The organism is Fulvimarina endophytica, assembly GCF_003403015.1.
In the GTDB taxonomy this organism is placed as follows: Bacteria; Pseudomonadota; Alphaproteobacteria; order Rhizobiales; family Rhizobiaceae; genus Fulvimarina; species Fulvimarina endophytica.
This window is the reverse complement of sequence record NZ_QURL01000004.1, coordinates 400,217-586,967: the sequence shown is the minus strand read 5'-3', so window position 1 is coordinate 586,967 and position 186,751 is coordinate 400,217. Positions and strand designations below refer to the sequence as shown.

Below are 186,751 nucleotides of genomic sequence, written 5' to 3'. Positions count from 1 at the left end.
TCGGAGACCTCCATCGCACCCAGGATCGCCGCCGCGATCTTGCCGCCGCGGATCATGCCGAAGCTCGTCGCGCTGTCGAAATAGGAGGTGCGTGCAAGCTCGGTGATGGTCTGCTTGCCGGCATTGATCAGGTCGGGATCCTCCTCGCCCTCGAAGGGGAAGGGGCCCATGCCCAGCATGCCGTTCTCTGACTGGAGCGTGATGTCCTTGTCGCCGACATAGTTCGCCACCAGCGTCGGAATGCCGATGCCGAGATTCACATACATGCCGTCTTCCAGTTCCTCGGCCGCGCGCGCGGCCATCCGGTTACGATCCCAGGGCATTCACGCGGTCTCCTTCTGGCGGGTGGTGACTTTCTCGATGCGCTTCTCGTGCGCGCCCTCGACGATGCGGTGCACGTAGATGCCGGGCAGATGGATCATGTCCGGGTCGAGCGAGCCCCGGGGAACGATTTCCTCGACCTCCGCCAGGCAGATCTTGCCGCACATGGCGGCCGGCGGGTTGAAGTTGCGCGCGGTCTTGCGGAAGACGAGATTGCCCGTGTCGTCCGCCTTCCAGGCCTTGACGATCGAGAGGTCGGCGACGATGCCGCGTTCGAGGATGTAGTCCTCGCCGTCGAAGGTCTTGACCTCCTTGCCCTCGGCGATGAGCGTGCCGACGCCGGTCTTGGTGTAGAAGCCCGGAATGCCGCTGCCGCCGGCCCGCATCCGCTCGGCGAGCGTGCCCTGGGGATTGAATTCCAGTTCCAGTTCGCCCGACAGATACTGGCGCATGAACTCGGCGTTCTCGCCCACATAGGAGCTGATCATCTTCCTGATCTGTCGCGTGGCCAGGAGCTTGCCGAGGCCGAAATCGTCGACGCCCGCATTGTTGGAGGCGACGGTCAGGTCCTTGACGCCGGAGCGCACCAGCGCCTCGATCGCAAGCTCGGGTATGCCGCACAGGCCGAACCCGCCCGCCGCGATGAACATGCCGTCATGCAGCAAGCCCTCCAGCGCCTCGTCCGCGCTGCCATAAACCTTTTTCATCGGCCCTCCGATTGATATTCGTGAAACTTAGAAGCCTCGGTTCCCCGCGGCGTCCCGGCATGGCCCGAGGAAGCCTGCCCGCTCGTCGGCTCATCCGAGAGACCGGCGCCGGCCTTGTCAAGGGCTTCAGCCCCGTTCGCCCGCAAGGCGGGCCGCATCGGCGTCGCCGGGGAGGATCGATGCTGAGACGGATCCATGCTCAACGCCCGTACATCGCCTCGACCTTCGCCGAGACCGCGTCTTCCGTGAAGCCGTCGAGGACCCGGGCGCGGCTTTCGCGCTGCATCCTCTCGACGAGGTCCCGGTCGCCCGCCAGCCGTTCGAGGGCCCGCTTCAGGGCCTCCGCATCGTTCGGCGGAACGACGAAGCCGTCGACACCATCGCGAACGAAGCTCCGGCATCCGGGCACGTCGGTGGTCACGAGCGCCCGGCCGCAGGCGGCAGCCTCCAGAAGCGTCCGCGGCAGTCCCTCGCCGCCGCGCGAGGCAAGGCATGCCACGTCGTTCTCGGCCCAGACCTTACGGGGATCGTCGGTCGGGCCATGCCAAAAAATTCCCTCGCGCCCGCTCCATTCGGCGAGCGTTTCCGTCGCGATCGATCGGGGGTTCGCGGGATCGGGGGCCCCGTAGAGGGCAAGCTCGATCCGCGCACCGGAGGCGCGGGCCCGCGTGACGGCCTCGACCACGAGATCGACGCCCTTCGACCAGAGCATGCGCGAGACGACGGCGACCCGCAACCTGTCGTCCGGGACGCGCCCCGTCGGCCGGTAATGGTCGGGATCGACCCCCGCGCCGCCGACGATCGTCACGTCCGGATCGCGCGGCGACAGTCCGAGACGCTTCGGATCGTCCTCGTTCTCGAACAGGAACTGGGTTCGCGACCGGCCGAGAATGCGGCGCATGACGAAGGCGATGGCGGCGATCGTGGCGCGGCCGACGAGGTCGGTGCGCGCCATCAGGAAGCCGCCGCCGGTCACGGCGAAGATGCAGTGCCGCCTGCCAGAGAGCCGGGCCGCGAGCCCGCCCACGAGGATCGAACGAAGGGCGATGCAGTGGACGAAGCGGGGATCTTCGGCGCGAAGGATCGCGGCGAGGCGCCGGACCGTCTTGAGGATCGCCAGGGGATTGAGATTGCGCCGGTCGGCTTCGAGCGCGATCACCCGCCCGCCCGCCGCCTCGATGGCGCCCCGGTGCTCGCGCACCCGGGTGATCACCACCGGCTCGAACCCCGCGCGTCGGGCCGATCGCAGCATGGGCAGGAAATGGGAGACGAAGAACCAGTCTTCGGTGACGACAAAGACGAGTGTGCGGGACATGGTTCGATCGTCGTTCGGCTCTCGAATCTGAAACTTCGGCGCAGGTTCCGGCTGTCTGAACGCTTCTGCGCCGCCCGGCAAGGGGCCGGCTCCGGTTTCGGCCACCATCGGGGAGCGCGCCCGAACGGGACGGCATCGGGAGGAGGCGGGCGGCCGGAATTTTTCCCGTTTCATCGGTCGGTCCGGCCGAATGACGAGAAGATTGTGCCGATCGTCCGGCAAACCATCCTCCGATCTTGCCGAAAATCCGCGTTCGGGCCATTCAACCACCAAGATTCGCACACCATCTGGCTTCCAGAACCCTTCGAGACTTCCGGCATTCCTGCCGAAGGCTGCGAAAGGCAAGCGAGCCAGATCATCCTGTCCTCACAAAGGAGCCGGCGGACCCTTCATGCCCCGCACGCGCAAACCCTTCACGGTCGAAACCAAGAAACGTCGGCGCTCGGGCTCGGCGTCCGAAACGCTCATGTCTCTCGCCGAGGCGTCGAACGAGCCGGCCAAGCCGGAGGCCCTGAAAAGACCCAGGCGGGCCGCCGAGCCGGTGAAAGACACTTCCGAGCAGTCGGCGATGAAGGAAAAGGTCGAGGCAGCAGCACGATCGGGCCGCATCCTCGCCGAGCGACCGGAGCCCGGTGCGGCGGAACCCGAACCGGATCTGCAGCCCGCCGTGAGCGAAGACGAAGCCGAAGGCCCGCGTCAGCCCGCACGTCGCTATCGCAGGAAGCAGCCGGTCCGCTCGATCGATCCGGCGGATTACGAAGGCCGTGAGTTCGGATCTCCGGCGCCGACGCCGTCCGCCTCGATCCCGCCAGCGGCCGAGGAAACGGCCGCGACCGCGTCACATGCGACGGACGACGAGCAGCCGAGCGAGACGGCGACCGGCATCGGCTATCGCACGCGCCGGGCCTGGCGCACCGGCGGCGTCGCCCTGTCCGAGCGCTGGAAGCTGCGCGCCCATGCCCGCCATCAGATGAAGGGGCGGCGAAAGACCAGCCGCTGAAGGAGATTGCGGCCGGTGCCTCAGGCGATCCGATCGCCCTTCGCGGACGAAGGGCCCGTCTGCCTGCCTTCGTTCAGCGGCCGCTGCCCGTTCCGCCGCGCGCCGTGCCCCATCTGATCACGCGCCTCACCGGTTGCGGCAGGGCCTGATAGACCCGGGCGAGGTGCGGAAGCCGCGACAGGACGATGGCTGCAAGCATGCCGGGCCGTCGAACGAAGGCGTTGTCCGTATCGAGCTGTTCGCGTGTCGCTCGGGCCAGGTCGGAATCGCTGGTGCTTGGATCGCTCGACAGGGCAAGGTCGATGGGCAGCGCCAGATAGCCTGCATCTTCGCACAGTGCCGGAAAGAGCCGCTCCAGGGCATGGGCGGCGGTCCCGTCGGTCTGCCCCGCTTCCGGCTCGAAGAGATCAGCGAGATCCGTGGAGGCGAGCGAGGCGAAGGCGGTCCGGCGGAACCAGAACATGGTCCCCGCACAGAAGAAGGGGGTCCGCGCCATCAGGTCCGCCGGATCGCGGTCGAGGCGCCTTGCGACCGTCTCGATCGCAGCCTCGTTGTGTCCGATGTGGAAGGCGGTGGTGCAGAAGGAGGTCGGTGCTCCGGCAAGGCCGATGCGCTCGTCGCCTTCGAACCGCGCGACGAGAGCGGCGACTTCGGCGGGCGAGGGAAGGAGTTCGCCGGTGAGCATCTCGGCCCAGGCCTCGCCATCGAGGCGGTGGACGGAGCGCTTGCCGTGCAGTTTCAGGCCGATGTCGAAATCGCCCGCCTGGCGCAACGCCTCGATGAACGGCAGGACGTCCCGTCCCCTGTTGGCGGTCTCCACGGTCTGCCACCCGCACAGATGCGGGCTGTCGGGCGGTGCGACCGTGCCTGCCGCGGCCCCTGTCGCCACGATGCGGAAGGGCAGCTGGATCGACCGTTCGATCCGCTCGCGCAGCGCCGGCCAGGCTTCGACGTAATGGATATGGACGAAGACGGCGACGGGTTTCATGGCAGGAGCGGTCTCGAAAGCGTTATCAGCAAACCCTTCATAGCGGCCCGCACGAGGCGGGAAAGGGTTCGCACGGGGCGAGGTGATCGAAGCGCGAAGACCGCACACTGCACGGGAACGTAGAGCAGCGTGCGCATCTTCCAGCGCAAGGGGACATGGGCAAGGCGCAGGCAGATCGCCTGGCTGCGGACATAGTTCAGCATCCGGTCCTCGCGCTGGCGCGGGAAGGCCAAGGGACCGAGACGCACGACACCGGTTCCGACGCGGTGTTCCAGAACGGCCTCGGGGTCGACGAAGATCGCATAGCCCCGGCTCCAGGCACGAAAACACCATTCGAGATCGACCCCGTCCATGCGTAGGGTCTCGGCAAAGGGGCCGATCGCGCGAAAGGCCTTGAGATCGACCATCAGGCCCGAGACGATCGCGAACTCCACTGCGCTCAAGCCGGCCACGGGTTCGCCGCGCGGCCTGTAGCGCGGTGCGCGCGTATCACTTCCGGCGGCTGCGACGGGCCTGGCGCCGACGGCTGCGACAGGCTCGCCGCGCTCCGCGAGACGGTCGAGAGCGGAAGAGAGGCGGGCGGGCAGCGAGGGATCGACCGTGCTGTCCTGGTCGAAGAACAAGATGCGCTCGAAACCGGCCGTCCCCGCCGCCTCGGCCAGTCGGTTGAGGCCTGCCGCGATGCCCGCGTTCGCCAAAAGCGCCAGCACGGTGACATTCTGCGTGTCGCGCAGGACGTCGAGATGCTCGGCCTCGATCGCCTCGCCGCTCGGGCCGTCCACCACGACGAAGACGTGACCCGCCTGTCCGCGAACGGTTTCGAGAAGCGTGTCGAACAGCGACCGGTCGGGCCTGAACACGGTGAGGCCGACCGCGAACCGATGCTTATCCATGGCGGGACGCGAAATGTTCGCCCCGGCAAGGTCCGCCATGGGGCGATCCGGTCTCGTAAGGCCCGCCATCGCCCGCCGAACGGGCCGCCGGGTCGGCTCGCCGGTCACGGGTGAGGCCGTCGTTCGAGCGTTCGGCTCGCATGGCCCAGCGGGGCGTTCGTGCGCGCGATGACCGAGGTCGCCTCGCCATCGAAAGAAAGACGCGCCGCGCTTGTCTGCCGGGTCGGGAATGGACGTTGCCTCGTCGCAATTCAACCACCGCTTTTCTCACCTTGCCGAACGCTGGGATGTTGCCGGGATCCGATCGCCGGAGTGCCGTGCGGAGATGCTCGACCCGAGCACGGTCCCGAAACCCGCCGCGGCATGACGCAAGCGCCCGAAGACACCGAGCGACATGAGGATCCCGGAACACCGCCCCGGCTCTAATATCCCTGCCGGCCCTCCGCAAGGGTCCGGCGCCGTCCCATTCGCGTGCCGGACCCTCGCGAAGGGCCGGAAACCTCGGCCGTGCAGGCAGGAGGATGGCTTGCCAGCGCGCCCCTCCGGCCTTGCCCGGGCCCCAAACATTGCGCATCGGGTGAGAGCGCATTATGCGGTTGGGACGGCGCTGACGGGTCTTTGAACGACGTCGATGGGGCTTGCTCTGTGATGGCGGCTCCGGAAGATCCGTCCCGTTTCATGAAGTCCAGGGCGATCGAGACGATGTCATCCAGCAAGAATTCCCCCCGGGAAGCGCGGCGCTTCCTGGTCACCGGCGGGGCCGGTTTCATCGGCTCGGCCGTCGCCCGGCATCTGATCGAGGCGAGCGATCACGAGGTTCTCGTCGTCGACGCGCTGACCTATGCCGGCAATCCGGCCAGCCTCGAGCCGGTCGCGGACCATCCCCGCTACCGGTTCCTGAAGGCCGATATCCGCGACGGCGAGGCGATGGCCGGGGCGATGGCCGAGTTCGATCCGGACGTCGTCATGCATCTGGCCGCAGAAAGCCATGTGGATCGCTCGATCGACGGCCCGATGGTGTTCGTCGACACCAATGTCGTGGGAACGGCCGTGCTGCTCCAGGCGGCGCTGCGCCACTTCCAGGGTCTTGGCGAAGAGCGCAAGGCGCGCTTCCGCTTCCATCACATCTCGACTGACGAGGTCTTCGGATCGCTGGGCCCCGAGGGCTTCTTCACCGAGACGACCGCCTACGACCCGCGTTCGCCCTATTCGGCCTCCAAGGCCGCGTCCGATCATCTGGTGCGGGCCTGGCACCACACCTACGGCCTGCCGATCGTCCTGACCAACTGCTCGAACAATTACGGCCCCTATCACTTCCCGGAGAAGCTGATCCCGCTCGTCATCCTCAACGCCCTCGAGGGCAAGCCCCTGCCGGTCTACGGCAAGGGCGAGAACGTGCGCGACTGGCTCTATGTGGACGATCATGCCCGCGCCCTCGTGCGCGTCGCCGAACAGGGCGAGCCGGGCGAGACCTATGCCATCGGCGGCCACAACGAGCGCTCCAATATCGATGTCGTGCGCACGATCTGCGGCCTTCTCGACACGATCCGTCCCGATCCGGCCGGACCGCACGAGCGGCTCATCACCTTCGTGACCGACCGTCCGGGCCATGACGCGCGCTATGCGATCGATGCGTCCAAGATCGAGGCCGAACTCGGCTGGCGGCCCGAAGAAAGCTTCGAGAGCGGGCTGGAGAAGACGGTCCGCTGGTATCTCAATAACGAGGCCTGGTGGAGCGCCATCCGCTCCGGCCGGTATCACGGCGAGCGGCTGGGCCTCACCTCGAACGGGAAGACCGAATCATGAACACGACACCGCTTCTGGAGGTGACGCCCACCGATCTCGACGGCGTCGTCATCCTCAACCCACGGCGCTTCGGGGACAGCCGCGGCTGGTTCACCGAAAGCTGGAACGAGGCGCGGATGCGCGAGGCGGGCCTCGATCTGGACTTCATTCAGGACAACCAGTCCTTCTCGGCCGATATCGGCACGGTGCGCGGCCTGCATTTCCAGACGCCGCCGGCGGCCCAGGACAAGCTGGTGCGCGTCCTCGCCGGCGCCATTCTCGACGTCGCGGTCGATCTGCGGGCCGGCTCGCCGACCTATGGCCGGCACGTGGCCGTCGAACTTTCGGCCGGGAACGGCCTTCAGCTTCTGGTGCCGAAGGGGTTCGCCCACGGCTTCGTCACCCGGGAGGCGAACACCATGGTCTTCTACAAGGTCACGGCGGCCTACGCGCCCGATTGCGATGCGGGGCTCGCCTTCGACGATCCCGATCTCGGCATCGACTGGGGCGTGAGCCGTGAACGCGCGATCCTCTCGGACAAGGACCGGGTGCTGCCGCGCTTTGCAGCACTCGAGACCCCCTTCCGATGAGGCTTCTCGTCACCGGACGGGAGGGCCAGGTCGCGACCGCGCTGAAGGAGAAGGGCGCAGCGCGCGGGGTCTCCGTCACGACGCTCGGCCGGCCGGATCTCGACCTGTCGGGGCCCCGCGAGGCGATCGTCGAGGCCGTGCTGAAGGCGGCAGACGGGGCAAGCGCGATCGTCAGCGCGGCGGCCTATACGGCAGTCGACCGGGCGGAAAGCGAACCGGAGCTCGCAAGGGCCGTCAACGCCCAAGGCGCCGGGGCGCTGGCCGAGGCCGCGAGACGGCTCGCGATCCCGATCCTCCATCTGTCGACGGACTATGTCTACGACGGCTCGAAGGCCGGACCCTGGATGGAAGAGGACGCGACCGGCCCGCTCGGCGTCTACGGCCGCTCCAAGCTCGAAGGCGAGGCGGTGATTCGGGCCTCGGGGGCGCGCCATGTGATCCTTCGCACGGCCTGGGTTTACTCGCCGTTCGGTCAAAACTTCGTGAAGACCATGCTGCGCCTCGGCGCCGAGCGCGACAAATTGTCCGTCGTCGACGATCAGCGCGGCTCGCCGACCTCCGCCCTCGACATCGCCGATGCCGTCCTCGCCATCGCCGAGCGGCTCGACGGCGGGGCGGATGACGCTTCGCTTCACGGCACCTTCCATCTCGCCGGCAGCGGCGAGACCAGCTGGGCGGGCTTTGCGAGGGCGATCTTCGAGGGTGCTGGAAGACGCGGGCTGACAGTGCCGGAGGTGGCGCCCATCCCGACCAGCGCCTATCCGACGCCGGCCGAGCGCCCGAAGAATTCTGTCCTCTCCACCGACCGGCTCCACGCCCGCTACGGCCTTCGGCTGCCCGACTGGCGGACCTCGCTCGAGACCGTTCTCGACCGGCTGATCGAAGGACCCGGGCCCAAAACCGATACCGATACCCAAACCGAACCCGCATCACGCAACGAAGGACGCACGACGCCATGAAGGGCATCATTCTGGCCGGCGGCAGCGGCACGCGCCTGCATCCCATGACGCTGACCGCGTCCAAGCAGCTTCTGCCGGTCTACGACAAGCCGATGATCTACTATCCGCTCTCGACGCTGATGCTGGCGGGCATCACCGAGATCCTGATCATCTCGACGCCGCACGACCTGCCGCGCTTCCGGGCGCTTCTGGGCGACGGCTCGGCCTGGGGGCTGACGCTCAGCTATGCCGAGCAGCCCCGGCCCGACGGTCTCGCCCAGGCCTTCCTGATCGGCGAGGACTTCATCGCCGGCGAGCCTTCGGCCCTCGTCCTCGGCGACAACCTCTTCTACGGCCACGGACTGCCCAAACTGATGACCCGGGCCCGGGACGAGGCGCTGGCGCGCAACGGGGCGAGCGTCTTCGCCTATCACGTCGCCGATCCCGAGCGTTACGGCGTCGTCGAATTCGACGATCAGCAGCGCGCGGTCAGCATCGAGGAGAAGCCCGAGCGGCCGAAATCCAACTGGGCGGTGACCGGTCTCTACTTCTACGACGGGCGCGCCGCCGAGTTCGCCCGCTCCCTGAAGCCCTCGCCGCGGGGCGAACTGGAGATCACCGATCTCAACCGGCTCTATCTGGAGGAAGGCACGCTCAACGTCGCGCTCATGGGGCGCGGCTATGCCTGGCTCGATACGGGCACGCCCGACGCGCTTCTGGAAGCGGCCGAGTTCGTGCGCACGCTGGAACACCGCCAGGGCTTCAAGATCGCCTGTCCCGAGGAGATCGCCTATTCGCTCGGCCATATCGACGCCGACCAGCTGCGCACCCTCGGCCAGACCCTCGGAAAGAGCCGATACGGCCAGTATCTCCTCGCGCTTGCCAACGAGAGGATCGGTTAACGTCTCAGCCCGTATTAACAACGTCGAAGATCGTTGTACTCTTACGGTCCCATCCGTCTTCGGTTAAAATGCTCGGCTTAGATTCGGGGACATAAGTGTTGCCGAATCTGCCACGTTGTCCGTTCTCGTTGAAATACCAAGACTGTTGAGATGACCACGAGACCAAATTACCGTTTGCCAGAAACGGAAACGTTCTGGCATGACTTTTTGATAACGTAAGAAGAATTATCGTTACACCAAGGCCGGAGAATATTTCACCCTCGGTAAGTGCATCTAGCGGATCGACTAGACTTTTGGGCATTAGGTAAGGATCATCAGCTAGTTCTAGAAAGGCCGAGCCGACAGGGTTCCCTTTGCGCATGTACATGAGGGAATTCTGGAAGAAAAGATTCTCCCAATATATTAGTCCGTAATCAAAATTCGCAGTGACGAATTTCATCACATTTAGATCAGTGAGAAACGCCCCAAGATCCATATAAATACCTCCAAAGGTATGGAGGATTTTCATTCTCAGGATATCGGCGGCGAACGGGAATTTCCGATCCTCAATGAACTTGTTAAAGCTATCCAGCCATTGCCCTGCGCTTAGGTGTTGGGATATGACTTTTATATCTAATGGTACTTCAGATGACCGTATCCCGTCGCAGACTGACTTGATTGCCGATTCATCTTGGACCCAAAGTGTGAACCTCCATCCGTCAGCGCTATATTTCCGAGCATACTCGGTGTATGCGTCTATATAATGCGCTGGGGGCTCCGCCGGCGACGAAAGATTTGTTAGCCAAATTTTATGTATTTCGCGAACCTCCTCCCCTGCAAATTGAGTGGCAGATGGAGGATTGAGGGCAAGTTCGCGCGCATGGTCTGTCACGGTGCGAAAATATTTTACAAGGTCGGCTTCACCCATGTTTTGATGAGCCAGTACGCGTCGCATAAATGGGTGCAGGCGATCAACATCGGAATCGAGGCGGGCGCGAATCGTATCGAGATCTTCGACGATCATCGCTGTTTCACTCGTATTTAACACAACCAATACCCTATCCGAACAATCAGTGCGACAAACTTACAACATGCCAACGACTATTGGTTAGTCGTAGATCCGCCAACTCGACATCCCTAATCCATTTTCGATGGCATAGAAACGCTCGAAACCACACTCTCGGATGAAGATTTCGAATAGGCCCGGCCAGTTTGTTGCGGTTGGTGCCAGCAAATTTGGCGCGTTTCCACGGGCGGCCGACTGAAGGAAACGCCGAATCACCGCCTCCGTTTCTACCTCAGCGACATGCTGCAGGCCGGAAAATGAATTACTTCCATGAAGGCGGTATTCGTAAAGCGCATCTTTGGCTACATATGGCTCGGTAAAGTATAGCGCCTGAAGAGCGAAATCCCAATCATGGCAATATCTTAGTGGCAGAAAGGGGCCGACCAGTTCGTAAAGTCGTCGGGTGAAAACAAAATTTCCAGTCGAAATTGCTTGGTTTCCACGGAGGAGCGAAAAGCCGACAGTCGGATCTCGCTCTAGTGCCAAAAGTTGATTAACGCCGATCATCCGAATGTTGTCAGGAAAATCCTGCGTGGATTCATTGGAGAATGGCTTTACGAGCGAAAAGCCAAACTCGGAGGAAGAGGCTGTCATTCCGTCTATAAGGCGCGAGAGACGATCTGCATGATAGCGATCATCCGAATTAATAATGGCTATGTAGTCTCCACGGGAGACTGCAATGCCCTTATTAATGGTCGCGTGAGCGCCCATATTCGTCTCGTTCCGTTCTACATGAATTCGTTTGAAGCGTCGTACGAAATCTGACGACTTCAAGAGGGCTGCGCCGCGTTCGAATGTCTGATCACTTGAGCAGTCGTCGATGAAAACTATCTCAATGTCGTGATATGTTTGGTTATATATAGAACTTAGCGCCTCTTGGATAAAATCTTGATGTCCAAAGCTGGGGACAATAACGCTGACCGTTCGCGTGGATGACACAATCATTCTCCAATCGACGCCAGGAACCCAGTTCGATATGCTATCGCCGAGAGCCCATCGGCGCTTTCCAAACAGATAAGCTCAATTTCATAATGCCCTTCTTCAACATTCTTAAGGTTTCCTGAAAATGAGAAACCGCAATCGTAGGGATCAAGTAGACCGAGAAATTCCGTCACGTCAGGGCGCTCTATGTAGGTCTCTATCGACGCGAGATATCTCGGGCTCGAATCCGCTGAAGATATCTTGCGGAGTGAAACGTAAAGCGGCATCTGCTTCGGCGCTGCGGTGACAAGCCAGCCACTAAGCTCAAGGCTCTGCGATTTCGTAAGAGCGTTGAGTTTGCCTCTCACTCCGCGATTACCATTCACCGAGTCTAGATGAAGACGAGCGTCATCGCTGCTTCTAACGGCGAGCAATTCGTTGGTAACCTCAACGAACAGGGAGTCCCTGCTGAGCTTTGCCGATACGCTACTCGTACTCAGGAGTTTTGTGAGTACGCCGTTAGTGTTGATCAAGCTCCCCACATACTCGCGCAAAATCTCCAGATCCCTTTCGTTCAACGGACCTTTGCGCAGGAGTAATGCGGATTGAATCTGGGACTGACGAGTAAGCGAATTGCGTACAGCACGAAGATATCCATGACCATGGCGTCGATCAGGTTCCAAATGGGCTCCTTCAGCCCACTCATTCCAAGCGTTCACGAATACGAAGCGACATTCCTCCGGTAGTCTGTTCGCCGCATCATCGACGAGAAATTTCATCCACGTTTCGAATGTTTCAGGCTTTGCATTAGCGAAGACGTTGCCGTTCGGCCCTTTGCGGCTCGTGTTATCCCACGACGGCATCGCACCACGAAAATGCAGATGCGTTCGGTCAGTATGTGAAATTTCGTTTCGGACAATATCTTCGTAGTCGTATATCTCCCCCCTGAAGCTCTGCGATAGGTCTTCCATTTTATCGTTGCAACGAGGTGCAATCACCCCATGCGGCGGGAATTGCGAGCTGCTGTCACAACCGTACTTCGAGGGCTCGCGCAATCCGAAAGACTCAACCATACACACGTGCAGGTCTGGGAATCCTTCGGCCCGTACGATTTCACGCCATCTTGCGATCGTTTCAACCGGCTTCTCCATTAGAGAAACCCGATATACCTGTAAGAAAGGTGCTCCATCAATTTTCAAATATTTGGGAGATTTAAAATAGCGTATACAAGACCGTATGAACTCCACGTCACTTTCGAACGTATGTGACTGTTCCATTAAAACGTCTTGCTCAGAACCGTCCCACCGCCGCGACCATGTCTCGTTCGCCCAGCACAAACAGAAATCGAGATCCAGATTTTCCTCAACATGTCGATCAATCGGCATTGTAAGGATCTGTGTCCCTGAGAACCAATAGAAGTAGTATGCGAATGCGGAAACGCCGTACTTCCGGGCGGTTTCTACCTGCTTTCGTTGAATCTCTCCAATGCGAAGGTCATAGTAGCCGAAGTCTGCAGGCAGATGTGGTTGATCATGACCCTTAAAGTATGCGCGTGCGGACGAAACATTGGTCCATTCAGTAAAGCCACTTCCCCACCACTCATCATTCTCCGGAATCGGATGGAACTGAGGGAGATAATAGGCGATAATTTTCGCAGCCGGCTCTTGTGGTGTCGGGGGATTATTGATCAGAGTGTTGCGCAAGCGAATTCTTTCGCTCTCGGTGTTTCCAGCAGGTCGCTTCGGCTTCACCAATGTCTTCTTGAAATCGTTTATGCTACATAATTCATCGTTGACAAGCGGAACGCGTACATCGGTTCCCGAAATGTATACCTGTACGAGCTCACTTCCGGTGATCATTTCGGCATTTGTGGATTTGACTCTTGCTAAGAGCTCTTCTGTTATTGGGCCACGCAAAGTGTTGTAATCAAAGCGAAATCCCACACGGACGTCACTGCCAATAAGCTCTATGACATCGCCGCGAAAATCGCTGCATTCAATAATGGCGACGTGTCGGCCAAGTATAGAAATGTCAAGCTGTACGTTCTTTTTCGGATCAGTGCTAAGTAGTGTCCAGCCGTAAACATAGTCACTGGTTACAGCGTCGATTGCGCCACGCCATTTAGCGCCCTCACTTAAATCCTCCAAATTCCAGCTAACCGCCAGCTCGTGTTTTCTCTTAACCATTTCAGCTATTCGAACCTTCTTTTTCCGGCGCAATTTTCAATTGATGATTTGGCTAAAGGGATATTCGGCACTGCGTTGGCTCAAGCTCATCTGGTCCATCCGATTTCGCGCGATACAAGCGCACGCGGACTTAAACACCAGCCTTGCGCGTGCTGTCCATGGGTGTGAGCGCAAGTTAGCATCGAGTTTTACGCGATCGCCTTTGACGCCCTAGGCGCGTGCGCGGCGAGCGGGTGCGGCGCCTGTCCGAGATCGCCGAGGTCCGCACGGGCCTCTCCTTCGGCGACGAGGGCTTTCTCGAACTTCTGGGGTCCGGCGCGTTCGATTGTCTCGCCCATCACGCCGCCAATGTGACGAACTACAAGAGCCTCGATTTCGACGTCACGGCCGCGCTCGCCGACAACACGCGAAACCTTTCCGCCGTCCTGCGCCTGTTCGCCGAGCGCGGCGGCCGGGCCGTGGTTCTGACGGGCAGCGTGTTCGAGCAGGGGGAGGGCGCCGGCAACGAGCCGATGCGCGCCTTCTCCCCCTACGGCCTCTCCAAGGGGCTGACGGCCGAGGTCTTCGACTACTGGACGACGCTTCTCGGCCTTCGCATGGGTAAGTTCGTCATCCCCAATCCCTTCGGCCCGCTGGAGGAGCCGCGCTTCTGCAGCTATCTGATCCGCTGCTGGACGAAGGGCGAGGCGGCCTCCGTGCAGACGCCGCGCTATGTGCGCGACAACATCCATGTGGGGCTTCTGGCCAAGGCCTATGCCGCCTTCTGCGAGGAGACCCTTTTGGCCCGCGCGGACACCCGGCTGAACCCCAGCGGCTATGTGGAAACGCAGGGCGCGTTCGCGGAGCGTTTCGCCCGCGAGATCGGCCCGCGCCTTGGTCTCGGCGCTGAGGTCGTGTTGAAGGACCAGACGGTGTTCGACGAGCCGCTGATGCGCGTCAACACCCAACCCCTCGACACGGCAGCCCTCGGCTGGAACGAGACGGCAGCCTGGGACGAGGCGGCGGATTTTTATCGATAGCAGCAATTTTTCTGTCATCATCCCGAACGGGCACTGATGTCTACGCGGACGTGTTTCTCATGAATTGTTTGGCCTGCGGATCGATCGGTTTGTTTGACTCCGAGAAGGAGCTCAAGGAATTCGGTACAGACGTTGTCTTGAAAATCTGCGGCCAATGCGGCTCGGGAACGTTTTCGCCTCTCCCGACAATCGATTATCGGACGCATACGAACTCCGACTATGATCTTCGTGATTATGTGGAGCTCAATGCGAATATTGGATTTCTAGCTGGGTCTATACTTCGCCTCATCGACCAGAGACCGCCTGGACGGCTGCTCGACATTGGATGCGGCTTCGGGTTTGCTGCCGACTCGGTCCGCCGTCTGCTCGGGTGGGAAGTCGTCGGTTTCGAGCCGTCGAGATACGGCGTGAGAGGGGCGGAAATTCTGGGCGTCGATATTCGTCCCGAGTATCTCACCGCTGACCATCCGATGGCGCAGCAAAAGTATGACGTCATTCATGTTTCCGAGGTCATCGAGCACATCGAGGAGCCGCAGTCTTTCATCGCTTTCCTTGCGAGTCTGCTGTCGGAAGATGGGATGATTATCGCGAGTACGCCCGATATATCCGTGCTCGATAACGACGCGATGAGCAGGAGTATCAAGCTGTCTGTTCTGAGCATAGGCGCGCATACTGTTTTGTTCAGTCGCTCGGGTCTGGAGCAATTGTTCGAGAGTGTCGGTCTTTCGAATATCCATTGTGAACTGCGCGGCACGTCGCATCTGATCGTTGCGTCCAAAGTCCCTTACAAAAAACCGAAGCGGTCAATGGAGGAATTCTACGAGGCTTACTTGCGGTCTCTCATCGAGGTCGACGCCATGGATCCGATGCTGGAAATGGGAGTTGTTTCGAGACTCTTCAGTTTTTATGTGAACCACGGTCAATTCGACAAGGCGGACCCGCTTTTAGAGCGCGTCATCAAGCTGTCCGACGTTTCTCATCCAATTTCAAATTTCGACGCTTTTCTGGAAAATACGACAACAATCGTTCCCTATATTTACTACTACATCGGTATGCACTACTACGCCTACAAAGGAAATTACGAGTTATCCCGATTTTATTTTCTTCTTTGCTGGCAGATTTCAATCGAAAAAATCCGCCGTCGTCCGGCAGTATCGGTCGTTGAATCCGATCTCTTGTGGCGATCGTTTCTCCATTATGGCCTATCCTGTGAAGCACTGGGCGATGATAGCGATGCGCAATCTGCGTATGCCCGTCTGCAGATGGATGGCGGACGAGACTTGCCATCGGTTCAGAGCGACGTTCGATCTCGTGCAAAAGAGAGATATCGAAACCCAAACGGTTCCTAAGATAGTCACTCAGCGGGACACGCCGATCCACCGACAACGAAAAGCCATATGCGGGTCATGGTAGCTCTTCATGAAATCGAATAACCCTGTGTCGGCATGTCCTTCATAACTATCGAAATCGGTTCTGCTTCGTTTCTCATAAACAAGGCTTCATCCGTATCTGATCAGAGATCAGTTTTCACATCGCATAATTCTGATTGGAGATGAGAATGTTCCAAGGATATCTCGACGGGCTTATCAATGGAAAGATTGAGGGATGGGCTCTATCCGTCGACGATGAGCATCCGATTTTCGTCACCCTGTTGATTGACAATGTTCCGGTCGAATCCAGGAAGGCGTCTGCGTTTCGTCAGGATGTGAAGGACTCGAATACGTCCGAGGGAAATTGCGGCTTCAGCTTTTCAATACCTGAGCGCTGGCGCGATGGAATGTGGCACGACTTCTCCGTTCGCGTGATGAATGCCAACTACATCCTCCCGAGTAACGGCTTGAACCGTTTTCGCCTGGGTGTCGGCAAAAGCGAAGTCGAGCGATACCGCCTGCAAATGGAGGCGTTGCGCACCGGGTCGGTGACGTTGAGTGGCGAGAAGGAATTGCAGGCGGACGCGCCGATTGCGTTGTTTGCAATCTTCAACAAGACTGGCAATCTCAGCTGGTCTCAGCGGCGGATGCTGCAGGAACTGAACGACAGAGGCCTTTCGGTCATCCTCTGCCAGTCGACTCTCGAAAAGTTCGAGAGCTTCGCTCAACAGGCTGCGCCCTATTGCGCCAAGATGATTTTCCGGACCAACTTCGGGCGGGACTTCGCGTCCTGGGCGCTCCAGATCGATCTGTTCAGGGACGAAGTGCTTTCGGCTCCCTATGTTCTGTTCCTCAACGACAGCATGATCGGGCCGTTCGGGTCCATGGAGAGCCTGTTCGAGAAGTTCTCAGCGGGCGGCTACGACGTATTTGGTCTTACCGACAGTTGGGATCGTGGCTACCATATCCAGTCTTCGCTATTCTTCATGTCGAAGACGGCGCTTTCGAGCCCCGCCTTCTGGCGCTTCCTCTATTCCTATACGTTTTCCGACGATCGGGACGAAATCATCCGTGCCGGAGAGATCGGATTTTCCCGGTTTCTTCTGAATGGTGAATTGAAATGCGGCGTCCATGCGCCGTTCGAGGAAATCTCGGCATTGTGGCTTTCTCGGCTTGAGGAGCGCGTCAATGAGGCGATTGCTCTTCCGGAAGGTGCGATGGAGCATGGCTCGCTCGACGAGAGGCAATTCCTTCACCGTCGCCGCGGGCATGTCGACTATGCCGTCGACTGGTACATCAACAAGGCCTCGAACCTGCGCGAAGGCTACGTCGTCAATCCGCAGCACACGTTCTGGCGGGAACTGCTGCTCGATTACCAATTGCCTCTGATCAAAAAGGAATTGTTGCTGCACAATCCGGAGCGGGCTCCGATCCTCTGGTCTATGGCTCAGGTCATCGAAGACGCCTTCGGTGCCGAGGCCATAGAAGGGATTTCACACGACGCCCGTCTTCTCGATGCGACCATTCCGCCGCTGCTGCGCGTGCGAGATCGGAAGGCACGGTCCAAGAAATAGGGCCATGCCTCGAACCGGAGGCCGCGTCTTCTTCCGGGCGACCCTGTGCCGGGTCCAAAGACAGAAGTGTGAGACCGGTCGCTCTGTCGGGTCTCATGCTTCGGCGCCGGAAAGCACGGGGCCGGCTCTCTGGACCGGGCCCCGAGCTTGATCGGCGGCAGGCCCGATCCGTGCGCTCTCCGTTTCACCCACCCCCGCCCTCCAACTTCGCCACGCGTGCCGCCAGCCCGGCGATCGTCTCGCGCATCTCGGCGATCAGGGCGTGGTGAATCACGGTGAAGCGGGCATAGTCGACGCCTCTGGGCTCCGGCACCGCGCCGGGGCGGGGGCGGCGCTCGGGGCGGCGGCCCGTCTCGTCCTCGATCTCCACCACCTCATAGGCCTCGTCCGCGTAGCCGAAGGCGACGAGGCGCGGATCGATGGCCGCGACCTCCTCGGCCAGGAACCCGTACCAGCTGAAGGCGGGATCGTCGGCCGGCGCGCTCGAGCGATACCAGACCGGGCGAAGGGCGAGGAGGGCCTCGGCATAGGCCATGTCGAGCGGCTCGATCTCGCGCTTGTAGCGCGCGCTCGAGGTGGAGCGCAGGAGAAGACCCCCACCATCGGCATAGACGTTCGCGCCGGAGGCCGTCGTCGGCATGGCGGCGAGCCGCGCCGTGCCGGCCAGATCCATCGTGCCGCTCGGATGCAGCCGCGCCTTCACCCGGAAGGGGCGCCCCTCGAAGGGGATGTCGCCACCCTCCAGATTGGCGGCGTCCTCCCCGTCGCTGAGGAAGCTCAGATAATAGCCGCCGAGCTTGGTCGACCACTTCGCCCCGTCGATATCGCCGAACCAGGAGACGCCGCCGATCTGGCTGCGGGCGATCAGCGCGCCGGCATCGATCGCCCCGTCGACGTCGAGGGGATGAGCGGGCCTTCGTCCGATGCCCACATGGCCGCTCGCCCGGTCGACGACGATCGCATCGTGGAAGGCGGCGCCGTCCGGCGAGACCTTGATGCGGAAATCGTCGTCGCCGTAGAGGCCCATCAGCGCGCGGGCCGAAAAGCCGGTCTGGAAGGCAAAGCCCGCATCCTGGCCGGGCGCGCTCTTGTTGAAGGCGGCGCGAACATCGCCCGTGCCCGAACCCGAGACGTCGTCATGGGAGAAGAGGACGCCGTTCGCCTTCACGGCGAGCCGGTTGTGCCCGTCGGCATCGGTGTTGAGGCCGAGACGGTTAAGGCGCGCTGGCGCAAGGGCGCGCCAGTCCGTGCCGTCGTGAAGGAGCGTGGCGGCCTCGTCCTCCACATAGGCGGTCCAGCCGGCGCGGGGCGAGAGCGCCATCCAGGCGCCGGCGGAAAAGACGAGGACCTGCCCGTCGAGCCCGGTCCAGGGCCCGCCCGCGCCTTCGCCCGCGATATGGCGCTCGCCCTCCAGCGGGGCCTCGGGCGGCAGGGCCCGCGTGCGGCTCGTAACGGCGAGCTGCACCAGCGCGTCGAGCCTTGCCAGCGCCTCGTTGTGGGTCACGTGTTTCTGGGCCTGGCTCGCCATGATGTAGGGCAGGCCGATCAGGGGGGTCTCTTCGCTCATCCTCGTCCTCGCTTGCAGCACTCGTCGGGGCGGAGTGTCGAACGGAACGGGTGCCCCGGGGACAAGTCGGCGGCGTATTTCGGCGCGGGCACGCGCGCTGCATATCCACCGGGCGCGGCGATGGTGTAGAGGACGCATTCGTCAGGCGAAGGAGTGGGTGATGGACCGGGTCGATTGCGTGGTCGTGGGAGCGGGTGTGGTGGGCCTTGCCATAGCGCGGGCCCTTTCGCTGACGGGTCGCGAGGTGGTGGTCCTCGAAGCGGAGGCGGCGATCGGCACGGGCACGAGCTCGCGCAATTCCGAGGTCGTCCATGCCGGCATCTATTATCCGGCCGGCTCGTCGAAGGCGCGCTTCTGCGTCTCGGGGCGCGAGCGGCTCTATGACTATTGCGCGACACGCGCCGTGCCGCACCGCAAGCTCGGCAAGCTGATCGTCGCCACCGACGAGACGCAGCTATCGGCCCTCGAGACCATCCGCGAGCGCGCGGCGGCGAACGGCGTCGCCGATCTCACCTTCGTCGGCGAGGCGGAAGCGAGGGCCATGGAGCCGGCGCTCGCCTGCCGGGGCGCGCTCTTGTCGCCCTCCACCGGCATCGTCGACAGCCATTCGCTGATGCTCTCCCTGCGCGGCGAGGCCGAGGAGAACGGTGCGATGATCGCGCTGCGCAGCCCGCTCCATGCGGCATGGCCCGAAAATGGGGGGATCGTTCTCGATGTCGGCGGGGCCGAACCGATGCGGATCGCCTGCGGGGCGCTCGTCAACGCGGCCGGTCTCGGTGCCTGGGCGGTCGCGGGTGCCGTCGAGGGCCTGCGACCGGGCTCCCTGCCGAAACGGCGTTTCGCAAAGGGCAATTATTACGCCCTGTCCGGCCGGCGCGCGCCGTTCTCGCGCCTCATCTATCCGGTGCCGGAGGATGGCGGGCTCGGCGTCCACCTGACCCTCGATCTGTCGGGCGATGCCCGGTTCGGCCCCGATGTGGAATGGCTGGACGAGACGCCCACGCGCCGCCCGGAGGCCGGGCCCGAGCCCTTCGACTACCGCGTCGACCCCAAACGCTCGGAAGGCTTCTACGCCAGCATCCGGCGCTACTGGCCGGACCTTCCGGACGACAGCCTGGTGCCCGCCTATAGCGGCATCCGCCCCAAGCTCGGCGGTCCCGGCGAGCCAGCTGCCGATTTCCTCATCCAGGACGAGGCCGATCACGGGGTTCGCGGCCTCGTCAACCTCTTCGGCATCGAATCGCCGGGCCTGACCTCTTCCCTCGCACTCGCCGACGAGGTGATCGAGCGGGTCGAACGCGCCCGGTCGTAAGGGGCGCCCGGGCGCAGGCGACCGGCAAGGCGAAAAGGCCGCGGGCCCGTCAGGGCCTGCGGACGAGCCCGTCCCAGCACGGCGAAAGGGTGATGCGGTCGCGGTCGCGAAGGGCCGGCTCGTAGATCTCGTAGAGCTCCTCGTCGGAGATCGTCAGCGGGCATTTCGCCTTGAGGATCAGATCGGTCCGCGCGACGTTCGAGAGAACCTCCGCGCTCGGCTTCGGCACGGTGCGCGAGGGATCGGCGCCGATCGAGACGCCGTGCGGCGCGTCGCGGTTCAGGAGATAGGGGAACGGATTGGTGAAGTTGAGGGACAGGATCGTTCCGAACCGGACGCCATGTTCCGCCTCGTAGGCCTCGATCGCGGTGACGCCCTCGGCGGTCGCGCGCAGCCAGGTCAGCTGGAAATCGGGATCGGTGTAGAAGGTGAAGCTCGGCAGGATCTTGTCGTTGACATGGGCCTGATAGGTTTCGGGGAACCGCTCGTAGAGATCGAGCATGGTCGCCGAACGTTCCATGATCTCGGCGCGCTGGCTCACCTGGCCGAGGGTCTTCAGGACCGGCAGGTCGAGGATGACGTAGTTGATCTGGCCGATGAGGGCCCGCGCGGCCTTCTGCGTGGTGTGCACGACGCTCGGCAGCGCCGCGGCGGCGGCAAGGGCCAGGCAGACGACGAGCATTCTGCCGCCGAGATGCGAGATGCCGGTGAGCGCGAGAAGGACGATCGGCCAGAGGAAGACGAAGGGCTGGCTTCCGGTGTTCTGGGTCTCGAAGAAGAGACCCGCGAAGAGCCCGGCCGCAAGCCAGAAGGCGCTTCGATCGAAGAGGGCGGAGAGGGCGGCCCGGCTCGGGGTGCGGGCGAGGGCGGAGGCCTTCTGCGCAAGGTCCGAGCGCTCGGCGTAGAGGAGGGCGAGACAGAGAAGGCTCGCCGAGGCGAAGACGCCGAAATGCAGGGATGCGGCCTGCAGGAAGCGCTGCAGAAGCACACCCTCGTTCATGGCGGCGAGGGTGACGAGGTCGCCGACATAGGCGAGTGGAACCCCGTTCGCCAGCTGCATGGCGAGAAGCACGGCGAGGAAGGCGGCGAGAACCAGAAAGCCTTCGCGGATCGTCACCCGGCCGGCGAGCACCGCAAAGGCGCAGAGGAGACCGCCCGCCGCAAAGCCCGTGATCTTGGTCAGGAACAGCGCCGTCATGGTGCCGCCGAGTACGGTGAGGATCACCCATCGCCGGGTCGCGAAGATCAGCGCCGCGGTCAGGACGTAGAGAAGGTGGATGGACTGCCGGTTGTAATAGCCGAAGCCGTCGATCGAGGGATAGCTCGAAAAATCAGTCGCGTTGATCGGCAGCGCCACGAAGAAGAGGAAGGGCAGGAGCAGCGCGAGAGCGATGGTGCGCGATCGCCGGTCGGCATCAGCGAGAACCAGCGCGAAGAGGGGTGCGGCGACGATCAGGATCATCCACTGGGCGAGCAGAACCGGCTGGGCGCTTGGAAACACGTCGATGAGCCAGGCGAAGAGCCAGTAGCCGAGGGGGCCTGCCGGGGCGAAGAAGTCGACCGATGGAAGCTGGCCGTTCGAAAGCCGCTGGGCGGCGTCGAAATAGATGAAGGTGTCCCAGTAGAACGCGCCGATCGGCAGGGTCACGGCAAACGACAGAAGGATCGCGGCGGAGACGCAGGCGAGGGCGAGGATCAGAAGCGGCGAGAACAGCGTGTCGCGCAGATCCGCGAAGGCCTTCGAGGAACGGACGGCATCGGACATGGAGCGCAAGGTCCCTTCGAGACGGCGGCATGGCCCCGCAAGCATGGCGGGACGACGTTAGAGAAGGGTTACGGGCTTTTTCGGCGCGGCGGGGATGGCGGATCGCCCGCCCTCCGCCGCCCTCCGTCGCCCTTTGACGTACGGTGCCGCCCATGGCCGCCGCGCGGTCCGCATCGAAACCGCGATCGCCCAAGGCCCCGTACCGTGCGGCCTGAGCCGTCTTGCCATCGCGGTTTCGATGGGGCATCATCGGCGCCATGAACGGATCGAACGCTGCCATGACGACCACTTTCGCCGTGCCCTCGCGCACGAGCGTCGTCCTGCGCGCCCTCCTTCTTATCCTTAGCGGCGACCGTCGGGCCCGGTAAGGAAGGGGCGCCCGGCGGTCGGCACGAACCGGCCGGCTCCCTGCCGCGCGGCGAACCTGCTCCTTCGAACTCCACACTCCCCCGCCGGCGCGTCTTGCGCGGGTTTACAAGTTCGGACCGATCGCGGAAGACGTTTCACCCCGATGTGAGCGCGAGAGCCGCCGGTCGAAGCGAGGTTTGAAGGACGACCATGTCTGCCATCCACAACATCCCGGCGCCTGCCGGTGACACGAGCATCGAGGCGAAGAAGCCGTTTCCCGAAGGGCGCGGGCGCACGATGACCAATGCCGCGCAGAAATACCGGCCCTATGGCCAGATCGATCTGCCGGACCGCACATGGCCCTCGAAGATCATCGACACGCCGCCGATCTGGTGCTCGGTGGATCTGCGCGACGGCAATCAGGCGCTGGTCGACCCGATGGGCCACGATCGCAAGGCCCGGTTCTTCGCGCTGCTGCTCGCGATGAACTTCAAGGAGATCGAGATCGGGTTTCCGTCCGCCTCCCAGACCGATTTCGATTTCACCCGCTGGTGCATCGAGGAGGGCGGCACGCCCGACGACGTCTCGCTGCAGGTTCTGGTGCAGTGCCGGCCCGAGCTCATCTCGCGCACCTTCGAGGCGCTGGAAGGCTCCAGTCGGCCGATCGTCCACTTCTACAATTCGACCAGCGAACTGCAGCGGCGGATCGTGTTCGACAAGGACCGCGCCGGCATCAAGCGGATCGCGACGGATGCCGCCAAGATGATCGCCGACATGGCGGCCAAGGCCGGCGGCGGATATCGTTTCCAGTATTCGCCCGAGAGCTTCACCGGAACCGAGCTGGAATTTGCTGCCGAAGTCTGCAACGCGGTCGCCGAGATCATCCAGCCGACCCCCGACAACAAGCTGATCGTCAATCTGCCGGCGACGGTCGAGATGTCGACGCCGAACGTCCATGCCGACCAGATCGAATGGATGTGCCGCAATCTCGACAATCGCGAGAACCTGATCGTCTCGATCCATCCCCACAACGATCGCGGAACCGCCGTGGCCGCCACCGAGCTCGCCTTGATGGCGGGCGGCGACCGGGTGGAGGGAACGCTCTTCGGCAATGGCGAGCGGACCGGCAATGTGGATCTCGTGACCCTGGCGCTCAATCTCTACACCCAGGGGGTCGATCCGTTGATCGACGTCTCCGACATCAACCGCATCAAGGACGTCTACGAATACTGCAACCAGCTGGCGGTCGGCGAGCGGCATCCTTACGTGGGCGAACTCGTCTACACGGCCTTTTCCGGCTCCCATCAGGATGCGATCAACAAGGGCATGAAGGCGGTCCGCCAGAAGAACGACACGCTCTGGGAAGTGCCCTATCTGCCGATCGATCCGAAGGATGTGGGGCGCTCCTACGAGGCGATCATCCGCATCAATTCCCAATCGGGCAAGGGCGGCATCGCCTATATCCTGCAGGAGGATTACGGGCTGAACCTGCCGCGCAACCTGCAGGTGGAGTTCCGCGAGGACATTCAGCGCATCACCGACGAGGGCGGCCGCGAACTCCAGGCGGCGAGCATCTACGAGCGCTTCATGGAGCGCTACGTCACCCAGCCGGAGGGGCGCCTGCGCTTCAAGGAGCATGTGACGAAGCCCGACCCGAACGTGGCCGAGGGGCGGATCGTCGAGGCGACGATCATCGACGGGGGAGAGGAGGTCACGGTCGAAGGTCGGGGCACCGGGCCGATCGACGGCTTCCTCGACGGGCTGTCGCGTCATCTGGGTGTGCCGATCTCGGTTCACGACTATTCCGAGCATTCCCTCGGTACCGGCTCGGACGCCCGCGCCATCTGCTACATGGAGATGAGCCATCCGGGCGGCCGGCTGTTCGGGGTCGCGATCCACAAGAACATCGTGACCGCCTCGCTCATCGCCATCGTCTCGGCCGCCAACCGGATCCTCGAGGGCTGATACGAGCATCGGACCGAAAAGTGGTTCCGGTTTTCGGATCATCCGATGCGTCAGACCCAAGCATCGGACCGAAAAGCGGCTCTGGTTTTTCGGATCGTCCGATGGATCGGCGGGAAAGCGAAGCCTCGGGCCCAATTTCATGGGGGTCCGAGGCTTCGAACCTCGTTGGAAGCCGGCGGGCGTCCCCCTTGGCCGGTTCGCGGGACCGGCAATCCGCATCGCCCGGCGCGTCTGACGATCCGGCGCGCCGACGGTTACCGGGTCCGCCTCGGCAGTCCCCATATGATGAGACGGCCCGACATGCCTGCATCAGAATGGATCGACTGTTTCATATTGGGACGGATCCAGCCCGATCCGTGCGCGTCCACACGTCAATTCTGGGTTCCGTAGTGCAAACATCTTGGAACTGCCACGGATCGCCGATAGGTTGACAAGACATTGACTGCACGGCGTGCGAGGCTCACGAATCGATGGCGGAAAGTTCTGAAAAGACGGCACCCCTTTCCGGCACGCGGCGGCTCGCAGACGCCGTGCGCGCCGCGAAGATCGCCGCCGCCCAGCGCTCGGACGTGGTGGTGGACATCCGGGAGGCCGACCGCGCGCGGCTGGAAATGCTCGCCGAGGAACTGGGACCGATCGCGAGCGAGGTCGGCGACGACGATCTCTTCGACTTCGTCCTCACCGGCGGCATGACCTCGCGTTACTGGATCGACGGGACCGCCCATGTGATGATGGCCCGCGACCGGCGCACCTATCGTTTCGTGCGCGAGATGCGTCTCGGCCGCGTGACGCTTGCCGAATCCACCGAGCCTCGCAAGATCGCCGATCACGTGACGACCTATGTGGCCGAGCGCATCGTCGAGAGGGACAGGGCCTTCGCCCTCGACGACGGGGTGAGCGAGCGCACGAGGGACCCGGCGCGCCAGAACACCCATCCCGAGCGCGGCATCGACCCCCTGCCGGCCTCGGATCTGACCTCGCCGATCGTCGATCGGCCGGATCGCGGGGGAAGCCGGTTCGTCACCGGGCTCGTCTGGTTCCTGCTCGGCATCGTGGCCGGCGCGGGCGTGCCGCTGCTCATATCCTATCTTTTTCTGATCTGAAGCACTGATCTGAAGCATCGGGCCGAAGCCGGGCCCGGCTTCAGGTCAGTTCCATCGCGGGCGCCCGCCGGGCTCTGTCCCGAACGGCGCGCATGCGTCCATTCGGCCGGGTGGGCACCTTTCGACCGGCCGGGCGATCACCCGAAGGTGCGCACCGGTTTCTCGGCCGGCTTCATGTCTTCGCGCGGGCGGGCATCCACCGCGCGCCCGTCCGACAGAAGCTGGCGCTCTCGCACCCAGCCGATCCCGTCGACGCTCTCGTGCAGTCCGCGCTCGCGCTGGACCAGCGACCATTCGCCGGGGCCCCCGTCGATCTCGAAGATGTTGTAGCGGGCCGCCGGTTTGTCGGTGCCGGGCGACTGGCTGGCGGAGGGAACGCCCACCACCGGCACCTTCTTTCCGTCCGTGCCGTCGAGCCAGTAGAGCGTATCGAGATGGGTGTGGCCGTGCAGCACGAGTTCGGCGCCCACGTCGCGGATGACCTTGGAGAAGAACTGCTTGCCGATCAGCCGCTTGTGCCAGGAGGCCGCGCCCGAGATCGGGGGATGGTGGATGAGCACCACCCGGAAATGGCCGGTCGAGCGGCAGCTCTCCAGGAGTCTCGCAAGCCCCAGAGCCTGCCCGCGCCGGAAGGAGCCGGTGGCGAAGAAGGGCGCCGTCGCCTCGGCCGTCGAGACGCCGAAGATCGCGACCTTGCCGCGCACCCTCAGATAAGGAAAGGAGTTGCCGATGGCGGCAAGCGGGTTGTCGCCCACGAGATACTCGTTCCATGCCTCGAAGGAGCGCTTGAGCGCACCCGGGACATAGGCGTCGTGATTGCCGGGAACGAGCGAGACGTCGTGGGGAAGACCGAGCTGTTCGAGCCAGATCCGGGCGCCCGCGATTTCCTTCTTTGTCGCCAGATTGACGAGATCGCCGGTCACCGCGATATGGTCGGGCGCCTCGGCCTTGAGGTCGAGAACGAGATCGGTGAGCGTGTCGCCGAACATCGAGCGGCGACGATTGCGGTGCCAGTTGACATAGCCGGTGACGCGCTTGGAGGCGAGTTCGCGTAAGGACAGCGAGGGAAGCGGTCCGAGATGGATGTCGGAGAGATGGGCTAGGCGATACATCGGTTATCCTGCGAAACGTCCCTTCGCTATCTATGGCCCGTCAACGCGAGAGAAACCGATGGCCTTCGAGAAACTCAAGAGACGGGTCTTTCATGCGGGCTTCCTTCTGACGCGCCCGATGACCCTCGGGGTGCGGGTCGCCGCCTTCGACGAGGCGGGCCGCGTCTTCCTCGTGCGCCACACCTATGTCTCCGGCTGGCACATGCCGGGCGGCGGGGTCGATGCCGGCGAAAGCGCCGGCGAGGCGGCTCTGCGCGAGATGGCCGAGGAGGGCAATCTCGAAGCGCCGAACGGCCTCGCCTTGCGCTCCGTCCACTTCAACCCCGCCTATTCGCGGCGCGATCACGTTCTCTTCTACGAGGCGCGCGGCGTGACCCAAACAGGGCCGAGGGCACCCGATCGCGAGATCGCCGAGACCGGCTTCTTCGCGGCGGGCGCCCTGCCGGAGGGAACGAGCCGAGCCACCCGGCGGCGCCTCGACGAACTTGTCGGCGTCGCTGTGCCCGATCCGCGCTGGTAGGTCAGGCGGCCGCCTCGCGGGCTTCGAGCCGGTGGCGGTTGTGCGGCACGGTCAGATCCTGGAACGGGCCCTTCGGCACGATCCGCGTCGGATTGATGGTGCCGTGGCTCGTGTAATAGTGGCCCTTGATGTGATGGAAGTTCACCGTCTCGGCAACGCCCGGCCACTGATAGAGCTCGAGAAGATAGCCGAAGAGATTGGGATAGTCGGCGATCTGGCGGGCATTGCACTTGAAGTGGCCGTGATAGACCGGATCGAACCGGACGAGCGTGGTGAACAGGCGCCAGTCGGCCTCGGTCGGCTCGTTCGAGTTGGTGAGATAGCGCTGGCCGGACAGGCGTTCCTCCAGTCCGTCGAGCGTCCGGAAGAGGTTGTCGAAGGCCTCCTCATAGGCGTCCTGCGTCGTGGCGAAGCCGGCCTTGTAGACGCCGTTGTTGACGTTGTCGTAGACCTCTTCGTTGATCGCATCGATCTCGGCTCGAAGATGCTCGGGCAGGAGATCCACCGAATTGTCGGCGAAGGGTGCGAAACCCGTGTTCAGGATGCGGATGAGATCAGCCGACTCGTTGTTGACGATCGTCCCGCGCTTCTTGTCCCACAGGACCGGCACGGTGACCCGGCCCGTATAGGACGGGTCGGCCTCCTGATAGACCTCGTAGAGCTTGTCCTTGCCGAGAACCGTATCGGGCACCGCGCCCGCACGGTCCGAGAATTCCCAGCCGTTCTCGCCCATATGGTAGTCGACCACCGACACCGAGATGACGTCTTCGAGCTTCTTCAGCTTGCGGGCGATCAGCGCCCGGTGGGCCCAGGGGCAGGCGAGCGAGACATAGAGGTGATAGCGCCCGGCCTCCGCGGGATAGGCTGTTCGACCGTCCGGCCCGGGCGAACCGTCCGGCGTCACCCAGTCGCGAAAATCGGTCGTGGGGCGTTCGAACTTTCCGCCATTCGATTCGGTATCGTACCACTTGTCCTGCCAAGTCCCGTCGACGAGAAGGCCCATGGACGTCTCCTTCGGCCGCCATGCGGCCCGTTCGTGTTCCTGACGAGGGGCAACCGCGCGGCGAAGCCGGCCGTTCCATGAAGAAACCGTGCGTTTCGGTTCATCGCACCGGCGAGGGGCCTCCGGAAGGTCGGCGGGAACCCGGTGGACGACCCTTAGGCCGGCTGCTAAAGCTTGGAGCGGACCATCGGAGCCCGGCAGCGGGCATGCCGGTGCGGTGGCGGGGCCTTCGGTCCTTGCGGAAAACGGCCGGAGATCTTCATGAGACGGGGCGGGCAGCGACGACGACAGGCCTGAGGCAAGGATCTCCCCTTGTTCGCAGCCCTTCGCCTGCCGCCGGCATGGCGGTCGCGATCGCCGAGAGGCGATCCCCCCGATCCGAATGACGACCCATGACAGCTTTCAGAACCGAGGCCGGACATCCTGCCGATGCGACGCCCTCTCGCGGACCGGCTCCCGTGCCGCCTCTCGCCGATCTCGTGATCCGAAGGGAGGAGCCGGGCGATGCCGCGGATGTCGAGGCCCTGTCCAGCGAGGCGTTCGGGCCGGGGCGGTTCGCGCGTGCCGCCGAGCGGGTGCGCGAGCTTCATCCGGTCGTCGAGAGCCTCTGTGCCGTGGCCGTCCTTCCGGGCGCGATCGTCGGCTCGGTGCGCCTGACGCGCCTTCCGAACGATGGCGGACTGGCCCTGATGCTCGGACCGCTCGCCGTTCGCCCGCACCTGAAGGGCAGGGGGATCGGCAAGCTCCTGATGCGCAATGCGGCCGATGCCGCGCGCCGCGAGGGGTTTTCCGCGATCTATCTCGTCGGCGACCGCTCCTATTACGCGCCTCTCGGCTACCGCCCGGTCGAGGCCGGGCGGATCGTCCTGCCGCGTCCGGCCGATCCCGGTCGGGTGCTCGTCCTCGACCTCTGACGCGGGCGCTTGGATCAGTTGCCGATCTTGACGATCGCGCGGGTGCGCAGGTCGACGATCACCGGCATGCCGCGATAATAGAAATAGCCGAAGTTCGGCGCGCCATCGACCTGGGTCAGAGACACCGAGGAGGGAACCGACGCGCCGAGCGAGGGCTCGTTCTGCATATTGGCATCGGGAACCGGATTGCTCGTCGCGAACTGAACGACGCTGACGCTCGACTGGGCGTTCGCCGGCACCGCGACGACGGCGGAAGCGAGCAATGCGGCAAGTGCGATCGTGAAACGGTTCATGCGAAACTCCTGAAGCATTCGGGCTGGAACGCCGCTTGGCTCCCGAATATACGTTCTGACCTTGGGAAGATGAATAGACGCTGAGCGGTTCCGGCCGGGCCCCGCGCCTTCGTGCGAAGCGGTGCAGATTTGCAACGGCGCAGGTGACGGGCGATGCCTGCGCAGCTCACGTCTGCGCGGGCCTGCGGGCTCGAAACCGTTGATAGACCGGTCCCGTCCCTTTCGCCGGACCCGAGCTTTCTTTAAACCCGTGACCGATCGGCGCTTTCGCCTTCGAGCCCTTCCGAGAACCGTCCGTCCGCGAGCGAGCGAAGATGTCAGCTGCGCCCCAGTCCGCCCCCACGCCGATGATGGCGCAATATATCGAGATCAAGGCGGCCAATCCCGATTGCCTCCTGTTCTATCGGATGGGCGATTTCTACGAACTCTTCTTCGACGATGCCGAGGAAGCCTCCCGCGCCCTCGGCATCACGCTCACCAAGCGCGGCAAGCATCTGGGCGAGGACATCCCCATGTGCGGCGTGCCTATCCACGCGGCCGACGACTATCTCCAGAAGCTGATCGCGCTCGGCCATCGCATCGCCGTGTGCGAACAGCTGGAAGACCCGGCCGAGGCGAGGAAGCGCGGATCGAAATCGGTGGTGCGCCGCGATGTCGTTCGCCTCGTCACGCCCGGCACCATCACCGAGGAAGCGCTGCTCCAGCCGGGCCGGGGCAATCACCTGGCCGCCCTGACGCGGCTCGGCGGCAAGGGGCGCAACGCCGAATTCGCGCTCGCCTGGACGGATCTGTCAACCGGCACCTTCCTTCTTTCGGCCACCACGGCGGAGCGTATGGAGGCCGATCTCGCCGCGATCGAGCCCTCCGAGGTGATCGTCGCCGATCCGCTCTACCGGGACGAAGCCTTCGCGCCGCTCTTCCGCCGGCTCGGGCGGCGCGCCCGGCCCGAGCCCCAGCCGCTCTTCGATGCGGCGACGGCAGCAAGCCGGATCGCGGCCTTCTTCGAGGTTGGCGCCCTCGACGGGTTCGGCGATTTCTCGCGGGCCGAACTCTCCGCCGCCGCTGCCCTCATCGCCTATCTCGGCAAGACGCAGCTCGCCGCGCGCCCGGCCCTGCGCCGACCCGAGCGGCGCCTTGCCGGCGAGACCATGGAGATCGACCCGGCGACCCGCGCCTCCCTCGAACTTCAGCGTTCGGTCCATGGCGGGCGCAAGGGAAGCCTCCTCTCGGTGATCGACCGCACGCGCAGCGGCGTCGGCGGCCGGCTTCTGGCGAGCCGCCTGTCGAGCCCGCTCACCGATCCGCGCGCGATCGGCGAGCGCCAGGCCTCGGTCTCCCATTTCGTCGAGGCGGCGGGCCTGCGCGAGGAGATCCGCCGCCGCCTCGGCGCGGTGCCCGATATCGAGCGCGCGCTCTCGCGTCTCGCGCTCGATCGCGGCGGCCCGCGCGATCTCCTGGCGATCCGAGCGGGCCTCGAAGGCGCGGCGGAGATCGCCGGGATCCTCGGCGCGGACCTGCCTGCCGAACTTGCCGGATGCACCGACGCCCTGAGGGCGCTTCCCGGTGAGCTGACCGAAACGCTGCGCATGATGCTCGGCGAGGAGGCGCCGCTTTTGAAACGCGACGGCGGCTTCGTGCGCGAAGGCGCGATCCGCGAGCTCGACGAGGCCCGCACCCTGCGCGAGGACGCCCGCCGCTTCGTCGCCGAGCTTCAGGGCCGTCTCGTCGAGGAGACCGGCATCCGGGCGCTGAAGATCAAGCACAACAACGTCCTCGGTTTCTTCGTCGAGATGAACGAGACCCATGGCAAGGCGCTGATGGCGGGCGAGGGGAGCCACCAGTTCATCCATCGCCAGACGCTCGCCTCGGCCATGCGCTTCACGACGCGCGAACTCGCCGAGCTTCAGGAGCGCATCGTCAATTCCGGCGAGGATGCGCTGCGCATCGAATTGCGGGTCTTCGACGAACTGTCGGCGGCCGCCGTCCGGCAGGCCGAAGCGCTCCAGGCGGCGTCGAGCGCGCTGGGTGCGATCGACGTCGCCGCATCCCTCGCCGAACTCGCGGTTTCGCAGGACTGGAGCCGCCCGCGCGTCGACGACAGCCTCGCCTTCCGCATCGATGGAGGGCGCCATCCAGTGGTGGAGGCGGCCCTCGCGGAGGCCCAGGGGCACAGCTTCGTGGCCAATGACTGCGACCTCTCCCCGCCCGGACGCCAGGCGGATGCCGGGGCGATCTGGCTCGTCACCGGCCCGAACATGGGCGGCAAGTCCACATTCCTGCGCCAGAACGCGCTGATCGCGATCCTCGCCCAGATCGGCGCCTATGTGCCGGCGCGCTCGGCCCATATCGGCGTGGTCGACCGGCTGTTCTCGCGCGTCGGCGCCTCGGACGAGCTCGCCGAGGGCCGATCCACCTTCATGGTCGAAATGGTCGAGACGGCCGCCATCCTCAACCAGTCCGGCGAACGGGCCCTCGTCGTCCTTGACGAGATCGGGCGGGGTACGGCGACCTATGACGGGTTGTCGATCGCGTTCGCGGCGGTCGAGCACCTGCACGAGGTCAATCGCTGCCGCTCGCTCTTCGCCACCCATTTCCACGAGATGACGGCGCTGTCCGACCGGCTCGAACGCCTGTCGAACGTGACCATGCGCGTGAAGGAATGGCGCGGCGACGTGGTCTTCCTGCACGAGGTCGGCCCGGGCGCGGCCGACCGGTCCTACGGGATCCAGGTCGCCAAGCTCGCGGGCCTGCCGAAATCCGTCGTCATGCGCGCCAAGGCGGTGCTCGCCGAACTGGAGCGCCATGACCAGCGCGACAGCCGGGGCATGTTCCTCGACGACCTGCCGCTGTTCTCGGCGGCCGTCAGACGTGCCGAGGAAGCCGAGACGCGCGCCGAGCCCGATCCGGTGGCCGAACTCCTGCGCGGGATCGACCCTGACCGGTTGACGCCGCGCGAGGCGCTGGACGCCCTCTACGCGCTGAAATCGGCGCTTGCCGAACGTTGAGACGCGACCCCCCGACCGGGCCTTGCAAGCCGGCGGATCGTGGCCGGCTAACGGTTTCGTGCTGAACGATCGCTCCTCCCGCGTGTTGCCTCAAGGATGACGGATGCGAAACCGCGTCGGCCCGTCCGGGGCCTGGCGCTGGCATCCGATAGGAACGGTGCCCACCGCGCACCTTGAGAACGAACGGGATCAGTCATGAAAAAAGCAGCTGCACTCTTCTCCGCCGCACTTCTCTCGGCCTCCACCTTCGCCATTCCGGCCTCGGCCCAGAACGCGGAGGAGATCGTTCCGGGCTCCGAGAGCCTCGGCACGTCCGACGAGGCGAACGGCGTCGGCGGCGAGCAGGTTCAGGGCGAGGACACCGATACCGATATGGGCGAGGCGGACGGCGCAGCGGTCGCAACGCCCACCACGGATGCCGGAATGGAGAGCTCCGAGGAGCGTCCGGTCGCCGCCCAGTCCACGGATGAGGACAACGATATGGCGGACGGCGACGAGGAACTCGTTCCCGGCAAGACGTCGGACTGATCGGATCCGGGATTGATCGATCAGCAGCAGGTAGCGGACGAGCGACAAGGTCCGACCCGCAGCACCGGAATGAAAAGAGCCGTGGTCTCCAGGCTGGAGGCCACGGCTTTCTCGTGGAATCGGGATCGAGGAACTCGGCTACCGGGCGTCACGAGCCCGATATCGAGATGGCCGAGATCAGCGCTGTTCGAGGCTGGACTGGCGGCTCGCGCCCGAGCGCTTCAGGTTCATGCCGATGACCGGGACGAGCTGATCGGCGACCCGCACGGACACCGTGATCGCCATGGAGTCGGGATCGGAGAGGCGCGCGACCATCGCACCCTTCAGCTGAGCGCGGTCGAGGCCGACCACCATCTTGTTGCCCTGGATCTCGCCCGAGACGATGTCGAGGCCCTTGCCCTTGGCGCCGTCCTGGAACGCGCCGCGATAGGACTTGCCGGCCTGGACCACCTCGGCTCGCATGGGCTGGGCGAAGAGGCCGACGCGGCAGGAGCCGTCGAGCACCATTCCGAGCTTCTGGGAATGCTGCAATCCATCGAAGGTGCAGGTGAACTTGGTGCCCTTGTACTTGCCCGCGACGATCTCGCCGGGACCGGCCCATTTGCCGACCGCCTGACGGAAGAAGGTCTTGTCGCCATTGGCCGCAGCCGGGCCGGAGGCGAGCGCGCCGAAGGCGACGAGGGTGGCGAGACCGAGGGTCTTCAGACGCGACATGGATGAACCTTCCGGGCTTGAAGCAAGGCTTCCGAACATTGCTCGAACTATCCGCCCGAATGGTTAACCGAGCCTTGGCAAAGCGACAATTGCAAAAAGGAGTCAGTCGCTTCGCTCAAATGATCACACCTTGCGGCCCTGCCGGGAAGCAAAGCTCGTCAGCTCCGAAAGGACGTCGCGGAGCTTGGGCCGCTCCCGCGTCATGAAGGGGAAGGGGCGGCACAGATCCATCGCCGCGATGCCGATGCGGGCGGTCAGAAGCCCGTTCACGATGCCCTCTCCGAGCCGCGCCGAAACCTTGGCGGCAACGCCGTGTCCAAGGAGCTGGGCGACGAGATCGTCGCCGATCGCGATCGATCCGGTGACGGCGAGATGCGCCACCACGTCGCGGGTGAGGCGGATGAGGCCGAGGGTGCCCGGACGTGCGCCGTAGAGTTCGGACATGCGCCGGATCAGCTTCACGCTCTCGAACAGGACATAGGAGACGTCGACGATCGCGCGCGGGCTGACGGCGGTGACGACCGATGTGCGCTTGGCGGTGGCGAGAACGAGGGCGAGGGCCTGCGCGTCGAGCGGGCCGAGAACGTCGCGCTCGGCGATGCGGATGAGGTCGGCGCCGTCGATCACCTCGTCGCGAAGATCGCGCAGCCTGGCGCGTCCGGCCGCGGTCTCCGGCCGGCTCGAGACGATCGCGTCGAGCCGCGCGACGGCGCGGTTCGCCTCCTCGCGGCTGTTGGCATGGAACGCGGCCTCGGAGGCCCGCCGGTCCTTCTCCACCGCGGACAGACGCATGAGGCCGAGGATCTCGCGCGCAACGATGCCGAGAACCGCGAAGAGCAGCAGGCCCGCCACCGACAGGGCGGCCCAGCCGAGCCAGTCCGACCGGGAAAAGAGATCGCGCACCAGTGCGTCCACCCAGAGGCCGATGCCGAGGGAGATCAGCGTTCCGAGGGCCGCAAGGGCGATCTTCGCGAAGGAGAAGCGCCTGCGCCGGGGCGCTGCCGTGGCCGGCAGATTCTTCAGATCGTCGTCGATCGCCTCGTCCGGTTCGAATTCGAGGGCTTCGATCGTAGCGATCGCGCGCGGACTGCGCGGGGCGCGGTCGATCATGGGATCGGTTGCCGCTTCGTGCGTCTCGCCCTCGCCCGGGACCCGGAAGGCTTGGGGGCGACGGCGGTGGGGATCGGTCTCGCTCATTTCAGCCGGTCCCCGACGAGGAATTCGAGCGCCCGGTCGAGGCGGATATGGGGAAGGGAAAGGGTGAGGCCCTCATCCGTGCGTTCGAGCCGGGGCGGCCTGAAGCGGACGAAGCGGATGGGATCGGCCCGTTCCGCCTTGCCGTCCGCATCGGTGAAGAGAACGCCCGGGTCCTTCGGCAGGTCGCCGGGGAAGATCGCGGTCTCGCGCCGGCCGTCGAAGGTCTCCTCGCCGATCCGCTCGCCTGCCTGGGGCACGCCGACGATCACCGGCAGATCTTCGCCACGATCCTCGATCCGCGCCTCGCGGGTCGCCCGGATCGCCGCCATGGCGATGACCTGCGTCTCGGCACCGGAAAAATCGGCCCGCTTCACCGCTCCGTCGACGAGGCGGCGCACGACCGCCTCGAGCCGCCTGTGGCTTTCGCGGTGGAGGTGGTCGGCCTTGGTTGCGGCGACGAGGATCCGGTCGATCCGGCGCGAAAGGAGAGAGCTCAGCCAGCTCGACCGGCCCGGCCGGAAGCATCTGAGGATGTCGGCGAGCGCGATCTCGAGGTCGCGGACGGCCTCCGGTCCCGCATTGATCGCCTGGAGCGCGTCGACGAGGAGGATTTGCCGGTCGAGCCGTGCGAAGTGATCGCGAAAGAAGGGTTTGACGACGACCGTCTTATAGGCCTCGTAGCGCCGTTCGAGGACCGCGCCGAGGGAGGATTTCGGATAGCTGCCGTCTTTCGCAGCGGGGATCGGCGCGAAGGTCAGGGCGGGCGAGCCTTCGAGGTCGCCGGGCATCAGGAAGCGCCCCGGCGGAAGCGTCGAGAGGGCCGTGTTATCGGAGCGCGCAGCGGTCAGATAGGCCGAGAAGGCGCGCGACAGGCGCTGGGCCGTCGGCTCGTCCATCGGGGCGGCGGGGTCCACGGCGTCCAGCGCGGCGAGGAACTCGCCGGCGATCTGCCGGCGACCCGGCAGGCGCGCCCTCTCGATGGATTCGGCCGAGAAGGTCGCGAAACTCTTGTCGATCAGCGGCAGGTCGAGGAGCCATTCACCCGGATAGTCGACGATGTCGATGGAGAGCTTGCCGCGCGAGAAGAGACGGGACCAGCCCGACGCCGACTCGTATTCGATGGTCAGCCGCAATTCGGAGATCGCGCGGGTGGAGTTCGGCCAGTCCCGCTCGTCGAGGAGGCGAGCGATGTGATCCTCGTACTGGAAGCGCGGCACCGCGTCGTCCGGCTGTTCCTCCAGATAGGTGCGCGCGATCCGGTCTCCGGCGGCGGGCGAGAACAGCGGCAGCCGTCCGCCATGCAGGAGATTGTGGACGAGGGCCGAGATGAACACGGTCTTGCCGGCCCGCGACAGGCCCGTCACGCCGAGCCTCACGGTCGGGTTGATGAGATCGGAGGTCCTGTCGGCGAGGTTGTCGAACGCGATACGCGCCTCGTCGGCAAATGATGTCATGGGGCAAGGCTCGGCATGGGTTCAGGTCGCGAGGATCATATAGGGGGCAGGACCCGCCGCTGCGACGCCCTGGAGCCTCACACCCGTGCCTCGCACCCGTGCCGGGAAGCCTTAAGCCATCTCTCGCGGCAGAAGCAGGCGGCTGAGGCTCGCCCCGCCTTTCGCCATGGTCGCAAAGCCGTCCTCGCAGGCAAATTCCGCGAAACCGCAGGTCGGCAGTCCTTCGCGCAGCTTCTGGTAGGCCTTGCTGTCCGTACCGACGAGCGAGAGCGCGAAATCCTCGATCATCGGATTGTGGCCGACGACAAGAATGGTGCTGGCATCCGTTTCCGCCTCGATGGCGGCGACATAGGCCTCGGGGCCGAAGGCGTAGAGATCGTCGGTGAACGTCGTCTTGCCGATCCGGGCGAAAGCGGGCTTTGCGATCTCGAAGGTTTCGCGCGCCCGCGCCGCGGTCGAGCACAGGACGCTGTCGATCTCGATCGCCTCGTCCTTCAATTCGTCGGCCAGCCGTTCGGCGTCGCGCCGTCCCCGCTCGTCCAGAACCCGCTGGTGGTCGCGCTGTCCCGGCAGCGCCCAGGAGGAGTGGGCGTGTCTGAGGACGAAAAGACGGGGAGACTTCGTGGCCATGAGGATTTGAATAAGCCGAACCGTGACGGACGGCAATCCGTCTTGCGTCGGGGACGCGCCCTGCGGCCTGTCTCGGGGAAAGTTCGCCGGCGTCCTCAAATCGCCATGGTTGCCGCCCGCTCTGGCGCCGCCGGGCCGCTCGCCCGGCGATGATCCGCAGGAACCCGCATGCAAGGAACGAGACCCATGCCAGACCCGATCAGGACGAACCGTTCGAAGGCCCTCACGGTCGCGATGGCGCTCGCTCTGTCGCTTCCCGCGACCGCGCTGCCGCAGACGGCGCTCGCCCAGGAACCGGCGGCGCGAGAGGCGCGCGAGCGCACCATTTCCGTTTCCGGCCATGGCGAGGCGAGGGCACGGCCGGACGAGGCGGTGCTGACCTTTTCCGTCCTGGCGCAGGGCGACAGCGCCAAGGCCGCCGTCGACGCGGCGAGCGAGAGCATGCGCGGCGTGATTTCCGCCATGCGCGAACTCGGCGCCGGCGACAGGGATCTTCAGACCGCGACCATCCAGATCCGGCCGCGATATCGACAGCCCGATCCGACGCGGCAGGACGCTGGCCAGTCCATGGAGATCGTCGGCTACGATGCGAGCAACACGCTGGTCGTCACGGTCCGCGACATCGCGAAGGTGGGCGAGTTCCTCGACAAAGCCGTCGCCGAAGGGGTCAACGAGGGCGGCGATGTCCGCTTCCAGATCTCGGACGACGAAGCGCTCCTGTCGGAGGCGCGCCGCAATGCGGTGGCGGACGGCAAGGCCAAGGCCGCGCTCTATGCCGAGGCGGCGGGGGTGCCGCTCGGCGATCTCGTCTCGATCTCCGAGCCCTCGTCCGGCTACCGTCCGGTGGAGGCGCCGATGATGCGCATGGCGGCCGAGAGCGCGGATGCGGGCGTGCCGATCGAGGCGGGCGAACTCACGCGCTCCGCCGCGATCGAGATGGTGTTCAGTCTGGGGCGCTGAGGCGGGCCGGCGGACCCGACGGTTAAAGACTGAAGTGGCTCGAGCCACGGCCTCGCTGGTTATGCCCGGCGGGGCCGCTCTTCGTTCGAACCAGCCTCAGCGCGAGCGCACGCGCTCGACGGGGCAGCCGCGCCGGTCGGCGAAGCGGACGACCGTGCGCTCGCCGCCGAGGCGGCCGGCGACGGCGATGGAGCGACCATTGGCGCGCACGACGCGGGCATGGCGAACTCCGATGCGGGCGGCCTTGTGAACCGCCTCGCGCGGGCTGCAACCCCGGTCCCGGCGCGCATCGCGCCGATGATGGCGGCCGCGATCCCCGCGCTCCCAGCCTCCATGGCGCGAATCCACGACCACCGGACCATTGCCGATGGTGACGCCGAAGCGGACGCTGTCGGCCGCTGCCGGAGCAAGGCTCGCACCGAGTGTCGCGGCGGCGACGGCTGCGGCGAGACAGGCATTGCGGATCATCGTGGAGAAGGTCATCGGAGGGCTCTTTCGCGATCGGTTTCGATGGTTCCAGTCTCGCATCCCGTCTCTGAACCCTCTCCGTCGAGGGCGTTCACCACCGGTTCAGGCTCCGGTCTTCGCATCGCCGGACGGGTGCAAACTCCCAACAAGTCCCGAGGGACCCGGCCATAAAATGTCGAAAATGCGGCAATGTCGGGAACTTCGCTCGCGCCGGGAACTTCCGCAACGGAGAAGCCGCGCGATCGCGATCCTGAAGCGAGGCGGCCAACGCAACGGATCACCTCGGGGGACGGATATCCATGACCATCAGCGAGACCAGCGCGGGACGCCATGCCCATTCGCCGACGCAGATGCCCGCGAAGGGGTGGGGCGCGGTCCTGTCCCGCGTCAAGGACCGCTTCGACGAGCACAGTGTGACGCTGATTGCGGCCGGCATCACCTTCTATGTCCTTCTCGCCTTGTTTCCGGCGATCACCGCGCTCGTTTCGATCTATGGTCTCGTCGCAGACCCGCAGACGATCCAGTCCCACGTCGCAAATCTCGAAGGCATCGTTCCCCAGAGTGCGCTCCAAGTTCTGGAGGGCCAGCTCCAGCGCCTGACCAGCCAGTCGAGTTCGTCCCTGTCCTTCGCCTTCGCCGGCTCTCTTCTCCTGTCGATCTATTCCTCGACGAAAGGCGTGAAGGCCCTCTTCAAGGCGATGAACATCGCCTATGAGGAGACGGACGATCGGGGCTTCCTGAAGACCAATCTTCTGTCCATGGGCTTCGTCCTCGCCAGCATCGTTCTCGTGATCCTGGCGCTCGGAACGATCGTGGTCCTGCCTTCGGTGTTCTCGGTCCTGCCGATTCCGTCCAGTCTCGCCTGGGTGGTCGCCGTGGTGCCGCCGATCGTCCTCGCCGTGATCGCGGTCCTCTGGGTCGGTGCCCTGTTCCGGCTCGGACCCGACCGGCGCGGCGCGAAGGTGAAATGGCTGACGCCCGGCGCGGTGCTGACGATCCTCGGCTGGCTCGCAGCCTCGGTGGCCTTCTCCTTCTACGCCTCCAACATCAAGAATTTCGACGCGACCTATGGGTCGATGGCCTCGGTCATCGTCTTCCTGATGTGGACGTGGATCATGATGATCGTCCTCCTCGCCGGGGCCGAGGTGAACGCACAGCTCGAGCACCAGACGGCGGAGGATACGACGGTGGGCCGGGAGCGGGCGCCCGGCGAGCGCAGGGCCGCGCTCGCCGATCAGATCGCGGCGTTGAAAAGCCCTCGCTAACGCCAGGGCAATGGCCCGCGACCAAGGGTTATGCCGGGGCCGGGCCATCGCGTTCGTCGGCGCCCTTGCGTATTCGCGATGATGAACGGCGAAACGAAAAAAGCCGCCCGCGCCGGAAGGCTGCGGGCGGCTGGTTCTCTTTGTGGCGTCCTCGTCTCTTGCCGGTCATGCCGGGACGAAGACGCTCCCCGTTGATGGGATCGATCCGGTCAGATCTTTCCGTCGAGACCCTGCTGGTAGTATTTATGGACGATCTTGTCCTGGTTCTCGAGGAGCCAGTCGATGGACGGCTCGTTGGTCATCGCCTTGCGGATGGCATTGGTCATGCCCTTGCGATGGATCTCGAACAGCGCCTTGTGGTCGATCGTCTCCTGCTCGATGATCGCCGGGGCGAGCCAGACCGAGCAGATGATGCCGAGATCGTTGACCTTGTCCTTGGGCAGGATGCCCTCGCGCACGGCGTCGAGAACACCGTTGGCGATGGCGAACTGGACGGTTCCCATGAGGATGTTGGTATAGCGCAGGTCCTCGACGGTCACCTTCGAGACGCAGAGCGTGACCGGGCGGACCATGATGTCGGTGTTCAGCAGCGCGAAGACGCGGCTGTGTCCGGCGACCTGATCGCCGGTCAGCGTCGCGAGCGCGGTCCCGACCGGGCCGTCGAGCTCGCCGATGACGACCTCGGGTTCGGCCGCGGTGCCCGGAGGCCCGCCTGCGACGAGAGCTTCGCCGGTGCGCATGACGATACGGTCGGACATGGGATCTCCAGAGTTTTCGCTTCGGTGCCCAGGCGCCGGTAGCAGATCGCAAGGGGCCGCCGCAAGCCGAGGATTTCCCGGTTTTCGCGGGCTAGGCGTCAAGTTTCGCGCCGCTCAGCCGGCCCTGTGCGTCACAGATCGCGCCAGAAGACGAGGGCGTCGACGGGGCCGTCCACGGGGTGATCGAAGGCCTTCGGCAGGCGCCCGACCTCGGCAAAGCCGAGCGAGCGCCACAGATGGACGGCTGCGGCGTTCGCCTCCACGACGAAGTTGAACTGCATCGCCCGGAAGCCGCGCTGCCCGGCCTCGCTCAAGGAATGAAGCGCCATCGCCCGGGCAAGGCCGCGTCCGCGCGCTTTCTCCGAGACCGCATAGCCGCAATTGGCCACATGAGACCCGCCACCGGCCTGGTTGCGCTTCAGGTAGTAGGTGCCCCGGATCTCGCCGTCGAGGAGGGCGACGAAGCTCGTCCGATCGGTGCCGAGCCAATAGTCGAGGGCCGCGTCCTCGGTGAGGTCGCGGTCGAGGGCATAGGTCTCGCCGGCCCTCAGAACCGGTTCGAGGATCGCCCAGATGGCTGGGCGGTCCTCACGCTCGGCCGGACGGATCGAGGGCTGCGTGTCCATAGCCGGGCTCTCAGGCTTCGAGGACGCTCTTCTCGGCGATCGTCGAATCCGCATTGAGCTTGTAGACGATGGGAACGCCGGTCGCGATCTCGTATTTCAGGATCTCGTCCGGGGTCAGGCCTTCGAGCGCCATCACCAGCGCGCGCAGGGAATTGCCGTGGGCCGAGACGATGACCGTGTTGCCGCGCAGGACCGTCGGCTGGATCACGTGGAGATAATAGGGCCAGGTCCGCGCGCCCGTGTCCTTCAGGCTTTCCCCGCCCGGGGGCGGCACGTCGTAGGACCGGCGCCAGACATGCACCTGGTCCTCGCCCCACTTCTCGCGCGCATCGTCCTTGTTCAGACCCGCAAGGTCGCCATAGTCCCGCTCGTTGAGGGCGACGTTCTCGCTGATCTCGAGATCGGTCTGGCCGATGGTCTCGAGAATGAGCTTCAGGGTGCGCTGGGCCCGGCCGAGCTTGGAGGTGAAGCCCCTGTCGAAGGAGGCGTGGCCGGCGGCCTTCAGGCGTTCGCCCGCAGCCTTCGCCTCCGCGACGCCCGCCTCGGTGAGGTCGGGGTCCTTCCAGCCGGTGAAGAGGTTCTTCTTGTTCCATTCGCTCTGGCCGTGGCGGACGAGGACGAGGGTGCCGGACATCGGGATGGGTCCTTTGAGAGAGGAGGTTTAGGAGAGGGAATCAGGGTCGTCCGGTCGTTTCGGCGCCGAGGCCGAGAACGTCCCGCATGGAATAGAGGCCGGGCGCGCGGCCCTTGGTCCACAGGGCGGCCGAGACCGCGCCGCGCGCGAAGATCTCCCGGTCGCCGGCCAGATGGGTGAGCTCGATGCGTTCGCCTTCGCCGGCGAAGATCACCGAATGCTCGCCCACCACCGAGCCGCCGCGAAGCGTGGCGAAGCCGATCGTGCCGGCCTCGCGCGGGCCGGTCTGTCCGTCGCGCACCCGCACGCTCTCCTCGGCGAGGTCGACCTGACGGCCCTTCGCCGCCGCCTCGCCCAGAAGCAGCGCCGTGCCGGACGGCGCGTCCACCTTGTGGCGGTGATGCATTTCGAGGATCTCGATATCGAAGAGGTCGGAGGGCAGGGCCCGGGCCGCCTGTTCGACGAGACCGGCGAGCAGGTTGACGCCGAGGCTCATATTGCCGGACTTGACGATCGCGCAGCGCTCGGCGGCCCGTGCGATCGCCGCCTCGTGATCGGCCGAGAACCCGGTCGTTCCGATGATATGGGCAGCGCCGGCCTTCGCGGCCGCTTCGGCCAGCATCGCGCTCGCGCCGGGCGCTGAGAAGTCGATCACCGCATCGGCCTTCGAAAGCGCGGACGCGATGTCCGATGTCACGGTGACCCCGAGCGGCTTCAGGCCCGCGAGCATTCCCGCATCGTCGCCGAGCGCCGACGAACTGGCCGGCTCGAGCGCGCCGACGAGTTTCGCGCCACGGGCCTCGGCGACGATCCTGACGATCGTCCGCCCCATGCGGCCCGCCGCACCGAAAACCACGATCTGAGTGTCGTCCATGCCATCTCGCCTTCGCGCTTGCCGAGCGGTCCCGCCCGCCCGATCAGGCGAGCGTCACGATGTCGTCGCCCTGGCGTCTGTTCTGCAGGGCGTAGAAACGGGCATAGAGGCCATTGGGCCTGTCGACAAGCTCCTCGTGGGTGCCGGCTTCCGCGATCACGCCCTTGTCGATGACGAGGATCTGGTCGGCATTGACGATCGTGGACAGACGATGGGCGACGACGATGGTCGTGCGGTCGCGCATGGCCGCCTCCAGCGCCTCCTGGACGAGGGTCTCGGACTGGGTGTCGAGGGCGCTCGTCGCTTCGTCGAGAAGCAGGATCGGCGCATTGCGCACCAGCGCGCGGGCGATCGAGAGCCTCTGTCTCTGGCCGCCGGAAAGGGTCACGCCGTTCTCGCCGAGCGGCGTGTCGTAGCCCTCCGGCTGGCGCAGGATGAACTCTTCGGCCTGGGCCTTGCGCGCGGCGTCCCGCACCTCCTCGTCGCTCGCGTCGGGGCGTCCGAGGCGGATATTCTCGCCGATGGTTCCCTCGAACAGATACGGCGTCTGGGGCACGTAGGCGATCTGGCTGCGCAGCGAGGCCTTCGTCACCTCGCGGATATCGGTCCCGTCGACGCGGATGGCGCCTCCTTCCACGTCGTAGAAGCGCTGGATGAGGGAGACGATGGTCGACTTGCCGCCGCCGGAGGCGCCGATGACGGCGGTGGTCTTCGCCGCGGGCGCGGTGAAGCTGAGATTCCTCAGCACCTTCTCGCTCGGATGATAGGAGAAGGTCACGTCGTCGAAGACGATCTCGCCCCTGTCGATCGCGAGCGGGCGGGCATTGCCCGCATCGGCCTGGCGCGGCTCGATGTCGAGGATCTCGTAGATCATCGCGGCGTTGACCATAGCCCGTTCGAGCTGGACCTGGAGTTTGGCGAGGCGCCGTGCCGGATCGTAGGCGAGAAGCAGGGCGGTGATGAAGGCGAACATGGCGCCCGGCGAATAGCCGTAGACGATGGCGCGATAGCCCGAATAGGCGATGACGCCGGCGATCGCGAGGCCCGCGACGACCTCGGTGACCGGCGTCGTGCGCTCGGTGATCGAGGCGATGCGGTTGGAGCGCTCCTCGGCCCGTTCCACGAGGACTTCGAGGCGCTCGGTGAGGGGGCGCTCCATGGTGAACGCCTTGACCACGGTGATGCCCTGGGCGGCCTCCTGCATGGAGGCGAGGACGCGGGCGTTGACGTCCACCACCTCGCGTGTCGCGGTTCGCAGTTTCCGGGCGAGCCCCGCGATCATGATGGTGATGGGCGGCGCGGCGAGCAGCGCGATGAAGGAGAGGATCGGATCCTGGTAGATCATCACGCCCACCAGGAAGACGAGGCTGAGCAGGTCGCGGGCAAGGGAGGTGATGGTGAGGTTCAGCGTGTCGCGGATGCCGGTCACGTTCTGGTTGACGCGGGCGGCGAGCTGGGCGGAGCGGTTGTCGGCGAAGAAGTCGACCGACAGCTCCGTCAGCTTGGTGAAGAGCCGCCGCTGATAGCGCGCGACGATGTTGTTGCCGATCCGCGCGAGAAGAACGCCCTGGCCGTAGGAGGCAAAGCCCCGCACGACGAAGGTGAGGAAGACGATGAGCGGCAGGGTGACGATCGCCGCGCGATTGCCCTCCACGAAGATCTCGTCGATCACGTCTCGCATGATCCAGGCGAGGAAGGCGGTGGTTCCCGCAACGAGGATCAGGCAGACGATCGCGATCGCATACTGCTTGACGAAGCGATGGGCGTTTTCCTCGAACATGCGCCGGATGAGCCGCAGCATCACGCCGCGATCCTCACGCTGTTTCAGGCGCAGCTTGCGGGGTTTGCGGGCAAGGGGGGTCTGTTCGGGATCTGCCATGACGCCGGCCTATAACCGTGGAAGGCCGCCATGCCTATCGCGGGGCGCCTCGATTTCGTTTCCGAAGCGTTCGATCCATGCAATTCACGCGCCGACCGCGATATTCCTGCATCGCTCCAGATCGTCCCGCATTCGTCCGCATCGCCCCGCTTTCGCTTGGCCAGCAATGATTTAAGCCTGTAAAACGCCCGTATGGCGATCGAATATGCGATCGATCGATTGTTCCGCGCGTTAAGTAAACGTCATTGTGCTTGTGTCAGTGTCCGGGCCGAACAGGACCGAACCCGGAGTTTGAAGCAGGCAATGTCGATTGTCCTACGACTGGTGTTGACGTGCTGCATCTTCGTGGTGCTGACGATCGCCGTCGCCGTTCTGTCCCTGCGAACCCAGACCGCCGCACTCGACCTGTCGGTGCAGACCCATGACAGCGCCGTGGTGCCGCTCGACCGGCTGCTCGCGGCCCGGGAGCGGGTGAACGTCCTCGAGACGAAACTCCAGACGATCCGGGAGCTTGCACCGGCCGAAGCGGGCGGACGCCTCAGCGACAGCGAGGCCGGCGATCTGCGGCAGGCCATCGAATTCATCCGCGCCGATATCGACATCGCCCAGATGGTCCCGCTTCCCCAGTCCACGGCCAATGCTATGGGCAACCTGCGCTATCAGCTGAGCCGGCTGGCGCAGACCGACGGCGTGGTATCCCAACGCTTCGCGCGCTCGGAACTCGCCAGTCTCTCGAAGGAACTCGAAGACGCGATCGCAACCACCCAGAGCAGTCTTCACATGCTGAAGACGCAGGCGCAGGAAAAGGCCCAGACCGGCTTCTGGATGATCGGCACTCTCGTCGCCGTCAGTCTCGCCGCCTTCGCCGCCGCCACGCTGCTTCTCGCGCGATCGATCTTGAAGGCGCTGTCCGACGCCGAGAAGGTGGCCGCCAATATCGGCTCGGACGAATGGAGCGAACCGGAGACGCAAGGTGCGCCCTCGGAGACGCGCGCCATGCTGCAGTGTTTCTCGGCCATCAATGCGCAGGTCGTGTCCATGGCGGCGACCCTTTCGAATCGGTCGAATTCCCTGGCCGGTCAGCTGGAGGCCAAGCAGGACCATCTCTCGGCCGCCCTCGACAACATGACCCAAGGGCTCTGCATGCTCGACGGGAAGAAGAACCTCGTGATGGCGAACGAGGTTTTCGCCTCCTATTTCGGCCACCAGCCGATCGGCACCCCGGCCCGCAAGTTCCTGAGCGATCCGCGCATCTACGCACCGCTGGCGCCGAACGAGACGGCCGCCATGCAGACCGAGACGGAGCGGGGCGAGGTGATGGCGGTCCGGCGCCACGGCATGTCCGATCGCGGTCTTCTCGTCACCTTCGACGACGTGACGGAGCGCCAGAAGATCGCCCGCGAACTGGAGCATATCGCGGCTCACGACGGCCTCACCGATCTGCCCAACCGCTATCGTTTCGTCGAGGAAGTGGACCGTGCGCTGTCCAAGCGGGCGGACGACGTGACGCTCTTCGTCCTCGACCTGCGCAATTTCAAGTCGATCAACGACACCTATGGCCACGCCATCGGCGACGGGATCCTCGTCGCGGTCGGCGCTCGGCTGCGCGCGGAGACCGGAAAGAAGGCGTTCGTCGCGCGTCTCGGCGGCGACGAGTTCGGCCTCCTGCTTCCCGGTCCCCAGGATGCCATGCGTCTGAGGACGATATCGGACCAGCTGATCGGCGCGCTTTCCGAACCCTTCGACATCGAGGGCCGGCGGATTGCGGTCGCGCCGCTCTTCGGTCTCGCCCATTCGAGCATCGCACGGCGCGATGGCAAGGAGGATGCCGACTTCCTCCTGCAGAACTGCGATCTCGCGATCGACGAAGCCAAGCGCACCGGCCAGTCGGCCCTCATCTTCACTCCTGTCCTGCGCGAGCGCCAGCGCGAACGCCGCGAGATGGAGTTCGACCTGCGCCAGGCGGTGAGAAACGGCGAACTCGTCCTCCACTACCAGCCCCTCGTGGATGCTGGGCGCTGCGCCGTCAGCGGATTCGAGGCCCTGATGCGCTGGGAGCACCCGACCAGGGGGTTCCTCTCCCCCAGCGTGTTCATCCCGCTCGCCGAGGAGATCGGGATCATCGAGGAGATGGGCGCCTGGACGCTGCAGACGGCCTGCCGGGAGGCCGCCTCATGGTCGTCCGACCTCTCGGTCTCGGTGAACATGTCGCCGATCCAGTTCGGCAGCGCGACCCTGCTGCAGGATCTCGACCGGGCACTCGCCGAATCCGGCCTCGACCCCAAAAGGCTTCAGATCGAGGTCACGGAGTCGGTCCTCATGCACGAGGGCGACAGGACCATCGGCATGCTGCGCGCAATGCGCGAGCGCGGCCTGACGCTTTCCATGGACGATTTCGGCACGGGATATTCCTCGCTCGGCTACATCTCCCGCTTCCCCTTCGACAAGATCAAGATCGACCAGTCCTTCGTGCGCGACCTGCGGCGTCCGGAGAACATCGCCATCGTCCGCTCGATCATCAGCCTCTCGCGCGCCCTCAACATGAACGTCCTTGCCGAGGGCATCGAGACGCGCGAGCAGATGGACATCCTCATCAACGAGGGCTGCACCGACATGCAGGGCTACTTCTTCGCCAAGCCGCGCCCGGCAACCGATATCGCAGGCGTGGTCGCAGAGATCGACGCGCGCTGGTCCGCCGATCTTTCCATGCCGAGCGCGCGGGCCGGTCGGGCGATCGCCCGCAACGGGAGCAAGTGATTGGGAAGATAAAGGTTTCGGTAACCTTGGCGCGGTAGACCGGCCCCGATCCCCTCGCTTCCCGGCGAACGGGACGTCATGCCGACAGGCTCGATGCTAAGGATCGCGAAGGATGCAGGACTTCTTCATTCCGTCCGGTGTTGCCTCGAATCTCAAGTGGAGCCTCGGGCTCTTCGCCTGCTGCCTTCTGGTGCGCTTTGCGGCCGAATGGCTGTTTGCCTCCGGTGCCGATCCGATCCTCATGCGCCGGCGCCGCTTCACCGTGCGCGCGCTCACCAATGCGGTGATCGCCATCGGTCTTCTCGGCATCTGGCTCGCCGAGATCCAGAACGCGCTGTTCTCGCTGACCGCCGTCCTCGTCGCCCTGGTCGTCGCGACCAAGGAACTCATCATGTGCGTGGCGGGCTCGATCCTCCGCTTCGGTGGCCACCTGTTCAAGGTCGGCGACCGGATCGAGCTGAACGGCATTCATGGCGAGGTCGTCGATCACGGCCTCTTCTCCACCACGATCATGGAACTGCCGCCCACCCATGCCGGCTTCTGCGGCACCGGCCGCACGGTGATGCTGCCCAATTCGGTGCTTCTTTCGGGGCCGGTGAAGGTCGAGGCTCAGCCCCGGCATTATGCGCCCCATCGCTTTCTCCTCACCATGGAGCGGGAGGTCGCCGTCGGGCAGACCATGGCGCTGATCGAGGCCGCCGCGCGCGAGACCCTCGATGCCGATCGCGAGCTTGCGGCCCGCTTCCACCAGTTCGCCCGCCGCAAGGCCGGGGCCGAGATCGCAGGTCCCGAGACTCAAGTCCTGGTACTGACCAGCGAGATCGGCAAGATCCAGTTCCAGGTCACGATCTACTGTCTGGTGCAGGACGCCTCGCACTTCCAGAACGCGATTTCCTGCCGGGTCTTCGACGGCCTCGACACGGTCCTGCGCAAGGCGAGCGAGGCCGATCGCGCCGGCGGCAGCCAGGTCTGGGCCGAGCTTCAGAACCGCCTGAAGAGCGCGGCGGCGCCCACAGGAAAGCAGAAGGCGGCCTGAACCGGGAAAGCCTTTCCTGCAGGCCAAGGAAAGGCGGCGAACGCTGCCCGGCCGTTTGAACCATGCTGCCCGATGGGCTAGTCATGGGCGCTGCGTATCGACGCAGAACGGCTCCCGCACAGAAAGCGCCTCGTCATGCCGCCACGTCCCAATTCCGTCGAAGCCCGCGACGTCGCCCATCACCTCCATCCCTACACCAATGCCCGGCGACACGAGGAGATCGGCCCGATCGTGATGGCGAAGGGCGACGGGGTCTATGTCGAGGACATCGACGGCAAGCGCTATATCGAGGCGATGGCGGGGCTCTGGTCGGTGGCCGTCGGCTTTTCCGAACAGCGGCTCGTGGATGCCGCCGCCCGGCAGATGGCGCAGCTTCCCTATTATCATTCCTTCACCCACAAGACCCACGCCCCGGTGGTGGACCTTGCCGAGAAGCTGATCGCGCTCGCCCCGGTGCCGATGTCCAAGGTGCACTTCACCAATTCGGGCTCGGAAGCCAACGATCTCATCGTCAAGCTCCTGCGCTATCGCTCGAACGCGCTGGGCGAGCCTGCGCGCAAGACGATCATTTCGCGCCTTCGCGGCTATCATGGCGTCACGCTCGCCTCGGCGAGCCTCACGGGCCTGCCCAACAATCACGCCTCCTTCGACCTGCCGGGCGAGGGCGTCGTCCACACCATGTGCCCGCATTACTGGCGCGAGGGCGAGGCGGGCGAGAGCGAGGAGGCGTTCGCCGCGCGGTGTGCGGCCGAATTGCGCGCAACGATCGAGGCCCGGGGGCCGGAGACGATCGCCGCCTTCATCGCCGAGCCGGTGATGGGCGCGGGCGGGGTCGTCGTTCCTCCGCCCACCTACTGGGCCGAGATCAAGGCCGTGCTCGCGGACTATCCCGATATCCTCTTCGTCGCCGACGAGGTCATCTGCGGCTTCGGCCGCACGGGCGAGATGTTCGGCTCGACCTATTACGGTCTCGAACCCGACATCATGACCGTCTCCAAGGCGCTTTCCTCGTCCTATCTGCCGATCTCGGCGGTCCTCATGAACGAGAAGGTCTACGGCCCGATCGCCGAAGAGAGCGCGCGCATCGGCACCTTCGGCCACGGCTTCACGGCCTCCGGCCATCCCGTGGCGGCCGCCGTCGCGCTCGAAAACCTCGCCATCATCGAGGAGCGCGGCCTCGTCGCCAATGCCCGCGAGCGCGGCGAACGGCTCCAGTCGGGCCTGCGGACCCTGTCGGGTCACCCCCTGGTCGGCGAGGTGCGCGGCATCGGGCTGATCGCCGGTGTCGAACTCGTCACCGACAAGGAGAAGAAGATCGCCGTCCAGCCGCCGGGTGCGCTTGCGGCAAAAGCCTTCGGTCTCATTCAGGAGCGCGGCGTCATCTCCCGCGCCATCGGCGACACGCTCGCCTTCTGCCCGCCCCTCATCATCACCGACGATCAGATCGATACCGTGGTCGCGACCGTGCGCGACGGCCTCGACGCGCTCGCCGGCGAGATGGGAATGGCGGGGTAGGGCCGTGAGCGAGCTCGGCACGCACCGGTTCGGCCCCATCGGCGGCATTCCCAACAGCGATTTGCCCCTCATCATCGCACCCGGCGCGATTGCGGCGGGCAAAGCGCAATCGGCGACGGTCGAGCGCCTGTTCGAGCGCAATGGCTGGCAGGGCACCTGGACATACACGGTCTTCGATTACTGGCACTTCCATCTCGAAGGCCACGAGGTGCTGGCCTGCGTCGGCGGCCGGGCGCGGATCGGCTTTGGCGGGGAGGAAAAGGAGGGCGGTCTCGTGGTCGAGATGACGCCCGGCGATACGGTGATCGTGCCGGCCGGGGTCGGTCACAGGCGCCTTGAGGCGACGGGCGGTTTTCAGGTCGTCGGCGCCTATCCGCCGGGCCAGAACGGCGCGATCTCTCGCGAGGGGGCGATAGCGATCGAGGTGGCGCGCCGACGGATCGCGGCGCTGGCGCTGCCGGGAAGCGATCCGGTCGGTGAAGAGCGGACCGGTCTCCTCGCCGCCTGGAACTGAGGCGAGCCGGCCCGCGCCGAAAGGCCTTTGCCGAATCGGACGGGCCGGCGCACTATGGGCGTGAGGAAGACCCCCGATCGTGATCGACAAGTTCGAATATCTCATCATGCTCAGCCACGAGCGCCATTTCGGGCGCGCGGCGGACAAGCTCGGGATCACGCAGCCGACGCTTTCGGCGGGGATCCGCCAGCTCGAGGAGCGGCTCGGCGTCACGCTCGTCAATCGCGGTTCGCGCTACAAGGGCATGACGGCCGAAGGCGAGCGGGTGCTCGCCTGGGCGCGCAAGATCACCGACGACATCCGCACCATGCGCGAGGAGGTGCGCAGCGTCCGGCGCGGGCTCACCGGCTTCCTGCGCATTGGCGCCATTCCGACGGCGCTCTCCCTCGTGCCGCGCCTGACGACCCCGTTTCGCGCGCGCCACCCGGATGTCACCTTCGACGTCACCTCCTTCTCATCCGCCGATCTCCTGACGGCGGTCGAGGACTTCGAGATCGATGTGGGCCTCACCTATCTGGAGGACGAGCGGGTCGCGCGCGTCGACGCCAAGCCGATCTACGAGGAGCGCTACAGCTTCGTGACGACGCGCGGCAGTCCGTTCTCGGCCAAGGAGCACGTCACCTGGGAGGAAGCGGCGAGCGCGCCGCTCTGCCTCCTCAGCCCTTCGATGCAGAACCGCCGGATCCTCAACCGGCATCTCGGCGGCTCGATCCGGCCGGTCGAGACGGTCATGGAGTCCAATTCCATCACCGCGATCCTCGCCCAGGTGCGCCTCGCCGACCTTGCGACGATCATCCCCTACAACGCGGCGCAGATGCTCGGCCTCGTCGAGCCTTTGGTCGTCATTCCGCTCGTCGAGCCGGAGGTCAGCTATTCGGTGGGGCTGGTGACGGCGAGACGCGACCTGAGGCCCCCCATCGTCGCGGCCTTCTGGAGCGAGGCCGAGGTCTTCGCGGTGTCGGGCTCCGCCGCCTGATAGCGGCGGGCATATGAAAGCATCGCTTTCGACTGTTCGCTTCCGACCCGAGAGGTCGATCCATTCGTCCGGCCGCCTGACTGGAAATGCGGCACTGCAACAGAGACGGGGTCCGCGTTTGGGCGCCTTTGTTCGATCGAAAGAGCCCGCCCGAGCGCGCGACTGCTCGCATTGCGTGTCCCAATCATCTGCGACCGATGCGCGCGAGCCCTTCCGCGATAGGGGTCGAAACGGTCCGGGCCATCAGTCTGGAAGGGTTCTATGATAGAAAGGTTCTATCAAAGCACGGAAAGGAGCGCTTGATCACAAACTGTGCAGGGTGTTTGCTGGAATGACTCTATTTCCATGCGGGGAGGCACCGGCGTGGCATACCACGTAGAATTCGACGAAGAAGACGCGCTCGTCATCATTGGCGAGCATAAGCATCTCGAGGGTCCGCTCCTGCCGATCCTGCATGCGTTCAATCACCGCTACGGCTATATCACCGACGCGGCCGTGCGGGTCGTCGCGCACGAACTCAATCTCAGCCGCGCCGAAGTCTACGGCGTCGTCTCCTTCTATCACGACTTCAAGCGCGAGCCGCATGGACGCCACGTCCTGAAGGTCTGCCGGGCGGAAGCCTGCCAGGCGGCCGGGGGCGACGCGGTCGCCGCCTCGATCGAGCGTGCCCTCGGCATCTCGTTCGGCGAGACCTCGCCCGACGGCGCCGTGACCCTCGAGGCCGTCTACTGCCTCGGCCTCTGCGCCACCGCTCCCTCGGCCATGCTCGACGACCGCATCGTCGGGCGCCTCAACGAGGCCCGCGTCGAAAAGCTCACCGCGGAGGCCCGCCTATGACCCGCGTCTACATTCCGCTCGATTCCTTCGCCGTCGCAAACGGGGCCGACGAGATCGCCCAGGAACTCGCCAAGCTCGCGCTCGATCGCGGCCTGGAGATCGAGATCGTGCGCAACGGCTCGCACGGCATGGCCTGGCTCGAACCCCTCGTCGAGGTCGAGACCGGCAATGGCCGCATCGGCTATGGTCCGGTCGAGCCCGGCGAGATCGCCGCGCTTCTCGATGCGGGTTTCCTTGAAGGCGGCGCGCACGACAAGCGCATCGGCGATCCGCTCGATCATCCCTTCATGAAGGGACAGTCGCGCCTCACCTTCAAGCGCTGCGGCATCACCGATCCCCTGTCCCTCGAGGACTACGAGGCCCATGGCGGTCTCCTCGGCCTTCGCCGCGCGCTGGAGATCGGCGCCGAGGCGATCATCGCCGAGGTCAAGGAGTCCGGGCTTCGCGGGCGCGGCGGGGCCGGTTTCCCGACCGGCATCAAGTGGGAGACGGTGCACAAGGCCGAGGGCGATAAGAAATACATCGTCGCCAATGCCGACGAGGGCGACTCGGGCACCTTCGCCGACCGCATGATCATGGAGGGCGATCCCTTCTGCCTGATCGAGGGCATGACGATAGCGGCGCTCGCCACCGGTGCGAGCAAGGGCTACATCTATCTGCGTTCCGAATATCCCGTCGCCATCCGCGTCATGCGCGAGGCGATCCGCCGGGCCGAGGCTTTCGGCTGGCTGGGCGTCTCGGTGCTCGGCTCCGGCCATGCCTTCGATATCGAGGTCCGGGTCGGGGCAGGGGCCTATGTCTGCGGCGAGGAGACCTCGCTTCTCGACAGCCTCGAGGGCAAGCGCGGACAGGTGCGCTTCAAGCCGCCGCTGCCGGCCATCAAGGGCCTGTTCGGTCGCCCGACGGTGATCAACAACGTCATCTCACTGGCCTCGACGCCGGAGATCCTCGCCAAGGGTGCCGCCTACTATAAGGATTTCGGCATGGGCCGCTCGCGCGGCACCATCCCCTTGCAGATCGCCGGCAACGTCAAGCATGGCGGGCTTTTCGAGGTCGCCTTCGGCCTCACCCTCGGCGAGATCGTCGAGACCATCGCCGGCGGCACGAATTCCGGCCGGCCCGTGCGCGCCGTCCAGGTGGGCGGGCCGCTCGGGGCCTATTTCCCGCGTTCGCTCTTCGATACGCCCTTCGACTACGAGGCCTTCGCGGCCAAGAAGGGGCTGATCGGCCATGCCGGCATCGTCATCTTCGACGAGACGGTCGACATGGCCAAGCAGGCGCGCTTCGCCTTCGAGTTCTGCGCGGTGGAATCCTGCGGCAAGTGCACGCCCTGCCGCATCGGCGCGGTGCGCGGCCTCGAAACGGTCGAGAAGGTGATCGCCGGCGACCGGCCCGCCGAGAACCTCGAACTCGTCGAGGATCTCTGCAACACGATGGAATTCGGCTCGCTCTGCGCTCTGGGTGGGTTCACGCCCTATCCGGTGATGAGCGCGATCCGCCACTTCCCCGAAGACTTCAACGGTACTCCGATGCGTGTGGCGGCCGAATAGGCCGCCCGCTCGGACAGGATTGATTGGGAGAACGAGATGAGCCTGGTACACGAAAAAGACTACGGCACGCCGAAGTCCAAGGCCGAGAAGCTGGTGACCCTCACCATCGACGGCCAGGAGGTCACGGTGCCCGAGGGCACCTCGATCATGCGCGCCGCCGCCGAGGTGGAGGTTCAGGTCCCCAAGCTCTGCGCCACCGACATGCTCGACGCCTTCGGCTCCTGCCGGGTCTGCGTCGTCGAGGTCGAGGGTCGCGGCGGAACGCCGGCCTCCTGCACGACGCCGGTGGCCGAAGGCATGGTCGTCAGGACCGAGAGCGACCGGCTCAGCCGCATCCGCAAGGGCGTGATGGAGCTCTATGCCTCCGATCATCCGGGCAACTGGGACGAGCGCAAGGGCGGCGGAGACTGCGATCTCCACGACGTCGCCGAGAAGGTCGGGCTCGAAAAGGTCCGCTACGACGCCTCCGAGCGCAATCACTTCGATGCCGAGCTCGACGAGTCGAACCCCTATTTCACCTTCGACTCCTCCAAGTGCATCGTCTGCTCGCGCTGCGTCAGAGCCTGCAACGAGGTCCAGGGCACCTTCGCCCTCTCGGTCGAGGGCCGTGGCTTCGACAGCCGCATCCGCGCCGGAACGCCGGTCGACGATTTCCTGACCTCCGAATGCGTGTCCTGCGGGGCCTGCGTGCAGGCCTGCCCGACCGAGGCGCTGCAGGAAAAGACGGTGAAGGCCAAGGGCCTGCCCACCTCCTCCAAGGTCACGACCTGCGCCTATTGCGGCGTCGGCTGCTCCTTCAAGGCCGAGATGCAGGGTGAAGAGGTCATCCGCATGGTGCCGTACAAGGACGGCAAGGCCAATCGCGGCCATTCCTGCGTCAAGGGCCGGTTCGCCACCGAATATGCCAAGCACGAGGAGCGCGTCCTCGAGCCGATGATCCGCGAGACCTATAACGACCCCTGGCGGGTGGTCTCCTGGAACGAGGCGCTCGGCTTTGCGGCCGGCAAGATCAAGGACATCCAGGCGAAATACGGCCGCGGCGCCGTCGGCGGCATCTCCTCCTCGCGCTGCACCAACGAGGAAGTCTATCTGGTCCAGAAGATGGTCCGGGCCGGCTTCGGCAACAACAATATCGACACCTGCGCCCGCGTCTGCCACTCGCCGACGGGCTATGGTCTGGCGACGACCTTCGGCACCTCGGCCGGCACCCAGGACTTCGATTCCGTCGAGGACACCGATACGATCCTCGTCATCGGCGCCAACCCGACCGATGCCCACCCGGTCTTCGCCTCGCGCATGAAGAAGCGCATCCGCGAGGGCGCAAGGCTCATCGTCATCGATCCGCGCCGGATCGACCTCGTGAAGTCCGCCCATATCAAGGCCGACGTCCATCTGCCGACCCGCCCGGGCACCAATGTCGCCATCCTGACGGCGCTCGCCCACGTGATCGTCACCGAGGGCCTCGTCAACGAGGACTTCGTGCGCGAGCGCTGCGAGATCGACGAGTTCGAGGACTGGCGCGAATTCGTGTCGAGCCCGGACCGTTCGCCCGAGGCCGTCGAGATCGTCACCGGCGTTCCGGCCGATCTCGTGCGCCGCGCCGCACGGCTCTATGCCCGCCCCGGCAACAGCGCGATCTATTACGGCCTCGGCGTCACCGAGCACAGCCAGGGCTCGACCTCGGTCATGGCCATCGCCAATCTCGCGATGGCGACCGGCAATATCGGCCGCAAGGGCGTCGGCGTGAACCCGCTGCGCGGCCAGAACAACGTGCAGGGCTCCTGCGACATGGGCTCGTTCCCGCACGAGATGCCCGGCTATCGCCACATCTCGAACGACGACGTGCGCAAGGTCTACGAGGACCTGTGGAACGTGAAGATCGACCGCGAGCCGGGCCTTCGCATTCCGAACATGTTCGACGCCGCAGTGGAAGGCTCGTTCAAGGGGCTCTACGTCCAGGGCGAGGACATCCTCCAGTCCGATCCCGACACCAAGCACGTCTCGGCCGGGCTCGCCGCCCTCGAACTCCTGATCGTCCAGGACCTGTTCCTCAACGAGACGGCGAACTACGCCAACGTCTTCCTGCCCGGCTCCACCTTCCTCGAGAAGGACGGCACCTTCACCAATGCCGAGCGGCGCATCAACCGCGTGCGCAAGGTCATGGAGCCGAAGAACGGCTATGCGGACTGGGAGGTCACCCAGCTTCTGGCCCGCGCCATTGGCATGGACATGAACTACGCCCACCCGTCCGAGATCATGGCGGAGATCGCGGCGACGACGCCGTCCTTCGCCAATGTCAGCTACGAGCTGCTCGATCGCGAGGGCTCCGTGCAGTGGCCCTGCAACGAGGCCCATCCGGTCGGCTCGCCGGTCATGCACGTGGACGGCTTCATGCGCGGCCGGGGCAAGTTCATCCGCACGGAATATGTCGCCACGGACGAGAAGGTGGGGCCGCGCTTCCCGCTGCTCCTGACAACCGGCCGCATCCTGTCCCAGTACAATGTGGGCGCGCAGACCCGGCGCACCGCGAACATCACCTGGCATCAGGAGGATGTTCTCGAAATGCATCCCCACGATGCCGAGGAGCGGGGCGTTCGCGACGGCGACTACGTCAAGCTGCAGAGCCGCGTGGGCGATACCTCGCTGCGCGCCTCGATCACCGACAGGATCGCGCCGGGCGTCGTCCATACGACGTTCCATCACCCCTCGACCCAGATCAACGTCATCACCACGGACTTCTCGGACTGGGCGACCAACTGTCCGGAATACAAGGTGACCGCCGTCCAGGTCTCGCCGTCGAACGGGCCGACGGAATGGCAGGAGGATTATCGCGAGTTCTCCGAGAAGAGCCGCGAGGTCCGTCCGCTGGAAGCTGCCGAATAGTCGAACCCCGTTCGTGGGCATCAGACGAAGCCGCGCATGGGCGCGGCTTCGTTCACGTTGAAGCAGCGTCTCGCAGGGTTGCGGTGTGACAGAATCGAGAGAGAGCCGTTCGGTCGACTGCCTCGCCTTTCGGGGCGGCGCATTCGTTCGAACGGCACGCAGCGTCCCGGCCGAACAGGCGGTCGCGATCTCGGTCGGGGGCTCGACCCATGCCGTGATGATGGCGACGCCCTCGCATCTCGAGGATCTCGGCATCGGGCTCGCCCTCAACGAGCGGATCGTCGAGACGGTGTCCGAGATCGAGGCGATCGAGATCGTCGAGACCGAGGCCGGCCTCGATTGTCAGATCCGGCTCGTTCCGGAAAAGGCGGCGACCTATGTGGCGCGCCGCCGGCAGATGACCGGGCCGGTCGGCTGCGGCCTCTGCGGCGTGGAATCCCTCGAACTCGCAGGTCCGGTCCTGCCCCGCGTCAACGCGGTGGAGACGATCGCACCAAGCCGGCTGGTGCGGGCGATCGAGGAGATGGCCGGCGCGCAGGATCTTTCGCGCCTCACCCGCGCGGTCCATGCCGCCGCCTTTCACCTGACGGATGGTGGCATGGTCGTCCTGCGCGAGGATGTCGGACGGCACAATGCGCTGGACAAGGTGGCGGGGCATCTCGCGCGCCAAGGCGTGGATCCGGCCAAAGGCTTCATCACCATCACGAGCCGGGTTTCGGTGGAACTGATCCAGAAGGCGGCGATGATGGGAACCGGCCTCATCGCCGCGATCTCGGCGCCGACGGAACTTGCGATCGCGGAGGCGGTCGCCGCCAATGTCACGCTCATCGCGGTCGTTCGCGGCGAGGAATTCGAACTCTTCACGGTGCCCGAGCGCATGGAAGGGGCGGTCGATGCGGCCGCGACCCTCGCCATGGCCAGGGCATGACCAGTCAGATCGCATAAGGGGGGATAGCTCGCATGGAACGCGACAAACTCGTTCACATGGCGAACCAGATCGCCACGTTCTTCCAGTCGACGCCCGAGGGCGCGCGCTCGGCAGGCGTTGCCGACCATATCAACAAGTTCTGGGAGCCGCGCATGCGCACCCAGCTCTTCGAGCGCGTCGATTCGGGCGCGACGGACGATCTGCATCCCCTCGTCCTCGAAGCCATGGCGGATATCCGCCGGCCCGAGAAGCCGCTGGAAGAACGCGCGACGAAGCAGCACTGAGAGCGCGGGGCCGGGCTTCGTCCCGGCCGCTTCCGACGAAAATCGAGCAAATCTGCGCGAGGATGCGCCCGTGCGGCCGTTCCCCGAAGGCCGGCCCGTGCGCATTCGTGCCGCCGCCCTATGTGTCTGCGCAATCTGATCGAGCCGCCATGGGGTCTTCCGGTTTCACGGACGACGACCCGGGGCGGCTCCCTCTTGCGCGGGAGAATGCGGCCGCATGGCCCTCATCGTCATCATCCTCGTCATTCTGGCGATGCTCCTTGCCAACGCCTTCTATGTGGCGGCGGAGTTCGCGGCGGTCTCCGCCAGCAAGCCCAAGCTCGAAGCCAAGGCCGAGGATGGCAATGCCAACGCGGCCTATCTGACCAAGACGGTCACCGACGAATATCGGATGGACCGTTATATCGCCTGCGCCCAGATCGGCATTACGCTTTCGAGCCTCGTCATCGGCGTCTACGCCCAGCGCGCGCTTCTTCCCTATGTGGGCCCGCCCCTCGACAGCGTGCTGCCCGAAGGCTGGTCGAGCGCGGTGCTGGGCGCGCCGATCATTCTCATCGTCCTGACATCGCTCCAGGTGATCTTCGGCGAGCTGTTTCCGAAATCGATCGCGGTGCGAGCGCCCGAGCGCGTCGCCACCGGCACGGCGCGGCCGATGCGCTGGTCGCTCTTCGTCCTCGGTCCGTTCATCTCGCTCCTCAACGGATCGGCCCTCTTCGTCATGCGCCGCATCGGCCTCGACAAGCCGAAGGAGACCGGCGACGAGCACAGCCACGACGAGCTGCGCCAGCTCATCGAGGACAGCCTGGAGGGCGGCGTCATCAAGCGCGACGCCCACGAGATGCTGCGCCAGGTCCTCTCCTTCCAGGACAGGACGGTGGGCGAGGTGATGGCGCCGCGCGCCCGGATGAAATTCCTCTCGCGCCGGCCCAAGGCGGGCGAGGCCCTTCGCCAGATGCTCGCAACCCCCTTCACCCGGTTTCCGGTCATCGAGGGGAGCGAGACCGAGAAGCCGGACGGCTATGTCCATCTGCGCGACGTCTACGACCTTGCCGAACGCGATCCAGAGGCCTCGCTCGACACGATCGTGCGCCCCGTGCAGCTTCTCCCGGACAGTCTCCCATTGTCCGAGGCCTGGCAGCGGCTGGAGGAAAGCCGTGAATCGATCGCGGTCGTCTTCAACGAATACGGCATCGTCTCAGGCCTCGTCACGGTGGAGGATCTCGTCGAGGAAATCATCGGCGAGGTCGTCGACGAGTTCGACAAGGAGCAGCCCCGGATGGAGGTGGCCGGCGAGCGCATCGTCCTGCGCGGCGATCTCCTGACGCCCGAGGTCAACCACAAGTTCGGCCTCGACCTTCCCGAGGATCAGGCCGACAGCATATCCGGCCTCGTCGCCCTGCGGCTCGGCGTTGAGGATGTGAGGACCGGCTCGACGGTCGAGATCGACGGCGTCGCCTTCACGGTCGAAAGCGTAGAGAACGGCCTGCCGCGCCTCCTGTCCATGCCGAAGGCGGCGAGCCGGAAGGAGATCGAGGCATGATCGCGATCGCCATCATCCTTCTCCTCATCGCCATTAACGGCCTCTTCGTCGCGATGGAGTTCATCATAGTCGGCAGCCGTCTGTCGCGGCTCGAGGCGATGTCGCCGAGGGGCGCGCGCATCGCCCATCTCCTCGAAGGCCCGAAGGCCCAGGACCGCTACGTCGCCGTCGCCCAGCTCGGCATCACCCTCGCATCGATCGGGCTCGGAATGTATGGCGAGCACCAGATCGCCCTCTGGCTGGAGGAGCCGATGGCCGCGATCGGCATCGACGGCGAGCTCGTCCACCTCGTCGCGCTCATCCTGTCGGTCGCCATCCTCACCTATTTCCACGTGGTCTTCGGCGAGATGATCCCGAAGGCGATGGCGCTGAAGAGCGCCGAGACGCTGCTTCTCGCGATGTGGCCGATCCTGCGCTTCTTCGAGCTTCTGTTCAGGCCCTTCGTCTACAGCCTCAACGTCATCAGCCAGGCGCTCCTGTCCCTGTTCGGTCTCGACCGGGCCGAGGCGCGGTACTACTCGCCGCGCGAACTGGCGGCGATCGCAGAGGATTCCTCGGCCGGCGGATCGATCGCCGAGGAGCAGGCCGAGTTCATCCAGAACATCGTGCGCATGCAGGGGCGGCGGGCGGAAGAGCTGATGACCCCGCGCCGCCACGTCATCGCTCTCGATCTCGATCGCACGAAGGCCGAGGACTATTCCCGCATCATCCTCGATGCAGGCCCGAGCCGCCTGCCGGTGACGAGAGGCGGGCTCGATCACGCCCTCGGCGTCGTTCACGTCAAGGACGTCATCCGGCACCGGACCGAGACCGGAACCGCGCTCGACGCCCAAAGCCTCGAACGACTGCTGCGTCCCCTGCCGCGAACCATGGCGAGCGTCGATACGGCGAGCCTTCTCGACAATATGCGCCGCCACGGCACCCATATGGCTCTCGTCGGCGACGAGCATGGCAGCGTGCTGGGCGTCGTCGCCTTCGAGGATGCGATCGAGGAGGTGGTCGGCGAGGTCCATAGCGGCTTCGAGCTGGACATTCCGGACGCCGAAAGCCTGAAGGCGCGCATGTGGACGATCCCCGGCACCACGCCGCTCTCCCGGCTGCGCGAGACCTATGGCTGGACGCTCGAAAGCCGCTCCGCGCGCACGATCGCCGGGCTCATCATCGAGCGGTCGCGCAAGGTGCCGGAGGTGGGCGACAGCATCGAGACCGATGGCCTGCGCCTTGAGGTCCGCTCCGTCGACGGGCTCTCGATCGAGGAGGTCCATGCCGAGAGCCTCGCCCCGGAAGTCAGAGGTGAAGACGAGGGCGCGCATGCGGCGTCCTAAGGGCACGCGAACGGCCCGTTAACCTTAACAGGCGATGGTCCGAGCCGTTTCCAATGGTTTCGGTTTCCCATGCGCCTCTTTCGCTCCGTCTGCCTTCTCCTCTGCGTGGCGGCGCTGCCCGCCTGCGCCACCCGCGCGCCCGGTCTTTCCGGTGCGGCGGTTCCCGTTGCGGACGCGCCGCGCAGCGAGGCCGAGACGCTCGCCTTCGCCGCGTCTTCCGACGACGAGCGCTCCCTGTTCCCCCTGTCGCACTCCTTCCTTCCGGCAAGACGGTCCTCGCTGGCAGGCAGGACGCTTTCGGTCGCCAGCATCGAGGATATCGATCTGGCCGATGGAGAGGTCGTCATCACCTTCGACGACGGGCCGATGCCCGAGAAGACGCCGAAGATCCTCGATGCGCTGGCCGAAGCCGGCGTCGGCGCGACATTCCTGATGGTCGGCCAGATGGCGAGTGCCCATCCCGAGATCGCCCGCCAGGTCGCCGCCGGCGGTCACACGGTCGGAACCCATACCGAACGCCATCCCAATCTGCGCACCATGAGCTTCGAGGCCGCCCTCGCCGAGATCCGGCGCGGCGAGGCATCCGTCGCAAAGGCGCTCGGGGAGCCGCCCGCACCCTTCTTCCGCTTTCCCTATCTCGCCGATACGAAGGCCCTGCGAGCAAGGCTTGCGACTGAGGCCATGGTTCCGCTGGACGTCGACATCGATTCCAAGGACTATTTTCGCGATGCGCCGGATACGGTGATGGCCCGCACGCTCGGTGTGCTGCAGGCAAAGCGGAAGGGGATCATCCTCTTCCACGACATCCAGGCCCGGACCGCGGCGCTCCTGCCGGACTTTCTGAAGGAACTCGATCGGCTGGGCTTCAAGGTGGTCGATCTCAAGCCTGCGGACGAGGTCCGTCTCGCCTCGCGCTGAGGCCACGCGTCGAGAGGGCCGGCGCCCGGTCCGCCTATCGCCGGCGCTCCCGAACGAAGGCCGCGAGAATCGCGCCGATCGACAGGAAGACCCCGATCGGAAAGACCTGGCGGGCGAGGGGATCGAGAACCGGCTGCGTGCCGGCGATCGCCGCGATGGCGAGGAAGGACACCGCCGAAAGGACGAGGAGGCTGCGCGTCACCACGAAGGCGAGGCCGAGCATCAGGCCCGCCCCCATTGTCAGAAGGGGATGGGCCGAGGCCCGTTCGGCAAGGGCGGAAAGGCCTGCCGCGAGAAGCCCGTCCATGCGGAGCCTATTCCGCCGGGTCCGAGTTCTCGGCGAGCTCCTGCGTGGCCTCGTCGTTCGGCTGGCGCGTGAACCCCTTGAGGCCGGCATGGAGGTTGCGGTCGCGCTCGATCTCGACCGGCGAGGTCACATAGGCGGTAACGAGTTCGGCGAGCGATCTCAGCGCATGGACATGGATGCGCTCATAGCCGTGCGAGGCGTCGACGCCGAAGGTGATGAGGGCCGTACGCACGTCGTGGCCCGCCTCGATCGCCGAGGCGGAATCGGAGCGGTAATAGCGGAAGACGTCCCGCTGATACTTGATCTCCTCGCTCTCGCACAGATTGATGAGCTTCTTCGTCAGATGGTAGTCGAAGGGGCCGGTCTGGTCGGCCATCGCGACCGTCACGCCGAATTCGGCGGAGTTCTGGCCGGGCGCCGACGTGCCGTTGTCGATCGCGATCATGGAGGCGATGTCCGGCGTCAGGATCGAGGAGGCGCCGACCCCCACTTCCTCCGCGATGGTGAACAGCCAGTGGATGTCCACCGGCGTTGCGGCGCCCTCGCGCTCCATGGTCTCGATGGCGGCGAGCATCACCGCGACGCCCGCCTTGTTGTCGAGATGGCGCGAGACGATGTAGCCGTTTTCGAGGAATTCGGGCTGGGGATCGATCGCGATCATGTCGCCCACATGGACGCCGAGCTTCTCGAGTTCCGTCAGATCGCGCGACAGGGCGTCGACGCGCAGCTCCACATGGCTCCAGCCCACGGGCTGGGTGTCGATCTCGTCGTTGAAGGTGTGGCCGCTGGCCTTCAGCGGCAGGATCGTGCCGCGATAGATGCCCTTGTCCGAGAAGATCTGGGCTCGTGCGCCTTCGGCGAACCGGGCCGACCAGTTGCCCACGGGAACGAGCTCCAGGCGGCCGTTCTCCTTCAGCCGCTTCACCTGCGCGCCGAGCGTGTCGACATGGCTGACGATGGCGCGCGCGGAGGCGCGCCGCGAGCCCTGGCGCAGGGCCGAGATCGCGCCGCGCCGGGTCAGCTCCACCTTGAGCCCCAGACGTTCCAGTTCGCCGGCCACGTAGCGGACCACCGTATCGGTGTATCCGGTGGGGCTCGGGATCGCCAGAAGGGCCTTCAGCTGCTCCGTCAGGTAATGGGTGTCGACGGCGAGACGTGGCACGAGGGTTATTCCTTTGCTTTCCGTTGCCTGTTGCGGGCGCTGCGCATCGCGTAGGGCATCGACAGCGGAAAGAGAAGATCGACGAACCGCTCGGCCGTCGGCTGGGGCTCGTGATTGGCAAGCCCCGGCCTCTCGTTCGCCTCGATGAACACGTAGTCCGCGTTCCGCGGATCCTTGATCATCAGGTCGATCCCGGTCACCGGGATTTCGATGGCCCGCGCCGCGTTGACCGCAGCCTCTATCAAAACGGGGTCAAGCTTGCCAGTCACGTCGTGGATCGTGCCGCCGGTGTGGAGATTGGCGGTCTTGCGCACGGCGATCGACGCGCCTTCCTCGAGCACGTCCTCCATGCCGTGCCCGGCATGGCGCACGCAGCGTTCGGTTTCGGCGTCCATGGGAATGCGGCTCTCGCCGCCGGTCGCCCCGGAGCGCCTGCGCGACAGGGCCTCGATGAGGTCGCGGATCGTGCTCCGCCCGTCGCCGACGATTTCGGGCGGGCGGCGCACGGCGGCCGCGACCACCTTGTAGTCGATGACGATGAGGCGCAGATCGTCTCCCTCGAAACAGGCTTCGAGGAGAACCCGTTCGCTGACCTCGGCGGCCGCCTTGATCGCGACCTTCGCATCCTCCAGATTGTCGATGCCGACGGCGATGCCGCGTCCCTGTTCGCCGCGCGCCGGCTTGACGACGATGGAGCCGTGGGTCTCGATGAATGCCGCGATCTCGGCGTCCCCGGCCTCCTCGCCGGCGATCTGCTCGGGCACCCTGACGCCTGCCGCCTCGACGATGCGGCGGGTCACCGTCTTGTCGTCGCAGATCGACATGGCGACCGCGGAGGTCAGCTCCGACAGGCTCTCGCGGCAGTGGATCGTGCGCCCGCCCTGGGTCAGGCGGAAGAAGCCGCCCGGTCCGTCGGTGATCTCCACATGGATACCCCGGCGCCGCGCCTCGTTGACGATGATCTTGGCATAGGGGTTCAGTTCGTCAAAATCGTCGGGCCCGGTGAACAGCCGCTCGTTGATCTGGTTGCGGCGCTTGACGGCGAAGAAGGGAACCCGGTGGAAGCCGAGCTTGTCGTAGAGCGCGATCGCCTTCTCGTTGTCGTGCATCACCGAGAGGTCCATGTAGGAGCATCCGCGCGCCTGATAGTGCTCGGACAGGCGCCGCACGAGGCTCTCGCCGATTCCGGGATGGACCGCCTGGGGATCGACCGCGAGGCACCAGAGCGAGGATCCGTTCTGGGTGTCGTCGAAGGCGCGCCCGTGGTGGACGCCGGTCACGGTGCCGAGAATGTCGCCGGTGGTCTCGTCCTCGGCGACGAAATAGGTGAGGGCGCGATTGTCGTGATTGGCGCTGAAGAAGGCGGGATGCACCTGCACCATGCCCCGCGTCTGGTAGATGCGGTTGATCTGGGTGCCGTCCTGATCGCTCGACATGCGGCGGATGAAATAGCCGCGCGGGCGCCGCGAACTCGGCCGGTAGGTGGCGAGATCCAGACGGTAGGTGTGGGAAGGATCGAGGAAGAGCTCCTGGGGGGCATAGGCGAGCAGCACGTGCGGGTCGGAGACATAGACCGCGATATCACGCTGGTCCGGACCCTCCTCGCGCAGGTTCGCGACGAGATTGCCCGTGTCGACGAAGGTCTGGGCGAAGATCAGCCGGCCCCAGCCGCAATCGAGATAGGCGTCGGGCCGCACGTCCTTGAGGTGTTTGCCGATCTGGGAGGCGGGCGCGGTCAGGCTCGCCTCGCGCTTCTTGCGAAGCCGCAGTTCGGCGCCGGATTTGGCACGTCTGTCCATGATGGTTTGTCCTGATCGTCAGATGTCTTGGGACTGCAGCCACATCTCCAGAAGCGCGACCTGCCAGAGTTCCGAGCCGCGCAGCGGCGTGATGTGATCGGTCGGGTTCGCAAAGAGGTCGTTCACATAGCTCTCCTGGAAGAGCCCGCGGGAGCGCGCGGCGTCCGAATGGAGGGCGTCCTTCACGAAATCCAGCGTCGGGCCGGACAGGTATTTCAGCTGCGGGACCGGGAAATAGCCCTTCTTGCGGTCGATCACCTCGGAGGGGATCACCTGGCGCGCGACCTCTTTCAGGACCCCCTTGCCGTCCTGCTTCAGCTTCTCCGATGCCGGAACGCGGGCGGCGAGTTCCACCAGTTCGTGGTCGAGGAATGGCACGCGGGCCTCCAGTCCCCAGGCCATGGTCATGTTGTCGACGCGCTTGACCGGATCGTCGACCAGCATCACGTGCGCGTCGATCCGGAGCGCCTTGTCCACGGCCTCGTGCGCGCCCTCCATGGCGAAATGGCGGGCGACGAAATCCTTCGAGACGTCGCTGTCCGTCATCCATTCGGGGCTGAGATGGCGGGCGAGCTTTTCGTGGCTGCGATCGAAGAAGGCGCGACTATAGGCGGCAAGCGGATCGTTCGCGCCGGCGACCTTCGGATACCAGTGATAGCCCGCGAAGATCTCGTCGGCCCCCTGGCCCGACTGGACCACCTTGATGTGCTTGGCGACCTCGCGCGACAGGAGGTAGAATCCGATATTGTCGTAGGAGACCATCGGCTCGGACATCACCTCGATGGCGTTCGGAAGCTCCTTGATCAATTCGTCGCCGGGCACGAACAGCTTGTGATGCTCGGTGCCGTAATGGCGGGCGATGAGATCGGAATATTCGAACTCGTTGCCGACCTCGCCATTGGCGTCCTCGAAGCCGATCGAGAAGGTGTTGAGGCCCTTCTGGCCGGCCTCGGCGAGAAGCCCGACGATGAGCGAGGAATCGACGCCGCCCGACAGAAGAACGCCCACGGGAACGTCTGCGACCATGCGCCGGGCGACGGCGGTCTTCATGGCGTCCATCACCCTGTCGCGCCAGTCGTCGGGCCCGAGCTTCTCGTCGCCTTCCAGGGGCCGGAAGTCCGGCGCCCAGTAGACCTCGTCGGTGAAGGAGCCGTCCGCCTCGATCAGGCGCGTCGTCGCCGGCGGCAGCTTGCGCACGCCCTTGACGATGGTGTGCGGCGGCGGAACCACGGCATGGAACGTCATGTAATGGTGGAGGGCGATCTTATCGATCCCGGTATCCACGTCGCCGGTCTTCAGGATCGACTGCAGCGAGGAGCCGATATAGAGCCGCTTCTCGTTCTGGGAGAGATAGAGCGGCTTGATGCCGAACCGGTCGCGCGCCAGCATCACGCGGCCGCTTTCGCGCTCGTGGATGGCGAAGGCGAACATGCCGTGGAAGCGCTTCACGCAGTCGCGGCCCCAGGCGTGATAGGCCTTGATGATGACTTCCGTGTCGCCGGTGGAGAAGAAGGAATAGCCCTTCGCCTCCAGTTCCTCGCGCAGTTCGGGATAGTTGTAGATGCAGCCGTTGAAGGCGATGGTGAGCCCGAGTTGCGGATCGACCATCGGCTGTTCGGCCTTCTCCGAAAGATCGATGATCTTCAGGCGCCGATGGCCGAGCCCGACACGGCCGCGCATGACCTGCCCGGCCCCGTCGGGTCCGCGCCGTGCCAGGCAGTCGCCCATGCGCTGCACCCGCTCCGGCGAGGCGTTCGTTCCATCGAACCGGATCTCACCGCAAATGCCGCACATGGCTGCTCCCCACTCGTTTCGTTCGAAAAATGCCTTCGAACGGCCGATATAGAGGGCAGCCGGGTCGCATAAACCCCGTTGAACCGGGTTTTCTGCACTGCAAAAAGGCATCGGGGCAGCAGATGGGCCGCCGAGCCTGCCGTTCAGGTGTTTTGCTGTGGGCACCTCGGCCCCGGTGCCGCGACCGCCTCTCATGCGATCGTTGTCGCTGCGACCTTTCGCTTCGCCTCGCGGCGGCCGACCAGTTCGTCAACAAGTCGGACTTTAGTCAATTCGAAATCCCGGCTGCTTAAAGTTTCATCGCATGGGGAATCGGTTTGGCCGGCTGACGGGCATTCGGATGTGACACAGGGGCGAGGGGCGGGATCGATGGAGAACGGGCGAGCGCAATCATCCCTCGGGCCGATCCTGACCGCGACCGGCTATTTCGTCCTCGCCGTCGCCGCGCTCCTCGCCACACGCTCGGGCGAGGCGATCGCGACCATGTGGCCGGCGGGCGGCCTGGCCGTCGCGGTTCTCGCCTCGGTCGATCCCGCCCATCGCTCGCGCCATGCCATCGCCGTCGCCTTTGCCAGCATGGCGGCCAATGCGGCCTGCGGAACACCGCTCGCGACGAGCGTCGTCTTCACGGCGGCGAACCTTACCGAATGTCTCGTCGCAGTCCTGCTCCTGTCGCGTTGTCCCTATGGCAGGCCGTCCTTCATCCATGTTCGGCAGGTCGCCTGCTTCTGCGCGATCGCGGGGCTTTCGACGCTGGCGAGCACGTCGATCGCGAGCGCGGCCTTCGGCTGGAGCGACTGGCGCTTCGCGCTCGCCTGGTTCACGACCGATCTTCTCGGCATCCTCATCACGGCACCTCTCGCCTTCATGGTCCTCGACCGGATGAGCGGCCAAAATCCGATGCCGTCCGATCAGTGGAAACCGAAGCGGTTCGCGCTGACGATGGCGGGCGTCGCGGTCGTGTCGCTGGCGGTCTTCGCGCAGTCCACCCTGCCGTTGATGTTCGTTCCCGTGGCCGCGCTGATCCTTGCGGCCTACGCGACGGGACCGCTCGGAGCTGCCACCGGGACGATGATCGTCGCTCTCGTCGGCTCGGTGACCATCACCAATGGTCATGGTCCGACGACGCTGATGGAGGACGGTTCCGACAATCAGGCCTATTTCTTCCAGTTCTATCTGGTTGTCCTGATGGCCTGCAGCCTTTCGATCGCCGCTCTGCAGACGGCGCAGGAGAGACTCGTCGCCGATCTGACGGAGCGGACCCGGCTCCTCTTCATGGCCGAGCGCGTCGCCAAGATCGGCCATTGGCACCTCGACCTGTCGAACGGGGCGGTGACCTGGTCGAAGGAAGTCTATCGCCTTCACGGGCTCAGCGAAGACCATGAACCCGATCTCGAATCCGGGCTCGCCGCCTATCACGAGGACGATCGCGAGGGGCTGACGGCCGAAATCGATGCGGCGATCCGCGCCGGCGGCGATTTCCAGATGCGGGCGCGCATCCTGCGGGCGGACGGGCAGATTCGCCATGTGGACATCTCCGGCGAAACCATCCTCGTCAACGGCATCGTGCGCGCGCTGTTCGGCGTCGTTCAGGACGTGACAAATCAGGTGGAGATCGAGCAGGGCCTCGAGGAGTCTCGCCAACAGGCATTGACGCTCGCCTCCGAGGCGACCCGTCTCGCCGAGACGGACGTCCTGACGGGGCTCGCCAACCGCAGACGGGTCCTCGACGAGATCGCGGAAGCTGTCGGAACCGCGCGGACTTCGGGCGCGCCCTGCGCTCTCGCCATCTTCGATATCGACCACTTCAAGCGTGTGAACGACACCTTCGGGCACGAGACGGGAGATGCCGTCCTGCGCCGTGTGGCGTCCACGGCGACGGCTGCCGTCAGGCGAGGCGATCTCGTCGGGCGTCTGGGAGGCGAGGAATTCGTCGTGATCATTCCCGGCGCCGATCGCGCCGTCGCGCTCGCCATCGCCGAGCGGATGCGCACCATGATCGAGACCGGCGATGGCGGGGCGCAGGAATGTCCGCCGGTGACGATCAGCATCGGGCTTGCGGTGTTCGACGGTGAGGAGGACGGGGCGAGCCTCCTGCGGCGCGCCGACCGCGCCCTTTACCGGGCGAAGGCCGATGGCCGAAATCTCTCGCGGGTGGCGGCCTGAAGCCTCGTCCCGTGCCGCCGCCGTCACGGCGAGCGTCCGCGCAGCGCACCGGGGCATCGCGCCGCCGTCGGGACGGCGGCGCGTCGATCAGGGCTCGATCGCCCTTGGGCTTCAGTCGGTCCGGCTCTGGAGCCAGGCCTTCATCGTCTCGATCTCGCCGGTCTGGGCCTCGATGATCTCCTGGGCGAGGTCTCTCATCTTCCCGTCGGTTCCGTATCGAAGCTGCACCTCGGCCATGTCGATGGCGGCCTGATGATGGGCGATCATTCCACAGGCGAAGGCGATATCGGCGTTCTCGTTCGCCATGCCCTGTTCCATGGCGGACATGGTGATCGCCATCAGGCGCATGTTCTCGCGAACATGCTCGGGGGCTTCGGGCTGTGCGGTGCCGCTATCGGCGTGACCGGCATGACCGGCCGTCCCGGTCTCCGCCGTGGCCGGCATCGAGCCATCGCCGCCATGCATCTGCCCGTGACCCATGGCCGAATGGTCCATGGCCATCGGCGCTCCGGCGGAATTGGACAGGCATGACTGCGGCAACTGGAAATCGCCGTCCCGGCTTTGTGCGGCGGCTGCGCCCTGCATGGCTATCAAAGCGGCAAGGCCGGATGCGAACAGGATAGGGGTCTTCATTCTCGTCTCTCTTCTGAACGGTTTTGCGTCAACTGCTTCGAAGAAGAGGAGGTCGGGGAGGCGGGTCGAGGATCGCAGGCTCGATGCCGGCGCGCCGCTGCATGGGCGGGACGAAACGCTCGCCCCGCAGATCTCTCGACGCGTCGGGGACGTCATCGGGACCGATGGCCGGATGGCAGAGATTCATTCGGCAGTCGCCGCAGATGCTGAGGGCATCGGAACAGTCGTCTGCCTGGGCTGAATGCGAATGTTCCGCCGGATGGGGGGCCTCGATGGCGAACGCACCGGATGTCCACCCCAATGCGATGAAAAGGATGAATGCGATCAGTGCGAGGTCTTTCACCTCGGCGCGCCCCGTCGTTTCCATGGTCCGGATTCTCGCTGCGATCGCAGCGCCCACCTGCGATGCTTCGTTCGTTCTCGGGTGCGAACATGACCAAACCATGGTCGCGAGGGTCGATGCGGGAGTGGGAAGCCGCAAGCCCGGGGGCATCACAGGCCCGGTCATCGAAGATGCGGGGCCTTCCGGTCGGGTCCGCGGTTATCGAGGATTAAAGACTTTCCGCGATATCTAATTCCTGCGCCCTGCCGACCGTAAGGGGAGCGAGCAGGCCGTCATGATGTGGAGATGGGTGTATGTCCGACTGCCAGCGCGAAGCGCTCCGCCAGAAGGCACTCGCCGAGATCGAACTCCTGGATACGGCGCCCGAACGCGAGTTCGACGCACTCGTGCGATCGGCGCAGCGATTGCTCTCGACCGGCATGTCGTCCATGTCGCTGGTCAATGACGACCGGCTCTGGTTCAAGGCGCGTTGCGGGCTGGACTACCCTGCGATCCCTCGCAACCAGACATTCTGCACGACCGTCTTCGAGGCGGAGGAAGCCCTCGTCGTCCCCGACGCCACGCTCGACCCGCGGTTTGCCGATGCGCCGTTCGTCACCGGTTACCCCTATGTCCGCTATTATGCGGGTGTCCCGATTCGCCTCAGTCACTCCGACGGTTCGCAGGTGACGATCGGTACGCTCTGCGTTCTCGACCGCAGCCCGCGCGAGCCTGTTGCCGCCGAACTCGATGCCCTGAGTGAACTCGCCTGCGTCGCCGAGGCCCTGGTAGATGCCCGGGCGGCCGCAGTGCGCGCGACGCGGGCGGCCGAGGATCACCGCATCGCCAACGAACTCCTCGAGCGCGAGCGCCGCCTCCTCAAGCAGGCCGAGCGCATGGCCGAGATCGGTTCATGGCGCTACGATCTCGCATCGAAGAAGACGTCCTGGTCGGACGGCGTCTTCGCCATTCACGAACTGCCGGTGAGTGGCGGGGTGCCGAACGACGAGATCCTCGCCTTCTTCGCCGAACCCGACCGACACACCTTCATCGAACAGGTGAAGGTGACGCTCGCCACGGGCGCGCCCCTGCAGATCGATGCGGAACTCACCACGGCCAAGGGCAACCGACGCCGGGTGCGCTGCTCGTGCGAGGTCGAACTCTCCAAAGGCCGTCCGGTCGCCCTGATCGGCATGCTTCAGGACGTGACCGCGCGGCACGAACTGGAAAGCCGTCTTCTCCGCCTGGCCCGAACCGACGATCTGACCCAGCTCTCGAACCGGGCTGAATTCAACCGCGTCCTCGACGCGCGGCTGGGCGATCTGAGGAATGACGGCGGCGAATTCGCCGTGCTGCTCATCGATCTCGACGGCTTCAAGGAGATCAACGACGCCCTCGGTCATGCATCGGGCGACGAGATCCTGCGCAAGGTCGCCGACCAGTTGCGCAAGACCTGCCGGGAGGGCTGGTTTCCGGCGCGTCTCGGCGGCGACGAATTTGCGGTCGTGGTCCCGACCTGCACCAGCGCGGCGGATCTCGCCCCCCAGGTGGATCGCCTGCTGCGCAATCTCGACATCGTCATCAGCGAGGGCGGCCGGATCGGACGCGTGACGGCCTCGGTCGGCATCGCCTGGTCGCGGGAAGCCGGTGAAGACCGCGCGACCCTCCTACACCAGGCCGATGCCGCGCTCTATGCGGCCAAGCGCAGCCTCAAGGGAACGGCCCGCACCTATGGAAAGGTGCGGACCGGGAAACGAGCGGGGTGAGGCTGGGCCCGAAGACGGATGCGGGGCTTCAGCAGGAAAGAAGCACCTTGCCCCTGTTCATGCCTTCGAGCGCGGAGGCGAGCTTTTCGGGCGCCTGCGAAAGCGTCAGCTTGGCCGCGACATCGGTGGTCCAGCGGCCCTCGATGAAGCGCTGCTGGACCTGACGCACGGCATCCTGCTTCTTCTCCGCGCTCGCATCCTCCATCCATTCGGTCAGCCAGAAGCCTTCGATCTTCTTCTTCATGAAGACCAGCTGGCCGAGATTGGGGAGGGCCGGCACCTCCGGGCTGAGCTTGCCGTAGAGCACCCAGCGCGCGCCCGCCGGCATCGCCTCGAAGATGCGCGCGGACGCCTTGTCGCCGACCGCGTCCAGCATCACGGTCGGCCCGTGCTGCTTCATGGCCTCCTTCAGCATGGCGCCGAAATCGTCCCGTTCGACATTGAGGACGGTGCCGACGCCGAGCCCTTCCAGCATCGAGCGATGCTCCTCGCGCCTGACGGTCGCGATCGAATGGAGCCCGCGCTCCTTTGCCAGCGAGGCGATCAGCTTGCCGAGCTGGCTCGAGCCCGCCGTCATCACGAAGCTTTTGGCGCCGGCCTCGGCCACGAGATCCACCATGGCCCATGCGGTCATGGGATTGACGAGGAGGGCGGCGGCATCCTCGTCCTTCAGCCCGTCCGGGGCCGGGATCACCGCCGCCATGTCGGTCATGGCGTATTCGGCCCAGGTGCCCGAGCCGCCCTGGCTGGTGGAAACCGTCACCCGCTTGCCCACCAGTCCCCTGGCCTTCTCGCCGGCGGCGACCACGGTGCCGCAGCCCTCGAAGCCGGCCGGCCGGCCCTTTTCCCGCGGCTTGCCGTATTCGCCCTTGATGTAATGGAGATCCGACGGATTGACGTTGGCGAGCGCCATCCTCACCACGACCTGCCGCTCGCCGGGCGAGGGTACCTCGATCTCCTCGAGGCTCGCCCAGCGCGAAAGGTCGTCGAGGCTCGGGCCCTCCATCGTCTCGGCATAGCCCTCGTTCTTGAGGACGAGAGCCTTCATGGTGTTCGGCAGATCGGACATGGCGGAGCCTTTCGAATCGTTCTTGCAACTGATCGAACGGAAAGGGCGGGAGCCGGAAATTCGTTGCAATGCGGCCGGGCTCGTGGCAACCGGCACCCGAGGACAAGGGCCGGCGATCGGTCGCCCGTCATGTCCTCATCGATGGGATCTTCGGGAGACGACAGATGGACGAGGCGTTCCGCGAGGAGATGGAGGCACGCCTCAAGGCGCGTCTCGTACCCTTCGAGACCTACCGCTCCTATTTGGACGGCGAGGCCTTCACCTCCGACTGGGTGACCGTCGACCAGGCGATGATCGACGCCTTCGCCGGTGCGACGCGGGACTATCAGTTCATCCATGTGGACCCTGAGCGGGCGAAGGCCGAGACGCCGTTCGGCGGCACCATCGCCCACGGCTTCCTGACCCTCTCCCTGCTCTCGACCCTTGCCTATGACGCGCTGCCCGGCGTGACGGGCACCAAGATGGGCGTCAATTTCGGCTTCGACAAAGTGCGCTTCCTGAGCCCGGTGAAGTCGGGCGCCCGGGTTCGGGGCAGCTTCCGGATGATCGGCCTCAAGGAGCGGGCGGTCAGTCTCCAGACCTCCTGGAATGCCGAGGTCGCCATCGAAGGCGCGACCAAGCCTGCCCTCGCGGCCGAATGGATCACCCTTGCCCTGTTCGACGGGCCGGTGGAGGGGTGAGACCGGCGCGGCTGGAAAGACCCGGCCCGCCGCCCGTCAGCACTGACCGGCGAGATCGATCGTCCAGTAGCCGCCGCAGACACCGCCCGGCACGTAGCCGACACCTGCGACGTTGAAGCGAGGATCCATCAGCACCTCGCAATGGCCCTTGCTGCTCGCCATCCAGCGGCGCACGGCGCCGGCGGCCGACGGGTTGCAGGCGATGTTCTCGCCCACATAGCCGGGCTTCGGACAGGCGGCGTTGATGCGTCCCTTCGGATCGCCATGGGACAGCCGGCCGGCGCTGGACATGCGGCTCGTCCAGTCTCTCGCGACCGCCGTGAGGCTCGCCGACGGCTCCAGGCGGCTGGTCGCTCCCCACGAGGTTCCGGTGCCCGAACAGGTCGCGCCGCTCGCACGGTACTGGTTGACGAGGGCGATGACGTCCCCGTTCCCGGAGCCGCCCTGCAGCATGCTCGTGCAGGCCGCCGTCGCCACGAGGCCCGCCACGGGCAGTGCGAGCGCGAACAGGTGAATGCGTTTCATAGGCGGTGATTCTCCCCGTGAAGAGCGGATCAACCCGATCCTGATTCGCCGCATCGGTCTTCCGCTCCGGATGCCATTGGACAGGGTAAAATGGCAGATTGCAACGCGTGCGAGAGCGGGTTTTCGCGCGCCGTGGAAGAGGGGGCCTTCGGGAGCCATCTCTTTCGGGAGCGTCCGGATCGATCGCGATCCGGACGCGGATACGTCTTCCTCTCGGGGCGACTGGCCTTCCGCCTTCCTGACATCCGCGCTTGAGCGGATCAGAGATCCTTGCGCTGGGCGGCCTGAAGCAGGGCGAACTCCTCTTCGGCGGTCGCCGCGACGAGGTGGTTCCTGGAATAGAACCAGTAATAGGCGGCCCCGATAGCGAAGAGGACGAGGGTCAGGAGAAAGGCGCGCGGATCGAAAGCGAAGACCCCGGTCAGCGCGATCAGGGAGAGAACGAGGGCGATGCCGGAGGTGACGGTTCCGCCGGGCGTCAGATAGGGGCGTTTCAGACCGGGCTGTTCGCGCCGCAGCTTGATATGGCTCCAGGCCATCAGGGCGTAGGAGATCGTCGCGCCGACGACGGCCATTGCGAGCATCAGGTCGCCCTCGCCGGTGAGCGAGGCGAAGAAGCCCAGGACGCCCGGAACGATCAGGGCCCTTGCCGGGATCTTGTTCCCGGTCGTCACCGACAGCCAGCGCGGAAGATAGCCGGCGCGCGAGAGCGCGAAGACGAGGCGCGAATAGCCGTAGATGATCGAGAAGAAGGAGGCGATCAGCCCCGCGAGCCCGAGCGCGTTGACGATGGTCGCGAGCGTCGGGCTGCCGCCGGCCCGCAGCGCGTCGACCAGCGGAACGGCGCTGTCGCCCATCGCCGCCGCGCCGGCAACGCCCGCAAGAAAGACCACGACGAGGATCGCGGTGAGAACGAGAAAGCTCATCGCCCCGATGATGCCCTTCGGCATGTCCCGGGCCGGGTCGCGCGCCTCCTCCGCCGCGAGCGGAACGCCCTCGACCGCCAGAAACAGCCACATGGCGAAGGGGAGGGCGGCCCAGATGCCGAAGAGGCCGAACGGCAGGAAGGTGGAGGCGCCGACGGCATCGGTCGGCGCGATGTCGAAGAGCCGCGAGGCATCGAACGAACCTGCGAGGGCGACGGCCGTCGCGAGAATGGCGAGGACGGCGAGGACGGTGATGACCATCATCACCTTCAGCGCCTCGCCGACGCCGGTCAGGTGGATGCCGACGAAGACGAGATAGAAGGCCGCATAGACCAGCGGTCCGTCGAGACCCAAGAGTTCCTCGACCGCCGAGCCGATGAAGATGACGATGGCGGCGGGGGCAAGCGCGTATTCGATGAGGACGGCAAGCCCCGTGAGAAAGCCGCCCGTCGGCCCCATGGCCTGGCGGGCGAAGGAGTAGCCGCCGCCGGCGGCCGGGATCGCCGCGCTCATTTCGGCGAGCGCGAGGACGAGGGCGAAATACATCACGCCCATCAGGATCGCGGCGATGACGAAACCGCCCCAGCCGGCCTGGGCGATGCCGAAGTTCCAGCCCGCGAAATTGCCGGAAATGACGTAGGAGACGCCGAGACCGGCGAGGAGGATCCATCCGGCCGTGCCGCTCTGGAGCTGGCGCCTCGCGAGATAATCCGCGTCGACGGCGGCTGCGCTGCGGGAAGTTCCGGTTCTGCCGATCTGCGCGTCCGCCATGCCCTGTCTCCGTTGTCTCGTTGCTTTACTCGTCCGACCGCCCACCGGTCAGGAAGCTCTGTTCGCGCTCGTCGCTGCCGATCTCGGGCGCGACGGAGCGATCCTTCAGTTTGACGCCCGACGTCTCGATCTTCGCGGCTTCCTTCAGGAGGTAGAGCGTGCGCCGCGCGGCCTCCTCGAAGGAGAGGCCGGCGGGGCGGATATTGGAGATGCAGTTGCGGCGGCTGTCGGTCAGCCCGCTCGCCGGTGCCCAGGTGAAGTAGATGCCGAGACTGTCGGGGGAGGAGAGGCCCGGCCGCTCGCCGATGAGGACGATGCTCGCCTTCGCCTTGAGGGCCTCGCCGACCGCATCGCCGATCGCGACCCGTGCCTGTTCGACGACGACCGGTGGAGCGATGGCGAGATCGAGCCCCTCCCGGTCCCACAGATCGAGGAAGGCCGAGAGGAAGGGAACGGCGTTCTCCTGGATGGCGAAGGAGGACAGGCCGTCCGCGATGACGATGGCGATCCCTCCCTCGGCAGATATCGTGCCGAGCGCCGTCTTCGAAGCCTCGTCGAGCCTCTCGCCGAGATCGGGACGGCGCAGATATTCGCTGCGATCGGCGACGGCGCTGCGCAGGCGGACCGGGTCTCCGAGTTCACCGATCCGCGGCGCCTTCGCCATCGCGGCCGTCAGCCGGTCAATGTCGAGGGGCAGATGGACGGCGTCCCGCGCCCTCGCATGGGCGAGCTGGAATTCGAGGTGTTCGCGCGTGGGAAGGCTGGTTCCCGCGCGTCCGAGCCCGATCCGGGCATCGGTGAAGCGGCGCAGGCGTCGCCACGGGTTCTCGACGACGCTGCCAGTGCGCGCCGCCTCGCCGCTCGCTGCCCTCACGGTGATCGTCCCGTCCTCGCCCGCCCCGTTCTTGCCTGCCCCGTTCTTGCCTTCCTGGTCCATGTCAGGCCTCCTCCGGCACGGCTTCGAGGCTGCGCGAGAAACCGTCCGGCAGGCCTTCGAACAGGCTGAACCCCGAGCCGCTCCTGAAGATCGCCATGCGGCGCAACCAGTCGTCGAATTCGGGCGCCGGCTTCAGGCCGAGGATCTTGCGCAGATAGAGGGCGTCATGAAACGAGGTGGTCTGGTAGTTGAGCATGATGTCGTCCGAGCCCGGAATGCCCATCATGAAGGTGCAACCGGCCGCCCCGAGAAGGGTCATCAGGTTGTCCATGTCGTTCTGGTCGGCTTCGGCGTGGTTGGTGTAGCAGACGTCGCAGCCCATGGGCACGCCGAGGAGCTTGCCGCAGAAATGATCCTCCAGCCCCGCGCGGATGATCTGATGGCCGTCGAACAGATATTCCGGGCCGATGAAGCCGACCACCGTGTTGACGAGAAGCGGATCGAAATGGCGGGCGACCGCATAGGCCCGGGCTTCGCAGGTCTGCTGGTCGACGCCGTGATGGGCTTCGGCCGAAAGCGAGGAGCCCTGGCCGGTCTCGAAATACATCACGTTGTCGCCGACCGTGCCGCGCTTCAGCGAGAGCGCCGCATCGCGGGCCTCGGCGAGATCGGCGAGGGTGAAGCCGAAGGAGGAATTGGTCGCCTCGGTACCGCCGACCGACTGGAAGACGAGATCGACCGGGGCGCCGGCCTCGATGCATTCCAGCGTGTTCGTGACATGGGTGAGGACGCAGGACTGGGTCGGGATCTCGTAGCGGTCGATGATCTCGGCCATCATGCGCGAGAGCCGGCCGGCCTGCTGCACGTTGTCGGTCGCCGGATTGATACCGATGACGGCGTCGCCCGCCCCGTAGAGGAGCCCGTCGAGAATGGAGGCGGCGATGCCGTTGACGTCGTCGGTCGGGTGGTTCGGCTGGATGCGGGTGGAAAAGCGGCCCTCGAGGCCGATCGTGTTGCGGAATTTCGTGACCACACGGCATTTGCGCGCGACGAGGATGAGATCCTGATTGCGCATGATCTTGCTGACCGCCGCGACCATTTCCGGCGTCAGGCCCGGGCGCAACCTCGCGAGCGCGGCCTCGTCGGCGGCGTCCGAGAGCAGCCATTCGCGGAACTCTCCGACCGTCTTCGAGGCGACGGGCGCGAAGGCGTCAGGGTCGTGGCCATCGACGATCAGCCGCGTGACCTCGTCGTCCTCGTAGGGAATCAGCAGGTCTTCGAGAAACCGTTTCAGGGGCACGTCGGCGAGCGTGATCTGCGCGACGGCGCGTTCCTCGGCATTTTCGGCGGAGAGGCCGGCGAGGCGGTCGCCCGAGCGGGCCGGCGTCGCCTTCGCCATCAATGTGCGCAGGTCGTCGAAGCGATAGGTCTTGTCCCCGACCACATTGCGAAAGGCGCCGGTCATCATCGGCCTCCTGGCTAGGCATTCGACGCAACTGCCCACTATAGATGCAGTTTATCAGGAGGTTGGCAAGCCATGCCCTCGCACCGACGGCTTGCTCGCCCGCTCTGCCTGCGCGCGCGTGCCACGGACCGGCCGCGCTTCGATCGTCCGTTCCTCTCTTCCGCCCCGAAAGGACGGCAGGACGCGAATCGTCGTCTCGCGCCGCGTCAATAGGCGATCTTGGCCACCTCGCGCAGTTCCTCGGCGCTCGCCGTGCGCAGGCCGAAGAACTCCAGATAGGCGGGGATCTGCTCGAACAGCATGTCCGTGCCCACCTGAAAGGCGCATCCGCGCTCGCGCACGGCGTGGAGGAAGAGGGTGATCTCCTGCGTCATCACCACCTCGCCGACGAATGTCGATGCTGCGATCCGCGAGACGTCCACTGGCAGCGGATCGCCCTCGGCCATTCCGAGGGGCGTCGCGTTCACCACGACGTCGAAGCCATCCGGGTCCTTCGAGCCGGTCTGGATGATGAGAGCCGGATAGTGGCGGCGCAGGCGGGCGGCGAGCGCCTCCATCGTGGCGGCGTGATTGTCGAAGAGGGCGATCTCGCCCACGCCTGCGGCCGCGAGCGAGGCGGCGATGGCCGAGCCGACCCCGCCGGCTCCCACCACGAGGACCCGCGCGCCCGAAAGAACCGCGCCCTTGCGCAAGGCGCCGCGCACGAAGCCCTCTCCATCGAACTGGTCGCCCACCAGCTCACCGCCGGGGCCGAGGCGAACGGCATTGCAGGCGCCCGCGACACGGGCCGTCGTGGTGGCCTCGTCGAGCAGCGCCATCGTCGTGACCTTGTGCGGCATCGTGACCAGCGCGCCGTGGATATTGGAGAGCTTGAAGACCAGTCGCAGGAAGTCGGGATAGTCCTCGGGCTTGCAGCCCATCGGCACGACGACGGCATCGATGCCGTGCTTCTCGAAATACGGATTGTAGATCATCGGCGCCCGGAAGGAGCCGGTCGGGTATCCGAGATGGGCGATGAGACGGGTCTTGCCTGAAATCATGAGATACGCCTCTCGCACGGCCCGGCCGCGATGGTTTCGGCCGGGTGCTGCCGGGACCGGACTGGTTGATATTCGCGCCCTCGATGGCGGCGAGACCTGCCATAATCGCGAATGCGATCACGGCAAAGCGAAGCGGCCCCCGGAGGATGACGTCCGGGGCCGGCTGTGCGCGATCTTGCGGACCGGTCTCAGCCGAGCCGCTCGGAGGCGTAGCTTCCAGGGGAGGCGGGGAAGACCACCGTGCTCGATCCGTTGAGGAAGACCCGGTGGTGGATATGCGCGTGGATCGCGCGCGAGAGGACCTGGGCCTCGACGTCGCGGCCCACCGACACGTAGTCCGCCGCCGACTGGGCATGGGTGACGCGGGCGACGTCCTGCTCGATGATCGGGCCCTCGTCGAGCTCGGCCGTCACGTAATGGGCCGTCGCGCCGATGAGCTTCACCCCTCTCTCGAAGGCCTGCTTGTAGGGATTGGCCCCCTTGAAGCTCGGGAGGAAGGAATGGTGGATGTTGATGATGCGGCCCGCCATCGTCCGGCACATCTCGTCGGACAGAACCTGCATGTATCGGGCAAGGACGACGAGATCGGTCTTCGTCCCGTCCACGATCTCCATGATGCGCGCCTCGGCCGCCGCCTTGTTATCCTTCGTGACCGGGATGTGATGGAAGGGCAGGTCGTGGTTCACCACCAGCTTCTGGTAATCAAGATGGTTGGAGACGACGCCGACGATGTCGATCGGCAGGGCGCCGATGCGCCAGCGATAGAGGATGTCGTTGAGACAGTGGCCGAAGCGCGAGACCATCAGCAGCACCTTCATGCGCTCGCGTCCGTCGTGGAAGGCGAAGGTCATGTCGAAGGGGGCCGCGATGGTGCCGAAACCGTCCTCGATCTCGCCGAGCGTGCGGCCCTCCTCCGAAATGAACCCGATCCGCATGAAGAAGCGACCCGTGCTGAGATCGTCGAACTGGGCGGAATCGACGATGTTGCAGCCTCTTTCGGCCAGATGACCGGAGATCGCCGCGACGATCCCGCGCGTTGAGGGACAGAAGACCGTGAGGGTGCAGATGTTCATGGCAGCCGTTTCGTGACGATTTCGAGTTTGGGATGACGCGGCGACGAATGCGCCGATGGGAGGGACGTATCCGCCCCTAGCGGAACCACGGGCGGCGCGAAACGGGCTTTTCGATCCGGTTCGCACCGATGTGCCCGGACGAGACGCATCACGCCCCTCGCGAAAGCCCGGACCCTATGCCCGCCGGGTCATCCCGCCGGGGCGAAGGCGCGCCCCGGTTTGCGATGTTCGCTCCGTCCTGCGCGGGGCGGAGATTAGCTCCCGAGCCGTGATCGGGACAAGGCAAAAATCTCCTAAAGAAAATTTCTTTCCTCTCAGTTGCCTTCGACGATCGTCTGTGGAATGGTTTCGTCAAACGGCAAGTTCGGAAGGTGCATGACATGTGCGGAATCGTCGGATTGTTTCTGAAGGACCGGTCACTCGACACGAATCTCGGGCAACTCCTGTCCGATATGCTGGTGACCATGACCGATCGAGGCCCGGACTCGGCCGGCATCGCGATCTACGGCGAGGAGACGGCCGGTCGCAGCAAGGTGACCATCCAGTCCGATACGCCGGACGTGACCTTCGCCGATTTCGAGCGGCGCCTCGGCGATCTCGTCGGCAAGGGCTCGTCCCTCCGCATCAAGGACACCCATGCGGTGGCCGAGGTGCCGACCGGCCGCGTCGCCGATGTGCGGGCGATGATCGACGGTCTGGACGGCGCCGTTCGCGTGATGAGCGTCGGCGAGACCATGGAGATCTACAAGGAAGTCGGTCTTCCCAAGGACGTGGTCTCGCGCTTCGACATCCGCTCGATGTCCGGGACCCACGGCATCGGCCACACCCGCATGGCGACCGAATCCGCGGTGACGACGCTCGGCGCCCATCCGTTCTCGACCGGGGCCGACCAGTGCCTCGTCCACAACGGGTCGCTCTCGAACCACAACAATCTCCGGCGCGAGCTGAAGCGCCTCGGCATGCGGTTCGAGACCCAGAACGATTCCGAAGTCGCCGCCGCCTATCTCACCGCCCGCATGAAGGACGGTCTCGATCTCGGCGAGGCGCTGACCAGCGCGCTCGACGATCTCGACGGCTTCTTCACCTTCGTCGTCGGAACCAAGACCGGCTTCGGCGTGCTGCGCGACCCGATCGCCTGCAAGCCGGCGGTGATGGCCGAAACCGACCAGTACGTCGCCTTCGGCTCGGAGTTCCGCGCCCTCGTCGGGCTGCCGAACATCGACAATGCGAGGGTCTGGGAGCCCGAGCCGTCCTCCGTCTACTTCTGGGATCGCGAAGCCAGCGCCTCCCGGACCCTCGCCGCCTGATCCCTTCTTCTAGCTCCGGAGCCGGACCATGCCGACTTTCGATCTCGCGACGCAGGACCTGCGGGACCTCAACAAGGCCCTTCACACCATTCCAGCGGGCACCAACGATCTCGACTACGAGATCCTCAATCCGCGCGGCAGCCATGCCGTCGCCGTCGGCTGCAGCGATCCGCTGAACATCAGCGTCAAGGGTCCGGTCGGCTATTATTGCGGCGGGATGAACGCGGAGGCGACCATCACCGTCAAGGGATCGGCGGGGCCGGGCGTCGCCGAGAACATGATGTCCGGCATGGTCGTGATCGAAGGGGACGCCTCGCAATATGCGGGCGCCACCGGACGGGGCGGGATGCTCGTCATTCGCGGCAACGCCGCCTCGCGCTGCGGCATCTCCATGAAGGGCATCGACATCGTCGTCGAGGGCAATATCGGCCACATGTCGGCCTTCATGGGCCAGTCCGGCCATCTCGTGGTGCTGGGCGATGCGGGCGAGGCCCTCGGCGACTCCCTCTACGAGGCCAAGCTCTTCGTACGCGGCACGGTCAAGAGCCTCGGGGCCGACTGCATCGAGAAGGAGATGCGGCCCGAGCATCACGAAACCCTTGCCCGCCTTCTCGAAAAGGCCGGCGTGACCGGCGTCGAGACCAGCGAGTTCAAGCGCTACGGCTCGGCCCGCACCCTCTACAACTTCAATATCGACAACGCCGACGCGTATTGAGGACTTTCACGATGACCTATCACAATCCTCGCACGCCGCCCCGCAAGTCCTGGACGTTCGACGACCAGACCCTGGCGGAAATCCGGCGCGCCGCTGCGACCGGCATCTACGACATTCGCGGAGCCGGCGCCAAGCGCAAGCTTCCCCATTTCGACGACCTGCTCTTTCTCGGGGCCTCGATGTCCCGTTACCCTCTCGAGGGATATCGCGAGCGCTGCGACACCTCGGTCGATCTCGGCACGCGCTTTGCCAAGAAGCCGATCCATCTGAAGATCCCGATCACCATCGCGGGCATGAGCTTCGGCGCCCTGTCCGGCACGGCCAAGGAAGCGCTCGGTCGCGGCGCGAGCGCGGCCGGGACCTCGACCACCACCGGCGACGGCGGCATGACAAACGAGGAGCGCGACCATTCGCAGACGCTGGTCTACCAGTATCTGCCCTCGCGCTACGGCATGAACCCGACCGATCTGCGCCGTGCGGACGCGATCGAGATCGTCGTCGGCCAGGGCGCCAAGCCCGGCGGCGGCGGCATGCTGCTCGGCCAGAAGATCTCCGATCGCGTGGCGCAGATGCGCAACCTGCCCAAGGGCATCGACCAGCGCTCGGCCTGCCGCCATCCCGACTGGACGGGACCCGACGATCTCGAGATCAAGATCATGGAGATCCGCGAGATCACCGACTGGGAGAAGCCGATCTACATCAAGGTGGGCGGCGCGCGGCCCTATTACGACACCGCGCTCGCGGTGAAGGCCGGGGCCGACGTGGTCGTCCTCGACGGCATGCAGGGCGGCACCGCCGCGACCCAGGACGTCTTCATCGAGAATGTGGGCCAGCCGACGCTCGCCTGCATTCGTCCCGCGGTCCAGGCGCTGCAGGATCTCGGAATGCACCGCAAGGTGCAGCTGATCGTCTCGGGCGGCATCCGCTCGGGCGCCGACGTCGCCAAGGCCATGGCGCTCGGGGCGGACGCCGTCTCGATCGGCAGTGCGGCGATGGTCGCCCTCGGCGACAACGACCCGCAATACGAAGAGGAATACAACCGCCTCGGCACCACGGCCGGCGCCTATGACGACTGGCACGAGGGCAAGGATCCGGCCGGCATCACGACCCAGGACCCGGAACTCGCCGCCCGCCTCGATCCGGTCGCGGCCGGCCGGCGGCTCGCGAACTACCTGAAGGTCATGACCCTCGAGGCGCAGACGATCGCACGCGCCTGCGGCCACAACGATCTGCACAATCTCGAGCCCGAGGATCTGTGCGCCCTGACGATCGAGGCCGCCGCGATGGCGCAGGTCCCGCTCGCCGGCACCGAGTGGATCCCCGGCAAGACCCGCTTCTAGCACCGCCCTCCGTTTCGGGCCGGATGGTTCGGCCCGAGGCGGCCGAACCTCCAACGCTTCGAGACCAGGAGACCCCATGACCACCAGTCTGTCTGCATTTGCCCAGGAACGGGGTGTCAAATACTTCATGATCAGCTTCACGGACCTCTTCGGCGCCCAGCGCGCGAAGCTGGTTCCGGCCGAGGCGATCGCGGACATGCAGGAGAACGGTGCGGGTTTTGCCGGGTTTGCGACGTGGCTGGACCTCACCCCGGCCCATCCGGATCTCTTTGCCATGCCGGACGGCGATGCGGCCATTCAGCTTCCCTGGAAGCCCGAGGTCGCTTGGGTCCCGGCGGACTGCGTGATGGAGGACAAGCCGGTCGCCCAGGCGCCGCGTGTCGTCCTGAAGACGTTGATTGACCAGGCCTCGGCCAAGGGGCTCAGGGTCAAGACCGGCGTCGAGGCGGAGTTCTTCCTCGTGACGCCCGATGGGAAGCGGATCTCCGACGACTTCGATACCGCCGTCAAACCCTGCTACGACCAGCAGGCGGTGATGCGGCGCTACGACGTCATCGCCGAGATCTGCGACCATATGCTGGCGCTCGGCTGGAAGCCCTACCAGAACGACCACGAGGACGCGAACGGCCAGTTCGAGATGAACTGGGAGTATGACGACGCGCTGGCGACCGCCGACAAGCATTCCTTCTTCAAGTTCATGGTCCGCTCGATCGCCGAGAAGCACGGGCTGCGTGCGACCTTCATGCCCAAACCCTTCACCGATCTCACCGGAAACGGCTGCCACTGCCACGTCTCGGTCTGGAACACGGACGGCTCGCAGAACGCCTTCGCCGACAAGCAAGCTCCCTTCGGGCTTTCGGACAAGGGCAAGACCTTCCTCGGCGGCATCATGCGGCACGGGCCCGCGCTCGCCGCAATCACCAATCCCACGGTGAACTCCTACAAGCGCATCAACGCGCCGCGCACCACCTCCGGGGCCACATGGGCGCCGAACGCCATCACCTGGACCGGCAACAACCGCACCCACATGGTCCGCGTGCCGGGGCCGGGCCGTTTCGAACTGCGCCTGCCGGACGGTGCGGCAAACCCCTATCTCCTCCAGGCCGTCATCATCGCGGCGGGCCTCAGCGGCATGGAGACCAATGCCGATCCGGGTCCCCACAGCGATCTCAACATGTATGTGGACGGGCACCGCGCGACGGATACCCCGCGCCTGCCCCTGAACCTCCTCGACGCGCTGAGGGCGCTCGAACGCGACGAGGCGTTCTGCGCGGCGATCGGGCCCGAATTCGTCTCCGCCTACCTCAAGAAGAAGCGCGAGGAGTGGACGAGCTACGCCAGCGCCATCACCCAGTGGGAGCGCGACAACACGCTCGACGTCTGACACCGTATCCGGCCGAGCTGGCCGGGAACGGTCGGGCCGCGCAAGCGGTGCGCGAGCGTTTTCGCATCCCTGGTCGCGAAGCGATCGGGCGGATGTCGTGCGAGGTCGTGTTTCGATGCGGCCTTCGCCCGCCACCGATCCGGGGAGGGGATCGGAGCAAAGACGGGACGCGGCGTAGATGTTCTTTGATGCAGTGCACAACAACGCCATGCAAATGCTTGATTAGGCGAATGTTCGCGACGTTGTTGCACTGCATCCGGGACTGTTGATCGGAAAAATCTCGGCGGCACCACTTGCAAACGCCAATGAATTGCGCCTCAATACCTCTCAGGCAAAATTTGTTCCGCTGAAGAAAATTCCGTGTGCATGACATCGTGAAGTTGCGAAAGACGGGTCGCAGAACTCGTTCGCAATGTCCCGCTACGGCAAGATGAATCCGAGGAGGACGTCCGGCAGCAGCCGGACGACGGGAGAGGTGCCTTGTCCGATCTGAACCGAAGAATTTCAGCCATGCACAGACGGGACGTGGTCGTCGCCGTCACTTTCGTTGCCGGGCTGTGGTGCGCGATGTCCTTCGTCGCCTGGGCGACATGGGATCTTGCGCCGAGCCCGACGGCCCGGATCGTTCTCATGGCGGGCGGCGCGATCGTCCTCGTCTTCAACACCGCCGCGATCCTGGCGATGCTGCGCCATTACCGGGAAGACCGGGACTTCATGTACGCGCTGGACATCAAGTTCCTGGATGCCGCCCGCGCGCAGCGCGCGGCAGGGAGGCTGAAATGACACGATACGTTCCCCCCAAACAGAGCCGGTTCGGCCAGATCCTCGATGTCGCCATCCTGCTCCTTCTGACCATCGGCGCACTCTACATTCCTCTCTGGCTCGGCTTCGCCGGCAGTACGCTCGTCGGCGAAAGCCCGCAGAACCCCACCTGGGAAAGCCTCGGCCAGAACCCGGTCATGGTCGAGCAATGGAACGGCCTCGGCTTTACCGACGCATCCGCCGCGTCCGAGATCATCTCGTCGCGCTTCAACTATTCCTTCTCCGTGATCGAGCTTCTGGTGATGATCGTCGTCGTCATCGGATACTACGCACTGATCCTCCGCTTCTCCGAGAAGGAATATCGCGACGTCATCGACGAGAAATTCAACGGACAGTGAGGGCGATGCCATGGATATCTGGAATTTTGCGGAATACGCGGCCTGGGCCGTCTCCGGCATTCTTGCGATCATCATCGTCCTCGACTGGATCAGGATCGATACGACCTACAGCTCGGAGGTGCTGACATCCTCGCGGGAGGGCGAGATCGAAGCGATGACCGAAGAGCACAGGCTCTGAAGGGAGGCGGATCATGAGCCAACTCAACGACACTGCGATCGGTGCGAAGGTCGATGCCGCCGTCACGGCCAGCGAGAAGGTCGGGCTGCTGCGGGTTCTGGGACCAGCCCATGTGTGGGCGCTCGGCGTCGGCATCGTTCTCGTCGGCGAATATATGGGCTGGAACTTCGCCGTGGGAAAAGGCGGGGCCTATGCGGCTCTGATCGCGTGCTGGTTCGCGGGCCTCCTCTATACCTGCGTCGCCATGATCGACAGCGAGGTGACCTCGACCGTCGCCGCGGCCGGCGGCCAGTATACCCAGGCTAAGCACATCATCGGCCCCCTGATGGCGTTCAATGTCGGCCTCTACCTCGTCTTCGCCTACACCATGCTCGAGGCCGCGAACGCCATCACGGTGGGCTTCCTGATCGATACCGTCGCCGCCATGACGGGCCATGAGGGCCTCGACCAGCGGCCCTTCATCATCCTGGCGATCATGTTCCTCGCCTGGCTGAACTATCGCGGCGTTCTCGCCACCCTGACCTTCAGCCTGGTGATCACCGCGGTCGCCTTCTCCGCGATCCTCGTCCTGTTCGTCGCGACGTCTCCGGTCTTCGGCGACAGCCCGTGGCGCCATGCAGACCTCGTCACGGACCTGCCCTATGGCTGGCTCGGCGTTCTGGCGGCGATGCATTTCGGGCTCTGGTTCTATCTCGGCATCGAGGGCACGACCCAGGCGGCCGAAGAGGTTCGCTCTCCGGCCAGAGCCCTGCCGTTCGGCACGCTCGCCGGCATCATGACGCTCCTGATCGCGGCGACCCTGACCTGGTATGTCTGCGTCGGGCTGATGCCCTGGGAATATCTCGGACAGTCGGGCGTGCCGCTCTTCGATGCCGCGCGTCTGTCCGGTTCGATGGGGCTGATGGTGCTCCTGGGCATCGGCACCATGTTCGCGACGCTCGCCTCGGCCAATGGCTGCATCAACGACGCCTCGCGCGCCTGGTTCGCCATGGGGCGGGACCACTACCTGCCGGCATGGTTCGGCGCGGTCCATCCCGTCTATCGCACGCCCTATCGCTCGATCATCTTCCTCGTTCCGATCGCGCTGATCTTCGCGCTCGGCGCGCCGCTGGACCAGGTCATCACCTTCTCCATCCTGTCGGGCCTACTGACCTATACCTTCATGCCGCTGAACATCATCCTGTTCCGCCGCAAATGGCCGCTCGACACGATCAAGCGGGGCTATGTGCACCCGTTCCATCCCCTGCCTGCGCTGGCTCTCCTGTGCCTGTGCGCCGTCGCCTTCTTCGCGATATTCCTCGGATACGGCTCGCAGCTCGTCGCGATGTTGTCCTTCTACATCGTCGTCTCGCTGTGGTTTCATTTCCGGCGATACCGCTACGTCCACCGCGCCGCGCAGTTCACCATGCCCTGGCCGAAGCCCCGGGGCTATTGATGGAAAGCGCCTGCGGCCCGTCCGGCAGGGATGGGTCGCAGGACGATCGTGAGGCCCCATGACCGATCCATGGATGGGAGTTGCCGCAATCGGGCTCGGCCTCGCGCTGGCGGCCCTCTCATGGCAGCTCGCGCGGGCGAGAGCCGCAAGATCGGCCGCTCGGGCTCGTTACCTCGACGATTGCCTCGCCCTTTTCGACGAACACCGAATGCAGATCGCCGCCACCGGCTTTCCCCGGATCGCAGGGCGCTATAGGGGCCGGGCCTTCGATGTGCAGGTGGTTCCCGACACGCTGACGGTCCGCAAGCTTCCCGCTCTGTGGGTTCTCGTCTCGCTGATCGAAGAGATGCCCCTGAAAGCGCGGTTCGACCTGATGGTGCGCCCGGGCGGCACCGAGACCTTTTCCGCCTTCCACACCCTGTCCCATCAGATCCCCATTCCGGCGGGCTATCCCGAAGAGTGCACGATCCGCAGCGACGATCCGGGCGATCCGGCGGGCGAAACCGTCATGCGCCGCCACCTCGATCTCTTCGAGGACGCAAGCGTGAAGGAGGTGATCTTCTCGCCGAAGGGCTTAAGGATCGTGTTCCTTGCCGAAGAGGCCGATCGCGGTCGCTATCTGATCTATCGCGATGCGGAGATGGGCATGGTTCCCCTCGGCGCCGTGCGCCTCGAACGCGTGCTTCGACGCCTAACCGCGATCGCCGATGATATCCACGAGCTCGAAGGGGCGGAAATGCGAAGGAGAGACGCGGCATGAGAGCCAGGGCCTGTGAACCGAACCATCCGTTTCTCGTCCTTGCTGCCGCCATCCTCCTGCCGGGCACGGGACAGGTGCTCAACGGACAGAGCGTCCGCGGCCTCGTCTTTCTGTTCTTCATGCTCCTCCTGGGCGCCTACACGCTCCAGACGGCGGCCGAGAACGTGTCGATCGTCGGCAAGCTCGCAGGCGGGCTCTTCGTCTACGCCATGTCGATCTTCGACGCCTACAAGACGGCCCGCATCCGCAAGACGGTTCACGACCATGGGCGTTCATAGGCCGGGCGAGAGGCGAGGGGCCTTCGGCATCGCTGCACGGGCCGATTGCCCGGACCTTCGGCGTCCTAGCGCTCGGTCCGGTCCTGCGGATAGCAGATGATCGAGAGATAGATGCAGGGCAGCTTGATGAAGTCGTCCGGCCCGTGCGGTGCGTCCGCATCGAAGAAGAAGCTGTCGCCGGGCCGCATATGCACCCGCGTCTCGGAATGGCGATAGATGAATTCGCCTTCGAGCATGTAGAGGAATTCGAGCCCGTCGTGCTGGAAGGTCGGAAACACGTCCGATTCCTTCGACAGCGTGATGAGGTAGGGCTCCACCGTCACGCCGCTCAGATTGTTCCCGATATGGCCGAGAAGATTGTACTGGTGACCCGCGCGCGTTCCGCGCCGCTCCATCTCCACGCCCTCGCCGGCCTTCACGAAGACGGCGCTGCGCTCCTGCTCGAACCCCTTGAAGAAGCTCGTGATCGGCACGCCGAGCGCCTGCGACAGCGACTGGAGGGTTGCGAGCGAGGGCGAGATGTTGCCGCGCTCGATCTTGGACAGCATGCCCAGGGACATGCCGGTGGCGGAGGCGAGATCGCCGATCGTCAGATTGTGCTGGCGCCGATGATTGCGGACCTCGCGTCCGATTGCGCTTTCCAGCCGCTTCTCGGTGACGGGCTTCACCGCATGGGGATCCTGCCGGAGCTTGGCCGGCCCCGTGCCGGTCTCGCCGCGCGTCTCCGGGCCCGACGTCGCGATCCCGGTGCCGGTGCCGGTCTCGACGTCGATCGTCTTTTTCTTGGGCATTTCCGCCTCCGGAGGACTCGTCGCGTTCGGTTCTGCGGATGCCGCAACGGCGCCCGCCTCCCGTTCAGCAGGTATCACAAGGTCCGCGCGCGAGCGACGGTTTTCCCCTGAGGAAAACGAAGCGACCTTTCGTCTCGGGGGCCGTGGCCGTAGCGGGCCTTGTAGGTGCGCGAGAAATGGCTCGCGCTGCGAAATCCGGAGGCGATGCCGATCTCGCCGACGGAAAGCCGGGTCTGGTGCAGGAGCCGCTGGGCGTGGCGGAGCCTGATGGTCAGGTAATGCTGGTCGATGGTCGTCTGCATATGCTTCTCGAACAAGCGTTCGAGCTGGCGGATCGAGACCTCGGCGAGGGCTGCGAGGCGCTCGCGCGGCAAGGGCTCCTCCACATTCTCCTCCATCGCCTCGATCACGTTCGACAGGCCGACGCTCGGCAGGCCGAAGCGCTCGAAGCGCGTCATCAGCTGTCCGGTGGCCCCGGTGCGCACATGGCTCTGCAGGAACCATTCGCTGACGGCGGTCGCAAGATCGGCGCCATGATCCTCGGCGATGACCGCATGCATCATGTCGAGGGCGGAGATGCCGCCGGCGCAGGTGAGGCGCTTGCCGTCGATCTCGTAGATCGAGGAGGTGAGGCGCGGTGCGGCGAAGGCCTCCGCGAAGGCTGCGGCGTGCTCCCAGTGGATCGTGCAGCGATAGCCGTCGAGCAGGCCGGCGGCGGCAAGCACGAACGGCCCGCCGGAAACGCCCGCGAGCCAGGTTCCGCGCCGGGCGAGCCGCCTCAGCCACGCAAAGGTCGGCTCGTGATCGAAATTGGAGGGATTGCCGGCCGCGCACACCACGAGCCCGTCGAAATCCTCGGCCTCGCCGACCACGGTATCGGCCCTGAAGAGGAGGCCGGTCGAAGCCTCCGCCATCGGGGTTTCGAGGGCCACATGACGCCAGGCGTAGAGCTCGCGGCCCGACAGGACGTTGGCGGCCCGGAACGGTTCGATCGCCGAGGCATAAGACATGGTCGCAAAGCCGGGCACCAGCAGGAAGCCGAGCTTTTGCGGTTCGCGTTCGTCCTTGCCTCGCATCTTCGCTTCGCTCCGTGCCTTCCGGTTTCGAGTGACATCGCATCCGGCCGGTGCGCCCGCTCGACTTTGTCATGGATGTCGTTGAAGGTCATGTCGGCGTCGCCCGCGGTCAAGTGTCGTTCCGGCAGAGGCGCATGATGCGGGGGATGGAGGGTCTTCCCGATGATCCTCTCCACGCCATGAACGACGTTGCGAGGCCATGCGCTATTCCGCCTTCTCCCTCTTCCGCGAGGCGCTGCGAAAGCATCGCGGCTGGACGCCCACCTGGCGCGATGCGGCGCCGAAATCCTCCTACGACGTGATCATCATCGGCGGCGGCGGCCACGGCCTGGCGACGGCCTACTATCTTGCCAAGGAACACGGCCTCACCAATATCGCGGTCGTCGAGAAGGGCTGGCTCGGCTCGGGCAATATCGGGCGCAACACCACGATCATCCGCTCGAACTATCTCCTGCCGGGCAACGAGGCCTTCTACGAGCTGTCCATGAAATTGTGGGAGGGTCTGGAGCAGGACCTCAACTACAATGCGATGGTCAGCCAGCGCGGCGTCCTCAACCTCTTCCATTCCGATGCCCAGCGCGACGCCTATGCGAGACGGGCCAATTCCATGCGTCTGCACGGGGTGGATTCGGCGCTGCTCGATGCCGATGCCGTGCGCAGGATGGTGCCGATCCTCGGCTTCGAGGATGCGCGGTTTCCGATCAAGGGCGGCCTCTGGCAGGCGAGAGGCGGCACGGCCCGCCACGACGCTGTCGCCTGGGGCTATGCCCATGCGGCGGACCAGCGCGGCGTCGACATCATCCAGAACTGCCAGGTGACCGGCTTCCTGCGCGAAGGCGGCCGCGTCGTCGGCGTCGAGACGAGCCGGGGCCAGATCCGCGCCCGCAAGGTCGGCATGTCGGTCGCCGGCTCCTCTTCGAGGGTCGCGGCAATGGCCGATCTCAGACTGCCGATCGAAAGCCACGTCCTTCAGGCCTTCGTCTCGGAAGGGATCAAGCCGAAGGTCCCCTGCGTCGTCACCTACGGGGCGGGCCACTTCTACATCTCCCAGTCCGACAAGGGCGGCCTCGTCTTCGGCGGCGATCTCGACGGCTACAATTCCTACGCCCAGCGCGGCAATCTTCCGACCGTCGAGCATGTGCTCGAGAGCGGCATGTCGATGATGCCCTCGATCGGCCGGGTGCGCATGCTGCGCTCCTGGGGCGGCATCATGGACATGTCCATGGATGGCTCGCCGATCATCGACAAGACGCCCGTCGAAGGCCTCTATCTCAACGGCGGCTGGTGCTATGGCGGCTTCAAGGCGACGCCCGGCGCGGGCTGGTGCTTTGCCCATCTCATCGCCCGCGACGAGCCGCATCCGACGGCCGCCGCCATGCGCCTCGACCGTTTCGCGACCGGCCACATCCTCAACGAGAACGGGCGCGGCGCCCAGCCCAATCTTCACTGATCGGCGGCTCGGCGCGGGAGCGAACCGCTCCCGGCGCGAGCGTGCCGGAAAGGCTCCCTGACCCATGCGTATCGACTGCCCCCATTGCGGAAGCCGCGACATCCAGGAATTCGTCTACCGGGGCGATGCGAGCGTGCCCCGGCCGGACCCGGACGGCGAGGACGCGCTCGCGCGCTTCATCAAGGCCGTCCATCTGCGCGCCAATCCCGCCGGCCGCCATGTGGAGCACTGGTACCATGCGGGCGGCTGCCGCGCCTGGGTGAAGGTGGAGCGCGATACGCTCACCCACGAGATCGAGAGCACGGTATTCGCGAGCGAGGAGATCGGCCGATGAGCGGCTATCGCACCAAAGGCGGGATCGTCGAGCGCGAGCATCGTCTGAGCTTCAGCTTCGACGGGCGCGACTATTCCGGATTTGCCGGCGATACGCTCGCCTCGGCTCTGCTGGCCTCGGGCGAGACGCTGTTCGGCCGGTCCTTCAAGTACCACCGTCCGCGCGGTGTCGTCGCGGCGGGCCCCGAGGAGCCGAACGCCCTCGTCGAGATGCGCAAGGGCGCGCGCCGCGAGCCCAACACGAAGGCGACGGTGGCCGAACTCTATGACGGACTGGAGGCCTCGAGCCAGAACCGCTTCCCGTCGCTGAAATTCGATGTCGGCGCGATCAATTCGCTGCTCTCGCCCTTCTTCGTCGCGGGCTTCTACTACAAGACCTTCATGTGGCCCGCGAGCTTCTGGGAGACAATCTACGAGCCGGCGATCCGCCGGGCGGCGGGCCTCGGCCATGCTTCCGACGAGCCCGACCCGGACACTTACGAAAAGGCCTACGCCTTCTGCGACGTTCTCGTCATCGGCTCGGGGCCGGCCGGTCTTGCCGCCGCGCTTGCGGCCGGCAGATCCGGAGCCCGCGTCATTCTCGCAGACGAGGATTTCGCGCTCGGCGGACGGCTCAACGCCGAGCGTTACGAGGTGGACGGCATGGCCGGCCACGCCTTTGCATCGCGCGCCGTCGAGGAGTTGCGGTCCCTGCCGAATGTTACGGTGATGGCGCGGACCACGGTCTTCGGCGCCTATGACGGCCGCGAATTCGGCCTCGTCGAACGCGTCGCTGATCATCTGCCGGTGCCGCTGAAGCATCAGCCGCGCCAGCGCCTGTGGCGCGTGGTCACGAAGCGTGCCGTGCTCGCGGCTGGCTCCTACGAGCGCCCGATCCCGTTCGGCGGAAACGACCGTCCCGGCGTCATGCTGGCGAGCGCGGTGCGCACCTATCTCAATCGCTACGGCGTCGCGCCGGGCCGGCGCGTCGCGATCTTCACCACAAGCGACGACGGCTGGCAGACGGCCCGCGACTGTCTGGCGGCCGGGGTCGAGGTTTCGGCCGTCGTCGATGCCCGGTCCGAGATCTCGCAGGAGCTCTACGATTTCGCCGTGCGCGAGGGCGTGCGGCGCTTCGTCGGTGCCGAAGTCGTCGCGACCAGTGGCCGCCAGGCCCTGAGCGCCATGACGGTAATCGACAGGACCGGCGAGCCCCACGAGATCGCCACCGACTGCCTCGCCGTCTCGGGCGGCTTCAATCCCAATCTCTATATCACCACCCATCTCGGCGGGCGGCCGAAATGGTCCGATGCGATCCACGCCTTCACGCCCGGCTCCAAGCCCTCGCATATCCATGTGGCGGGTGCGGCCAATGGCGAATTCTCGCTGGCGGGCGCCTTTCGAACCGGCGCCGAGGCAGGCTCCGAGGCGGCGGGTGCCGCGGGTTTCGAGGGTGGCCGCTTCGAAAGCGTCAGGACCAGCGAGGATGCCGTCTCCCTCTCGCCGCTCTGGCATGTGACGCGCTCGCGCCAGAAGGCCTTCGTCGACTTCCAGCACGATGTCACCGTCTTCGATGTCGGGCTTGCCAAGCAGGAGGGTTTCCGCTCGGTCGAACTCCTGAAGCGATACACGACCCTCGGCATGGCGACGGACCAAGGCAAGATGTCCGCCGTCAACGGCCATGCGATCATGGCGGCCCTGACCGGCAAGCCCATGGAGGAGGTGGGCACCACGGTCTCGCGCCCGCCCCACACGCCGGTGACGCTCGCCGCCTTCGCGGGTCCCTATCGCGGCAAGCACTTCCAGCCGACGCGGCGCACCGCCTCCCATCGCTGGGCCGAAGCGCAAGGGGCGAGTTTCGTCGAGGCGGGGCTGTGGATGCGCGCCGACATGTTCGCGAAAGCCGGCGAGACCGATTGGATGGACACCGTCGCGCGCGAGGTGAAGGCGGTTCGTGGCAGCGTCGGCTTCTGCGACGTCTCCACGCTGGGCAAGATCGATATCCAGGGCGAGGACGCCGGCGAGCTTCTGAACCGGGTCTACATCAACGGTTTCGCCAAGCTCGCCGTCGGCAAGGCCCGCTATGGCATGATGCTGCGCGAGGACGGCTTCGCCTTCGACGACGGAACGACGGCGCGCTTTGCCGAAGACCATTTCGTGATGTCGACGACGACGGCCAATGCCGGGCCGGTGATGCAGCATCTGGAATATTGCCGGCAGGTGCTCTGGCCCGAACTCGACGTCCAGATCGTTTCGGTCACCGAGCAATGGGCGCAATATGCCGTCGCCGGCCCGAACGCGCGCAAGGTGCTGGAGCGCCTGTTCGCCGACGTGGTCGACGTCTCGAACGAGGCGCTGCCCTTCATGGGCGTCAAGGCCTTCCGGTGGAAGGGCCTGCCCGCGCGCATCTTCCGCATCTCGTTCTCCGGCGAACTCGCCTATGAGATCGCCGTCCCGACGCGCTATGGCGAGGCCCTCGCCAAGGCCGTCATGGAGGCCGGCCGCGAATGGAACATCGTGCCCTACGGCACCGAGGCGCTCGGCGTGATGCGCATCGAGAAGGGCCATGTGGCCGGTCCCGAACTCAACGGCCAGACGACCGCGGCCGATCTCGGGATGGGGCGGATGATGTCGTCCAAGAAGGATTTCGTCGGCCGCGTCCTGTCGAACCGGTCGGGCATGACCGATCCGGACCGGCCGGCGGTGGTCGGGCTTCGCTCGGTCTCGCCCCGGGAGCGCCTGCGCGCCGGCTCCCATGTGCTGGCGAAGGGCGCCGAGGCCCGCATCGAGAACGACGAGGGCTATGTGACCTCGGCCGCCTATTCGCCGACCGTCGGCGGTTGGATCGGCCTCGGCCTCGTCCGGAAGGGGCCTGACCGCATCGGCGAGATCGTCCGCGCCTATGATCCGGTGCGCGGCGGGGATGTGGAAGTCGAGATCTGTTCGCCCCATCAGGTCGATCCGGAAGGGACACGCCTCCATGGCTGAGATTCAACTGACATCCGTCGAGGCCTTCGATGGCCTCCTGAAGCCCGTCGGCGACGTCCGCCCCGCGGGCGTGAGAGTCCGCGAACGCTCGACGCTGGCGCTCGCCACGGTGATGGTGCGCAAGGGCAGGCGGGCCGATCTCGCAAACCGGTTTTCGGACGCCTTCGGCTGCGCTCTTCCCGATGCCGGTCGCCGGACCGAGGGGAACGATCTCGCTTTTGTGTCCACCGGCCCCGGCGCCTGGCTCGCCTGCCGCGAGCATGGTGGCTACGAATTTTCCGAGAGCCTCGCCGAGACGCTGTCGGGCCTCGCATCGGTCACCGACCAGAGCGACGCCTTCGCCGTCCTCAGCCTGTCCGGCCCTCGCGTGAAGGCAGTCCTCGCCAAGGGCGTCTTTCTCGATCTTGGCGACGCTGCGTTTCCCGAAGGCCATGCGGCGGCGACCCAGTGCGGCCATGTGGGCGTGACGCTCTGGCGCCGTCCGGCCGACGAAGCGGGCGATCCCGTCTACGAGGTCGCGATGTTCCGATCCTATGCGGAAAGCTTCTGGCACTGGTTGTCGACGAGTGCCGCCGAGTATGGGCTTACGGTCGAGCGGGCGGGCTGAAGCCAACCGCTTGCCGTCCGATGATCCAGATTGCCCCCGGAACGCCCGGTCGCCGCTGCGACCGGGCGTCTGCTTTTGCGAGGCCTGTCAGGCCGCCCGCCGCAAGGCGGGAGCCCGCAGGGGCGCGGGACGGATGGCCGGAGCCGGGGTCGCCTCCTCGGCGACAGGCGGCGCCGGCTCCGCATCGCGGTCCTGCGTGACGAAGACGCTCATGCGCTCGTTGAGAGCCCGGCCCTGTTCCGACAATTGCTCGGCGGTCGCCGCCATCTCGCCCGCCGCACCGGCATTGGTCTGGGTGACCTGATCCAGTTGCACGATCGCCTGGGCGATCTGCGAGATGCCGGAGGACTGCTCCTGGCAGGCCGCCGAGATCTCGGACACGAGTTCGGAGGTGCGCCGGATGTCCGGCACGAGACGTTCGAGCTGACGTCCGGCCTCGTCGGCCACGCCCAGCGTTTCGCTGGACAGCTTGGCGATCTCCTCGGACGCCGCGCCGGCGCGCTCGGCGAGCTTGCGCACCTCGGCCGCGACCACCGCGAAGCCCTTGCCGTGCTGGCCGGCGCGTGCGGCCTCGATCGCGGCGTTCAGCGCCAGAAGATCGGTCTGGCGCGCGATGTCCTGCACCACTCCGATGCGGTCGGCGATCATCTGCATGGCCGAAACCGAACGCGAGACCGCCTCCGCCGTGCGTGCCGTGCTGGCGCTGGCGGCGCGGGCGATGGTCTCGGTCTCGACGGCGTTGTCGGCGTTCTGGCGGATATTGGCCGACATCTCCTCCACGGCGGCCGAGGCTTCTTCGGAGGCGGCGGCCTGCTGGGTCGCGCCCGCAGACAGGCGCTCGGCGGTCTGCGAGGTGAGCCCGGCGCCCGAGGCGACTTCCCGGGCCGAGCGCAGCACGTCGCCGACCGTGTCGGAAAGCTGTTCGCCCATCCGGTTCATGGCGCGCAGGAGATCGCCGACTTCGTCGTTCGCCTTCACCGCCACACGGCGCGACACGTCGCCCGCGCCGATGGCCTGCGCCATCTCGACCGAGCGCACGATCGGCCGGCGCACCACGCGATCGAGGAGGAGGCCGAGGAGCAGGAGCGTGGAGACGAGGATCGCGACACCGCCGATCAGCATGACGATGGCCTGGCTGCGAACGGGCGCAGAGATCACGGTGGCCGGCACGTCCACCACGACGATCCAGCGGGCATCGAGACCGGGAAGCTGGAAGGGCATGAAGACGCGCTCTGCCGGCGCGTCCAGCGTCGAGAACGTGCCGGCCACCTGATGGGGCTTTCCATCGGCGAGAGCCGCCGCCAGTGCGTCCGCGCCTTCGCCCGATCCGTAAGGCTGGTTCAGTTGCTGGGCGTCGGGATGGGCGATCCAGTTTCCTTCGCCCGACAGAAGCGTGACGCGCCCTCCGAACGGATGGATATCGGCGAGCGACTGGGAGATCTGGCCGAGGCCGATATCGATGCCCGAGACGCCGAGGAACGTGTCGCTGGACATGACCGGGAAGGTGACGCTGAACATCAGTTGCGGAACGGCGGCCGAAGTGTCGAGATAAGGGGGCGTCGCCGCGCCCTTGCGGCTTTCGGAGCTGAGCGTCCAGAACACGTCCTGGAAGGTGTTCTCATAGGGGCCGAAGGTGATGTCGCCGTCCGGCGTCCTCGTCCAGATCGGATTGAAATGTCCCTGGGAATCCGCACCGATCTCCGGCTGGTCCGCGATCGCCTGCCCGTCGAAGGGGCGGCTCGCATCCTCCATGAACCAGCTGCCGACGGCCAGCGGATTGTTGACGAGATTGGGCTTCAGGTTCTGGATCAGCGCCGTGCGCTCGTTGTCGCCGAGGGCATGGCGCAGGCCGATCGTATCGGCCATGGCCCGCGCGGCCCCGGTCAGTTCCATGACGGGCGCCTTGATCTGTCCGGCGACGGACTGGGCCTCGGACCGGATGGAATCGGCCAGCATCGCCTCGGTTCGCGACTGCGTCGCGCTGGCGATGATGGTCATGGTCGCGCCGACCGTCAGGAGAATGGTGACGCCGGCGCCAAGCAGAAGCTTGGCCGTTACGGAAAGACGCATGGTACCTCGGGGGGTCGAACTCGCGGAAACGTGATTGCCTGGACAAACTCCCCCCAAAAGCCTTCGAATTCATTGCACGCCAGACCTGCAGGCGAGATATCTTCGGTGGCCCCGGCTCTGCATCCGGGGCGTGAGAGGCTTACTTTGCGGCAGGGCGCTGCAGGAAGGCGTTGATGTCAATGGCCTCGTCGCGGACGAAGCGCCGACGAACAGCCGCGGCGGCGGTTGCGGCGATCGCATCCATTTTCCTGCGTTTCACCTCAAGTTTTCGGCAGGCCGGCGATCAGTGCGGACCAGTCGCACCGTTCCGGTTCGTCCCGTTGGCGCTCTCCGAAGAACTGGGCGATCATCGTCCGGTTCGCCGCGAAGAGCTCCACCGAGGTCAGCGGCCCATCCTTCGTCGGCTTGCGGACGGCGAAGGCCTCGGCGACGAGATCCTCGCGCAGATGCAGGTCGAAGCCGGGATCGAGGACGTTGATCCACGGCCCCATCGCGCGCACCGTCTTGACCCGGCCGGTGAAGATCTGGATCGCGCCGCGATTGCCGACGAAGCACATGATCGGCAGCTGGGCGCTCGCCGCCTGGGTGAGGATCGCCGTCGCCGCGCCGGGGGCCAATCGTCTCGCATGGTCTTCTCCCATCAGATCGAGGGAGGCGCGCCGGTCGAGCCCGTATCTGCGCAGGATCGGAAAGAACTCGTGAACGTCCCGCATGGCCGCGAAGTCGCGCCGGAACCCGGCCGCGTCCACCTTGCCCGCCGGAGCGTCCGCGTCACGATAGGGCTCGAAGGCCGGCGCCTTCGGGCCGCCCCTCTCCATGAAGCGGCTGCGGATCGCCTCGAAGGCCGAGACATCCGAGGCCGGACGCAGATGGATCTTGATCACCGCGTCCCCCGCTTTGTCGAAGACCTGGATGCTGCGACGCGGGTCCTTGTCCTCGCTCGGGATCTCGACGGCGAACAGGTGGACCCAGTGGTTCAGGAACAGCCTGAGATCGAGAGGCGGCGCGACGACGAGGCCCATGGGGCCGGCGATCGAAATGCCGGCGAAGGTGCCGACGATCTCGTGGACCGCGCCTTCGTTGCGGGTGAGCGCCATGATCTCGCCGAGCGCCGGCAGGGCTTCGACGAGATCGCCGGCATGGGCGCGAAGCCGTGTCACTTCGGGGCCCTGATGGCGCGACAGGAGTTCGGCCTCCGAGATTCCCATCTCGCGGGCGAGATCGCGCGACCGCTTGCCGCTCGCATAGAACGGCATGGGTGCGGCTGGACGGTCGGGGGCGGCCGAAAGGCTCATGGGGCAGGCTCCATCAGGTGGGAAAGGCCGCGGTCTGCGGCAGGACGAACGGCATGGTGGCGGGCGGCAACCGGCCGACCTTCAGCCCGGTCGCGAAGACCTCGCCGAGGAGCCCATCGCAGATGACTGTGGCGGGTGGTCCATCCGCCGCGATCCGCCCGTTCGAGACGACGAGGATGCGATCGGCGAAGGCGCTTGCGAGATTGAGGTCGTGGAGAACGGCGACGACGCCTGCGCCCTTGCGGGAGAGATCGTGGGCGATGCGCAGCACGCTCAGCTGGTGGCGGATGTCGAGGCTGGAGACGGGCTCGTCGAGAAACAGGTAGCGCGGCTCGCTCCACGATGCCGGCTCGCCGATCTGGCAGAGCACCCGCGCCATGTGGACCCGTTGCTGCTCGCCCCCCGACAGCGTCTCGAAGCTGCGGGCTTCGAAGCCGGAGAGGTCGACGGTCGAAAGGGCGGTCTCGATCGCCGAAGGCATCAGGCGATGGCCGCCCGCCTCGAGCCCGAGGCGGATCACCTCGGCGACGGTGAACGGGAAGCTCAAGGCCGAACTCTGGGGCAGAACGGCTCGTCGTCGTGCAAGCGCCCTCGGCGAGAACGCGCTCAGGTCGGCGCCGGCGAGACGCACGGTGCCGAGGCTCGGCTCGCTCTCTCCCGTCATCAGTTTGACGAGGCTGGACTTGCCCGCGCCGTTCGGCCCGACGACGACGGTGAAGCTGCCGGTCTCGATCCCGACCGAGACGTCTTCGAGGATCGCCCGGTTTCCGTAGCGCAGATGAGCGCTTTCGATCGTGAGCATCTTGTAAGCCCTCACAATCCCGCAAAGCCGCGGCGGCACAGCAGGATCGAGAGGAAGACCGGCGCGCCGAGCGCCGCCGTCAGAATGCCGATCGGCAGTTCGGCGGGCGCGACCACGGTGCGCGCGACCATGTCGGCGAGGATGAGCAGGATCGCGCCGCCGAGCGCCGAGGCCGGCAACAGAGCGCGGTGGTCGGGCCCGATCCAGAGGCGCAGGAGATGGGGCACGACGATGCCGACGAAGCCGATCGTGCCGGACATGGCGACGGCGGCGCCCGTCGCGAGCGCGACGAGGATCACCGAGGCGCGCTTCAGCCATTGAACGTCGACGCCCATGTGGAAGGCTTCGGCCTCGCCGAGCACGATCCCGTTGAGCCCGCGCGCGAGAAACGGCGCGGCTAGGATGGCCGCGAGCATCATCGGTGCGCCGGCCAGAAGCTTCGTCCAGCTGGCACCGCCAAGCCCGCCGAGGCTCCAGAAGGTGATGTCGCGCAGCTGCTGGTCGTTGCTGAGATAGAGGAGAAAGCCGGTCAGCGCGCCGCCGAGGGCCGCGATGGCGATGCCCGCGAGGAGGATGAGCCCCATTGACGAGCGCCCGGAGCGCGTGCCGATGCGGTAGATGAGGAGCGTCGTCAGAAGCCCGCCGCAGAAAGCGGCGATCGGCAGGGCGTAGATGCCGGTGATGGCGGCGAAGGGTGCGAGAATGCCACCCGACAGGACGATGGTCGCCACCGCCGCGAGCGCTGCGCCCGACGAGATGCCGATGAGACCCGGATCGGCGAGGGGATTGCGGAACAACCCCTGCATCACCGCGCCGCAGATGGCGAGGGAGGCACCGACGAGCGCCCCGAGAAGTACGCGCGGCAGACGGATCTGCCAGACGATCACCCGGTCGGCGAGGGAGGTGTCCGCGCCCCCCACACCATCGGGTCCGGCAAGGAGAATGCGGGCCACCTCGTTTGGCGCCAGGAAAGCCGGGCCGGTGCCAAGACCTACAAGCATGACGAGGACGAAGGCGCAGAGGAGGACCGCGATCGCCCGGCGCGCCATGGCGCTGCGGTCGCCGGGGGCTGCCGGGGCTCGGTGCCCGCGGGCCGTCGCCTGCGTCGCGCTGAGCGTCATCGACCGGCTTCCGTCTTCGAGACCTCGTCCGGATAGAGCGCGGCGGCGAGCTCGCGCACGGCTTCCGGCGTGCGGGGCCCGAAGCCGAGAAGCCGGAGCGCGTCCATGGTGACGACCGAACCGCTCGTCCCGGCAGGTGTCGCCGCGAGAGCGGGAACGGAGAGCGGATCGACGCCGGAGGGACCGGCCCCGCTCACCGTCAGGATCACGTCCGGCGCAAGAGCTGCCGCGGCTTCCGTCGAGAGGACCTTGTAGCCCTCCACATCGCCGAGGACGTTCTCGGCCCCCGCAAGCCGCATCACCGCATCGGCCCCCGTTCCGCTGCCGGCGGCATTCGGCCGTCCGTCGGACATGGAGAGGATGAACAGCACGCGCTTCTTCTCGCCGACCCCCTGAAGATCGGCGGCCAGCGCCGCGAACGCCTCGCCGATGCGCTTCGCCATGGCCTCGCCTTCGCCCGTCCGGCCGACGGCATCGGCGACGATGCGCACCTTGTCCTGAAGCGCCTCGGGGCTTCCGCCGGTCGGCACATGCTCGACCGCGACGCCCGCCGCGTCGATGAGTTCGACCGCCTCGGGCGGTCCCGCGCCTTCCTCCATCAGGATGAGATCGGGCGAGAGCGACAGGACGCCCTCGGCGGACAGGCGGCGCAGATAGCCGACATCCGGCTTCGTCGCGAGGGCATCGGGCGGAAACAGGCTCGTGGTGTCGACGGCGACGATCCTGTCCTCCTCACCCAGCGCGTAGAGGATCTCGGTGATCGCGCCGCCGATCGAGACGATGCGCCGGGGATCGCCCGCTCGGGAGCCGGCATCACTCTGCGCGCCCGCAGGGAGCGGCGAGAGCATCAGACACGCGGCGAAGATCGAAAGGAAAAGACGCACCGGAGATCGTTCCTTGGAGCAGGCTGACGGGCCGCCAGCGGACGGCACCCCCGAGGCAGGACATGGGGCTTGATTGGATCAATTACGGTCAGTCGTCAAGAATATTAGTGTAGAATACTTCTAGAATGGACTGGTATAAGGCTGATATTTTGGAATTATTCCAATTCAAAAGTCAGATTTGATTTCGAATATTGGAATTGTTCTTCGTTGACTCGCGGATTTATTTCGGAATAACCGCTTTGCAAGTCTGCTTCCTCCCCCATCGAATGCGCCGTCACCCGACGAGCACCAGGAGTTCCCGTCCATGCACCCCGCGACCCGACACAGTTTCAGAACCGCGATGACGACCGTCGCGCTCGGTGCCCTGATGGCCGGGAGCGCTCTGGCTCAGAGCGCGCGGGACACCCCGGTCCTTCTCGATCAGGTCATGGTGCAGGCCGACGGCGCAGCGCCGCCGCTCGGTGTCGGCGGAACGGTGACGACGCAGACGACCACCCGCGAGACGATCGAGAACCGGGTGATCGAGGACATCGAGGACATCGACCGGGTGGAAGCGGGCGTCAGCTTCGATCGCGCCGCGCGCTCGATCAATATCCGGGGGCTGGCCGGCCCGCGCGTGCTGACCACGATCGACGGCATCCGCGTGCCCTATCTCTTCGACGTGACCCGCGGCGCGGTGGGCGGGCCGGACGCCTTCGACTTCAACACGCTCTCGGCCTTCGACCTGACGCGCGGCGCAGATCCGCTGCTCGGCTCGGGCGCCCTCGGCGGCGTTCTCGCCCTCGATACCCTCGACCCGGAAGACCTCATCTACGACGACCGCAAGACCGGCTTCCTGACCAAGAGCGGCTACGATTCGGCCGATGACAGCTGGTTCAATTCCAGTGCCGCCGCCTTCCGCTTCGGCGACACCTATATTCTCGCGCAGGGCGGCTATCGCGGCGGCAACGAGGTGGAGACCCAGGGCGAGCGGGACACCTTCGGTGCGACGCGCACGGCACCCAATCCGCTCGACTACGAACAGTATAACGGTCTGGCCAAGATCCATCACTATCTGGACGGCGGGCACCGCTTCAGCCTCGCCGGCGAGATCTTCCACCGCGAGAACGAGATCGACCAGAGGACGTCCCAGAGCGTCCCGGACCCTCGTGTCCGGGGATCGGGCAATTATCGGCCGGGCGACTACACGGCCCGCGACGAGGTGGAGCGCCGGCGCATCTCCCTCGGCTACGACTACGAGGCAGCCGAGCCCGGTGCCGGATGGGTCGATCTCGCCTCCGCGACCCTCTACTGGCAGACCGTGGAACGCCTCGATCGCATCGACGCCGTCCGCTCGGCGACGGTCGTCGGTCCCTTCCGGCGCGAGAACGCCATCGAGGAGGAGACGTTCGGCCTCAACGCCCACGCCTCGCGCAGCTTCGAGGCCGGCGTCTTCAGCCATCTCCTCACCTTCGGCACCGAGATGCGGACCTCGACCAGCGAGCAATATGCGAGCGGCGAGGATGCGTGCGCCCTGAGGCGGCGGCAGGACAGCTTCTCCTGCCGGTTCTTGAAGACCAATCAGGCCGATACGCCGAAGATCGAGGGTCATGCGATCGGCCTCTTCGCCGAGGACGAGATCGGGCTGATGGACGGGCGACTGCGGGTGACGCCGGGCCTGCGCTTCGACTGGTTCGAGGAGAAGCCCGAACTCACGGCGCAGTTCGAGCGCAACGAGGACTTCGACGGCACATTGCCGCCATCGGCCTCCGACACGGAGCTGTCGCCGAAGATCACCGTCGCCTACGACCTCGTGCCGGGCCTCACGGCCTATGCGAGCTATCTGGAAGGGTTCCGCGCGCCGACGGTGGGCGAACTCTATTCGCGTTTCGGAGGCGTCGGCACCTATCTGCGCACCGGCAATCCACGGCTCGAGGCCGAGACCAGCCGGGGCGTCGAGGCGGGCCTGAAGCTCGAGCGCGAGACCTATGGCGGTTATGTCAACGTCTTCCGCACGGACTACGACGACTTCATCGACACCGTGCAACTCGCCCCGCCGGGCGGCGAGTATCCGATCGGCGGCGTTTCGAGCTATGTCAACGTGCCGGAGGCCCGCATTTCCGGGGTGGAGGTCGGCGGACACGTGGAGTTCGCGCCGGGTTGGCTTGCGCGCGTATCGCTTGCCTATGCCGAGGGAGAGAACCGGACGGAGGGCGTCTATCTCGACAGCGTCGCACCGCTCAGCGCCCTTCTCGGCCTCGGCTACAGCGAGGAGAGCTGGGGCACGGAGCTCTCGGCCCAGCTCGCCGACAGGCGCGACAAGGTGGACGAAGGCTTCGAGGCGCCCGGCTACGGCGTTCTCGACCTCACCGCATGGTATGCGCCCAAGCAGCTCCCCGGCCTGAAGATCAGCGGCGGCGTCTTCAACATCCTCGACGAGACCTATTATGAAGCGGTGAGCGTCCCCGAGGTCCGCTCGCAGCCCGATCTCTTCTATTCGGAGCCGGGTCGCTCGTTCCGGATGAACGTCGCCTACGCATTCTAAGGGTGCCTGCATCGCGAGGACGGTTCCGAGCCCTGAACGGTTCGAACCGTCCTCGACTGTGACCGTCCGTCTGACGGCTCGCTTCGCAATATCGGCGAGATGCCCGAAGGCGGCCCCCATCTGCAGATCCGGCCCTGGAAGGTCCGATCCGGTTCCACCGCCCATTCATCAATCGGGTCAGAGCGCCAGCCTGCGGCGACCGGCGAAGATTTCGGTGTTCCGAAGGCATGCAAGACCGAGTGCCGCTTGCGGAACTCAGGCGCTGATGAGCGGAGTCCCGCTGGCATGGGACGCCCTGTTGCGATTGCAGCGACCCGGCGAAAATCCCGCGTCCAAGATCGGTCGATGACGCTTGTGCCATCACCGCCCCCATCAGGCTTATCCCCTCAGGGCAGGAATGCCGGTCAGACTCGTCGCGGATGAGAGATGCTCGGATCTTTGCCGCCGAGCATCACCTCAGAAGAGCGACACCGGAGCCCGGCCGGCCGGTGAAATGCCGGACGGGACCCCTACACCTCATTGAAGCGCTCACGCAGTTCGCAGCGTTCGATGACGGCAGCCAATGATCGCGCTCATCACCGACCCAAAGCCTTCGAGAGCGAGGCGATGACCCGATCCTGATCTTCCGCAGTCAATGCGGGGAACGATGGCAACGAGATGCCGCGCCGGGAGATGGTTCCAGCGACTTCGAGATCCGGGCGCGGGCCCTGGTCGTACATCGGCATCTCGTGGGCGCAATAGAAGACCGGCCGCGTCTCGACCCCATCGGCGGCCATGCCCGCCATGAGTTTTTCGCGGTCGGTATGCTCGGGGATCAGGACGGAAACGAGCCACTCGCTGCTGACGACACCCTCGTCCGGACGCTGGAACGAGACCGGCAGGTCGCTGGCAAGTTCGCGGTATCGCGCCGCGATCGCGCGTTTGCGCTCGAGGATCTGCGGCAGCCGCTCGGCCTGCGCCATGCCGATCGCCGCCTCGATGTTCGTCATGCGGTAGTTGAAGCCGAGCTCCTCGTGCCAGTAGCGCCGTGTCAGGCTCTGGCCCTGACCTTTGACCTTACGCAACCGCGCGGCGAGCGCGTCGTCCTTCGCAATCACCGCACCGCCTTCTCCGGTCGTGATCGTCTTGTTGCCGAAGAAGGAGAAGGTGCCGACGTCGCCGAAGCTGCCGGGATGGGCACCGTTCAGCGAAGAGCCGAGACATTCAGCGCAATCTTCCACCACCTTCAACCCGTGACGATCGGCGATCCGCATGATCTGCGGCATGTCGCAGATCGCGCCGTAGAGATGAACCGGCATGATGGCCCGAGTGCGCGGGGTGATCGCCGCTTCCACCTTCTCCGGATCGATCAGCCAGTCGCTTTCCCGGCTGTCGACGAAGACGGGTGTCGCGCCCGTCTGCGCGATCGCGTTGACCGAGGCGATATAGGTGAAGGTCGGTACGATGACCTCATCCCCCGGGCCGATGTCGAGGCAGTGAATCGCCAGATGCAACGCCACGGTCCCGTTGCAAAGGCTGATCGCGTTGCCGACGCCGGTGATCTGAGCGAGGGCGCTCTCGAACCGCTCGATATAGCTGCCGATCGAGGAGATCCACGAACTATCCATGCAGTCCAGCACATAGGCGCGCTCGTTGCCCGTGAGGTCGGGTTGATAGACGGGTATGCGGTTGGGGCTCGACATCAGGGTCTTCTCGGTTCGAAATGACTGGAATTGATCAGCGTCCGGTGTTGAAGGACTGCGCGAGGGGAATGACGATCCGTTCGAAATCCTCGCTTTGCGTCGTCACGCCGAGTCCACCCAACACCTTGCCCATCTCGCGCAACATGGCGATCCGGGGAGCAGCGCGTGTCGCGTTCTCCATCGCCGGCTCGAGGGCGTCGATATAGGAGGTGACGGAATTGACCTCCGCCACATAGGCCTGAGCGCGTTGGCCGATCTCGTCGGCGCGTTCAGGGTTCTCCATAAGTGCCGACAGGTGTCGGAGCACGTCCAGCGACTCGTTGCCGGGCGTGCAGCGCATGACTGCTTCGGGGGCCACCTCGCCGTAGGCTCCGTGATTGGAAACCAGGGTCGGTCGCCCCGAGCGCATCGCGGTGATCAGGGACGCCGAACCCGCTTCCAGGACCGGATAACGCAGGCAGGAGATCACATGGACCTGCGACATCTCGCGCCGCAACTCCTCGGCTGTCAGCCAACCCGTGAATGTCGGCGAACGCACGCCCAGCTGTTGGGCCAGCTTTGTCAGATGCTGCTTCTCGCTTTCCTCGCAATGTCCGAAGAGACGATATTCGCAACGCTCGGCAAGAAGCGAGTCGCTCGCAAGCGCGTAGAGAACTTCCTCGACCCGCTTGTTCCGGTTGACGTGGCCGACCGTCGCGATCACGATCCGATCGGACCACGGCGGCGGTGGCGGAATCTCTTCGTCCGGCATCGACAGGGGGTGGACGGTCACGCCGCCGGGACAATACCGTTCGAGTTCACCTTTCCAGAAGTGAGAGTGCGTGAAGCACCCCGCGGCCATGCCGGCGAGCCAGCCCGTCATCGGCCGCTGCTTGGCCATATCGTCGAGGGGCAGCCAGAAGCCCTCCTCGTTCCCGAAATCGCCTCCATAGACCGAGCGGGCCAGAAGCGTCGGGCAAGTCGGCAGATCGAGGCAATCACGTGACCAGGGATCGGCAAGATGGGCGATCAACCCGTCATGGAAGATCGCGAGCATCGGGAATTCATCCATGACACGTGGGAGCGCGCCGTGGAAGGGAAAATGATTGCCGACATTGCTGACAACATGGTCGAACTGCCATCGAAGGACATGGGGATCGACGTCCGAAAGCGCGACCACCTCTCCATCGTAGGGAAGATTCTCGAGTTCCAGGCCCGAACCGGCTTCGGTGCGGAAGATCGTCACCTCATGCCCGCGCCGCCGCAGTTCCGCGACGAGGTGGGCGCTGAACATGGCGATGGCGGATTGAATGTTCCACGGCGTCAGCCAGGCTATCCTGTTGGTCATGAGAGCAGCCTCGACAGAACCTTCGACCAGGACAAATCAAGTTCTTCCAGTCGTTCGCGTGCGTTCAGGCCCAGTTCCCGGCTCGTTTCGGGCTCGGCAATGGCCCTTTCCATCGAAGCCCCGATCGCCTCGGGCGTCGGCTCGCTGACGAAGCCGGTCTCGTTGTCCCGTACGATGGACAGAACGCCGCCGGTGTCGTCGGCGGTCACGACCGGCTTCGATGCCTGAAACGCTTCGAGCGTCACATAGCCGACACTGTCCTCCTGAAAGGGAATGTAGGCGACCGCGGTGGACCGATTTACGAGATCGGCAATCTCCGTCCGTTCCAGAAAACGCAAGTCCAGGGTCAAACGGTCGGCAACTCCGTGGGCTTCGGCAAGTGCAATCAGGCGTGCCTGCGTCTCGCCGTCTTCCACCGGTCCTGCCACCACCAAGCGAACGCTTGGGGCGTGACGCAGCGCCCTGATCAGCAGTGACTGGCGCTTCCCGTCGTTGACCCTGCCTCCGGCGAAGATGTAGCCCTCCGCCGGTCGGCACGAAAAGAGCTCCGGATCGTTCAGCGGCGCGGAAAGCTCCTCCGCATCGAGGCCGTTGTACCGTTTCAGGCGTTTGCGCGCTTCAGCAATCGCAAACAGGCGGTGGGCGCCCGTGAACGCCTGTTCGTCGGCCGTCCGGATCGCTCGACGGAGGGTCTCGCCCTCTTCGTTTGGCGGGATGTCGGTCTGGCCGGCATCGTAGAGATCGTAGGCCTGCCGATACTGGTGCAGGAGCCAGACCACCTTGCAAGGGTGCTCGACGAGATAGGCGGGGTATTTCAGCGCGATGACCCGATCCACATTGGCGACGCGCAACTGCTTGGCGATCAGCATCTCATCGTAGAGCCGCCCATAGGGCGTCCAGGTAAAGGGAATGCGCACGGCTTCGGCTTCGTGACCGGCCGCGCGAAGCTGGCGGATCAGATGGACGGTCAGTTCCTCCGCTCCACCGTGGACGAAGGGAACGCGGTTGGACAGGACGAGAACCTTCACGACGTCAACCTCGCGACGACGGTGTCCCAGTCGATGCCCAATTCGGCGACGTTGCGCTCTGCGGCCTCGCCCATGGCCTCGGTTCCCCGACGGTCGACGAAAAGGCGATCGAAGGCGACCGCGATGGCTTCAGGTGTGGGATCGGCGACGAGCCCGGTCTGCCCGTCGCGGACGAACTCGGCAACGCCGCCGCCATCGCTGAGAACGAGTGTCGGGCGTGCCGCATGCGCTGCCTCGAGAACCGGATAGCCGTAGGAGTCCTCGTCGAAGGGAGCATAGGCAGCAGCCAGACTTTCCGACAGGAACTGCACCTTCTCTTCTTCGGATATCCAACGATGGTCGATCGTAACCTTGTCCTCCAGTCCGTGTTCGCGCACGATATCCGTCAGTCGCGCATAGTAGATCGGATCGGAACTGAGGCCGCACAGACGCAGACGAACCGGCGTCCGGGTATGCCGCATCGCCTCGACCAGGAGATGCTGGCGCTTGTGGGCCGTCAGACGACACACGGAGACGATCTCGTCGCCGAAAGTTCCGCGACGGAAAAGGCCGGGTTCGAACAGCGGCGGATAGAGGACCTCGCTGTCCAGACCGTTGAACGCCTTCAGGCGACCCGATACCGTTTTGGAGTTGGTGAACAATCGATGCGCCTCGCCGAGTGCCAGAGTGTCGGCCTGACGGACCGCATCGCGCAAGGCACGATAGGGGGCGTTATCCGGCATGCGATGATACTGGTGTTCATCCCACAGATCGTAGAACGCACGAATGTGGTGAATGAACCAGCAAACCTTGCGACGATGCCGGACCATATGAGCCGGCGGACGGAACGTGATGACACGATCGAAGTAGCGATCGAGTTCGATCATCTGGAACGCTGCCATCTGCGACAGCAGCGAATGCGGCTCCTCGGTGCTGGGAATATAGATCGTCTCGACAGCGAAGCCTCGCTCACGGAGCTTGATCTCGAGCCAGTCCACGATGAACCGATACCCGCCGTGAATCATCGGCACGCAGGATGAGATCAGGGCGATCCGTTCTTCCTGCATAAGGTTAGACTCCCTTCATCGGTTTTGCAGGAACACCGATGGCACGGATGCCGTCAGACAGATCCGACACGACCGCTGCACCCGCACCCACCACGACGTCCGATCCGATCCTGATCTCGGGGCGCACGCTCGTTCCCACGCCGAGAAAGCTTCGAGCGCCGACAACGACGCCGCCCGCCAAAGCACAACCGGGGGCGACATGGCAACAGGCGCCGAGCCGCACGTCATGGTCGGCGACGGCTCCGGTGTTCAGGATCGCATCCTCGTCGAGAAGGGCCTCGGTTCCCAGCACTGCTCGGGCCATGACGAGCGAGCCCGCTCTGCGCTCCGCGCTCGGTGAGATCTCGGCCGAGGGGTGGGCAAGGCAGGGGCGCGTGAAGTCCATCTCGGCAAGGCGGTTGGCAACGCGCTGGCGGACGGCGTTGGCGCCGAGCGCGACGAATGCGTGAGAGATGCCGTTCGCGCGCAGATCGGCGAGCGCTCCGTCGTCGCCCAGAACCTTCACGCCGAGGATGCGATCGCTCGGCGGTGCAGGATCGAGGAGACCGACGATGTTGAAGCGACCTGCGGCACGCACGAGCTCGATGACGACGCGGGCATGGCCCCCCGCTCCTATGATGACGAGCGGGATCACGACGCGGCTTTGAGATCGGGCCAATGCGACAGATCGCGCCGGACCATCAGGATGTTGGCGGAATAGATGCCTTCCAGCGCTTCGGACGAGGCCTCTCTCAAAGACCCGTCGCGCTCGTCGATAATCCAGAGCGCAAAGCCGTGCGATTGGAACTCCGCCAACCAGTCCTGAGGACGGACCCCGATCCGTTCCAGATGCGAAGGGCCGTACTCGGCGACGAGCGCAATATCGGGCGAGCGCGAGAGGATACCGTTCATCCCGCGCAGCACCTCCAGTTCCAGACCTTCCACGTCGATTTTCACGAGAGCGGGCGATTGCTCTGACGGCACCAGGCGATCGAGGGTCGAGACTTCCACATCGATACCGTTACGCTCGTCGCTGCCGTCGGGCTCGAGTTCGGCCAAGGAGTTGAAAGAAGAATTGGTACCCAGATGCAGCCTTGCCGTGGCTTCACTCGAGCCGACGGCGACGGGCTTCAGATCGACCCGGGTCTCAAGGCCGTTGACGGCGATCGTGTTGCGCAGCGCGCTGATACAGGCCGGCGTCGGTTCGCAGGCGATCAATCGACCGTCCGGCCCCACTCTTTCGGCCATGGGCAGGAGGAGCGATCCGACATTGGCCCCGACATCCACGACGAGATCCCCCGGTTTCAGGATCGCGCGAATGACCGCCACCGTGCCGGGCTCGAGGGCGTCGCCCGTCTCACCGATGCCCGTGATGATCGGATGGTCGGAGACGGGTACGAAGAGCCATCCAAACGACGTACGTACGAGAACTTCGTCGCCCAGCGGAATGATGCGTGATCGTATCAGATGTTCCGCATATGCGATTTGAGTGGTCTGACGTTCGGAGATGGTCCGAAGGAGTCCGGAGACCTCCTCGACTTTGTGAGACAGACTTGCAGCCTTGGGTGAATTCGTCTGTTCGGCCGCCGACAATGCGGTCAGGAGCTTGCGGTTAGCGAACACCAGAGAGCGCAGCTCTTCGGAAACGAGCTCTTGCTTATCCGAACGGGCGAGAAGATTTTCGACGAGCTCCGTCTGGCGGTTCAGCTGTTCCGTCTGCCGGTGAAGGCCAGCCTTGAGGTCATGCAGAATCGCGGACGTCTCGACTGCATGCGCGAGGCGCAATTGGAAGCGATGGAGAAACGGAAGGGCAAAAGGGCGTGCGAGCCTTATCAGGCGGCGCTTTGCCCGATGAAGCAGACCCGTACGCGTCTGCACTTCGGATGGAGCATCCGGCGCCGGCGCCTCCGACACAGGGGAGGGGGGCGCATCCGGCGGGATGGTCGTATCGGCATGCTCGGCAGCTCGCGCGGTCGCGGCAAGTTCCCCGACCTGGCGTCGGAACTGGGCGGACGCCAGTCCGCTGCGAACCGCTGAGAGTTCGTCGATCGCTGCAGGCGTCTTATCCGATCCCTTGACGTCCATTTTATCCTGCTCTCGAAGTGGTGGTGGTCTCAGCTCTTGCGAACCAGGATTCTGCTTCTGCTCGCAGCCGGAATGCCTGGCCAGGCAAAACGGACCAGAACGGCGCGTCCGCGTCGTGACCGTCTGGTTTCAGCCGAACTGGCCGTTCCGGACGTGCCCGCATCGTCTCTCTCGGAAAAGGCATGCACTCATTCCCGAGAATGATCAATCGGCGTTGGGCCGCTCTCCGGAGGATGCGGTTTACCGAACGTCATAACCGGTCGGCGCGTCCTCGTCTTCAGGGCGGCCAAGCCGAATTCCCGTCTCACGAGAAAGCGTCCGCAGACGAAGTTGCTGACGGTCGTGACGACGATCGCGAAGATGATGGAATATCTCGGCGGCATGCCCAAGCGCGACAGGATATCGATGGTCGCGAGCCCGACGAAGAAGACGATCAGATATGTCGCAGCCAAGGCAAGGCGATTGCGAAGCTGCGTGTTCTTCTGAGCGAAGACGCGACTGGGATAGAAAACCATCACGAATGCGAGCCCGCACAACCAGGCCAGTCCGTAGGCGAGTGACGGACTGACGAGAAACAGGGCCAATTGGTAGATGAGAAAGGTCAGAAGGGTGTTCAGCCCTCCGGCGACCAAAAATCGCAATGCGTCCGCGCCGAGCGAAGCGCGAGACAGCAGCGTGCGGAAGGTGAGCCATTTCGCGATTGCGAGCCTCATTGGCGGTCTTCACATCGATCGAGGAGACGTCAGCGCCGTCCGCTCGGACGAAGCCGGAACAGCGGTCGGCAAGACATATCGGTTCCTCGCCCTCTTACGGCGAAAATGGCGAGGCGGCTGAACGGCTTCTTTGCGCCCCGCACGTATTCACGCTCGATCGTCATGCGAGCAGTCGTTTTGCCGCATCGGGCGCGTAATCGGCCAGTGTCTTGTCGTACATATCCCGCGCGAATGGGTCCGCACCCGCGTCCAGCAGTCGCCGGAAGGTGTCCGTATCGCCGGTGCGCAGATAGGCGTCTTTGGCGTACATCAGGGGCGTCGTTCCCTTTGGATTGGGACGGTTTGGATCGGCGCCAGCATCGAGCATGGCGGAAACGATCTCTGCTTGGCCGGCATAAGCGGCGAGAATAAGGGGCGTCCAACCTTCACGAGAAAGTTCGCACAAAAGGCTGGGCTGGGCACTGATGAGGACCCGGCACCGCTCTGCGTCGCCATCCGCGATCGCTTTGCGCAAGGTGTCGAACCGATCGATGACGGCGACGCAGTCGTAATCGATGCTGGCAAACCGTATCTCGTCCTTCGATCGCTCCACGATCGTGCCGGGCCGGACGGTCGAGCGCCTTCGATCGATGATGATCTGCGAGATCGCCTCGCCGAACATCTGCGGCAGTTGATAGGCCCGATGATGAAACGCATTGACCTGGCGCTGAATGCGGAAGGCCGTCTGGTTCAGATCGATGACAAGGGCGGCGTAGTCGATCGATGCCTTCGAATAATAGGTCGATCCCTTCGCGGGCTGGCTTCGGGACGTCTCCGAGCCGGCCACCAGGTCTTGGAGATTGCTGGAGATGAGATCCGTGCCGACCTCGAGATATCTGAGGTAGAGTTCACTGCAGCGCAGGTCGTCCTCGATCGCGATCGCTCGCTGGTCGACGATGTCACCCGTGTCGATTCCGCGATCGATGCGATGGAGCGTGCAGCCCGTCGCCTCATCGCCGTTCAGGATCGGGTGGCAGGAGGTGTACATCCCCTTGTAGGCCGGCAGCATCGAAAAATGGATATTGAAGAGACGCGTCGTTGCGAAGCGTGCCGGATCGATTAGACGATCGAATTCCACGGACAGGAACAAGAGCTCTTCCATGCCGTAGACGGCATCGAAACCGACCAGAGTCACATCCGGTTGAGCCTCTGCGTAACGGCGAAACGAAGGCTGCCAGCCGTCCTGGCCATCGTCGGTGCGGTTGGCAACCGCGAACAGGGTCGTGCCAGCCGGAACGGCGGCGCGAACCCGTCGCAGCACGTCGATCGCGATCCGGTTCTTGCCGGCAATGCAGACCGCCTTCGGATCGCTCATCCGGCTGCCCCGGCTCGCCCGCGCGCGGCCACCGCTGCGCGATACTCCTCATAGTCGTGAATGTAGTCGGCCGCGTCGTAGAGATGGGATGCCGCGACCAGAAGGACCGCTCCCTCGGAGTAGTCGCGTTGCGTTCCCCAGGTCATCGCGGGAAGATGGACGCCCATTCCGGGATCGTCGAGGAGAACGTCCCATGCATGCGTCCCGTCTCCCACGATGATCTTCACTGAACCCGCGGCAGCGATCAGAAATTGCTGGCAGACGATATGCGCATGTTCCCCGCGCGAAAGGCCTTCGCCGACGCCGAACACCATGAAGATGCGACTGGGAGAAAACGGCAGTCCGCGACCATCCTGCAACGGGATGAGACTGCCGCGCGCATCGTCGAACCGGGGAAGGCGAACGAGCGTCGCGGGGCCCACGGACTTCGAAGCGCCTGCCTCCGAGCCGAGGTCGTCGGTCGGCACGTGAATGGATTGATTCATCGGCAAGGCGTTAACTCTCTTTGAAGCCGCGCGAGGGCGTTCGAACAGCGTTCATGACGATGCTGAGAGGCCTTTGCTTCGTGTTTTCGAACGTTCGCCAGAGATAGCTCCCGACGACCCCCTGCACGAGAAGTATCGCCGAGGACGAAAACAGGATGAGGATCGCGAGGGCAGCGTAACCCGGAACGGAGATCAGGCCGACGAGGCGGCTGACGGCGATCACGAGCCCCAGAACGAAGCTCAGGGCACAACCGAGCACCCCAAACCACAGCACGAACAGAATGGGTAGATCCGAGAAAGAGAAGATGCTGTCCATCATGTATCGCATGCGACGTGAAAAGTTCCAGGCACTGGTCCCCTTCTGGCGCGCGCGTCGCTCGTAAGGCACGAAGCGGCGCCGATAGCCGACCCAGAAGAGCTGTGCGACCAGAGAGCTGTTGGGCTCGCGGAACTGAAGGACACTGTCGAGCACCGCGCGATTGCAGGCGAACATGTCGACCCCGCCTTGAGGGACGTCCTTGATCACGAGCTTGCGGTAGAGCCACCAGAACCCGTTCGACAGGGCATCCCGAAGGACCGAGTCGTGGCGGCCGGTCCGCTCGCCGAACACGACGTCCGCCTCCTGTGATTCAAGCACGGAAAAGAACGTCTCGATCAATTCGGGCGGCTCTTGGAGATCGGCAGCCATGACGGCCACGACATCGCTGGAGGCGAGTTCCATTCCAGTCCGGATCGCCGTGAACGCGCCGAAATTCCGGCTGTGGAAGGCAATGACCGACATGAAATCCATGCGTTCCCGCGCTTCGAGAAGAAGCGGTCCCGAGCGGTCCGGAGACCCGTCGACGACGAAGACGACCTCCATCCCTCCGACCCGGCCGTTCAGCTCGTTGAGTGCCGCGATCAGATCGTCGATGTTCTCCTCGTTGCGATAGACCGGTATGACCAGGGAGCGCAGCGCCGTCTCCCCGGCGCCTGCGCGATCGTCGTTCGTCACGTCCATGCCGACAGCACCCTGCAGACCGATCCGATCTCATCCTCGCGCATCGTCGGAAAGCATGGAAGGGTCAGGAGGCGTGGAAGGCTCTCGCGGCATACCACGAGGCCACCGGGCGCTTCACGGAACGGCAGGTTCTTCCAGGCCGGCTGATCGACGTCCAGGATCGGATAATGGATGTCCGTCGCCACCCCGGCATCCGTCATCGCTCGCCGCAGGCCCTCGCGATCCTCTGCGAGAACGACTGCGAGATGGGCGACGGTGTCGCCAGCCGGACGAACGGGACGGACAGTTTTGCCGGCAGCCTCGGAATAGCGATCGAGAATTGCGACCCGGCGCTCGTTCGCAGCGTCGAGGCCCGGAAGAAGGGCCATCAGGATAGCGGCCTGCACTTCGTCCATGCGCGAGTTGCGTCCGAAGGGATGCTCGATCTCGTATTTCGCCGTCCATCCGTATTGGCGAAGCCGGTCAACCGCCGTGGCGAGGTCCGCGTCGTTCGTGACGACACAGCCTGCATCACCGAACGCGCCGAGATTCTTGGTCGGATAGAAGCTGAAGGTGGCGATGGTTCCGAGGCTGCCCACCCGGCGCCCGTCGACGCGCGCCCCATGGGCCTGAGCACAGTCCTCGACGATAGCAACGTGCGAATGCCCTGCCGCGTCGAGGCGCTCGCGAAGACGGGGTACGTCCACAGCCCCGCCGTAGAGATGGGTGATCACGACACAGGCCGTCTCCACGCCAACACAGGACAGGACCGAGTCGATGGAAACGAGCTGGCTCGCCTCCTCGATATCCGCATAGACCGGTGTCAGTCCTGCGAGCCTGGCGGCGACGGCCGAATACCCGCCCGCATTCGCCACCGTGACGACCTCGCGGCCCTTTGGCGCGCGGACGGCGAGCAGCGCCCGGAACGCGATTTCCAGCGCGTCCGTACCGTTGGCGACGCCAATGCAGTGGGCCGCACCGACATAGCTGCCGAAGGCTTCGCAGAACGCCTTCGTGCGGGTTCCGTTCAGCCACCAACCCGACCGCATAGCCTCGAGCGCGGGAGCCATGACGTCATCGCCGAAATCCGTCGCGATGCGTTTGAGGTCGTTCAAGGGAACGTTGCTCACTTTACGATCTCCGAATCGTTCCTCGATGTATTCAGGGGTTCAACACCATACCTGAAACAACCCTCAGCCTGGCCGGACGATCCTCCGAATTGAACGTTCGACTATTCGATATTCACCGGCTTCGCAAGGCTTCGGCGCTGCCGCCGCATGGCTTCAGGACACAAGGGACGCAGCCGGTGCAGCCTGATGAAACGGATGAAGATCGAGGTGTGCGGATTTCGACCGGACCTCGATGAGCATCGGATCGCCGACGTTCACTTCGAAACGGAAACAACGATCTTCGAGCCGGACGCTACCGCATCGAGCAAGACCCGACCCTCTTGCGGAACCTCGCTGCACCGCGGCGTCGAAGGGATCGGATAACGGGCAGCAAGGGGATGGAGGCGGTTCACCGCATCGTCCGTGCACAGCAGCACGTCGGCATCCACCCGGTACCATTTGAGAGCCAGATTGAGATGAGGCGGAAGAAGCGTGTAGACGTCGCCGAGTTCGCCGGTCGTATCGCGAAGAACAAACCTCTTCGCGCCAGTCTGGCGCACTGCATCGATCGTCTGGAAGATGACGTCCTTCTGCAGGTTCCAGTATCCGCGAACCTGGATTGCACCGATCGCGCTTTGAGAGAGAAGCGCCGTGACCATGAGGACAGCCGGCAGCGTGATGACTGGCGCCGTCTTGCGGTCTTCGCCCGCGACCAGCAGCGCGAGGAAGAGAAGACAGAGGCCGAGCGAAACGGGAAAGAGGACGCGTTCGGGATCTCGCAGATGGACATCCAGCTGATAGGTCAACGCGCAGAGGGGAAGGATCGCAAGCACGACAGCCGTCAGGACCGCCATCCGGATAGCGCTGCGTTGGACGGCGTTCCATCCGCCGAGGAACATGCCAATGGCCAGGACAAGCAGCATCGCGGGAAGCACGAGGGCATTTCCGAGATAGGCGGTCTGGTAACTGATCCTCACATGCTCGGCCAAGGCGGCAAAGGAAAAGAGAACTCCGCCGATAGCGCTCTCATAGCCTCCGCCAAGAAGGCGGGACGCCACGAAGGCATAGAGACCGTAGACGGCGAATCCCAAACCAATCGGAACGCCGATACGAAGAGCGAGCCCGACTCTCGCACGCACATCGAACGGGCTATTCTCAATGCGGATCAGGAAGGCGAGCAACGGAATGCCGGCCAGGACGACAGCGGAAGCCTGATAGATCAACAGCAGGATCAGGACGGCGCCTGCCGACAGGAGTTGGAGACCGAGGGATCGCCGTGCGTACAATCGGACCGAGCAGCCGAGGACGAACATCAGAAGGATCGCGGAGACCTGAGCTGCACTGAAGCGGGCGAAATACAGACCCGGCCAGATCAGAAGCGCGGTCGAAAGCGTTGCAAACGCCCATCTGGCGGAGCCATCGAGGATTGGAGACACGGCCCATCGCGCCACGATGTATCGGACCGTGACAAGGAGAGCCGCGACGACGCCGACGCCGATCACCGATCCGCCACCGAGCGCATACTGCATGTACGAGATGACGAGGTGGAGGGGACGCAGCGTCATTTGCGGGAACGACGTCAGCAGAAAGTTCGCGCCGTTGGCTCTGAAGGTCTCGAGAAGACCCCATTCCTCCAGAAGCGGCCGCACGGCCCACAGCGAAAGCGCGGCGAGGACGATTACGGTTACCGTTTCGGCAAGAAGAAGTTGGCGATTGCGGACACTCGACTGGTCGTTGGCGTTCACGTCGATCGTTCCATTCTGCTTTCCGTTTCCCGGCCTGGCTCTGACCGGCTGGTTCGAGAGGCAATCGAGTGAATTGTCGGCCTTTGCGCCAGGTTCGTTGATCGCGGTGTCGTCACTGCCGTCTGCACCTGCGACCTGAGCCCGCGATCTCGTCCGCCGTCAGACGCCGGCGCGCACATGGGCGATCATCTGTCTGATCGTGTCCGACAGATCGATCTGGGGTGACCAGTCGAGAAGGCGCCGCGCCTTGTCGGCATTGCCGCGAAATATGGGAAGCTCTCCCGCGCGCAAACGGTCCGGATCGGTCACGACGGCGATCTCCGTTCGAGCCTGCGACAGGATGGTGTCGAGCAGCGAGCGCAGGGAGCGCGCCGAACCGGAGGCCAGATTGATGATCGTGCCACTGGGCAGATCATCGGTCCGCTCGATCGCCAGGGCGTAGCCTCTCGCAACATCGCGAACGTCGAGGAAATCGCGTTCCACGTCGAGATTGCCGACCCGCAGAACGGCGTCGGCCTTTCCGGCCTCGATTCTCGCGACCTGGCCGACGAAACTCGGAATCGCGAAGGTTTCGCCCTGTCCGGGTCCCGTATGGTTGAACGGACGAAATCGAAGGATCTTGACGCCTCGATCAGCAAGAGCACCGAGGGCGAGATCGGCGGCGGCCTTGGTCACGGCATAGTCGTTCTGGGGAGACAGGACGTCTTCCTCGGTCAGGGCGTGCCCGTCCCGGGCCGATTCCCCATAAGCGAGCGCCGTCCCCGCCGACACGAAGGTCGACCCCGGGACCTGCTCGATCAGTTCCTGCACGAGGTTGAGTGTTCCGAGCACGTTGACCCGCCACGTTTCGTGGGCCGCCGCCTCGGCATTCTTGACGCTCGTGATGCCTGCGAGATGGATGACGATCTGCGGACGGATGTCCGCGATCGCCTGCCTTACCGCCGCTCGATCGCAGACATCGAGCGCTGTCGTCTTCGTCCCATCAGGTCGAGTGCCGCCGCGATGCGAAGTCAGATACCAGACCGGAGCTGCTCCATGACGCTCGGCGACCGCGGCTTGAACATAGGGCCCGACGAAACCGAGCGCTCCGGTCATCAAGATTCGCATACGGTGAATACTCCTCGAGATGGGAGAGGGACATCAACGCGGCGACAGTCTCTCCATGTCCGAGTCCACCATCTCGCGGACCAGCTGATCCAGGGACGTCGTCGCTTCCCAACCGAGCTTCGCCTTCGCCTTTTCCGGATTTCCGAGCAGGACCTCCACTTCGGCCGGGCGCATGTAGCGCTGGTCGACCGTGATGTAATCCTCAGCCTTCAGGCCGACATGAGCGAACGCCAGGTCGCAGAAATCGCGCACGGACACGGTCTGACCGGTCGCGATCACGTAGTCGTCCGGAACGTCCTGCTGCAGCATGAGCCACATGGCCTCGACATAGTCGCGCGCATGTCCCCAGTCCCGCTTGGCGTCGAGATTGCCCAGAGCCAGGCTGTCGGCCATGCCGAGCTTGATGCGGGCGACACCGTCCGTGATCTTCCTCGTCACGAATTCGATGCCGCGCAGCGGCGACTCGTGATTGAACAGAATGCCGCTCGATGCGTGAAGACCGAAACTCTCGCGGTAGTTGATCGTCATCCAGTGAGCGTAGAGCTTCGCCGCCGCATAGGGCGAGCGCGGGTAGAACGGGGTCTTCTCGGACTGGCGCGGTTCCTGAATCAGGCCATACATTTCCGAAGTCGACGCCTGATAATAGCGCGTCTCCGGCGAAACGATCCGGATGGCTTCGAGCATGTTCACGGCGCCAAGACCCGAAACCGTTCCCGTCAGAATCGGCTGCTGCCAGGAGGTCTTCACGAAGGATTGAGCCCCGAGATTATAGATCTCGTCGGGCTTCACCGTTTCGATCACGCGGATCAAACTCGTGATATCGGTCAGGTTCGCGTCATGCATCTCGATGGAGTCGCGGACTCCGAGGAAGTTGAGACGGGAACCGACGACATCGGCCGAAGCACTGCGACGCAAGAGTCCGTGAACCTCGTAACCCTTGCCGAGGAGAAGCTGAGACAGGTAAGCTCCGTCCTGACCCGTGATGCCGGTGATGAGCGCTCGCTTTGTCAAAGTATGCAGACTTTCTGTTGGGGATTTGTGTCTCGTTCGCTCGCGTCGAACATTCGATCAATAGCGGTTTCGTGCCCTGGAGAGCCGTCGGAAATCTCGATCCGGACAAGGGCTCTAAGGTCGCGGACATCGTCGAAGGTCTTCGTGGGAGCACGTTACGATTTGAGTCTTCGTCCTCGTTCAAACAGGCTCGAGCCGAACAGCAGTGCTCCGACCCCGCATGGATGACACCTTCGACGCTGCTGGTCGGCAGCGCAATCTGATCGGCGACCTATAGCCGCTTCCCTCGGGAAAGGGCAAGGCGGTGATCGGCCGCCGACCGTCCTGCCCGTTCTGCCGGTGGCGAACCGCAAGCCGTGTCAGTTGCGTGCATAGACGTCCTCGATGCGCACGATATCGTCCTCGCCGGTATAGCTGCCGACCTGGACTTCGATGAGCTTGAGGTCGATCTTTCCGGGATTGTGCAGGCGGTGAATGCAGCCGATCGGCAGATAGGCCGCTTCGTTCTCGTGATAGACCTTGACGGCGTCGTCGATCGTGACCTCGGCGGTGCCATGAACCACGATCCAGTGTTCGGCACGGTGAAAGTGACGCTGAAGGGAGAGCTTGCCGCCGGGCTTCACGGTGATGTGCTTGACCTGGAACCGGTCGCCGATGTCGATGCGCTGATACCAACCCCAGGGTCGGTGAATGCGCAAATGCTCGCTCGCCTCCCGTTTGCCTTTCGCCTTGAGGTCCGAAACGAGTGCCTTGACGTCGGAGGCAGCAGATTTGGCCGCCACGAGAACCGCATCATGGGTCGAGACGACGATGACGTCCTCGAGCCCGACAACGGTCGTCAGGATCTCGTCGGCACGCACGAAGCTGCCGCGGGTCTTCATGGCGAGGGCATTGCCCTCGACGACGTTGCCGTCACCGTCCTTCGGCTTGATGTCGTGAAGCGCATCCCACGAGCCGACGTCAGACCATCCGAAGGATGCTGCGAGAACCCCGCCGGTCTTCGTCTTCTCCATCACCGCATAGTCGATGGAGGTCGTCGGGGCTTCCGTGAAAGCCGGTTCGTCGAGGCGCAGGAAGTCGAGATCGCGCTGGCTCGCGGCCAGGGCCTTGCGGCTGGCCGCAAGGACATCCGGGGCCAGGCGCTCGAGTTCGCCGAGCATGGTGTCCACGGAAAAGACGAAATTTCCGCTGTTCCAGAGATAGCCGTCGGCCACGTAGCGTTCGGCGGCTTCCCTGTCGGGCTTCTCCACGAAACGCTTGATCCCGAACGCGTTGTCGGCAAGCTTCTTCTCGGCCGGATCGATGTAGCCGTAGGCGCTCGATGGAAGCGTCGGCTTGATGCCGAGGGTCATGATGAACCCGCGCGAGGCAATCGCCGATGCTTGTTCGCAATCGGCGACGAAGGCGGCCTCATCCTCGATGACGTGATCGGCCGCAAGGACGAGACAGACCACATTGCCCATGCGTCGTTCGGCCAGCAGCGCCCCGATGGCGACGGCAGGAGCGCTGTCGCGGCGCACGGGCTCCAGGATGATCTCGGCTTCGATGCCGATCGCTGCGAGTTGCTCACCGCATACGAAACGGAATTCGTTGTTGGTGACGACGATCGGCTTGCCGAAAGCCGGGCCTGAAACTCGCTTGACCGTTGCCTGAAAGGTCGAAAGGTCGGAGCCGAGAAGCGTCACGAACTGTTTGGGCATCGTATCGCGCGAGACCGGCCAGAGCCGCGTACCGGATCCACCAGCCATGATGATCGGAACGATAGGCAAAGGCGACATTGGCAAATGTCCTCAATCTCGGTCGGGTCTGGTTCTTGCGAGACGACTGGCGCCTCCTGTCGTGTCCCATACAGGGCAGGCCATCGCCTTGCAAAGTCAAAAGCCGTCGTCCTTTAGCAAGGATGACGGCTTCATTCCGCGGGTTGGCGACTCGGAAGCCGGCCCGGCGGTCCGCACGGACATCCTGATCGATGAGAACGGACGCGGTCGTCGGAGACCGTCACGGGCGCGGAGCGGCGGCGGTTCGCACCGGTCAGGCCATCGGCATTCACCAGCCGCCCGATCCGCCATTGACCGAACCCGGTTCCCGATCCTGACGGTCCGGTCCGGATCCCCGGTCCGCTCTCTGTCTCGTCAGAGATATCGATCGATCTCGTAGCGCCGAACGCGCTCTCTGCGAATTGTGAAGGGACATTTTCAGAGTTAAAGCAGGAGCATGCTCTCGGATACCATCCTACAGTCGTCCTTGCTCGTCATTCCGTCGTTCAACGGCGCACACCGCCTGAGACGCATGTTGCCGACATTGGCCGTGCCGCCGGAAATCGTCGTCGTCCTCGATCAGGCGAGCGTGGACGATACGCAGGCCGTTTGCCGGGATGCGGGCGTCGAGTTCGTCCAGCTTGGGCATCCTCATTCCTTGAGCCGAGCCTGCAATATCGGTGCCGGCATCGCCCGCGAGAGAGGCCGCGATTTCCTCTTCGTCGCCGACGACGACATCATGTGTACGACAGATGTCGTTCGCGAATTGCTGGGCGCGCTCGCCGATGACCCCAAACTTGGAATCGTGGCGCCGGCTCAAACGCGGATCGCCGGGAAATCCGGCGACAACGCCACGGCCTATCGCGCCTGCTGGGATCTCCGAACGCTGACCTTCGAGCGTGATCTCGTACCGCCGGATGGCTCGATCGAGCGTCTCGAGTCAGATTATTGCGAACTGACATTCGCAGGGATCCGGATGGGCGCGATCGCGGAAATCGGGTTCCTCGACGATCGCTACAGCTTCCATCTGGAGGATGCCGACTTCGGGTTTCGACTGCGTGGGGCGGGTTACGGCTGTGCCTATCTGCCCCGATCGCACATAGAGCACCGCATCGGTTCGGGGGAGACGGAGAAGCCCTGTCGCTCCGATATCGAACGGCTGGAAGACGACAAGAGACTATTTGCAGACAAACATCTGGGTCGATTCCTTACCGATGGGGGCCATTCTTCGCAGAAAGCCGTCACCCTAAGCATCATCGAGAGGACTCCTCCTCCCGCCCTGCGCCACGAGGTCCCGATCGTCGAAGACGGCGCCGGCAACGGGCGCCTGCGGCAATCCGGTTCGTCCTCCTCCGGTTCAGGCGACGGATCTCTCGTATCGTCCAATAGAAGCAAGTCCGATGGCCACCACGTGGTAGCGGTGACGCAGCAGGAACCTGGATTTCTAACGCGTCTGGCGATCCGCAACCTCCGCAGGGTCGGCTTTCTTCTCGATAGCTTCACCACCACGCTGGAAGCGTCGGGATGGAAGGCGGCATTTTCGAGCGCCACTCGACATCACGGAGCGCAGTATCTTCAGCGCCGCGGCCGTCATCTGCGCAAGTCGGCATCGAAGCATCTCGAACGCGTTCGACGCTCCATCGCCGCGAGACGACCCGGTGCGACCGCGCAACTTCGAAACGGCGTTCTGTTCATCGGATATGCAGAAGGCGCATTGGGTCTCGGTCAGGCGTTCCGCGCCAATCTCAAGGCTGCCGAGTTGGCAGGCATACCGTTCGCGATCTATCCGTTTCGAAGGAACATCGAAACGCGTCTGCTCGGTCCGTTCATGGCCGATCGGTATGATCGAACCAATGCCTATGCGATCAATGTCATAGAAGTCGCTGCGGATCAGTTGCCCGAAGTCTACGACAATGTGGACGGATCCATGCTCGATCGATCCTACAATATTCTCTGCACATACTGGGAATTGCCGCGCGCGCCGGACGCCTGGCGCGACAGTCTTGTTCATATCGACGAGATCTGGGCTCCCAACTCCTTCATTGCGGATGCGTTCGCTCCGATCTTCGATGGCCCCATCCTCGTGATGCCGCCGGCCATGGACAGGACGGATGGGGATCATCCGGGTCGCGAAGCATTCGCGATGGACGAAGATCGTTTCTACTTCATGTTTAGTTTCGATTATTACTCGTCACCCTTTCGGAAGAACCCATTCGGTGTGCTCGAAGCGTTTCAGGCGGCTTTTCCGCGGCAAGACGAAAAGGTCGGTCTCGTCATCAAGTCGATCGGCGCGGCTGAGCATTATCCCGAGATGAAACAGCGGATCGCAGATGCCGTCGAGGCGGATCCGCGGATCATCGTCGTCGATCGAAATCTCGACCGTTCGGAAATGCTGGGCCTGATCAAGGCATCGGACGTCTACGTGTCCCTGCATCGCGCCGAGGGCTTCGGCCTTGGGATGGCTGAAGCGATGACGTTTGGACGGATCGTCATCGGAACGGATTACTCCGGTTCCAGAGACTTTTTGAATTCCAGAACGGGTTTCCCGGTTCCGTATACCCTTCGCCCGATCCGGAGCCACGAATATCCGTGGTCGGACGGTCAGGAATGGGCGGAACCGGACCAGAAGGCTGCGATCCAGACGATGCGCGAAATCGCGGCGTCACCGAGCGAGGGACAGCGGCGCGGTCTGGCGGCTTCCCAGGAGATCGGGAAATACAGCCCCGAAGCCGTCGGGCCTGTCATGCGAAAGCGGATCGAGAAAATCCTGTCCGCCATGGACGGACCCGATGACGGTCCGGCTCGTGCGACCGGTGAGAACAGATCGCCGTCGTGAAGTAAGGTTTCGGGCTCGAACGACAGAGGGCAAAGACGCGGTTGAACCTCCGGGTCCGATCTAGATGACGTCCTTGGACCCTGGCGGCCGGGCTGATCGTCGAAGATGGCCGCGTCTCGAAGGTTGCGGCGCACATAATTCCGGCTTCGGCATCGTCTCGAAGCCGCTTGCTGTCCGACGACCCATACGGCTCAGATCGGGCGGGGACGTCCGGACGGGAACAAGCCGCCGAGAATGACGGCATAAGTCTTGTCGTAGCTGAACGTCTGGGCGCGTTCCCTCGCTTTGTCGACGACCGCCTCGACCGCGCCCGAGAGGCGGTCGGCCTTGAGTGCCTCGTAAGCGCGATCGAGCGAAGCGACGTCGAACGGGTCGAAGTAGTAACCGCAATCGCCGACGACCTCGGGCATCGACGTCGAGACGGAACTGAGAACCGGCGTCCCGATCGACATCGCCTCGAGGAGCGGCAGGCCGAAGCCTTCGAAGATAGAGGGATAGACGAGAGCCGCAGCGCCGGTCAGGAGCGCGGCCTTCAACCGGTCGTCCACGTAGCCCGTGAAGACGATGCGGCCGGTGGAGAGTGCCGTCTCAAGCCCGTTGCGCTCCGCAAGGAGGCGAAAATCGTCACCCCATGCCTGTCGGCCGGCGAAGACGACACGCATCTCTTTCAAGACCTCAGGTCGCCCCGCGAGCCATTTGAGAACCAGCGCCGCGTTCTTGCGCGGCTCGATCGATCCGAGCACGAGGAGGTAGGGTTCGACCGGCCTGCCGGCGATCATGTCTCGCATGCGATCAGGCTTGGCGAGTTCGACATTGTTGCCGAGAAGCGCGACCTTGATCCGATCGGGCTTCACCCCGAAAACCCACTCGACGTCGCGAGCCGTGGACCGGGAGATGCAGAACAGGACGTCGCTCGACGCGATCTGCTCGGCAAGATCACTCGTATACATCTGCACCGAGCCCTCTGGATGACATTCCGGGGCGAGAACCATCGAGAGATCGTACACGATCTTGCCCTCGCGGGCCCATAGCTTCTGGGCCGGACGATGATCCGTATAGAGCGCGACAGTGCGATCCAGCTTCCCTTGGTCCGCGAGCATCTTGCGAAAGTCGGCCGCCGGCCGGAACCGATCGCCCGCTCCTGCAAGCGCCGAACCGCTGCGCGCTGCAAGGCATCGCCGAAGCACGGACGTCTCGATCCACTTTCCGTCGAGGTCGAAATAGAGGTCGAGCCAGTCTTCCTCGATCAGGCGATCGCAAATCTCGGCGACGACGTTCGGAATGCCGGTGTAATAGGCCTCGCGGAGAGGCCCGATATCGACGACCAAGGGTGTGCGGGATGACGTCATGCCGGATTGTTCTCGCCGATCAGTCTCGCGACGTCCTTCGAGGCCGTGCGAAAAGCGTCAAGTCCGTAACGCTCCGCAAGGACGGAGCGGGAGGTCTCGCCCATCATGCGTCTGTCATCCGGTGACGTCGACGCGGCCGCAAGGATCGCCTTTCGTATGGAGTGTGCCGTCGGAAATGAACCGGGCACACCGCTATATGCGTCCTTGGACGACGTTTCCGACGAGACCGCCGCTTCGCCGTCGATCGTGATCGCCAATGTCGACGTTTCGCCGAGCACTTCGGTCAGATCCCCGGTCGTGATGGTCATTGCGGGAATCGCGGCAAGCATCGCTTCGCACAGGGGAATCGGCAGGCCGCCCGACGGGCCGGTCCACAGGAAGTAGTCGCAGCCGGCCAGCCAGTCGCCACGGGCTTCGCCGCTCGGATCGGCCGAAAGGAAGGTGATGGCGCTGTCGAGACAATCGAAGCCGATGCGCTGGGTCGCCTCGTTCCGCAGATCCGCCTGGGAGCGCGTCCGACCGCTGATCACGTTGACGACGAGGTGGATTTCGGAGCGATGGCGGCGGGCCTGGACGAATCCTTCGATCACGGGCGCCAGATTTCTGACCATCCCCTCCCTGTCGCTGGCGGTCGCGAAGATGACGGGGCGCTCGGAACCGTTCGCAGCCTCACCGAAGTCGAGCACCGGGACCGTCGGGGCCGACAGCATTGGGGGCAGGGTCGCCGTTCGTTCGATCCCCGCTGCTCGCAACCGCCTCGTGGCATGGCTGGTCGGGCACAGGACCAGGTCTGCCTGGCGAAGAAGATGGAAAGGATCTTGAAGGGCGCCCGTCCGCGAGCCCGGATCGACAGCGTCCAGGAATGCCGGATCGGGTTCGTCATAGACGAGAACGTTCGTAAGACCGTGAAACGGGCGGAAATGCGTCACCGGCTTGACGCAGAGGTGCCAGTCGTCCGGACCAATTGCGAGCGTGCGTCGGGCGATCTCGCTTTGGTAGATCTCGGGTCTGAGGACCGGCGTGACAGTATGGCCCGCTGCGATGAAGCTGCGGCGATAGGCTTCGGCCAGAAGCTTCCAATGCGTCCGCGCGTTGCTTTCCGACCCATCGTTCAGGCCGAACGGCAATCGCTCCTGTCCGACGGCTTCACTCAAGAAGATCGTCATGAGTCCTCAGAGCGACCGAGAAAGATGGTAGAGAGCCTCGACCGTGACCACGCCATTGGGTCCGACGGGAGCTGGCTGGAACTGATAGCCCGGCCTCCTGACACCGATGTTGCCGCTCGCCGTTCCAGACTGCGACGGCGGGAGCGAGGCGAAGGCCAGACGCCGCCCGGCGCTCTGGAGGCCGGGCAGGGTTCGATAGGTGCGCTTCATCATGCGATGAAGGCTCGGATGCCGCGTTAGAAAGCCGACGATGAGACGGATGAACCGTTTCAACAGGCGTCGGAGCGGTAAGGGAAGAAATCGGATAAGTCTCTGCATCGAAGTCTCGACCGACCGACGGCTCCCGTCAGCCATTTCTCGCCGTCTCTTGATTGATGCCGACGCTCGAAGAGGCGCCGGCGACGAGCCCGAACGCTGTTTTCCTCTATAGGACGGGGGTGGCTGCCGGGGCAAGGGCGAAAGCCGGTCCGCGGATTGGAGCAAATGCCGCGGCAGACACGTTCCGGTGTCATGATATGGCGCTGCGGCGCGGCGGAGATGCGGGCGGCGCGCAAAACGTTGCGGAAGCGCCTTCGAGTGTGGCTTTGTACCCCCCCGAAGGACACAGGTTGGAATCATTATACATGGCAATCGACAAAATCAGGCGGCGTCTGCGCACAGTCCGCTATGCGACGCGCATGCTCTCGAAGACGTCGAACGGACGACTGAACATCATCCGGCTCGCGCGAAAGACCATCTCGGTCGGTCGGAGCGAGGGCCTGTCCGGGATCAAGACCCGCATCGTCACACTCGCGCTCGCACTTCAGTCGAAAGACGGATCGGCGCTTTTGTCGCCGCCCTTGACGTATGAGGCCTGGCTCGATCGATTCGACATTCTGAAAGATCAGCATTTGCGGGCCGCGAAGGCCCATCATCGCAGCCTCGACCTTCCCGAGATCCGTATCGTCTCGTTCATCGGTCATTCCGACGTGCCACTGGTCGGACGAATGGTGGAGGGTTGGCGCTCCTCGATTCACGAGCGGTGGAATGCCGTTCTGGTCCTCCCGAACGATCTCAGCGAGAGCGAAACGAGCGCTCTGAGGGCGCGGCTCGCTGACGAACCGAACATCACCATCTCGAAGGGTGGCGCCAGGCTCGAAGCGCTCCTTGCCGAGAACCAGCCGACGCTCCTGTGCCGTGGCCCGGTTCTCCTCAATCCGCTCAGCCTCTACATGCTGATCGAAGCGGCCGTGCGCACGGGCGCGAGCCTCGTCTATGCCGACAACGATCGGATGGACGGGGACGGCGTCCGCAGGGATCCGCAGTTCAAGCCGCAGTACTCGCCGCTCTACCTCTCGCACTTCAACTACATAGGCGACTGCGTTCTCGTTGCCGGAAAGCCGGACCTCGATCGTGAACCGATCGGCGCGGCGTCTTTCGAAGACCCGGAGGCATTCGACCGCCTGATCGCCGCGATCGGCGCAAGCGGCAAGGTCGAGCACGTTCCCTTCGTCCTCTACCACATGCTGCGGACGGTCGACCGCAGGGCGAGGCCCTTTCCCGCCCCGTCGGACCACGGACCGAGCGTCTCGATCATCATCCCCACCAAGGATGGCGTCGGCTATCTGAGGCCGTGCATCGAGAGCATTCTCGAGAAGACGTCCTACGCCCGTGACCTGTTCGAAGTCATCGTGCTCGACAACAATTCGAAGCTCGACGAGACGCGCGATTATTTCGGAGAACTGTCACGCCTCTCCAATGTCCGGGTCATCGCCTATCCGCACAAATTCAACTTCTCCAAGATCAACAATTTCGGCGCGCAACAGACCGAGCGGGACATCCTCGTCTTCCTGAACAACGACACCGTCGTCATCGATCCGCAGTGGCTGAGCAAACTCGTCGCGCAGGCGCAGCGCGAAGAGACCGGCGTCGTCGGTGGCAAGCTCCTTTTCCCGGACGGAACTCTGCAGCACGCCGGCTGCGCTGCCGGCGTCGGGATGGGAACGATCAGGCACCTCTCCAACCATCGGCCGGCCGAAGATATCGTCGATCGCGACCATACTCGCGAGATGACGGTGATGACAGGCGCCTGTTTCGCCATCCGCCGCAGCGTTTTCTGGGACGTCGGCGGGTTCGACCCAATCCTGGCGATCACCTGGAACGACGCCAAGCTCTGCCTCGACTGTCTCGCGGCCGGTTATCGTAATATCTACATCGCCGATCCGCTGCTCATCCACGACGAGTCGAAGACGCGCGAGCGCGACAACACACGCGAGACGATGGCGCGGTTCTTCGACGAGGCTCACTACACGCGGAGCCGCTATCGCAGCTATTTCTTTGACGACCCGTCCTACAGTCCGAACCTCTCGGCGGAGAGGGCCGGCGATCTCGCGGAGCCGCCGCGCGTGCGCCGTCCCTGGTTGCGGGCTGAACGGACCCGCAAGAAGATCCTCGTCCTCAGCTCCGTCTACAAGCTCGGCTTCGGCGTACCGCTCGTCATTCAGCAGCATGTGCGCAAGTTGGTCGAACTCGGCTACGAGATCGTGATCGGCGGCCCTGTCGCCGAGCGCGAATTCGCCTTTCCCGGCTGCGAGCGGGTCGAGCTGTCTTCCTCGAAAGAAGCTGCAGTCTACGCATTCTGCAACGATGTCGACCTGATCGTCTGCCATACACCGCCGTTTTTCACGATTCCGACGCTCATCGGCGGACACATACCCGTATTGTCCTACGACTACGGCGAACCGTCCGCGGATTTCTTTCCGGAGCCGACGCGCAGCTACCTGATCGAGGTGGAGGACCAGAAGCGCTCGGCCGCCTCGTTGACGACGCAGCTCGCCGCCATCTCGCAGGCGGTGAAGGACGAGACCATCAACGACCGCGCGGTCGTCGTCGGCCTCGCCAATTCGCATCTGCCGGCCTGGTCGCCCATGCATAGGCCGCGTCGACAGAGGGTCCGCCAGGCGACGGGCTGGGAGGATCGCTTCGTCGTGCTCACAGTTTGTCGTTTCAGCGAGAACGAGCGCGTCTACAAGGGGCTCGACAAGATCGCGCGCATGATCCGCGAATTCGCCTATCTCTATCCGGAGAAGGCGGACCGCATGGCCTGGGCCCTCGCCGGTGCCGGCAGTGCCCACGACGTCGCCCAGGTCGAAGCGCTGGGTTTCACGGTGTTTCCGAACGTTCCCGATGAGGAACTCACGGATCTTTACACCGCCGCGGACGCCTATCTCGGCTTCTCACGCTGGGAGGGCTACAATCTCGGAATCAGCCAGGCGCTCGCCATGGGGCTTCCGACGCTTGCTTCCGACATTCCCGCCCACCGCGAATTTCCGATTGCGACGACCGGGAGCGTGCTCGCTGCCTGCAAATGGCTGACCAACGAGGTCGATCGCCAGGACGAAACCGATCGGAACCGCAAGGCGACCGTCTACGACTGGGAGGTCAGTTCGACGAAGTTCGCCGACCTGGTCGCCATCACCCTTGCCGGTTAAGCCGTCCCCAAGTGAAATCCACCACTTGAGTTGCGTGCCTCCGGAGAGCCATCTCTCAGGATGGATCACTTCGATGGGGCACGCCATGGTGACGGAAGAAACAATCAAAGTGGCGCGCCAAATGCGCGCTACGGCGATCCGTTGTTGTTTGACACTGGATATGGCGAAAGGCGGGATTGACCGGAATTGTCCGGGATTTGGCGAAAGCGCCGGGGAACAAAGAACTCTGGCGAGGATTGAGCGCGAGACGGCCGCGAATGCTTTGTCACTCGATTTGGCGAAATCGGCTGTCCGTGAGCAGATGGGACGACAAACGGCGCGATCCTGAAATGGTCTTCGAGAGCGGAGCGCCAAAGCGGTTGAGAAGCCTTGTCGTGAGGCGTTCTGAGAGTTTAAAGGGCGCGTTCTAAGAGTGGATCGGACTGCACCAGACCGAGGCCCTTGAGCAAAATCAAGTTGCGCCAATGGTGCAACTTCGGATCTAGATTCCGTCGAGCCCGCGAAAGCGGGCTTTTCTCGTTCTCGATGACCGTTTGAGAGCCGATTTAAGTTGCGCCGCGTTTTCTACGGGTCGAGTTTTCCGAGCTACGGAAAGGCCGCTCTCGGGAGGCACGCAAGTTGCACCTCATCGAGCGCGGCTGCTGTCGCTCCTGACCGCGCGAGCGTGAAACGGAATACGAAAAAGTGTTTCGATATGCTCGAGATTGACGGCTTTTCCTATAGGATCTATAGGACCTATAGGAAAAATAATTTGAGGTCCTATTGTGAGCAAAGTCTATTTCCCGATTCGATATGTCGATGTGCCAGCGAGTCCTCCCCATGGAGGTAATCCAGCCTATCGCGTTTCATTCGGCCTGGAGCATTGGGCGGACGGATCACCGCAGTATGTCTATAAAGTTCAAATGGCCTACAACGGCGCTGTTGCAGGCAGAAAAAGCCCTTCATATCCGGAGGGTACGGATGATCTCGAACGCGTCTTGGACGCGATGAAACAGATCAAAAAAGGCGAGGGAAAAATAGCTCGCGGTATGATCGAATCTGCTGGAAACGAACCGGGTGTTTCAGTGCGGGAAGCACATCAGCTTATGCGCGACGAGTAAAATTTTGAGACCTTCTCTGCAACAGAATTGCCAATTCTGCTGTACGTCATGACTTGGGTCGTGCCCTCCGAAGCTTTCAACGAGAAAGCGTTTTTAGTATTATTTGTGACTTAGCGTTCGAGAAAGAGGTAATTTATGAGCGATATTTGCAATCGATGTTTGAATCTGCTCAGCAGAGTCATTGTCGTCTTAGTGGCGTTTGCCTCTCATTTCCAGCCAGCGCCCGCTGTGGCAATATCGAGCGTCGATATCCAAAAAGCTATATCGCAGTTGAAAGAAGAGCTTCCTGTGCTGACAGCTGCAAAAGAGCTGTGTAAGGATTGGGGGCCAGATGAAGCTAATAAGCGATTCGACTCACCTTTGGATCCGTTCTCTCAGGCCGGTTGGGATCTGCACCAGTGCTGCGCTAATTTGCCCAATGCGAGTGTAGTTGCCGCCGGACCTGTCGCAGCTCTAATTCCTTTCGACCAACTTCCTTCGATCACGGCATCCAAAGGCGGAGCATGGTTTCGAGAGGTAACCGAAATCATCGCAGATCATCTCCAAGAGATGGTATCTTCGTCTACTGAAGACTCGATCGACAAAATTCGTGAGGGGCTACGCGCGTTGCCGAAAAATGGCGACGGCTGGCGGGACCAATGCACAATCGCTGCAGAAAAATTGTAGCGTTCTGTCGACGCGCATGTGCCGAACATGCAATGCGCATTGAAGCTTGTTAGATCTACTAAAGCGGGCGCCAGATGAATATAGGCCTTTGAGGAACGCAGGTTTTCATTGAAACGAGTGAGATTGCGTGGGAAGTGGCGCCCTAGACGGTTGCGCTCAAACTGTCCGGTTTTGTGCCCTCAGTTGAAGGGTGTTCAAAACCAGGCGATAACTCCTTTTGCGCCTGTTAGATTGCGACCGGACGGTTTCGAGCGGGCTGAAACAGGACTGCCAATTCCATTGCGCCGACAGGTCGAGTTAAATTTGCACGCAGCGGGCCTAACACTAAACCGGCAGAAATGTTCAAACTGCTTTACGTAAAATTGAAAATTAATATAGTTTTTTCGAGTGATGGGGCGCATTTATATCATTCAAAAAATAGACTAACTGACAGAAAGCATAGTATTACAGTGCCATGCGTTGAGAGATTTAATTACATTACTCCCAATTGTGGCTTTTGACGGGCTGAAATTGATCTCTATACCTTTATGGAACCATTTTCCCTGTAAGTTTAATTCTTCATTTCTGACATCGACGGCGAAAGCGATGTCATACGGTGCCAATCTTATTTTCGAATGCAGAGGGTATGTCTCAAAATCCCACACTGCATTAGGAGCCATTGACCACTCGTTCTCGCGCAAGGTTGCCACGACGTTCCCGGATTTGTCGTGGATCATTGCGGAAATCAAAATTCTGCCGTGCTCTTCATCGCGTTTTGCGGACAATACAGTGACGCCCGAAAGATTAATTAGATTTGGAGTTTCAACTGCTTTTCCGCCAGCTAAATTAACGGATAGATTTTGTGTGTTGACGTAAAGCATCCCTCTCACAAGATCGTCCACAATATTCCTTGGTTTGGCTTTGATTTTCCTTTGATCAGATTGCGTGATCGCGCCGACGGTGCAAAGATGATGGCATTGTCCACATAGCACCATCATATCATCAGGACGGAAATGGTTGTCTTCCGCCCATGGAATTATATGGTGGTACTGTATAAAAGGATGGCCGCAATGACAGCAGCCGAAGCCGGCTTCCTGTCTGAGTTGTTGCTTGACCTTTGGTGGAGCTTCAGGTCGATTTTCTTTCATATCGTCCTCACGAGTACTGTTTAATAATTTCAGTTAGCTTAAACTATGCGTCAGGCGTTTCTCCGCCAGAGAATTTTCAAAGCATCATCGCTTTCTGATGGAGCCGCCGTGCCAGAAGGCTAGGCCGTGGATGCGGACGCGTTCGTCCCATTCGCGGCGCGGGATTCGGATCGGCGTGTAGAACTCGTTGTCTGATGTCAGAAGCATATCGCCCTGGTCGCTTCCCTGGAGGCGTTTCACGTAGAGCAGATCGTCCAGCGTAAGGACGATGACGTTGCCGATCGTCGCCTGCAGCGTGGTTCGATCGTGCCTGATCAACAGGACATCGCCGTCGCGGATCGTTGGATCCATGGAGTCGCCGACGACTTCGATCATCGAGATCTGAACGCTTGGCGGAACGAACCGGTAGAGCCAGTCTCGTGCGACGTAGAAGCTATCATTCGGCTCCTGCAGTGCGGGAAGCGCTCCTCCTCCAGCCGCAGCCTGAATATCGAAGCGCGGTACAGCGACAAGCGTACGGTCATCGAGGTGGCTCGAAGTAGCCGCAAGCGGCTCAGTCCGGGCCCTTTTAGGGAATGTCTCGTCTGAGAGTCCGAGAAGCGGAATTGGGTCGCATCCGGTAGCCGACACGATCTTTGCAAGTTCGGCTCTGCGTGGATCGCGACCGTTCAACCAGCCATAGAACGTACTTCTCTTGATCCCCGCGATATCGGCGAGTTGGGACGGGCCGCCGAACTTATCCGCGAGAGCCTGAAGCTGAGAAACAAACGTATCGCTCAAGTCCGTTTCTCGTAAAATATGCGAGAAAGGGCATTGAAACCGTCTCGCTTTTCGTATTTAGTCATCATGACGACATTCCTTTTCTCGCGGAAGGAAGCCCTGGCCGGCTTCTCTCCAAAGTCGGAGAGACGACTTGTCTCGAAGTGCTGTTATCGACCCTCGTATCGAACAGGCCGAGTCCATTCGCGGCAGGCTCCGGATCGCCGGATGGTCCTGCCGCAGGATCGATCTGGAATACGATCTCAATCGCGGCTCGGCGAGCCTTGCGATCCTGCGTGCTCATGAGCCGGGCGAGCGAGCCATTGCCGACGTCCTTGGCGTCGAGCCGTCTTCTCTGTGGCCTGCCCGCTATGACGAAGAAGGCATGCGCCTCTCGCCCCAGCCTGCGGCAAATTATGACCGTCCGCCGACCCATGCACAACGCCGAAAGGCGCTGGAGGCACGGTCATGAGGCATGTCGATCCAGAATTTCCGTTCCTTTCCCGCTTGGCGGATCGTCTCGCCACCTCAACGAGCGTCGACAATGGCGGTGAACCGACCGCCGATGCCGTCGAGGCGAGCCAAGCCGTCGTGTCCGCGCCGTTCGAAGCGCTCGAAATGCCGGATGGGCCCGTGTCGCTTCTCTTCGAGGCGGCGGTGTCAGGCGTCCAGAGCCGGCTGCCGCACCTCTCTCATGCCGATATCGCCTATCCGCCGCACGGGCTATTCGACGCTCAACTCGCCCGGCAGATCGCGCTTCATCTTCTCGTCCATCGTCTGGGAGCGCCGAAACAGCGCGTTGCCCGTGAGCTTGCCCGTTCCCGCGAGGCGGTGAACCGGGCGCTCAAGATCATCGACGAGCGGATGACGAAGCCAGAGTTCGCCACTGCCTACGAGGCGATGGCCGATCACGCCCTCCATGCCACCCAGACCGAACAGGACCATCAATGACGGACCATTCGCCCGACGCCGCACCGATTGCGGTCGTCCAATCGATCCCGCTCGACGAGATCACGGTGCTCGATACGGAGCATCGCGCCCTCAAGCCCGAGTTCGTGCGGCTCTACGCCATGCAGATGCTGCGCGGCCGCGTCCTGCCGCCGGTCGTGGTGCGCCGGACGCCGAACGGCGCAACGAAGTTCACGCTGGTCGCTGGTCGGCATCGCGTGGAAGCGCACCGCGAAGCCGGGTTTGTCGAGATCCAGGCGGCAATCAGCACGGCGGACCGTCAGACCGCAGCTGAGATCGGGATCGAGGAGAACCTCTTTCGGAACGATCCGACCGCGCTGGAGCGGATCGACGGTGTTGCGGCTTATCGAGAGCTGTTCGAGGCCCGCTATGGCGAGATCAGCCGAGGCGGAGATCGGAAGTCCGAGGAGTATCAGGAAAAATCAAAGGGCCAAGTTGGCCCTTTGATCGCTGATCTTCTCGGGCATGAGGAAGAAAGCGAAGGGGCTGGTTTCTACGCCCGCATCACGGACCGCCTCGGCATATCCTATCGACAGGCCAAACGCTTCTCGACGATCGCCAAGCGCCTGACCAAGACGCTGCACGATGCGCTCATCGGCTCGAACGCCGAAAACCGGCTGTCCGTGATCGAGGGCCTCTCGAAGTATCCACCCGAAGACCAGAACAAGATCGCGTTGCTGATCGTCAACAAGACGGATGGCGATGTCGATCAGGCCCTGGAGTTCTTCGCCGCCCGGCCGCGCGAGGATCGCCAGACCATCGTCTTCAAGCGCCTCACCAATTCCTGGATGATGGCCTCGACCGCCAAGCGGCGCGAGTTCCTGCTCACGCTCGGCGTGACGCGCGAGGAAGCGGACCGCGTTGCCGCCGGTGGCGCGGACGAGGACAACGGGGAGGCATCCTCGTGAGACCGCTCGATTCCGAACAGTTCCGACTGCGCCTGAAATCGGCGATGAGCCAGGCGATCCGCGAGAGCGGCATGGACCGCAACCGGATCGCCGCGGAAGTGGCGATCCTGACCGATCGGCCGATGAGCCGGAGCGCGCTCGACGCTCTGACCAGTCCGTCCAAGCTGAACGATATCAGCGTCGTGCGGCTAAAGGCGCTCGCTCGCGTTCTCAGCGCTCCGAAGCTCTACGAGGCGATCCTCGCCGATGAAGGGCTCTCGGTCCTGCAGACCGACGACAGGCTGCGTGCGGACATGCAGGCCCTGCAGACGCAGCGCAGCCGGATCGACAGCTGGCTCGCCCAGCTCGAGGTTCAGCTGGCCGGGAAGGCTGGAAAGTAGCCATGGTCTCGACCCTCTCCCTCAGATCCCAGATCGCCGAGGTCTGCCGCGAGATCGAGCAGCGGCGGAAGACCTATCCGCGCCTCGTCTCCAACGGCTCGATGCGCCAGGGCGTCGCTGAACTGCATATCGCGAACATGCAAGCGGTGCTGCGGACGCTGCGCTGGCTCGAACAGAACGAGGCGACAGTTCGCGATGCGGTGGCGAAGGCGGGAGAGCCTCGATGACCGGCCGCTGGTACACGCCCGCGCAGATCGTCGCCGCAGCCGGAGGCGATCTGCCTTCCTCGATCGGGAGCCTGAACAAGCTGATCGCCGCGCGCGGCTGGCGCAGCGATGCCGCGCGCACACGTCATGTCGCCAAGCGGGGCGGCGGCTTCGAGTATCACGAAAGCCTCCTGCCGGAGGGGGTCCGAGCACGCCTGGCGCTCGCCGAGACGGCGGACGTCGTCGAGGCGAGCGACGAAAGCTGGATTGCGTTCGAGCGTCTGCCCGCCAAGAAGAAAGAGGAAGCCGAGCGGCGTCTCGCGGCGATCCAGCGCTATGACGTGCTGATCAGAAGCGGGGCGACGGCTTCGACGGCTTCGCTCACCGTATGCCGCGATTACGGCTGCGCGGCCCGCACCCTGACGCGCTGGCGCGAGATGGTCGCCGGCCTTGCCCGCTCGGCGCAGCTCGCCGCGCTTGCCCCCCAGCATACGGGCACGCCGAGCCGGCGCTCGGCCTGTCATCAGAAGGCCTATGAGGCCTTCAAGAGCGACTATCTACGCCCCGAGCAGCCGACCTTTTCCGCCTGCTATCGCCGCATGAAGGCGGTGGCAGGCCGAGAAGGCTGGGCTCCGATCCCAAGCGAGCGCGCCTTGCGCCGCCATCTCGATAATGACGTCTCGCCCGCCGTCCAGACACTGGCGCGGGAGGGACGCGATCAGGCGAAGGCCCTGTTTCCCGCCCAGACCCGCGCCCGGCAGCATTTCCACGCCATGCAGGCCGTCACCATGGACGGCCACCGCTTCGATGTGTTCGTTCGGACGTCGGACGGAACGATCCTGCGCCCGCATCTGATCGCGCTGCAGGATCTCCATTCGGGCAAGCTGATCGCATGGCGGCTCGCGACGTCGGAGAACAAGGATGTCGTGCGCCTCGTCATCGGCGACATGATCACGGTCCACGGCATCCCCGAGATGATCTATCTCGACAACGGCCGGGCCTTCGCCTCGAAGGATATCAGCGGTGGCACGGCGAACCGCTTCCGGTTCACGGCAAAGCCTGACGATCCGGACGGGCTTCTGACCACGCTCGGCGTCACGATCCACTGGACGACGCCGTATTCGGGCCAGTCCAAACCGATCGAGCGCGCCTTCCGTGACCTGACCGACACAATCTCCCGGCATCCGTTCTGCGCGGGTGCCTATACGGGCAACCGGCCGGACGCCAAGCCCGAGAACTATGGCTCGAAGGCGATCGAGATCGAGGCGTTCCGCTCGCATGTCGCAAGCCAGATCGCCGAGCATAACGGCCGGGCAGGGCGCAAGGCCGTCGCCTGCCGGGGGCGCAGCTTCGACGAGACGTTCCGGGACTCGCTGGCAAAGCCCGACACGATCGTGCGGTGGGCGAGCGAAAGCCAGCGCTCGCTCTGGCTGATGGCGGCGACGCGCATCAAGGCGCGCTCGGGCAATGGCGAGATCCATTTCATGGGCAACCGCTACTGGCACCCGGCGCTGACCGGCCATGCCGGCAAGAGGGTGACCGTCCGCTACGACCCGGACGATCTGAAGGCCGGCGTGAAGGTCTACGACCAGGCGAACCGTCTCATCGCGGATGCCGAGTGCATCCTCGCCACCGGTTTCGACGACACCGACGCGGCCCGCAAGCACAACCGGAACCGTGCCGGATACCTCAAGGCGCTGAAGACCCAGAAGCTGATGCACACGGTCATGACGGCCGACGAGCTGGCCGCTCTCTACGAGGACAGGACCGTGCGCGCGGCGGAAGAGGACGAAACACTGAGGCTGCCGTCCATCCCTCGCATCGTGCCGCGCGGCGGAGCTGCGGCCCTGAGGCTCGAAGAGATCGAAGACACGCCCGAAACGGGCTGGGACGACGAGGCGGAAACCGCCTTCTCCCGTGGATTGCGACTGGTGACCGGTGGCCGCCAGCCGTGACGGTACCGCCCGAACGGCGGACCCAAAACGAAAAAGGCCGGGACGAACCCGGCCAATAATCGAATAATCACAGGAGAGAATATATGAGCGAGATACTCGCCACAAGCCGGAACGGGACGGGAACATCGCCCGGAATGCCGGCTCCCGGGTCCTGGACCCAGCCCGATTTTTCGATCCAGCCCGAGGAAGGGGCAGGGCGCTCGGCCGAGGATTACGCCGACTGGCGCGAACTCGGCCCGAGGGTGATCGAGGTCGCCGAGGCACAAGGGTGGACGAAGGCCGAGACCGCCCGCCGGATCGGCATGCCGGAGGGCACCTTCCATCAGTGGCTCTTTGGCCGCTATGCAGGCCGCTATGACGGCATGAACACGAAGGTGCGGACCTTCCTGTCCTCGATCGAGGAGATGGAGGAGCTGACGGCCTCGATCCCGTCCTCTCCGCCCTTCGTCAAGCTGCGCATCTCGATGGAGATCATGGATCTTCTCGCCGCCGCGCAGGCCATGAAGACCCTTGTCCTCGTCTCAGCCGAGGCCGGCATGGGCAAGACGGTGGCCTCGAAGCAGTACGCGGCCGTCCGTTCGAACGTGTTCATCGCGACGATGAGCGAGGACACGCGGACCGCCCCGGCGATGCTGTCTGAAATCGCCGAGACGCTGGACGTCCACCAGCCGAACATGCGGCAGATCGTGCGCTCGATCGGCAAGAAGCTCGCGCGGACCGAGAACACGCTTCTCGTCATCGACGAGGCGCAGAACCTCGGCGATTCCGCGATCAACCAGCTGCGCCATTTCGTCGACGTCTACGGCGTCGGCGTCGCGATCATGGCGAACTCGGAGGTCTATGACCGGTTCGGCAAGAACTGGATGAACAACCGGCATATGGGCCAGCTGTCCAGCCGGATCTTCAAGCGCATGCGCAAGACGACGCCGACCATCCCCGACATCGAGGCGTTCCTCGGCGCCTGGAAGATCACCGAGAAGGACCAGGTGCGGTTCCTGACCGGGGTCGGCAAGAAGCCCGGCGCACTCCGCCAGATCGACATGACCATTCGCCTCGCGAAGATGATGGCGCTCGGATCCGGCCGCGAGATCACTCTCGCCGACCTGAAGGCGGCGTGGACGAACCGCGACGTGGAGGGTGCCTGACATGGGAGAGACACTCACCATCGACCGGGCAGAGGCCGAGGCGGCTGCGGACGCGGCTGCGGCCGACCTCATCCACATCGCGGACGACATCGACGCACGCTGCAGACAGATCGAGCAGATGCCGCCTTCTTGCCCCGACCCCGAAGAGCCGGGATCGGCCGACATGCTCCGCAAATATCGGGAGCTTGTGGTGATCTCCCTGCGCCTCGATGCCCTCGGATTGCGCCGGCTTGCCGATGCCATTCCCGAGCCGGAGTACCTGCGCCGGCATGAGGAACTCGGGGCCATGGCCGGCAAGATCGGCGCGACATTGGGGGGGCAGCTCCAATGAGCGCGGTTCTCGATACAGAAGTCGACCTCGATCCGGTGCGGATCATCGCAGGGGAGGTCGCGCGGCTGCGCGGCGTCTCCCTCGCCGAAATGCTCTCGCGGTCGCAGTCCAGGACTGTCTGGCAGCCGCGCCGGGAGGCCATGCACCTCGCCAAGACGATCACCGGCTATTCGTTCCGCCGCATCGGCGGGACGTTCAGCCGAGACCACGCAACCGTGCTGGTCGCGATCGACAAGGTGGAAGCCGATATCGAGGCAGACGCACGGTATGGCCGCGAGCTGAACGAGATGGCTGCGCAGATCGCGGCGCTCTTGCCGGCCACCTATGGCCAGACGCCGGCTGCTCGGTCACGCCTGACGCAGGCGATCACCGACGCGGCCGCGACGCTGACCACAAGCATCGAGGTGGCCGACCAGGCGCACCGTGCTGCGGTCTCCGCTGCTCATGACGAGTTCGCAAAGCGCATGGCCCGCCTGGGCCAACGCATCGACGAGCAGAGCCGCCAGACGGCCGCTCTGACCCAACGCCTCGACCAATCCCACGCCTCCAGCTCATCGAAGGATTCGAGCCATGACTAAGCCCATCCAGAAATCCGACCGCCCGAACCGCCTAATGCAGCCGCTGTCCGAGCTGATGCGCCTCACGCGTCAGGAGATCGACGGCGTTGCGTCCGGCGCATGCACGATGGACGGCCAGCGCGTCGAACAGCTCGCCAAGCGTATGCGGACCATGGAGGAGATGGTTACCGAACAGGATCGGCAGGCCGCACCACAGCTGACGGCGATCGACTGGCTCGGCCGCGCCGAACTGCAGGTGCAGGACTTGCGTCGGCGGATCGCCAAGGGGGATCTCAGTGGCGATGCAGTGCATGCTCTCCTCGAGGCGACGATCGGCATGCTCGTCGCAGCCCGCGCGGCGGTCGGCTCGGATGTCGATCCGCGAGGGCGCCGGCAGTGAACGCGATCCAGACGATCACGGCCGAGATCGCGGCCATTCGCGGGGTCTCGGTCGAGGACATCGTGTCCAACCGCCGGCCTCGGCGGGTCATCCGTCCCCGCCAGGAAGCGATGTATTTCGCGCAGAAGCTCACTCCTGCGTCGCTGCCGGCGATCGGTCGGCATCTCGGAGGGCGTGATCATTCGACGGTGATGCACGGGATCCGCAGGATCGAACAGCAGTGCGCGTCCGTCACTGGATATGCCGGTGAACTGGAAACGATCGAGCAGCGCTTGAAGCTGGCTCTTCCGGGCGGTGGTGCCGCCCGGATGCTTCCCGCCGAGGATCTCGACATCGCCGAACTCGCTCGGCGGATCGATGCGGCGGTCAGAGCCGGAGAGACGGTGCGGCTTTACATCGACGAGGTGGCCGCGATGGCCGCCCGGATCGTCGACCTCGAGTCCCGGATCGGGGCCATTCGCGCTGCGATCTCGGGGCTCGAGCCGATCCAGATCAACATCGTGGAGACGCCTGATCTGCCCCAGACGCCAGTGCCGGTCATCGTGGAAACCGTCGCTCCGCTTCGCGCGGCGGCCGAGGCCGCGGTGAAGTCCTGGGGCGATCTCCAGTCACGCCGCTTCTCGCGGCTGGAACGGGCCGCCCAACAGGCCTTCGACCGTGATTTCGCGGTCCTCAAAACCCTCATCGAAAGGAGCTGATCATGGCGAAGAAGACGCGTGCGAAATCGAAGGCGATCGCTCGGGTGCCGCAGTCGCGGCAAGAGGCGGTCGACATGATCGGCCGTGTGGGCGAGCTGCGCCGCGCGATCGAGGCCGGCAAGGCAGCTGGCGACGAAAGCCTGAAGTCGATCGCGGCCGAGACGGAGGAGCGGCTGGAGCCGCTGCGCGCCGAACTGGCCGAGCTGGAGCAGGGCGTCCAGACCTGGTCGGAAGCGAACCGGGCGAGCCTCACGAACAACGGCCGGGTGAAGTCAGCAGATCTCGGAACCGGCAAGATCCTGTGGCGGCTGCGCCCGCGCAAGGTGACCGTGCGCGGCGTCGAGACCGTCCTCGAGAGCATCAAAGCGCTCGGCCTGGCGCGCTTCGTGCGCACCAAGGAGGAGATCAACAAGGACGCCATGCTCGCGGACCCGGTCGCGGCCTCTGCGATCCAGGGCGTCTCGATCTCGTCGGAGGGTGAGGATTTCGCGATCGAACCGGCTGAGCTTGCCGTCGCCGACAGGCAAGTGGCTTAAGCGGGGCGGATGTCATGACCGCGCTCGCAGCCATCCATGTAGGCCGTCGCCAGCTCGGTCTCGATGACGACACGTATCGCGATCTGCTTGAGCGCGAGACAGGACAGCGATCAGCCAAAGGGCTGACCGCCGCACAGACCGATCGCGTTCTCGAGGCGATGCGCAGGGCAGGTTTTACGCTTGCTAACAATAAGGCTTCGAAGCGCGATCAAAAGCGCCTCGAAGGGCCGTATGCCTCCAAGCTGCAGGCGCTCTGGATCGCGCTCTACAATCTTGGCGCGATCGACGATCGACAGGATTCGGCGCTACTGGCCTTCGCTCGGCGCCAGTGCGGCATCGAGCGGACCGAATGGATCCGCGATCCCGACGACGCGAAGGCGGTGATTGAGGCGCTCAAGGCGATGGCCGAGCGCGAGGGCGTCGTCTGGACGGTTTCCCGTCGAACGCCACAAGTCGCCCGCGCCCACGGCTACCAGATCGCCCAGGCGCAGTGGTCCAGGCTGACCGGGACGATGATCACCCCCGCGTTCTGGGCGTCCGTCTGCGAGATCCTCCGCAGGACCGTATCGCCGGAAACCCCGCCTTCGAACGGCGAGTGGCAGCGGGTCATGAACGATTTCGGTCAGCGCATTCGAACGCGGAAGGCGGTGGCGTGATGGCGCGGCGTCGTAAACTCCGAATCATCGATCTGCCAGCGGATAAAGCCACGCCGATCGCTGCGGCGCAGAAGCTTCACCGTCTTTGCGAAGGGTATGAGCTCTCCAGCCCCTGCCGTTTCTGGGAGCGAAAGGATGGCAGTTGGACGGGAAGGTTCGTCTATCGCAATCCGCGTGACGCGGAAGACCGAATCGTGCTCACGGCGCGAGGGCTGCGGTTCGAATGAGGTGGACGAACTTACTTCGGCGGCACTCGGACGAACCGCATTGTCGGAGTATTGCCGATGCGCGCCGATATTTCGTTCGACTCATTGCCGCCGTAAAGGAGGATGTCGCCGTCGGGCGTCGAGATGACGAGACTGCCTCCTACTACCTCGGCCTCATCCAGATCGCCACGAAGAACGGAGTTGAAGGCGGCTGCTACGATCCTTTTGTTCTCGCTGTCGATCTCGATCGCGCCCTTGTTTCCGTAGATTTGGTCCTCAGCCTGCCATCCGCCTTCGAAACGCTGAATTGCCTCTTCGAGTGTGAAACCGGACAGGGTCAGGATCGCAAACGAAAGGATGGCAAGTTTCTTCATCATGACGGGTTCTCCGGTGCGGATCTGCGCGACCTTAACGAGCGAACAGGGTGCCAGCAATGAGCGCCGTCGTCCCGTCCAATCGTGCGATCGTTCATCGCCGCGTCGAGGCGGTGGACTCGCTCGACTATTTCCCGACGCCCCCCTGGGCGACGCGGGCGCTGTTCCACCATGTCCTTGGGCAGAAGCGGTTCCTCGGCATGACAGTCGAAGAGCCGGCCTGCGGCGAGGGCCACATGGCTTATGCGCTGGAGGAGTTTTTCGGATCGGTCAGATCGAGCGATATCCATACGCATGGCTATGGCGAGGTCCGGGACTTTCTGAACACCAGTGCCTGGGACGGCATTGAGCGACCGGACTGGATCGTCACGAACCCACCCTTCGGCCGTCAGACGCTGCCCTTCATGCAGATGGCGATCGCGCGCGCCCGGCGCGGCGTCGCGATGTTCGTCCGGACGACGCAGATCGAAGGACGTGGCCGCTGGCGAGACGTCTTCCGGCCGCACCCTCCGGCGCTTCTCGCTCAATTCGTCGAGCGGGTCCCCCTCCATAGCGGCCGCTGGGAGCCGGAGGGCGGGACGCTGACCGCCTATTGCTGGATCGTCTGGCGCATCCGGGCGCGGGCGCCCGAGACGCGCCTCGTCTGGATCCCGCCCTGCCGGGACGAACTGACGTTCCAAAGGGACATCGAACGGTTCGGTAAAGGTCCGGAGGCTTTCCGATGACCGAACGGCTTTCCGAGGATCTGCGCGAACTCCTGGGCGACGAAGACTTCCTCAAACTCGTCGAAAACTTCGGCGGTGATCGTCTGTATGTTCCTCAGTCGGTGACCGAGACGAAGGTGTCGAACGCTCTCGGCGAAGAGGCCGCAGCCAAACTCGCGAAGCGTTACGGCGGCGACTATCCCCGCATCCCCCTTGCCCGAGCCTTCCGAGCGCGCCACTATCGCAGCGCTCTTGGTCTTACGAATCCTGAGGTCGCGGATCGATTGGGTATGACCGTGTCCGGTGTCGAGAAACTCTTCTCGAGGCATCCGGCGAAGCGGGCTCCGAGACCGCGAGCGGTGGATGCGCGGCAGGCTGATCTCTTCGACTGATCTGGCCCGCCTTGTCGGGGCTCATTAACCGGCCGGCAAAGCCGCATGGTCGACCTGATATTCTCTATCTCAGGTCTCTCCGGATGCGACTCACCTTCGACCATCTCGCGGCGATCGCCGGCGGCACGATCGATGCCGGCGAACGCGCCAACATGATGTCGATCCTCGCCGGGCTCGACACCTATGGTGCGCAAGCCGGTCTCGATCGCGCCCATCGCCTCGCCCAGTATATCGCGCAGATCGCGCACGAATCCGGACGTTTCAGATTCGATCGTGAAGTGTGGGGGCCGACCGCGACCCAGAAGCGCTACGAGGGTCGGGCGGATCTCGGCAATATCCGGCCGGGCGACGGCTCGAAGTATCGCGGCTATACGCCCGGGCAGATCACGGGCCGGCACAACACGACGGCCTATCGGGACTGGTGCGGGGAGAGCGGGCTCAATCCGCCGGACTTCGTGGAGCAACCCGCGCTCATGAACACCGATCCCTGGGAAGGGCTCGGGCCTATCTGGTACTGGGACGTGGGCAATCCGGAAGGCCGCTCCCTCAACCGCTATGCCGACACCGGCAATATCGACATGATCACCCTGCGGATCAACGGCGGCACCAATGGCCTGGCCGACCGCCTCGATCTCTACATCCGCTCGGCGCTCGTCCTCCTCGGATACGATCTTCGCCCCCGCGTCGTCGCTCAGTTCCAGCAGGCTCACGGGCTGACCGCAGACGACATCGCGGGGCCCGTGACGCGCATGGCACTTCACAGAGCTCTCGTGGCGCTCGCCGATGAGGTCACGGAAGTGCCCCCGGTCTCCGTTCCAGCGCCGGCGCCAGCGCAGTCCGCCGGCGGCCCGGACGTTCGCGCCGCGATCGCCAAGATGCGTGCGGCGATCGCCGACCTGGAGCGCAGCCAGACCGCTGCGTGAGCCCCGAACCTTCTCAGGAGATCTGCATGCTCGCCTCCCTCTTGTTCATCGTGTTTGCTTTCGGCTCGCTGGCCCTTGCCTGCGCGCCCGAGTTGACCGCTCGTCTGATCGGTGCAGACTTCGACCCGCTTGCGCCGCCCACCGGGCTGATGCGGTTCGCGCTCGACTGGCTCGGCCGCGCCGTTCTCGCGTTCCTGGCGGTCGCCTGCCTGTTACTGGTCTGCCTCGGGACGGCCTCCGCCCAGGATCTCGCCGGCGCCGCTGTCGACGTCGGTCCCCTTGCGCATCTTGCGATCGAGATCGTCGCACCGATCGCGCTGACGGTGCTCTCGACGCTCGCGGCCTGGGTGATGCTGCAGATCCGCAAGCGGTATGGGCTCGATATCGACGCCCGTCATCGCGATGCCGTCGAGCAGGGGCTTGCACGGGCGGTGGACTATGCAGTCGGCAGGCTCGAGGACCGGATCGCCGGTGGCATCCCGCTCACATCGGAATCGCGCGCGGTCGCCATCGCAGCTACCTATGCCGAAAGGGCGATCCCCGATGCGATCAAGCATTTCAAGATCGACGGCGAGCAGCTCGCCCAGATGGTCGAGGCACGCCTTCAGGCGGTCCTCATCGATCCCGAGCACGAGCGGGCCGGGACGATCAGTTCCCCGCGCGTCTCCGCCTGATCGAGAAAGGTTGGGTCTGATCGATGCCGTTCGAGGGTTTCCTGACGAAAGCGATGGAAGAGTTCGGGACCTTCGGGCTGATCTCGACCGCGCTTGTTCTCGTCCTTCTCCTGATGACCGTTGGCATCATGCGGTTCTTCAATCTGTCGCTGATCGGAGACCGCGCGAAGGTCGTCGATCCGGACCGCCTGGATAAGGTGTTCGGCTCGATTGAAACGATGAGCGAGAAGCTCGAGGAGCGGTTCAAGAATCTCGAACGGCGTGTTGCGGACGTGGAGAGCGGGCTGAGCGACAGGCCGAGCCGTGCCGAAATGCATAAGATCCAGCTGGATTTCTCGGACCTCAAGGGGCGGCTCGGGGTGATGGAGAGCGTGGGCCAGCAGACCAACGCCGCCGTCCAGCGGATCGAGGGATACATGTTTGAATATGGCGTGAACGCAGGGCGCCACGCCGGACGGAAGGGGGACTGATGTTCGAAGGATATCCGGAATATCAGCGCAAGGATGCGCGGCTCGTGATGCTCAGGGCGTTGAACGAGCAGGACGATGACCGGCTCAATGAGACGATGCTCCTGAAATACCTGGAGAACTTCGGCTATCGCAAGACCCGGGACTTCGTGCGCACCGAGCTCGAAGCCATGAAGGAACTCGGCGCCGTTATCCTTCATACTGCGCCAGGCGCAGACTTCGTGACGGCCGAGATCACAGAACGGGGGACCCGTCACTGCGAGCGTCTCGTCACGATCGCCGGCATCGCACGGCCATCGCGCCGAGAGGGATGACGGTATGACGTCGGTATCCGGTAGCCGTCTGTCGTCGATCGATCGCCTCCCCGCCGAAGCGGATGACGATATCGTCTGGGCTCACGGAGAGCTGAAGGCAGGCAAGCGGCACAAGTACGAGATCCTCGACGAGTTCAACGGCCGTCTCGCGGACAAGGGGATCGGCTCGATCTCGAGGTCCGCCTGGTACCGTCACACCGTGGCAGTTGCCGAGGCGACCCGGCGCATCGAGCAGACGCGCGAGATCGCCGCGGCGATTACCGAGCGGCTGGGGCCCGGACAGACCGACGATCTGACGATCGCCGTCTCGGAAACCATCAAGACCCTCGTCTTCGAAATGCTGCAGGACGGCGGCCGTGAGGGCTTCACGCCGAAACAGGCGAAGGAGATGGCGGAGGCTATTCGTGCGGCCGTCGCGGCGCAGACCGTATCCTCCGATCGTCGGCGCAGGATCGAGGCGGAACTCGACGCGAAGGTCGAGGAGACGCTCGACAAGGTTGGAACCGTTGCCGGGCTCTCTGCCGACCGGGTCGCCCAGATGCGGCGCGATCTTCTCGGTGTCCGCTCGTGACCGAAGCTCAGCCGGTCCTTTCACGCGATCCGAACGCGCTTCCGGGGGCGTTGCCGATCGGCGCAGAGATTCCAGAGGACCAGGACCCATTCGCGGATGGTATCCTGATGAAGCATCAGTCGGATTGGCTGGCCGATCAGTCCCCTCTCAAGATCGCTTCCAAGGGACGACGGACCGGCATCACCTATGCCGAGATGCTGGACGCCACCCTGATAGCCGCCGCGTCTCGGCAAGCTGGCGGCGACAACGTCTTCTACATCGGCGACACGAAGGACAAAGGCCGCGAAGCCATCGGCTATGTCGCGCACTTCGCAAAAGTCGTCGCAGGGGAGCTGTCGGCAATCGAGGAGTTCCTTTTCGAAGACGAGCAGACGGACGGTTCGACGAAGTACATCTCGGCCTACCGCGTGCGGTTCGCTTCCGGTTTCCGGGTCGAGGCATTGTCCTCGAACCCCGCGAACATTCGCGGCCTGCAGGGCATTGTCGTGATCGACGAGGCGGCGTTCCACCGGGACGTGCGCGAGGTCATCGATGCCGTGAACGCTCTCCTGATTTGGGGCGGCAAGGTCCGCGTGATCTCGACCCATAACGGCATTCTCAATCCGTTCAACGAGCTGATCACCGAAGCGCTCGCCGGCAAGAACAAGTTCAAGGTTCATCAGATTCCGTTCCAGGCAGCGGTCGACAACGGGCTCTATGAGCGGGTCTGCCTCGTTCGGGGGAGAACCCCTACGCCGGAAGGGAAGATCGCTTGGGAAGGCGATATTCGCGGTGCCTACGGCACGCGCACCGCGAAGATGCGCCAGGAGCTCGACGCGATCCCGACAGACGCGGAAGGCGCGGCGCTAACCCGTGTGATGATCGAGCGGGTTGTCGACCGCAGCGTGAAGCCCGTCCGCTGGCAGCTCGGCGATGACTTCAAGTCACTCTCGAAGGATGCTCGAGCACGGGTCCAGCTCGACTTCTGCGAGCGTGAACTGAAGCCGCTGCTCGACAAGCTCGATCCGGACCGCTCGCATATCCTCGGGCAGGACTTCGCGCGGACGGGGGACGTGTCCTCGCTCCGGATCTACGAACTCGGTTCAGATCTGGTCCGCCGGATCAAGATACCGCTCGAGATGCGCAACATCACCTTCGATGCCCAGCGCGATACCCTCTTCTACATTTGCGACCGGCTGCCCCGCTTCCTTGGCGGCGCGATCGACGCGACGGGTAACGGAGCAGCGCAGGCGGAAGCGGCCGCTCTCAAATACGGGGAGCGCGTCCAGGAGGTGAAGCTCACGGTCGGTTGGTACCAGGAGAACGCCGGTGCCTATGTGGAGGCGTTCGGCGACCAGACGGTGACCGTCGCCGCAGATGAGGACGAGGTCCGCGACCACCAGGCGCTTCAGTATGTGGGCGGCATCATCAAGGTGCCGGACGATCATCGAAACAAGGGCCAAGACGGTCTGGATCGACATGGCGACACGGCGATCGCCGGCATGCTCGCCTGGTATGCCTCGCGGCAAAGCAATTTCACTTACGGATACGAGCCGGCGCGTGGCTCCGATCGTCACGATCATGGGGAGCGTCGATCGCGCTCGACGATGTATCCAGATCTGCGCGGAGGGCTCTGATGGCGATCCTCGACCAATACGGCAAGCCGATCAAATCGGCCGAGCTGAAGAAGCCGGCGGCGGGCCCGACCCTTGGCGGCGTGCGCCAGGTCATCACCGGACATCCGGCCGATGGCCTGACGCCCCGGCGTCTGGCCGCGATCCACCAAGCGGCGGCGGACGGCGATCCGTTGCGCTATTTGGAGCTCGCCGAGGACATCGAGGAGCGCGATCTCCACTATCTCGGTGTCATGGCGACGCGGAAGCGGGCAGTGGCGCAGCTGCCGATCACCGTGAAGGCGGCCTCGGATTCGGCCGAGCACAAGAAGCATGCCGCGCATGTCCAGTCGTGGATCGACGACGAGGTGCTGCAGGATTCCCTGTTCGACATGCTCGATGCGATCGGCAAGGGCTTTTCTGTCCTCGAGGTCGAATGGCGTTATCACCGGGGGCACCTGTGCCCGCGCGATTTCACATGGCGGCCGCAGAGCTGGTTCGAGTTCGATCGTCTCGACGGGGAGACGGTCCTCCTTCGCGACGGCACCGGCGGCGAGATCCTCGAACCCCATCGGTTCCTGATCCACCGGCACAAGTCGAAGTCCGGCCTGACGATCCGGTCCGGGCTTGCTCGCGTCGCGAGCTGGGCATGGATGTACAAGGCCTTCACCCTGCGCGACTGGGCGATCTTCACCCAGAATTTCGGGATGCCGATCCGGGTCGGCAAATACGGGCCGAACGCAAGCGAGGAGGAGAAGGATGTCCTCTGGCGTGCGGTCAGCCAGATCGCAGGAGACTGCGCCGCGATCATTCCGGACGGAATGGTCATCGAGTTCACGGAGGTCGGCGCCAAGACGAGCTCGTCGAAGCTGTATGAGGATCGTGTCGACTGGTTCGATCGGCAGATCTCGAAGGCTGTCCTCGGGCAGACGACGACGACGGATGCCGTCTCGGGCGGACACGCCGTCGCGAAGGAGCACAGGCTCGTCCAAGAGGACATCGAGCGTGCCGACGCGAAGATGGTATCGGGCACTATCAACACGCAATTGGTCCCGAACATCGTCGCGTTCGAGTTCGGTCCCCAGGACGTCTATCCGAAGGTCTCGATCGGCAGGCCGGACGAGGTCGAACTCGGGGAGTTCGCCGAGGCATTCGCCAAGCTCGCGCCGCTCGGCCTGACGGCGCCGGCTTCCTATCTGCGCTCCCGCATGCAGATCCCGGAGGCGAAGGGCGACGAAGAAATGGTTGGAGGTCGAGCTCCTGCACCTTCGCCAATGGCCGGATTGGACTTCCAGGAGCCGGGCAGTGCCGGCGGGACCACCCGGCCGAGCCTCCCTGCACGACCGAGCGGGATCGAGCGCATGCTTGCCTCGCGCCAGTCACGCCAGGATGGCGAACAGCTGATCGACCGCATGACGAGGCGGATCGAAGACGAGGCGGCGGGCGCGATCGCCGGCCTCGCCGGCGAGATCCGAAGCGTGCTCGAGCAGAGCGGAGATCTGCGCGAGGCGGTCGACAAACTGAGCCGCATGAACCTCGACCCGGCCGCACTGTCCGAAGCGATGGGACGGGCGCTCGCGCTTTCTCACCTTTGCGGCCAGGCGGCGCTGATGGATGAACTCGACGGACGTTGAATTTAAACGGCCATGGAGAGGCAAGACGGCTTCGTGCCGGACGCCGACACCACGGCGGGGCGATTCTCGCTCACACGGCCTTTGAAAGCCCTTTAATTTTGATCCTGCCCGCTGGGGGTCGGGTGAAAACGCGGCTGGTGACGGAGATTTGCCCATGCCGGCGACGATCGACGCGCTCGATCTGCCTTTCGAGGAAGCGATCTCGTTCTTCCGAGACAAGACGAACACGCCGACAAAGACATGGACGGATGTCTACGCGGCCGCGCACTCGCATTCCTTCATGGTCGCCGGCGCGGCTTCGAACGCGCTGCTCGACGATTTTCGATCGGAGATCCTGAAGGCGCTCGAAAAGGGCACGACGCTCGCCGATTTCCGCGAGGGCTTCGACGGCATCGTTCAGAAGCACGGCTGGGAATACAAGGGCAAGCGCGGCTGGCGATCGCGGATCATCTTCGAGACAAATCTGAGGACCGCCTATTCGGCCGGACGCTTCGCCCAGCAGACGAAGCCGGAAACGCTCGAAGCCTTTCCGTACTGGCAGTACCATCATTCGGGCGCGATCCATCCAAGACGCGAGCATCTTGCCTGGGACGGCCTCGTTATGAGGGCCGACAATCCGTTCTGGCTCTCGAACTACCCGCCGAACGGCTGGCATTGCGGTTGCTTCTGCTCGGCCGTCAGTCGCGACGGTCTGAAGCGCATGGGCAAGTCGTCACCCGACGAGGGCCCGGAGCTCCTCTTCCGGGCCGAGGAGGTCGGCGGCAAGCGACGGGAGGTTCCCTTCGGGGTTGACCCCGGATTCGAATACAATCCCGGACGTTCCTGGCTCACCGGTGGCCGCCCCCATGAGCCGATAGCAACGCCCCATCTCGTTCAAGCCTTCGGCCGGGATGCCCTCTTGGGCAATCTGCCGATCGGCGCGACGGTACCGGTCGCCGAAGTGCCGGCTGCAACGCTCACCCAGTTCGGTCTCGAGGAAGGCATACGCGCTCGGATGTCTGCGGAGACCCTGCTCGGACATGCCGATCGGCCCGAGATCGGCGCCGAGGTCTATGCAGCCGCCGCGAAGGACGCACTCGCCGCCGGGCTTTTCGAAGGTGAACGCGGCCGGGTTTCCGGCATCGTGACGATCGACGGGAAACCGCATGTCGTCGGCTTCAAGGTCACGCGGAACGGCGAGTTCCTCGTGACAACCGTCCATCGTTCGCGTGCCGCGCGGATCGAGCGGATCTTAAAGACCTGGAAGAGGGTGGCGAAATGAGCGCCGCGGGGCCGGAAGGCAACCCCGACGAGTGGCGATCCGAATATGGCTCGGCGCTCGCCGCAAACTTAGGCATGTCGAGGATCTGACGCAATATGGCCGCTTCCATCTCGATCACTGCGCAAGTCCTGTCCGCCGATGTGGAGCGCGCCTTCGCCCGCCTGATCTCGGTCATGGACGACACTACGCCGGTGATGGCGGCGATCGGCACGCAGCTCGTCTCCTCGACGCACCGGCGCTTCGTGTCCCAGCACTCCCCGGATGGAACGCCGTGGAAGAAGCTCAATCCGGACTACGCCCGGACGAAGCGCAACCGCCGGATACTCACTGAGAGTGGCCGATTGCGTGACTCGATCAACTCCAAGCCCGGTAGGGACAGCGTCCGCGTCGGTACGAACACCGTCTACGCAGCGGCTCATCAGTTCGGCGTGACGATCAAGCCGAAGACGAAATCCCATCTCGTCTTCCGGCTTGCCTCTGGCGTGGTCCTCGCCAAGTCGGTTACGCTGCCGGCGCGGCCCTTCCTCGGAATCAGTTCTCAGGACGAGGACGAGATCGCGGAGGTCGTGTTCGGCTTCCTCGTCAGGCGCGCTGGCCTCCGCTGAAGCCCTCCCGCCCTGGCGGGCCTGAACCTTCGATCCGAAGGGCCGCATTGTCGGCTCCATGATTCGGACCCATTCACCCCACGACCAAGAGACCATCTCGCTCCATAGCCGCGCCGCAAGCGCCGGCGGTGAGCACCTCGTCTCGTCGGCTCATGCGATCGTCGCGCCCTCCGAGGCCGGCAGCGCGCCGGAATGGCTGCACCTAACGCCCGCCGGCACGTTCTCGGGCGCGGATGGGCGCGGCCCCTACGTCGTGGACCATGCCGATCAGGTCGTCGCGGCCATGAATGGGCGCAAGATCCCGATCGACGAGAACCATTCCATCGACATCGTCGGCGCCAAGGGCGGCTCGACACCGGCCCGTGGCTGGATCGTGTCGCTCGAAGCCCGGGCAGACGGGATCTGGGGCAGGGTCGAATGGACCGCCGAAGGGCGCCGCCTGGTCGAGAGCCGGGAATACGGCTTTTTGTCCCCGGTCCTCATGCACACACGGACGAAACCCTACCGTGTCGGTGCGATCGCCCGCGTCTCTCTGACGAACGATCCCAACCTCACCTCACTCACTTCCCTGCACACGAAAGAGGACATCATGGACGAGGAGCTGATCGCCGCTCTCGGTTTGCAGGAGGGCGCCGATCGGGCCGCCGTCCTTCAGGCCGCGCAGTCGGCACATTCCGCCCAGACGGCGCACATTGCGCTCATGGCGAAGCTCGGCGAGATCGCCGGCGCCGCGAAGGATACCAAGCCGGACGCGCTGATCACGGCGCTCCAGGCGAAGATGACGGCCCCGGCCGTCGAGGACGGCAAGGAGCCGGGCGAGAAGGACAAGACGATCGCGGATCTGACCGAGACCGTCACCTCGCTTCAGTCGCGGATCACCCAGCTCGCGACCAATGGCGCAAAGAAGGACGCCGAGGCCTTCGTCGACGCCAACAAGGCGAAGATCGTGCCCGCGCTGCGCGATCACATGATCTCGCGGCACATGAAGAACCCGAAGGAGGTCGAGGACGAAGTGGCCTTGATGCCGTCGCTCTTCGGCAAGTCCCTTCACGGGCATCGCCCGCCCGAGAAGGAAGGCGCGCTCTCCGGTGAGGAGGCCATGGTCTGCTCCATGATGGGGCTCGATCCGAAGGCTTATGCCGAGACGGCGAAGTCTGAGCGGGGTGCCGTCTGATGGTGGCCGCGACGAAGGATCTCCGCCGCACCGCCCGTACGGGCGATGGCTACGGCTACCAGGTGCCGGAAGGCACTCTCATCTACGGCGGCACCATCGTCGCCGTGACGGCTGCTCTGGCGGCCTTGCCTGCCGGATCGGCGGGCACCGTCGCAGTCGCCGGCGTCGCCGAGCAGCGGATCGACACCCGCCAGGGCGCGGCGGTCGAGGAGGACGGTCAAACCGTTCGCGCAATGCGGGGCGTCTTTCTCTTTCCCGTTACCGGCGCAACGCCCGCCAATATCGGCGACCCGGTCTACGCGGTCGACGATGCGACGCTCTCGCTCGACGACAGTGCAGGCACCCGCCTCAAGGCGGGCGTCATCGACGGCATCGACGCCACCGGCGTCTGGGTCCGCTTCTAGGAGACGATCATGGATATCAATGCCGCAAACCTGCGGGCGATCCACACCGGGCTGTCGACGGCGTTCAACACCCGGCTGAACAACACGACGACCTTCTACGGCCAGCTCGCCATGACGGCGAACTCCGTCACGGCGATGAACGAATATCCGCGCCTCGACGATCTGCCCGGGATGCGCGAATGGATCGGGGACCGTGTCGTCCACGACCTTTCGGCCCAGAGCTACATCATCCGGAACCGCAAGTTCGAGATGACGCTCGGCATCCTGCGCGATCAGATCGAGGACGATCAGATCGGCATGTTCACGCCGGTCGCATCCGAAATGGGACTTGCGGCGGCCGAGTTTCCCGATCAGCTGATCTTCCCGCTCTTCAAGGCGGGAGCGACGACGCGCTGTTACGATGGTCAGTATTTCTTCGATACCGATCATCCGGGCTACAGCGAGGGCGGCGGCGAGACGAGCGTCTCGAACTTCCAGGACGGACCCGGTCCCGCCTGGTACCTGATCGACGACAGCCGCGTCATCAAGCCGATGGTCTGGCAGAACCGCCGGGCTTTCCAGCTCGTCGCCAAGAACAGCCTCGACGACGACAACGTCTTCTGGCGTGACCAGTTCGTTTGGGGTGTCGACGGTCGCTGCAATGCCGGCTTCGGCCTCTGGCAGCTCGCCTACATGTCGAAGCAGCCGCTCAATGCCGAGAACTATCAGATCGCCCGCACGCGGATGAGCACGATCCGCAAGCGTTCCGGCCAGATCATCAACATTCTGCCTCGCAAGCTCCTCGTTCCGCCGACGCTCGAGACGGAAGGCCGCAGGCTGCTCGAGGCCGAGATGATCAATGGCGGCGACACCAACATCTGGAAGGGCACCGCCGAGCTCTCGGTCATTCCGCACCTCGGCTGATCACTTCCCTCCCTTCGCCTCCCAAGGCTGCCTGCCGGCGCGAATGCCGGCAGGGCTTGCCCGAACCGCCCAACCGGACGGTTCCGGTAAGTCCTGAAACGCCGAGGAACGCATCATGCAGGATATCCAGATCATCTGCCGGGCGCCTGGAATGCGCCGCTGCGGCATCGCTCACCCGGAGAGCGCGGTCTACCGCGCGGGCCGCTGGAGCGAGACCGAGCTCGAGCGGTTCCGCGCCGATCCGATGTTCGAGGTTCGCGAGGCGTCGCCGCATGGTCTTTCGATGGCCGCTGGCGCGAGCGAGGCCAATGCCGGCCCGCGTCCCGTTCCGCTGGTCGGCATCGATCCCACGGGTGCATCGGTCGGCCGGATCGAGTTCAGCTCCGCGCCGTCCGGGGCCGTGCTGTCCTACGCCGGCGCAGAGCTCTACCGCCGTGGCGGCCCCGACGAGCCGGATTTCATGGAGATCGACGTCACGACACAGATCGACATCGTGATCGTCAAGGCGGACGGAGAGCCCGTCTCGGCCGCGACGCTGGCGACCGTCGATCTCGCTCCCGCAGCTGGAATCGAAGCATCGGTATCCGTCGCGCCGGGCGCGTCCGCGAGCGACGAGGTGCTGCAGAATGGAGCTGGCCCGACCGAGCCGACCCAAGACGCCGTTCCCGCGACCGATGTCGATCGCCCGGCCAAGATCGCCGCAGCGGTCGGCGCACTCTCGGACGACGAGATGACCCAGGCCGGACGCCCGAAGCTCGCCGTGCTCGAGACCAAGCTCGGCTTTCGCCCGAACGCCGATGAGGTCGACGCGGCGCTGAAGACCCTTCGGCGCTGATCCATTGCCGGGCGGAGCAAGGTCCGTCGTCCTGCCCGGCATAAGGACCGGCCGCTCCTCCAGGCGGCCGGTCCCCAGGAATACCAACGGGCCCCGGCGTTCATGCCTTTCGAGAATGATGGCGCTGGCGCAGGCCCCGATGCGGAAGGGAGTGGATTGACCTCCGCAAACCCCATGCGGTCCGGGGCGCATGGGATTTCAGATTAAAGGACAATCGAGACCGTGGCTTACGCAACCGTCCAGGACATGATCGACCGGTTCGGCCAGACGGAGATGATCCGCCTGTCCGAGCCCGAGGATCGCACGGCCGAGGCGGTGAACCCGGCGAAGATCGAGCTGGCGATCGCCGATGCGGCCGCGCTCATCAACGACTATCTGCGCAAGCGCTACCGGGTGCCGCTCGTCGCCGTTCCGCTGAGCGTCACGCGTTCGGCCTGCGTTCTCGCCCGCTACGATCTCGCCCAGGGCGAGCGCACCAACCCGACCGAGGAGATGCGGCTTGCCCGCAAGGAAGTGATCGCCTGGCTCGAAGGGCTTTCCAAAGGCGAGATCGAACTCGACGGCGTGCCTTCAGGTTCGGGGCCGTCGCCGGCGAGTGGCGCGCGGGTGTCCGACCGCAGCCGGCCTTTCGATCATGACCGGATCATGGGGTAGGTTATGGATCTCTCGACCACGCCCATTCGAACGATCGAGCCGCTCCTCATCGAGAGGCTACGCCTCGTCTTCACTAAGCAGAAATTCTCCCTGGATCGCGTGCCGTCCGTCCTGACCATCAAGGAATTCGAGCGGATCGTCCGCCAGACCCCTTTCATCGGGCTCGCCTTCCTCTCCGTCGCGCCGAGCCGCAACTCCGGCCGCCAGATGCAGGCCGTGATGCGCTGGCGCCTCTTCCTCGTCGTGACGGCGACCCGCGATCTGCGGACCCGGTTTTCCGGTGATGCCCAGGATGTCGGTCTCGATCCCATGACGGACGCTGCGGCCGCCGCCCTGCAGGGCTGGTCGATCGACCGGATCGGCGACGTCGCGGTGACCGGCATCGAGGCCGTCTATGCGGACGGCTGGGCGGACGATGCGACCGTCGTCAACCAGGTCGATTTCGAGGTGTCCTATTCGGCCTCGTCCTCGATGCTGCGCCTCGCTGACCCGGGCGACTTCAAACGGCTCGCCGTCAGCTGGCCGACTGCAGGCGCCCCCGACCTCACCCGAAGCGAAATCATCAATGTCGGAGGCGACGATGGCGCAGACGTCTGAACACAAACCCGGGTCGTCAGGCGATCGCCTGTTCGCACCTACGCAGGGGCGGACCGTGCTTCTGCCCGATGGCCGCGACTGGCCGCGCGAGGAGAACGGAGATCCGGCGGCGTATCCGCTCGGGGAGTCCCGTTACCGGCGCCGCAGGCTGCGCGACCGCGATCTCGTCGAGGTCGACGCAAGCGGCAAGCCGATCGCCGACGCGGCTCCCGCCCCGGAGGGCGAGCACCAGGTCGGCGAGACGAAAGAGCCCGGAGCCGGCGCCCCGCCCGCCCGGAAGAGCGAGGCGAAGAAGGACTGATCGATGCTCGATTTTCAGGAAATCCCCTATGACTGGCTGGAGCCCGGCACCTATCTCGAGGTGAAGCCGAACTACAGCGATCTCGGTGTGCTGCCCTATCCCGTCCGCAATCTGATCGCCGCGCAGAAGCTGGCGACCGGAACGCTCGCACCCGGCCAGGTCGTCGAGATCACCCGTCCCGGTCAAGCCGAGGCGCTCTTCGGACGCGGCTCTCTCGGCGCGGAGATGATCGAGGCCTTCAAGGCCGCCAACCGGACGCAGCCCCTCTTCGTCACGGCGCTCGCCGATGCCGCCGGCAGCGTCAAGGCGACCGGAACGCTGACCTTCGCCGGCGCTCTGGCGGCCGCGACCGTCCTGCGCTTCAGGATCGCCGACCGCCCGGTCCGGATTACCGCGACGGCCGCCGACGATACCCTTGCCCTCGCCGTCAAGCTCGCCGCCGCGATCAATGCCGAGACGGATCTGATCGTCACCGCTGCGGCGGCCGCGTCCGTCGTCACGGTCACCAGCCGGCACGGCGGCGAAGTCGGCAACGACATCGACCTGCGCGTCGACGTGGAGGCCCAGCCCGTCCCGGCGGGTCTCTCCATCACGGTCGGCGAGATGGCGGGCGGTGCCGGCAATCCGGACATCACCGACGTTCTCGATCTGGTTGAGAACGACTGGTACACGGCGATCGGTCATCCTTGGTCGGATGCGACGAACATCGCTGCCTTCGAGGAGGATCTTCGCCGCCGCTACGAGGCGATGTCGAAGCTCGATTGTCATGGCTACGTCTTCAAGCGGGGGACCTACGGCCAGCTCTCCGCCTTCGGCGACCTCGCCAACTCGCCCTTCCTCACCTTCGGCGGTCTTTCCCGATCGCCGACGAGCTCGTGGGTCGCGTGCGCGAGCCTGATGGCGATCTGCTCGTTCCATCTCGCCAACGATCCGGCCCGGCAGCTGCGCAGTCTCGTTCTCAAAGGCGTCGGCTCGCCGGCGGGGGTCGACCAGTTCACGGAGACGGAGAACGACCTGCTTCTGCGCAAGGGCATCTCCACCTTCAAGCATCTGCCGGACGGCACCGTGACGATCAGCCGGATCGTCACGACCTACAAGGTGTCGAACCTCGGCGTGCCGGATCGTGCCTGGCTCGACATCATGGTGCCGGCGACGATGAGCCGGATCCGCTACGACTGGGCGGCCTATGTCTCGCTGCAGTATCCGCGCGCCAAGCTGATCGACGACGAGGACTCCGCCGCGTTCGTGGGCCGGGCCGACGAGGACGACGAGATCGGAACGTCCGTGGTCACGCCTCGCCGCATGAAGGGCACCTGGGCGGGCCGCTGCCGGCTCTATGCCGATCGCGTCTGGATCGAGCGCGTCGACGAGACGATCCGCCAGTCCGTCTTCGAGCGCGACGAGGCGGACAAGGATCGCATGAACGCCCGCCAGCCGGTCCAGATCGTCGGCAACCTCATGGTCCTCGCCGGCTCCCTCGAATTCCTCGCCTGATCGATAGCGCGAATCGCGGAGGCGGTTCGCGGCAGGCTCACACTTTAGGAGATAGCCCATGCAGACGCTCGGTCTGATCGACATCATCTGGCGCGGCCGCAACATCCCGATCAAGCGGGGCGGCAAGTTCAAGGTCGGCGGGATCCAGAACCAGGTCGTGACCTATGGCCGGAAGGTCGGCCGGTCCCAGGAGTATGTCGGCTCCGAGGTCACCGCGACCACGAACTTCGAGCGGGGCCAGCGGTTCGGCAACCTGTTCACCGAAGGCGAGGGCGAGCTGCAGGTGATCTGCGACACCGGCCAGACCTTCGTGATGAACGACGCCTTTCTGACCGAACGTCCCGAAATCACCGGCGGCGAGGACGGCCAGTTCGAACTGAAATGGGCGGCGTCGACGCCGGAAGAGATCCTCGCCTGACATTCCGCAACCCGGTTCGACGCCCGTTCGAACCGACTTCGAACCTCTATGAACGGACCCTTGAACCATGATCACCGACACCAGCTCCGCCACTCACGTGCAGATCGACATCGACGAAGACCAGGACGATGTCGTCGCCACCGAAGCCGTGGTCGACGAGGACGGCAAAGCCCCCGTCGTCTCCTCGAGCGAAGATGAAGACGTGATCGACGAGGACGCCGATCTCGATCCGTCCGATCGTCTCCCGAAGCGTGCGGTCCAGAACAGCGACGGGTCCGTGACGCTGCCGCTGCGCTTCCCGCGTACCCTCAAGACGAAGAAGGGCGGCAGGGTGCGTGAGCGTCAGTTCACCGATCTCGTCTTCCACCGGCTCACCGGTGCCGATCAGAGGGCGATCGCCGCAGCCAGCGCCGAGAGCCAGGACGTCACGGCGTTCGCTCGGTCCACGCGGCTCAATCAGGCCGTCATGAACGCCCTCTTCGACAAGATGGACATCGCTGACGTCGCCGATGGCGGGCGGGTCCTCAACAATTTTTTCGCGAGTGGGACGCGGACCCGGACTGGCAAGCCCGGCTCGGCGTAATCGCGGAGGCGAGCGGGTTCGCAGCCCGCGAACTGCTCGCCTTCACGCCCGACGACATCGCCTTCTGGTGGTCGGCCATCATGGGCGGACGGCTTCTGATGAGGGATGTGGAGTGACATGGCGAGATCGATGAACCTCGATGTTCTGGTTCGCCTCCGGGACCGCATGTCCGGTCCCATGCGCCGGCTGCGCAGCAACATTCAGTCCCTGTCGAATGTCGGCCGCCAGATCGGCTTCGTCGGGACTGCGATCGCCGCGATCTCCTTCATCGCTCCGATCCGGGAAGCCGCCGCGTTCGAGCAGCAGCTCCTCGACATCGCTGGCACGGCCGAGCTGACCGGCAAGGCGGCTTTCGACTTCGCGCGGACCGCAGGCCGCCAGTACGAAGATCTCGCTCTCAAGATCGGCCAGACCTCCGACATCATCGCCCAGGGCGCGGGCGGCATGATCGCCGCCGGCGTCGACGAGGGCGTGATCAATCGCAACATCGAGACGATCGGCAAGGCCGCGACGGCCGCCAATGCCGAGATGTCCGACATGACCGCCGTCGCGACGTCCCTCCTGAAGACCCTGAACGTCCCCGAGACCGCGCTCGAAGGCTCGATCGCCTCGCTCGTCGTCGCCGGCAAGGAAGGCGCGTTCGAGCTGAAAGACATGGCACGATACTTCCCGCAGCTGACCAGCCAGATGCGCAAGTTCGGCGTGACCGGCCGGGAGGCCGTCGACTTTCTCGGGCCCGCCCTTCAGATCGCCAAGACGGGCGCGGCCGACCCGTCCGTCGCCGCGAACAATCTCAACAATTTCCTCTCGAAGGCGCTCGCTCCGGTCACCCAGAAGGCGTTCAAGAGCATGGGCGTCGACATCCAGGCCGTGATGCTCGATGCGGCGACGAAGGGCATCAATCCGATCGAGGCGATGATCCAGAAGGTCGGCGTCCTCACCGGCGTATCCGAGAAGACGATCGGCACATATATGCGCCGGGCCGAGGCCCAGGGCATGAAGGGTGCGGATGCGCTCGGCTATGTGCGCGAGCAGCTCGAGGCGATCGGCGCGGCCGGATCGGTCGGCGAGTTGTTCGGCGACCAGCAGGTTCTGGATTTCATCGTGCCGTTCCTGGCCAGCGTCGACGAGTACAAGCGGATCAAGGGGGCGGTCTCCTCGGCTACCGGCGAGGTGATCGACGGCGATTACGAAACGCAGATGGCGGGGCTGAATCGCCAGCTGACGATCTTCGGCGAGATCGGGACGCAGGCGGTCCGCATCGTCGGGTTCGCCTTCGGGACCTGGTTGCCGGGGATCAACCAGCGACTGATGTCGATGCTCGCCTCTATCCGGGCGCTCGACGCATCGACCGGAGGCTGGGTCACCCAGGCGCTCGTCGCCGCCGGCGGAGCCGTGCTCCTGACCGGGGCGATCGGCGCGCTCGGGCTCGCGCTGCCGATCGTCATCGCAGGTCTTTCCGCGCTCGCCTCGCTCGCGGCCGTCGCCATCGGTCCGATCGGTCTCATCATCGGCGCGATCGCGCTCGGCGCGGCGCATGTCGCCCAGCACTGGGACCGCTACGGGCCACGCCTGATGCGCATGTGGGATCGAACCAGGCGCGGGTTCCAGACCTTCTCGCGCACCGTCCTCGACAACGGGCGCTCTCTCATGCGCTCCGGTCGTGAGCTCTACGATCGATATGGACCGGCCGTGCGGGCCGGGATCGGCCGCAGCTGGGAGCTTGCACGGCGGACGGCCGTTGCCGCCTGGTCGGCCATGCCGGACTTCTCCGTCATCACCGCGCGGCTCACCAGCTTCGAGACTATCCGAACGGCCGGTCTCGACGCGCTGTCCGGCGCGCTCGAGCGGTTGCGCGGATCGCGGGATTTCGCGCTGGCGTTCTTCGACGACTTCACCCGTGGCTTCTCCACCAGCTTTGCCGGCATCGACGTCTCCGGCGCCGACCTCGTCTCCGGTGCGCTGCGGCGCATGTCTGCCGTCCTCGAAATGCTACAGGGCGTCGGCCAGGGCGCGGTCGACCGGTTGAGCGTCATGCTCGAGACCGTCAAGCGTTTCTTCGCCGGTTTCGGCGGCGAGGCCGGCGCCATGGGGGAAGGGCTCGGCGAGGCGGTTCGCGACATCACGGCGCTCGCATCGAGCATCGGCGGTCTGATCGACGACATCCTGGCGATCGGCAACCTCGATCTCGGCATTGACTGGAAGGCCCTGTTCGGAGACGCGGCCGAAGGGATCGGCGCCTTCATCGGGCGAGAAATAGCTCAGTTCGGGAAGGACGTCGCCTCCGCAGCGCGCGAGCTGACGGCTCTGGTAGAAGCGGCCCGTTCGGCCGTTGCGCAGATCGTCGCGTTCTTCGCCGGGCTGTCCGACCGGATCATGTCGGCGATCGGTCCAATCGACTTCTTCGACAGGTTCAGGGACCCGGTCCCAGCCGTCCTCGCATGGTTCTCTGGCCTTCCGCGCCGGATTGGCGAAGCAATCGGCTCGATCAATCTTTCTGGCCTGATCGACTGGCCCTCACTTACCGCAGGTATGGGCGAGCCGCTCGCCTGGAATGACCTCCTGCCGGGTTCGATCGTCGAGACGGCGACCGATATCGGGGCGGCCGTAAAAATGGTCTCGGATGCAGTTCGATCTCTCTTCGACCTCGTCACGGGCATCGTCATGGACTGGACCGCGATCTTCCCGAGCGGGGTCGTCGGTGCGGCATCGGCCATCGCAGGGGCGATCAGCGCGGTTACGGGTGCCCTCAACGCGCTCGCGGAGCGGATCACCTCCATGCCGAGCCTCGGCAATCTTGGCGGTGCATTCGGCGGTGGTCTTCCGTCCGGAGGCGCTCTCGACATGCCGCAGTCGCCGGGTTCGATGATCGGAAACATGGCGAAGCCGCCAGCTGCGAATTCGAACGCGAAGCCGCCGGCCAACGCGAATGCACCCGCCGGTGCGCCGTCGCCCGAACGGCAGTCTTCGGCCGCGCCACTGCCGGCGACGAAGCTCACCCGGCAGTACGCGGCAGCCCAGCCGCCGAGCCGGGCGGACGTGTCGGGAACCATCCGCATCGCGGTCGAGGGGCCCGGTAAGGTCACCAGCGCCGAGTCCTCGAACAGCCGGATCGCCATGGCGCCGTCGCGCGGCCGCAGGAGCAATGTCGCGTGAGCTCCGATCTCCTCCCCGGTCTGATCGGTGCGTCCTATCGCGGCATCGGTTTCGACATGCCTGACACGCGATCCGAGGCCGGGCGCCGGATCCAAAGGCATCTGTTCCCCGGCCGCGACCAAGCCGCCTATGACGATTTCGGCAAGTCGCCGAACGTCGTCTCGATCGAGGGCGTCATCCTCGGCGACGACTACATCACCAAGGCCCACGCCCTCGAGGCGGCCTTCGCGGCTCCGGGATCGGCACGGCTGATGCATCCCTGGCTCGGCCCGATGCGTGTCATGATGCTGGAGCCGGGCGAGATCTCCTTCTCGTCACGCGAACTCAGGCTCGCGCGCATCACGGCGACGTTCGAGCGGATCGAGGCGGGCACCGCATCGCTCATCCGGCGGCTCTCCCTTCTTCCTGATCTGGCATCGGGTCTCGCCGCTGCCGCGACCACGCTGATCGAGGCCGCGTCGTCGAGCGCCCTCTCGGGGATCGGCAACAAGGCCGCGCAACGTTCGAGCCGGATCGTCACCCAGACCCTGGCTTCGGGATCCGGCCGCCGTGGCCCGCTGCGCATCGCTGCCGCAGCCTATCCTGGCGGCGCTACGGCCGAACGCTTTGCGGCGGGCGTGGCGACCATGACGTCTGCGGTTCTGGCGGCGACACCCGCGCTGACGGCAGGACCGGTGGGCCGGGCGGCGGAAGCGCCCGCACCGGCGCAGTCCCTGGATGCGAGGGACGCCCTGACCTTCTCGCTCGATCTTGCGGACGATCTCAACAGTGCGATCGATGCCGCGCCGGCCTCCACCGATCGCGCGATGCTGGCGGGCGCCTCCGGTCTCCTCCTGTCCGCCGTTGCCCGAACACTGCCCTACACCGCCTTCGACGTTCCGGACGCGGCCATGCTTGCGCGATCGCGCATCCTTGCGACATCCTCGAAGCTCGCCGACAGGTCGCAGGTCCAGGCGAGCGCGATCGCGCCGCAGACCCTGGACGTCGCCCGCCTTGCCGAGGATCTCGGCACCGAAGCCGCCCGTGACCTCAACGAGATCATCGGCCGCCTGCCGCGTCTCCTGATCGTCGAGCGGTCATACGAGACCGATGCATTCGCGCTGTCGCATCACCTCTACGGCGATGATCCGACGGGGGTGGAAGCCGGCTACGAGGACATCGTTGCCCGCAATCGGCCTCGACATCCCTCTCACATCAGGCCTGGTCGGATCGAGGCCGTGCGGCGATGAGTGTCTTTTCCGCCATCCCGTCGACCCGGGAACCCACGCGACGTGTCTCGATCGAGATCGAAGGGCATGACACGTTCGACGAGTTCGTTGCGGTCGAGATCACGCGCGACCTGAAAGACTTCGCCGGCAATTTCCAGGTCACGGCGCGCGATGCCGGGCGGTCTATGGCGACCTTCGACTTCGCCAGCCCGCCTCCGATCTTCTCCGTCCGCCCCGGCCCGACTGCACGGATCTCGATCGACGGCGAACTGGTGATGGTCGCCAAGATCGAGCGGGTGCGGCCGGAGATCGACGAGGAGCGCGCGGAGATCACGTTCTCCGGCCGCGACAAGGGCGGGAACATGGTCGACTGTGCGGCAGCGCCGCGTGGCCCTGGCGAGTTCCGGAACGTGAAGCTCGAGGACGCCGTCAGGCGGATCGCCGAGCCGTTTGGGATCGAGGTGGTCTGCGAGATCGATACCGGCCGATCGTTCGGCCGGTACCCTTTGGAGCTTGCGGAGACGGCGCTCTCGGCGATCGAGAAGGGCGCGCGGCAGCGCCATGCCCTCGTCATGTCGGACGGTACCGGCAAGGTGATCCTGACGCGCACGGGCGGACGGCGAGCGCCCGCCGCCCTCACGCTTCCCGGGAACATCAAGGCCTCATCGGCCGAGTTCTCCCATGAGAACCGCTATTCGGAAACGATCGTGCGCGGGCAGGGCGAGAAGGCCGGCGGCAAGCGGGCGGACCGCAACGCCGCGTTCGGTCTCGGCGACGATCCGGTGCCGCCCGAGGATCGTCGTCCCGGCACGGGCGAGGCGACCGAACGCGAGCGCGCCGGCACGGCCGTGGAAGGGACTGCGATCGACGAGGAGATCGAGGACTATCGTCCGATCGTCTTTCTCGCCAAGACGCAGGCCGACGATATCTCGGCAGCCGACGAGGCGGACTTCCGGATGCGGCAGCGGCGAGCCGAATCCGAAGAGCCGATCGTCACGGTGCGGGACTTCCGCGCCGGGCCTGAGAACCGGCTCTGGCGGGTGAACGAGATCGTCTCCTACAGCGATGCCTTCCAGCAGATCCACCGGGACATGCTGATCTCGCGAACAGTCATGCGCTACGACGAGGAGATCGCGACGGAGATCACGCTCTCCTCGCCCGAGGCGTTCGACCCGAAGCCGGTCGGTTCCCGCCGGACCGATATGAAGGAAGGCGCTGCTCGATCGAGATCTGCGAAGAGCCGGAAGCCGAAGGCCCCCGCCAAACCCCTCGACACCACAGCCAACGCTTTGTGAGGCCAAGGATGGAAAAGGACGTCTCCGACAAGATCCGGGGAATGATGCGCCGCTGTTCGATCCGCAATATCCGTGACGACGGCGAAGTGCAGACCTGCTCGGCCGAAGTCGCGAAAGGGGTCTGGCGCGACGATATCGAGATCATCCAGCCCTTCGGGTTCGCGGCCCATGTGCCCGAAGACGGAGCGCTCGGCCTGCTCCTCGCGCTCGGCGGCGACGAGGGCGACATGGTCATCCTGCCGGTCGCCAACCCCTCGAAGAGGATGGGCGGGCTCCAGCCCGGCGAGGTCGGGTTCTACAATGCGGGCGGGGATCGTGCCGTCATGACGGCGGGCGGCAATCTCGACATCAAGACGGGGGCCAGCGTGACCGTGAAGACGGCCCAGGCCGTCTCGATCGACGGCGGCGCTGCCGTGACGATCCGCGCGACCTCCGGAAAGCTCGAGTAGAGCCGCGACCATGCCGAAGATCGTCCGCCTCGGCGACACCTCGACCCATGGCGGGCACGTCGTTACCGCCGCCGACCGCTGGGAGTGCGAGGGTCTGCCCATCGCACGCAAGACCGACATCCTCGACTGTCCGATCCACGGCCGCCAACCGATCGTTGAGGGGTCGGCTGTCTGGCAGGTCGAAGGCCAGCCTGTGGCCCGCGAGGGTGATCGTGCAGCCTGCGGAGCTGTGCTGGTTTCGGGAGCTGAGAAATGGATGAGCGGCTGATCTTAGCGCACTACGAAATTGCGGTTGTCGAACAGTGGAACATCGTTCAATGTGGAGCTTATCCCCTGATCAGCACTACTCTTCTTCCACGCGGTATGTCGCGCCGCAGCCCGCTTCATGATCCTCTTCGTTTTGCGATCTACTTCTTCCTCCTCGGGATCAGCCACGAAGCAGAACGAAAGCATTTCGTCTACTGGATTATTCAGCTCCTCACGTGAGGATCGCCGCCGCTTACCTCTGTTTCGAAGCTCGATCATCCGTATCCGGAGCCAGAATAATCTGGTTCGTTCGTTCTTTTGCTGCGCGGTTAATCCTCCCCATTTGCCATCGGATCGGACGCCGGCACACCAAGAGTGATATTGAGCCACAAGGTCGTTTTGCAGTTGGAAATAGAAGAGTTCACGCGAGTTCTTCTCGGCCGACTTCGCCGCCCATAAGGACGCAAGCGCCGCCGAGAATGCGCCCAAACCGCTGGCAGCGGTCGCGAACGCCGTGATCATCATCCAAAATGTATCATCCTCCATATCCCACCTCCCTTGGCGGGCCTGAGAGGACCCGCGCGCGCGCGCTAATCCGGCAGGGTCACCAACGGACCCGCCCATGTTCCTCGATATCGCCCTTCGCTACGATCCACAAACCCGCAACTGCGACCTCGCGCTCGGCGCCGACATGGATCTGGTGATCGACGAGACGCCGGCGACCCCCATGCTGCTCTCGGTCTATCTCGATCGCCGTGCGGAGCCGGACGACGTCCTCCCCCAGGGCCGCTCGCCCTTCCTGTCCCCCGACACCTTGAACGAGCGGCGCGGTTCGGCCGGTGATGCTCTGGATCCGGCCGGACAACTTGCCGGATCGCATCTCTGGCTGCACGAGCGCGACAAGCAGACCGAGGAGACGCGCCTGCTCTACGCCTGGCGCCTTGCCGAATGCCTCGCCTGGGCCGGACGGGAGCTGGGAAGCGAGGCGGAGATCGAGGTCGACTGGCTGCGGCCGAACGTCCTCGGCTGGCGGGCCTTTATCGATGGCACGACGCTGTCCGGATCGGCGAGGTTCGCCTGATGGCCTGGCCGATCCCCTCCGCCAGGACGATCGCCGAGCGGATCGCGACCCGGCTCGAGAGTGCCATCGCCACGGCTCGAGGCAAAGCGGGTCTCGCCGTCGACGCTCTCGCCCTGTCGCGGGCCGTGCGGTCCGAGAAGGGCAATCTCGCTCATATCACGCGAGCCATCGCGCCCGAGGTCCGGGCGACGCATGACCACCTCGCATGGTGGGGGCGGCAGTATTTCCCCGATACGGCCGAGGAGGAATTCGTCGTTCGCCACGGCGACATCCACGGCATCCTGCCGCGCCCCGCCACGCGCGCGATCGGCCGCGTCGACATCGAGGGCGTCGCCGGCACAGCGTTGCCAGCCGGCCTCGAACTCGCCAGCTCGGACGGCACGCTCTACGCGACGACGGAAGCGGCCGCGATCGGCGCGAACGGATCCGTCAGCATCCGCGTCGCGGCGAGTGCGACTGGCCCCGGTGGGAATCTCGAAGCCGGGATCCGCCTCGCCACCGTCCTGCCACGTCCGGACGTCTCGCGGATCACAGTTGACCCGGACGGTCTGGCGGGCGGAGCGAGCGAAGCGGACTGGCGTGAGCTGCAGGCGGCCGTCATCGCCCATCTGCGTCAGCGGCCCCATGGCGGTGCCGGGTTCGACTATCCGACCTGGCTCGCCGCAGCCTTCCCGGTGCGAGCGGTCAAGGTCTATCCCGACTGGATCGGCCGGGGCTCGGTCGGGGTCGCGGTGGTGATGGAGGACGATGCGCAAGGGCGCGCGCCGACAGAAGCCGAACTCGAAGCCCAGCTGATCTATCTCGGACGGCCGAACACGGCCGAAGGCGTGCGGCCGGTAACGGCTCACGTGGTCACGCTCGCTGCCGAGCCCCGGACGATCAGCCCGAGGATCCGCCTCCGGCCCGATACGATCGCGACCCGCGCGGCCGTCGAAGAAGCGTGGCAACGTTTCGTCGCGACGATCGGGGATGCGGAGGACGAGGGGAACGTCTCGCCGATCGGCGCGATCATCGAGCCGTCGCGTATCTCCGAGGCGATCTCGGCCGCGAACGGGGAATACGGCCACGATCTCCTCTCCCCGAGCCTGCGCGTCGCGCTCGATCGCCTCGAATTTCCGGTCGCGGGCGAGATCGACTTCGCCGAGGCGGTCCTATGAGCCGGGCCGTTCAAACCGTTCTTCAAAGCCTCGTCAAACGCCTTCATCCCGGGTTCGCGCTTGCCAAGCGGGGCGGTCTCATCGACGCGGTCCTCGAGGGCGTCGCAGCGCCGATCGCGATCGTCGAGCGCGAGGCCGAGGAGATGATGGACGAGATCGATCCCCGGCTCGCCGTCCGCTTCCTGCCGGATTTCGAGCGCGTGCTGGGGCCCGACCCTTGTGGACGGGATCTCGATCCTCTCTCTCTCGATGAGCGCCAGCGGATCGCCTACCAGCGCTGGACGGCCGCCGGCGGGCAGTCGCTGCCGTACCTCATCTCGGTCGCTGCCAAGCTGGGCATGCGGATCGAGATCGAGGAATACTGGCCCTCGGTCGCCGGCGGCCTCGAGGCGGGCGAGGAGCTCGTCGGCGACGGCGAGCAGTTCGTGTGGCTGGTCAAGCTCGCGCAGACAGAGACGATCCTCTTCGAGGCAGGCGCGGCCGAGGCCGGCGATCCCCTCGGACGCCTGATCCTGTCGGGCATCGAATGCGAGCTGCGCCGGATCGCGCACAGCCACACAGTCCCCGTCTTTTCCTACACGCTCGAGGAGGCCGCCTGATGGATCGGGTCAACGGCGCGAACACAGTCGATATCGGTGGCGGCCGCCGGGGCTTCCGCAGTCAGAACAGGGCGGCAGGCCTCGCCGGAACCGAAGTTACGGCGACCTGGCTGAACGATGTCCAGGAGAACCTTGCCTACGTCATCGAGAGCGCCGGCTTCGAACTCACGCCCGGCGACTGGACACTTCTCGACCGGGCCATCGATCGTAACTTCTCTGCGCGCACGATCGCCACCGGGGCCGGCCTTTCCGGCGGCGGCGACCTTTCTGCCAACCGAACGATCGCGACCGACTGGTCGACGCTCAACGGCGCGGCTGGGACCTTCGGGGACAACGACGAGCTGAACCTTCGCAAGAGCGGCAGCCAGTGGAGCTTCCGGCTCTGGCAGCTGCGGGACTGGTTGGCCGGGTTCTTCGTCCGCAAGTCCGGCGATGTGATGTCCGGTCCGTTGGTCGTCGCAGAGAGCATCGCCGCCAAATCCAACACGGTCGATCGCTACGGCTTCGTGGAGTTCGTGAAATCGGACGGCGTTCGCGGTGCGTATCTCGGTTGGGGCTGGGGTCCGGACAAAACCATCGAGTTCAAGTCGGAAGACGCCAAATATCTGAGCTTCAACGACTGGAGCCAGGTCTACGTCGGCGGCAAGCTCTTCGTGAAGCAGGGAGCCAGCCCCGACAGCGCCAATCAACCTTCCGGCGATTGGGCTCAGGTTGTCTACCACGCATCCAACGCGGCCGGAAAAAACGGACTGCTCGTCAAGAACAACTGGCGCGGCGCAGGGTCGACTGGATTCGAAGTCGGAAGCGATCTCGTCGGTGGCGACTATCTCTCCTTCCTGAAAATTCGTGGGGATGGCGCGGTCGGTATCGGCGTCACGGAACCTCAGCACAGACTGGATGTGCACGGGAACATTCGGGCCAAGGATGGAGGATTGTTCCTCAGCGAGAACTTTGCGTTTTTGAACAGGCAGTCTGGCGCAAACGGGGGACTGGATCTTGTCCAGACCGGCAGCGGCTCGATTAGAATAGACGGCGGAAGCAATCTTCTGCGTGACGGCAACATCATCTGGCACGCAGGCAATCACGGTCCGCTCTCCGGCCTCTCGGCGCAGTATTGGGGAGATGTTCAGCGACCGACGAATTTCGGCCGCGGACGCGGCCAGGTGCCGATCGAATACACTGACTGCAACAGCTTCTGGACGATCGGTGAGGTTCGCTTCATCAGCATCGGAGGCTCTCTCAACTGTCCGCCCGGAGCGATCGATCACGGTTATCTGGCGTGCATCGGTGGCGGCGACGTCAACGTGCGCGGTTTCCAGGTCTTCGGCGACTCCACTGGTCGCTTCTGGACGCGCGAGTTCAACAGCCCTTGGCGGCGCGTCGTAAATGCCGACGAGCTGGCGACGGATGCGCAACGCGGGATCATCTCGCTCCTCGACGTGCGAGACGCGACCCCGGGGCGGCTGATCGGCATCCAAGTTCTAACCGCATCCGGCACTTATGTTCCCACCGCCGGGACAAGGAGCGTCGACGTCAAGCTCGTCGGCGGCGGTGGAGGCGGCGGCGGATCGGCTGCGACGAACGCCGATCAGGTGTCAGCCGGATCGGGCGGCGGCGGAGGCGGCTTCGCCCGAAAGCGCATCACCAATGGTTTCGCCGGAGTGCCGGTAACGGTCGGCGCGGCCGGTCTGGGCGCGCAGAGCAGCGGAGGCGGTAGCGGCGGATCAAGTTCGTTCGGTTCGATCCTCTCGGCGACGGGTGGTCAGGGCGGCTTCTTCGGCAATGCGGCGGCCCCGACGACCTCCGCGCCCAACGGTGGGGCGATCGGTGGGCGCGGCTCGGGCGGGGATGTGAACGGAGACGGGGGCTTCGGGCTCTACGGCTTCTACGCCACGTCGCCCGTCTCGGGACCGGGCGGAGCAAGCGCCTTCGGTGCCGGCGCCTATTATTCGTCCCAAACCTCAGGCGGTAACTCTGCCTTCTCGCCGGGCTCAGGTGGCGGCGGCGGCTGTGCAGCGCCAGGCACCTCGATCAACACGAGCGGCGGAGACGGCGCTCCCGGCCGCGTCATCGTCAGGGAGTATGCGTAATGGACGGTACGGAAGATCAGGACGCCCCCGTGCCCCGCGAAGGGCGATGGGCTCTTATCGTGGACGGGATCGTGCGCGAGATCGTCACGCTGGACCCGGTCGGACGCTTCCACTCGGATCTGGAGTTTGTGGAGGTCGGCGAGGACGTCGATCTGGGGTGGGTCGCCGAGGACGGCGTGATCACTGCGCCTCGCGTCCCAGCTGTCGATCTGGTTGCGGTGATGGCGTCGGCCGTCGAGGCGATCGGCAGGCTCGCATCGGATTATCGCCAGCGTCTTTCGGGTGCATCCGACCCCTACAAGGCCGCGATCTACAACCAGCGCGCAGGCTATGGCCGGCAGATCCTTGCCGGCACGGCCAGCGAGGCGATGATCGAGACCGCGCGAGCCGAATGCCTGCGCCTCGCCTCGCTCGATCTCGAAGACGCCCGTGCGCAAGGGCTCGTCGCCGGCGAGGAGGATATGCCCGACCCGCAGGCCATGGCGGGCGTCTGGCTGGCGCTCGACGAGCGGCTCGCAATGCTCGCGGCCGAGATCGATCGCCGCGAGACGAACGCGGTGCTGGCGATCGGCCGACGCCGCACGGCGGACGGCATCGCCGAGGCGCTGGCGATCGCGCGCGGGGAGATCGAGACCTGGGCGGCCGGGGTGGCGCGATGAGCCGATTTACCGGTCCGCTGGCCGTCACGTTCCTATCGGCAAAAACCGGCCTCGCCTCGCTCGATCAACCTTTGATCTGGGAGGTCGGCGAGGAGGGATCGGGCAAGGAGGTCGTCATTCCGCGCGGCGTCGTCAGCGACGGCGTGACGAGCCCCCGGATCATCTGGTGGCTGGTGCCGCCCTGGGGCAGCAAGGCGACCCGCCCGGCCATGCTGCACGATTTCGGGATCTGCCTCATCAAGATGGGCGAGCCCCATACGCACATGCCGACCCGCAAGGCGGTCGACCACGAGTTCTGGCTCGCCTTGCAGGCCTGCGGGATCGGGCCGATCGCGGCAGCGATCATGTGGATGGGCGTGCGATCCTGGTCGCTCTTGCGCTCGATCTTCGACCGGATGCGGCGGGACGAATAGGCGGCCGACGGGCCGGGCGAACCCGGCGCGGAGCACAAGTCATTTCATCGAGGAACGTCGATGCGACCCTTTACAATACCTGACGACTGCGCCTGCATAGGGCGATCCTATGCAGTTACGGATTTGTGGAACGTGCTTCGATTAAAAAATTCGGATTTGGTGGCGGCTGTAGCCTTCATCGTCGGCGCAGCTTCGGAATGGCGCGTGTTTTGCCAAGTGATGAATAGTGGTTACGCGGCACCCCATGCCATTTCTAACGAGAACAAAGCGCAATTTTTAAATGCTTTGAGAGAACTTCGAGAAGCATCCGCTGAGATGGAAATGGTCGCGTGCCACGCTGCGGCGAAGCGAGCTTTCGACTTCTGTTTTGAACTACTAGCTCGCCCAATGGCATATGGTTCGCATGAACTAGGTAAAATGGCGACACAAGCGGAGCTTGTCGCGAACAGCTTTCGGGATGAGATGCAGGCCCGTATGGTCTTCGTCATTCCCGGGCGCCATGCTTCTCTGTACGACGTGAATGCGCCTTTTGGCGAAGCTGTGGAAGACGCTTTCCCATCCGCTTCGATCGACATCCAGGAGGCTGGAAACTGTATCGCGCTTGGACGGTGGACCGCAGCAGTGATGCATCTGATGCGGGCTTTAGAAGTTGGCCTCGCGGCAATGGCCGAGCATTTTTCCGTTGGTCCTGCTGAAAACTGGAACAAGGTCTTAAACCAGCTTGAAGCTGCCTTGAGAGCTTCTGATAGGGCAACGGTTGGCGCTGAGGGGGAGCAATGGGCTGCTGAAGCCGGAACTCATTTTCGTTTCATAAAGAACGCCTGGCGCAACCACGCAATGCATGCTCGTGAGCGCTATGACGAAGAAAGAGCGGTCGCCATCTATTCCAATGCCAAATCATTCATGCAGCATCTAGCCGTGAAAATGGTGGAGGATGGCGGAGTACCGCCCGAAGATCGTTCAAATGTCCGTTGATGCGCCTTCGAAGCCCGCTTCGGCCAGTCTCGTTTACTGCCAAACCCAGTGACAAAAAAGACAAACCCAGTGGCGCGCTACACGCGCTACACCGAGTTTGCGTATTGTTCAACGAGACGTCTGGTAGGCCCGGAGGGACTCGAACCCCCAACCAGGCGGTTATGAGCCGCCGGCTCTAACCAATTGAGCTACAGGCCCGACGGGCCATCGCCTAAACCAATATGGCGGGGCGGACAAGAGCGGTGGTCGCTGGTGGGTCGTCAGGGTCCCCGGGCGTCGTGCGCCGCCGAAAGAGTGGCGGAGGGTGGTGCTGGTGGGGAGGCGGTCTCTGGCTCGCGCGTCGTGCCATGGGGCCGTCCGGCCGACCGTTCGGCAGCGACGCTCTTCTGATAGCCGCCCCACCATTCGATCCATTGGGCGATCAGGATCTGGATGCCGATGCCGATGCCGATCAGCGTGGTGTCGAACAGGACATGCTCCTCGCCGCCGAACTTGATCGTCTGGCAGACGAGCGAGAGGAGGGTGCCGCAGGCAAAGACCGGAAGGGAATGGCGGCCCATGGCGGCGATCACGTTCTCGCGCCGGATGTCGGCGAAGGGCGATCCGGGCGATGCGTTGGCGAAAACGTAGACGAGCGCGAGGACATGCAGGACCCTCGGGACCGCCGCGAAGGTCTTGTCGAAGCTCGTCAGCGGACCGGGGATCCCGAGATCGAAGATCAGGGACCACAGGCCGTAATGCACGATGACGAAGGACACCAGAAGATAGCCGAGCGCGAGAGCGAACAGCCAGGGTCTGTAGGGAACTGAGGGAAGGCCCGCGGTCTTGCGCAGCCCGGCATAGAGCCCCACCGCGAAGATGACCTGCCAGGCGAGCGGGTTAAAGAACCAGCCGCCCGGATTGGGAAAGGCGGGAATGTTCAGGTTGAAGGTCCAGGTCACCGCCCAGAACGCGATGGATGCGCCGAGCATCAGCTCGCGACTGATCGAGGCGAGCCACAGATGGATCGGCATGATGAGAAGCAGCGCGATATACATCGGCAGGATGTTCACATAGCCGAACTGATGGCCGAAGCTGGCGAGCCCGAAAAAGGCCTCCAGAGGCTCGGTCGACAGCGCGTTCAGGTTCATGCGCCACATCAGCCGGCCCTCGCCGAAGGCCAGAGCCGCCCAGGCGAAGAGGCCGATGGTCAGCATGGTCAGCGTCATCTGGACGAGAAACAGGGTTCCCGCGCGCCGATAGGCCTTCAGGGAAGCGAACAGGCGGTAGCCGCCGAGAAACGGCCGCCCATAAGCGAAGGCGGCCGCGAAACCGGCCAGGAACACGAAGAGCTCGGCGGCGTCCGAGAAGCCGAAATTGCGCGAGGTGTAGCGCTCCCAGACCGTGCCCGGGACGTGATTGACGAAGATCATCATCAGCGCGATGCCGCGCCAGAAATCGACGCGGTTGTCGCGGCTGGTCTGCGACTTGGGTGCAATGATTGCCATGAATGTCAGTGAGCCGCCGGCGAGGGGGGACGTTTGGTCGTCGCATCGGGGCTGGACGAACCGATCGCCGCGGTCTTCGCCGTCGGCTCGTCCTCGATGTCGGAGAGTCTGCCGTGCCAGGCCCCGGCGGCGAGGATCACGGGGTCGGGATCGGTCTCGAAGGGTGTGGAGAAGAGACCGAGGCGGCGGGTGACGTCGCCGAGACGCGGGCTCGCCGTCGCCTTGATGAGAACCGGCGCCAGAACGAGGGGCACGGCGATCGGCAGCGTCCAGAGGAACACGGCCGGTGCGTAGACATAGGAGGTGTAGAGGACGGCCGCGCCGGCCGCGACCATCCACCAGCTCGCGGAGAACGCCGCCTCGAACGGCAGGCCCTGATCCTCGCGATCGGTCGCCGGCCAGCCGGAATCGGCGCCGATGAGGATCTCGCCGATCGCCTTCGACTGCATCATCATGGTCACCGGTGCGAGCAGCGAGGTGAGAACGAGTTCGGCGAGTGAACTCGCCACGACCCGAAACGGGCCTCCGAACGCGTCCCTGCGGCGCGAGATCGCCGTTCCGAGCGTGATCAGGATCTTGGGAAGGAGAAGCAGGACGACGATGCCGAAGAGAAGGCCGAGCGCCTTCTGGGTCTCCGGCTTCGGGAAGACGGGGAACAGGGAATCGGCCGGGAAATAGTCGGGCTCGGGCGCGATGATCGGATCGATGAGGCTGACGACGAGGAACATCAGCCAGATCGGTGAGGCGAGATAGGCCATGATGCCGGCCATGAGCTGCACCCGGTTCCACATCTTCAGTCCCCGGGCGGGCAGAAGCCGTCCGTGCTGGAGATTGCCCTGGCACCAGCGCCGGTCCCGCTTGGCGTATTCGATGACGTTCGACGGCGCCTCCTCGAAGGAGCCCCCGAGATCGGGATCGACGCGCACGGCGTAGCCGGCGCGGGCGAGAAGTGCCGCCTCCACATAGTCGTGGCTGAGGATGTGGCCGCCGAAGGGGGGCTTTCCCGACAATCCCGGAAGCCCGCAATGGGCGGCGAAGACCCGGGTGCGGATCATCGCGTTATGGCCCCAGAACGGACCCTCGCGTCCCTGAAGGGCGGCGAGCCCGCGCGAGAAGACCGGCGAGAATACGGCGGCGGAAAATTGCAGGGCACGGCCGAAGATGGTGCGGCGATTGATGATCAGGGGCTGCGACTGCAGGAGCGCCAGATCGGACTGGTCGTCCATCCGCGCGACCATTTCGAGGATCGTGGCCGGCGCCATCAGGCTGTCGGCGTCGAGCACGAGCATATAGGGATAGGCGCCGCCATGATTGGTGACGAAATCGGCGATGTTTCCCGCCTTGCGGCCGACATTGTTCTCCCGGTGCCGGTAGAAGAGATGGCCGGCGAGCTTCAGCTTGCGCAAAAGCGTGCGATGGCCGCGCTCCTCGGCCGCCACATGATCGGCCTTGGTCGAATCGCTGAGCACGTAGAAATGGAAGGCGGGCAGCCGATCGAGCGCGCGCAGGCCCTCGGCCATGGCGCCGACCCGTGCATAGACCGCCCGAACGTCCTCGTTGTAGACGGGCACGAGGATCGCGGTCACGCTGCGCGGTTCGTAGTCGACGCGCAGCGAGCGGCGCTTCGCCTTGAGGGCGGCGGCGATGCCGAAGCAGGCCGTCATGAAGCCCCAGGCGAGCCAGCCGCAGCAGATAAGAAGAAGCGATGTCTGGACGAGATGGAGATCCGTCGTCCCGTTCGCCGAAATGATCGTGAAGAACAGGAATGCGGCGACGAGGGACAGAAGCACGGCGCTCGCGACGAAGCCGAGGCGAAGAAAGGCGATCAAGGGGTCGATTACTCCCGGCTGCGAAACGGCATCCGCGCCGACGAGAAGGCCGGGCGAGGGAACCCGATCTGCGCTCGTCCGGCGCGCGGACACGATGTCCCTATGATACCGGGCGGCCAATTCCCATCGACCCTCGGTCCAAAAGTCCCATGTCGCGAGGATAGCCCAAATCGCGGCGAAATTCGAAGCGGCATATTTTTAAACGACGAAAAGGCGTTGCCCGGATCATCCGGCGCATACGCCTTTCGAGAATGGACCGGGATGCAGGGCCCCGGTCGTCCGGACCGTTTTCAGGCCGATTGATTGCTCGCGGAAGCCGCGCGGCCGAAGAGGCCCGACCACCATGCCGACAGGGACGGCGCGGCGAGCTCCTGCACCGGCATGGTCAGGCGATCGGACGGGGCCGGAAATTCGGTCGTCTGGAGAATGTCGAGTGCCCAGGCTTCGCCGCGGCGTGCATCGGAGATCACCTTGTCCACGGGAAGGCTCAAGCCGGCCTCGCGCAGACGGCGCTGGATCGCCCGATAGGTATCGACATTGTCGAGCCCGTTTCGCGTCAGAACGAGTTCTGCCGGCGAAAGAGCGAGGTTTGCAGAATTCTGAGTGTCGTTCACGAGTCTCTGGTCCACTGATAGATCCAAGTTTCGCTTATATTGCGACGCAGCATCCTAAGGACAACTTTCAACTCGACAGGTCGTTCCTCAAGTTTTTCAAGTTCCAGCGAAACCCGCCATCCGCCGCCCGGCAGACGCGACACCGTGCTGTTGACCAGACGGCCCGCCGAGGTGACCTCGATATTGGGCTCGATCTCGGCATCGTCGGGAAGTTCGGCGGCTGGACCGCCGACGAAGTTCACAACGAACCGGCGCGTGGTCTGTTCCTCGCCGGTCGCCGCCGCATTGCCGCCGATGCCGACGAGCGTTTCGGCGACGCGGGCACGATCCTGGGGCGGCTCGACATCGAGACCCCAATACATGCGGTAGTCGAATTCCATCATGCCGCCGGCCTCGGCCGGCTGCTCGGGAATCCAGAAGGCGACGATGTTGTCGTTGTATTCGGCGTCGGTCGGGATCTCGACGAGTTCGATGACGCCCTTGCCCCAGTCGCCCATCGGTTCGATCATCAGGGACGGGCGCAGCTCGTAATGGGCCTCGGTATCCTGGTAGCTCCCGAAGGATCGGTCGCGCTGCAGGAGGCCGAACCGGCGCGGATTGGTCTCGCCGATGAAGGACAGGGAGAGATCCCTCGGATTCTGCAGCGGGCGCCAGACCTGCTCGCCGTCAGCCCGCTCGATGAACAGGCCGTCGCTGTCGTGGACTTCGGGCCGGAAGTCCTCGTGATCGGGATGATCGTTCTCGCCGAAGGTGTACATCGAGGTCAGAGGGGCGATGCCGAGCCGGGCGATGGACGTGCGGAAATAGAGCCGGGTGCGACAGGTCATGACCGTCTGCGGACCGGGCTTGATGATGAACTCGTAGGCTCCGGTGACGCTCGGGCTGTCGAGTTCCGCCATCAGGCGGATCTCATGCTCGCCCGGTTGCGGTCGGTCGATGTAGAAGGCGGTGAAGCGGGGGAATTCCTCCGTCTCGTCGGCCACGGCCGTGTTCACGGCAAGGCCCCGGGCCGAAAGACCGTAGCGCGTGCCCATGCCGAGCGCCCGGAAATAGCTGGCGCCGAGGAAGGTCACCAGTTCGTCGAAATAGTCCGGCCGCTGCATCGGTGCGTGGATGCGGAAGCCGGCGACGCCGGGGAAGGAGATGCCCGCGAAGTCCTCGCGGTTGAGGGGCGGGCGGTAGTCGAAGTCGCTCGCCTGGAACACGTGCGGTTCGTAGACGCCGTCGCGGCCGATCGCGATCGTGGCGGTGTCGTCGAACACCCAGCCCGGATAGAAGGCCTGCAGATGGAAGTCGACCGGATCGGCGCGCCAGAGGGCGTGATCGGGCCGGTACTGGATCGCCCGATGGGCGTCGTAATCCAGATTGCGGACGACCTCCGGCAGCTCGCTCTGCGGCTCCTCGTAGGGCTTGGCGGCCTTCTCCTGCATCAGCTGGCTGAGGCGATCGAAGGTCAGCGGGGCACTTGGCGCGGGGCTCCCGCCCTCGGCGGCAGCGGCAGGAGCAGCCTGCTCCTGCGCATGGGCACCGAGATTCGAAAGGGCTGGAAGGATCAGCGCGGCAAAGCCACCGCCAAGCGCGCGCCGGCGGGAGAGGTTCAGGGAATTACGCAACGAAGACCTACGGTCGAGAACTGGAATCCGCTGCAGATGATAATACCGAATTGTGACCGGCGGAAGTCGCATGCCGCACAATGCAGCCCTGCTTTGGATGCAGGGGCGATCACATGTTCGAAACCGTCCGCCCCCGGCCGGTCCGGTCCGGCACTCAGCGCAGGCGGCGCAGGCGCTGGGCGAGAAGCGTTTCGATCTTGACGAGCGACTCGCCGAGAACCTGCCGCTCCTCCCCGTCGAGCGCGCCGATCAGCTCGAGGTCGAGCTTGCGCCAGACCCCGAAGACCTTTTCGCGCACGACGCCGCCCTCCTGGGTCAGCTGGACCATGGTGCGCCTCAGGTCGACCTTGTGCGCGCCGCGCTCCACGAAACCCTTCTCGATCAGCCGGTCGAGCATCTTCGAGATCGTCGATGGCCGCACGCTGAGATCCTCGGCGAGGACCGAAACGCTGACGGGCTCGTTCGGCAGGAGGCGGACGAGAAGCTGGTCCTGGCCCGGATGAAGGCCGATCTCGGCCAGAAGCAGGGCGATGAAGGCGCGGGTTGACTTGGCGATCGCGAGCAGGGACGTCACGGTCTCGGTGTCCGAGGCGACGGCCTGCGCGGCTGTGATCTGTGGTTCGATTGTCGTATCCATAGCCGGCATAATGCCTCGACCCGTCAGCCACGACATTAAACTAGATTATAGAAGTCCAACTTATGACATGCGCGGAACGGCCCTGATCCGAGGGCGCCGCGCGCAAGCGGAAGAGGAGACCTCGAGGATGGCGGATGTGAGGGTCATCTGCGCGATCGGGCGCAGCGGACAGCTCGGGCTCCACGGCGGCATGCCGTGGGAGGGAAGCCCCGAGCGGGTCTATACCGAGGACGTGGAGCGCTTCTTCGACATCACGCGGGGGCACGTCCTGATCTGCGGGCCGAAGACCGTCGCCTCCTTCCCCGATTTCGCCCATGAGGACCGGACGATCGTCACGATCCGTTCGAGCGAGGACCCGGAGGAGGTCCTCTCCCGCTTTTCGGACCGCGTCGTCTTCGTCGGCGGCGGGCCACGGGTCTGGGATGCCTATTCGCGCTATGTGCGCCACTGGGACATCAACCGGCTGCCCTATGACGGGGAGGCCGATACCTGGTTCGATCCGGCCTGGGTGCTTGCCGGGGGCGCGCAGGCGCGCCGCTGAAAGCGGTGTGCTGACAGGGCATCCGGGATCCAGTCCGGGTGCCGGGTCGCGCCGTCGAAGATCCGAAGCGTCTCGCGTCGGGGGCGGCGGCGTCAGGCGGAAAGGTCGGGAAGCACCACGCCGAGATCGCGCGGATCGGTGCCGCATTCGCGCCGGATCGCATGGCAGGCCGTTTCCATGAGTGCCTGCACGCGTGCGGCCGCTTCGGGTGCCATGCCGCGCGTTCCCGCAATGCGCGCGGGCGCGATGAGACGCAGCGAATTCGTCAGGACGAAATGCCGGCCGGCGAGATCGCCCCGGGAACCGAGGCCGAGCGAGCGCTCCTCGATCCCTGCAGCCCCGTTCTCGAGAAGGAAGCGCCGCATCACCCCGTCGAGGACGCCGTCGGCGAGCGGCGGGGTCAGGATGTTCCCGCCCGTGATCTCGAACAGATTGGCGAGTGCCGTGCAGGCGATGTGGCCGCGGCTGTTCAGAAACACCGGCTCGTTCGCCCCTTGCGCGCGCACGCGGTTCGTTTCGATGATCGCATCGAGATAGCTGAGGGTCTTGTGGCGAGCGGTGAGCGATGTCTCGTTGCGCCGCGTCTGCGCGAGCGCGATCGTCAGGGGTGCGAAGACGAGGTTCGGCGCGAAGGCCGAGGCCGAACCGAAGACGGTCGGGTTCGGCCGCTCGGGCAGCGCGAGACCCCGCGCCCCGGTGCCGCGGGTGACCGTGATGCGGATCGATCCGTCCCCGATCTCGGCCGCGAGCGCGCTCTGCGCGCGTTCCAGTTCGCCGCGCGAGACGGGAAGCGAGAGCGCCTCGCAGGTCGCCGCGAGCCGGGTGAGGTGATGATCGGCGCGAAACACCCGGCCGCCGATTGAGAGCGCGGTGTCGAAGCAGCCATCGGCGAGAGTGAACCCGCGATCGCCCGGATCGATCCGCGCCTCGCCGGCCGAGACCAGCCCGCCGTTCATCCAGACGAGGCTGCTCATCGCGGCGCTCGCGAAAAGGCGTCGGCGCGCCGCAGGAAGCTCTGGAGGAGGGTGCTTCCATCCTCGGTCAGGATCGATTCGGGATGGAACTGGACCCCGAAGGTCGGATGGCTTCGATGGCTGAGCGCCATGATCTCGCCATCGGGCGAATGGGCGTCGATGGTGAAGCCGGCGAGGAGTTCCGGCGTCTCCTCCACGATCAGCGAATGATAGCGGCCGGCCATGGTCCCGGGCTTCAGGCCTTCGAAGAGGTTGGCGCCATCATGCAGCATGGGCGAGGCGCGGCCGTGCATCGGGCGAAGGGCGCGGGTGACGCGGCCGCCGAAGACGTCGCCGATGACCTGATGGCCGAGGCAGATGCCGAGGATCGGGACCGTGCCGGAGAAGCGCCGGACGAGATCGCACGAGATGCCCGCCTCTCGCGGCGAGCACGGACCCGGCGAGACGACGATCGCATCGGGGCTCATCTCCGCGATGCTCGTGAGGTCGATCCTGTCATTGCGATGGACAAGGGTTTCCGCCCCCAGCCGCTCCAGATAGCGCGCCACATTGAAGACGAAGCTGTCGTAATTGTCGAGGACGAGGACCCTCATCGCTCATCCTCGAAGGCTGCGAAGACGCGCACCGCCTTGGTGAAGGTCTCCTCGTATTCGGCCTTCGGATCGGAGAGGACCGTGATGCCGCCGCCTGCGGACAACCGCGCCGCGCCGTCCTCGAAGGTGACCGTGCGGATGGCGATGTTGAGATCCATCGCCCCGTCGAAGCCGATATAGCCGATCGAGCCGCAATAGGGCCCGCGCCGGGTCCGCTCGATCTCGGTGATGATGTCCATGGCCCGGATCTTCGGCGCTCCGGTGATCGAGCCGCCGGGAAAGGTCGCGCCGATGAGATCGGTCGCGCCGAGACCGGCCTTCAGGTGCCCGGTGACGACGGAGACGAGGTGGTGGACCGCGGCATAGGTCTCGAGGCCGCAAAGGGTCGGAACCTCGACGGAATCCGCGTCGCAGACCCGGGAAAGATCGTTGCGCATGAGGTCGACGATCATGACGTTTTCGGCACGGTCCTTTTCGGAGCCGAGGAGACCGGCCGAAAGCCGTGCATCCGCCGCCGGATCGGGTGAGCGCTTCGCCGTGCCCTTGATCGGCCGGGTCTCGACGGCACCGCTTGCATCGAGCTTCAGAAAACGCTCCGGCGAGGAGCTGGCGACGACCGCCGGCCCGCAGTCGAGATAGGCGCCGAAGGGGGCCGCATTGGTCCGGCGCAGGCGGGCATAGAGGGAGAGCGGATCGAACCCGGCGGGAAGCGCGCTGGAGAAGGTCTGGGCGATGTTCGCCTGGAAGATGTCGCCGGCAAGGACATAGTCGCGCGTCGTCTCGATCGCCGCCTCGTAGTCCTTCGCAAAGAAGTTCGAGCGCCAGTCGAAGCCGCCCGGCAGCGGGGCGAGGGGAGCGGGCGGGGCCGCGAGCGCCGCCAGGAAGGTTTCGGTGCGCTCGCTTGCCCGCGCGGCTCGCTCGGACGCCGCCGCCGGATGCCCGCTTGCCAGAACGAAGGCGCGCTTTGCCGCGTGATCGAAGGCGAGAACGGTGTCGTAGAGGGCGAAGACGAGACTCGGGCGTGCCGGATCGAGATCGGGCGGGCTTGCGAGCGTTTCCAGATGATGGGCGAATTCGTAGGCGATATAGCCGATTGCGCCGCCCTGGAAGGGCGGAAGGCCGGGCACGAATCCCATGGCGAAACGGGCGAGAACCTCTTTCAGAGCGTCGAGCGGGGCGCCTTCGATCCGCTCCCCCGAAAGGGCCGCGCCCTCTGCGTCGACGGTGAAGACGGCGAACGGGTCGGCCGCCACGAAGGAGAAGCGGCCGAGCGTGTCGTGCGCCATCGCGCTGTCGAGAAAGGACAGGCGCCCGAGAGGCGCGAGCCGGCGCGCGGCCTCGAAGGGATCGAGCCAGTCGAGTTCTGTGACGCGGGGGTGGTCGGCGCTCATGGCTTGCGCAGATGCCTCTTCGCAGCGATTTCGTCAAACGGGGCGGATAAGAGCGGGGACGACCGCGTCCTCCCGGTCCGCCCGGTCCGGGAAAGAGGCGCGGGGAGGCGGTGCGACGTTTCGCCGATCTGCGATCCCCGACCCGTTCCCGAGTGCATCCTCGCACTATATCGCAGGAGAACGAAAGACGAATAGAGGCTCTTCGCCGCCATGACCATCAAAGCTTTCGACCCTCATGGACCCCGCCTGATACTCGCCGGCATGGGCCTTGCGCTTCTCGCGCTCGGCGGCTGCAACAGCGCGGCACCCTATCCGCTCGGCAGCCCGATCGAGGGCGCGCGCATCTCGGCCAATCCCTATCCGCCCGGATCGCCGGAATTCTGCCGCCAATATGCGCGTCAGAGCGCCGCCAATCAGTACGAGACCATCGTCGATCGTGGCGAGGACGGGTTCGGGATGCGGGCCCTCAAGGAGCATCAGGCCCGGCGGGACGGCGCCCGCGCCTATCGGCGATGCATCGAGGGCCGTCTGCGATGACGACGAAATCCGAGGAGACCGAAATGGCCGAGGATGCGGCAAGCGCTTCGCAGGTCGGACAAGGTGCCGGCCGGATCGACGAGACCGACCGGCGGCATCTCGTGCGATGCGTGGAACTTGCCCGGCAGGCCGTGAACGAGGGACACAAGCCGTTCGGCTCGATCCTCGTCTCGGGCGAGGGCGAGGTGCTTCGCGAGGACTTCAACCGGACCGGCAACGGCGATGCGACGGCCCATCCGGAGTTCGCGCTCGCCAAATGGGCGGGTCTCAACATGGCGCCCGAGGAGCGCGCGCGGGCGACCGTCTACACCTCCGGCGAACACTGCCCCATGTGCGCGAGCGCCCATGCGCTCGTCGGCCTCGGGCGTATCGTCTTTGCGTCCTCGACCGACCAGCTGCTCCAGTGGTTCGACGAGATGGGGGCGGACGGCCTGCCGTTTGCGACGGTGCGGGTGCGCGAGCTCCTGCCGAAGCACGAGGTGGCAGGTCCCGATCCGTCCTTTGCGACCGAAATCCGCAGCCTTCACGAGCGCGTCCACGCGCGATGAGGCGATCGGGCGATGCATAGCGCCGATCTCGCCTTTCCAGCCGATTTCGACGGCTGGCGGCAGGCCGCCCGCGCGGCCTTCTCGAACGGGGTCGCGGCCGAGGATCTCGCCTTCACCGTGAACGGGGAGGGCGGGAGCCTCTTCGCGCAGGCCTTGCCCGCCTACGATCCGGCCGGCCCCCAGCCGGTGGTTCCGAAGGCCTTCGTCGATCTGTCGCGCGCTCTCGTCTGCCACGCAGACGCCGACCGCTTCGTCTTCGCCTACCGGCTTCTGTGCCGGCTCCAGAGGGAGAAGCGGCTCCTCGACATCGCATCCGATCCGGACGTCCTGCGCGCCCGCGAAATGCAGAAGGCCGTGCGCCGCGACGCCCACAAGATGAAGGCCTTCGTGCGTTTTCGCGAGGTGGAGACGGAAGAGGGCCGGCACTACGTCGCCTGGTTCGAGCCGTTCCATCACATCGTCGAGGCGACGGCACCCTTCTTCGCGCGAAGGTTCACCGGCATGGTCTGGACGATCCTCACGCCCGAACGCAGCGCCCATTGGGACGGCGTCGATCTCACCTTCCTGCCCGGGGCACGCCGCGAGGACGCCCCGCGGGGCGACGACATGGAGGATCTCTGGCTCACCTATTACGCCTCGATCTTCAATCCCGCCCGGCTGAAGGTTAAGGCCATGCAGGCCGAGATGCCGAAGAAGTACTGGGCGAACATGCCCGAGACGGCCCTCGTCAAACCGCTGGTGGCCGGCGCCGAAGCGGCGCACCGCCGCATGCTCGAAACCGCGCCGACCCTGCCGAGTTTGCGTCACGACAGGATGAGCGAGAGGCGCGAGGCGGCGATGGCGAAGGAAACGGAAAGCGAGCCCATGCTAAGGCTCGACGAGGAGGGCTCGAACCGTCCGCGATCGATCGAGGATGCGCGCAAGGCCGCGGCCGACTGCCGGGCCTGCCCGCTCTGGGAACCGGCGACCCAGACCGTCTTCGGCAAGGGGCCGCCCGACGCACCGGTGATCTTCATCGGCGAACAGCCCGGCGACCAGGAGGATATCGCGGGCGAGCCGTTCATCGGGCCGGCGGGCAAGGTGTTCGACGAGGCGCTTCTTGCGGCCGGGCTCGACCGGTCCCAAGCCTATGTCACGAATGCGGTCAAGCACTTCAAGTTCACGCCGCGCGGCAAGCGACGCATCCACGCCAAACCCAATGCCGGCGAGATCCGCACCTGCCGTTGGTGGCTGGACCTCGAACGGGACATCGTCAAGCCGAAGCTGATCGTCGCCCTCGGGGCCACGGCCGCCAATGCCGTCCTGGGCAAGACGGTCACTATCCGCGATACCCGCTCCAAGCTGATGGATCTCGACGAGACCACCCGCTTCCTCGTCACGGTCCATCCCTCCTATATCCTGCGGCTGCCGGACCGGGATGCACAGGAGCGCGAACGCGCAGCCTTCAAGGCCGATATGGCATTGATCCTGAAGACCGTGCCGGAACTTGCGCTTCCGGCCTGAGGGTTCTGGACGCGAGGCGGCCGGGAGCTGAAGCGTCGGACCGAAACGTCGACCCGCTCCCCGGACCATCCGAAGCGTCGAAGGGAAAGCGAAGCCCCGAACCCGGTTCTCGAACCGGATCCGGGGCTCGAGGTTTCAGATCAGCGCTGGAAGCCCTTCGGCGCCTTCTCGCCCCGGCGAAGGGCGTCCTCGCGTTCGTCCTCGCTCATCTCCTCCCAGCGCTGGACATCCTCGGGAATGTCCTCGCCGATCAGGTCCTTTCCGAGTTCCTCGCCGCGATAGCGCTTGTCGGTGCGCTGGATCGCATCGCCGAAACCGCCGGTATTGTTGTAGGTGTTGTCCGTGCCCATGGCCGTGATCCTTCCATCGTCTCTTTAAGAGATGAGATAAGGCGTCGCGCGCCGGGCGCACAGATGGCGGATCGTGAGATGCTCATGAACGAAAAGCGAACGCTTCCGTTGTACGACGTCGCCGGGGCCGTTATGGCGAAGGCTCCAGTCCATCACAGTCGTCCGCCGACCCGGAGCCCTCGAAGATGAGCGACACATCCCGCCTGATCGCACCGGACAAGCGCGGTGAAGACGTCGACACGACGCTGAGGCCCCAGGCGCTCGACGAATTCGTGGGGCAGGCGCAGGCGCGGGCCAATCTGAAGGTCTTCATCGGTGCCGCGAAGGCGCGGGGCGAAGCCCTCGACCACGTGCTCTTCGTCGGACCGCCCGGCCTCGGCAAGACGACGCTCGCCCAGATCATGGCCAAGGAGCTCGGCGTCAACTTCCGGGCGACCTCGGGTCCGGTGATCGCCAAGGCGGGCGATCTCGCCGCCCTTCTCACCAATCTGGAGGAGCGCGACGTCCTCTTCATCGACGAGATTCATCGCCTGAGCCCGGCGGTCGAGGAGATCCTCTATCCGGCGATGGAGGACTTCCAGCTCGACCTCATCATCGGCGAGGGGCCCGCCGCGCGTTCGGTGAAGATCGACCTGTCGAAGTTCACGCTCGTCGCCGCCACCACCCGCATCGGTCTTTTGACGACGCCCTTGCGCGATCGCTTCGGCATTCCGGTGCGCCTCAACTTCTACACCGTCGCCGA

Annotated in this window: 178 protein-coding genes and 1 tRNA gene (1 of these 179 only partly in view); 104 read left to right on the top strand and 75 right to left on the bottom strand. The window is 64.9% G+C overall.

Annotation, left to right across the window (positions count from 1 at the left end; genetic code table 11):
- The 3 genes from DYI37_RS12120 to DYI37_RS12110 form a co-directional block, all read right to left on the bottom strand.
- On the bottom strand, nt 1–323 hold a 323-nt coding region (locus tag DYI37_RS12120), incomplete at its 3' end, for a CoA-transferase (protein WP_280987211.1).
- A complete protein-coding gene (locus DYI37_RS12115; protein WP_116683463.1) occupies nt 324–1,028 on the bottom strand; it encodes a CoA transferase subunit A in 705 nt (234 codons plus the stop codon).
- A gap of 199 nt (nt 1,029–1,227) precedes the next feature.
- Nucleotides 1,228–2,343: a glycosyltransferase family 4 protein gene (locus DYI37_RS12110; protein WP_116683533.1), complete on the bottom strand. Its 1,116-nt coding sequence runs from the start codon at nt 2,341–2,343 to the stop codon at nt 1,228–1,230.
- Nucleotides 2,344–2,734: 391 nt separating this feature from the next.
- Here DYI37_RS12110 and DYI37_RS12105 point away from each other — a divergent pair, with 391 nt between their 5' ends.
- Nucleotides 2,735–3,343 carry a hypothetical protein gene (locus DYI37_RS12105; protein ID WP_116683462.1) on the top strand — a complete coding sequence of 203 codons (609 nt, stop codon included), beginning with the start codon at nt 2,735–2,737 and terminating at the stop codon, nt 3,341–3,343.
- 73 nt (nt 3,344–3,416) lie between these two features.
- Here the strand turns inward: DYI37_RS12105 and DYI37_RS12100 are convergent, their stop codons facing one another.
- Both DYI37_RS12100 and DYI37_RS12095 read right to left on the bottom strand, forming a co-directional pair.
- Complete coding sequence (locus DYI37_RS12100; protein ID WP_158555165.1) at nt 3,417–4,331, bottom strand: rhamnan synthesis F family protein; 915 nt, start codon at nt 4,329–4,331, stop codon at nt 3,417–3,419.
- Nucleotides 4,328–5,263, bottom strand: coding sequence for a glycosyltransferase family protein (locus DYI37_RS12095; RefSeq protein WP_158555164.1), 936 nt, complete (start codon nt 5,261–5,263; stop codon nt 4,328–4,330). The genes DYI37_RS12100 and DYI37_RS12095 overlap by 4 nt, the downstream gene beginning before the upstream one ends.
- A 663-nt stretch (nt 5,264–5,926) precedes the next feature.
- Here DYI37_RS12095 and rfbB point away from each other — a divergent pair.
- Genes rfbB through rfbA form a run of 4 tightly spaced genes read left to right on the top strand, consistent with a single transcriptional unit; the run spans nt 5,927 to nt 9,439 of the window.
- A complete protein-coding gene (rfbB, locus tag DYI37_RS12090) occupies nt 5,927–7,030 on the top strand; it encodes a dTDP-glucose 4,6-dehydratase (RefSeq protein WP_245413887.1) in 1,104 nt (367 codons plus the stop codon).
- A complete protein-coding gene (gene rfbC / locus DYI37_RS12085; RefSeq protein WP_199520146.1) occupies nt 7,027–7,599 on the top strand; it encodes a dTDP-4-dehydrorhamnose 3,5-epimerase in 573 nt (190 codons plus the stop codon). Before rfbB ends, rfbC begins: the two co-directional genes overlap by 4 nt.
- Nucleotides 7,596–8,558 (top strand): dTDP-4-dehydrorhamnose reductase, encoded by a 963-nt coding sequence (gene rfbD, locus DYI37_RS12080; RefSeq protein WP_116683459.1) that lies wholly within the window; start codon nt 7,596–7,598, stop codon nt 8,556–8,558. Before rfbC ends, rfbD begins: the two co-directional genes overlap by 4 nt.
- Nucleotides 8,555–9,439 (top strand): glucose-1-phosphate thymidylyltransferase RfbA, encoded by an 885-nt coding sequence (rfbA, locus tag DYI37_RS12075; protein ID WP_116683458.1) that lies wholly within the window; start codon nt 8,555–8,557, stop codon nt 9,437–9,439. The genes rfbD and rfbA overlap by 4 nt, the downstream gene beginning before the upstream one ends.
- Nucleotides 9,440–9,443: 4 nt before the next feature.
- On the opposite strand, the gene DYI37_RS12070 is transcribed toward rfbA, so the two are convergent.
- The 3 genes from DYI37_RS12070 to DYI37_RS12060 form a co-directional block, all read right to left on the bottom strand.
- Entirely contained in the window at nt 9,444–10,442 is a 999-nt protein-coding gene (locus DYI37_RS12070; RefSeq protein ID WP_116683457.1) for a glycosyltransferase, read from the bottom strand.
- 84 nt (nt 10,443–10,526) lie between these two features.
- The gene (locus DYI37_RS12065; protein WP_116683456.1) at nt 10,527–11,429 is read right to left on the bottom strand and encodes a glycosyltransferase family 2 protein; all 903 of its coding nucleotides are present in this window, start codon (nt 11,427–11,429) and stop codon (nt 10,527–10,529) included.
- The gene (locus tag DYI37_RS12060; protein WP_116683455.1) at nt 11,426–13,591 is read right to left on the bottom strand and encodes a glycosyltransferase WbsX family protein; all 2,166 of its coding nucleotides are present in this window, start codon (nt 13,589–13,591) and stop codon (nt 11,426–11,428) included. The genes DYI37_RS12065 and DYI37_RS12060 overlap by 4 nt, the downstream gene beginning before the upstream one ends.
- A 218-nt stretch (nt 13,592–13,809) precedes the next feature.
- Here DYI37_RS12060 and DYI37_RS12055 point away from each other — a divergent pair, with 218 nt between their 5' ends.
- The 3 genes from DYI37_RS12055 to DYI37_RS12045 all read left to right on the top strand — a co-directional run bounded on the left by DYI37_RS12055 (nt 13,810) and on the right by DYI37_RS12045 (nt 17,554).
- Complete coding sequence (locus DYI37_RS12055; protein ID WP_116683454.1) at nt 13,810–14,610, top strand: NAD-dependent epimerase/dehydratase family protein; 801 nt, start codon at nt 13,810–13,812, stop codon at nt 14,608–14,610.
- Between the two features lie 59 nt (nt 14,611–14,669).
- The gene (locus DYI37_RS12050; protein WP_116683453.1) at nt 14,670–15,959 is read left to right on the top strand and encodes a class I SAM-dependent methyltransferase; all 1,290 of its coding nucleotides are present in this window, start codon (nt 14,670–14,672) and stop codon (nt 15,957–15,959) included.
- A gap of 209 nt (nt 15,960–16,168) precedes the next feature.
- Nucleotides 16,169–17,554 carry a rhamnan synthesis F family protein gene (locus DYI37_RS12045; RefSeq protein ID WP_158555163.1) on the top strand — a complete coding sequence of 462 codons (1,386 nt, stop codon included), beginning with the start codon at nt 16,169–16,171 and terminating at the stop codon, nt 17,552–17,554.
- 184 nt (nt 17,555–17,738) lie between these two features.
- On the opposite strand, the gene DYI37_RS12040 is transcribed toward DYI37_RS12045, so the two are convergent.
- On the bottom strand, nt 17,739–19,121 hold the full coding sequence (locus DYI37_RS12040; RefSeq protein WP_158555162.1) for a DUF2793 domain-containing protein: 1,383 nt from the start codon (nt 19,119–19,121) through the stop codon (nt 17,739–17,741).
- 160 nt (nt 19,122–19,281) lie between these two features.
- Between DYI37_RS12040 and DYI37_RS12035 the strand changes: the two genes are divergently transcribed.
- Nucleotides 19,282–20,433: an NAD(P)/FAD-dependent oxidoreductase gene (locus tag DYI37_RS12035; protein ID WP_116683450.1), complete on the top strand. Its 1,152-nt coding sequence runs from the start codon at nt 19,282–19,284 to the stop codon at nt 20,431–20,433.
- A gap of 49 nt (nt 20,434–20,482) precedes the next feature.
- Here DYI37_RS12035 and DYI37_RS12030 read toward each other — a convergent pair whose 3' ends face one another.
- Nucleotides 20,483–22,198: a hypothetical protein gene (locus DYI37_RS12030; protein ID WP_116683449.1), complete on the bottom strand. Its 1,716-nt coding sequence runs from the start codon at nt 22,196–22,198 to the stop codon at nt 20,483–20,485.
- A 645-nt stretch (nt 22,199–22,843) separates the two neighbouring features.
- Between DYI37_RS12030 and leuA the strand changes: the two genes are divergently transcribed.
- Nucleotides 22,844–24,511 (top strand): 2-isopropylmalate synthase, encoded by a 1,668-nt coding sequence (gene leuA, locus DYI37_RS12025; protein ID WP_116683530.1) that lies wholly within the window; start codon nt 22,844–22,846, stop codon nt 24,509–24,511.
- Nucleotides 24,512–24,981: 470 nt separating this feature from the next.
- Nucleotides 24,982–25,614 (top strand): hypothetical protein, encoded by a 633-nt coding sequence (locus DYI37_RS12020; RefSeq protein WP_116683448.1) that lies wholly within the window; start codon nt 24,982–24,984, stop codon nt 25,612–25,614.
- Between the two features lie 137 nt (nt 25,615–25,751).
- On the opposite strand, the gene DYI37_RS12015 is transcribed toward DYI37_RS12020, so the two are convergent.
- Nucleotides 25,752–26,726, bottom strand: coding sequence for a metallophosphoesterase family protein (locus DYI37_RS12015; RefSeq protein WP_116683447.1), 975 nt, complete (start codon nt 26,724–26,726; stop codon nt 25,752–25,754).
- A gap of 58 nt (nt 26,727–26,784) precedes the next feature.
- Between DYI37_RS12015 and DYI37_RS12010 the strand changes: the two genes are divergently transcribed.
- Nucleotides 26,785–27,246, top strand: coding sequence for an NUDIX domain-containing protein (locus tag DYI37_RS12010; protein WP_116683446.1), 462 nt, complete (start codon nt 26,785–26,787; stop codon nt 27,244–27,246).
- A 1-nt stretch (nt 27,247) separates the two neighbouring features.
- Here DYI37_RS12010 and DYI37_RS12005 read toward each other — a convergent pair whose 3' ends face one another.
- Nucleotides 27,248–28,249 carry a glutathione S-transferase family protein gene (locus tag DYI37_RS12005; RefSeq protein ID WP_116683445.1) on the bottom strand — a complete coding sequence of 334 codons (1,002 nt, stop codon included), beginning with the start codon at nt 28,247–28,249 and terminating at the stop codon, nt 27,248–27,250.
- A gap of 392 nt (nt 28,250–28,641) precedes the next feature.
- Here DYI37_RS12005 and DYI37_RS12000 point away from each other — a divergent pair, with 392 nt between their 5' ends.
- Nucleotides 28,642–29,163 (top strand): GNAT family N-acetyltransferase, encoded by a 522-nt coding sequence (locus DYI37_RS12000; protein ID WP_116683444.1) that lies wholly within the window; start codon nt 28,642–28,644, stop codon nt 29,161–29,163.
- A 14-nt stretch (nt 29,164–29,177) separates the two neighbouring features.
- Here DYI37_RS12000 and DYI37_RS11995 read toward each other — a convergent pair whose 3' ends face one another.
- Nucleotides 29,178–29,456, bottom strand: coding sequence for a DUF1236 domain-containing protein (locus DYI37_RS11995; RefSeq protein ID WP_158555161.1), 279 nt, complete (start codon nt 29,454–29,456; stop codon nt 29,178–29,180).
- Between the two features lie 314 nt (nt 29,457–29,770).
- Between DYI37_RS11995 and mutS the strand changes: the two genes are divergently transcribed.
- Both mutS and DYI37_RS11985 read left to right on the top strand, forming a co-directional pair.
- Nucleotides 29,771–32,461, top strand: a complete 2,691-nt coding sequence (gene mutS / locus DYI37_RS11990) for a DNA mismatch repair protein MutS (protein ID WP_116683442.1) — start codon at nt 29,771–29,773, stop codon at nt 32,459–32,461.
- Between the two features lie 195 nt (nt 32,462–32,656).
- Nucleotides 32,657–32,989 (top strand): hypothetical protein, encoded by a 333-nt coding sequence (locus DYI37_RS11985; RefSeq protein ID WP_116683441.1) that lies wholly within the window; start codon nt 32,657–32,659, stop codon nt 32,987–32,989.
- A gap of 177 nt (nt 32,990–33,166) precedes the next feature.
- On the opposite strand, the gene DYI37_RS11980 is transcribed toward DYI37_RS11985, so the two are convergent.
- From DYI37_RS11980 to DYI37_RS11965, 4 genes are all read right to left on the bottom strand, one after another.
- Nucleotides 33,167–33,703: a hypothetical protein gene (locus DYI37_RS11980; RefSeq protein ID WP_116683440.1), complete on the bottom strand. Its 537-nt coding sequence runs from the start codon at nt 33,701–33,703 to the stop codon at nt 33,167–33,169.
- Between the two features lie 123 nt (nt 33,704–33,826).
- Nucleotides 33,827–34,900, bottom strand: coding sequence for a YcjF family protein (locus DYI37_RS11975; protein ID WP_116683439.1), 1,074 nt, complete (start codon nt 34,898–34,900; stop codon nt 33,827–33,829).
- A complete protein-coding gene (locus DYI37_RS11970; RefSeq protein ID WP_116683438.1) occupies nt 34,897–36,354 on the bottom strand; it encodes a YcjX family GTP-binding protein in 1,458 nt (485 codons plus the stop codon). The genes DYI37_RS11975 and DYI37_RS11970 overlap by 4 nt, the downstream gene beginning before the upstream one ends.
- A gap of 111 nt (nt 36,355–36,465) precedes the next feature.
- Complete coding sequence (locus DYI37_RS11965; RefSeq protein WP_116683437.1) at nt 36,466–36,984, bottom strand: SixA phosphatase family protein; 519 nt, start codon at nt 36,982–36,984, stop codon at nt 36,466–36,468.
- 186 nt (nt 36,985–37,170) lie between these two features.
- On the opposite strand from DYI37_RS11965, the gene DYI37_RS11960 reads away from it, so the two are divergent.
- Nucleotides 37,171–37,944, top strand: coding sequence for an SIMPL domain-containing protein (locus DYI37_RS11960; RefSeq protein ID WP_116683436.1), 774 nt, complete (start codon nt 37,171–37,173; stop codon nt 37,942–37,944).
- Nucleotides 37,945–38,040: 96 nt separating this feature from the next.
- Here the strand turns inward: DYI37_RS11960 and DYI37_RS11955 are convergent, their stop codons facing one another.
- Nucleotides 38,041–38,427 carry a hypothetical protein gene (locus DYI37_RS11955; RefSeq protein WP_116683435.1) on the bottom strand — a complete coding sequence of 129 codons (387 nt, stop codon included), beginning with the start codon at nt 38,425–38,427 and terminating at the stop codon, nt 38,041–38,043.
- A gap of 284 nt (nt 38,428–38,711) precedes the next feature.
- Here DYI37_RS11955 and DYI37_RS11950 point away from each other — a divergent pair, with 284 nt between their 5' ends.
- Complete coding sequence (locus DYI37_RS11950; RefSeq protein ID WP_116683434.1) at nt 38,712–39,677, top strand: YihY/virulence factor BrkB family protein; 966 nt, start codon at nt 38,712–38,714, stop codon at nt 39,675–39,677.
- Between the two features lie 209 nt (nt 39,678–39,886).
- On the opposite strand, the gene DYI37_RS11945 is transcribed toward DYI37_RS11950, so the two are convergent.
- The 5 genes from DYI37_RS11945 to DYI37_RS11925 all read right to left on the bottom strand — a co-directional run bounded on the left by DYI37_RS11945 (nt 39,887) and on the right by DYI37_RS11925 (nt 44,448).
- A complete protein-coding gene (locus tag DYI37_RS11945; protein WP_116683433.1) occupies nt 39,887–40,435 on the bottom strand; it encodes a formaldehyde-activating enzyme in 549 nt (182 codons plus the stop codon).
- 131 nt (nt 40,436–40,566) lie between these two features.
- Nucleotides 40,567–41,061, bottom strand: coding sequence for a GNAT family N-acetyltransferase (locus DYI37_RS11940; protein ID WP_116683432.1), 495 nt, complete (start codon nt 41,059–41,061; stop codon nt 40,567–40,569).
- A gap of 10 nt (nt 41,062–41,071) precedes the next feature.
- Nucleotides 41,072–41,695 carry a 2,3-bisphosphoglycerate-dependent phosphoglycerate mutase gene (locus DYI37_RS11935; protein ID WP_116683431.1) on the bottom strand — a complete coding sequence of 208 codons (624 nt, stop codon included), beginning with the start codon at nt 41,693–41,695 and terminating at the stop codon, nt 41,072–41,074.
- A 40-nt stretch (nt 41,696–41,735) separates the two neighbouring features.
- Nucleotides 41,736–42,569 (bottom strand): 4-hydroxy-tetrahydrodipicolinate reductase, encoded by an 834-nt coding sequence (gene dapB / locus DYI37_RS11930; RefSeq protein ID WP_116683430.1) that lies wholly within the window; start codon nt 42,567–42,569, stop codon nt 41,736–41,738.
- Between the two features lie 43 nt (nt 42,570–42,612).
- Complete coding sequence (locus DYI37_RS11925; RefSeq protein WP_116683429.1) at nt 42,613–44,448, bottom strand: ABC transporter ATP-binding protein; 1,836 nt, start codon at nt 44,446–44,448, stop codon at nt 42,613–42,615.
- 324 nt (nt 44,449–44,772) lie between these two features.
- Here DYI37_RS11925 and DYI37_RS11920 point away from each other — a divergent pair, with 324 nt between their 5' ends.
- From DYI37_RS11920 to DYI37_RS11860, 13 genes are all read left to right on the top strand, one after another.
- Nucleotides 44,773–47,205, top strand: a complete 2,433-nt coding sequence (locus tag DYI37_RS11920; RefSeq protein ID WP_245413892.1) for an EAL domain-containing protein — start codon at nt 44,773–44,775, stop codon at nt 47,203–47,205.
- A 112-nt stretch (nt 47,206–47,317) separates the two neighbouring features.
- Nucleotides 47,318–48,241, top strand: a complete 924-nt coding sequence (locus tag DYI37_RS11915) for a mechanosensitive ion channel family protein (protein ID WP_116683427.1) — start codon at nt 47,318–47,320, stop codon at nt 48,239–48,241.
- 135 nt (nt 48,242–48,376) lie between these two features.
- Nucleotides 48,377–49,756 carry an aspartate aminotransferase family protein gene (locus DYI37_RS11910; RefSeq protein ID WP_116683426.1) on the top strand — a complete coding sequence of 460 codons (1,380 nt, stop codon included), beginning with the start codon at nt 48,377–48,379 and terminating at the stop codon, nt 49,754–49,756.
- Between the two features lie 4 nt (nt 49,757–49,760).
- Nucleotides 49,761–50,270, top strand: coding sequence for a hypothetical protein (locus DYI37_RS11905; RefSeq protein WP_245413886.1), 510 nt, complete (start codon nt 49,761–49,763; stop codon nt 50,268–50,270).
- A 79-nt stretch (nt 50,271–50,349) separates the two neighbouring features.
- A complete protein-coding gene (locus tag DYI37_RS11900) occupies nt 50,350–51,246 on the top strand; it encodes a LysR family transcriptional regulator (protein WP_116683425.1) in 897 nt (298 codons plus the stop codon).
- A 345-nt stretch (nt 51,247–51,591) separates the two neighbouring features.
- Entirely contained in the window at nt 51,592–52,083 is a 492-nt protein-coding gene (locus DYI37_RS11895) for a formate dehydrogenase subunit gamma (protein ID WP_199520145.1), read from the top strand.
- Nucleotides 52,080–53,633 (top strand): formate dehydrogenase beta subunit, encoded by a 1,554-nt coding sequence (locus DYI37_RS11890; RefSeq protein WP_116683424.1) that lies wholly within the window; start codon nt 52,080–52,082, stop codon nt 53,631–53,633. Before DYI37_RS11895 ends, DYI37_RS11890 begins: the two co-directional genes overlap by 4 nt.
- A gap of 36 nt (nt 53,634–53,669) precedes the next feature.
- The gene (gene fdhF / locus DYI37_RS11885) at nt 53,670–56,516 is read left to right on the top strand and encodes a formate dehydrogenase subunit alpha (RefSeq protein WP_116683423.1); all 2,847 of its coding nucleotides are present in this window, start codon (nt 53,670–53,672) and stop codon (nt 56,514–56,516) included.
- A gap of 85 nt (nt 56,517–56,601) precedes the next feature.
- On the top strand, nt 56,602–57,444 hold the full coding sequence (gene fdhD, locus DYI37_RS11880; RefSeq protein ID WP_116683422.1) for a formate dehydrogenase accessory sulfurtransferase FdhD: 843 nt from the start codon (nt 56,602–56,604) through the stop codon (nt 57,442–57,444).
- A gap of 32 nt (nt 57,445–57,476) precedes the next feature.
- Complete coding sequence (locus DYI37_RS11875) at nt 57,477–57,728, top strand: formate dehydrogenase subunit delta (RefSeq protein WP_116683421.1); 252 nt, start codon at nt 57,477–57,479, stop codon at nt 57,726–57,728.
- Nucleotides 57,729–57,945: 217 nt separating this feature from the next.
- Nucleotides 57,946–59,268: a hemolysin family protein gene (locus tag DYI37_RS11870; protein WP_116683420.1), complete on the top strand. Its 1,323-nt coding sequence runs from the start codon at nt 57,946–57,948 to the stop codon at nt 59,266–59,268.
- Entirely contained in the window at nt 59,265–60,593 is a 1,329-nt protein-coding gene (locus tag DYI37_RS11865; RefSeq protein WP_116683419.1) for a hemolysin family protein, read from the top strand. Before DYI37_RS11870 ends, DYI37_RS11865 begins: the two co-directional genes overlap by 4 nt.
- A gap of 69 nt (nt 60,594–60,662) precedes the next feature.
- Nucleotides 60,663–61,511: a polysaccharide deacetylase family protein gene (locus tag DYI37_RS11860; RefSeq protein ID WP_116683418.1), complete on the top strand. Its 849-nt coding sequence runs from the start codon at nt 60,663–60,665 to the stop codon at nt 61,509–61,511.
- A 34-nt stretch (nt 61,512–61,545) separates the two neighbouring features.
- Here DYI37_RS11860 and DYI37_RS11855 read toward each other — a convergent pair whose 3' ends face one another.
- From DYI37_RS11855 to DYI37_RS11840, 4 genes are read right to left on the bottom strand one after another with little or no spacing between them, the layout of a single operon-like run.
- Nucleotides 61,546–61,818, bottom strand: a complete 273-nt coding sequence (locus tag DYI37_RS11855) for a hypothetical protein (protein WP_116683417.1) — start codon at nt 61,816–61,818, stop codon at nt 61,546–61,548.
- Nucleotides 61,819–61,825: 7 nt separating this feature from the next.
- On the bottom strand, nt 61,826–62,980 hold the full coding sequence (locus DYI37_RS11850) for an osmoprotectant NAGGN system M42 family peptidase (protein ID WP_116683416.1): 1,155 nt from the start codon (nt 62,978–62,980) through the stop codon (nt 61,826–61,828).
- Nucleotides 62,981–62,985: 5 nt separating this feature from the next.
- The gene (ngg, locus tag DYI37_RS11845) at nt 62,986–64,779 is read right to left on the bottom strand and encodes an N-acetylglutaminylglutamine synthetase (protein ID WP_116683415.1); all 1,794 of its coding nucleotides are present in this window, start codon (nt 64,777–64,779) and stop codon (nt 62,986–62,988) included.
- 18 nt (nt 64,780–64,797) lie between these two features.
- Nucleotides 64,798–66,573: an N-acetylglutaminylglutamine amidotransferase gene (locus tag DYI37_RS11840; protein ID WP_116683414.1), complete on the bottom strand. Its 1,776-nt coding sequence runs from the start codon at nt 66,571–66,573 to the stop codon at nt 64,798–64,800.
- Between the two features lie 369 nt (nt 66,574–66,942).
- On the opposite strand from DYI37_RS11840, the gene DYI37_RS11835 reads away from it, so the two are divergent.
- Nucleotides 66,943–68,739, top strand: coding sequence for a sensor domain-containing diguanylate cyclase (locus DYI37_RS11835; RefSeq protein ID WP_116683413.1), 1,797 nt, complete (start codon nt 66,943–66,945; stop codon nt 68,737–68,739).
- Nucleotides 68,740–68,850: 111 nt separating this feature from the next.
- Here the strand turns inward: DYI37_RS11835 and copM are convergent, their stop codons facing one another.
- Together copM and DYI37_RS11825 are read right to left on the bottom strand one after the other, a co-directional pair.
- On the bottom strand, nt 68,851–69,372 hold the full coding sequence (copM, locus tag DYI37_RS11830) for a CopM family metallochaperone (protein WP_116683412.1): 522 nt from the start codon (nt 69,370–69,372) through the stop codon (nt 68,851–68,853).
- Between the two features lie 28 nt (nt 69,373–69,400).
- Complete coding sequence (locus tag DYI37_RS11825) at nt 69,401–69,739, bottom strand: hypothetical protein (protein ID WP_147307921.1); 339 nt, start codon at nt 69,737–69,739, stop codon at nt 69,401–69,403.
- 269 nt (nt 69,740–70,008) lie between these two features.
- Between DYI37_RS11825 and DYI37_RS11820 the strand changes: the two genes are divergently transcribed.
- A complete protein-coding gene (locus tag DYI37_RS11820; RefSeq protein WP_116683410.1) occupies nt 70,009–71,460 on the top strand; it encodes a sensor domain-containing diguanylate cyclase in 1,452 nt (483 codons plus the stop codon).
- A 28-nt stretch (nt 71,461–71,488) separates the two neighbouring features.
- On the opposite strand, the gene DYI37_RS11815 is transcribed toward DYI37_RS11820, so the two are convergent.
- Nucleotides 71,489–72,529: a zinc-binding dehydrogenase gene (locus tag DYI37_RS11815; protein ID WP_116683409.1), complete on the bottom strand. Its 1,041-nt coding sequence runs from the start codon at nt 72,527–72,529 to the stop codon at nt 71,489–71,491.
- Between the two features lie 188 nt (nt 72,530–72,717).
- On the opposite strand from DYI37_RS11815, the gene DYI37_RS11810 reads away from it, so the two are divergent.
- Nucleotides 72,718–73,209: a MaoC family dehydratase gene (locus DYI37_RS11810; RefSeq protein WP_116683527.1), complete on the top strand. Its 492-nt coding sequence runs from the start codon at nt 72,718–72,720 to the stop codon at nt 73,207–73,209.
- A 36-nt stretch (nt 73,210–73,245) separates the two neighbouring features.
- On the opposite strand, the gene DYI37_RS11805 is transcribed toward DYI37_RS11810, so the two are convergent.
- The 6 genes from DYI37_RS11805 to purU form a co-directional block, all read right to left on the bottom strand.
- Nucleotides 73,246–73,734: a CAP domain-containing protein gene (locus DYI37_RS11805; protein WP_158555160.1), complete on the bottom strand. Its 489-nt coding sequence runs from the start codon at nt 73,732–73,734 to the stop codon at nt 73,246–73,248.
- Between the two features lie 260 nt (nt 73,735–73,994).
- Nucleotides 73,995–75,431, bottom strand: coding sequence for an ethanolamine permease (gene eat / locus DYI37_RS11800; protein ID WP_116683407.1), 1,437 nt, complete (start codon nt 75,429–75,431; stop codon nt 73,995–73,997).
- Between the two features lie 25 nt (nt 75,432–75,456).
- On the bottom strand, nt 75,457–76,368 hold the full coding sequence (gene eutC / locus DYI37_RS11795; protein WP_116683406.1) for an ethanolamine ammonia-lyase subunit EutC: 912 nt from the start codon (nt 76,366–76,368) through the stop codon (nt 75,457–75,459).
- A gap of 1 nt (nt 76,369) precedes the next feature.
- Entirely contained in the window at nt 76,370–77,773 is a 1,404-nt protein-coding gene (locus DYI37_RS11790; RefSeq protein WP_116683526.1) for an ethanolamine ammonia-lyase subunit EutB, read from the bottom strand.
- 206 nt (nt 77,774–77,979) lie between these two features.
- Nucleotides 77,980–78,813 (bottom strand): shikimate dehydrogenase family protein, encoded by an 834-nt coding sequence (locus DYI37_RS11785; protein WP_116683405.1) that lies wholly within the window; start codon nt 78,811–78,813, stop codon nt 77,980–77,982.
- A 188-nt stretch (nt 78,814–79,001) separates the two neighbouring features.
- Nucleotides 79,002–79,886, bottom strand: a complete 885-nt coding sequence (purU, locus tag DYI37_RS11780) for a formyltetrahydrofolate deformylase (RefSeq protein ID WP_116683404.1) — start codon at nt 79,884–79,886, stop codon at nt 79,002–79,004.
- A gap of 380 nt (nt 79,887–80,266) precedes the next feature.
- Between purU and DYI37_RS11775 the strand changes: the two genes are divergently transcribed.
- The 10 genes from DYI37_RS11775 (at nt 80,267) to DYI37_RS11735 (ending at nt 88,443) form a co-directional block, all read left to right on the top strand.
- A complete protein-coding gene (locus tag DYI37_RS11775; protein ID WP_116683403.1) occupies nt 80,267–81,193 on the top strand; it encodes a class II glutamine amidotransferase in 927 nt (308 codons plus the stop codon).
- Between the two features lie 28 nt (nt 81,194–81,221).
- Nucleotides 81,222–81,908, top strand: a complete 687-nt coding sequence (locus DYI37_RS11770) for a GltB/FmdC/FwdC-like GXGXG domain-containing protein (protein ID WP_116683402.1) — start codon at nt 81,222–81,224, stop codon at nt 81,906–81,908.
- Nucleotides 81,909–81,919: 11 nt separating this feature from the next.
- Nucleotides 81,920–83,248, top strand: a complete 1,329-nt coding sequence (locus tag DYI37_RS11765) for an FMN-binding glutamate synthase family protein (RefSeq protein ID WP_116683401.1) — start codon at nt 81,920–81,922, stop codon at nt 83,246–83,248.
- 76 nt (nt 83,249–83,324) lie between these two features.
- Nucleotides 83,325–84,632 carry a type III glutamate--ammonia ligase gene (gene glnT / locus DYI37_RS11760; RefSeq protein WP_116683400.1) on the top strand — a complete coding sequence of 436 codons (1,308 nt, stop codon included), beginning with the start codon at nt 83,325–83,327 and terminating at the stop codon, nt 84,630–84,632.
- A 510-nt stretch (nt 84,633–85,142) separates the two neighbouring features.
- The gene (locus DYI37_RS11755) at nt 85,143–85,415 is read left to right on the top strand and encodes a hypothetical protein (RefSeq protein WP_116683399.1); all 273 of its coding nucleotides are present in this window, start codon (nt 85,143–85,145) and stop codon (nt 85,413–85,415) included.
- Complete coding sequence (locus tag DYI37_RS11750) at nt 85,412–85,792, top strand: hypothetical protein (protein ID WP_116683398.1); 381 nt, start codon at nt 85,412–85,414, stop codon at nt 85,790–85,792. Before DYI37_RS11755 ends, DYI37_RS11750 begins: the two co-directional genes overlap by 4 nt.
- 10 nt (nt 85,793–85,802) lie before the next feature.
- Nucleotides 85,803–85,970: a hypothetical protein gene (locus DYI37_RS20150; RefSeq protein ID WP_199520153.1), complete on the top strand. Its 168-nt coding sequence runs from the start codon at nt 85,803–85,805 to the stop codon at nt 85,968–85,970.
- A 13-nt stretch (nt 85,971–85,983) separates the two neighbouring features.
- Nucleotides 85,984–87,405, top strand: a complete 1,422-nt coding sequence (locus DYI37_RS11745; RefSeq protein WP_116683397.1) for an APC family permease — start codon at nt 85,984–85,986, stop codon at nt 87,403–87,405.
- 58 nt (nt 87,406–87,463) lie between these two features.
- Nucleotides 87,464–88,165 carry a hypothetical protein gene (locus DYI37_RS11740; protein WP_116683396.1) on the top strand — a complete coding sequence of 234 codons (702 nt, stop codon included), beginning with the start codon at nt 87,464–87,466 and terminating at the stop codon, nt 88,163–88,165.
- Nucleotides 88,162–88,443: a hypothetical protein gene (locus tag DYI37_RS11735; protein WP_116683395.1), complete on the top strand. Its 282-nt coding sequence runs from the start codon at nt 88,162–88,164 to the stop codon at nt 88,441–88,443. The genes DYI37_RS11740 and DYI37_RS11735 overlap by 4 nt, the downstream gene beginning before the upstream one ends.
- A gap of 65 nt (nt 88,444–88,508) precedes the next feature.
- Here the strand turns inward: DYI37_RS11735 and DYI37_RS11730 are convergent, their stop codons facing one another.
- Both DYI37_RS11730 and DYI37_RS11725 read right to left on the bottom strand, forming a co-directional pair.
- Nucleotides 88,509–89,234, bottom strand: a complete 726-nt coding sequence (locus tag DYI37_RS11730) for a helix-turn-helix domain-containing protein (protein ID WP_199520144.1) — start codon at nt 89,232–89,234, stop codon at nt 88,509–88,511.
- A 74-nt stretch (nt 89,235–89,308) separates the two neighbouring features.
- Nucleotides 89,309–90,310, bottom strand: coding sequence for a GlxA family transcriptional regulator (locus DYI37_RS11725; RefSeq protein ID WP_245413884.1), 1,002 nt, complete (start codon nt 90,308–90,310; stop codon nt 89,309–89,311).
- A gap of 199 nt (nt 90,311–90,509) precedes the next feature.
- On the opposite strand from DYI37_RS11725, the gene DYI37_RS11720 reads away from it, so the two are divergent.
- From DYI37_RS11720 to DYI37_RS11705, 4 genes are all read left to right on the top strand, one after another.
- A complete protein-coding gene (locus DYI37_RS11720; protein ID WP_116683394.1) occupies nt 90,510–91,760 on the top strand; it encodes a sarcosine oxidase subunit beta family protein in 1,251 nt (416 codons plus the stop codon).
- A gap of 64 nt (nt 91,761–91,824) precedes the next feature.
- The gene (locus DYI37_RS11715) at nt 91,825–92,094 is read left to right on the top strand and encodes a sarcosine oxidase subunit delta (protein ID WP_116683393.1); all 270 of its coding nucleotides are present in this window, start codon (nt 91,825–91,827) and stop codon (nt 92,092–92,094) included.
- Nucleotides 92,091–95,060, top strand: coding sequence for a sarcosine oxidase subunit alpha family protein (locus DYI37_RS11710; RefSeq protein WP_116683392.1), 2,970 nt, complete (start codon nt 92,091–92,093; stop codon nt 95,058–95,060). The genes DYI37_RS11715 and DYI37_RS11710 overlap by 4 nt, the downstream gene beginning before the upstream one ends.
- Entirely contained in the window at nt 95,053–95,667 is a 615-nt protein-coding gene (locus tag DYI37_RS11705; protein ID WP_116683391.1) for a sarcosine oxidase subunit gamma, read from the top strand. The genes DYI37_RS11710 and DYI37_RS11705 overlap by 8 nt, the downstream gene beginning before the upstream one ends.
- Nucleotides 95,668–95,754: 87 nt before the next feature.
- Here the strand turns inward: DYI37_RS11705 and DYI37_RS11695 are convergent, their stop codons facing one another.
- The 5 genes from DYI37_RS11695 to DYI37_RS11675 form a co-directional block, all read right to left on the bottom strand.
- Nucleotides 95,755–97,737, bottom strand: a complete 1,983-nt coding sequence (locus tag DYI37_RS11695; RefSeq protein WP_116683389.1) for a methyl-accepting chemotaxis protein — start codon at nt 97,735–97,737, stop codon at nt 95,755–95,757.
- A gap of 260 nt (nt 97,738–97,997) precedes the next feature.
- A complete protein-coding gene (locus tag DYI37_RS11690; RefSeq protein ID WP_116683388.1) occupies nt 97,998–99,032 on the bottom strand; it encodes a hemin-degrading factor in 1,035 nt (344 codons plus the stop codon).
- Between the two features lie 13 nt (nt 99,033–99,045).
- Complete coding sequence (locus DYI37_RS11685; RefSeq protein ID WP_116683523.1) at nt 99,046–99,834, bottom strand: heme ABC transporter ATP-binding protein; 789 nt, start codon at nt 99,832–99,834, stop codon at nt 99,046–99,048.
- 11 nt (nt 99,835–99,845) lie between these two features.
- The gene (locus tag DYI37_RS11680; RefSeq protein WP_116683387.1) at nt 99,846–100,955 is read right to left on the bottom strand and encodes a FecCD family ABC transporter permease; all 1,110 of its coding nucleotides are present in this window, start codon (nt 100,953–100,955) and stop codon (nt 99,846–99,848) included.
- A complete protein-coding gene (locus tag DYI37_RS11675; protein WP_199520143.1) occupies nt 100,952–101,839 on the bottom strand; it encodes a heme/hemin ABC transporter substrate-binding protein in 888 nt (295 codons plus the stop codon). Before DYI37_RS11675 ends, DYI37_RS11680 begins: the two co-directional genes overlap by 4 nt.
- Before the next feature lie 340 nt (nt 101,840–102,179).
- Here DYI37_RS11675 and DYI37_RS11670 point away from each other — a divergent pair, with 340 nt between their 5' ends.
- Nucleotides 102,180–104,363: a TonB-dependent hemoglobin/transferrin/lactoferrin family receptor gene (locus tag DYI37_RS11670; protein ID WP_158555159.1), complete on the top strand. Its 2,184-nt coding sequence runs from the start codon at nt 102,180–102,182 to the stop codon at nt 104,361–104,363.
- A 575-nt stretch (nt 104,364–104,938) separates the two neighbouring features.
- On the opposite strand, the gene DYI37_RS11665 is transcribed toward DYI37_RS11670, so the two are convergent.
- From DYI37_RS11665 to DYI37_RS11595, 15 genes are all read right to left on the bottom strand, one after another.
- On the bottom strand, nt 104,939–106,045 hold the full coding sequence (locus DYI37_RS11665; protein ID WP_116683385.1) for a DegT/DnrJ/EryC1/StrS family aminotransferase: 1,107 nt from the start codon (nt 106,043–106,045) through the stop codon (nt 104,939–104,941).
- Nucleotides 106,046–106,079: 34 nt separating this feature from the next.
- Entirely contained in the window at nt 106,080–107,372 is a 1,293-nt protein-coding gene (locus DYI37_RS11660) for a glycosyltransferase family 4 protein (protein ID WP_116683384.1), read from the bottom strand.
- Nucleotides 107,369–108,241: a glycosyltransferase family 4 protein gene (locus DYI37_RS11655; protein ID WP_245413883.1), complete on the bottom strand. Its 873-nt coding sequence runs from the start codon at nt 108,239–108,241 to the stop codon at nt 107,369–107,371. Before DYI37_RS11655 ends, DYI37_RS11660 begins: the two co-directional genes overlap by 4 nt.
- A gap of 155 nt (nt 108,242–108,396) precedes the next feature.
- Complete coding sequence (locus DYI37_RS11650) at nt 108,397–109,446, bottom strand: glycosyltransferase family 4 protein (protein ID WP_116683382.1); 1,050 nt, start codon at nt 109,444–109,446, stop codon at nt 108,397–108,399.
- Between the two features lie 4 nt (nt 109,447–109,450).
- Nucleotides 109,451–110,080, bottom strand: coding sequence for a NeuD/PglB/VioB family sugar acetyltransferase (locus tag DYI37_RS11645; protein ID WP_116683381.1), 630 nt, complete (start codon nt 110,078–110,080; stop codon nt 109,451–109,453).
- Nucleotides 110,077–111,510 (bottom strand): FkbM family methyltransferase, encoded by a 1,434-nt coding sequence (locus tag DYI37_RS11640; protein ID WP_116683380.1) that lies wholly within the window; start codon nt 111,508–111,510, stop codon nt 110,077–110,079. Before DYI37_RS11640 ends, DYI37_RS11645 begins: the two co-directional genes overlap by 4 nt.
- A gap of 188 nt (nt 111,511–111,698) precedes the next feature.
- Nucleotides 111,699–112,223: a GtrA family protein gene (locus DYI37_RS11635; RefSeq protein ID WP_116683379.1), complete on the bottom strand. Its 525-nt coding sequence runs from the start codon at nt 112,221–112,223 to the stop codon at nt 111,699–111,701.
- Nucleotides 112,224–112,383: 160 nt separating this feature from the next.
- Complete coding sequence (locus tag DYI37_RS11630) at nt 112,384–113,577, bottom strand: formyltransferase family protein (protein ID WP_116683378.1); 1,194 nt, start codon at nt 113,575–113,577, stop codon at nt 112,384–112,386.
- Nucleotides 113,574–114,062, bottom strand: coding sequence for a sugar 3,4-ketoisomerase (locus DYI37_RS11625; RefSeq protein ID WP_147307920.1), 489 nt, complete (start codon nt 114,060–114,062; stop codon nt 113,574–113,576). Before DYI37_RS11625 ends, DYI37_RS11630 begins: the two co-directional genes overlap by 4 nt.
- A gap of 10 nt (nt 114,063–114,072) precedes the next feature.
- Complete coding sequence (locus DYI37_RS11620; protein WP_116683376.1) at nt 114,073–115,062, bottom strand: glycosyltransferase family 2 protein; 990 nt, start codon at nt 115,060–115,062, stop codon at nt 114,073–114,075.
- The gene (locus DYI37_RS11615) at nt 115,053–116,156 is read right to left on the bottom strand and encodes a DegT/DnrJ/EryC1/StrS family aminotransferase (RefSeq protein ID WP_116683375.1); all 1,104 of its coding nucleotides are present in this window, start codon (nt 116,154–116,156) and stop codon (nt 115,053–115,055) included. The genes DYI37_RS11620 and DYI37_RS11615 overlap by 10 nt, the downstream gene beginning before the upstream one ends.
- 269 nt (nt 116,157–116,425) lie before the next feature.
- A complete protein-coding gene (locus DYI37_RS11610; protein ID WP_116683374.1) occupies nt 116,426–117,895 on the bottom strand; it encodes a hypothetical protein in 1,470 nt (489 codons plus the stop codon).
- A 159-nt stretch (nt 117,896–118,054) separates the two neighbouring features.
- On the bottom strand, nt 118,055–119,002 hold the full coding sequence (locus DYI37_RS11605; protein ID WP_116683373.1) for a GDP-mannose 4,6-dehydratase: 948 nt from the start codon (nt 119,000–119,002) through the stop codon (nt 118,055–118,057).
- A gap of 33 nt (nt 119,003–119,035) precedes the next feature.
- The gene (gene gmd, locus DYI37_RS11600; protein ID WP_116683372.1) at nt 119,036–120,013 is read right to left on the bottom strand and encodes a GDP-mannose 4,6-dehydratase; all 978 of its coding nucleotides are present in this window, start codon (nt 120,011–120,013) and stop codon (nt 119,036–119,038) included.
- Nucleotides 120,014–120,372: 359 nt separating this feature from the next.
- Nucleotides 120,373–121,791 carry a mannose-1-phosphate guanylyltransferase/mannose-6-phosphate isomerase gene (locus DYI37_RS11595; protein WP_116683371.1) on the bottom strand — a complete coding sequence of 473 codons (1,419 nt, stop codon included), beginning with the start codon at nt 121,789–121,791 and terminating at the stop codon, nt 120,373–120,375.
- A gap of 436 nt (nt 121,792–122,227) precedes the next feature.
- Between DYI37_RS11595 and DYI37_RS11590 the strand changes: the two genes are divergently transcribed.
- Nucleotides 122,228–124,606, top strand: a complete 2,379-nt coding sequence (locus DYI37_RS11590) for a glycosyltransferase (RefSeq protein WP_116683370.1) — start codon at nt 122,228–122,230, stop codon at nt 124,604–124,606.
- Nucleotides 124,607–124,797: 191 nt separating this feature from the next.
- Here the strand turns inward: DYI37_RS11590 and DYI37_RS11585 are convergent, their stop codons facing one another.
- From DYI37_RS11585 to DYI37_RS11575, 3 genes are read right to left on the bottom strand one after another with little or no spacing between them, the layout of a single operon-like run.
- Entirely contained in the window at nt 124,798–125,955 is a 1,158-nt protein-coding gene (locus DYI37_RS11585; RefSeq protein ID WP_116683369.1) for a glycosyltransferase family 4 protein, read from the bottom strand.
- Entirely contained in the window at nt 125,952–127,121 is a 1,170-nt protein-coding gene (locus DYI37_RS11580) for a glycosyltransferase family protein (RefSeq protein ID WP_116683368.1), read from the bottom strand. Before DYI37_RS11580 ends, DYI37_RS11585 begins: the two co-directional genes overlap by 4 nt.
- A 6-nt stretch (nt 127,122–127,127) precedes the next feature.
- Nucleotides 127,128–127,394, bottom strand: a complete 267-nt coding sequence (locus tag DYI37_RS11575; protein WP_116683367.1) for a hypothetical protein — start codon at nt 127,392–127,394, stop codon at nt 127,128–127,130.
- 350 nt (nt 127,395–127,744) lie between these two features.
- On the opposite strand from DYI37_RS11575, the gene DYI37_RS11570 reads away from it, so the two are divergent.
- From DYI37_RS11570 to DYI37_RS19805, 4 genes are all read left to right on the top strand, one after another.
- Nucleotides 127,745–130,591, top strand: coding sequence for a glycosyltransferase (locus tag DYI37_RS11570; RefSeq protein ID WP_158555158.1), 2,847 nt, complete (start codon nt 127,745–127,747; stop codon nt 130,589–130,591).
- A gap of 73 nt (nt 130,592–130,664) precedes the next feature.
- On the top strand, nt 130,665–130,919 hold the full coding sequence (locus DYI37_RS19810; protein ID WP_147307919.1) for a hypothetical protein: 255 nt from the start codon (nt 130,665–130,667) through the stop codon (nt 130,917–130,919).
- A gap of 436 nt (nt 130,920–131,355) precedes the next feature.
- Nucleotides 131,356–131,691 carry a hypothetical protein gene (locus DYI37_RS11565; protein WP_199520142.1) on the top strand — a complete coding sequence of 112 codons (336 nt, stop codon included), beginning with the start codon at nt 131,356–131,358 and terminating at the stop codon, nt 131,689–131,691.
- A 135-nt stretch (nt 131,692–131,826) separates the two neighbouring features.
- On the top strand, nt 131,827–132,357 hold the full coding sequence (locus DYI37_RS19805; protein ID WP_147307918.1) for a hypothetical protein: 531 nt from the start codon (nt 131,827–131,829) through the stop codon (nt 132,355–132,357).
- Between the two features lie 422 nt (nt 132,358–132,779).
- Here the strand turns inward: DYI37_RS19805 and DYI37_RS19800 are convergent, their stop codons facing one another.
- Nucleotides 132,780–133,484 carry an HNH endonuclease gene (locus DYI37_RS19800; RefSeq protein WP_147307917.1) on the bottom strand — a complete coding sequence of 235 codons (705 nt, stop codon included), beginning with the start codon at nt 133,482–133,484 and terminating at the stop codon, nt 132,780–132,782.
- Nucleotides 133,485–133,568: 84 nt separating this feature from the next.
- A complete protein-coding gene (locus tag DYI37_RS19795) occupies nt 133,569–134,264 on the bottom strand; it encodes a S24 family peptidase (RefSeq protein ID WP_147307916.1) in 696 nt (231 codons plus the stop codon).
- Nucleotides 134,265–134,397: 133 nt separating this feature from the next.
- Between DYI37_RS19795 and DYI37_RS20565 the strand changes: the two genes are divergently transcribed.
- The 13 genes from DYI37_RS20565 (at nt 134,398) to DYI37_RS11500 (ending at nt 142,984) form a co-directional block, all read left to right on the top strand.
- The gene (locus DYI37_RS20565) at nt 134,398–134,715 is read left to right on the top strand and encodes a helix-turn-helix domain-containing protein (RefSeq protein ID WP_116683364.1); all 318 of its coding nucleotides are present in this window, start codon (nt 134,398–134,400) and stop codon (nt 134,713–134,715) included.
- On the top strand, nt 134,712–135,194 hold the full coding sequence (locus DYI37_RS11550; RefSeq protein ID WP_116683363.1) for a hypothetical protein: 483 nt from the start codon (nt 134,712–134,714) through the stop codon (nt 135,192–135,194). The genes DYI37_RS20565 and DYI37_RS11550 overlap by 4 nt, the downstream gene beginning before the upstream one ends.
- Nucleotides 135,191–136,120: a ParB N-terminal domain-containing protein gene (locus DYI37_RS11545; RefSeq protein WP_116683362.1), complete on the top strand. Its 930-nt coding sequence runs from the start codon at nt 135,191–135,193 to the stop codon at nt 136,118–136,120. The genes DYI37_RS11550 and DYI37_RS11545 overlap by 4 nt, the downstream gene beginning before the upstream one ends.
- A complete protein-coding gene (locus DYI37_RS11540) occupies nt 136,117–136,500 on the top strand; it encodes a hypothetical protein (protein WP_116683361.1) in 384 nt (127 codons plus the stop codon). The genes DYI37_RS11545 and DYI37_RS11540 overlap by 4 nt, the downstream gene beginning before the upstream one ends.
- A gap of 2 nt (nt 136,501–136,502) precedes the next feature.
- Nucleotides 136,503–136,727 (top strand): hypothetical protein, encoded by a 225-nt coding sequence (locus tag DYI37_RS11535; protein ID WP_116683360.1) that lies wholly within the window; start codon nt 136,503–136,505, stop codon nt 136,725–136,727.
- Nucleotides 136,724–138,661 carry a transposase domain-containing protein gene (locus tag DYI37_RS11530; RefSeq protein WP_116683359.1) on the top strand — a complete coding sequence of 646 codons (1,938 nt, stop codon included), beginning with the start codon at nt 136,724–136,726 and terminating at the stop codon, nt 138,659–138,661. Before DYI37_RS11535 ends, DYI37_RS11530 begins: the two co-directional genes overlap by 4 nt.
- Nucleotides 138,662–138,744: 83 nt before the next feature.
- Entirely contained in the window at nt 138,745–139,806 is a 1,062-nt protein-coding gene (locus DYI37_RS11525) for an AAA family ATPase (RefSeq protein ID WP_116683358.1), read from the top strand.
- Between the two features lies 1 nt (nt 139,807).
- Nucleotides 139,808–140,137, top strand: a complete 330-nt coding sequence (locus DYI37_RS11520; RefSeq protein WP_116683357.1) for a hypothetical protein — start codon at nt 139,808–139,810, stop codon at nt 140,135–140,137.
- Nucleotides 140,134–140,715 (top strand): helix-turn-helix domain-containing protein, encoded by a 582-nt coding sequence (locus DYI37_RS11515; protein WP_116683356.1) that lies wholly within the window; start codon nt 140,134–140,136, stop codon nt 140,713–140,715. Before DYI37_RS11520 ends, DYI37_RS11515 begins: the two co-directional genes overlap by 4 nt.
- The gene (locus tag DYI37_RS20295; RefSeq protein ID WP_245413882.1) at nt 140,708–141,094 is read left to right on the top strand and encodes a hypothetical protein; all 387 of its coding nucleotides are present in this window, start codon (nt 140,708–140,710) and stop codon (nt 141,092–141,094) included. The genes DYI37_RS11515 and DYI37_RS20295 overlap by 8 nt, the downstream gene beginning before the upstream one ends.
- The gene (locus tag DYI37_RS20145; RefSeq protein WP_245413881.1) at nt 141,091–141,792 is read left to right on the top strand and encodes a helix-turn-helix domain-containing protein; all 702 of its coding nucleotides are present in this window, start codon (nt 141,091–141,093) and stop codon (nt 141,790–141,792) included. The genes DYI37_RS20295 and DYI37_RS20145 overlap by 4 nt, the downstream gene beginning before the upstream one ends.
- Before the next feature lie 2 nt (nt 141,793–141,794).
- Nucleotides 141,795–142,328: a host-nuclease inhibitor Gam family protein gene (locus DYI37_RS11505; protein WP_116683355.1), complete on the top strand. Its 534-nt coding sequence runs from the start codon at nt 141,795–141,797 to the stop codon at nt 142,326–142,328.
- A 14-nt stretch (nt 142,329–142,342) separates the two neighbouring features.
- Nucleotides 142,343–142,984 carry a gp16 family protein gene (locus DYI37_RS11500; RefSeq protein ID WP_116683354.1) on the top strand — a complete coding sequence of 214 codons (642 nt, stop codon included), beginning with the start codon at nt 142,343–142,345 and terminating at the stop codon, nt 142,982–142,984.
- 238 nt (nt 142,985–143,222) lie between these two features.
- Here DYI37_RS11500 and DYI37_RS11495 read toward each other — a convergent pair whose 3' ends face one another.
- A complete protein-coding gene (locus DYI37_RS11495) occupies nt 143,223–143,567 on the bottom strand; it encodes a hypothetical protein (protein WP_147307915.1) in 345 nt (114 codons plus the stop codon).
- A 56-nt stretch (nt 143,568–143,623) separates the two neighbouring features.
- On the opposite strand from DYI37_RS11495, the gene DYI37_RS11490 reads away from it, so the two are divergent.
- From DYI37_RS11490 to DYI37_RS11365, 26 genes are all read left to right on the top strand, one after another.
- Nucleotides 143,624–144,289 (top strand): SAM-dependent methyltransferase, encoded by a 666-nt coding sequence (locus DYI37_RS11490; RefSeq protein ID WP_116683352.1) that lies wholly within the window; start codon nt 143,624–143,626, stop codon nt 144,287–144,289.
- A complete protein-coding gene (locus DYI37_RS11485) occupies nt 144,286–144,660 on the top strand; it encodes a hypothetical protein (RefSeq protein WP_116683351.1) in 375 nt (124 codons plus the stop codon). Before DYI37_RS11490 ends, DYI37_RS11485 begins: the two co-directional genes overlap by 4 nt.
- Nucleotides 144,661–144,743: 83 nt before the next feature.
- Complete coding sequence (locus DYI37_RS11480) at nt 144,744–145,583, top strand: glycoside hydrolase family 19 protein (RefSeq protein WP_116683350.1); 840 nt, start codon at nt 144,744–144,746, stop codon at nt 145,581–145,583.
- Nucleotides 145,584–145,609: 26 nt separating this feature from the next.
- Entirely contained in the window at nt 145,610–146,257 is a 648-nt protein-coding gene (locus DYI37_RS11475) for a hypothetical protein (protein WP_116683349.1), read from the top strand.
- 113 nt (nt 146,258–146,370) lie between these two features.
- Nucleotides 146,371–146,727 carry a DUF2730 family protein gene (locus DYI37_RS11470; RefSeq protein ID WP_158555157.1) on the top strand — a complete coding sequence of 119 codons (357 nt, stop codon included), beginning with the start codon at nt 146,371–146,373 and terminating at the stop codon, nt 146,725–146,727.
- Nucleotides 146,727–147,038 (top strand): VpaChn25_0724 family phage protein, encoded by a 312-nt coding sequence (locus DYI37_RS11465; protein WP_116683347.1) that lies wholly within the window; start codon nt 146,727–146,729, stop codon nt 147,036–147,038. Before DYI37_RS11470 ends, DYI37_RS11465 begins: the two co-directional genes overlap by 1 nt.
- 4 nt (nt 147,039–147,042) lie before the next feature.
- Entirely contained in the window at nt 147,043–147,609 is a 567-nt protein-coding gene (locus DYI37_RS11460; protein ID WP_116683346.1) for a DUF3486 family protein, read from the top strand.
- 107 nt (nt 147,610–147,716) lie between these two features.
- Nucleotides 147,717–149,225 carry a hypothetical protein gene (locus DYI37_RS11455; protein ID WP_245413880.1) on the top strand — a complete coding sequence of 503 codons (1,509 nt, stop codon included), beginning with the start codon at nt 147,717–147,719 and terminating at the stop codon, nt 149,223–149,225.
- Nucleotides 149,225–150,835: a DUF935 domain-containing protein gene (locus DYI37_RS11450; RefSeq protein WP_199520140.1), complete on the top strand. Its 1,611-nt coding sequence runs from the start codon at nt 149,225–149,227 to the stop codon at nt 150,833–150,835. The genes DYI37_RS11455 and DYI37_RS11450 overlap by 1 nt, the downstream gene beginning before the upstream one ends.
- Before the next feature lie 154 nt (nt 150,836–150,989).
- On the top strand, nt 150,990–152,096 hold the full coding sequence (locus DYI37_RS11445; protein WP_116683343.1) for a phage head morphogenesis protein: 1,107 nt from the start codon (nt 150,990–150,992) through the stop codon (nt 152,094–152,096).
- 95 nt (nt 152,097–152,191) lie between these two features.
- On the top strand, nt 152,192–152,701 hold the full coding sequence (locus DYI37_RS11440; RefSeq protein ID WP_116683342.1) for a phage virion morphogenesis protein: 510 nt from the start codon (nt 152,192–152,194) through the stop codon (nt 152,699–152,701).
- 58 nt (nt 152,702–152,759) lie between these two features.
- A complete protein-coding gene (locus DYI37_RS11435) occupies nt 152,760–153,875 on the top strand; it encodes a phage protease (protein WP_116683341.1) in 1,116 nt (371 codons plus the stop codon).
- Nucleotides 153,875–154,279, top strand: a complete 405-nt coding sequence (locus DYI37_RS11430; RefSeq protein ID WP_245413879.1) for a hypothetical protein — start codon at nt 153,875–153,877, stop codon at nt 154,277–154,279. Before DYI37_RS11435 ends, DYI37_RS11430 begins: the two co-directional genes overlap by 1 nt.
- Before the next feature lie 9 nt (nt 154,280–154,288).
- Entirely contained in the window at nt 154,289–155,182 is an 894-nt protein-coding gene (locus DYI37_RS11425; protein WP_116683340.1) for a Mu-like prophage major head subunit gpT family protein, read from the top strand.
- A gap of 115 nt (nt 155,183–155,297) precedes the next feature.
- Nucleotides 155,298–156,017 carry a hypothetical protein gene (locus DYI37_RS11420; protein ID WP_116683339.1) on the top strand — a complete coding sequence of 240 codons (720 nt, stop codon included), beginning with the start codon at nt 155,298–155,300 and terminating at the stop codon, nt 156,015–156,017.
- A 222-nt stretch (nt 156,018–156,239) separates the two neighbouring features.
- Nucleotides 156,240–156,671 carry a gp436 family protein gene (locus DYI37_RS11415; protein WP_245413878.1) on the top strand — a complete coding sequence of 144 codons (432 nt, stop codon included), beginning with the start codon at nt 156,240–156,242 and terminating at the stop codon, nt 156,669–156,671.
- A gap of 3 nt (nt 156,672–156,674) precedes the next feature.
- On the top strand, nt 156,675–157,268 hold the full coding sequence (locus DYI37_RS11410) for a hypothetical protein (RefSeq protein WP_116683337.1): 594 nt from the start codon (nt 156,675–156,677) through the stop codon (nt 157,266–157,268).
- Between the two features lie 55 nt (nt 157,269–157,323).
- Nucleotides 157,324–157,569, top strand: a complete 246-nt coding sequence (locus DYI37_RS11405) for a hypothetical protein (protein WP_210209332.1) — start codon at nt 157,324–157,326, stop codon at nt 157,567–157,569.
- 3 nt (nt 157,570–157,572) lie between these two features.
- Complete coding sequence (locus DYI37_RS11400) at nt 157,573–159,063, top strand: phage tail sheath subtilisin-like domain-containing protein (RefSeq protein ID WP_116683335.1); 1,491 nt, start codon at nt 157,573–157,575, stop codon at nt 159,061–159,063.
- A gap of 58 nt (nt 159,064–159,121) precedes the next feature.
- Nucleotides 159,122–159,481 carry a phage tail tube protein gene (locus DYI37_RS11395; RefSeq protein WP_116683334.1) on the top strand — a complete coding sequence of 120 codons (360 nt, stop codon included), beginning with the start codon at nt 159,122–159,124 and terminating at the stop codon, nt 159,479–159,481.
- 67 nt (nt 159,482–159,548) lie between these two features.
- Nucleotides 159,549–160,064, top strand: a complete 516-nt coding sequence (locus DYI37_RS11390; protein WP_116683333.1) for a hypothetical protein — start codon at nt 159,549–159,551, stop codon at nt 160,062–160,064.
- 117 nt (nt 160,065–160,181) lie between these two features.
- A complete protein-coding gene (locus DYI37_RS11385; protein WP_158555156.1) occupies nt 160,182–163,220 on the top strand; it encodes a phage tail tape measure protein in 3,039 nt (1,012 codons plus the stop codon).
- Entirely contained in the window at nt 163,217–164,449 is a 1,233-nt protein-coding gene (locus DYI37_RS11380; RefSeq protein WP_116683331.1) for a DNA circularization N-terminal domain-containing protein, read from the top strand. The genes DYI37_RS11385 and DYI37_RS11380 overlap by 4 nt, the downstream gene beginning before the upstream one ends.
- The gene (locus DYI37_RS11375) at nt 164,446–165,723 is read left to right on the top strand and encodes a phage baseplate assembly protein (RefSeq protein WP_116683330.1); all 1,278 of its coding nucleotides are present in this window, start codon (nt 164,446–164,448) and stop codon (nt 165,721–165,723) included. Before DYI37_RS11380 ends, DYI37_RS11375 begins: the two co-directional genes overlap by 4 nt.
- A gap of 8 nt (nt 165,724–165,731) precedes the next feature.
- Nucleotides 165,732–166,172, top strand: a complete 441-nt coding sequence (locus DYI37_RS11370) for a phage baseplate assembly protein domain-containing protein (RefSeq protein WP_116683329.1) — start codon at nt 165,732–165,734, stop codon at nt 166,170–166,172.
- Nucleotides 166,173–166,182: 10 nt separating this feature from the next.
- Nucleotides 166,183–166,440, top strand: coding sequence for a PAAR domain-containing protein (locus DYI37_RS11365; protein WP_116683328.1), 258 nt, complete (start codon nt 166,183–166,185; stop codon nt 166,438–166,440).
- Between the two features lie 2 nt (nt 166,441–166,442).
- Here DYI37_RS11365 and DYI37_RS11360 read toward each other — a convergent pair whose 3' ends face one another.
- Entirely contained in the window at nt 166,443–166,964 is a 522-nt protein-coding gene (locus DYI37_RS11360) for a hypothetical protein (RefSeq protein WP_147307913.1), read from the bottom strand.
- A gap of 76 nt (nt 166,965–167,040) precedes the next feature.
- Between DYI37_RS11360 and DYI37_RS11355 the strand changes: the two genes are divergently transcribed.
- From DYI37_RS11355 to DYI37_RS19785, 7 genes are read left to right on the top strand one after another with little or no spacing between them, the layout of a single operon-like run.
- Nucleotides 167,041–167,499, top strand: coding sequence for a phage GP46 family protein (locus DYI37_RS11355; protein WP_116683326.1), 459 nt, complete (start codon nt 167,041–167,043; stop codon nt 167,497–167,499).
- Nucleotides 167,499–168,656 (top strand): baseplate J/gp47 family protein, encoded by a 1,158-nt coding sequence (locus tag DYI37_RS11350; RefSeq protein ID WP_116683325.1) that lies wholly within the window; start codon nt 167,499–167,501, stop codon nt 168,654–168,656. The genes DYI37_RS11355 and DYI37_RS11350 overlap by 1 nt, the downstream gene beginning before the upstream one ends.
- On the top strand, nt 168,653–169,255 hold the full coding sequence (locus DYI37_RS11345) for a putative phage tail protein (protein ID WP_116683324.1): 603 nt from the start codon (nt 168,653–168,655) through the stop codon (nt 169,253–169,255). The genes DYI37_RS11350 and DYI37_RS11345 overlap by 4 nt, the downstream gene beginning before the upstream one ends.
- Nucleotides 169,255–171,345 (top strand): glycine-rich domain-containing protein, encoded by a 2,091-nt coding sequence (locus tag DYI37_RS11340; RefSeq protein ID WP_116683323.1) that lies wholly within the window; start codon nt 169,255–169,257, stop codon nt 171,343–171,345. The genes DYI37_RS11345 and DYI37_RS11340 overlap by 1 nt, the downstream gene beginning before the upstream one ends.
- Complete coding sequence (locus DYI37_RS20010; protein ID WP_158555155.1) at nt 171,345–172,004, top strand: hypothetical protein; 660 nt, start codon at nt 171,345–171,347, stop codon at nt 172,002–172,004. The genes DYI37_RS11340 and DYI37_RS20010 overlap by 1 nt, the downstream gene beginning before the upstream one ends.
- Complete coding sequence (locus DYI37_RS20005) at nt 172,001–172,417, top strand: DUF1353 domain-containing protein (RefSeq protein ID WP_116683321.1); 417 nt, start codon at nt 172,001–172,003, stop codon at nt 172,415–172,417. The genes DYI37_RS20010 and DYI37_RS20005 overlap by 4 nt, the downstream gene beginning before the upstream one ends.
- A gap of 60 nt (nt 172,418–172,477) precedes the next feature.
- On the top strand, nt 172,478–173,392 hold the full coding sequence (locus tag DYI37_RS19785) for a hypothetical protein (protein WP_147307912.1): 915 nt from the start codon (nt 172,478–172,480) through the stop codon (nt 173,390–173,392).
- 121 nt (nt 173,393–173,513) lie between these two features.
- Here the strand turns inward: DYI37_RS19785 and DYI37_RS11320 are convergent.
- The 6 genes from DYI37_RS11320 to DYI37_RS11295 all read right to left on the bottom strand — a co-directional run bounded on the left by DYI37_RS11320 (nt 173,514) and on the right by DYI37_RS11295 (nt 179,572).
- A tRNA-Ile gene (locus DYI37_RS11320) sits at nt 173,514–173,590 on the bottom strand.
- Between the two features lie 62 nt (nt 173,591–173,652).
- Nucleotides 173,653–174,879: an OpgC family protein gene (locus tag DYI37_RS11315; RefSeq protein ID WP_116683319.1), complete on the bottom strand. Its 1,227-nt coding sequence runs from the start codon at nt 174,877–174,879 to the stop codon at nt 173,653–173,655.
- Between the two features lie 5 nt (nt 174,880–174,884).
- Nucleotides 174,885–176,708 (bottom strand): glucans biosynthesis glucosyltransferase MdoH, encoded by a 1,824-nt coding sequence (gene mdoH / locus DYI37_RS11310; protein WP_116683520.1) that lies wholly within the window; start codon nt 176,706–176,708, stop codon nt 174,885–174,887.
- Between the two features lie 290 nt (nt 176,709–176,998).
- Nucleotides 176,999–177,322, bottom strand: coding sequence for a hypothetical protein (locus DYI37_RS11305; protein ID WP_116683318.1), 324 nt, complete (start codon nt 177,320–177,322; stop codon nt 176,999–177,001).
- Complete coding sequence (locus tag DYI37_RS11300; protein WP_245413877.1) at nt 177,319–178,935, bottom strand: OpgD/OpgG family glucan biosynthesis protein; 1,617 nt, start codon at nt 178,933–178,935, stop codon at nt 177,319–177,321. The genes DYI37_RS11305 and DYI37_RS11300 overlap by 4 nt, the downstream gene beginning before the upstream one ends.
- A 154-nt stretch (nt 178,936–179,089) precedes the next feature.
- On the bottom strand, nt 179,090–179,572 hold the full coding sequence (locus DYI37_RS11295) for a MarR family winged helix-turn-helix transcriptional regulator (RefSeq protein WP_116683317.1): 483 nt from the start codon (nt 179,570–179,572) through the stop codon (nt 179,090–179,092).
- Between the two features lie 127 nt (nt 179,573–179,699).
- Between DYI37_RS11295 and DYI37_RS11290 the strand changes: the two genes are divergently transcribed.
- Nucleotides 179,700–180,113, top strand: coding sequence for a dihydrofolate reductase (locus DYI37_RS11290; protein ID WP_116683518.1), 414 nt, complete (start codon nt 179,700–179,702; stop codon nt 180,111–180,113).
- A 92-nt stretch (nt 180,114–180,205) separates the two neighbouring features.
- On the opposite strand, the gene DYI37_RS11285 is transcribed toward DYI37_RS11290, so the two are convergent.
- From DYI37_RS11285 to pabB, 3 genes are read right to left on the bottom strand one after another with little or no spacing between them, the layout of a single operon-like run.
- Nucleotides 180,206–181,087 (bottom strand): aminotransferase class IV, encoded by an 882-nt coding sequence (locus DYI37_RS11285; RefSeq protein WP_245413876.1) that lies wholly within the window; start codon nt 181,085–181,087, stop codon nt 180,206–180,208.
- Nucleotides 181,084–181,680, bottom strand: coding sequence for an anthranilate synthase component II (locus DYI37_RS11280; RefSeq protein ID WP_116683316.1), 597 nt, complete (start codon nt 181,678–181,680; stop codon nt 181,084–181,086). The genes DYI37_RS11285 and DYI37_RS11280 overlap by 4 nt, the downstream gene beginning before the upstream one ends.
- Complete coding sequence (gene pabB, locus DYI37_RS11275) at nt 181,677–183,071, bottom strand: aminodeoxychorismate synthase component I (protein ID WP_116683315.1); 1,395 nt, start codon at nt 183,069–183,071, stop codon at nt 181,677–181,679. The genes DYI37_RS11280 and pabB overlap by 4 nt, the downstream gene beginning before the upstream one ends.
- A 210-nt stretch (nt 183,072–183,281) precedes the next feature.
- Between pabB and DYI37_RS11270 the strand changes: the two genes are divergently transcribed.
- Genes DYI37_RS11270 through DYI37_RS11260 form a run of 3 tightly spaced genes read left to right on the top strand, consistent with a single transcriptional unit; the run spans nt 183,282 to nt 185,659 of the window.
- Complete coding sequence (locus DYI37_RS11270; RefSeq protein ID WP_116683314.1) at nt 183,282–183,608, top strand: hypothetical protein; 327 nt, start codon at nt 183,282–183,284, stop codon at nt 183,606–183,608.
- The gene (locus tag DYI37_RS11265) at nt 183,605–184,156 is read left to right on the top strand and encodes a nucleoside deaminase (protein ID WP_245413875.1); all 552 of its coding nucleotides are present in this window, start codon (nt 183,605–183,607) and stop codon (nt 184,154–184,156) included. The genes DYI37_RS11270 and DYI37_RS11265 overlap by 4 nt, the downstream gene beginning before the upstream one ends.
- A gap of 12 nt (nt 184,157–184,168) precedes the next feature.
- Nucleotides 184,169–185,659 carry a UdgX family uracil-DNA binding protein gene (locus DYI37_RS11260; protein ID WP_116683313.1) on the top strand — a complete coding sequence of 497 codons (1,491 nt, stop codon included), beginning with the start codon at nt 184,169–184,171 and terminating at the stop codon, nt 185,657–185,659.
- A 140-nt stretch (nt 185,660–185,799) separates the two neighbouring features.
- Here the strand turns inward: DYI37_RS11260 and DYI37_RS11255 are convergent, their stop codons facing one another.
- Nucleotides 185,800–186,009, bottom strand: coding sequence for a hypothetical protein (locus DYI37_RS11255; RefSeq protein ID WP_116683312.1), 210 nt, complete (start codon nt 186,007–186,009; stop codon nt 185,800–185,802).
- Nucleotides 186,010–186,194: 185 nt separating this feature from the next.
- Here DYI37_RS11255 and ruvB point away from each other — a divergent pair, with 185 nt between their 5' ends.
- On the top strand, nt 186,195–186,751 hold the 5' portion of the coding sequence (gene ruvB / locus DYI37_RS11250) for a Holliday junction branch migration DNA helicase RuvB (protein WP_116683311.1). The gene runs 490 nt beyond the window's last position; only the first 557 of its 1,047 coding nucleotides appear in the window; its start codon is at nt 186,195–186,197; its stop codon lies beyond the right edge, outside the window.

Excerpts from the sequence above, each read along its gene's own strand:
- leuA (WP_116683530.1), top strand. The coding sequence starts at position 22,844 with ATGACCAATGCCGCGCAGAAATACCGGCCCTATGGCCAGATCGATCTG.
- DYI37_RS12095 (WP_158555164.1), bottom strand. The coding sequence starts at position 5,263 with ATGGCGGACCTTGCCGGGGCGAACATTTCGCGTCCCGCCATGGATAAG.
- DYI37_RS11975 (WP_116683439.1), bottom strand. The coding sequence starts at position 34,900 with ATGAGCGAGACCGATCCCCACCGCCGTCGCCCCCAAGCCTTCCGGGTC.
- DYI37_RS11525 (WP_116683358.1), top strand. The coding sequence starts at position 138,745 with ATGAGCGAGATACTCGCCACAAGCCGGAACGGGACGGGAACATCGCCC.
- eutC (WP_116683406.1), bottom strand. The coding sequence starts at position 76,368 with ATGGACCAGGAAGGCAAGAACGGGGCAGGCAAGAACGGGGCGGGCGAG.
- DYI37_RS12060 (WP_116683455.1), bottom strand. The coding sequence starts at position 13,591 with ATGGTTAAGAGAAAACACGAGCTGGCGGTTAGCTGGAATTTGGAGGAT.
- DYI37_RS12100 (WP_158555165.1), bottom strand. The coding sequence starts at position 4,331 with ATGAAACCCGTCGCCGTCTTCGTCCATATCCATTACGTCGAAGCCTGG.
- DYI37_RS11550 (WP_116683363.1), top strand. The coding sequence starts at position 134,712 with ATGAGGCATGTCGATCCAGAATTTCCGTTCCTTTCCCGCTTGGCGGAT.
- DYI37_RS11995 (WP_158555161.1), bottom strand. The coding sequence starts at position 29,456 with ATGAACCGTTTCACGATCGCACTTGCCGCATTGCTCGCTTCCGCCGTC.
- ngg (WP_116683415.1), bottom strand. The coding sequence starts at position 64,779 with ATGGACAGACGTGCCAAATCCGGCGCCGAACTGCGGCTTCGCAAGAAG.
- rfbA (WP_116683458.1), top strand. The coding sequence starts at position 8,555 with ATGAAGGGCATCATTCTGGCCGGCGGCAGCGGCACGCGCCTGCATCCC.
- DYI37_RS11295 (WP_116683317.1), bottom strand. The coding sequence starts at position 179,572 with ATGGATACGACAATCGAACCACAGATCACAGCCGCGCAGGCCGTCGCC.
- DYI37_RS11720 (WP_116683394.1), top strand. The coding sequence starts at position 90,510 with ATGCGCTATTCCGCCTTCTCCCTCTTCCGCGAGGCGCTGCGAAAGCAT.
- rfbD (WP_116683459.1), top strand. The coding sequence starts at position 7,596 with ATGAGGCTTCTCGTCACCGGACGGGAGGGCCAGGTCGCGACCGCGCTG.
- DYI37_RS12050 (WP_116683453.1), top strand. The coding sequence starts at position 14,670 with ATGAATTGTTTGGCCTGCGGATCGATCGGTTTGTTTGACTCCGAGAAG.
- DYI37_RS11790 (WP_116683526.1), bottom strand. The coding sequence starts at position 77,773 with ATGACCGGCGCCTTTCGCAATGTGGTCGGGGACAAGACCTATCGCTTC.
- DYI37_RS11630 (WP_116683378.1), bottom strand. The coding sequence starts at position 113,577 with ATGAGCGATCCGAAGGCGGTCTGCATTGCCGGCAAGAACCGGATCGCG.
- DYI37_RS11770 (WP_116683402.1), top strand. The coding sequence starts at position 81,222 with ATGCCGACTTTCGATCTCGCGACGCAGGACCTGCGGGACCTCAACAAG.
- DYI37_RS11340 (WP_116683323.1), top strand. The coding sequence starts at position 169,255 with ATGGATCGGGTCAACGGCGCGAACACAGTCGATATCGGTGGCGGCCGC.
- DYI37_RS12115 (WP_116683463.1), bottom strand. The coding sequence starts at position 1,028 with ATGAAAAAGGTTTATGGCAGCGCGGACGAGGCGCTGGAGGGCTTGCTG.
- DYI37_RS11635 (WP_116683379.1), bottom strand. The coding sequence starts at position 112,223 with ATGAGGCTCGCAATCGCGAAATGGCTCACCTTCCGCACGCTGCTGTCT.
- DYI37_RS11730 (WP_199520144.1), bottom strand. The coding sequence starts at position 89,234 with ATGCCCAAGAAAAAGACGATCGACGTCGAGACCGGCACCGGCACCGGG.
- DYI37_RS11570 (WP_158555158.1), top strand. The coding sequence starts at position 127,745 with ATGGCAATCGACAAAATCAGGCGGCGTCTGCGCACAGTCCGCTATGCG.
- DYI37_RS11785 (WP_116683405.1), bottom strand. The coding sequence starts at position 78,813 with ATGATTTCAGGCAAGACCCGTCTCATCGCCCATCTCGGATACCCGACC.
- DYI37_RS11665 (WP_116683385.1), bottom strand. The coding sequence starts at position 106,045 with ATGTCGAGCCCCAACCGCATACCCGTCTATCAACCCGACCTCACGGGC.
- DYI37_RS11750 (WP_116683398.1), top strand. The coding sequence starts at position 85,412 with ATGACACGATACGTTCCCCCCAAACAGAGCCGGTTCGGCCAGATCCTC.
- copM (WP_116683412.1), bottom strand. The coding sequence starts at position 69,372 with ATGAAGACCCCTATCCTGTTCGCATCCGGCCTTGCCGCTTTGATAGCC.
- DYI37_RS11775 (WP_116683403.1), top strand. The coding sequence starts at position 80,267 with ATGTGCGGAATCGTCGGATTGTTTCTGAAGGACCGGTCACTCGACACG.
- DYI37_RS11485 (WP_116683351.1), top strand. The coding sequence starts at position 144,286 with ATGACCGAACGGCTTTCCGAGGATCTGCGCGAACTCCTGGGCGACGAA.
- DYI37_RS11515 (WP_116683356.1), top strand. The coding sequence starts at position 140,134 with ATGAGCGCGGTTCTCGATACAGAAGTCGACCTCGATCCGGTGCGGATC.
- DYI37_RS11345 (WP_116683324.1), top strand. The coding sequence starts at position 168,653 with ATGAGCCGGGCCGTTCAAACCGTTCTTCAAAGCCTCGTCAAACGCCTT.
- DYI37_RS11535 (WP_116683360.1), top strand. The coding sequence starts at position 136,503 with ATGGTCTCGACCCTCTCCCTCAGATCCCAGATCGCCGAGGTCTGCCGC.
- DYI37_RS11290 (WP_116683518.1), top strand. The coding sequence starts at position 179,700 with ATGGCGGATGTGAGGGTCATCTGCGCGATCGGGCGCAGCGGACAGCTC.
- DYI37_RS11270 (WP_116683314.1), top strand. The coding sequence starts at position 183,282 with ATGACCATCAAAGCTTTCGACCCTCATGGACCCCGCCTGATACTCGCC.
- DYI37_RS11505 (WP_116683355.1), top strand. The coding sequence starts at position 141,795 with ATGGCGAAGAAGACGCGTGCGAAATCGAAGGCGATCGCTCGGGTGCCG.
- DYI37_RS12015 (WP_116683447.1), bottom strand. The coding sequence starts at position 26,726 with ATGTATCGCCTAGCCCATCTCTCCGACATCCATCTCGGACCGCTTCCC.
- DYI37_RS11545 (WP_116683362.1), top strand. The coding sequence starts at position 135,191 with ATGACGGACCATTCGCCCGACGCCGCACCGATTGCGGTCGTCCAATCG.
- DYI37_RS19800 (WP_147307917.1), bottom strand. The coding sequence starts at position 133,484 with ATGAAAGAAAATCGACCTGAAGCTCCACCAAAGGTCAAGCAACAACTC.
- DYI37_RS11985 (WP_116683441.1), top strand. The coding sequence starts at position 32,657 with ATGAAAAAAGCAGCTGCACTCTTCTCCGCCGCACTTCTCTCGGCCTCC.
- DYI37_RS11935 (WP_116683431.1), bottom strand. The coding sequence starts at position 41,695 with ATGTCCGGCACCCTCGTCCTCGTCCGCCACGGCCAGAGCGAATGGAAC.
- DYI37_RS11695 (WP_116683389.1), bottom strand. The coding sequence starts at position 97,737 with ATGCGTCTTTCCGTAACGGCCAAGCTTCTGCTTGGCGCCGGCGTCACC.
- DYI37_RS11450 (WP_199520140.1), top strand. The coding sequence starts at position 149,225 with ATGGCGATCCTCGACCAATACGGCAAGCCGATCAAATCGGCCGAGCTG.
- DYI37_RS11940 (WP_116683432.1), bottom strand. The coding sequence starts at position 41,061 with ATGGACACGCAGCCCTCGATCCGTCCGGCCGAGCGTGAGGACCGCCCA.
- DYI37_RS11490 (WP_116683352.1), top strand. The coding sequence starts at position 143,624 with ATGAGCGCCGTCGTCCCGTCCAATCGTGCGATCGTTCATCGCCGCGTC.
- DYI37_RS11620 (WP_116683376.1), bottom strand. The coding sequence starts at position 115,062 with ATGGACGTGACGAACGACGATCGCGCAGGCGCCGGGGAGACGGCGCTG.
- DYI37_RS11670 (WP_158555159.1), top strand. The coding sequence starts at position 102,180 with ATGACGACCGTCGCGCTCGGTGCCCTGATGGCCGGGAGCGCTCTGGCT.
- DYI37_RS11680 (WP_116683387.1), bottom strand. The coding sequence starts at position 100,955 with ATGACGCTCAGCGCGACGCAGGCGACGGCCCGCGGGCACCGAGCCCCG.
- DYI37_RS12065 (WP_116683456.1), bottom strand. The coding sequence starts at position 11,429 with ATGATTGTGTCATCCACGCGAACGGTCAGCGTTATTGTCCCCAGCTTT.
- DYI37_RS11480 (WP_116683350.1), top strand. The coding sequence starts at position 144,744 with ATGCGACTCACCTTCGACCATCTCGCGGCGATCGCCGGCGGCACGATC.
- DYI37_RS11870 (WP_116683420.1), top strand. The coding sequence starts at position 57,946 with ATGGCCCTCATCGTCATCATCCTCGTCATTCTGGCGATGCTCCTTGCC.
- DYI37_RS20295 (WP_245413882.1), top strand. The coding sequence starts at position 140,708 with ATGACTAAGCCCATCCAGAAATCCGACCGCCCGAACCGCCTAATGCAG.
- DYI37_RS11915 (WP_116683427.1), top strand. The coding sequence starts at position 47,318 with ATGCAGGACTTCTTCATTCCGTCCGGTGTTGCCTCGAATCTCAAGTGG.
- DYI37_RS11530 (WP_116683359.1), top strand. The coding sequence starts at position 136,724 with ATGACCGGCCGCTGGTACACGCCCGCGCAGATCGTCGCCGCAGCCGGA.
- DYI37_RS11475 (WP_116683349.1), top strand. The coding sequence starts at position 145,610 with ATGCTCGCCTCCCTCTTGTTCATCGTGTTTGCTTTCGGCTCGCTGGCC.
- DYI37_RS19810 (WP_147307919.1), top strand. The coding sequence starts at position 130,665 with ATGGGGCACGCCATGGTGACGGAAGAAACAATCAAAGTGGCGCGCCAA.
- DYI37_RS11945 (WP_116683433.1), bottom strand. The coding sequence starts at position 40,435 with ATGTCCGACCGTATCGTCATGCGCACCGGCGAAGCTCTCGTCGCAGGC.
- DYI37_RS11495 (WP_147307915.1), bottom strand. The coding sequence starts at position 143,567 with ATGATGAAGAAACTTGCCATCCTTTCGTTTGCGATCCTGACCCTGTCC.
- DYI37_RS11745 (WP_116683397.1), top strand. The coding sequence starts at position 85,984 with ATGAGCCAACTCAACGACACTGCGATCGGTGCGAAGGTCGATGCCGCC.
- fdhF (WP_116683423.1), top strand. The coding sequence starts at position 53,670 with ATGAGCCTGGTACACGAAAAAGACTACGGCACGCCGAAGTCCAAGGCC.
- DYI37_RS11590 (WP_116683370.1), top strand. The coding sequence starts at position 122,228 with ATGCTCTCGGATACCATCCTACAGTCGTCCTTGCTCGTCATTCCGTCG.
- DYI37_RS12045 (WP_158555163.1), top strand. The coding sequence starts at position 16,169 with ATGTTCCAAGGATATCTCGACGGGCTTATCAATGGAAAGATTGAGGGA.
- DYI37_RS11280 (WP_116683316.1), bottom strand. The coding sequence starts at position 181,680 with ATGAGGGTCCTCGTCCTCGACAATTACGACAGCTTCGTCTTCAATGTG.
- DYI37_RS11420 (WP_116683339.1), top strand. The coding sequence starts at position 155,298 with ATGCAGGATATCCAGATCATCTGCCGGGCGCCTGGAATGCGCCGCTGC.
- DYI37_RS11390 (WP_116683333.1), top strand. The coding sequence starts at position 159,549 with ATGATCACCGACACCAGCTCCGCCACTCACGTGCAGATCGACATCGAC.
- DYI37_RS11460 (WP_116683346.1), top strand. The coding sequence starts at position 147,043 with ATGACGTCGGTATCCGGTAGCCGTCTGTCGTCGATCGATCGCCTCCCC.
- DYI37_RS11755 (WP_116683399.1), top strand. The coding sequence starts at position 85,143 with ATGCACAGACGGGACGTGGTCGTCGCCGTCACTTTCGTTGCCGGGCTG.
- DYI37_RS11435 (WP_116683341.1), top strand. The coding sequence starts at position 152,760 with ATGATTCGGACCCATTCACCCCACGACCAAGAGACCATCTCGCTCCAT.
- DYI37_RS11465 (WP_116683347.1), top strand. The coding sequence starts at position 146,727 with ATGTTCGAAGGATATCCGGAATATCAGCGCAAGGATGCGCGGCTCGTG.
- DYI37_RS12110 (WP_116683533.1), bottom strand. The coding sequence starts at position 2,343 with ATGTCCCGCACACTCGTCTTTGTCGTCACCGAAGACTGGTTCTTCGTC.
- DYI37_RS11895 (WP_199520145.1), top strand. The coding sequence starts at position 51,592 with ATGCGGGGAGGCACCGGCGTGGCATACCACGTAGAATTCGACGAAGAA.
- DYI37_RS11355 (WP_116683326.1), top strand. The coding sequence starts at position 167,041 with ATGTTCCTCGATATCGCCCTTCGCTACGATCCACAAACCCGCAACTGC.
- pabB (WP_116683315.1), bottom strand. The coding sequence starts at position 183,071 with ATGAGCGCCGACCACCCCCGCGTCACAGAACTCGACTGGCTCGATCCC.
- DYI37_RS11255 (WP_116683312.1), bottom strand. The coding sequence starts at position 186,009 with ATGGGCACGGACAACACCTACAACAATACCGGCGGTTTCGGCGATGCG.
- DYI37_RS11765 (WP_116683401.1), top strand. The coding sequence starts at position 81,920 with ATGACCTATCACAATCCTCGCACGCCGCCCCGCAAGTCCTGGACGTTC.
- DYI37_RS11455 (WP_245413880.1), top strand. The coding sequence starts at position 147,717 with ATGAAGCATCAGTCGGATTGGCTGGCCGATCAGTCCCCTCTCAAGATC.
- DYI37_RS11365 (WP_116683328.1), top strand. The coding sequence starts at position 166,183 with ATGCCGAAGATCGTCCGCCTCGGCGACACCTCGACCCATGGCGGGCAC.
- rfbC (WP_199520146.1), top strand. The coding sequence starts at position 7,027 with ATGAACACGACACCGCTTCTGGAGGTGACGCCCACCGATCTCGACGGC.
- eat (WP_116683407.1), bottom strand. The coding sequence starts at position 75,431 with ATGGCGGACGCGCAGATCGGCAGAACCGGAACTTCCCGCAGCGCAGCC.
- DYI37_RS11400 (WP_116683335.1), top strand. The coding sequence starts at position 157,573 with ATGCTCGATTTTCAGGAAATCCCCTATGACTGGCTGGAGCCCGGCACC.
- DYI37_RS11960 (WP_116683436.1), top strand. The coding sequence starts at position 37,171 with ATGCCAGACCCGATCAGGACGAACCGTTCGAAGGCCCTCACGGTCGCG.
- DYI37_RS11840 (WP_116683414.1), bottom strand. The coding sequence starts at position 66,573 with ATGTGCGGCATTTGCGGTGAGATCCGGTTCGATGGAACGAACGCCTCG.
- DYI37_RS11890 (WP_116683424.1), top strand. The coding sequence starts at position 52,080 with ATGACCCGCGTCTACATTCCGCTCGATTCCTTCGCCGTCGCAAACGGG.
- DYI37_RS20005 (WP_116683321.1), top strand. The coding sequence starts at position 172,001 with ATGAGCCGATTTACCGGTCCGCTGGCCGTCACGTTCCTATCGGCAAAA.
- DYI37_RS11395 (WP_116683334.1), top strand. The coding sequence starts at position 159,122 with ATGCAGACGCTCGGTCTGATCGACATCATCTGGCGCGGCCGCAACATC.
- DYI37_RS11910 (WP_116683426.1), top strand. The coding sequence starts at position 48,377 with ATGCCGCCACGTCCCAATTCCGTCGAAGCCCGCGACGTCGCCCATCAC.
- DYI37_RS20150 (WP_199520153.1), top strand. The coding sequence starts at position 85,803 with ATGGATATCTGGAATTTTGCGGAATACGCGGCCTGGGCCGTCTCCGGC.
- DYI37_RS11715 (WP_116683393.1), top strand. The coding sequence starts at position 91,825 with ATGCGTATCGACTGCCCCCATTGCGGAAGCCGCGACATCCAGGAATTC.
- DYI37_RS11640 (WP_116683380.1), bottom strand. The coding sequence starts at position 111,510 with ATGGACGTCAAGGGATCGGATAAGACGCCTGCAGCGATCGACGAACTC.
- DYI37_RS11425 (WP_116683340.1), top strand. The coding sequence starts at position 154,289 with ATGGATATCAATGCCGCAAACCTGCGGGCGATCCACACCGGGCTGTCG.
- glnT (WP_116683400.1), top strand. The coding sequence starts at position 83,325 with ATGACCACCAGTCTGTCTGCATTTGCCCAGGAACGGGGTGTCAAATAC.
- DYI37_RS11980 (WP_116683440.1), bottom strand. The coding sequence starts at position 33,703 with ATGTCGCGTCTGAAGACCCTCGGTCTCGCCACCCTCGTCGCCTTCGGC.
- DYI37_RS11970 (WP_116683438.1), bottom strand. The coding sequence starts at position 36,354 with ATGACATCATTTGCCGACGAGGCGCGTATCGCGTTCGACAACCTCGCC.
- DYI37_RS11605 (WP_116683373.1), bottom strand. The coding sequence starts at position 119,002 with ATGCGAATCTTGATGACCGGAGCGCTCGGTTTCGTCGGGCCCTATGTT.
- DYI37_RS12000 (WP_116683444.1), top strand. The coding sequence starts at position 28,642 with ATGACAGCTTTCAGAACCGAGGCCGGACATCCTGCCGATGCGACGCCC.
- DYI37_RS11440 (WP_116683342.1), top strand. The coding sequence starts at position 152,192 with ATGGCCGCTTCCATCTCGATCACTGCGCAAGTCCTGTCCGCCGATGTG.
- DYI37_RS19785 (WP_147307912.1), top strand. The coding sequence starts at position 172,478 with ATGCGACCCTTTACAATACCTGACGACTGCGCCTGCATAGGGCGATCC.
- DYI37_RS11650 (WP_116683382.1), bottom strand. The coding sequence starts at position 109,446 with ATGCAGGAAGAACGGATCGCCCTGATCTCATCCTGCGTGCCGATGATT.
- DYI37_RS12040 (WP_158555162.1), bottom strand. The coding sequence starts at position 19,121 with ATGAGCGAAGAGACCCCCCTGATCGGCCTGCCCTACATCATGGCGAGC.
- DYI37_RS11950 (WP_116683434.1), top strand. The coding sequence starts at position 38,712 with ATGACCATCAGCGAGACCAGCGCGGGACGCCATGCCCATTCGCCGACG.
- DYI37_RS12035 (WP_116683450.1), top strand. The coding sequence starts at position 19,282 with ATGGACCGGGTCGATTGCGTGGTCGTGGGAGCGGGTGTGGTGGGCCTT.
- DYI37_RS11350 (WP_116683325.1), top strand. The coding sequence starts at position 167,499 with ATGGCCTGGCCGATCCCCTCCGCCAGGACGATCGCCGAGCGGATCGCG.
- DYI37_RS11430 (WP_245413879.1), top strand. The coding sequence starts at position 153,875 with ATGGTGGCCGCGACGAAGGATCTCCGCCGCACCGCCCGTACGGGCGAT.
- DYI37_RS12005 (WP_116683445.1), bottom strand. The coding sequence starts at position 28,249 with ATGGGCCTTCTCGTCGACGGGACTTGGCAGGACAAGTGGTACGATACC.
- DYI37_RS11685 (WP_116683523.1), bottom strand. The coding sequence starts at position 99,834 with ATGCTCACGATCGAAAGCGCTCATCTGCGCTACGGAAACCGGGCGATC.
- DYI37_RS11705 (WP_116683391.1), top strand. The coding sequence starts at position 95,053 with ATGGCTGAGATTCAACTGACATCCGTCGAGGCCTTCGATGGCCTCCTG.
- DYI37_RS11815 (WP_116683409.1), bottom strand. The coding sequence starts at position 72,529 with ATGTCCGATCTGCCGAACACCATGAAGGCTCTCGTCCTCAAGAACGAG.
- DYI37_RS11520 (WP_116683357.1), top strand. The coding sequence starts at position 139,808 with ATGGGAGAGACACTCACCATCGACCGGGCAGAGGCCGAGGCGGCTGCG.
- DYI37_RS11735 (WP_116683395.1), top strand. The coding sequence starts at position 88,162 with ATGAGAGCCAGGGCCTGTGAACCGAACCATCCGTTTCTCGTCCTTGCT.
- DYI37_RS11500 (WP_116683354.1), top strand. The coding sequence starts at position 142,343 with ATGACCGCGCTCGCAGCCATCCATGTAGGCCGTCGCCAGCTCGGTCTC.
- DYI37_RS11725 (WP_245413884.1), bottom strand. The coding sequence starts at position 90,310 with ATGCGAGGCAAGGACGAACGCGAACCGCAAAAGCTCGGCTTCCTGCTG.
- DYI37_RS11810 (WP_116683527.1), top strand. The coding sequence starts at position 72,718 with ATGGAGGCACGCCTCAAGGCGCGTCTCGTACCCTTCGAGACCTACCGC.
- DYI37_RS11595 (WP_116683371.1), bottom strand. The coding sequence starts at position 121,791 with ATGTCGCCTTTGCCTATCGTTCCGATCATCATGGCTGGTGGATCCGGT.
- DYI37_RS11690 (WP_116683388.1), bottom strand. The coding sequence starts at position 99,032 with ATGAGCCTTTCGGCCGCCCCCGACCGTCCAGCCGCACCCATGCCGTTC.
- DYI37_RS12105 (WP_116683462.1), top strand. The coding sequence starts at position 2,735 with ATGCCCCGCACGCGCAAACCCTTCACGGTCGAAACCAAGAAACGTCGG.
- DYI37_RS11820 (WP_116683410.1), top strand. The coding sequence starts at position 70,009 with ATGTCCGACTGCCAGCGCGAAGCGCTCCGCCAGAAGGCACTCGCCGAG.
- DYI37_RS11260 (WP_116683313.1), top strand. The coding sequence starts at position 184,169 with ATGCATAGCGCCGATCTCGCCTTTCCAGCCGATTTCGACGGCTGGCGG.
- DYI37_RS11805 (WP_158555160.1), bottom strand. The coding sequence starts at position 73,734 with ATGAAACGCATTCACCTGTTCGCGCTCGCACTGCCCGTGGCGGGCCTC.
- DYI37_RS11265 (WP_245413875.1), top strand. The coding sequence starts at position 183,605 with ATGACGACGAAATCCGAGGAGACCGAAATGGCCGAGGATGCGGCAAGC.
- DYI37_RS11710 (WP_116683392.1), top strand. The coding sequence starts at position 92,091 with ATGAGCGGCTATCGCACCAAAGGCGGGATCGTCGAGCGCGAGCATCGT.
- DYI37_RS11470 (WP_158555157.1), top strand. The coding sequence starts at position 146,371 with ATGACCGTTGGCATCATGCGGTTCTTCAATCTGTCGCTGATCGGAGAC.
- purU (WP_116683404.1), bottom strand. The coding sequence starts at position 79,886 with ATGAACATCTGCACCCTCACGGTCTTCTGTCCCTCAACGCGCGGGATC.
- DYI37_RS12010 (WP_116683446.1), top strand. The coding sequence starts at position 26,785 with ATGGCCTTCGAGAAACTCAAGAGACGGGTCTTTCATGCGGGCTTCCTT.
- DYI37_RS11360 (WP_147307913.1), bottom strand. The coding sequence starts at position 166,964 with ATGGAGGATGATACATTTTGGATGATGATCACGGCGTTCGCGACCGCT.
- DYI37_RS11410 (WP_116683337.1), top strand. The coding sequence starts at position 156,675 with ATGGATCTCTCGACCACGCCCATTCGAACGATCGAGCCGCTCCTCATC.
- DYI37_RS11875 (WP_116683421.1), top strand. The coding sequence starts at position 57,477 with ATGGAACGCGACAAACTCGTTCACATGGCGAACCAGATCGCCACGTTC.
- DYI37_RS11580 (WP_116683368.1), bottom strand. The coding sequence starts at position 127,121 with ATGACGATCTTCTTGAGTGAAGCCGTCGGACAGGAGCGATTGCCGTTC.
- mutS (WP_116683442.1), top strand. The coding sequence starts at position 29,771 with ATGTCAGCTGCGCCCCAGTCCGCCCCCACGCCGATGATGGCGCAATAT.
- DYI37_RS11855 (WP_116683417.1), bottom strand. The coding sequence starts at position 61,818 with ATGGACGGGCTTCTCGCGGCAGGCCTTTCCGCCCTTGCCGAACGGGCC.
- DYI37_RS11285 (WP_245413876.1), bottom strand. The coding sequence starts at position 181,087 with ATGAGCAGCCTCGTCTGGATGAACGGCGGGCTGGTCTCGGCCGGCGAG.
- DYI37_RS11585 (WP_116683369.1), bottom strand. The coding sequence starts at position 125,955 with ATGACGTCATCCCGCACACCCTTGGTCGTCGATATCGGGCCTCTCCGC.
- DYI37_RS11860 (WP_116683418.1), top strand. The coding sequence starts at position 60,663 with ATGCGCCTCTTTCGCTCCGTCTGCCTTCTCCTCTGCGTGGCGGCGCTG.
- DYI37_RS11625 (WP_147307920.1), bottom strand. The coding sequence starts at position 114,062 with ATGAATCAATCCATTCACGTGCCGACCGACGACCTCGGCTCGGAGGCA.
- rfbB (WP_245413887.1), top strand. The coding sequence starts at position 5,927 with ATGTCATCCAGCAAGAATTCCCCCCGGGAAGCGCGGCGCTTCCTGGTC.
- DYI37_RS11865 (WP_116683419.1), top strand. The coding sequence starts at position 59,265 with ATGATCGCGATCGCCATCATCCTTCTCCTCATCGCCATTAACGGCCTC.
- DYI37_RS11445 (WP_116683343.1), top strand. The coding sequence starts at position 150,990 with ATGCCGGCGACGATCGACGCGCTCGATCTGCCTTTCGAGGAAGCGATC.
- DYI37_RS19805 (WP_147307918.1), top strand. The coding sequence starts at position 131,827 with ATGAGCGATATTTGCAATCGATGTTTGAATCTGCTCAGCAGAGTCATT.
- DYI37_RS11370 (WP_116683329.1), top strand. The coding sequence starts at position 165,732 with ATGGAAAAGGACGTCTCCGACAAGATCCGGGGAATGATGCGCCGCTGT.
- DYI37_RS12020 (WP_116683448.1), top strand. The coding sequence starts at position 24,982 with ATGGCGGAAAGTTCTGAAAAGACGGCACCCCTTTCCGGCACGCGGCGG.
- DYI37_RS11965 (WP_116683437.1), bottom strand. The coding sequence starts at position 36,984 with ATGGCCACGAAGTCTCCCCGTCTTTTCGTCCTCAGACACGCCCACTCC.
- DYI37_RS11825 (WP_147307921.1), bottom strand. The coding sequence starts at position 69,739 with ATGGAAACGACGGGGCGCGCCGAGGTGAAAGACCTCGCACTGATCGCA.
- DYI37_RS11835 (WP_116683413.1), top strand. The coding sequence starts at position 66,943 with ATGGAGAACGGGCGAGCGCAATCATCCCTCGGGCCGATCCTGACCGCG.
- DYI37_RS11375 (WP_116683330.1), top strand. The coding sequence starts at position 164,446 with ATGAGTGTCTTTTCCGCCATCCCGTCGACCCGGGAACCCACGCGACGT.
- DYI37_RS11925 (WP_116683429.1), bottom strand. The coding sequence starts at position 44,448 with ATGGCAGATCCCGAACAGACCCCCCTTGCCCGCAAACCCCGCAAGCTG.
- DYI37_RS12070 (WP_116683457.1), bottom strand. The coding sequence starts at position 10,442 with ATGATCGTCGAAGATCTCGATACGATTCGCGCCCGCCTCGATTCCGAT.
- DYI37_RS20010 (WP_158555155.1), top strand. The coding sequence starts at position 171,345 with ATGGACGGTACGGAAGATCAGGACGCCCCCGTGCCCCGCGAAGGGCGA.
- DYI37_RS11315 (WP_116683319.1), bottom strand. The coding sequence starts at position 174,879 with ATGGCAATCATTGCACCCAAGTCGCAGACCAGCCGCGACAACCGCGTC.
- DYI37_RS11660 (WP_116683384.1), bottom strand. The coding sequence starts at position 107,372 with ATGACCAACAGGATAGCCTGGCTGACGCCGTGGAACATTCAATCCGCC.
- DYI37_RS12030 (WP_116683449.1), bottom strand. The coding sequence starts at position 22,198 with ATGTCCGATGCCGTCCGTTCCTCGAAGGCCTTCGCGGATCTGCGCGAC.
- DYI37_RS11385 (WP_158555156.1), top strand. The coding sequence starts at position 160,182 with ATGGCGAGATCGATGAACCTCGATGTTCTGGTTCGCCTCCGGGACCGC.
- dapB (WP_116683430.1), bottom strand. The coding sequence starts at position 42,569 with ATGGACGACACTCAGATCGTGGTTTTCGGTGCGGCGGGCCGCATGGGG.
- DYI37_RS11655 (WP_245413883.1), bottom strand. The coding sequence starts at position 108,241 with ATGCTGATCGCCAAGCAGTTGCGCGTCGCCAATGTGGATCGGGTCATC.
- DYI37_RS11740 (WP_116683396.1), top strand. The coding sequence starts at position 87,464 with ATGACCGATCCATGGATGGGAGTTGCCGCAATCGGGCTCGGCCTCGCG.
- DYI37_RS11955 (WP_116683435.1), bottom strand. The coding sequence starts at position 38,427 with ATGACCTTCTCCACGATGATCCGCAATGCCTGTCTCGCCGCAGCCGTC.